The sequence below is a fragment of the Bradyrhizobium sp. ISRA436 genome (genome assembly GCF_029910015.1).
Taxonomy (GTDB): Bacteria; Pseudomonadota; Alphaproteobacteria; order Rhizobiales; family Xanthobacteraceae; genus Bradyrhizobium.
This window is the reverse complement of the sequence record NZ_CP094520.1, coordinates 57,672-288,357: the sequence shown is the minus strand read 5'-3', so window position 1 is coordinate 288,357 and position 230,686 is coordinate 57,672. Positions and strand designations below refer to the sequence as shown.

Sequence of the window (230,686 nt, the reverse complement as noted above, 5' to 3'; positions counted from 1 at the left end):
ACGGATCCGGCGAGATCGGTACTTGTTGCCGGGCTCGTCACGAAGGAGGCGCAGGCGCAGGCGCCTTCGGACCTAACAACGACTTTCTTCGGACCAACCAGCCTCAGTTCACATTGGCCTGCAACATTCAGAAGGACTCTGCCGCCTTTTCCGACGCTAATTTGATCGTTAAGCCTTACATCAGTGGCTGCTCTGATCGGCGAATATCCGACATCTGTCGCGAGAAGCACATTCCCAACGATTTCGCTCAGGTGACCAACTGGACCCGGGCTCGGAAGAGCAACCGAGCAAGCGCACCCATTTCGCAAGCCTGCCAAACATGCAGCCGGCCCCGCCTGCGCGACCGCAGAAGACAACATTACTATTGCTATAGTAGTGCCAGCGATGACTTTGCCCATGGGCATCCACTTCCCCTACAGATATCTGCCTTCATAACTCGGATTTGCAAGAAATTCAACAAACGACCCTTGTGCTGGGCTTGTTCGCCACTCCCAAAAGCCGGCACATGTATGTGCGGCAGCTTATTTCAGGTGCTCAGCGGCGATCTACACCAATCCATCTCCAATTGCGCGAAGGGCCGCTGTGTGACTTTGGTGAATGCATCGGAAGACAAGCTCTAGCTCATTGAATGCCAGTCGCGCGACTAAGAGCGGCTGCGGCAACCGATACGTAGGTGCGGCGGCCGCATGCCACGTCGCGGGCGTATGTGTACGAATAGTACCGATGTGATGCAATTTGAGCGCACTTGCTGAGCAAGTGCATGCACCAGTCCGTTGCGTACAATTGTTGTGGCGCGCGCAAAACGGAGCGGCTCTGTCAACCCAATCGACCGACGGGCGGGATGATCTGCACCGCAAAATCCACTGGTTCGATTTACCAGTGGCCGTTCGAGGACGGCCCCTTGGTCGAGATTGATTGGGGGCTTCAAGATGCTAGCATCAAGGCGTGCAGCGACGGCATCATTGACCATGGGTGAGCGCGTCGAGGTCCGCCTCGCTCATGCTTGTCCTCGCCAACCTTCGAAAGCCGCCGGAAAGCGTGCCGATTAACCTGTGGAACAACGTCGAGGGCGGGCCGGTCGGTGACACCGCGGGACGCCCTGATCCAATCGCGCTGCCTGATCTCATTACGGTCCTTACTCCACTATCGAACAGAAATGAGAAGCACCAGAGACTTCGAGTCAAGCCGCGTGTCGATCGCGTGACGCCGGCTGCGACACACCATGATGGAATGGATACGGCGGCTGCCGGGCATGTATTCGTGCTGGCAGTAGGTGTTTGACCCGATGGAAAGTCATGCGCTATGGCAAGCCGGATCGCCGCAACGGCTATCGGAGCCAGAACCGTTGAATCAAAACGGCACTGAGCGAACAGAGATCCTGCATCGAAGAAGACATATGCTGCCGAAACATCTGCGCCGTCTCGAAGCTGAATCGATCGAAATCATGCGCGACGTGGTCGCCGAGTTCAAAAGACCGGTCATGCTCTATTCGATCGGAAAAGACTCCAGCGTCATGCTGCACATTGCAATCAAGGCCTGTCATCCCGCGAAGTTGCCGTTTCCCCTTCTTCACGTCGACACGACCTGGAAGTTCCGCGAAATGATTACTTTCCGGGATCAGACGGCCGAGCGGCTTGGTATCGATCTGATCGTCCATGTGAACAAGGAAGGCATCGAACGAGGGATCAATCCGATCGTATCGGGCTCAGCTCTTCATACTCAGGTGATGAAGACCGATGCCCTCAAGCAGGCACTTGACCTCTACCAGTTCGACGTTGCCTTCGCTGGCGCGCGACGCGACGAGGAAAAGAGCCGCGCGAAAGAGCGGATATTCTCCCACCGTTCAGCCGGACACGTGTGGGACCCCCGTAACCAGCGGCCGGAGCTCTGGAATCTCTTCAATACACGACTCCGCCAGGGCGAAACCATGCGTGTGTTCGCTATGTCAAACTGGACCGAGCTCGACATCTGGGAATACATCTTGTTCGAGAAGATCCCGGTCGTGCCGCTCTACTTCGCAAAACAAAGACCCGTCGTGCGGCGAGGTGGCGTAACGATCATGGTGGACGACAGACGGTTGCCGCTTGAGCGCAACGAAACTCCTGAGATGCGGATGGTTCGGTTTCGTACACTGGGATGCTATCCCTTGAGCGGCGCCATCGAATCCGAGGCGACCACGATCGAGGAGATCGTCGCGGAAATGCGGACTGCGACAGTGTCAGAGCGTCAGGGACGCCTGATCGATACCGATGAAGCCGCTTCGATGGAAAAAAAGAAGCGGGAAGGCTACTTTTGATGATGGTTTCCAAAGTGACATCCGAACCTGTCGGGACTGGAGCAAAAGACCAGCTGCGCTTCATCACCTGCGGTTCGGTAGACGACGGAAAATCGACGCTGATAGGTCGACTGCTGCACGACAGCAAAATGATTTACAACGATCAGCTCGCGGCGCTGGAACGCGACAGCGCCAGGCACGGCACTGCCGGGAACGACATCGATTTCGCGCTGCTCGTGGACGGGCTCGAAGCCGAACGGGAGCAGGGCATCACGATCGACGTCGCCTACCGCTTCTTTACGACGTCGCGGCGCTCCTTCATGGTGGCCGACGCTCCCGGTCACGAGCAGTATACCCGCAATATGGCAACCGGTGCCTCGAATGCCCAACTCGCCATCATCCTGATCGATGCCCGCAAGGGCGTGTTGGTTCAGACCCGACGCCACTCCTTCATCTGTTCGCTGCTCGGCATTCGCCATATCGTGCTCGCGGTGAACAAAATCGATCTCGTCGCATACAAGAAGGAGTGTTTCGATCGGATCGTTGGCGACTATCTGACCTTTGCCGCCGGTCTTGGCTTCACCTCGATCGTTCCGATTCCCATCTCAGCCCGCCATGGCGATAACGTCGTCGACCGTTCCGCTCATGCCAGGTGGTATCATGGTCCATGTCTGCTCGAGCATTTGGAGAGCATCGATATCCAGTCCGAAATCGCAAGCCAGGCTTTCCGCTTTCCGGTCCAATGGGTGAACCGGCCTAACCCTGATTTTCGCGGCTATGCCGGCTCAGTGGCGTCCGGGAGGATCTCGGCAGGAGACGAGATCGTCGTCGCAGCGTCTGGACGGACCACGCGCATCAAGCGGATCGTGACCCAGGATGGCGACCTTCCCGCCGCCGAAGCCGGCGATGCGGTCACCATTACGCTGGAAGATGAGATCGATATCAGCCGTGGCGATCTTCTGGCAAGGCCAAGGGAGCGGCCGAAGGTCGCCGACCAGTTCGCCGCTTATTTGATCTGGATGGACAAGGAGCCGCTCGCTCCCGGACGCAATTACATCCTGCGGATCGGATCACAGACCGTCGCCGGCAGCATTACCGCAATCAAGCATCGGATCGACGTCAACACATGTGAGCACCTCGCGGCCCGGACGCTTTCCCTCAACGAGATCGCATTCTGCAATGTTGCGACCGCACTGCCCGCCGCGTTCGATCCTTACGATGTCAATCGGAAGACCGGATCATTTATCGTCATCGATCGTTGCACCAATCGTACGGTTGGAGCCGGCATGATTGCGTCTCCGCTGCGGCGGGCCACCAATGTTGCTTGGCAAGCGTTTTTTGTGGGCCGGATGGAGCGCGCCGCACTCAAGAATCAGAAGCCTTGCATCGTCTGGTTCACCGGCCTGTCTGGCGCGGGCAAGTCGACAATTGCCAACATCGTCGATCAAAGGCTGTTCGCAATGTCGCGCCACACGATGCTGCTGGATGGCGACAACGTCCGGCACGGCTTAAATCAGGATCTCGGCTTCAGCGAGGCCGATCGTGTGGAAAACATTCGGCGTGTCGGCGAAGTCGCCAAGTTGATGGCGGACAGCGGCTTGATCGTGATTTGTTCGTTCATCTCGCCCTACAGGGCCGAACGAGATATGGTGCGCCGCCTCGTGACTGAGGACGAGTTCATCGAAGTCTTTGTCGACACGCCGATCGAGGAATGCGCGCGACGCGATCCCAAGGGTCTCTATGCAAAGGCGAGGTCCGGTAAGATCAACAACTTCACAGGCATCGATGCGCCCTACGAAACACCGATAACACCCGAAATTCACCTCAGGACCATCGACCAGACGCCCGAGCAATTAGCGCAAGCGGTGATCGATGTCTTGATAGAGCGCGCAATCGTTGACGGTCGCTAGCATCTACCGAATCTGCCGTCCCTGCCGGGCCTGCGAACTCCTGCCCTCTTCACGAGGGTGTCAGCCGAAGGAGTAGGCGCTCGACAAGCCATTTGCGCTAGGTGGCCGGGAGATCGATTCTGATCTCGCTCGTGTCCGGTGTTTAGCACTTCGTCGAGGCGTGCTCGATCATGGTGCGGTGCCGCCCGAGCGCCCGGCTGATCTTCCCGCTGTCGATTACGAAGGACCTTGCTCGCGTATGTGGCTAGGTCCTCGACGCAAATCTTGACGTTGACTTGTTGACTGCCGTCATGGGTTCGTCCAGAAGACGACGGCTCGACTATGCTCCGTTTGACATTCTAGATTTCGGTTTATTTTCCCCGGATTTCGGGCTTCTGCCCGGGATACGTCACGTTCAAACTGGAAAGCCGGTCGGCGCTATCAGCGCACCGGTCACGGCCGCTATCTGCATGCGCCAACGGGCAAGTCACGTTAGTACGTTACGTACGAAGATCGCGTGCCAGACACAATCGATTGATGTGTCGCGCGGAGAACATACCCTTAAAGCAGATTTCTGGATTAGCTATAAATTAAGGAAGCGGCTGACAATTGCACTCGGAAGCTGGTTTTCGACTTGGTTACGAATGCGACTCAACCCATGATCAGCGAAACGGTGGGCGCCACGCGCTCCCGTCGCAACCATATCCATCGCTATCGTAGTCTTCTTGAAAACCAGTCTGAGTGAGCTTGTACGTCAATATGTCGAAAGACGCTTATCTGAAGAGCTTGTGCTTTCGAGGCGCTAATGCCCACTATCTTTCCTCTAGAGCCCAGGCGCACGCGGCTCGACGCCGTGCCTCGCTTGGGAAGGTCGCGTTCAGCGGAAGCTGTCCGATGAGTCATTCTCACGGCAAGCACTACATCGTTAGAGGCAGAGCAAAATCGAACCGCCGTCAAACACCTCGGGATCGTGCTCTGTGGCGTGGTGTAGCTGAGTGCGGGTCGCTCGCCGGTAGGTCCGGAAGCCGAGCTTTCATTGACGGCAATGCTGCCCTGCATCATTCCTAAGGGAAACTCCTTCAATCAGGAGCGCGTCCTCCGTGAGGTTCCGGTTCGCCGAAACTGCGAGAAGAGGCGGTTGCGTCCTGAAGGTGGCCGCACCATTCTCCCGTAATTGGTTGGTGGCCGGACTCTAGCTGGACGCTGGACGCTACGCTCTACGCGAAACAGACGCCATCGTAATGAAGAGCCTTCGTTCCCAACTGACCATTGCGATCGCTTGCATCGCGGCACTAGCTATCGCTGGGTCGATGGCATTCTCCCACTTCGCTGAAAGACGTATCCTTGACGAGTTGGGACCCCGCACACTGAGAGGCCAGACCCGCATTTTGCTTTCCTCTCTGCGCGTCAGCGAAACCGGAAAGGTAACCCTAGAAATCCCGGGGGAGTGGAAAGAGTTCTATCGCTCCCCAGGAGTGTTCGCATATGCCGTCTATGACGCCGACTGGCGTCCCGTCGCTCTCTCGTCGAATATTGATAAATCGCCTCTCGTGCCGATGGATTTCAACACGCTTCTTACCGAGCGACGACATGACGGTTTCGTCGAGTGCACGATGGCAGTCGTTGGTGGTCACGTGCTGGTAGTCTGGCGGCTCTCTTACAGTGCACAGGAAGCGCTCTCCATATTCTTCCAAGAGCAGAAGGTCCAAGTGCTTCTTTGGCTCGCTTCGGCATTGCTTTTGGTGTCAATTATCTGGATGATAATTGGTTGGCATCTTCGGTCTGTGCAACTCGTCTCGCAGGCTGCGGACTCAATCACTGACTTCGACAGTCCCGTTCGAATAAGTACAGATCGAATCGGAACGGAAGTTGTTCCCATTGTCGAGGCATTCAACATTGTACTCGATCGCCTCGCAAAGTGCCATCAAAGGGAACGAGACTTCGCCTCCGTGGCCGCGCACGAGCTGCGAACGCCGCTGGCGGTACTGGATCTCCGTTTACAACGTGCCGAAGCGAGTGGGGTGATCGACTGGCTGGTCGTCCGGCGCGAAATGGGACAGTTTCGTCATCTACTTGATCAGGTACTTCGGTTAGCAAGAAATGGCCCCGCGAACTCTCAGCAAGAGACCGTTTGCCTTTCGCAGCCTCTGAGGGAGGCCGCAGAGCTGGTCATGCCGGAAATCGAGAGAGCTGGTCGAGCGCTGTCGATTCAGGAGATAGATCAGCCGGTCATACTCGGTAACAGGGATGCGCTCCGAAGCATGGTGCGCAACCTGCTTGAGAATGCGCTTGTTCATGGCGTTGGGCAGATAAGAGCCGTCGTGAAAATGCAAACCAGCCCGAAGCGCGCCCAGGCCATCTTAGAGATCTCCGACGACGGGCCAGGCGTTCCGGAGGCGGATAGGGAAGTTGTTTTCGAAAGGTTCCGTAGAGGCACGCAGAACTCTATGGGCGCCGGACTTGGCCTTGCGATCGTACGCGATATTGTCGCTGCCCACGCTGGCAAGGTGTTATTTGCCTCTTCAGAGAGGTGTTGTGTGCGCGTAATCATTCCATGCGCCGCCAACGAGCGCTTCATGTAATCAACGCTTGGCCGTGGCCAGCCGGACAGGCGGGCGACCTAGGCCCTTACGATATGCTCTCCAACGAGATTTGCGTGCGCCGAGACGTCTCAAGTATCGCCCAAAATGCCTTAGCTCCGCGATCAGCGAATAATGGACCACTTCTTGATCCGTCCCGACCAAGACTTGCCCAACCGCTTTCGTCAACAGGCCATGAGCACTAAACGACGGGCCAGGTGATTGGCATCAGCTCTGTCATTGGCGACGATCTTTGTTCGAAACGTACCACCTGGTGCACCTTGCTGCTGGCGCGAACCTTCATCCTGCGCGTGACGAGCCGCTGCAGGCGGCGACTCGACGGAAAGATTGTGACTTGTCGGCTTACGTCAGTGCGGCGTCAGTCTGTGGCGCTATTATGTCGAAGGTGAGGCGGGGACGGAAACGCCATTAAGAGGCGTAAAGGCAGATCGGGGCATTTGGTGCCGTGATCCGCGACTGCTGCCGCCATAGCGAGGGGTCGTTATTGTGGAAGAGGGAATGAAAGTATTAGTCGTCGAAGATCATCCAGCTGTACGTGGTCTGATCGGCAGTTACCTTTCGGAGCGTGGCTTTGCGGTTGATGATGTAAGCACGGCCGGCGACGCAATGGCCTCAACAGCCGTGAACGCGTACGACGCGATTGTACTCGATCTAGGCCTTCCTGATGTAGATGGCTTGGAATTGCTTGGACGGATCGGCCGGGGACGCGCCGAAAGGGCAGCAATCATCGTCGTCAGTGCGCGGGATAGTCTGGAGGAGCGGGTTCGGGCTTTAGACGCCGGGGCCGACGATTATCTCGTGAAGCCGTTCGATCTTATCGAGTTGGAGGCACGATTGCGAGCAATGCTGCGGAGACCTCGCGTAGGATACGGACCCGTCCATAAGCGCGGTCGGCTGGTCTTCGATCCGATGCGGCGAGAAGCCTCCGTTGACGGTTCTGCGATCGAGCTAACTCGACGTGAGGCCTCGCTTCTGGAGGAGCTGATGCGGGCCGGCAATCGCTTTACTGCGAAGGAAATTCTGGAAGAGCGGCTCTATTCGTCCACCGACGAACGATCGTACAATGCGCTGGAGGCCACCGTGTCGCGGTTGCGAAAGAAGTTGATGAATGTGGGCGCGGGGGTTGCCGTGTATGGAAGACGCGGGGTTGGATATCGGCTTCAAGAAGAAACCAGGCGCACATTGATCCAACCACACGACAATGATCGTGGTGGTCATCTAAAAGCGGGTGGACCGATGGTTCAACGTACAGGAGTATAAGCGCCCTCAGTTCGCCAGAATGAGCCGCTGACCGTCGCGCTCTAACACAAGGCAGGTCGAGCGACGCGGCGCGAATACATCTATATCCACGCTAGTTCGATTGGGACGTATCGCGGGCGCCTCGACGGTGGTCCCCGCGAACGACGATCTTGCCAGACTTCATTGTGCTACTAAGGAGTTCACCCGACCCCAAAGCGGGTCCGTCGCTCGCTGCTCTTAAGCGGGATACCTCGTCGCACGCCAGCATGGCACAGAAATTCACCTCTAATCCGAGACCGGTCGCTTTAACCAGGAAGACAAGATGTGCAAGACTGCGGCTCGAAGAGCGTTAGATGAGCTCGTCGATCTGCCTTCCCATCCGATTCGGGTCCTCGGTCAACTTAATGCCCTAATGTCGCCGTCAGCCGCGTTGGCGGCGGTGTATTCGTCGAGGTCTCGCTCGATGAGCCTTAGTAAGCTGATCGAGCAAATCGGGAGGACGTGGATATCCCGATCACGTAAAGGCCGAGAGCATCGGAAAATGCCGAAGAGCGGACGTTGTTATCGTGGCTGAGATATCGGATTGCGAATTGCGCTGCACCACTTGGCGGCGATTTCCATGGGCTAGCTTGCTGGCAGAAGAAGTTCGTGTGCAAGCCGGACCGGTACGGTTCCGCCCATAATTTTGAGAAGCACGCGAACGCGGCCGGCATCATCGAGCCGATCCAAAACCCCCAGTTGTTCTGCAAAGGGTCCAGCTGCGATACGGACCTCGGAGCCAACTCGTAGGGCGTTCTCCATGCTCATGAGTCCTCGAGCGTCAACTGACTCGGCCATTGCCTCTACGACGCCGCGAGGCGCCGGCTGCGGCACCTCACCCTGCATCAACAGCCCCGCAACACCAAAGGTACCATTGATGCTTCGCCAGGGATGTCGCGTTAAATCGAGCTCAACAAAGAGATATCGAGGAAAAAACGGAGCAACCACGTTGGTTAGCTTCCTCGCGTGGCGAACCGTCTTTAGGCGCCTCGGCAAGAAGACGTTAAACCTCTGGTTCTTCAATTGCCGTTCAGCGCGGAACTCGCGGCGTGGCAGACTGTTTATGACGTACCAGCGGCTGCCCACTTGCGAGCGATCGAGAAGTTCAGTTCGGCTCTGGTCATTAATGGTGAGCGACATCGTCGAAGTGTCTCCTATCCGACCTGCGAGTGGCGGGACTCAACCGCCTGCCGAGCCAATCCAAGCGATCCGGTGCCCGTGTTGACGCTGTGGGTATGATCGGTCTTCTTTGCGACATTGGCTCTGCGTTGCCCTCTGATCAGGAAGAGCACCGTCATCGCCAAGATACGTAAATCGAGCCATAGAGAGGCGTTTCGAACGTACCACTCGTCGAGCTCGTCCTTCTCGCTCGGCGTCAAGAGCGTCCCGCCGTTGACTTGCGCCCAGCCGGTGATCCCGGGCCGGACCATGAGGCGCGCGGTCGGATTAGGCGGCTGATCTCGCGTCAGGAGCGGACGGGGCCCCACCAATGACATGTCGCCGACGAGGACATTGAAAAGTTGAGGAAGTTCGTCGAGACGCATCCTGCGAAGAGAGGTCCCGATCCGCGATAATCGCTGGTCTTCCGGAATTGCTCGCCCCAACCGATCGAACGGAGGCTGCAGTGTTCTAATCTTGTAAACCACGATGGGGCGACCGCGGAGTCCCGATCGTTGTTGCCAAAACACGAGCGGGAAGCCAACATCCAGCAGCGCAAGGCCGGCGGTAACAATCAACAGCGGCGCAGCGGCGAGCAGCGCAATGGCGGCGACGACGAGATCGATTGCGTATTTCCATCGAAAGTAAGGGGGCAATCGAATCGCGGGACACAGCTCGACCTGCGGCTCCGGATCCGCATCATCTCGTGCGTTAAGTCCGCTCAATCCTACCATGCTGCGCACAAACGTCAGCGGGATACTCCGCAGCCCACAGAACCGACGGACTTCGTCAAGAGCATCTTCAGTCAGCAGCGTCTCATCGCCGCCAATCACGACGCGATCGATATTGACGCCGTGTACCGCGAATTCATCGACGATCGGCTGAAGATCATTGGGGGCCCCAACAATCCGAATGCCCGCGATGGTACGACCAATCATATGTGATCTGCCGTCGAGCACCGCTACCACACGCATCCTTGCTGGACAGAATGCTGCGAGCAGTTTCACGAATAGGACGGTGAGGTCCGTCGAACCGATCATAACGATGTGCTCGGTCCCGGAGCAGCGACGATCATTGGATGCGTTGTTGTCGGTCTCTCGCAAGCGAGCTGCGGCGCGAACTGCAATCAGCCCGGCGCAAAGGATCAGTGCATGAATGAGAGGAAGTGATCGTGGAATATTGTCGAGGCGCGTGAACGTAAAGAGCAGAATACAGGTCATCAGCTCGCCGCACGCGACGGCCTTGACGACATTCCACGCGTCGTTGACGGTAAAAAACCTCGCTATGCCATCATGGACCCGAAAACCGGAAAACGCGATCAGGGAGAATGTGAAGGAGATCAAACAGTAGAGAAATCCCTCGGTCGAGGCAATGTAAGCGGCTCTCATCGCAAGAGCGAAAATGGGCGAGAGGAGTGCCCACATTGCATCGAAAATGGAATAGCGAAGCCGTAAATATCCCCTAGATGCCGGGTATCGAACCATGTCCCCTATCGACCTACACCTCATATGATGGGAATCAGTTTCGCATATCGCACTGACCAGAGACTGACGTCCTATCTATTTCCCTGATGAAGGCTTGACCTCTCCATACCGACTAAGCGCGGCTTTGAATGTGCGAAGAACTGAGGAAGGCTGTCTCGTCGAAACAGAACGTTCAGAACGAGCCGCCGTAGCTCAGGTCAACGACGCGGAATACGGTCTTGCCGTGTCCCAGCAGGCGCATAACCGCTGCGAGATCGAGCGCGGCGCAACTCTCGAGCCGCCGGCCGCGACGCGCGGCTAGACGGTTGTTGGTGTGGCAGGTCGAAGCGGACTATCACGTGGGCCTCTATGTGGAACGCCGTTATGATACGACTGCCAAACGCGCAGGTCGGCTTCATTCAATATCAACAATGGACGTGCGCAGGAGCGGGGAGGCAATTGAAGCAGAACCGATGATAAGGACGTGCTATTCAACGCACGAAACGTACATTCGTAGCCGGCGACACTATGAGGCATGCCGCTACCCGACGATTAGAAAAGGCCTGTAGAGCGCGCAGATTGGTTCGCTCCGTACAGAGGGGCAACGTCGAGCACGATCTTTCAACATAGCGGAGTCGTCGGCAGGGCCACGTCCACGGCGAACCCACTCCGAAGAGGGCGCATACCTACCTTGGGAGAAAGCCCACCGCAATGGCCGCAGCCTGCCACCAGCTTGACGTGTGCCAAATGGCTTGCAGTAAGTTTTGGCGTCGCATTGCGGAACGCGACCACTTCAAGTGCTGACAGGCTGGCGGCGATTTTGCGTTTTGACATGCCGGCGGTGGACAGCCGCAGCACGTCGCGGATTTTGCGCGTGGGTAATCTCGGTCTCGGTCCTGGCATTTGCCCCCACTCCTCGGGGGAAAGGAGGAGCGAAGGCCATGCCGATTCGCAGATCACCCAACGGGGCCCGTCATACCCGTAAACAGGCTGGTCGCAATCACCCGGAATGGGTGGTCGTGATTAGTCGGAAGCCCGGTTGCGATCGCTCGGTCCGCGCACCAAAAGGCGTTCGACCACGTGAGTTGAGCAGAAAGGGGGCTCCTCAGGCGTCCTAAGAATGTGTCAGGGACCGGCCATCCCAAAAGGGCATAAGGGAGCGCTTTACTTTCCATGGCGACAACCCCAGGCAAGTCGCTCCAGTACAAGTGCTGAGAAGCTTGGAAGCGTTTTGGTTTATGCGCCCCCAAAGGGAATTATGGTACTGAAATCGAAATAGGTCCGAGCCCAAATTAGGGACGGCAACAGCAAACCCACCAGCGACTGCATGCTGCTATCTCTTTTGCTGGAGCACCGCAGCTTCAGCTCGCCGTGACGGTGACGCGCGCGGGGAGCGTTTGTACGAAACGATCAAATCTGAAGCCGAAATGGCACACTCTGGTGAGGGGCCAGATTGTCCGTACTTCACGTACAGTTTTTGTCGGAGCAATCTTGAGCAAACAGGTTCTAAATTACCTGTAACGGGATTGTGATAGCAAGTTCTCTATGAAGCATCGGCAATGACAGACGAGCACAGCGAACTGGAACGTTGTAAGCAAGAGAATGCGCGCCTCAAAGAACTGGTTGTGCAGCTATCCGAACTAGTCTTGCGCGACGTCGTAAAACGCTCGGAAGACCTGAACTCCCGTGAGTCTTTGGCACAGCGTGGCTTACCGCTTTCTGGGCAGGGGGGCAGGCTCCGCCCTCGTCTCCATAGGAGACGGGGGCGGGCCTCTAACTTTTAGTCGGAATCCTTTGAGGTTGAGCCTGGCAGCGCATGCTCGTGAAACAACTTGAGGCGCAAATCGGATCGCGTCCCCTTACGCCAGCCCTGAGGCGACGAATGCGATGCCGACGCTCCAGGCGAGTGCTGGCAGATGCATGCTCCATTCAGTTGAAATACGTCTACGTAGAACGCTCGAACGCAGGATTTGCGCGCCGAACCGGGATTCGTTGCATCAATTGAGATGACGACATCGTTACAGTCGCAATCAATTCTTCGTTACGGTGAGCGGGCGGGGGCGCCAAAACCGCATGCCAGGAGAGGGACAATGACTGACCACGTGACTGCAGTCCTCGAGGTGCCCGACTACTCCAGAGATGTAGCTCTCAAGCGCGTGTCCGGCACACAGCAAATGTTTCAGCAGCCTTTTGCGGTGCTTCCTAAGAAGCGGCCCATTGTCAGAAATGCAATCCTTGCGAAACTTTCTCTGGAAGACCTCGCGGCAATAGGAAGATGCCTTGAGCCGATCATCCTCAAAGAACATATGGTTCTGCAAGAACCGAAGAGGCAAGTCGAGCACGTCTATTTCATCGAATCGGGTCTCGCCTCGCTAAGGATTGTCGCGGCCGGAAGCATGCTCGAAACGGCCGTGATAGGATATCGAGGCGTGGTCGGCGCCTCGTTTTTGTGGGGAGGGAATATTTCAACACATCAATCTGTGGGGCTCTTTCCCGGAAGCGCACACAGGATCCGGGTCGAGGATTTGCGTCGGTTGATGAAGGAGCGGCCTGATATCCGAGAGCCTCTCTATGAGTATGTCCAAGCGTTGACTTTTCAATGCGTTCAGGCGGGCTTGTGTGGTGTTCGGCACGATCGTGAACAGCGGCTCGCGAGCTGGCTATGCTTTGCAAGTGATGCTGCTGATTCCCGTGTGCTGCCGGTTACCCATGACTATCTTTCGTCCGTCTTGGGATTGCGTCGCGCCGGCGTAACCGAGACGCTCATCCGATTCGAAGAACAAGGAATCATTAGCAAGATGCGCGGCGTCTTGCAGATCGATGAACGCAGGCTCCTCGAGCAAAAGGCTTGCGGTTGTTACAAGCTTGTCTCAAGCGCTTATGCCTCTCCGAGCCCATGCTCTCGGGAAAAGGTCGGCCGAGTTTAGCGAATGCGCCCCGGCCATCAGCCGACCGCCGAGAAGCTCCAAAAGATCCGGAAATGGTCGGGCGAGGCGGTCGGTCTCCGTTCAAGCGTTCAGTTCGACTGAAACAGTTTTGGAGGGTGCTCGTGAAAATGGAGAGCGCTACTGGGCCTCATGTGAGGAGCGATCTTGCGTTCACTCGGCGAGGCGCCGCGATGTTCTTGGACAATTTCGCTCCTGATGTCATCTGCGGCGCGATAGGCCGGCAGAACTGGGTCGCAAGATGGACAGAGATTGGTGATGCTCAGTGCCGTCGTGCCGACTTGAATATCAGAAGGAAGGCCTTCGATGAGGCGGGCGAGGCCTGGCTTTGCGCGCTAACTGCCTTTGAGGTTGCCAGGCGCATAGTTGATGAAGACGATCCGAAAAGTGCAGAGATTTCGGCGAAAGTCGTAGCGAACATACAGAGGTTCGGATTGTCTCTGCGACAGAAGGTTGAGCGGGTACAGATTTCGTACGACGATCAAGCTGACTTTCTAGCCTATTATTTGCCAGCCGGTAATTCTGAATTGCGTGCGCCAGCAGTCATTTGCATCAGCAGCGAACAGGAAGCAGGAGCGACGCTGCTCGGGAGACTGTTGCCTGCGGTGATCGGCCGATGCATGTCGGTTCTGATTGTCTCTCACGACGAGATCTCATATGGCTCTGGTGTCCAATCGGAAGTGTTATTGTCTTGCTGTTTGGATTACCTGTCATCTAGGCCTGACGTTGACGCTCGTCGAATCGGCGTCTACGGGGACGGATTTTCGGCTGCGCTGGCGACTGATTTCGCTGTATCTGATAGTCGCGTCGCCGCGGCGGTTTGCGACGGTGGCTTTTGGAGTTTCGCGCGAATGTTGGCGTCCGTCAGCTGGATAACGAGGACGACAGCCGACGACGACGTAGTGTCGGAGCTGCGCTCGCGATTAGTGGGACGGTTGAGATGCCCAGCTCTGGTGGTCGCCGGAGGAAGCAGCATCGTCAGCGTGTCGGAGGCGATCAAGCTTCAAGCTGAATGCACGGCAGCGCGCATCGACATGGAGGTAGCCATTCCACAAATGGTCCGCACTCCCGCTGGCGAGATCGAAAATTTCGTGTCGTTCGACGATCGGATTTTCGGATGGCTAGAGCATAAGCTGCGCATGGCGAATGAGTGGCGAGTGCACACAGAGTCTGCTTGACGCGCGCCGATCACAGCAGTCGGCCTGAACCATTCGGAGACCACAGATGAAGAGCGTGAACTGAGCATGGCCCCCTTCGACAAGATCGCGCTCTTTATCGATGGCCCCAACCACCACGCAGCAGCCCGGACGCTCGGCTTCGAGATCGACTACAAGCGCCTGCTCGGAGAGTTTCAACGCCGCGGCAAAATGTTGCGAGCGTTCTATTACACGCCGATTATCGAGGATCAGGAATATTCGACGGTCCGACCGCTCCTCGATTGGCTCGACTATAACGGCTACACCGTTGTCACCAAGCCGGCCAAGGAATACGTGGACGCCTGCGGCCGCCGAAAGGTAAAGGGAAATATTGACGTCGAACTCGCGGTCGATGCCATGGAACTCGCTGAGCGCGTCGACCAGATCATCCTGTTCTCCGGCGACGGCGACTTCCGTCGCCTGGTCGAAGCGGTGCAACGTCGCGGCGTCCGCGTCACCGTGATATCGACCCTCGCTGGCCATTCGCCGATCATCGCCGATGAACTTCGGCGGCAGGCGGACGAATTCGTTGACTTGGTTGAGTTGATGCTGGAGTTTGGCCGCGATCCGTCCGAACGATTAGGCGCCGCATTAAGTGCTGGCAAGCGTCGCGAGCCAGCCAGCGCAGAATAATGAACGGAGGTGATTTTGTGCAGGCGGGTGGCCTAGGCGTCTAGCATTGCGGGCGGACCTACGTCGAGTGGTGCTTTGTTCTGCAGACGTGGACGTTCCCAACATCAATCACGGCCTGCTGCCGCCAGGTGTCCCGGGCAGATTGTTGCACAATAGCCGCGTCTGGATCGTGCTCGAGAGCCTCCATCGCATGAATGGCGATTTCGTGCCGAAGCCTGGTCGCGATCGGCGATCGGGACGATGCGCAGGTCAACCCGATCCGGGCTCTGTCAGAGGTCAGAGGAGCAAGTCGCTGGACAACATTGAAAATTCCATCGCCACTTGCCCAGCCACCTACGAGCCAGCTCGAGGGCGCGCACGCCGGGCTTGAGCTTTCAAGAGCTCGCCGACTTCCGTCGTGGAGCGGCCGAGATCCCCGCTCCGACCCGTCGACATAGCTTCGAGATCAGCGGCAATCTGTGAACCATCTGGGCTGTAACTGGCTTAGGAGGGGCGGTATGGGAGGCTTATGTGCAGATCGTACAGATATGTAACTGGGGCGACACGATAGTGGGGAGAAACAAGATCGTTCGTTCGTGGCGTACGGTATCTGCGAGCGCAAAGTCCCGAATCTGCCATTTAGTGCTTGGGCGAAGGCGCGCCGAATTCGTCGTTCGCGCTCAGCCAGATCGGACGAACGTTCTAGTAATTTCCCCTGATGCACAGCACAAGCTGGAGGCTTACAAGCATGAGATTGCGCATCTCAAGCAGTTGGCTGTGGCTCTCTGAGATTGACTTGCGGAACTTCGAGGAAAACGCCGAGAGCCGAAAACCGGAATACACGTGAATCTCCCAGCGACCAGCCAAATTGCATGTCGGCGACGAACAACGGTTGGACAATTGCCCGCTGCGGTCCGTAGTCCGGCGCCGCACGAGGTAATAATTTACCCCCCCACACACACACAACCATAGGTTGTAGTGAGCCGAGGGCGATCGCTCTCGCCGAATTGGCTAGGTCCTGCAAGTCGTGCCGCTTTAGGCCGTGCCCGCGGGTCTCGCCACGGCGCGCTACGATTCACTTTGCGCGACCGCGCCGGACATCCAAGATCCGTGTGAGAAGGGTACGGAGGGCAAGGGGGAAGGTGCCCCGTGCCTGGCTTCGATCAGGGCTGCCATTTTCTGGTCGATCCTCGCGAGTGTTCGAGGGCTGGCAATCGATAATCGGGGATGTAGCCTTCCACGGCTCGCTGCAATGTTCTCAGCTCAAGCGGCTCCGTCGTTTGCCGTTTCGCTTTCCGAGCTGGGCTGGGTCACTGCCGTCCTGATGATCCCCATATCCGTGACTGTAAGAAGCTAATGAAAACCATCTCCTCTTCAGCGTCTTGGGCTCGACAAAAGTGGAGCGATCTTGATTGAGTGCGGCCTGACGGTGACCGTTATTTGCCGCCACTCTTGTCCTTGCACTGAATCGTACTGCAGCGGTCCTCAGCGATGCACACGGTTCTTTATCTTTGCTCAGCGCTTCGACCACACAGAGTGACAAGCTAAATCGAGCCCATGATGGGCAACATTTCTGCGATAAGACCCCCATAAGAATGGTGGACCAATGAATTCATCGGGGCCTCAACATCATCGATCCCTCAGCGAGGGCGATCTGTCCATAACACTAGCGGCAAGTCAGCGTGGACCCAGGCGGATCCAATGCAAATTGTCGAGCATGAATGTCCCGAGGGCGTTTACGGCGTGAACGTCCTGTGATGTGAGCGCCCATGGTGGCCTTGGCTTGTCGTATGGGTCCTCTGACTGAGCGGCGCTTTTGAATGACGTTTAAGCAAGAGCTCAGCGAGATCATTTTCGCGAAAGTTGTCTCACGTCGACCTGCAACTCTAACACGTCGACTACATTTACGAAACGATAATACAATCTGCGCGATCATTCGCCACGTTGCGCTCTATTTGAGCACGCGTCTGCTCGTGCAGACAAGCAGGGCAGCCGATGCTGGCGGTCATCATAACTGGGATCGCCGGTGTGCGCACAGAGGACCGACTATGCGACGGTGGATCCAGCGCGGACAAGCTGGACCTGCCGGTGAAATCGCAGGCGCAGGTCCTCCTGCAGAGGGGGACGACATGCATGGGCTTGTTTCCTGGCGACATCGGAGGACACGATCCATCACTGAAGGCGGACGCGGACAGCTCGGCAGTTTGCTGGCTGCGCTGAGAAGGTGTCCAGGCAAGCTGATCGCTGCTGCTGCGTTCGCCGGCATCGCGACGGCGTCGACCTGGATGGCAGCGAATAGTTCGAGCGATTCGGCTCGAATTGCCAACGAACGATTCAAGTTTAGCATCAGCGAGGCGCAGTTCGCGATACGTCAGCGGCTCCTTGCCTACCAGCAGGTCTTGCGCGGAGGTGTGGGGCTCTTTGCAGCTACCGGCAATCGGGTAACGCGGGAAGAGTGGCGGACCTACGTCAACACGCTTGCCATCGATAGGGATTATCCGGGGATTCAAGGCGTCGGATTTGCGAAGCACATTGCCGCGCAGCAGCGCCATGCACACGTTCTGGCGGTTCGCTCCGAAGGATTCCCCGACTACCAGATCAAACCGGGTGGCGATCGCGACGAATATACCTCGATCGTTTATCTCGAACCGTTTGATTGGCGTAATCGGCGCGCCTTTGGCTTCGACATGTTCACCGAGCCGGTCCGGCGGCAGGCCATGATCAGGGCGCGCGACACAGGTGCACCGTCGATCTCCGGCAAGGTCACCCTGGTGCAGGAGACGGACCAGGGTGTTCAGAATGGCGTTCTGATGTATCTGCCGGTCTATCAGACGGCCGTGCCGCCGGCGACCGTCGAGGAGCGGAAAGCTGGGCTCGTCGGATATGTCTATGCGCCGTTTCGCATGCGTGACCTGATGCAAGGCATTCTGGGGACCGGCCAGCTCTCCAGCCTCAGGCTGGAGATCTACGACGGAGTGTCGCTTCAAGCGGAGGACGAACTCTACGATAGTGCCGATCCCTCCCAGCCACAGATCTCGTCTGCTTTCACCGTGATCGATCGGTTGGAGATCGACGGACGCACCTGGACGATACGTTTCAGTTCATTGCCGACATACGACGCTGCTGCAATCGACGTGCAGAAGCCTCGGCTCATTTTGTCAGGCGGTCTACTCGTCAGCCTGCTGTTTTCTGTCGTGGTCTGGTCACTGTTGGTCAACCGCGCCAGGGCGCGCGAACTCGCCGATGCCAACGAGCAGCTAAGCCAGGCAAAGGACGCGGCCGAAGCGGCAAATCGTGCCAAGTCGCTGTTTCTTGCAAATATGAGCCATGAGCTGCGCACACCATTGAATGCCGTGCTGGGTTACGCCCAGCTGTTGAAGCGGGATGGAAGCATCAGCAAATGGCAAGCGAGCGCAATCGATACCGTCCAACGAAGCGGCGAGCATCTGCTGACGCTGATTAGCGATATCCTCGACGTGTCGAAGATCGAGGCCGGAAAGCTGGACATTGTACCCGAGCCGGTCGAACTGTCGGTCTTCCTGGACGGTGTAGCTGACATTATCCGCGTGCGCGCGGATGAAAAGGAGATCAGGTTCGCTTTCGAGCCGCCATCGGACATGCCGCACTGGGTGCAGGCCGATGGGAAGAGACTGAGGCAAGTGCTTCTCAACCTGCTCGGCAACGCGATCAAGTTCACCGACCAAGGTCAGGTGGCGTTTCGCGCAACGTGTGTCGCGACCTCTCGCAATGACGTGCGAGTGCGCTTTGAAGTGTGGGACACCGGAATCGGAATTTCCGGTGAGAAGCAGGGCGCGATATTCAAGCCATTCGAACAGGTCTGCGATCTGCCGTATCGGTCCGGCGGAACGGGTCTGGGTTTGAGCATCAGCCGGGAACTGCTGCGCCTGATGGGCAGCGAGATCGAGTTTGAAAGCACGCCGGGCGTGGGAAGTCGGTTCTGGTTCGAAGTGTCGCTGCCCACGCTGGAGGTTGATCTGTCTCAAGCCCATGCCCTGGAGGTGGTGGTAGCCTACCGCGGACCGCGGCGGAGTGTTCTCATTGTGGATGACGTCGCGGAAAATCGCACGATCCTGGCGAACATGCTGGCTGGCGTAGGCTTCTCGGTGCGTGAGGCCGCGAACGGGCTGGATGCGCTGGAACAGGCGAACGCGACCCCGCCCGATCTCGTCCTCACGGACGTCATGATGCCTGTTATGGATGGCCTCGAGGTCATGCGGGCGATGCGCCAATTGGAGAAGCAGAGGGCAATCCCAATCATCGCGGTGTCGGCCAGCGTCGGTGCAGATGACCAGGCGAAGAGTTTCGCGGCAGGCGCGAACGCATTCCTGAGCAAGCCGGTCAACCAGGAGCACCTGTTTCGGGAAGTCGGCAGGGTGCTTGAGGTGAGCTGGATCTATCAGCGGGCCGCGAGCCCCGACGCTCAGACCAGCGAGGTGATCGTCGCGCCGAGCGCTGCCGAGCTCCTTCGCCTGTATGAGACGGCCAGGACCGGAAACATGCGCAAGATGAGGGAGCTTGCGGATGATCTTGCGGCCGGTAACGCGCAATGTGGCCCGTTCGCCGCTCGGTTACGAGAGTTCGCGGAGGCCTATGACTCCAAGGCCTTGGTTGCCTTCCTCAGAAGTTATGTTGATGAAAAGAAAGGAGCAGCCGCATGAGTGGTGCGTTGGCCTCAGACGTCCAAGGGCAGACGATTCTTATCGTCGACGATTCACCCGCCATGTTGCGCGTTGCCGCGGAGCATTTGGAGCGCAACGGCTTCAACGTCACGGTTGCTGGCGATGGAGAGGAGGCGTTGGCGCGAGCCGAGCTGGTACGGCCGGACCTTGTTCTGCTCGACGTGATGATGCCGCGGATCGACGGCTTCGAAACCTGCCACCGTCTCCAGGCAATCGACGGACTTGTGGATGTTCCGGTAATTTTCATGACCGGTCTGTCGGATAGCGACAACACGGTCAGGGCTTTCGCGGCGGGCGGCGTCGACTATGTGACCAAGCCATTCCAGTCCGAAGAATTGCTCGCACGCGTGAGAACCCATCTGACGCTTCGCGCAACCCAGCAACAGGCAAAGCAGGCGGAACGGGAGGCCAGGCAAGCCCATGCGCGCTTGCTGGACGCGTTGGAAGTGATCCCCGAGGGGCTCGCTGTGTTCGACGCCGACGATAGGTACGTTCTGTGGAACAAGCGCTACGCCCAACTCTACGCCGCAAGCTGCGACAAAATAGCGAAAGGTATGAAGTTTGAAGAGACCTTGCGGGCGGGGCTCGCCCGCGGCCAGTTTCCCGATGCGATCGGTCACGAAGCAGAATGGCTGGCGGATCGCCTTGCCCGGCATGCCAAGCCCCACTGTGAGCACGAGCAGCGCCTTCCGGGAGATCGCTGGCTGCGCATTGAGGAGCGGCGCACGGCAGATGGCGGTAGCGTGGGCGTCCGAATCGACATCACTGATTTGAAGCTCCGCGAGGAGTCGTTCAGGCTGCTGTTCGAGGGAAACCCGATCCCGATGTGGGTTTACGATCGCGAGAGCTTGAAAATCGTGGCCGTCAACAATGCGGCTGTCGATCATTATGGCTACAGCCGCGAGAAATTCGTTTCAATGTCGATCCTCGATATCAGGCCGCGAGAGGACCGGGACGATGTGGTTGCGGCTGTCGCAACGAACGAGTCCGGGAGCGTAAGAGATGACCGGTGCTGGCGGCATCTCAAGGCAGACGGAACGCTGATCGACGTGTCCATCTACTCCCGCAAGCTACGCTATGCGGGGCGCGAGGCCGCGCTGATTGCCGCCATCGACATCACCGAGCGCAAGCGCGCCGAACAAGAGCTCTCAGACACGCGCGAGTTTCTCGACATGGTCATTGAGAACGCGCCGACTCCCATCATTGTGAAGGATGCGCAGAATTTCAAATATGTCCTGCTCAACCGCGCCGCCGAGCGGCTGCTGGGTGTCCCGCGCACTCGCTACATTGGTAAAACGGCATTTGAGGTCTACCCCAGGGAGGAAGCCGAAACGATCTTTGGGTATGACCGGGCGATTGTGAAGTCGCGGCGCCAACTGTGCTTCGATGAGCATTGGCTCGACACTCCGGGGAATGGCAGGCGGCACGTCAAACCGTCGACCTTTCCAGTGCTCAATGCCGCCGGTGAACCACAATATCTGTTGACGGTTATCGAAGACGTGACCGAACGCAAGGAGGCGCAGGCGCGCATTCAGCACATGTCGCTCCACGACCAGTTGACAGATTTGCCTAATCAGACGGCCTTCAACGAGTATCTGGCGTCGGCATTCGAAGCGGCAAAATCATCGGGCAAGGAACTTGCCGTCCTCTGCCTGGATCTCGATCGCTTCAAGGAGGTCAACGACATCTTTGGCCGTAGCCTTGGCGATGCGCTCCTGTGTCGAGCAGCGGAACGATTCTCTGCGGTTGCCGCGGGTGCATTCCTGGCGCGCTTGGGCAGCGACGATTTCGTCGTCATTCTTGCGGACTGCCCGCAGCCGTCAGGTGTGATGACCCTCGTCGATCGCCTCCTTGCGGCGAGCAGCGAGGAATTCGAAATTGACGGACACCGCACGTACATAGGGCTCAACATCGGTGTTGCCATCTATCCAGCCGATGGCACAGATCCTGAAACGCTCGTCGCCAATGCAGATGCCGCGTTGTGCCGCGCCAAGGCCGACGGCCGCGGAATGGTTCGCTTCTTCGACGCCGACTTGGACGTTCGATTGCGCGAGAAACGCGCGTTGCATCAGGACCTGAATGCGGCTGTCTCCGAGGGGCAACTTGTCCTGCACTACCAACCGCAAGCGAAGATTGGAGGGGCGGTCATTGGGTTCGAAGCCCTGCTACGTTGGCAACATCCGATCCGAGGATTTGTCTCGCCGGGCGTTTTCGTGCCGCTTGCCGAAGAGAGTGGCGCGATTCTTGCCATTGGGGCATGGGTGCTGCGGGAGGCCTGCCGTGAAGCGGCATCCTGGACACAACCAATGCGCATCGCCGTCAATCTTTCGCCTGCACAATTCGTGCAGGAAGACCTTCCGGCCCTGGTGCACACCACGCTGTTGGAGACCGGCCTCGCCGCGGACCGGTTGGAGCTCGAAATTACCGAAGGCGTCCTGATCGGTGACTTCGATCGCGCGATTGCTATCCTGCGGCGCCTCAAAGCTCTTGGCGTCCATATCGCGATGGACGATTTCGGAACCGGTTATTCATCTCTATCGTATCTGCAATCATTTCCGTTCGACAAGATCAAGATCGACCAATCCTTCATTTCGAATGTCGAGCGTAATGGCCAATCGGCAGCGATCGTTCGTGCTGTGATCGGGCTGGGCAGGGGGCTCAATTTGCCTGTCGTCGCCGAAGGTGTTGAAACAAGCGAGCAGCTTGACTTTCTGTCACGCGAGGCGTGCGATCAGGTTCAAGGCTACCTTATTGGCCGGCCGCGCCCGATCACCGACTATTTGGAGACGATCGGCCGTCGCGCCCAGGTCGAGCGACCAGCGGCCGCTTCGAGGTGAATCCCAGCGTCAACCGTGAGTGTAGGCGGAAGGGTCCGTATCAACCGGCCACGGCGCGATGTCCTCGATGACCCGGCGATCACCGATCCAATTTTCGTCGGAAGGGCGCCAGGTCGGCATAACACCCCCATGTTCGGAGTGCACGCGCCTCCGTTCCAGTCAGGCGCTTGCTTGCAATCGTGATGGACTGCAAACTCTGTACGCAACGGACCAAGTCTGCTCGCTTTAAAGCAAGTGCCAACCGCGTCAAAACGGTACGCCGACTCACAAGGTGCGCTTCGTGCGTTGAGTCGCGCGCGCTGTCAGACGGGCTGGTTGGGTTAAGAGAATGGTAGAACAATACTGCTATATGACGAGAATCCGGCGTGCGCATTCATGCAACAGGGGAAGCGAGCCATGAAGGGCGTGATATTCAATGTCCTGGAAGAAGTCGTTACCCAGCAGTTCAGCCAGGATGTCTGGGAAAGTCTCGTCGATAAGGCGGCTGTCGATGGCGCCTACACGTCGCTCGGCAACTATGCAGACGAGGATCTCGTCTGCTTGGTCGCAACCGCCGCCGAAGTACTCGGCAAAACGCCCGGTGAAATCCTGCGCTGGTTCGGACAATCGGCAATGCCGCTGCTGGCCGCGCGTTACCCGTCATTGTTCGAGTCGCATCGGTCGTCACGCGATTTCATTCTCAGCGTCAACAAGATCATCCATCCCGAAGTCCGCAAGCTCTACGCTGGAGCGTCGTGCCCGTTCTTCCACTTCAAGCCAAGTAAAGCCGGTGCGATGATGATGGCGTACGAGTCGCCGCGCAAGTTGTGCATGTTGGCACAGGGCTTTATTGAAGGCGCTGCCAGCCACTATCACGACCACGTCGACGTCCATCATCGTGAATGTATGCACAAGGGTGACGAGAAATGCTTGCTGGAAATCAAGTGGGCGGCTTGAGTGCGTCAGATGCTGCCACAGATTGCAGACAGCCTTGATCTTCAGAAGCTCCGATTCGAGCGTCGATTGCAGCGCGAGCGCGCCGCGCGACTTGAGGCGGAGGCGATCGCCGAGAGGGGCCTTCGCGAACTTTACGAAAAGCAGCGGCAGTTAGAGCTGCTCGAGACCATCGCGACGGCCTCCAATCTGAGCACTTCCATCGAGGACGCATTTGACCTCGCCATCAAGGAGGTCTGCAGGTTTATGGACTGGCCGCTTGGTCAAGCCTATATCGTCGATCGCGGTGGTCAGGACCCTCGTCTAGAGCCATTGCACGTGCGTTATGCAACGGATGAGGATGCGCTGCGGCCGATGATCAAGGCAACAACGGCGGCATCATTTGCTCGCAGCGAAGGGCTTCCCGGCCGGGTGTTTGCCTCGGCGACACCGGTCTGGCTGAAGTGCCTGGCGAGTGACCGAAACTTTCCACGCGCTGACGCGGCCGCGGCCTGCGGCATCCATAGCGGTATGGCCTTTCCGATTCTCGTGGGACGCGAGGTGGCCGCGGTGGTGGAGTTTTTCTCCTACACGGAGCAGGAGGCTGACACAGAGCTGCTAACGTTATTAGGCCATATCGGGATCCAACTTGGCCGGGTGATAGAACGCAAGCAGGCGGAAGATCGATTGATCCATGATGCCTCGCATGATGGCCTGACAGGCCTGCCGAACCGGTTGCTGTTTGGTGATCGCGTCGACCGTGCAGTCGCTCGTGCAAAACGCACTTCCGACGAATATTGTGCCGTTCTTTTTATCGATCTCGACCGCTTCAAACTGGTTAACGACAGCCTGGGTCACGCTGCGGGCGACGACCTGCTGGTGGAAATCGCGCAACGCCTTAATGGTGTTCTGCAGCGGCATTCCACGGCGCACACGCTCGCGCGGCTCGGAGGCGATGAATTCACGGTGCTGCTCGAGGAACTCGACAGTCCAGACAAAGCGATGCAAATCGGGGAACTGCTGATCGATGCTCTCCGGACGCCGATTCTGATCGATGGCCAGGAAATCTATGCCGGCGCCAGCATCGGAGTGGCCAATATCACCGGCACGGAGCAATCGCCGGAAACGGTGCTGCGCAATGCCGATCTCGCCATGTACAGCGCAAAATCGCTCGGCCGAGGGCGTGTTGAGCTTTATGATACAGGCCTGCACCATATTGCGGTCGAGCGATTGAGGCTTGAAGGCGATCTCCGACGGGCGCTCACCAACAATGAATTCATCCTGCATTACCAGCCGATCGTTTCGCTCGAAACCCACGACATCGTCGGTTTCGAATCCCTGCTTCGCTGGCAGCGTGGCCCGCAAGATATTGTATTTCCGGGGGACTTCATTGGAGCCGCCGAAGACACCGGGCTAATCGTCCTGATCGGCGGCTGGGTGTTGGGAGAGGCGTGTCGGATGTTGGCTGGCTTGCAAGCCAGGTACCCTCGGCCCGAGCCGCTCACCATGAGCATCAACATCTCGCCCCGCCAGTTCATGCAGCCCGATTTCATCGAACAAGTCCGGCGCGCCGTGCTCAATTCAGGAGTGGAACCATGCAGCGTACGGCTCGAGATTACGGAAACGGTGGCAATCAGCGATCCCGAACGGACGATCCTCGTTCTCTCGGCGCTGCGCGAATTCGGTGTGCGGATCAGCCTCGATGATTTCGGGACAGGATATTCATCGCTCAACTATCTGCATCGGCTCCCGATTGACGCGCTTAAGATCGACCGCTCGTTCGTAACCCGCCTCGGCCTCACGGTCGAAGGAACGCAAATCATCCGTACGATTCTCGATCTCGCGGAAAATCTGAAAATCGATGTGGTCGCCGAAGGGACAGAACAGGAAGGACAGATCCGGAAACTCACGGAAATGGGATGCCACTACGCGCAGGGCTACTATTTTTCGAAGCCGGTCGCGCCGGCCGACATCGAAGCGCTCTTGGGCAGCTCTACGTCCCTCTCAACAGGGACCAACTGATCGGCTCATTTACCGATTGGCTCATCTTAAGCAGAGCGCAGGCGTCAATCTGACGCGGCGGCGTTGGAACGGACTGCGGGAGGGCGACCCAGGAAGTGATACGCCATTTTCAAAGAGCAAGGTGCGTGGCGGGCCGAGGACCTGTGACTGGTCAAGGTCAAGAACCGGCAACACCCAGCCTCCTGTCTATAGTCGCGTCACCGATCGGTTCCGGTTCCAGGGCCATTGCAGCCTCGGCGGGCAAGCTCCGCATGCCGGGTGGGGTCGCTGCCGGAGGGGTGGCCCGATCCGATCAGCCTAACCGGATTCGGCTCGGGTCATGATCAGAGGTAGAGGGAAGGAAGCGCGATCCACCCTTGGTACGGAACGCTCCAATCTGGAGCCGAGACAGCACATACTCGCGAGAACCAAGAATGTTCGTTCGTAGCGTACTGTCTTTGGTCAGATCAGAGCTCCCAATGTTGCCATTGTGTCGCCCCATCGTGCGGGGCTACTCGGGTCGAGGTCGCCGCGTACACGCGATGAGAGACGAAAATGCTGTTCTTTTCAAAATGCCCCCGCTGCAGGAATAAAGGCTCTGACGATGTTGTTCACAAATGTCAAACCTGCGGAACCGTTTTTTGCGAAGAATGCGGAAAGTCGCGGCTCGGAGATGTCTGCCCATATTGTGATGATGGCGCCTCTCCAGAAATCGGACAAATAAGATAAGTGCGATCCTGCATTGCAGATGAGTATGCGGCGCTGAACCCGCGCCCGAGGGGCGATCGCAAGACAACATCCGGGCTTTGTTGGACGTCCTGCTCCCCATCTGTTCACCGCATGGATCTATGGGTCTATAAACGTTCCAGCGGCTGGCGCTGTGGGAATGGGACCCGCCAGCGATCCAGTCACCACGCCAGAACCAAGACCGGCACGAGAGTTGGTCAGTCCTCAGGCGAACCTTCGAGTGGAACGGCAAAGCCTGCCTTTACGCGGTCAAGTATGACCATCGTCTTGAAGCCCTTAATGTCTGGGTTCTTATAGAAGAATTGCCGGGTGAATTGCTCATACTCCTCCATGGTGCGGGCAGTCGTGTATAGGACAAAGTCAGCATCGCCCGTGACGTAGAATCCGTTGACGACATCATCAGACGACTTGATGGCCTTCTTGAACCTATCGATGATGTCTGAACGCTCCCGCTCCAAGGTTACCAACACAAGCACTTGAATAGGTCTTCCCACGGCCTTCGGCGAAACGATTGAAACATCGGCCTCGATGATGCCTTCCGAGCGGAGCCTCTTGAGTCGCCGTTGACAGGCGGTAGCAGAAAGCCCCGCCATTTCGCCGATCACCTCGGAAGTCAGGCGGTTGTTCTTTTGTACGATCTTGAGGATGCGGGCATCTATTCGGTCGTAGTGCACAGTCGGCTCCAGGCTGAGAGTCTGTCTCGATGCAGTCAAACATCTGAACGGTGGGCGAATGGGACGAAGATATGTGACAAATAGCCGATTGGCGCAGATGTTCATCGTCTTCGTCGCGTCCGAGTGTCGAGTCTCACCTGCGTCCAATCATTACCGTGGTCGGTGTAGAGCGCTTGGCGTTCGGCGTCGATGTTCTTGGCCCTTACCGTTTGAACGCGCGTGGTCTCCGCCGGCTTCTTGCGCGGGCCGCGGGTCCGAAGGAGAGGAGCGTGGCTGCGCCGGTCTGGGTAAAATCGACACCGCGCCATATGCCGAAATCGAGGCCAGATAGGTCCTTTCCAAGGCGACGGCCGCACTCTCCGTGGGCGCACGTCGACGTGACGATCGTTCATAATACGCTGTCCAGCTTGCCGGGGAATTACCATGTCGTCGATCGGTACCAAGTTGCTCGACAGCTTGCGATCCGTTGAGCGTCCGGGCGACTTTTGCATTGGTGGAACTCGCGAGATCTTCATGCCGACGATCGACGTCGACGGCGTGGGCAGGCTCGCCTTTCCGGTTCTGCCCATCCAAGCCGAACGGCTCGTCGCCATCGCCGAGGCTGCTCCGTTCGGGCGGGGCGAGGAGACCCTGGTCGATCGCGAAGTCCGGAGAACCTGGCAGGTCGATTCCGCCAAGGTTCGGATCGGAGGGCGTCACTGGGACAAGACGCTGGCCAGCCTCGTCGCCGAGATGGCCCGCGCGCTCGGTGTGGGCGAGCCGGTTGCTGCCGACTTCTATAAGTTTCTTGTCTACGACACCGGCAGCTTTTTCGTCGACCACCGCGATACCGAGAAGGTCCCCGGCATGTTCGCGACGTTGGTGCTCGTCCTGCCCACGGCCCATAGCGGCGGCGAGTTGGTCGTCAAGCATCTCGGCCGGGAGATCGTGCTCGACACGCGTCCAGAGGAGCCGTCGGAGATCGGCTTTGCCGCCTTCTATGCCGACTGCATGCATGAGGTGCGTCCGGTCAAGACGGGATGTCGCCTGGCCCTCGTCTACAATTTGCGTTTCGTCGGCAAGGAGCGCGCACTGAAGGCACCCGATTATCGATCTGAGCACGGGCGCGTGGTGGGGCTGCTGCGGAACTGGGCGCGCGCTGAGGAGGAGCCTGATAAGCTGATCCTGCCCTTGGAGCACGTCTATACGCCGGCAGAGCTGTCCTTCAATGCGCTCAAGGGGGCCGATGCGGGCGTGGCATCCGTGCTGGTCAGGGCCGCCGCAGAGGCGGATTGTGATCTCCACCTCGCTCTCGTATCGATCGAGGAGAGCGGCAGCGCCGAACATACCCCCTATTACGGCCGTCGCCGCTGGAGTCGCGACGAAGACGAAGAGTTCGAGGTCGCCGAGATCTTCGACCGGGCGCTGATCCTGTCCGAGTGGCGGCGTCCGGATGGCGGCAAGGCCGCGTTCGAGGATTTTCCATTCGCCGAGGACGAGCTGTGCCCGCCCGACGCTTTCGAGGATCTGCTACCGGATGAGCAGCATTTTCACGAGGCGACGGGCAACGAAGGCGCGTCCTTCGAGCGCACCTATCGCCGCGCCGGTTTTGTGTTGTGGCCGACCGCGCGGAGGCTCGCGGTGCTGAATCAGGCTGGCCTCCGCACGACGCTGCCGTATCTCGAAGATCTGACGGCGCGCTGGGAGGCGAGCAACACATCGATCCAGTCGCCGTTATGGTGTCAGGCCGATGAGCTGTCGGGGCACATGCTGCGCTCATGGCCCCGCTCGTCCTGGCGGTCGGAGGACAGCGCCGAAGCCGGCCGGATGCTCGATTTGCAGGTCAGGCTGCGGAACGTGGAGCGCATCGACGCATTTCTCGCCGAGCTGCCCGCCGAAGGCCATTACGCCGAGCTTGATAACGGGGCGATCGTGCGGGCCGCCGCCCTTCTTCCTAGCTCGCGTGCAACGGAACTGCTGGTCCGGATTGTCAGGCGTAACGCTCAGGCTCATCTCAGCGCCTGCGGCGATCTGCTGTTGCGCTGCGTCGCAGCGCCGGCGGGTGCGACGGGCGACCTGGAGCAGATCGGCCGAGCCTTGATAGACGCGTTGCCGGGCAACCCGACCAAGCAGGAGCAGGTCAGCGCCTGGACACGGCCAGCGCCGGTAAAACCGGGCTTCGTTGTCGATCTCCTGGCGGCGACGAGCCGCATCGATGCGGGGCTTGCGGCGCGCGCGCTCGAGCACATGCTGGCCTGGCCGAAGACATACAAGCCGGACGACGTGCTGGTCCCTGCTGCTCTCGCGATTACCAAGCCGGAGGAGAGCAGGGCTTGGCCGGCGGTGATGCGGCTCCGGGAGGCGTCTCTCGACCACCTGCGCCGGCGCATTGCCCTTCCGCTGGAGGCGCCACGCGACTGGACCAGGACCAATCCGCTCAAATGCACGTGCGGCGACTGCCGTGGGCTGGGTGCGTTCCTGACTGCGGCGGATCGCCAGCAATGGCGCCTGAAGGCGGTCCAGGACCGGAGAACCCATGTTGAGCAAAGCGTTCGGAACGCAGCGTGTGATCTTGACCTCACGACGGAAAGGCGCGGCAGTCCCCACACGCTGGTCGCGACCAAGAACCAGGCCAGCTACGAACGCCGCGCGCAGCAGCGTCGGCAGGATCTGGAGCATTTATCGACGCTGGGCGGATGACGTTGGCCCCGCACCGAACAGGAGTTTGGGCACAGAATGAGCCGGAAGAATCGAGTTCCACTTGCTGATGGCGTCGCCCGAGCGGCTGAAGCGGCGCCTGCCGCCCGGCGCTTTGTGAGTGCCATCGACATGCTTGTCGGAATCGGGTGGCTTGAACTGCAAGCGGTGGAAAGGTGGCGCCGCCGCCAGATCGGTTGTCGGGAGGACGTTGTTTGCGCCAATCTGCCGCTGCATCTCGGAAGCCATGAAGCTTTTCCGCTCCTGGCCGATCGCGCGGGGATTGACCGCAAGCTCCCGTACACCGCGCCGCCAGAGACTGCGCTTCAGCCGAAGCGGAAATCCTGCGTGTCAATCGGCCCTTTAATTGCGGCTAGATGTCAAGTTCTCTCTTCCCTTTTGAAGCCATGCGGCAAAGTGGTAGCGCTCGGCCCGTCGGAGCGGGTCGGGTTGCGGAGACGGGGGAGCGAGGCTGGCGATCGATAGTCTAGCCCGCGCGGTAGTGGGTCGGTTAGCTATCCCGTAAATCTCGACGCGATCGCGTTGATGCCCGTGGCTGGGGTCATGGTCCTTTCCGAGGTCACAGAGCGCCTCATGATGATGTCCGGATCGGGCGCCTCAACGTGTGCAGCGGCGTGCGGACGAGCTGCCACCAGCCGATTGACCGAGGTCACCACGACCACCGTCCCAGCGGGACATCGCCGGCCCGGCGGACCGGACCAGGAGCTTGCAAGAGAAGTTCAGGCCGGCTTCGCCTGCCCCCATTCGAACGATGTGCCGTCGACCCAGATGCAGTGCAAAATCACGGCGATCTTTCGGGCAATGGCGACCTTTGCCTTCCTCATACCGATCCGCTTTGCGAGCTTCATGCCCCATGCCTTGAGGGAAGACCATTTCTTTGTCCGATAAAGTAAGACCGTTGCGGCCTCGAACAGGTAGGTTCGGAGAAGCCGATCGCCCCATCGAGATATCTCGCCGTTGGTCAGTTTCGCCGGATTGGTTACGCCGTGGCGCAAGGCCCACATAGGCGCCTCACCCATCGCATCGTATAGGCAGCTAAACGCGCCGCATCTAAAACAATGACTTGCCTATCGATCGCGTTCTCGCATCGCAGATTTAAGGCAAAATTAGCGTGCCAGATCGAGCTGCAGATAGTTCCAACCAGCTTGCCGAGGTCTTGATCTTGTGGACCGATAGATCGAGCAAGTTGGGGGGAGCTACGTCGATCGCTTCCAAGGAGGCGACCGTTGCGATCGGTGAGGGCAACAATCCGAATATCCGCCTAATCGTGTCAGGCATGGTTGAGCGGACGATTGGGAGAGCCCTAGCCATATTGGATTCTGCTTTGCTGTTGGCTCCTCTGCGACAAATTTCACGGGAAGCAGACGGCCGCGGACATCGGTATCACGAACGTCTTGAAACCGACGTTCATCGAATAGTTGACCGCCGCGCTTACGGAGTTGCCGCAGGCTGCGGTGGCATAGGTGAAACTGGGTGAGAGATTTGGACCGTAGTAGTGGTTTTGCGCATATGCAATGGTCGTTGCCGGGTCAGCGCAGCTGCGGTCTTGACCGATGCGCAGCGGGCGGCCTCTTCCACGGCGTAATGGAGACTTCCAATCAGAAGCAGACCGAGGCAGAGCGTCAGCGTGCCGATAAGCAAGGCAACAGGGACGGGCGCGACAATGGCAAACTCCACCACGGTCTTGCCCGTTTCGGTGGCGCGCAATGATTTGATGAATTGCCGCATGGTCAACTCAGTGACGCTTTCGCTGGAAGGCGGCGACGCGCAGTTGCTGTCGGCGGTGATTGAAGCGCGGGGGCGTTGCGATGTTCCGACTGGCGTCTGATCTTCGGATCTACCGTCACCACGAGCCGATTGACTTCCGGGCTGGCATCAACAGCCTGACCATAAATTAGCAGCTTGATCCGGTCGCGCCGGCGATTGCAGAACCCGAACACCGCGCGCTGGAACGGATCCAGCCCCATCGACTGCTCGACCACGCGCCCCAAAACGAAGCAGCAACTGCCCCACCTCAGCGGCCGGCTTGGCGCCGCTGAACAGGAATCCCTGTACCTCGTTGCAGCCCTCGGCGCGGAGCCGATCGAGCTGCTCGATGGTCTCCACGCCTTCCGCGATCGTTGTGATGTTGAGCCGGCGGCCGAGGTCCGTGATGGCGGCCACAATGGCGACGCAGTCGGAGCGTTCGCCGAGATCCTTCACAAAACAACGGTCTATCTTGATCTTGTCGAACGGGAAGCTGCGCAAATAGCTCAGGCTGGAATAGCCGGTTCCGAAATCGTCCATGGCAATGGCTACCCCGAGCTCGCGTAGCTGGTGCAGGATCGCGAGATTGGCTTCGGTCTCCGCCAGAAACACCGACTCAGTGATTTCGAGCTCGAGCCGCTTCGGCGACAGGCCCGCATTTGCCAGCGCCGAAATCACCACCTGCACCAGGTTACGGCTGCGGAATTGCACCGGCGACAGGTTGACGGCAACCTTGACGTCAGCCGGCCACTTCGTCGCTTCGGAGCATGCCTCGCGCAGCACCCACTCGCCAAGCGCAACAATCAGGCCGATCTCCTCCGTGACTGGAATGAACTCCGCCGGCGAGATCATGCCCTTCTCCGGATGGCGCCAACGCAGCAGCGCCTCGAAGCCAGAGATCTGGTCGGTCGCGATATCGATCAGCGGTTGGTAATGCAGCTCGAACTCGCCATTGGCGAAGGCGGCACGCAGATCTCGCTCCATGTCGCGGCGTTTCTGCGCCTGGAGCGCCATCTCGCGCTCGAAGAAGCGGTGCACGCCGCGGCCATCCTGCTTGGCGCGATAGAGCGCAATGTCTGCGTTACGCATCAATTCTTCGCCGGTCGCCCCGTCCCCTGGCGAGAGCGCGATCCCAATCGAGGCGCCGATCACCACCTCATTGCCGTCGATTTCATAGGGCGCGCTCAGCGTCCGGATCAGCCGGGCGGCAAAATCGCTCGCCTGGTTCGGCGAGGTGTCGGCGCCAAGGAGCACCGCAAATTCGTCGCCGCCGAGCCGTGCGGCAAGATTGTTTCCATGCACCTGGGTCTGCAGACGGTTGGCCACCTGCCACAGCAGGCGATCGCCCGCGGGATGACCGAAGGAGTCGTTGACGTTCTTGAACAGGTCGAGATCGATACACAACACCGCAACGCGTTTGCCCACTGCGTTGCTGCTGTCGAGCACCTCCTGTAGCCGCTCCCGGTAGAGCGCGCGGTTCGCCAGGTTGGTCAATCCATCGTGGCGTGCGATATACGCGATGCGGGCCTCGACCTTGCGTCGTTCAGTGATGTCGACCACCGCAACCAGATAGCAATCACGGCTGTCGAGCATGAGGCGCCGTCCGAAGGTGAGCACGCAAATCTCGCTGCCATCGGCTTTTACATGGCGCCAGTGCCGTTTCTGGTAGGCATCGCCAAGTTGCTGCAGCGCCTGAGTATGGCTGACCCACTCGTCCCTCGGCCAGATCTCGTAGACTTTCATCTTCACGAAGGTCTCGCGGGCATAGCCGTAGTGCTGCACTGCCGCGTCATTGACCTGCAGGAAGGCCATCGTCTCCGGATCAAACACCCACATCGGCATCGGATTGCTGTCGAACAGCAGCCGGAACGAGGCCTCTCGCCGCTTCAAGGGCGTGACGTCAGAAATGGTCAGCGACAGAATGTCGCCGAAGGCCGTCACCCCTAACCGGAGGTTGAGATCTTCGCTGTCGATCTCGAACTGGTCACGCTGGTTGTTCGCAATCGCAGCGCGCAGCCGCGCCACCACCGCTTCCGAACAGAGCAGATGGCCTCCATTGCTCAGATGCTGCCACTGCAGGCTTCGTTCTGCCACCTTGAGCAGTCTCGCGGCCGCCTGATTATGATGCACAATCTGAAAATCGGTTGGCCGTCCCGTCGCATCACAAATGGTCAACAGCGCGATCACCCCGTCATCGGTCGTGGAAAAGAGTGCATCGAGCAGATTGTATTGTACGCCGCGCTCGTTGACGTAGACGCCGACCAGCGTGCCGCCCCAGCGCGACAACGTCGGCAGCGCCAGCACGTCATACGTCCGGACTCTGCCGTCGCGCACGCATTGGGCGGTCGCGAGATAGGGACGGGTGTTTGTAAGCGCATTCGAGGCCGCTTCGGTCAGGACGGCCGCGCAATCCGGCGACAGCGTCGGCATCGGAATGTCCCAACGCTCGTGGTCCAGCCATTGCTGCGCATAGCGGCCTGTGCGCGAGACGGTGAACTCATCGCTCTCGCACTTCAACAGCACGATATGATCGGCGAGCCGCCCGAGGCTGTCCTGCATCACGTCTTCATAGTGGGGCAGGTTTTGGCCGGGCTTGAGCGCGGTCTGCCACTTGCGCTGCAGGACGGGCACGTCCTCGAACATATCCGCATTTGTTTTCGCGGCTTGCGTCTTGGCAGCACCCATGACAGGTCCCCCGAAACCGACGCTTTCTGCGGTACCTAAGCTTTCTGCCCGAGCGATATCAAAACTCAGGTCGGCTTAATTTGATGTAAAAAATCGGCCTGCAACGAATAGACGATGCGTCAGCTCGAAGTCAGCTATGGTGTCGCGCTTGTTCGTTACCGGCGAGTACGACACGTGCCTCTATGCACGATGAGAGAACACACTTGTGGAGCGCGTGAACATTGGTCCGCTCCGTACGGTGGTTGCACGCCTATAACCAACGCGATCTGTCAACATAACCGCGCGCCAACTCTGTCAGGTTGAGGGCAAGCCGATCGCATCCGTATGCCGACGCTTTGGTATGGTGCAACCGGCATAAACTCGGCAGGCAATAGAGGATCGAAATGAGGAAGATTGCGATCGCGTGCATTGCATCCGGCATCGTCTGCGCTGCTACCAATTCGGCACAAGCGGCGGACGGTGTCAGGTTGTGTCGGGACTGGTCGTACGACTGCATCAAGTGGGTGATTGATAACAAGAAGACGGTCGCCGACAAGCTGAAGGGGTATGAGAACTGTCAGCGGATGCTGGCAGCGGCGCGGTCTTCGGGGTCATTCTTTGTGGAGGCCCGCGGCACATCGGTGCCATGCAAGCCGTAGCGGTGGTGTTGCGGTGCGTCCTCATACGCGGTGCTTTGCCAAGAATGGGATTCTGGCGCGTCTCTCTCTGCAGGACCTCGCGGCAATAGGGGAATGCCTTGAGCCGATCATCCTGAAAGAACGTATGGTTCTGCACGAGCCGAAAAGGTGCGTCGAGCACGTCTATTTCGTCGAGTCGGGCCTCGTCTCCTTGAGGATTGTCGCGGCCGGAAGCATGCTTGAAACGGCGGTCATAGGATATCGGGGTGTGGTCGGCGCTTCGCTTTTGTGGGGAAGCCATCTTTCGACGCATCAATCGGTCGTGCTCTTTCCGGGAAGAGCGCACAGGATCCGTGTCGAGGAGTTGCGTCGGGTGATGAAGGAGCGTCCGGAGTGCCGAGAGCATCTGTTTCGGTACGTTCAAGCGCTGACGTTTCAGTGCGTTCAGACAGGATTGTGCGGCGTGCGGCACGATCGCGAGAAGCGGCTCGCATCCTGGCGTTGTTTGGCGAGTGATGCTCTTGACGCCCGCGTGCTGTCCGTTACCCATGACGACCTTTCCGCCGTCTTGGGAATGGGCCGCGCCGGGGTAACGGAGACGCTCATCCGATTTGAAGAACAAGGGTTGATTCGCAAGATGCGTGGCGTGTTGCAGATCGATCGACGCGAGTCCCTCGAGCAAAAGGCATGCTGCTGTTACAAGCTTGTCTCAAGCGCGTATGCGTCGCCCGAGTCCATGGCCGCAGCAAAAGAGCTGACGGACTAACCAGGCCGCCCGGGCATACTAATCCACCGTTTCAGTGCGAGGGACGGGGGCAGAAAAGAAGCGATACGTGTCGTCGGGAAGATGGGGCACCTGCTGTGCGATGAAACCTGAGAAGGAATTCGAGCTGCGCGTCTTCACGCAATTGAGGGCAACAGGTGTTCGTTGGCTCGTTTGTCTTTCGAGCCTTGCTATCGGCTAGAGACGGCCGCCTACTCGTCGTTCAAGAGCAAGCCTAGGTTAGTCGCCATATCTGTGATCGAAGCCAACGGTCGCCTGAGAGTTCGCGCGATCGTGCTTGCCGGCAGTCTTCGGTCAATCAATCCCCGCAGTTTGTGCCTTTCAACCGCGGTCCAGGGGCGGTCGTTCCTGTTGCGTGTACGCCGCGCTGCGATCTTCTTCTCGTTCCTGTCACTTTGAGGCGCATTGTTAATGTGCATGATCACCCCGCCAGTTCTGCTAATGGAGCCATACTGGTTGCCTGCGAGTCAAGAACGCGACGCAACAGAACGCAACGCAACTGGGACTGCGTCTTTGCGGGTCTTGTCGCTTTGTTGGCCGAGCTGAGCGGGCCGCCGTCGAATGTGCCAAAAGCAGCTTGCTCTCAGCAATGAAGGCGCCGTGAGCATCCAGGCAAACAGCCCCACCGCGCCGAGAACACGACAGGGCCGCCGCAGGCAAAGGCTGTCCCGAGAGCGGCACGGGGCAGCGAGGGTCTATAAACCTGCAGAGGGTAGAATATACCCGAAGTCGACTGTCCTAATTTGATGAAAGGAGACGGCGCCAGCAAATCAATCTGTCCGCGTCTCGGTCCGGATGAAAGTCAGAGCGTTACGGGCAGCGATTCAAGGTGCGTTCGGTACATTACGTACCTACCTATTGCTTTCATAGATCCCCGATTCAGCTAACGTTCATATCAGAACCTTGTGCGTTGACCAGATGGAAACAGCGCGGCGATATGGGATCGATCGTACTCTACGAAGGTGAGACGAACGCGCGCATGGTAAGTGGCGATCGCTTGCGCGGCATCTTGGCAAAGGGCAGGCTGCGCGGCCCAGCTCAGACTGAGTGCTCCACATCCCGCGAAGCGTTGACGAGGAGTCGTCCTGCACGAGTGCCTGCACGTCGTGTGGGAAAAAGGGCATGGCAATGAAGTCATCTCCTCTTCTGCGTTTGTGGCGGGACAAGAGGGGGGCGACCTTCATTGAGTGCGGCCTGGTCGCTGCCGCGAGTTCCGTTCCTCTTGTCTTGGCGCTGAATGGTCTTGGTGCCGGCCGGAACGTGGCTTGCAGTTCATTACCGTCATCCAACGTGTCGACCGATCAGCTCGATGAGTTGAATCTCGCGCGTGAACCGCACTGATGGGCGACATATTGTCGAGAAGACCCTCGCTGGTTCCTCGGAGCGATGAGGTGACCGAGCAAGAATGCTACGGTGCATGAGGAATTGAGGGATCACGCGACTGATCATCCTGGCTGCTCTGTCTTCTGCGACGCGATCGATGGTGGCTTCATGCGCATTCATGACGTTGTCTCCGGCAGCTTCTTGGCACGGACCGCGGCCGGCCTCGTGCTGCTTTGCTCGGGCCTGCTGGTTCTTGCCTTCACGTTGTGAAGACTGCCCATGAAGTCATCCGAGCGCATCGGCCTCAGCCGCCGCCGCCGTTAACGCCGACGTAGAATCCGCTCCAATCATAATAAGGAGCATCGGCCATCGGCCGCGGCTTGCTGTAATTGTAGTAGAGCTGTCCGGACTGGTCGGTGACGAACTAAGGGCTCATGACAAGAGTGGCGGCCAGGAGTCCTGGTGCACCGATCAGTGATATTCGCTTCGTCATATAGAATTCCACAATGAGTCCCTCAGAGCTCGCTCAGGAGTTGGTGACGTCCTGGCTGGTTTCGCTTCGTCAAACACGCAAGCGCGCCAGTCGCTGGTTGGACAAGTGGTCGGCCAGCTACCACCCAGCGCCATGAACAGGGTCGCAATATCCGAGAGCCAGGCGGCTTCCGCCAGCACTCGCGTGATCACCGCGCTGAAATAGGTCTGCTCCGCCGTCAGCAGCACCGCCTACTTGACCGGGCCCAGGATGAGCTGCTTCTGAAACAGATCGAGGCTCTGTTTGGCGGCCATCTCTGACTTGATCGCGGCGTGCACGGCCGGTGTGTCATGCTGCAGGAACGGATCGGGAGGAGCGTCAAGCTGCCGCCCGGATATCGCATCGTCTGAGCCGGCGAATTCGAGGACCTCGAGCTCGCCAAGAAGCGCCCGGCATTCGTGGTGCCGATCAGCCTACTGCTGATTCTCGTGCGGCTCTATGGCTTGTTAAAACTAGCGATCGCCCTCCAGCAACGTTGTGGCGTTGGTGCCGCCGGGCGCCGCCTGAAGTACGGTGTTCACGTCGCCGGTATTGAGCCCGTACCGCATCGTCTTTTCGCGATCGATCTTGATGTTCAGGTTGGGTTGACCGACCACGATCCCGACACTGCTCTGGGTGCCAGCCTTGCCCGAATTGAGAGATGAAGAGAAAAGCGAGATCGATGCCGAGCTATCTCGGCATCCTCCGGTAGGCAATCTCAAGACCATGCTATTGGACCCATTCCGAAATCGCTGCTGCACGACAAGCCCGTGCTGCTGGCGAACTGTCGCCACCGGATAATGCCAGCGCCGCAAGCGCGCAACGTCGCCATCGAGCAAGAACATTCGCGGCAGCATCCCGACCTCGCTACTAACCAACCGCAGGTCCCTCGTCATCCTTCGCCAGAAGACATCGGTCTTCTTGAACGTTTTCCAGGACTCGATCAATTCGGCATCGGCGAGCGACGTCTGGCGCGTATACCATCCGAGACTAATCGGAGCAGATTAATCGGAGCTGCACCAAAATGGCGTCAGAGCCAATATAGCAAACCGAATAACACCACGGTTCACCAAAACTCCCGTCGACCCAGCCAGACGTGGAGTGGAAGCATCACGGAAAAGACAAATCCCCCCGAGAGGTGGAGCCAGCTCATCCAGGGCCGCACCTCCTCCGATCCAAGATAGTACCGCCCAAAGGCGGTCACGATCAGGGCGGCATTGAACGCCGCCATGATCGATCCGGAAATGCGATTCTTCCGGCTCCGCCAGGCGCGCAGCAGGTGCACTGGAATCAGCGCGCCCAGCAGCAACAACGCCAGCATGGCGGCGCCGCCATGCACCATCAGCATCGTGGCCGCGGCCTGCTGCCAGATCTCGTCGCCGGCGATGTTCTTTTGCCAATCCGCTACGAGCCAGCCAGCGCCCGTCAGGGCCAGCACCGCGAACGCTGCGTAGATTGAATAGCGAAATGGACGCTTAAGCGGCAAGGTGCACCGCCTGAGGCCAGTCGGACGTGATTTGCACTTCCCCATCGACCGAGATCAACAAGGCACTCGCTCCGTAATGCGCCAGCAAGTCGCCGGCGCCCGTCCCGGAGATCATGACGACCTTCGTGAGCGCATCGGCGATCATGCATGACGGCGCGCGGACCGTAGCGCCGGCAACGGCACCCGTCGGCTTGCCAGCAGAGGGATCGATGATCGCCGATACACCCGGAGCTGCGCCATCAACCAGATCAAATCGACGTGCCGTCGATGCCAGCGCCTCATCGGTCAGCTCGATACGATCCAGCAAGCGGAGCGGGTCGCGGGGATCGCGCAGGTGGACCGTGCGCGGCCCCTGTCCGAATGCCCGAAGATCGCCGCCGGCATTGACCATGCCGCCCGGAATATCGAAGCGACGCAACACCTCGATTGCGCGATCGACTGCAAAGCCCTTGGCGATCCCACCGAGATCGATCGTGATCGCCGGTGATCGGAAGCGCACTGTTTGTTCAAGTGAAAGCTCGATCGTATCGGTGACGCGCCGTTCTGACATGGTGACCGGATCGCCATCCAATCCAGGCAGCAGACCCATGGCCTGCAATACCGGCGCGACGGTGACGTCGAAAACGCTCCCGGAGCGCCGATGCATCTCGACCGCCGCCTCCAGGACCTGGAACGTCCAGGCGTGAACCCGCGTCGAGCGCGCGCCAGCGTCTCGATTGAGCCGGCTGACGTCACTGTTGTGTTCCTGGAAGCTCATCAACCGATGAACCTCTGCAACGGCATCGAATGCGGCGTCAATCGCGGCATCCGTTTTGGGCCCGGTGGCGGCTGCGACCTCGATCTCGACAAAGGTACCGAGCAGCGGCCGCGCGCGGCAGGTCCTATCGGAGGCGATTGGCATAGGCGGTCAGTATCCTCTTCACGCCCTCGGTGACATGTCTCGAGGACAGCGTCGCGCCGGATATATTCCGGATGTCGCCGTTGATCTTCAATGCGCTGCCGCTGCTCTTGCCGACGAATTGCGTTAGCCAGCTCGGACTTCTGATCTCACCGCCATAGGATTCCAGGTATTCCAGGATTTCGACTTTATGCACTGCGCCGCCTGGAGTCAGCGCCACCGCATAGTCGATGAACAGGTGCTTGCCGATGACCCGGTCGATGATGAAGAAGCCCGCGACCTTGCCGCCGGCTTCAGCCTTCCAGACGCGTCCCGCCTGAACTTCGGTGAACTGCGTCGCTGACGGAAACGCCTGCTTCTGCGCCTCCGCGATCGACAGATACCGAACGGCATAGGCAGGCGAAGCCACCGACACGATCGCCGCGGCCGGCAGCGTATATCGAACCCACGTCATCTCTCACCAAACTCCCGTTGCTTTCGATCGCCTGTTTTCACCGGCGCTGATCTCAGAAGAAGAATCCGACGCCGCCGAGGAACGAGTCCGACATCGCGCCGGCGATGCTCTTGTCAATGATGTGCTGATAGGTCGCCTTCAGCGCGACCTTCGGCGATGGGAAGAGCGCGAAGCCGGCGGTATGATACTGTCGCTGCCCGGCGCCGGTCGGCGCATTGGCGTCGGTGCCGGCAAAGCCGCCGGCCTGCAGGTTTTGGTAGGTGTAACGATAGAACGGCACCGCCTCCCACTCGCTGTTCAGGATGGTCCCGAGCGGCACGTGATAGGCGACCTCGCCTGAATAGCCGTACATTGTCTTGCCGACGTTGTTGGTGGGATCTGAATCGTTGTTGGCGCGCAGGTTCTCGGGATGACCGAATTGCGCGCGGACATATTCGCCGCGCAGCTCGAGGCCGGTGTCGGGGACGCGATAGCGGAATTCGGCGTCGAACATCGCCATGCTCGAGTGGCCGAGGAAATTGCCGAAATCGTCATGCGCACCGCGCGGCGTCACGTTCGGCGTATAATACGCGCTGACGCTCCCGGCGAAACCGGGCAGGAATGGCGGCGTGAAGTCGAGCCGTCCGGAGACCGCGACCGCGTTGTTGAGTTGCTGGAAATCGCCGAGCGGAGGCCTTGAGAAGGCAAGTCCGTTCAGGCCATCGATACCCGCAGCGTAAGGCGTGCCAGGAAGCGGCACGGTCTTGGCCGCGGTCCGGCTGTCGAAGGAATCGCCGAAGTCCTCGTTGCTGGTGCTGACCATCACCTGGTACTTCAGGTCTTCGGTAATGGTTCCGTAGACGCTGCTGGACGGCACCGTCCAGGTCGACGGAATGAGACCGTTGTACAGCTCGGGCCGGTTCACGCTGTAGAACTTCGTCGGCTCGTGATGCTGGTTGATGTATCCGATCGGCACGAGGTCGATACCCGGTGAACGCACGTTGAACTGATCGATGATCTTGAAATCGATCCAGACCTGTTCGATCTCGGCGGTGCCGTGCAGCTTGTCGTCATTGTCGAATCCGGAGCCAGCGTGCTCGAACTCGATCTCGGCGTTGAAGATAATGTTTGGCGTGATGGCATAGGTCGGCAGTAAGACGAAGCGTGCGGCGTCGAAGCCGTTCTGCCACTGGCCGTTGGCGGCCGGAGTCTGTACGGAACCGAATTTGATTTCACCGTAGGCGCCTATGCTGAGGCCAGGCACAGGCGAGTCGGCGAGCCCGAGAATGGGCTTGTCACCCGCCGACGGCAGCGGCGAGAGGTTCAGCATCGGCTTGGCCGACGGCTCCGACAACGGGGCTTCGGGCGTGCCCTTAGTTTCCTGCTTTGCGTCCGTCGTCCCCTTCGCAGCAGTGGACGTTGTCGCCGCGTTGGCGCTCCGAATGGACGCCGGCCGCGATGACGACTTGGTGCCGGCGTCGGCTTGCGCGCGGCTGTCCTTCTGCTTCAACTCGGCCTCGAGCGCCTGGATGCGCTGCTCCATCTTGTCAAGCTTTTTCAGCAGTGCCTCTTTCGCGCGGTCTTCGGCCGCAAAGACACTGCCGCTGCTGAAGATCGACAGCGCGGTCGCCGCGAGCAGCGCGGCGCGCCTCGAGCTAAGGCCCGGTCTGAATTTCGTTGCGTCCAAGTCCGTGTAATGCCGCGACAGCATGCCCGCCCCCTTTCGAGCCGCGGAACGAAGACCCGCGACAATCGGGCGCACCTAACACCACAGAGAAGTTTTTCGATACGTTTCTGGCAGTCTAACTAAGAGCTAGACAGCGGTTAGAAGTTCTCCATTTTGGAATTAGAATAAGAAAAACAAGCCGAGGCCCGACAGAGTCCATGGATTTCGCGCGGAGGCTCGGCAAAAGCGGCGAAGTCGCTTATCAGGACAAGAAAAACGGACTCTCTGAGAAGCGGTATCAAACCCGGATTTGAAATCGTCTGTCGTATGAGGAGTTCTTAGCAACCTGCTGCGGGGCTATCCTAGATGCAGCCGCGGCAGTTCGTGCGTTGGCGGGGGAGCTATCGGTTGGATGAAGGAAGCGGGCTTCGTCGATATCCGCATTCAGCCGCTTACGGGCGATCAGTCAATGATCGTCGCGATGACGAGCTGTGGCGGCATTTTAGTCTCCTTGAGTCCTTCGGGCGGAAATCGAGCAGGCGAGCTACAATTCATAGATATTCGAAGTCTCAGTTTTCCCGGCGGCGCGGGTAAGCTGCTCGGCGATCTCTTCGAGCCTGAGATGGATTGCGACCTCTGCCTCATCGGCGGCAATGAGATCGGGCCAGACGCCGATCCGGGTCTTCGAGCCGAAGCCGAGCAAGTCTCGGACGAAGAACAGGGCGAAGTCGTCGGCCTTGAGCCTCTTGATCTTCCCGGGATCGGTCGCGTCAGGCTGGATCGGCGCGCGGCAGACATGGCCCAGTTTCGTGCTGGTCCGCTGACGGGTCAGCTCAAGAGAGCAAGAGATCGCAGTCACTGTTTAGGCCAGCCAAACAAAGGGGCCGCCGTGCCGTTTGAAGCCGGCGGCCGAGTTCGGGTAGGAGCCCCGTAGGGCTGCGTAAAATGCCTCTGTCGCAATTTCAGGTACAAGAGTGTGTTCTCTGCGCGATACATCAAGCGGGCCATTTAACATCCATTGTGTCAGTAGCGCGCCACTTTAGTGCGAAACGTGCGAGTTGGCGTCGCTCGGTTGAGAGAAGAGATCAATTCTCATTGATGGAAAATAGCGGACCTCATCCGCTCGACATCGTCACCGCGCTGAATGGCACGCTCGACATGCCGTCGATCATACGCTTGAGATACACGTGATGGTCTCAAGCTGAAGAAGATCAGCAGCAGCGAAGCGCGGCTGAGATTCGCGGGCAAGATACGCAGCATCGTCGGCACCGACCCGAAAAGAAATGATGGTGCCGGCATTGCCGAGAACGGCATGCCAGATACTCGTGAGGACACCTGACAGCAGTTGCGTGTCGTATCTGTACGATACGGACAATAGTATGGTCTCGTTGCCACAACAATGAGGGCGACAAAGGGCTGCGTCCGCACAATAATACTCCGCGGACGCGTCACCGACAGCCGTCAGCCTGGGCCCGCCTCATGTTGAGAGAGATCAAAGGGGCACTCCGCGCGAGGGCTAAAAGAACAACTCCCAGCCTCAAAATGGAGAGTTGATCATGCCAAACGATACCAAACGACCCGTTGCGAAGAAGGCCAGCAAAGCCGCGTTCGCTGGCGAGGTATGGCGTCCGTTCGAAACGCGCAGACAGGAAGTCGATCGCTTGTTCGAAGGCTTCGGCGAGGAGTCGTGGCGGCGGCCGATTCAGCCGCTCGCAGCATTCGAGCGAGCATGGCCGAGGAAATTCGTCGCCAACCCGGCCGTCGACGTCGCCGAAAGCGACCAGGCCGACGAGTTCACGGCCGAAATGCCTGAAATGGACGAGAAGAATATCGAGGTGAGCCTCGCCAACGGCGGGATCACCATCAAGCGCGAGAAGAAGGAGGAGAAGGAAGAGAAGTCGAAGGACTACTACCGCTCCGAACGTCGCTACGGCTCGTTCGAGCGCTTTCTCGATCTGCCCGATGGCGTCGACACCGGCAAGATCGAAGCAACGTTCAAGAACGGCGTGCTGAAAGTGACGCTGCCGAAGACAGCGGAAGCGCAGAAGCCGGCCAAGAAGAGCGAGGTTAGGGCGGCAGCGTGAGAGTTCGAATCAGCTCACGCAGGCCTGGAGCCGCCTGCGCGAGTGGCGTGTCCGGTTGATACGCAATCTGCTGCTCACTGAGCAGCAGAGTGCCTTAAGGGAGGACAACCATGGCCGATGAAAAGACCCAAGAGTACGACGGAGACTATTGGCGGCAACGCGCCGCGCTAACGCGAGACAAGGCTGACGCATACCTTCACGATGTGGCGATGAGAAACCGCCTGGTCAGGGTGGCGGCCGAATACGATAAGCTTGCTCTGCGCACCGATGCGCTTAGACATCAATCGGAGCGCCTCCAGTGGACCCACTGCGTAGGAGCCGGCAACGGCGATCGCGAGCTCGAATCCACGACCGCGCTGATCGATAGCCTGATGCCCAAGCCAATCATGCCGCGCGATGGTATCTTGGAAACGGCTCGACATCCTCCATCAAATTCCGTACCAATGACCGAAGCTCCCCGGCGATCGCAACGTGATTGACGTATTCCGTCGAACAAGCTGCTTGCATCTTGCCGAGTCTCTCTAACATCTGCGTCGGGCGCGTCTTGCTGCGGCCGGCGTAGGTATTTGAAAAAGGTGTGGCTCTCAAGCGGTCCGGTGATAACTAAAGGCCACGCAGGCGCGGCGAGCCCTCGGAAACGGCCCTGCCGTGCTGAGAACACGACAGGGCCGCCGCAGTCTAAGGCGACCCCGAGGACAGCACGGGGTAGCGAGGTCCAATCGGCCTGCACGAGGTAAAATCTATATGAAATCGGCCTGTCCTAATTTGATGAAAGGAGTGTCCTAATTAGGACAGCGCCAGCCAATCAATCAGTCCGCGTCTCGGGCCATGATGGATACGGACGAAGGTGAAGACGTTACGAGTGCACTGATTAAGGTGCGTTCGGTACATTACGTACTCACCGATTGCTTTCATAGATACTCAATTCAGCTATCGTTCAGCACCTTGTGCATTGACCAGATGGAAACAGCGTGGCTCTCAGCGGAAGCCTGGCGTTTAGTGAAATTTGCCCTCGTCCCGGAGCGTATTGCGACGGGCGAGAACGTCGCTCTCGTGCCACCCGAGGCGGCGAGACTACTGCACCCAGCTTGGAGTATTTCCGCCGAGGCACAGATTCACGAATCTACGTAATGCCCGTCGGACCCCGTCTTGCCGGATCCTGGACAAGCCGCAATCCCTGAAGCCGGAGCCCCAACTCATTTGGCTCAAGCCAGCGCATCGGCCGCCGTTAGGGCCCTCGATCTGAAGACGAGCGATGCCGGTTACCTCGCGGGCATCGGCAATTGAGAATTTCCGCACTGGTTCGCGGTTTGCGAATGTTCGTTGCGTCGGCACTGGTTGGGCCGCTGTCGGAGAACAAGACGTAGTCGAGACCGTCCGGTGCCAGCTTCAGAAGTCCGCTCAGCAATCTCCTTCGCCGCATCGTGGGTATAGCCGGCAGAGATGATCTGGTTAAGCGTGCCAGCCTGTTCCTGGATCGCTCTCACGATATGTGGATGGCAATAGCCGTGGGTCACGACCCACCAAGATGAGATTGCATCTATGATGCGGCGACCATCCGCCGTGTGGAGATAGGCGCCATCACCACGCGCAATCTTCGTCATCTCATCTTGAAGCGCATGTTGCGTGAACGGATGCCAGACCGACGACTTCTTTGGCATCATGGCTTGAAATCATCTCGGCGGAATGACGCGTTGAACGCAGCCTGCAGCATGTCTGACGAGAGAGGAGCAATCCAGGGCAACCGCCCCAACCACCGCACCCGGCCGATCTCGCAAATTGCTCTTTCAGCTTCCGCACTCCGTTCGCCAATGAATGCAACCCCAAGAATGGCGAGCTGGCGCTTTGGCAGAGCCTCTATCGAGGGCAGCGATTGGTTGATGGTACCCAGCGCTATAGCGCGACAATCAGGGGTTCTTCCGCACATTTGGTGCATCGAGAGCAACGGAAGGTCGGTCGATTTCAGGCGGCCAGAAGCACGCGTCGACGCAGTAACGGGTAACTTGCGCGACCATACATCTGTCGTTTGATGGCTTTGATCCTGCTGATCTGGCCTTCGACAGGACTGGTTGTCCAGGACGTGGTTATTGCTGCGCGGACGGCGTCGACGTCGCGCGCGATGCCGTTGGCGAAGCTCTTGAGCTCGCTGTTGGCTGCTTGCGCGATCCACTCATCGAGCTCGGCGATGTCGCCGCCGCCGAGAAGGGACACAAATCGCTTCGCCAGCTCGGCTGCCGTGGCGAGTTCCGGCGCTTGCGCAAACAGGTGTCCGAGAAACAGCTTGGCTTCAGCATCGATCTGATCCAGATTCTGGCTCAAATACCAAGCACAGCGACGACGTGTAGGAGCTTTCCAGGTCGGGGGCGGTTGTGCTGCTCCTTCAGGGGCTTCACGTTCACGCCTGTTCGCGGCCCATCGCGCTATCGTCACCCGACTTCCGATATAACCCTGCTGCTGAAGCTCCCGCCAAAGCTGCTGACCCACCCGGCTGCCTGAGGCCCATCGCGCTTCAAGCCATGCCTCGAAGGGCGCGAGAAGATGCGAGGGTCTATGAGGACGCGAATGCTCTGGCTCGCCGCCGGCGGCGAGCCAGCGCTGGACAGTGCGCCTGTCGACACCGAGCAGTTTGCCGATGCCGGATGTCGGACAACCTTGCGCGCGGAGGCGACAAATTTCATCCCAACGTTCGCGTCGCGCAGCTCGTCTATCCGCTCGTAATTGTGCAAGGCCCGGCGCTGGCGCGGACACGCCGGTGATCGGAGTTTTTGCGGCGGCCATGATTTGCACCGCTGCGGCTAGATTGTGACGATGGCGACCGACCGCATGACGCAAGGCGTCCCCCAAGCTATTAAGTAAGTGCCATCGGTCCGCGACCTGAACTGCGTTGGGCGCACCACAGCGTGCGCCGTCAGCATAAAGACCCGCACGATCGCGGGCCACAATCTTGATCCCCGGCCAGCTCTTCAGCCAGCGAGCAACACTGTCGGCGTTGCGATCCGGAAGCAGATCAAGCACGCAATTGCGCTCCAGATCGCAGATAATCGTTCCATATCGTTGGCCACGACGCCAAGCCCAATCGTCGATGCCGACGACAGTCGGAGCAGCAAAATCCGGTAAGGGGGCCGAGTGAACCATCCGCAGCAAGGTATCGCCGCTAACCGGCATGGCGAGTTTGTGCGACAGGCGCGAGCCGGGCTCTCCGCCCACAGCAAAGCCGATCGCCAATTGGCTCTCGCCGAGACGGATTGTTCGTCTCGCTCTCGGCCGTACTGTCGTCGGTAGTCGCTCGGTAAATATTCGGCGCAGGCATCCGGGGTTCGCGCATCGAAACCGTCGCGCCTGAAGACGGATTTCGACCACCTGACCCTGCCATGGCAGATCGGCTAACCGTCGCGTGTAGTGGCTGTGGACCCGACGAGTTTGGTAGCTGCAACAGGGACAGAGCACGACCGCTGCCTTCGGTCGAGCCACGAGTACCACCCTGTCAGTTTGGGGAAGTATCTGGACAATCAAAAGCTCGGGGGAAATCAGCGAGCGGAAGGCTTGGAGCAAGGCGAAGCACGGCGTCGACTGCGATTCCAACCTTATGCCCTTATTCGCACTGTCCGTGAATCCCACACCCTGCACCAAATGTGCGGAAGAACCCTTGATTGTCGCTGGAGTCTCACCCTGATCGCCGCCGCGCACCAGCGCGGTGCTCGCGCAGAGTACGACGGGGAAGCCGCCATCGCTCGAAAATGTCAATGTAAAGTATGCCGCCGCGCAGCGGCACCATGAGCCCACCGGCTCCCTCAATCAGTAACGGTCGCTCCCCGGTGTCTCGCACATCGAGCGAATCCAAATCGATGCGAACTCCGTCGATTTCGGCGGCTTGATGGGGTGAAGCGGGCGTTCGAAGGCGGTAACGCTCCGGCACAATGCGATCGGGTGAGAGAGTGCCTTGAGATGAGCTCGGCATCAATCTCTGCGGATTCCGAGATGATGGTGCGCACCGTACCGACTTGATGGCGCGCAGGGTTCCGAGATGATCGCGCGCAGCATTCCGAGCATTGTCCGCGCAGCATTCCGATTTGATCGCGCGCAGTTTCGGATGGTGTGAGGCCCGATCGTTGGGCCATTTCTTCGGCTGGAAGCAGCTGGGAGGATTGGATGCCGACGAGGAGGGTTATCATGCGCCAGGTGCGCGAGATTGTGAGGTTGAGCCTTGAGGCTGGGCTCTCGACACGCGTGGTTGGCGAGCGCGTCGGCATCGGGGCGACGGCGGTACGTGACACGCTGAAGCGGTTTGCGCGCGCGGATCTGGCATGGCCAGTCCCTGAAGCGATAAGCGACGCCGAGCTGGAGCAACTGCTGTACGGGATGCCTGGCGTGAAGCCGGGTCGCCGCAAGGTGGCTGAGCCTGACTGGTCCGTTATTGCCCGCGAACTCAAGCGCAAGCATGTGACCTTGCAGGTGCTGTGGGACGAGTACATTGCAGAGCATCCGGACGGGTACCGGTACAGCCGTTTCTGTGACTTGTTCCGCAACTGGGAAGGCCGGCTGCCGCTGGTGATGCGCCATCACCACGGCGGGGGCGAGAAATTGTTTGTCGACTATGCCGGCGACAAGGTGCCGGTGGTTGACCGTAGGACTGGCGAGGTGCGTGACGCGCACATCTTCGTCGCGGTCATGGGCGCATCCAGCTTGTCGTTCGCGCTAGCGACGTGGACGGAGCAACTCGGCGACTGGATCGAGGGACATAACGCGGCCTTCAGCTTTTTTGGCGGCGCGACACAACTGCTGGTACCCGACAACGCCAAGATCGCGGTGATCAAGGCCTGCCTCTACGACCCTATGGTCAACCGCAGCTACAGCGATATGGCGCAGCATTACGGCACGGCGATTTTGCCGGCACGGCCGCGTCGCCCGAGAGACAAAGCGAAGGTTGAGGCCTGCGTCGGAATCATCGAGCGCTGGCTGCTAGGGCGGCTGCGTAACCGCACTTTTTACAGCCTGGCCGAACTCAACGGTGCGATTGCCGAGTGGCTGGCCAAGCTCAATGACGGACGGGTACTGCGCCAGTATGGCCGCACGCGGCGCCAGCTGTTCGAGGAAATTGACGCGCCGAATCTTAAACCGCTCCCCGGCGAGCCGTGGGTCCATGCCGAATGGCGCCGATGCCGGGTCGGGCTCGACTATCACGTCGAGATCGAACGACACTACTACTCGGTGCCCTATCGCTTCGCCCGTCGCGAGGTCGAAGCGCGGATCTGTGCGCGAACGGTTGAAATCTTCCTGGGGGGCGAGCGTATCGCCGCGCACATGCGCGGCAGTGGCAACGGGCGGCACACGACGATCAGCGCCCACATGCCTTCCAGCCACCGGCGCTATGGCGAGTGGACGCCGGCAAAGATCCGCAGCGAGGCAAGCCGGATCGGCCCGATGCTGCGCCTGCTGATCGACCGGATCATCGAGGATCGGCCGCATCCCGAACAGGGCTATCGTTCGTGCCTGGGGATCATCCGGCTTGAGAAGCGCTTCGGCGCCGAGCGCCTCGAGGCGGCCGCGCTGCGTGCGATTGAGATCCAGGCTCGCAACTACCCAAGCGTCAAATCGATCCTCGAGAAGGGGCTCGATCGTGTTGCAACGCCCGCGTCCCCCGAGCGCGAGCCGATCCTACACACCAACATCAGAGGCTCGGACTATTACCACTAAAAGGGAAGAAAATGCTGACACACCCCACACTCAACTTGCTTACCCGGCTCGGCCTTACCGGCATGGCCGAGGCCTTTACGAGCCTCGCCGACAACGAGGAGGTCCACGGTCTCGCTCACGCCGAATGGTTGGCGTTGCTGCTGGACCATGAGGCGACCTGGCGTAACAACCGGCGCCTAGCGCTTCGTCTTCGCAAGGCAAAGCTGCGTCATCATGCCGTGCCCGAGGATATCGACTACCGCGCACCCCGTGGGCTCGACCGCCGCTTGTTCGACATGCTGCTCAAGGGAGACTGGATCAAGAACCACGAGAATTGTGCCATTGTCGGGCCAACCGGCGTCGGGAAAAGCTGGCTTGGCTGTGCGCTTGGTCACAAGGCCTGCCGGGACAACCACTCGGTACTTTACACCCGGCTGCCGCGGTTGTTCGAAGAACTGGACCTTGCCCGGGGCGACGGCCGACTCACTTCGCGGATGAAGAGCATCGCCGCGGTCGAGCTCCTGATTTTGGACGATTGGGGCCTCCAGGCCATCGACGCCAATGCCCGGCATCATCTGCTCGAAATCCTTGAGGACCGCTACGGCCGTCGATCAACACTCGTCACCAGCCAGCTTCCAATTGCCAAATGGCATGAGCTCATAAACGACCCAACTTACGCTGATGCCATACTTGATCGCCTGCTTCACAACGCTCACAGGCTCGAACTGAACGGTGACTCCATGCGTCGCCCGCCGGTTCTTCCTCGGCCTTGACTACATCGTCGGCCCGATGACGACCGAGACTGCGGCCCGCGAAGCTGACCGGCCGCTACGGCACTGTTGGGGGTGCGCGGCCAGTCAGCTTCGCTCCATCGAGCGACACCAACGTGATCTCTTCGGCGGCCGCTTGACCACGGGCCAACGATAGTGCCAATTGCCTTTAACGATCGGGTGCTTCACATGCGCGCGATCAGATTGGAACGCTGCGCGGCATCCGATTGGAATAACTGCGCGCGATCATCGGAATCCGCAAATCTCTCCGAGACAGACCTGAATCGGCTTCCAATAATCCGCGCCGATGAGATCTGCGAGCCCGGCGGAAAACACCGTCTTGCTGATCCCGGTATCCTCTGCCCGTGATTACGATCCGCTGATTCATCAGAAAGTCATCCACGTCTCCTCGACTAACGCATCAGGCATGTCGGATACGTCATCCTCTCTGACATTGAGCGTCGGGAAAAGTCGCAGCCATACCGTTCCCGCCGGCACAGGTGGGGGCCGTTTTCCACGGATGTCAAAGCCACGAACCTGAAGGGCAGAAGCGAGCCCCATCACATGCGCATTGTCATCGACAATATAGGCGAACGATCTGTGAGTTCGATGGACACGAGCAGGCCGCACGGCGATCTCCCGAGCAATTGGCCAGACCCCGCTGCCGCTCAGGCTCCTCGTGTAGCGTTGCGTGCTGTACGTTACGGACAGATTCGCTGCTTTGAGGCGTCATCAATTCCGCTAATGTCTATAATGTAAAGTTGTGCATGGACCTGCTGAAACAGCGCGGTGCTCATGTTGAGCGCGCGAACGCGCTGCAAGCCAGGTTCATTTTCTTTCATGACGTCCTCTTTCCCGGAGCACCTTGGGTGGTCTTTCGACTGCACCGACGCTCGCGGGGTAAACGCGCAGAGTTCGGACGATAAGGTCTCTGTAGAGAGCTCTTGCCCGATACAATGTCCCATCTTTTGGCAGACGCGCGCTCTTTCTCATCCGAGGAGCTGCGGCCATGTCTTCTGGGGTGCAATTGAGAGTGTTTCATGCTTGATCTTTTCTCTGTCGGCTTCCTGGCACTGGCCGTAGTTGGCCTCGTGCTGCTTGCCCTGCCTTCGATCGACCCGAGCAATCGTGAATGAGGCGTTTGCCGGCGCTGGAGCGGCGCCGACTGACCGTCAGTGATCACTTGAGAGCCTGAAGGCTCTACGAAGTACGGCGCGTACCGCCATGGCACAAAACAGGCTTACGAATGCATGTTGAGTCCGTTCCGTACAAAAGTATGGACGGCGATAACGAACCGAACCTGTCAACACAGCGATGCGAGACGCGACGTAGTCGTCGTTGCCGAAGCGGAACGAAGTCCGGTTTAATCGAGCGTGAGAACGTGTCGTCTGAGGCCTTGCCTCCCGCCAGGGTTTTGTGATCAAGCAAGAAGGTCGCTTCGTTGGCGAAGGGGGAGCCTTGTGGCTTACGAAACTCTTGCGCCAGGTGCGCAAAGGCTAAAGCTGTGGGGAGCAATCGCCGTGCTGCTGTTCGGCCACGAAGCCATAATAGAACGTGGCAAGCCGTCATGCCGTAGACATGAGCTAAAGAGGTGACTCGTGCAACGCGGAAAAGTCGGGTCGTGCGGCCCATTCAGCTATCACCTGCCAACGCATTTATGCACCCTGCTGCCTTCGTGACGACCAGATCGCCAACTTTCAAAGTATTGATTGCCGCCGAACTCGCGCGCATCGAGGCCCAAATCGTGAATACGCCACACGGGCCAGAGCGTGACAAGCTTGACCGCAAGTTGCATCGGTTTAGGACTGCGTTCAACGTCGATAGCTGGGTGTGTCCGATCGACTTAAATCGTCTGAATAGCAAGTGCCAGTGAAAGCCGCCTAGCGGCGTCAGGCTCTTTGTTTGCGTCAGTATTGCTGGTTTACGCGGCCTGTGCGGACGTCTGCGAATGATTGCTTATTCGTTTTCTGTAGTCTTGCGCTCTCGCAGCGTCATGTTCAGCAAATAGACGCTGATCCCGACGAGGAGTGCGAAAGCCCAGACCGCCCAAACGGCGAATCTCAAATGCACGGCCACCGGAAGGGCGGCTGCCGCCATGCACAAACGACCCAGTAGCCTCGGACACATGATGCACGCCCAACAAGTGCGACGCAACGTCGCGACTGAAATCTGGGAGCCGATGATACGAGCGCACTCTTACACGAAGCTGACGAGACGGTCGCTCGGTTCGATCGTGGGCTCTTTCCGTTCGACGATGTTTAGTATTGAGCAAAGCAGCGTCGCAATATGGCTTCGAGAAAGTGAAACATTCGTAACAAAAGGAGCGGTCAGTTGCGTACAACCCTGGGCGGGCCACGACGTGATCATAAGCTCAGTTGTGACGCGGGAGTAACTCCTGGCTGCTCCACCAAGCGTCCGCTATTCTCGTCGTCCGGCCACGTTTCGCATCGAGGTGCCATGGCAGATGCAAGGATCGAGAGCGAGCAACAGACGGCGCTGCTGCAGCGCGGCTTGCGGCTCGAGTGCACAACGCGCGGTTGCAACGTTGCGGGCGCCGTGGTCGTGGATCGCAGGCGCGATCGCTCGCGATCGCCGGCTTTAGGTATGGACTCGCTCATCGAGATATTCGCCTCGACCATCGTAGTCTGAAAGCTTGGTCGCATGTCGGGCGCAAGGCACACGCTCAGCACTTGCATCGAGACCCCTCCGGGTTCCTTCGCACGGTTGGTGGTCGATGGCGTCGACCACAGTCCGGGCAAGCACCGCGAGGTTTGGCTGACTCACAACAGAACTCTGCTGCCGACCAATCGTTCCAGCCAAGTAAATCCCGTATGTCAGCGATTTCAACTCGATAGTTGTTCTCTCAGCGCTAACCAAAACATTGGGGGCAATGCTGCCGAAGAAGCAGATGAAATGCTTCACACGGTTCGAACGGACGTGACGCTCGGGGCGCGCGTAATGCGAGCCTGGTGTCACGTGGCAGAAAGATTGCAAGAACAAACAAATACCCCGGCATTGCTGCCGGGGTTTTCGCGGTTCGCGTGACGCGATTGGATCAGAAGTCCATTCCACCCATGCCGCCCATGCCGCCGCCAGGCGGCATTGCGGGCCCGGCGGCCGGCTTCTTCGGCAACTCGGCGACCATGGCCTCGGTGGTGATCAGGAGCGCCGCCACGGAGGACGCGTTCTGGACTGCGGCTCGCACGACCTTTGTAGGATCGATGATGCCCTTGGAGACCAGGTTGCTATACTCCCCGGTCTGTGCATCGAAGCCGTAAGAGTACTGATCCTTCTCCAGGACTTTGCCGACCACGACCGAGCCATCCTCGCCAGCGTTGATCGCGATCTGACGAGCCGGCCAGGACAAGGCCTTGCGCACGATCTCGACGCCGGTCTTCTGGTCGTCGTTCTTGGTGCGCAGGCCCTTGAGCGCTTCGGTGGCACGGAGCAGGGCGACGCCGCCGCCCGGGACGATGCCTTCCTCGACTGCCGCGCGGGTCGCGTGCATCGCGTCATCAACGCGATCCTTGCGCTCCTTCACCTCGACCTCAGTCGCGCCGCCGACGCGGATCACCGCGACGCCGCCGGCGAGCTTGGCGAGACGCTCCTGCAGCTTCTCACGGTCGTAGTCCGAGGTGGTCTCCTCGATCTGCGCCTTGATCTGGGCCACGCGGGCGTCGATATCGGCCTTCTTGCCGGCGCCGTTGACGATCGTGGTGTTTTCCTTGTCGATCATCACCTTCTTGGCGCGACCGAGCATCTGCAGCGTGACGTTCTCGAGCTTGATGCCGAGGTCTTCCGAGATGGCCTGGCCGCCGGTCAAGATCGCGATGTCCTGCAGCATGGCCTTGCGGCGATCGCCGAAGCCCGGAGCCTTGACGGCCGCGACCTTCAGGCCGCCACGCAGGCGGTTCACGACCAGGGTGGCGAGCGCCTCGCCCTCGACGTCCTCCGCGACGATGACCAGCGGCTTGCCGGTCTGCACCACGGCCTCGAGCAGCGGCAGCAGCTCGTTCAGCGAGGAGAGCTTCTTCTCGTTGATGAGGATGTAGGCGTCGTCCATCTCAACGCGCATCTTGTCGGCGTTGGTGACGAAGTAGGGCGAGATGTAGCCGCGGTCGAACTGCATGCCCTCGACGACGTCGAGTTCGGTCTCGAGCGACTTGGCTTCCTCGACCGTGATCACGCCCTCGTTGCCGACCTTCTTCATGGCGTCGGCGAGGAACTTGCCGATCTCGGCATCGCCGTTGGCCGAAATGGTGCCGACCTGGGCGATCTCCTCGTTCGAGGTGACCTTCTTCGAGTTCTTCTGGAGGTCCGCCACGACGGCTTCGACCGCGAGGTCGATACCGCGCTTCAGATCCATCGGGTTCATGCCGGCGGCGACCGACTTGGCGCCTTCCTTCACGATCGCCTGGGCGAGCACGGTCGCCGTGGTGGTGCCGTCGCCGGCCGCGTCAGCGGACTTGGAGGCGACTTCGCGCACCATCTGGGCGCCCATGTTCTCGAACTTGTCCTCGAGCTCGATCTCCTTGGCGACGGTGACGCCGTCCTTGGTGATGCGGGGAGCGCCGAACGACTTCTCGAGCACCACGTTGCGGCCCTTCGGACCGAGGGTGACCTTCACCGCGTTGGCGAGAACGTCGACGCCGCGCAGCATCTTGTCGCGCGCCTCGACGGAGAATTTGACTTCTTTAGCTGACATAGTTGATTTCCCTGAGTTTCATTTCTTCCCACCCTTGGCGGGGCGCCCGGCAGGCGCTCCTCAGGGGTGAGCGGTGCGAGCGGCGGATTAGGCGGCCTTCTTGTTGGAAGACACGTTGGTGAGAACGCCCATGATGTCGCTCTCCTTCATGATCAACAGCTCCTGGCCGTCGATCTTGACCTCGGTGCCCGACCATTTGCCGAACAGCACGCGGTCGCCGACCTTGACGTCGATGGGGATCAGCTTGCCGCTCTCGTCGCGGCCGCCCGGGCCAACCGCGATGACTTCGCCCTGGGAGGGCTTTTCCTTGGCAGTGTCGGGAATGATGATGCCGCCGGCGGTCTTCTCTTCGGCGTCGATGCGCTTGACCACGACGCGGTCGTGCAGCGGACGGAATTTCATGCAGTCCTCCTAAGCATTTGCATGAGTTGACGATTTATGGATTGCTAGCAATCCATGCCCGCGAGTGCCAGTGCAGGCGCAACTGAAATAGGACAGTGTTGTTCGGGAGCAAGGGTTTGTAGGGCGCCTGCTCCGACAAACACCGTACGAAACGGACAAAGTAGTGCAACGAAGTCATCAGGACGTAGATGCTGGAGGATGAAGACGCGTATCGAGTGCGAACGCTTCCTGAATGTGCCGCTGCTACGCGCCTTTCGCCTTGGTCGGGTCGTAGATCAGATTCAAGCGTTCACGTGCCGGATTGAGACGCCAGGCTGTCGGCCGCCCCCTATTGCGAGCGCGCTCGACGTTCGTGGTCTCGCTCTCGCTGCCTTTCGGGCAAGTGACGCAGATGATTCGCGCGGTCTCGCTGCGGCTCGTGTTCATCAGATCGACGATGTGATGGAGCTATTGCAAGCTGGCGGCAGCACCAAGGAGGGCATGTGGGAGCGGGCCGGCGATGCGCGAGCGCGCGGCGACGGTAATCAAGATGGTGAAGAACAACACGCCCTTCATGAATCTCTAGATCGCTCAGTGGATCACGGACACGCTGATCTTCCATCGTCTGCAGGAATGGATCAATCCGGGTTACCTGCAGCGCGCCGAGCAATGAGCAATGGCAAAAGGACCTCGACGGCACGCATTTCCTGCTCGCGCCGTCGAAGGTTGATTGGTGGGGACGGGGAGGGCGCCGAGCTCTTAGCGCTTGCGCTTGGTTACCTCGAAGGCCTGCTCGACCAGCCGGCGAATCGCTTCGAACCGGGATGGAAATAGCCTCATCACACCGACCCCTGACGCTTTACCAGACCGTCGAAAACGTTCGCCGAGCCCTGCAGGACAAGCATCGCAATCGACAAGATAGCGAACGGGAAGCAGAGCAGTGCGGCTTGTCTATCACGCCGTTCGCCGACCTCGTTCATGACATTCCCATGCACGACCACACTCGCAGCTAGGACGGAAAACGCCTTCGAGTTCGCCTTCACCCCGCAGCAAAAGAGGCAGCAGCATCGCTTTGAACATGCAGGATTGGGGCGCATCAATGATTGCTTAGTTTATCGCTGGGAGGAGTCTCAACCGGAACAGCAAAGCCAGATTTTACCCGATCTAATACGACCATCGTCTTGAAGCATTTGATGTCGGGATTCTTATAGAAGAAGCATCTGGTGAACTGCTCATAATCCTCCATGGTTTGTGCAGTAACGTACAGGACAAAGTCAGCATCGCCAGTAACATAGAAACCGTTGACGACATCAGCTGACGATTTGATGTCCTTCTTAAACCTATCAATGATATCCGAACGCTCCCGCTCCATTGTAACAAGTACAAGCATTTGGATTGGTCTTCCAACGGCCTTCGGCGAAACGATTGAGACATCGGCCTCAATGATGTGTTCCGAGCGGAGCCGCTTCAACCGTCGTTGGCACGCGGTGGCAGAAAGCCCCGCCATTTCGCCGATCACCTCGGAAGTCAGACGGTTGTTCTTTTGCACGATCTCGAGGATGCGAGCGTCTATCCGATCGTATTGCATTGCATAATCCCCTCCAGTCTTGACGTGAATTTCACCGCCAGATTTCCTGCGTCGCGCGAAGGAAGTCGTCCAAAGGCATGAAAATACGAAGAAATTTCCGCACGCACTTTATGGTGTCAAGCGCGGGAAACTACTGCCGGCACAATTCAGCCCGTTGGCACGCCTCCGAGCGGTCGCCGGCAGGCCCATTTCCGGCTCAAACCGCTTCCTTGGTAGAAGCACTGGCATGCCGTTGTCATGCTGCAACGCGAACATAGTTCGCGCACTGCAGCATTGACGTCAGGAACCGCTCGAACATGATTTTCGGTCCCTTGAGCCAGCAAGGGACCGGGGAGTTGAACGTCTTGAAGCCACACCTGCAAAGCACGCTATTTACGCTACTCGATCGCAACGCCAGCCAGCGCGAGATCCACAGGCTGACGGGGGTCGATCGCAAGACGATCCGGCGTTACCGGGCGCTGTGGGCTGGTGCGGAGGCAAATTCCCCCGGGGAAGTGACCACCGGCCCGGTGAGCGTGGACGGCCAAATTCCTCCACCCCGACCACCGGCTTTTGGGGCATCGGAAGCGACGGTCACCAACAGCCTGGCCTGTTCGGCTTGCGAAGCGCATCGGACGTGGATCGAAGAACGGGTCCGCCTGAAGCGGAATGCGCAGGCGATTTACCAGGACCTGGTCGATCAATTGATCAATTCGGCTTTCCGTCTAGCTACCAGAGCGTCAAGCGGTTTGTGCGCCGGTTGCGGCACACCGACCCCGAGCAGTGTGATCGCCTTGAGTTCCCCCCTGCGAGGATGCCCAGGTCGACTATGGTGGAGGGCGCGCCGACGTTGATCCGAAGAGCGGCCGCTACCCGCCTGTTCGTGATGACGCTGCGCTACTGGCGGCGCAGCTTCCGGCGGGTGGTTTGGCAATCCAGCCAGCAAGTCTGGGCGCAGCTTCACGAAGAGGCGTTCCGGTATTTTGGCGGGGTTCCCAGCTATGTCGTGCTCGATTTTATTACTGGTAACAAAATCGAGCACCAGCAGTTGCGTCGCGCCGCCAAAAAAAGCTGAAGGCCGCGTTATGTCCCGCGATCCAGTCGCCGAGCTGCTCGGTCCACGTCGCCAGCGCGAACGACAAGCTGGATGCGCCCATGACCGCGACGAAGATGTGCGGCACGCACCTCACCGGTCTTACGGTCAACCACCGGCACCGTGTCGCCGGCATAGTCGACAAACAATTTCTCGCCGCCGCCGGAGACCTTGCTCACAGCCTCGGCTCGGGCTGGAAATCGATCTCGCAACTGCGCAAAGCAACCTCTCCTGCCTTTCGAATTTTGACTTGAGTTTCGCCACGTCTTCGCGCTTGGCGAGGCGTCGCGCCCCTTCCTGGCGAAACGGGAGCCGCCCAAGGTCGGTCTTCCCGGGAAACGCTTGTTCGTCGACGTATAGGTCACTACCAGCATGGCACATGCAGCTATCTGATCGGAATCATCGAAGATCGAGTATTCCGGCTCGGGCAGCACAGCTACCAGAACCAACGCCGACCGCTTGCATTTTAAGCGGTCGGCGCTGTGCTATCGGGGCTCGCAACTTCGCAATCGAGACGACATCCGGCGGCCCTCCGGGGGCTAGCTAGGTGGCGGAACGCCGACGGCATCGGAGATGCGCTCCGCGTAACGTCAACTTAACAAGTCTCTAAATTTGTCGGCATGAGATCTCGCCGCAGCAACTTTAAGCACGCAATGTACAGAACATGCCTTTAATCTCATCGCGACAGAATAATCGCCGACGCCGGTATTTGCCACCGGCGGCCAAGTCTGCGAGTAAACGCCCATATGGCTGCGACAAGAGACCTTGCAGCAATGCCGCTCAGTACTTGGCGGGTTCTCATTCGACACCGGATTCCACGCTTGCTTCCGCGAACTATCGTCTCCGCGGTTGCAATAGCTAATACGGGGTGTTTTAAGGCGATATTTTCTGTGCGCCCGATCAAACAGGCTTTTAACATCGATGGAATCGGTCGCGCGCCGTGTACAAGCTAGAGCAGACGACGAAAACAAGTTCGTGCATGATGCTCAATGCACTCGCTTTCAAAGTCGTCCTGATACCCCGGTACTGTGTATCAAACCGCTTGCAGCCAACGAAGCCATTTGTGGTAGGCCTCCCGGCGTGCCTTGAAGCAGTCGACGCATTTCCTGGAGCAAAGGGCCGTTCGCCAATGGTAGTGGCGGATCAGCCCGAACTTTCCGCCGCATATAGCGCAGCACCGGACTGAACGGTGGTGGGAACTATGCGAGATGTTGTGCATTCCTCGCCTCCTGTCGGAATTACGTGGATAGCCCCCTTTTCATGGCCGCAGAACTAAGCGCGCACGTGAAGTGCGGCGTCGGCTCTGCTAATTCTCGCTGCCTGCACCGGGCGCACAAGCTTGACTCTGAGTGCGCCTTCCTTGCGAAGTCCACGCTCCATCGGAGCTGCTTCGTCGAGATTGATTACTGTAGCGATATTTCAATCTTGTTTGATGCAATGAGTCGCGTGTCGACGAATAAATCCCGCGATTAGTTCGCGTTCTTCGACGGATTCCCCGGATCGCCAGGTTCGTGTAAGCAGCACTTGCATGGAGTCGTCATTGCCACCTCCATTTCAGGCGGAAACGCGTTCTATATCTCACCGGTTCGCGGAACTGGCGGTGGCCTTCCTAAAATCTAGTTCGGGTGAAGGTCACAGCGTTGGGCCAGAGCGGCCACCGGCGTCTGCTCCCGCACGGCTTCCAGGCGATCTATGCCTTCTGTGCCGCATCGATCTTACGTCTCGTCTTCGTTGTCACCGTGCGCTCCGTCTATCAAACGGGCCCCCGATGGGCTTGGTTGATCCTGACGACCCTCTTTGCGAAAGCGTGGCTCGCACGACTATCGAGGTCGCCGCGACCGGCCTTAGGCAGCGTCGCGCACTTTGGCATCCGGCCCGTTCCCCCCTGCGATGCAGCGCACCGCGATATCGCGATCGCTGATCACTCCGATGAGCCGGTCACATTCGGTGACGGGCAATACGCCGCAATCGCAATCCTTCATCAACTTCGCTGCGTGCTGGAGTGCGTCATTGGCGTTTATGAGCTTTGCTTCGCGAGTCATCTCCGCGCTAATCGTCATCTCCTATCCGCGTCGTCACTAGGTGCGGCGGTTGCCGGTCATAGACCCGCGGCGGCGCGCCGCCGCGGAAGAAGAACAACAACAATCACTGGTGGGCCTGGCAGGACTCGAACCTGCAACCAGACCGTTATGAGCGGCCGGCTCTAACCATTGAGCTACAGGCCCCGCCGCCTGCGGGCCGCATGATGCAGGCCGGCAGCGGTGCGGGGCTCCGTTTACAGGGTGATCGGCGCTCCGGCAATGGCGCTTCACGATCCGCCGGGACGGCAGGCACGTTGCAAGTGCAAGTGCACATCTGCCCGCCTCACTTCGTACGGATCGAACGGACGCGCTCGCTTTCGGCGATGCGGGATCTAATCGAGTCCTACGAGTACACTTGGTTGAGTACGATTCGTACTGAACAAACTGTTCTTTGCGCATCGCCGCGAACCGCACCAGCGTTGCGGCTGGTTCAATCTCAAGATAGTGATGCGACAGAGTGTTTAACCTTCGGTTATCCATGATTCGTCACATCGTCTTGTTCTCCGCCAAGGACGAAACTCAGATCGACCAAATCGTCGAACGCCTAGCGGCTCTCGCCACAATCCCACATGCGCGTCGGCTCGAGATTGCTCGCAATCGCAAGACCGATCCGGTTGGCAGCAACGCCATCGACGTCGTGGTTTATGCAGAGTTCAACAACGAGACGGAACTCGCAGCCTACAAATCGCATGGTTTGTACCAAGGAACGATTAGGCTGGTACGACCACTCCAGGAACTGCGGTTCGCGGCCGACTACGCTGCATCCGCATCGCTTTTCTCCTCGACGGGAGGAATGCTCCAACTTAGTCGGCGACCGAGGCGCGCTTGAACAACATCAGCTTGGTGAAATCCGCGAGAAGAAGGCGCTCGATCGTTGGATCTAATCGTCAGAGCGCGATCAATTGATTAAAAGTTTAAGCTAGTTGGAACATAATGATGTGAAACGGCATACGAGCAAGACTTGGCCAGCCAGTTCTACCGAATCCTCTACCGAGTCCAGATGCTCGGGTATGTCGAGACGCTATTTCGCTGTAGCAGGCGCGAGAAGGAGGAAAAGATCTGGCTACAGCACAGCCTAATGCGGCTAGGGAATGAACTGCAGCAATCTGCGCACTGGTCACGTGCCGCGGGCCAGTCTGGTCGGCACGGGAACGAATTTAGCTTCCTCTGAGGATGGAGAGCCGAGTCGCACAGCTGAAAGAGCCAGCGCGGTATGCGGGCCTCCACCGGGTGCAGCGCATTGCAGGCGGCGACGCGCTGCAGCTAGAGGACGAGCGCACGGGCATCAAGCTGGACCTACGTGCCTGATAGCTGCGCGTCAACTATAGGCGGATTGGAACGTTGCGGCGGAGATCTACGACGCCGTGCCGGCCACGCGAACAATCGCGGTGACAGACGAACGCAAGGGGCCGAGTACGGACAAACAACAGGCCCACCGCGCTGTGCCGCCCCATCAACCGCCTGGCGGTCGGGCATGTCGATCATGAAGGCGACGGCGCCGCTATGCAGAAAATAGACCCGATCGAGTTCATCGTCCGATCCGACCAGCACGGCATTGGCTTCGAACGAGAGGTTCTGGAAATGAGGCGCGAGCAACCGAAATCAGCAAGCGGCAATGCCGCTAAGAGCCGATTCCCAGCATTGGTCGAGGGCCTGGTCACGGCGCTCGTTCCTGCCACGAAGTACGCAGAAGTGCCACGCTGCTCGCTCATCCGAAGTGAAGAGAATCCCCCGTCAGAAATCGACCAATGCCGTACAATACAGACAATGCCATCATCACAGCGTAGAGATAGACCGCAAGTTGAAACCAGAGAGCACCGTCACGGTCGAGCATGCGCGCTGAACCCAAATATCACGAGAAGGGAACGAGTTGGAGAATGAGCAGCACCAAACGGCGCGTTGCCTGCACGAAATAACTTCCATTTGATCATTCTGCGATGGATTCTGTGCTGGCTGACTTGCGCCGCTTGCCGGCACTCAGTTTGGGACCTAACCGTTCGGACGAAGCGCGCCCGAGCTTCAACTCCGCCAGGTCAATAAATTCGTCCGCCTGCCGCCGAAGTTCGTCGGCTACCATCGGCATCGGTGTAGCGATGGTCGAAATTACGGTGACACGAACGCCGCGGCGCTGTACCGCCTCGACCACGGAACGGAAGTCGCCGTCGCCGGAGAACAGAATGATCTGGTCGACGTGCTCAGCGAGTTCCATGGCATCGACCGCGAGCTCGATGTCCATATTGCCTTTCACCTTGCGGCGCCCGCTGGTGTCCACGAATTCCTTGGCCGGCTTGGTGACAACCGCGTAACCGTTATAGTCGAGCCAATCGAGGAGCGGCCCGACCACCAAATATTCCTGATCCTCGCTAATCGGCGTGTAATAGAACGTTCGCAGCACTGTTCCGCGGCGCTGAAACTCCCCGAGCAGGCGCTTGTAGTCGATCTCGAAGCCGAGCGTCGTGGCAGTTGCGTGGAGATTGGGCCCATCGATGAAGAGCGCGATCTTGGCATAGGGTGACATGCTTCAATTCGCGCTCTTCATCTAACGTCTCCGATGGTTCAGGGAGACTGCTACGGCAGTCTGCTATGATCGGCGCGTCTATACCTCAGCCCCGCTGGGCTGCGTTCCGACGAACACAGTACGTAACGAACGAACAATCTCCGTTCTCGCCTGAGTGTGTCATCTCGGCTTCACCCGATTGATCAACCCAGATGTCGGGGTTAGTCAAAATGACTGGATCGCTAGAGGATTCTGTTTGACTGCGCTCGCACTCATTCGCCATGTGCAGCTTACGCGCTAGTTATCCGAGAGTCCGATCGTTGGCCGTTTTGCTCGATTTTGGGGGAGACTGAGCCGCCTGTACCCAGCAATCACGGGACCGGCGGCAACGCGTGTTCGAGCAAAGCGAGTCCGAGCAAAAGAAACGCTCCCGCACAGGTTTGCATAAATTCGGCATGCGACTTATGTGCTTCAACCCTTAAGGCGAGTGCTGCGCCCACTACGATGCATACAGAGGCGATCGCTACGACTGAAAACGGGCTGCTGGCGAAAATATCGTATCTCGGATCGAAATCGAATACCTGTTTGCTCAAATCCAGCTGCTCCGTTTTGAGGCCGACACACACAGAGGGGGAAGTGACCAGGCCGCTCATCTCCCATATGGGTCTATAGGATTGAATGAAGAGCGGATGATCGACCGACATCGTAACGAGCATCTCACCGTCGATCGGCATGGCCACGATGTACTATTTGGCGCGCAAAACTGTGAACGCCGACTGGCTTCAAGCGGTGTTTTTGGCGGGTTGGATGCGCCCGAATATCGCAAATCGCTTCTGACCGCGCTCCGGCGCCCCCAGACGTTGAGAACGACGATCTCCCAGTGTTGCCCCATGGCTAGCCCGCCCACAGCCTGCTTTTAGTCGACCCTAGCGGCTTTGGCGTCGAAATATCGTCGAAAAAGAACGATTCGACCGGCGAGAGATTGTGCCATCGGCGACCGCTTGTTATCTCAGCGCACGCTTTGATGCGGTAATCCAGCTAATCTTGCGCCTTCGACGAGCTTGGCAAGCACCCCGCCATTGTGAGCAAGAGGCGCCCGCCAGAAAATCGACAACTGGAAAACGCTCGCGGTCGGGATCGCCTCACGCAAGCGGCGTACCCATTGAGCGCCTTCCGCGAGTTGGCCGAGAAGCCCGCAGACCGAAACCTTGAGACGAATTGCCGGCACGTAGGCCGGGTTGGCCATAAGCGTCTTATCTATCGCCGCTGCCGCTTTCTCGTAACGGCCCGCCGCGAAATGCGCGAACCCCGCGGCTAGCCATTGGAAATGATGTATCGAATCGAGAGGATTCAGGCGTTGTGCATTTTCGAAATGCGCCAGTGCCGTAACGGTATCCCCGATCTCGCCGTGCATGAACGAACTCGCAATCCAGGCGCTTGCCGAATTCGGAGTGAGGGCCAGCGATCTCTCGATGAGAGCGCGGCCATGGTCGACCTCCCCCGCGAGTTGAGCGAGTGCGATGCCCGCCATCCACAGCGCTTCGGAATCTCTCTTCCGACCTCGGCCGCCAGCCTGGCAAGCCGCACCCCTTCCAGCAAGGCGGGGTCGTTAGCCCGCACCCAGCCGAACAGCCGTTGGAACTGGTAGCAGCGCGCTGCAAAACCATAGGCGCATCCATACAACGGATCGAGCTCGGCCGCACGTATCAGCATGCGCACGGCCTCTCGATTGTCCTCGAAGCTGGTGGCGCGGCAGTGCGCGCAGATAGAGATCATAAGCACTGAGATTTCTGTCCCGCTTTCGCCGGGAAAGATTGATCTCGACCGACTGCAGCGCAGGCGCGAGCTTGGCGCAGGCTTGGCCGACGATTCGATCCTGAATGGCGAACAGATCGTTCGACCTGCCCTCAAATCGCTCCGCCCAGAGTTGACCACCGTTCGCCGTATGAAGCAGCTGGGCTACAATCCGAACCCGGTCGTTTTCCCTTCGCACGCTTCCACGTAGCGCGTAGCGTACGCCGAGTTCGGCACTCACGCGTTCAAGATCGGTCGCGCCACCGCGATAGGGAGCGGCCGAGCTGCTGCTGATCACGAAGAGCCACGGCACGCGCCCGAGCGCAATCGACAGCTCTTCGGAAATGCCTTCCGCGAAATAATGCTGATCTTGCCCCGCAAGGTTGCAAACCGGAAGCACCGCGATCGCCGTCCTGTTTGACATTCCCAATGGCTGGCGCGCCTTGGCCGGTGCTGCTCCTTCCGCGGGCTTGGGCGCGGGACTCGCGCTATAGGCCCTCTCCTTGCCAATAGTTGCAGCCAAGTCCGAAGTCGCCTGTTCCGGCGCGACGCCGAGCTCTCGTTTGAGGATTTCTCGGCAACTGGCGTACTGCCTCAACGCCGCGCTGCGATTGCCGGCGGCGCTGAAGAGCTTCATGAGTAGCCGGTGCGCATCCTCCCGCAAGGGATCGATTCGCACGACGCGTTCGGCGGCTTCACTTGCGGCTTCGAGTCTGTCGGCCTGCCGGAGCGCCATTGCGAGCCGACAGCCGAGATCCGATGCCAGCGATGACATTCGCTGCCGCTCGAAAGAGAGCCACTCGCTGAAGGACTCCGAAGCGATGTCCAGCCCGAATAGAAATTCGTCCCGATACAGTGCGAAGGCAGCTTCGAGGTCATCGCGACCGTTCGAGCGGGCGAGTCGTTCGAAACGCTGCACGTCAATGTCAACATCCGCACTCATAGCGATCGCCTGACTGGTCGTAACCAGGACGTTGGCGGCTTGGCCGAAAGCGGTCCTAATATCCATCACACATTCACGCAGACTACGCCGCGCGCGTTCGCCGCCGCTATCCTGCCAGAACAGCAAAGCCAGCGTTTCCCGTGGGATTGCCTGGTCTCTGTGCATGGTCAGATAAGCGAGCAATCCGCGTGCTTTCTTCGGCAAGGGACCGAGTGTCTGGGTCCCGGAGCGCGCGACGAAGTCGCCGAGCAAATCGAGCTGCAAATCCTGCTTCAGCCTGGGTCCGGAGCCAGTGGTTTGCGGGGTGTCGTCGGAGCTACCGCCGCGGGGCCTGTTCATATGAGCTCGTGTGAGTGGCATGGGTAGGCAACCGTTGATCTGCACCGCCAAGGATATCGGATTTCCCCCTCGGGTCAGCTCTTTTCGACGATTTCGACGCCCAAAAGCGTAATGCTTGGCCATCACACAATCGATCGCAGGAGGGTGAAACGATGAGGAACTTGATAGCTGCCTTTGCCCTCGCATCCTCGCCGGACCGGCGCAGGCGCAGACTTATCCCTCGAGACCGATCACATTGGTGGTGCCATTCGCGGCAGGCGGCCCGACCGACGTGATCGCTCGGATTGTTGCCCATGGCATGAGCGTCTCGCTTGGTCAGAGTGTGGTCATCGAAAACGTCACTGGCGCGGCAGGAACCATCGCAGTGCGCAAGGTCGTGCACGCGGTACCCGATGGATACACGCTAGGTATTGGCCACCACGGCACCCATGCCGTCAACGCCTTGATCTACTCCCTCGGCTACGATGTCGTCGACGATTTGCAGCCCATCTCGCTGCTTGTCAGGCTTGATCGCCTGGCTCAAGGCGAATTCGGCGGAGGCGCTTGCCTCGAGTAACGGACCGGGCAGCGCTGGACAGCTCCTCGGCCTCAAGTTTGCAAATGCCACCGGCGTTACGTTCAGCTTCGTTCCCTATCGCGGCGGGGAATCTGCTTCGATGCAGGATCTGCTGGCCGGGCGCCTGCCAGTGAAATTTGCCCAGCCGGCGGATTCCCTGTCGCTCGTGCGCAGCGGTGCGATCCGAGCCTATGCGGTCACAGCAAAGACGCGCCTTGCCGCCGCGCCGGAGCTTCCGACGACGGATGAGGCTGGTCTACCAGACTTCCATGTTTCGGTCTGGCACGGCCTTTGGCTTCCCAAGGGGACGCCGGCGCCCATCGTGACCAAGCTCAATGCCGCTGTGACGACCACGCTCGCCGACCAGACGGTGCGCGAGCGCTTGGCCGAGCTCGCTCCTCGTTGACCCGCCGGAGCCGGCGCGTGTGCGGGAGAGTAAACTACAGGCCCGCTGCTGAACCAGTTTTGCGTTTTTCGAGCCACTGTGCCCTTTGGAGGCAACGCGTCGGCTTTACGACACCTGGTTCATCGCTCTTTTCCAGCGAGCAAGCTTATGTCGAACTTGATAATCGAACCAGTAAGTGTCGAAGGGAACGTGCTTGAGCATGGCTATGGGAACAGCCCACGCGTCTCCTTTGCACCGCGTACCCGCTCCACGCCAATGGCCATAGCGGCGGTGCGGTTGAAGACCTTGTCCCGCTTGCTTCGCGATAATACGCGCTCAAACGCTCGATCCAGAACCTGACATTCCCGCCGCATGACCTCTTCCTCCTCCCAGAACAGTCGTTGAAGGTCCTGCACCCATTCGAAGTAGCTAACTACGACACCTCCTGAGTTGCACAAAATGTCCGGGATCACGAAGATCTCGTTCTGACGCTTTTCGAGGACTCGATCGGCCTCTGGCGTGGTTGGACCATTGGCGCCCTCGGCAAGTATCCGGCAGCGCAGATCACCAGCGATTTTGCTATTTATGACTCGTTCCACCGCGGCCGGAACGAGTACGTCGCAAGGCAACGTCAGCATCTCCATTGAATCCAAAGCAAGCTCGCTGGAATAGCCGTTCAAGCTGCCTCGCGAGGCTGCATGCCTGACCAACTCGGGGATATCGAGGCCCGCAGGCCGATAGAGCGCACCGGTGTGATCGCTGACCGCGATCACTTTGACTCCCATATTGTGCAGCTCGAGTGCGGCAATCGAACCGACATTTCCGAATCCTTGTACAACCGCGGTTGCGCCATCGAGACGGATCTCACGCTCATCTGCAGCACTATGGACCAAATGAGCAACACCTCGCCCCGTGGCTTCACGACGTCCTAATGTCCCGCCGGCGCTGACGGGCTTTCCTGTCACGATTTCCGTGACCGTTTGTCCCTGATACATGGAGTAGGTATCCATGAACCAAGCCATGACCTGCTCGTTGGTCCCCATGTCGGGCGCCATCACATCTGTATGCGGTCCAACGAATGGGACCATCTCCTGCATGTATCGACGCGAAAGCACCTCGAGTTCGCGCTTGGACAAGCTTGACGGATCGACGTTGATTCCTCCCTTTGCGCCGCCATACGGCAGTCCGACCAGTGCGCACTTCCAGCTCATCCAGATGGCCAGTGCCGCGACTTCGCCGAGATCAACGCTCGCGGCGAACCGCGTACCACCTTTCGTAGGGCCAAGCGTCAGATGATGCTGCACACGATAGCCCTCGAAGACCGCCGTCGTGCCGTCATCGCGGTGGATCGGACAAGAGACCGTGACCGCGCGCTTCGGCATCAGGAGCCGGGCTCTCGCGTCCTGCGGTATGCCTAGATAATCTGCGATTACTTCGAATTGCTTCACGGCCATGTCAAAGACTGGCCCACGGTATGCCGTCACGTTCACGTCCCTGGGGTGATGATTACATGCGGGGTCAAGCGGCGGCGTCGGTATTGCAGTTGTCGAATACGTTCATGCCACCCTGCGATAGACCCGCTCTCTGATGGAGTTCATTCTCTGCCCATCCGTCGCCCGAGATTGCGATGAACCCCAGTGTGCCACACTGACACGAGATCACTCGGCTCGCGACAATAATCTCCGCGAATCGCTGCACACTTGTGCGAGATGTCGATAAGTCCCGACGGGAGTGTCGAGTCTTTCGCAGCGAGAGCGCAATTCACCGTGCATTTCGCGGTACAGAGCATTCCGGCGCGCTCGTAGAGCGCGCACAATTGTCCGTTCCGTACAAAGCATGCATCTGACAACGCGCACAGTCTATCAACAGAACCAAGCAAGCGGCACGCATGAGCGAACAGGTGTGAGGCAGGTTTAAGGTTTAAGTCATTCGATTATTAGCGCGCCTATGGCGAGGAGCAGTAGACCATCGCTTGATCAAACGATCGAAGCATCGCGAAGTTCACGACCACGCTAGGCGTTTAACGCGATATCACGTCGGGAACATCCTTGTGATCCGCACCAGAATCAAATCATGGTAGATCATCACGAGCCGATATGACCGATTCAGCCAAAGTCCACATGCGTAGTGCCGACGGCATCACGGCGCCGCTGCGGCACGCGACGTTTCGCCGTATCTGGCTTGCGAGCCTCCTCTCCAATCTCGGTATCTTGATTCAAGGTGTCGGTGCAGCCTGGGCGATGACACAGGTGACGTCCTCGGCTGACAAGGTCGCGCTGGTGCAGACCGCGCTGTTGTTGCCTGTGATGCTGATTTCGATGCCGGCTGGCGCGATCGCTGATATGTATGACCGCCGCATCGTGGCGCTGGTCTCGCTTGGCATCGCGTTTGCGGGCGCAGCCGGTCTGACGGTGGTCGCCTGGCGCGGCCTGGCGACACCGAATCTCTTGCTCATGCTCTGTTTCGTTGTCGGCAGCGGCATGGCGCTGATGGGACCGGCTTGGCAATCGTCGGTTAGCGAACAGGTGCCATCGGAAGCGCAGGTGCCTGCGGCCGTCGCGCTGAACGGCATCAGCTACAATATCGCGCGGAGCGTAGGTCCGGCGATCGGCGGGATCGTGGTGGCGACTGCCGGCGCGGTGGCCGCATTCGCACTGAACACATTGCTCTATCTACCGCTGATGGTTGCACTGTTCTCTTGGAAACGCATCAGCGCGCCCTCACGCCTGCCGCCCGAAAGATTAAGCCGCGCGATAGTCTCAGGCGTGCGCTACATCAGCAATTCGCCATCGATCAAGATCGTGTTGGTCCGCACTCTGGTGACCGGCGTCGGCGGCGGCGCGATCACCGCCCTGATGCCGCTGGTGGCACGCGATCTCCTGCATGGCGAAGCCCAGACCTACGGCATTATGCTCGGCGCCTTTGGCCTTGGAGCGGTGGTCGGTGCACTGAACATCACCGAACTCCGCAAGCGGATGAGCGGCGAGGCCGCGATTCGCGCCTGCACCCTGTCCATGGGCGCGGCGGTCGCCGCGGTCGCGCTCAGCCGCCAACCTGTATTGACCGCGGCAGCACTCGTCTTGGCGGGGGCGGTGTGGATGATGGCGTGGGCCGTGTTCAATATTGGAGTGCAGCTGTCGGCACCGCGCTGGGTGGCCGGACGCTCACTTGCAGTCTATCAGGCGGCGAGTTCAGGCGGTATCGCCGTCGGCAGCTGGGGCTGGGGTCATCTCACCGACGCGGCCGGGGTCGAAACCGCGCTCTTGGTGTCGGCCGCCCTGATGGTCGCCTCACCACTCGTCGGCCGTTGGCTGCCCATGCCTCGCGTCGGCGCGCGGGGTGAAGAGGCTGAGCTGCTCGCCGATCCCGAGGTACGGCTCGCCTTGACCGGACGCAGCGGGCCGCTCGTTGTCGAGATCGAATACCGGGTTGCACAGAAGAATGCCCGTGCGTTTCACAATGTCATGCAGGACGTGCAATTGTCTCGCCAGCGCAACGGCGCCTATGGCTGGTCGATCGCGCGCGACATCGCCGACCCCGAGTTGTGGACCGAGCGTTATCACTGCCCGACGTGGTTCGACTATTTGCGCTGGCGCAACCGCTCGACCCAGTCGGAACGTGCACTAGACCAGCGGGCACTTCACTTCCACATCGGTCCTGCGCCGGTACGCGTTCGCCGCATGCTGGAGAGGCCGTTCGGATCGGTACGCTGGAAGGACGACACGCCCGACCACCCGACTGTCGAAATGCTGCCCGAGGTCGCAAGCGGAGCAAAGACGCTACGCAGCCGGCCGACCAGGTGACCCAACTTGCTGAAAGGACGGGTCATCCGAAAAGCCGCAACCATCCAAATAACAGAAGTCCGATTTCCAGCAGGTTGCGCGCCGATTGGCGAATCGTGCGACAGATCCAACGCCGATCGTGACCGCTACTGCATTCACGCCAAACGACCGGGCAACTAATAGATGACCTAGCTCATGAACGACGAGGGCCGTCGCTGCGCATCAGTGCTCAACCTGCGCCCCCAATCGAGTTAAGAAAGTCCGCCTAGCACGGCGAATCTGTAATTTACCCTATCATTACGACAATCAATGGGGGCGTGGGCTGCGGAATATCGCCCGTTCGCGTAAATCAGCCCCAGTCGTAAGGCCGAAAACAATGAGGTCACCCTCAAGGATCGTGGGTCGCGAATTTCGAGGTTGCACGGCGAGTTCCAGGGTGGTCAGCCGCCGGCTACAAGCGCAAGGCTCATTATTTCTGTTGAAATTCTCAAGACTCAATTCGTTCTTCGTCGCGCCGTATATCTACGAGGTGCGCCCCAATAACGCGGAGAAAATGCAATATACCATGGAAGGAGCGGGAATAGTGCAATCAGAATCGGCTAATGGTGCTGATTGCAAAGCGCAAGGCAGCGAACTGCCGCTCTCTTCCTGGATGTCATCGAGGGTGTTTCATGCGCAATCATGACCTTGTCTCCGGCAGCCTCCTCGCGCTAACCGCGACCAGCCTCGCACTACTCTGTTCGAGCCTGCTCGTCTTTGCCTTCATTTAAAACGAACGCACTGGTTGCGTTTCGCGCGTTATGGAGGTGGCTATGCCGTCGAGCATCACTGAGACGCTCTACGAGCTCTAAACGCGACAAGGATTTAACGCTATCGTTATCCGCCTGAAGCCGAGAACGTTGTGCTGCACGTGTCTCCCGGGGCCGGAATTGCAAACACAGCTCCCATAGCTGTGCATGTCGTTCGATTCGTCGACGTGGATGAGGGCATGCGGATCGTCGTCGAAAGGGTCGCGGGTAGGCTGCTGAGCGATCGCTTCACCTTCCGGGTCGGCTGACAGCGTGACCTCTGGGATGGCAGCGCAAGCCTGAAGCGTCCCAGTGGTGGTCATGAAGGCCGCTCCGTAAGGCCACTTGAGCTCTTCACTGAACACGACGTCATATTCTCGCTGCCACGCGGCAATCAGGATGGAAGCATCCCAGCCAGATTGTCCCACGAGATCTCGCAATCTTGAGCAGGACAAGGCCTGGGCGTTGTTCGTCCTTAGAGACGCCTTCACACTCTGGTACACCTAGGGCCGCATGCAAACCGAATTTCGAGGGCCTCCCTGGATATCTATGCCATAACCAGCCATGAACGACCTGTGACGTCTATGTCGACGGCTATCATCAGGAGAGCGTCAGATGCGCAGCCAAGTCTTTGAAGACCATCTTTATGGCTGGCGCGTTGGTCGAAAGGAATATGCCATTTATCACAATGGTCCCAGGGGCGCCGGCAAAGCGCAGGCGATGTAAAACACCGAGCAAGCAGTTCGACGCCGTCCCGATGCTCCGCACCAGGCAGCCTGACGCCGGAAATTACAGCGCTTCTGATTGGACTGACCGTGACGTATTTCTGCGATCGTTCGCGCCAGCATACCATGCTTTGCCGTCCTGACGCGAGCTAGCCAGCCATCCCGAGCGGGCTTAGACGTGGCAGCGAAGCAGCGTTATCCGGGCGCCGTAGGAGCGCGAGCACGTGTCGCTTCAGACGCACGAACTCGCTCTCTGTGACAAGTTCGCTCTGCCGCGGCCGCCCAAATGGCAGGCGAATGTCATCGATCACCCGTCCCGGTCTCGCGCTCATAACGATGAGCCGATCGGCCAGGAACAGCGCTTCCTCGATATCGTGAGTGACAAACATGGTCGTCGTCGGAATCCTGGTCCAGATGTCAAGCAGCACCTCCTGCATCAGGCTGCGTGTTTGGGCATCGAGCGCGCCGAACGGCTCGTCCATCAACAGAACCCGTGGCTGATTGATGAGAACCCGCGCGATCTCGACCCGCTGCTGCATGCCGCCGGAGAGCTGCGAAGGATAGAAGTCCTCGAAACCCTCCAGACCGACCAGTCTGAGAATGTCATCCGCGGCACGGCGTCGCTCAGCCTTGCCGACACCGCGCATCTTCGGACCGAAGGCGACATTGTCCCGGATCCGTTTCCAGGGAAACAGCGTGTGCTGCTGAAAAACGATCCCCCGATCCGGGCTCGGACCGAGGATCGGTTGCCCGTCCACCGTCACCTTGCCTCGTGTCACCTGCAAATGCCCAGCCAGTGCGCCGAGCAAGGTCGATTTGCCGCAGCCGGACGGACCGAGAATGCAGACGAGCTCAGCCGGGGCGACCGTAAAGTCGAGATCGCATACCGCCTCAAAAGCATCCTTGCCCTCTCCAAGAGAGATTGAGAGCCGGCTGACGTCGATCCATCCCACCGTATGCGCTGCAGTATCCGACACCCGAAGGTTCATCGCGCAAGCTCCGCGCGCCGCCAGGGCATCAAATATCGTCCCACCGCCGTCAACAGCCAGCTGCTGCCCATGCCGAGCAGACCGATGACCAGCATGCCGACGATGATATCGGCATAGTTCTGCAGCGTATAAGCCTCCCATGTGTAGTAACCGATGCCGAATTGGCCAGAGATCATCTCCGCCGTGACGAGGCAGAACCAGGACGTCCCCATACCGATGGCAAGGCCTGTGACGATGCCTGGCGCTGCGCCCGGCAGAATGATTTCCCATAGGATCGCGGCCGGCCGCCCTCCAAGGCTGCGTGCGGAGGCAACTAGCCTGCGGTCGATATTGGCGACGCCGTGCACCGTGTTCAGGATGATCGGAAACAGCGCGCCGACAAAGGTGATGAAAATCATCGACAATTCGGACGATGGGAAGATCAGAATTGACAGTGGTATCCACGCGACCGCCGGAATCGGCCTTAGCAGTTCAAGCGGCGGCAGCAAGAGATCGCCGGCGGCGCGCGAGCGGCCGATCGCAACGCCAAGGACTATTCCGAATACCACCGCGGCCCCATACCCCGCGAACACCCGCCACAGGCTGCTCGTGATATGCGCGAGGAGTTTTGGCGACTTCGCGAGGGCGATCGCCGACTGCACGACCTCCGTCGGCGGCGGCACGTTGCGGAAGGTGGCGATGCCGAGATTGACGTGCAGCACGGAGGCGAGCTGCCAGAGCGCAACGCAGGCTACGATCGAACAAGCGCGTACCAACCAGCGCAGCGCGAACCGATTCGTGGCGAGATGAGATGCCATTACCTGCTCGCTATGACTGCTTCACGCGCGCCGGCGTAGTCAAGCACTTGTCCACCATGCTGTTTCGACCACTTCTCAGCACTATCCTTGAGCAGGAAGGCGCTGAGTTCTCCGTCTCGTGAGCGCACGAACCGGGCCTGGCTTGCGAAAAACTTGATGCCGCTCTCGCGATCCTGGGCATAGACCACGCGGATCGTCTTGCCCTCCTTCTCCAACGCCGCCACCGCCCTCAAGGCACTTTCCGGCGAGCTGTAGTGACGAACCTGAGGCTCATCCCTGACCCAGATCTGCGCCACCCGGCTGACATCTGTGATATCGGCCCCCGTTGTCGCATCTTTCGCCTTGAGCGCAAGCTGGCCATAGTCCTTGAGCTGTGTCTCATAGTCGCGGCCGGATTGCGCAAACGCGGCACGGATGAATTTGTCGGTCACGAACTGGTCGACGTCGAGATCACTATCGGTGCGCTTGAGGTGCTTCAACGTCTCGATCGACGTCGCAACCGCTTGCCGGTATTCCGGCTTCCAAGTGAGGTCACGAGTCTGCAACCCGAGCGGCCCATGGAAGAGGTAAACGACCTCGGCCTCGATGCCTGTCACTTTCTCGATCAACTCGCTGTATTTCTCGGGCTCTTCTGCGATCAAGCGGTCCGCCTCGAGCGCGGCCCGCAAATAGGCGGTGACGATCTCCGGATACTTTTGCGCATAGTCGTCATCCACCAAAGCGCCGTGAAACGTCGGCGCCCCCGCTTGCGAGCCGTCAAAGATCTTGCGAGCAAAGCCACGCCACGGAAACAGCTCCGCAAATGGTACAAAGTCCGCATGCGCCTCGATCTTGTTCGCCTGCAAGGCGGGCCCGGCGACCTCGGGGGCCTGGGTAATGATATTGACGTCGGTTTCCGGATTCCATCCTTGAGCTTCGATAGCGCGGAGCAGCATTCCATGGGACGTTGAGGCGAAAGGAACGGAGATCGTCTTGCCCTTCAGATCCGTGATCGACTCTGCCGGTGAATTTAACGGCACCACGATGCCATTTCCGCTGCCTTTGGTGCTGCCCGACAACACGCCGATGAAGAGGCTGCGCCGGCCGGCTTTCCGGAAGGCCACCCCGTTCAGCGAGCCCGGGAAGTCCGCCATCGCTCCAAAATCAAGCTTTCCGGCCACCATTTCGTTGGTCAGCGGCGCACCGCTCGTAAAGTTCTTCCACTGGATGTCGTAGGTGACGTCCTTGTATTTCCCGTCATGTGGCAGGAATTGCTCCAAGAGCTTCAACTGGCGGATCAGAAGGCCGCCGGTTGCGCAATTGATCGTCGTATCCTGCGTCCCGACAGCAACGCGAATGGTTTCGGCATGCGAAATGCCCGTGCCGCCAATCGCCACCAGGGCGACCGCGGCGGTCAGTGTGACAAGTTTTAACGAGATCATTGGCCCCCTCTTCCGATTGCTGATGGCGGGCAGATGACCGCCAGCAAATCCGGCACCAACTATCGAGCCGACGTCGTGCACGCCGAAGCAATTACTTGCGTTGCGGCTTACTCCGTTCGCGCCATCTCAATTCTGTCGCAATGCGCGATTGGGATCGCGCCCAATATTTCCTCGCCGCGCTGCTATGAGAAAATAAATCGTTCGCTCACCAACACATATTAGGCATCACTTTGCTAAGTGTATTCCACGTCAATCAAAGAGATGGACTTTGTGTTTGCCTCGCTCTTAGCTTGGTGCGAACCGCAAGGCGAACCGCTGGCAATGACCATACTCAAGGACGCATCCGAAGTTGACACCCAGGAGCTGATCGCGCGCGCTGGCGCCGCAGTCCAGCTTGGCTGGCCCAGACATCGAGCTGTCGCGACGTCTGATCGTCGCGCCGCCGCCACCGACACCGCACTCTTCCTGAGTGAGAGCATTGAGGGGCTTAACGTCGGCGCGCATTTCCTTGATCGCTTGTCCGCCGTCGAAAAGACGCAGGTGCTCGCTACCGGCCGAACCGTATCCGTCTCACAAGGAGAGATGGTGTTCAGCCAGGGCGAACATCATGACGGAATTTTCATCATCAGGCGCGGCCAGGTTCGGGTCTACTACACTGCCCCCTCCGGCCGGGAGATCACTTTGGCCTATTGGACCCCCGGACATTTCATCGGAGGGCCGGAGATCTCGGGCTTCGCTGTGCACATGTGGTCCGGCGTGGCCATTGAGGACTGCGAGATCTCCGCATTGTCCCGCCTTACCTTGCAAAAGCTCCTTGTGCAGATGCCAACTTTCGCACTGGCCATGATCGATGGGTTGATCGCCAAGGGCAAGTGCTACTCCTCGATGGCGCAGATGTTGGGCACGCGCTCCGTGATCGAGCGGTTGGCGCAATATCTTTTGAATCTTGCGGAACTCTACGGAATTGCGGATGGCAACACAGTGCTGATAAACCGCAAGGTCACCCACGACCAGATCGCCGCAATGGTCGGCTCTACGCGCCAATGGGTAACGATGATGTTGAAGCGCTTTCAGACCAAGCACATCATCAGCATCGAGGGCAACGTCATCCGTATCAAGCGGCTTGATCAGCTCAAGAGGATCCTGTTTAAGGATTAGCGCGCGCCTCGATCTGTTGGAGCGCCCAGCTTACGGTCTTCCTGACGTCTGGATCATTGTCGCGCGCGCATGCGACCAGCGCGTCGCGCGCTGAGGGATCGGCGATCTCGCCAAGCGCGGCGGCAGCGTCCTTGCGGAGCGACGGGAGTTCGTCATCGAGGAAATGAACGATGGCGCCCACCGCTCCCCGAACCCGGAGTTTGCCCAGGCTTTGCAGAGCTTTCTGACGAACCTGCCAATAGCTGTCGTTCAACGCAACAGTCAGTCCCGCCGCTACGGAGGCCTGACCGATCCGTCCGATCGTCTCGGCGGCGACTACCCTCACCTGCCATTCAGGGTCCGAAAGCGCGTCGGCAGCGGCCTGGGCAGCAGCCTCGTTCCGAGCAAATGACAGGGCATCAACCGCAGCAAGCCTGACATCGGGATGCCTGTCATTGGTCGCATGGACGAGAGAAGGCAGCGCATCTGTGAGCTTGAGATAGCCGATCACGCCGACCGCCTGCGCGCGCACGGCAGGATCGTCGTCATCGAGTGCGGCCACGGCCGGCCCGAGCGATGCGCTGACTTGAAGTGCTTTCAAAGCGCGAAGAATCGCGGCCCGCGCGAAGCTGGACGAATGCGTCACCAACGGCAGCAGGATCGCACTGGCCGCCGGGTCGCGAAGCTCAGCTAGGCTGTCCGCGGCCGCCTGCGCGACACCCGTGTCGGCATCGACGAGGATGTCCGACAGCGCCTTGGCCACGTGGACGCCATCGAAGTCCCCCAGCGCACGCGCGGCCTGCAGCCTGACCCGCGCATCGGCGTCACCCGCCGCTCGGGCCAGCAACGGAACGGCCTCATCCGTCGACGTCTCCTTAAGCTCGATGACTGCGAGACGGCGGACCGACGGGTCCGGGCTTTGCAGCCGTTCTGAGATTTCGTCGATATCGCCGAAGGATTCGAATGGCTCGAATGCGGTCATGTCAACGCAACAGGTAGGGGATGTTGACGGTCACGGCGCCGGTCGGACAATCGGCCTCGCAGGGCATGCAGTACCAGCATTCGTCATACTTCATGTAGGCTTTGCCGGTGAGATCGCTGATCCTGAGTACGTCGAGCGGGCAGACGTCGACGCAAACCGTGCAGCCCTTCTCGGCTATGCATTTGGCCTCATCGATGACAACCGGAACGGTCGTGGGCGTGTGAGCAATCGGCATATGGAGTCCGTAATTTAGGCGTGCTGGCGAATGCGCTGGCGTTCGTAAGCCGAGCGCTCGGTTTCGTCTATCGGGACGATATAGGGTGCGATCGCCCGCTTCTCTGCGGTCATGCACCCGTTCTGCTTGCGCAGAATGGCATGACAGAACCATTCGTCGTCGTTCTTCTCGGGATAGTCGACGCGGTGATGGTAGAGGCCCCAGCGGCTCTCGGTGCGGAACAGCGAGGCGAACGCCGCCATCTCGGCGCACTCGAGAATCGAGGCGACCTCAAGCGAGCGCATCAGCTCGTGCGCATCGCGTACCACCATCGCGTTTTCCATGTCGTCGCGGATTTCGGCGAAGCGCGCCTGCCCGAGCTTCATCTTCGCCGTGATCTTGGGCGGCTGAAGATAATCGTTCACGAAGCGCCGCGTCTTGTATTCGAGCTGGTTCGGCGGAATCCCGTCCTCCCGCTTCGTCGGCGCCAGCACACGATCGCGTTCCTGTGCGACGTCGCCAGGGTCATAGTCGGGAAGATCGATATCGGCCGCGAACTCGGCGGCGTGCTCACCGGCAACCGCGCCGTTGGTAAAGGCGCCGAGCATGTAGTTATGCGGTACACTCGCCATATCGCCGGCCGCATAGAGTCCTGGCACCGTGGTTCGCGCGAACTCGTCGACATAGACGCCGGATGCGCTATGGCCTGAGCAGAAGCCGATCTCGGAAATATGCATCTCGATCATCCGCTCGCGGTAATCAGTGCCGCGATTTTCGTGGAAACGCCCGCGCGACGGCCGCTCCACGTGATGCAATATCCCCTCGATCTTGCCGATGGTGTCGCTGTGCAGATGATTGAGTTTCAGGAACACTGGCCCCTTGCCCGATTGCAGCTCGTTATAGAACTCCTGCATCATCTGGCCGGACCAGTAGTCGCATTCGATGAAGCGACTGCCTTCGCTGTTGGTGGTGTAGGCCCCGAACGGACCGGCCACGTAGGCGCAAGCGGGACCGTTGTAGTCCTTGATCAGTGGATTGATCTGGTAGCACTCGAGGTTGGCTAGGCCCGCCCCGGCGTGATAGGCCATCGCATAGCCGTCGCCGGAGTTGGTAGCGTTCTCGTAGGTACCCCAGAGATAGCCGGACTGCGGCAAGCCAAGCCGTCCCGCCGCGCCCGCGCAGAGAATCACCGTCTTTGCGCGCAACACGAGGAATTCGGCGCTACGCGTGTTGACCGCGATCGCGCCTGCAATCTCGCCGTCGCGCCCCGTCAGCAGACGCGTTGCCATGTAGCGGTTGGAAATCAGCACCTTCTCGCGACGCAACTGCCGGTAAAGCGCCTTCTTGACCGTGTCGCCATTTGGCATCGGCAGCACGTAGGAGCCGAGATGATGCACCTTCTTGACGTCGAAATCGCCATTCTCGTTCTTCTGAAATTTGATGCCGAAACGATCGAGCTCCTGGATGATGTCGAAGCAGCGTGAAGCATACTTGTAGACCGGCGCCTGGTCGCAGATACCGTCGTTGGCGATCGTGATTTCCTTGGTGTATTGCTCGGGCGTCGCGTAGCCGGGAACCACCGCGTTGTTGAGGCCGTCCATGCCCATCGCAATCGCGCCCGAGCGTTTGACGTTGGCCTTTTCGAGCAGGACGACGCGCGCCGCGGGATTCGTCCGCTTGGCCTTGCACGCCGCCATCGGTCCAGCCGTCCCGCCGCCGATCACCAGAACGTCACAGGCAACTTCCGTCAGGCCGTCATTGATCTCGTCCATCTCGCGACCTCAGGCTGGCTGGCGTTCTGCGAGCTCACGCAGATAGGACCAGGGATAGATGCCTCGGTCGTGCCCGTCGGAGAATGACAGCCGCAACGCGTAGTTCCCGATCGGCTCGATGGCGGCGATATGAAATTTCGGCGCAGTCATGAGCGCGATGCCATCGAGCTGGCGGCGGATTTCGCTGCCCGCACGGCTGGCGCGGCGCAGCGTTTCCGCACTGAGCAGTCGCGTGCCGCAATCCGGCCAGGTCAGCGCCAGCGCCGTGGAATCATTAAGTAACTCGACTTCGACTGGTTGCACATTAACCTCGCAAGATTTTCGCGACGGCTTTTACGCCGATCCAGGCGGCCCGCGCCCGCAATAAATTGCTTTCGTGTCGCGTAAGCGCGGAAGCGACCGGCCCTGCTCGACTGATCCGTCCAACCCGATCGATCTTCTCAGCAGCGACCGGCCGGGTTGGACGGATCAGTCGAGCATGGTCTTGCCGCACCCGAAGGGAAGATATTGCCGAGCGCAACCGTGCGGGCCAGGGCCAAAGCCATAGAAGTGACCCAGCTTGATCAGGCAATCATAGACTGTTTGTGCAAGCTTAGCGCATTGAGCATTCGGCCGGTAGCAAGCAACGTACAGCTAGGCGGCTGACACCTTCCAGCCCATCAGACCTCGAGCTGCCGCCGCAGTTACTCGATCGCGCGGTGATCGGCCGCAATCGAGCCACGCAGGTTGTCGTTTGTCACTTTCAAACTAGCCACCTCGCGCAAACCGTCATTCCCGGCCTTCAATTTCTGCACAAACTTGACGATAGCGGTGTCCCGGCGTCGGTAATCGATGCTCCAAGGCTTGGTTTTGACGCCGCCAGCACTAACGCCCATACGCCGCATCTCTGGTCGGCGTCGTTGAGATCCTGCATCATGCATCAGAGCCGTTTCGCGGCGAGGCGGGCCGACGAGAGCTCTAGCTTTTCCCTCGCCGGCAGGACCATCGTCGACCGCCGCGCGCCGGAGGTCCCGAGCGGTCAGATGCGGGCGAGCAGGCCAGTTCCCGCTTCCGCGCATACGAAACTTATCGCAATAGAGCGGTTATAGCCTGTGGTTTGATGACTTGCCTGTCAAACGCCATCCGGAACTGCCCCCTTTGCGTCATGAAGAACTGCCCCCACCCTCGGGTTCATGATGTCGGTTGAAGGTTGGCTCCGCCGCTGACGGGACGGAGGGAGGCGGAGCCGACCAGAGGGCCGTCAGCGGCGGGCGGCTTGATGAGGCCGCTCTTTCGCTTGGCGCGGAGCCGGTAGCTGTCGCCGCGGATGGTCAGCACGTGGCTGTGGTGCAAGAGCCGGTCGAGGATCGCAGTGGCGACCACCGGATCGGCGAACACGGTGCCCCATTCGGCAACGCTGCGGTTCGACGTGATCAGCATGGCGCCGGTTTCGTAGCGGCGGCTGACCAACTGGAAGAACAGATGCGCCGCGTCGGGCTCCAGCGGCAGGTAGCCGAGTTCATCGACGATCAGCAGCTTTGGCTTCGCCAGCGCGAGCAGTTTCTCGTCCAGGCGCCGCTCGCCATGCGCCTTGGCGAGGCCAGCGACCAGTGTCGTCGCCGTGGTGAACTGCACCGTGTAACCGGCCAGGATCGCCTCTCGCCCGAGCGCGATCGACAAGTGCGTCTTGCCGACGCCCGGCGGACCGAGCAGCAGCACGTTCTCGCCGTTGGCGATCCAACGTGACGCAGCTAGGTCGCGGATCTGCTTCGGATCGATCGACGGCTGCGCCTCGAAGTCGAAGCCCGCAAGCTCCTTCACGGCCGGGAAGTGTGCGAGTTTCAGCGCCATCTCGATGCGGCGATGATCCTTGCGCGCGATCTCGCGCTCGCACAGCAGGATCAGCGTCTCACGCGCCGACAGGTTCGCGCGCGCCGCCTCGTCGAGCAGGTTGTCGAGCTGGTCGCGGATGCCGGAGAGCTGCAACCGCGCCAGCATGGCCTCGAGCCGATCGATTGGTGCTTCGGCAGCCTTCTTTGTGCGCGCCATCAGAAGCTTCCTCCGATCGCTGCTTCGTATTCGGCAAGAGGACGCAACAACGAGGGCGGTGGAGAAGGCGCTGGCACTGTCGGTGTCGTGATTGCCGGTCGGCAGACCGCGCCATTGCGACCGGCAACCCCGTCGAGGTGGGCGGAATCGACGATCCGCAGCCGGCGACCTTCCGATTGCTTGTGGACCGCAACCTCGCGCATGCCATGGCGGATGCGCACCTCGCCGGCCGCAACCGTCACCGCCACGCGCTCGCCGATCAGCCGCCACGGCACCGAGTAGCTGTTGGTGTCGACCTCGACGGCACAATCGTTGCCGACGACGCGGGCCAGTTCGCGCAACGATCCGAACGACGGCTGCCCGCCGAGCGGCTTCAACCGGTGTGCCTCGTCACGCGCAAAGCGAACGATCGGCGCCTCGCCGGTGGTGCCGTGGATACGCACGTTCGCCACCTCACGCTCCCACTCGGCGAGATGCGCCTCGAATGCCTCCCAGCTCGCGAAGCAATGCCCCGCGATCGCGTTCTTCTTCACGTAGCCGACGCCATTCTCCGTCTTGCCCTTCGTGCGCGCCCGATATGGCGCGCAGGCGCGAGGACGGAAGCCCCAATGCTTCGCAAACGCGATGAGCTTGTCGTTAAACTGAACCGACCGGCTCACCGCGTCGTGGCGCACCACGAGCGCGCGTGGATTGTCCATCAGCACTTCCTCCGGCACGCCGCCGAAGGTCGTAAATGCACTCTCGAGCCCGGCGAACCAGTGCTCTTGCTTCTCGGCCCGGAACGCACGGACATGCAGCCGCCGCGAATGCCCGAGCGTCGCCACAAACACGAATGCTTTGATCTTCACCCCGCCGATCGCGACCAGACGCTCGCCAAAATCGATCTGCAGCTGCCGACCCGGCGGCGTCTCGAACCGCGTCGTCGCCAGCGCTTCGGCCTTCAGCGCCTGGCGATAGGGCTGCACGGCGCGTTGCAACGTTCGCCGGCTGACTGCCACGCCTTTTTCGGCCAACAAGTCCTGGCGCACCACATCCGCATTGCCACGATGCCGAATGAACCTCTCGCGCAGCCAGCCTTCAAGGCCATCGAGCCGCTTCGTGCGATCAGGCGACTTGAACGGCTTCACCCCGCCGGCCGTCACGTAGTCCTTCACCGTGTGATGACTGCAGCCCAGCTGGCGCGCAATCCGCTTCAGACCCCACCCGCACGCCCTCAGGCGCAACATCTCCGCCACGTCATCCGGCGTCTTCATCACCTGCCCCCGTGGATCAATCCACGACGAGCCTTCCGTGATTCGTTCCTCGTTCATTCGCTCTCTCCTCGGCTATCCAAGGAGGGGGCAATTCCTCGTGACGCCGAGGGGGCAGTTTTCCATGGCGCGCGACAACTTGCCCACGGGCATGCCTGAGTGCATGAAAGCTCGTGCGCTTGTGGCCTGGAATTTACGCCGGATTCGCGTGGATCGTGGCATTTCCCAAGAGAAATTGGCCGCCTATGCCGGGATTGACCGCTCATATATGGGTGGCCTCGAGAGGAAATCTGCGAACCCGACAATCGATCTTGTCGACCGGCTCGCCGAAACGCTGGGTGTTCATTTGTCTGAGTTCTTTGTTCAGGCACCCAGGGGAGCGCCGAAACCGAAGATCCTGCCTAAAGGTCGCAAGCCAGCGAATCGACGACCGAAGAAAAAATAGCACTGCTCGCGCAAATCGACTTTATGCCCACGGGGATCGAGAGGCACGGCGCGCAGATCATGGAATTCGACTGCGTCGATCCAGCGGCAGCGTGCGGGCTTTCGGCTCTGAAAATGGTGCACTGCCCGAAAGCGCGCGCCGGGGACACGATAGCAGCGAAAGTCGTCATGAGTTGGGGCCGCTCTCAAAAAGAGTGCTTCGGATGGCTGCGATGAAATCCGGCACGGATTCGATCTGGGGGTAATGACCGAGGTCCTGCAAGCTGATGTAGTCGGCGCACAGCAGATCGCTTTCGGGCTGTCTATCAGTCCACGCGCTCTACCCGATCATACGAAGTGCGGCGCCGCGTTATGGTGCGACGATCAGGATCGGACACCCGATCCGGGGCCCTCTCCTCGCCAGTCCACTGTCGCCGCTCTCCAGTGATCACCTAACCTAAACGCGACAATAGGGGTCGCCTTCCTGCCTGGCATCAAGCATGGCATTTGACCTCCACCGATCAGCTCATGGCAGGCTGTATCGCGCGCTGGTTAGCTAGCCGAGGGATGACCAAGTGGGGCTTCACGCCGGTTACAGTTCAACGCCCTGAGGGCAGGTAGCGGCGCCCCGTTGCCGCAGCGCCGAACGCCGTCGAGGCAAGCGCTTGCATAACCGACTTAGGTCGCGCTCAACCTCTTTTCGTGGGCCGCGGAGTCCGGCCGCCGTCTTCAGCTCGATCCACGGATGCGGGCATCCGCGGCCATGGCCTTGCCTGAGGCCTGCGAAGCGTTTGGGCTACAGTCGGCACCTTCGTTGCGCAGCTCGGCCTCCCTGCCCAGACGACCCCGATCGGTAGCATCCATAAGCCGGCTTTATGATGCAGGCATCTTCGGCGGCCATCCGCCAATCAGCCCCATCCCAAGAAAGCTCCTCATAGGTTTCTCCTATGACCAACTAAAAATTCCTTATTTGTCCGTCCGGGCACCGCCCGTTACTCGTTCCTTAATGGCTTTACGAAGACCAGGGTCGATGTCCGACGAAGAACTTCAGCACGAGACGGTGGCGTGCTGGCGACCCTTCCCGTCGTGCCGCTTGGCAAGTTCTTTTCACCTATCGCCTTCGAGAAGAACCTTGAGGGCTTCCTCGATAACCCGGTGCCGGTGTTCTGGAACGACGAGAAATGATTGCGACGAACACCGATCGATCGTTCGCACGGTAAGACCATGGCACGAAGCGGTCCCGCTTACGATTATCTGATCATTGGCGGCGGCTCCGCCGGCGCGGTCATCGCATCGCGGCTGAGCGAGGTCCACGGCCTTCGTATTCTTGTCATCGAGGCTGGATCCAGCTTCGATGAGCAGACACTTCCTCCACACGTTAGGTCACCGTACCCAGCCCGCGCGTACTTCGACAGACGTCTCACCTGGGAAGGGTTGACAGTCAGGCTTACTGGAGAGCCTGGGCGCTCGCACCAACCAGAAACTCCCTATGAACAGGCTCGAGGCTTGGGTGGCGGCTCGCTGATCAACGGCATCGGATCGAACCGTGGATCACCTGACGACTACAATCAATGGCGGGACGCCGGCGCCAACGGATGGGGCTGGGACGACGTCCTACCCTACTTTCGTAAACTAGAAACGGAGGCAATTTACTCGAGCGATGGTGCCCTGCATGGCACCGACGGACCTTGGCCCATCACTCATATCGATCCGGCAAGGTTCACTGGCTTTACCCGCGCGATCCACGATGCTCTGTCATCGTTTGGATACCAGAGGAGACAAGATCAGAACGGCATCTGGCGGGACGGCATCTACCCAACCGCCGTTAACCTTGATAGCTCCGGCTACCGCGCAACGACGGCAACGACGTATCTGCGCGACGAAGTGAGACGAAGGCCGCAGCTCGAGATCCGTTGCAATACGGTTGCTACGCGACTCATCGCTTCGCATGGCGCGGTGACGGGAGCGGAATTTATGGATGAAGGCGGAAACCTTCAGATCATACGCGCTCACGAAACCATCGTCTGTGCCGGTGCGCTCCAAACGCCGACACTCCTCTTGCGTTCGGGGATTGGTCCAGGGGCAGATCTGGTCAATCTTGGCCTTGCAGTCACAGCCGATCTACCCGGTGTTGGCCGAAACCTGATGGAACATCCCTCCATCGGTGTTACGGCACTCATCACTCCGGAAGCGCGTCTGCCGGCCGGCGAAAATTACCACATTCAAAGCCTGCTTCGATGGACGTCCGCTCTTGAAGGCACGCCCGCCGGCGACATGCACACCGGCATCGTCGCCCGCGCAGGCTGGCATGCTGTCGGCGGTCAGCTTGCCAACCTGTTCTCATGGGTCAACAAATCGTATTCTACGGGCCACGTGCGGCTGCGGTGCGCCGATCGCCGAACGCCGGCTCAGATTGAGTTTAAGATGCTTTCGGACGTCCGAGATCTACGCCGTCTGGCCGACGCGTTTCGGCTGTCCGCCAGAGCTGTGACGCACCCAGGGCTTGCGAATGTCGTTTGGGCTGCTGTGCCATCAACTTTCTCGGCGCGGATAAAGAAGCTGCTCGCCCCTACCCGTCGAAACCGTATGATCAGTGATTTCGCAGCGCCTTTGATCGACCGAAGCGATCTAGTCCGCCGGCACCTAGTACGCACCATCCAAGGTGATGCGCCATCACTGGCCCAGCTCCTGACCGATGATCGCGAGATGGCGGACTTCTTGAAACAAAACGTTGGTGGGGTCTGGCATCCTTGCGGAACGGCTCGAATGGGGTCCCCCGACGACCGGATGGCAGTGACCGCTTCCGATGGTCGCGTATATGGCGTCATTGGACTAACTGTTTGCGACGCGTCGCTGATGCCGACGATCCCCCGCGCCAATATCAATGTTCCGGTCCTGATGATGGCAGAAAAGATAGCCGACAGTCTCAAGGCCTCATACAAGAGAAGACTCATATGATCAGTCAAATTGTGCGTCGATTGGTCTCCGCTATTCCGGTCCTCGTTCTCGTGGGAGTCATCGTCTTACTCGACAGTGCTTCTATGGCATTTGGCGCGAGGACGTCCGGGCAAGTTCCGTGAATTTCGAGGCCAGCAAGGACAATGTCGGAGTAAGGTGTCTTCCCTTCTTGACGAGCAGCTGTAGGGGGATGCGAGGCGCGTCACGCAGCTCAAGGGAAACGATCTCCGGAAAAAACACTTGAAGATCGCAGAATGGATCGACGATCGCAACTCCCTCGCCCGATCTCACCAGATGCCAGGCCTGCGCAATTTGTTCGACTTCGATCGCTGGGTTGAATGGAACGCCATGTTCGCCAAAAAAGGCATCGATTCGCTTGCGGAGCTGAAGATACGGAAAGTAGCCAACAAAGCGCTCGTTGCGCAAATCTCTCACAGATACGGACTTTCTTTGCGCGAGTGGATGTGACTTCGGGCAAATGAAGCGCGCTGCTGCAGTTGTCAGGGTGATGACCTCCACGTTTGAATAGCTTTCTGCAAGAAAGCTAATGGCAGCATCGATCAATCCAGAGCTCACTTTATTCGCGCTCTCCACCCTGCGCTCCACCACAATGTGCAACTTCAGCTTCGGCTCGAGCGAATGGAGAAACGAGATTATTTTTGGCGCGAGTGATAGCGATAATGAGTAGGTGCATCCCAAAATAAGGGTCACATCGCGGTCTGATCGAAGCGATTCGATGACCCGATTGACTTTCGTGACCTGATGAAACACCGCATCGATGTCGTCTATGAGACGCGATGCATTTGGCGTCGGTCTCAATCGGCCCTTCTCGCGCACGAAAAATTGCAGACCACAGCGAGCCTCGGCATTGCGAATGACCTCGCTGATTGACGGTTGCGAGATATTCAGCGCCTTCGCCGCTCCCGTAATCGAGCCTTCTCTCATGACAGCACGGAAAATCTCCATCTGCCGGAGATTCATGACCATCGAGTTGCAACCCTGGAACTGACTGTTGCCCACTTCCGCTATGTTGTCTCAAGCGAAGGTTGAAAACAAGATTTCCAGGCGAGTTCAAGGCAAGCCCGTGCCAGATCCGAGCCGCCCGGCGGGCCCGCGGCCAAGCCAGAATGTGCAGTCACGCTCCATTTTTTGCATACACAAGGCCCATACCAAGAGCGGATGTCGTATCTCTCGCACTGAGAGGCCAGGTTCGTGAAGCCGACGGGGAGTCCCTGAAATCGAAGTCCGTGGTAAAAGTAGTGTGGCTATTGCAACAGCATTCCAAGTGCAATTATGCCCGTCGTGAGCTTGCGCAAACGCAACCAGGCTAAACAGTCCGATTGCTTGTTCCCGAACGATCAGAACGTCTTGTTCAATAACATCCAAGAAGAGAAGCAATTGAAGTATGACTGGGAGGGGCAGAGTCGAGCACCCGACCTACATCTGCAGGCGTCTAGTGGTAGGTGCTGTACCAGATTTCCAAGAACTGCCGCACGAACGTCGAGATGATCGAGAAATGCTATGGCTCACACATCAAGAACCAATTGAGTGCAGCAGCCATCAACGTCGCACGCTTCGCCCGGAACGAAGAATATCGTCGCGCCAGACGCGTGTTCGATCAAGCCAGCGAGTACAAAAAGCCAGACGCGCCCGCCTCGTATGAATTACGGGCAAATAGAAACGCACTGACCCACCTGAGACCTTGGCGTCAAGCGCGGCTCAGGGTATGAAGGCCTTGGCATGCGGGCGTGGCGAAATTGGTAGACGCAACGGACTTAAGTCAACTTGAGTGTTCGCGGGGAAACCCGCGATGCAGAACTGCTCAAATTCGGGGAAGCCTTCACTGGTAATCCCGAGCCAAGCCTGGTGACAGGAGGGTGTAGAGACTAGACGGGCAGCACCTACAGCGGCAACGCCACGGTGAAGGGATAGTCCAGACCACAAACGCCTGGCGGCGGCGGCGAAAGCCGTAGCTGGTAAGAAAATCCGTTGGGGAATCCCCGTACCGGTTCAAATCCGGTCGCCCGCACCATTTTTCAGAATTAGAGGGCTACTCTAGTGGCCGAACGGGCCCCCAATACGACTGCCAGCAATAAACGGATCGCACATGAAAGGAACAACTCCGCAATTTGCAGCCCGATTTTACGGAAACAAGAACTGCGAATGAGGCCCAACATGTTCAAGTGATTTCTTGAACGATTCGACGCGCACTAAACTACTCGCAGGAGTGGGGCCGGATCGCTGAACATGGCGATCCCGACCAGGCGGCGGAATGGATCTGGTTGAAAAACCTATTCGGCCGCATGCTGCCGCAAAACCTGGTTATCCGCCGATCCTGATCGCCACACGGCGGATGTCAAAACGTATCGCTCTTGCAAGATGCCTCCATCGCGACTTTCTCGGGTAAGATCGCCAAGAGGGATTACTCTGATCATCGCTCCTCGAAAATGTCCGCGACTGATCTTGAGTCGCTAGCTCGCTGTTGCGAAGGTGCAGTAAGGGAAATCTTCAGGGCTGAACAGGATAACGGCTCGGAGATTGCGCACAATGTGAATTTGCTACCTGCGTGGTTGATGCACGGCATCCACAACGGATTCCCGGGATTCTCGAGCTGTGGTACGATTTGCCAGTGCACATGTTGCAGGAACAGACAGCGCGCAATTTCTTCATCTTTCTGAGGGGGCATGATTTCGGCGTTTGGGACTCAAATCGTCCGCAGGACAGCTGCCAGCCGTGTAGTCTCCGGTACGAGGAAAGCTTGTCGTTCATCCTCATAGCCTTATCCGCGGTAAGCGCTCGGAAACACCATGTCCTGGTCGACGAGGACATTGAACACATAGCCTGGTCGAATCTCGAGTGTGGGCTGGACGTTCATGTTCTTGCTGATCGTCTGCTCGGCGACGCGGCCGAACGATTCAGCAAAACTGTTGCGCGCGGCGTCCGTAGGCGTTTGCTGATACCCGTAAGGTGAACTTGCGGGCATCGACATATCGATGCCGGCGCCGATCGCGGCAATCATGATCGCCGAGCCGAACACCTGGAAATAATGATTGTCGACTTGATCATTGAAGCCGCCATAACCTTCCGCGTCCGTGCCCGCCATGCCTCCGATCTGCAACGTCGAGCCGTTCGGGAAGATGATGTCGGTCCAGACGACGAGGACGCGGCTTTGCCCGAACGAAATCTTGGCATCGTACCGTCCCAGGAGTTTGGCGCCCTGCGGGATCAACAGGTGATGGCCCGTGGCGCTGTCGTAGACGTTCTGGCTGACCTGGGCGGTGATGCGTCCGGGAAGGTCGGAATTGATCCCGGTGATCAGCGTCGCTGGAATGACGGAGCCGCGTTTCAATTCGTAGGCGGATGTCGGCGCAACCACCTTGTTGGGAAGATAGCCGAGCTTCTTGAGATCCGCGTTGAAGAAATCCTCTTTCGCCGCTTGCCCGTTCGGATCGATGTTCTGCATGCCAAAGCCGGCACGCAGCGCCGCCGCGTAAAGGTCGGACGCACCGCCTGTTAGACCGCGTGGCGTCGTCGTTGTTGATTGGGGTGCATTGCTCACGGCTGCGCTCGATGTTTGCAGCTTGCTGACATTGACGGCGAGCGGTGAGTCGTAGGCGGCGCCGTTCGCCTGCATGCGGGCCATGCGCTGGCGCTGCTGCTCCCGCAAATATTGTTCATGCGCTTCCCGGTCGAGGCGTGCCCGCCACAGCGCTTCCGGCTCAAGTTGCGAGCCGGTCGGCGCCTCGGTCTGTTTTCGGCCGGAAAAAGGATTGTTTGCCGGCTTTTGGGTTTCGGGCTGTGCCGGCGCCGGCTGGAAGGTCTGTGCCTCCTGTTGGTCGCCAATGATGCCGTTGGAGACGCCTTTTTTGAGTTGATCGGCGTAGGTCGAAGCTGGGTTGGAAGAGGCAGTATCTATGCCGGCCTCGTGACGGAAGTACAGTCCGCGCGACGTCAGGCCGTAAAAGATGACGGCGAAGAACACGATCACGAGCACGACGGCGACGATGATCGGCAGCCGGTTCAGGCGACGGATTCCTCTGCCCTCCGCTTCCTCCGGAGCGCCGCCAAGCTTCAGGGATTGCGCCATGATGCCCCCCTTTACCCGCGCTGCATGACGGAGAGCGGGCTGGCCGGAGATGCGCCAGCGGCGGTTGCGGTATACGCGCGGCCGAGCTCGACGCTGCCGGTCGACAGGCGCGCCAGGACCTGACCGTTATAGGACTCGATCACATAGGCGAGCGGAATGGTCTTCTCGCCCTTGGTCTTCTGATCGGTCGCAACCGCATATCCCCAACTCCTAAGCGACGTCTCCAGCGCCTGGCCGAAGGGCGTGCCGTCGGGCTTCAGGATGATCGTTCCAGTGCCAGGTCCAACCTGCTCGGCGAATTTCGTCACCATGTCGCCGGCGATCGCAGAAGCCGCGGGACCGGACAGATCGGCTGGCGCCGAGCTCGCCACCAAGGTGCCACTTCCGAATGCCGCGCATCCGGCGAGCGGCAGGCCGAGCACGGAGAGAAGGACGAGCCGAGGCATCGAGGAGACCCGCCGCATGATCAGCCTCCCCTCCGAATCGTCACCTTGTCCTGGTTCCAGAAGCCAACGCCGGAGACCAGAATGGCGGTGTCGATCTGATAGTCGACCACCATCATGTCGCCCTTCAGCCGATAGTTGACGATGCGGTTCTGACCGCCCGACACCACGAAGAGAACAGGCGCATCCTGGCCGGAGAGCGACGACGGAAACTGGATGTAGGTCTTCACGCCATCGCTGTAGACGCGCGTGGGCCGCCAGGACGCGCTGCCGCTTACGCTGTAGGCGAAGCTCAGCTGCTCGGCGGGAACACCTGCGCCTGGAATTGTGTCGACGCCAATACGCGCGTTGACGTCCGCGAGCCGGCTGCTGACATCCTCCGGATATTCGAAGCCGACGCGCGCCATGTATTGGGTCGCATTCGACTTGAGCTGGATGTGATAGGTCCGCCGCGAGGTCGTCACCACCATCGAGGTGACGAGCCCTGGCTCCGACGGTTTGACGATCAGGTGGATGGCTTGTCCGCCGACCGCTCCAGACGTCGCCGGTTCGACCTTCCAGCGTACGGTGTCGCCTACCAGCACATCGCGCACGACCTCACCGGCCTCGAGCTCGATGTCGCAGACCTCGAGCGGCGAGCAGACGACGGAGGGCTGGACCTCGCCGTATAGGAAGACGACCTTGCCGTCCGTTCCGCGCGTCACAAGGCCGGTCGATCCGCGCCACTGGCTCGAGATACTCGTGCCCTTTCGCTCCTTGGCGTTCATTGCCTGCGCGTACGCACTGACATTGGCAAGAAGCAAGCCGAAAGCGGATGCCCCTAGAACAATGCATGGATGAAGTCTGATCATCTTTGGGTGCATCGGTGTCCCCGCCCCTTTCATAGTTGCGCCGTCCAGTCGAAATCACGCAGGTAGAGGCCGATCGGATTGAGCCGGATGGTCTGCTCGTCCTGGGGTGGAGTCAGCGTGACGGTGGCGATGCCGCGAAAGCGGTGCTCGCCGGTTTCCTTTCCCTTCCTGTCGCGCTCGAATTCGGTCCAGTCGACCTGATAGGACTGGTTGGACAGAGCGACGATGTTGTTGACCTCGACGGCAACCGTCGTCGTCTTCGCCTTCTCGAACGGCGAGTTGCTCCGAAACCAGTCATTGATCTTTTGCGTGGCGGGATCGGAGGTCCGCAGCAGCGCATAGGTCCGATCGATATATTGCTTCTGCACGACCGCATCGGGTGTCACCGATCGGAAGTTCGAGACGAAGCTTCCGAGCGTCGCGCGCACCACGCGCGGATCGGCATATTCGATCTGCTGCGGATAGCCGGCGCTCGCGGCGGTCCCAAGCTTGTCGACCTCGACAATGTAGGGAACGAGCTTGACCCGCGTGCTCTGGAACAGCGCGTAGGCAAAGCCGATCACGGCCATCACCATGGCGAGGATGCCGATGGTGCGCCACGTCGCGGCCGCCTTCACATAGGAGCCGTAGCGCTCGTTCCATTCCTGACGCGCGGCAAGATAGGGATTGTCGGGCAAATTACGCGCGGCCATTCGAGAAAGGCTTTCCATTTTTCATCTGTCGGGTTGAATCGGCTCAAGTCTTTCCAGTCGATCGTTGCTGCGAGCGCCGCTGATCGAGCTTGGCGTTGGCAAGGCCCAGCGTCGACGTGCCGAAGGAGCCGGGCGCGCCGATGGCCTGGTCGCGCGCGGCGGAGGCGAGCGCGCCGCCCGCTGTGCCGATGCCTTGCGTCATCGCCTTGAGGGCGGCCGCGCCAAACGAGGCGCCATCGGCGCGCGCGGAACTGAATCCGGCCGCCCCTGCGCGCGCGCCGCCCATGGCAAGGCTGGCGCTGCCGGCCGCGAAGCTCGCCATTTGGCCCGCATGCTTCACCACTTCCATGCCGCTGCCGACGGAGACGCCCTGCACGACGCCTTGCACGATGTTCGGCACGTAGATCGAGATGATGAAGACGACGACCGAGATACCACCGATCGCCAGCGTCCCGACGAAGGCGTCGTTTCCGGTGCCCGTCTGGTTGGCGAGATTCAGCAGGGCGTCGGAGCCGATCTTGGCGATCATCACCAGCGCCATCAGCTTCATGCCGACGGAAAAGGCGTAGACGAGGTAGCGGATGGCAAAGTCCTTGGTGAAGGACGAGCCGCCGAGACCGAGCATGATCATGCCGGCGAGCAGACCGACATACATTTCGACCATGACAGCCACGAAGATCGCCGCAACCAGCGAGAAGGCGATCACCACAATCACCATGGCAAAGACGGACGCAATCGCGAGCGCATTGTCCTGGAACAGGCCGAACTGCGCGTTCTGTGACATCGCGGAGGCGACCTTGAGACCGGCGTTGAACACATCCGCCGGCGACGCCGAGCCGCCGCCCGCGCCGATCTGATAGAGGCTGTCGACGACAGCCTTCGCGAACGTAAATCCCTGATCGAGCACGAAGGCGAAGAAGCCGATGAACATGATCCGTCGGACCATCTCGGCGAACCACGCATCAAGTGTCGCGGTCTGAATGGCGAGCCAGACCGCGGCGATCCCGACCTCGATGCCAGCGAGGATCCAGAACAGCGACTTTGCCGCCTGCATGACGGTCGTCTGCCAGCCTTTGGCGGCCGTCGTCACCGAATTTTCCAGCGTCGTGAGAACGCTGCCATCCTGCTGCGCTAAAGCAGGATGCGCAGCTACGACCATGCCGATCGCAACGATCAGAACGAGCCCCGGTTTAATCCCCCGCACCCCCTGCCCCCTTTATCCTACCAACGTGGTTTCATCTGCTGGCCGCCGGACGTCTTGTAGTCCTGCGGTGGTTTGAAGAAGTCGCTACCGCGCGACGCGGTCCCTTGTCCCGGCATCGGCGCGCGCGGCGCGAACAACAGCCAGACGCCTGCGGCGCAGGTGCCGATCGCGACGACGACGATGATGATGATCGTAGACAGTCTCACCAACGCGGCTCCATGGTCTGGCCGCCGGAGGTCGCCGGCGCGCTCGCGTTGAAGAATTGCTCCCGGCGCGCTTGCGACAGATCCTTGCCCGCCTCCGACGATTGAAACCAGGTCGCCATCATTGTGGTCTGCTGCGCGACAAGACCCCTAAGCTTCTGCATCTGGGCGACCTCCTGCGCGGCGATTTCATGGCCGACCTGCAGGGCCTTCATTTGTCCGTCGGCACTCTCGGAAGCGGTCTGGAGTTGCGCCATCGTCGAGTTTTCGGTGGCAAATTGCTGCGAGGTGAGGCCCGCGGCCTGCAGCGTGCTCGAGATCGTGTCGCGGTTTGTCGTCGACCAGGTCTGATAGGTCGAGGCGAAGCTCGCGCCGTTAGGCAGATTGGTCTTGAACTGCGCGTAGCTCTGGAAGCGCTGCTTGAGCACGTCATCGATGTTGCCCATCGAGAAGGCCATGCCCTGGCCTTGATTGACGATGTTCTGCAGCTGTTTGATATCGTTCTCGGCCTGTCCCCAGACATGCGACGGCAACTGCGCCGTGTTCTGCAGCATGTTTTGGTAAATCCTCAACTGATTCTGGATCTGCTGGGCGAGCTGCGCGATCTGCTGAATCTGGTTGTTGATCTGTTGAGCGGATTGACCAGCGAGCTGGATCAACTGTCCGTTGTTAAGAAGCTGTGTGAACTCGGTCGCACCGCCAACTCCTCCTACGGAGGAGCCAGCGAACGACGGACTGGTTGCAATTGATCCGATCGTCGTGGCGATGATGGCTGCCTTAGAAATCGGCGAGCAGCGTCTCGGCATGGCCGATCCCCCTTTCCTTGAGCCAGTGAACGGGCCAATTGGCCTTGCCCTTCTTCAGCGCCAGGATGCGCTTCAGGTCTTCCTTGCCGGACGCGCCGACGAAGGAGAGCGCGACAGGGCCGAGCGCCATGTTGAAGAGTCGCCGCCCCTCGGGTGAAGCGACGTAGTATTCGCGCTTGGGAACTGCGGTTGCGACGATCTCGATCTGCCGCTCGTTGAAGCCGATACGCTCATAGAACTCGCGCGTGCCCGGCTCGCGCGCGGCGCCATTCGGCAGGCAGATCTTCGTAGGGCAACTCTCTTTCAGGACGTCGATGATGCCGGAGCGCTCGGCATCCGAGATTGACTGCGTGGCGAGCAGAACCGCGCAATTGGCCTTGCGTAAGACCTTCAGCCATTCGCGGATCTTGTCGCGGAAGACGGGATGGCCAAGCATCAGCCAGGCTTCATCGAGAATGATCAGGCTCGGCGCGCCGGACAGCCGCTTCTCAATCCGCCGGAACAGATAGGTCAGGACCGGGACGAGGTTGCGCTCGCCCATGTTCATCAGCTGCTCGATCTCGAAGGTCTGGAAGGAACCGAGCTGCAAACCGTCCCTCTCGGCATCGAGCAACTGGCCCATTGGACCGTCGACCGTGTAGTGATGCAGCGCGTCCTTGATCTCGCGCATCTGGACGCCCGACACGAAATCCGACAAGGATCGTCCGCGCGCCTCGGCCATTAGGCCGACCTGCCGCGAGATGGCGTTGCGATGATCGGGCGTGATGACGACGCCTTGCACGGCGACGAGTGTCTCGATCCATTCCGCCGCCCAGGCGCGATCGGTGTCCGTCAACAAGTCCGACAACGGACAGAAGGCGAGCGCTGCCGCGCCGCCTGCGTCGTCTCCGCCGATCTCGTAGTGGTCGCCGCCGGCGGCCAGCGTCAGTGGCAACATCGAGCGGCCCTTGTCGAAGGCGAAGATCTGCGCGCCGGCGTAACGGCGAAACTGCGCTGCGATCAGCGCGAGCAGTGTCGATTTGCCGGAGCCAGTCGGCCCGAACACCAACGTATGACCGACGTCATCGACATGCAGGTTCAGCCGGAAGGGTGTGGAGCCGGATGCGACCTGCATCAATGGCGGCGAGCTAGGTGGATAGAACGGGCATGGCGCGATCGGATTGCCCGACCATACCGAGTTGAGCGGGATCAGGTCGGCGAGGTTGCGCGTGCTGATGAGCGGTTCGCGGATATTGGCGTACCAATTGCCGGGCAGGCTGCCGAGGAACGCCTCGGTCGCGTTCAGCGTCTCGATGCGCGCGCCAAAGCCTTCGGCCTGGATCAGGCGACGGACCGCCTCGGCCTTCTCCTGCAGGCGCGCGCTGCTCTCGTCGAACAGAACGAGGACCGGCGTGTAATAGCCATAGGCCGCAAGTTGCGAAGAGGCTTCCGCGATCGCATCCTCGGCCTCGGCCACCATGGCGGCCGCATCGTGGTCGATCGAGCGGCTCTGCGTCTGGAAGAGCTGGTCGATGAAGGGGCGGACCTTCTGCTGCCACTTCTTGCGGGTGCGCTCGAGTTTCTGCCGCGCGTCCTGGTCGTCGAGGAATATGAAGCGCGACGACCAGCGATAGGTCAGTGGCATCAGATCGAGGGAATTGAGGATTCCCGGCCAGCTCTCCGCTGGGAATCCGTCGATCGCGACCACGCCGAGAAAGCGGTTCTCGACCGTGGGCGAGAGACCATGCTGGAGCTCGGCCGTCGCGAGCCAGTCGAGATACATTGGAATATCCGGCAAGCGGATCGGATGATTCTCGCCGGTGATGCAGAAGCGGATGAACTGGAACAGTTCATCGTAGCGCGCCATGCGCGTGCCATCGCGCTCCTCGATCTCGCGCGTTTCCATGCGCCGGATGGTCAGGACGCTGGCGAGATATTGCTCGACCTCGCGGATCGAGGTGCGAAAGCTCTCGATCGCCGTATCGGCATAGGAGGCCGATCGGCTCTCGACATCGGAATAGATGTAGCGCGCAAGACCCGCGCGCCGCCGCTCGGGCGGCCGCCAGGTAAGGATGATCGCGTGGCGGCTCTCGAAATGTCCCCTCTCCTGCTCGAACCGGCCGCGGCGTTCGTCATCGATCGCCCGCGTTACCGGATCGGGAAAGTGGCAGTCTCGCCGCGCTGGATAATCCGTGGTCGGCACGCGCACCGCCTCGACCTGGATCATCCAGCCGGAGCCGAGGCGCGCCAGGATCGTGTTGATCTGGCGCGAGACCTCGTTGCGTTCGGCGTCCGTCGAGCTCTCCGAGTCCGGCCCGGCAAAATACCAGCCCGCCATTAGCGAGCCGTCCTTTAACAGCACGATCCCGTTCGCGACGAGCCCGGCATACGGCACGAGATCGGCGAAGGACGGGCCGGAGTGACGGAAGGAGCGCAGCGCGACCATGAGCGGACCTCAATAGCGCCGCCAGGGCGTCGAGGTCGCCCGGTAGTGAGGCCGATAGGAGATATGACGGGCATAGACGCGTCGCATCATCGGGTCGGCCTTCGCCATCATCCGCAGCGCCGCCACGACAACGATCCAGATCGCCGCGCCGAGGATTGCTGCGTACCAGGTGAGCACGACGAAGATCAGGATGACCGCGGCAAGGCCGGTCAGCAGCACGAGCTCGCGATCGGCGCCGAACAGCAGGTTCGGCCGCGACAGTGCGCGATGGATGCGGTTGCGTCTGAGATTGGCGCCGACCTCAGCCATGACCGGGCTCCCCTGCCCTGTCGGCCATCGGCGCCGTGGGCGTACCGTCGCCGATCGAGGCGCCGCTCGCACCGAACAAGGCGACGATCTGCGTGGCGCCGAGGAGGATGCCGGCGACCAGCACCACGTACATGAGGCGTCGTGCGAAATCGTTGAGTTCGCCGCCGAAGATCAGCATGCCTCCGGCAACCGCCACAGCCGCAAGCGCGATGAAGCCGGCCACGGGACCCGTGATCGATTGCTGGATCTGCTGAAGCGGGCTCTCCCAGGGAAGATTGCCGCCGCCGCTGGTCGATGCAAGCGCGGGCTCGAGCATCAGAAGTGCGAGCAACAGGCCGCTGGCACCTGCAATCATCATGCGGTTACGCGACATGGCACTCTTCCTTCCGGGCATAGGATTGGGTTTGGTATTGGCCCGCCGAGAAGCTCTCGACATGGAGCACGTCGCGGACCTGGCGGCCGCGATCCGTTCGCTCGATCGAGACGATCAGGTCGACCGCCTCGCCGATGACCTCGCGCATGGGCTGCTGACTGATTTCGGCCGTGAGCTGCTCGAGACGCCGCAGTGCCGAAATGGCGCTATTGGCGTGAATGGTGGTGATGCCGCCGGGATGACCGGTATTCCAGGCCTTGAGCAACGTGAGTGCCGCGCCGTCGCGCACCTCTCCGACGATGATGCGATCGGGCCGCAGCCGCATCGTGCTCTTGAGCAGGCGCGCCATGTCGATCGTGTCGCTGGTGTGAAGCGAGACGGCATTTTCGGCCGCGCACTGGATCTCGGCCGTGTCTTCGAGAATGACAAGGCGGTGTTCAGGCGCATGCGCGACGATTGCCGCGATCACGGCATTGGCGAGCGTGGTCTTACCCGAACCGGTGCCGCCCGACACGACGATGTTCAGGCGGGAGGTGATGGCGTTGCGGATGACCGCGAGCTGGTCAGCCGTCATCACGCCCTGCGTCACGTAATCCTCGAGATCGAAGAGTCGCGAAGCCCGCTTTCGGATTGTAAAGGTGGGGGCGCCGACGACGGGCGGCAGCAATCCTTCAAAGCGATGCCCGCCGATCGGCAGTTCCCCCGAAATGATCGGACGCTCGTCGTCAGCTTCCGATTGCAGCGCATGCGCGACACTGCCGATAATGATCTCGGCGGTCGCCCCCAGCATGGTCCCGGCAGCTGTCATCCCTTGGCCTAGTCGTTCAATGAACAACCGGCCATCCGGATTGAGCATCACCTCGACGACCGCCGGATCATCGAGCGCGGCACAGATGTGGTCGCCAAGGGCATCCTGGAGTTTGCGGACAAGCCGCGGATGCGAGCGAAGTTCGGCCATGGCAATTGCTGCCTCGCTCACGCAGCGACGCGCTGAAGGCGGCGCAGGTCGGATCGATAGCCGGGCGGTCGGACCCGGTCGAAGCTCGCCTGGTCGGCTGGCAGGATGCCGGCGACGCTCATGGTGTCGCCGATGCGCACCACGCCGCCGAGCCGCCTCATCGGCCAGCCCGCCCGTTGCAGGATGCGTTCGACCCGCACATCCGTCGCCGTGGCGACCAGGTTGAATCCGTTCAACATCGACCACTCGATCATCCCCGCGAAGAGCGTCAGCGTGGCTTCGTGCAGGAACCGGCCGCCCCTCCCCTCGCCCCGCGTGTCGACGCAAAAGCGCGAACTCTCGGCCATGGTGGATTTGCCCCGAAGCCGGCCGCCCGGGAGCAATTGCGGGAAGGTCTGCGACAACATGGTTGGGCCGGTGGTTGGAAGCAGACGGACACAGCCGGCGACCTCGCCGCGGTCCGTCAGGGCCAGGATGTAGGTCGGGTCAAGCGCGTCATATTCATCGCGCTCGCGGCCGTACTCGATCTTGACCCGCCAACCGAGCCGCCCGGCGAACACCCGGGCGCGCAACTGATGCATCTCATCGAGCAGAGACCCCAATCCGCCGTGTTCTTTGGCATCAATCGCAATTGCTTGCATTTGCCGAATCCTCCGTCGCGTTCAGGTGAACGGAGGCAAGTCAGCATGGCGCGCGGGCTCGTACCCTCTGTTGAATTAACGGGGGCTGTTGTTGGCTGTCGCCGAAACTAGCGGCGCCTCCCGCGCCTTTCGCGCGGTACCTTGCCGTAATTGCCGCGGACAGAATCCGTCCGGTGCAAAGACGCCTGCTTTCTCGCGTGTCCACGCCTCTGGCGGCTGGGACACTGACAGAATAACCGCCCCCGAGTTCTCGAATCCGCCTGTCGCGAGGGCAGGCTTCCGCGGTCTTCCATTCGCGTTTCGATTTCTCGATCGCCGTCTCGATGAAGTCTTTGGTGTCAGAACCCTGTGCTCGCGCGACATCCGCCACAACGCGCGGCTTCCGATTCGGGGTGATCTCCTGAGGCCGCCGCCGAGCCTCGAGCGATTGTCGCGCGACACATGAAAGCGCGTCACGGGATTTCACAGGTCGCTTCCCAGCCCCTTCGCCTTCGTAGTCCGAACTCCGCGACCAAGCTCAAGGTGCCGACGCTCGCGCCGTTCCGGCTGAGAGCAGCTAGGCTTCGGGGTAGTTGGCGCGTAGGTAGTCATTTGCCGCCTGCGCGGTGGGGAACGCTGCCAGTTGCTGCGGCGCTTCGTCCGGCCGCTGTGCCTGTCGGATCACCATGACCTGATCTGCATCGAAAAGGACGCAGGGGCGCTCGCGGAACCTCAGCCATTCTGCTTGCTTCGCTTCGGCCAATGCGCAGGCCGCGTCGTAATCGTCCGCGACGCCGAGATGAGTTGAACGGTCCCACGCCCCGCCATTCAGGCACCGGACCTCGATGCGGCCATCCGACAAGGTGAGGCCGTAGGGACGATCCCACCATGCATCGAGCTGCGCCTTGCTTCGTGCTTCGTTAGGGGTCGCGTTGAAGGCCTTCGGCAATTTGGGGTCCAGCGGAATCCGGTTTGGCATTCTGAATTTTAGTCCCGCAAGTTGGTCCATGTAACTGATCCTCTCTCAGGAGAGGTATGATTGGCAATCGCAACGCCGTTGGTTCGGCGGCAAAAGGCGCTCGCGCCGATCGACGCGACACAACCCCGATACACTCTATAGAATCCCCCACGCCCGGTGTCGTCCTCTCCCAGTTGCGCGGCGCAACCTTGAACTCTGCCGCGATCATCCCGGCCGAGACGATCGGCCCCGGGGCAGCGCGTAATCGAGCAGAGACCCAATCCGCCCCATGTTGGTCCGCATCAATCGCAATTGTCCAACGGGGGGCCGGCGAGCTCCGATTCGCGTGAGTCGCGTCTTGGGCATCGATTCCGCGTCTGTCAGTGATCGAAATCTGGCGGCCAAGGATACGCCTGGACTGTAAGATTAGCGGGAGAACGAAACGTCATGGCGCGTTTTGGAAACGCAAGATAAGCCCTCGGTAACATTGAGCGAATCCCTCCGAATCAGCGGTTTGAGCGGCGCTATCCGAAGGTGCCGTTAAGTGCCTGTTAACCTTAAAGGACTGGACGCAAGCCAAGAATCATGACCTAGTTTTAGCGGGCAAAGGGCGATAAACCGCCCGCTGGCCGACAACGAAGGAATGAATCGGCAATGGAAGCGCAGGTTCAGATCAACAACCAAATTGAAGATCCCGCCGACAAGATTATCCGGCACGCGGGAATGCTTTCTGAACATCTGCAGGCCAGGCGTCAGCAGATGTACCCTCCGGACGCTCAGAAAAGCCTACGGCATTTCATGACCCATGAGGTCTCGAAGTTGACCTCGATCCCGGAGTCGACTCTCAAGTTGATGTCAAACGAAGGGAAAGGGCCCCTCCCCGCCCGGCTTGAGAACAATCATCGTGCATACACGCTCGCGCAGATCAATGAGCTTCGCGAGCTGTTTGCTGCTCAGCGTCCTGCAGATGCCTTGAGATTCTTGCCTCATCGTCGGTCGGGCGAGCATCTGCAGGTTCTGGCGGTCGCGAATTTCAAGGGTGGCAGTGCCAAGACGACAACCAGCGCCCACCTTGCCCACTATATGGCCCTCCAGGGCTATCGCGTCCTTGCGATCGACCTCGATCCTCAAGCGTCGTTGTCGGCTATGTTTGGTGCGCAGCCGGAGATCGATGTCCAGCAGAACGAGACCATCTATGCGGCCCTGCGCTACGACGACGAGCGTCGACCCATCGCTGACATCATCCGGCCGACCTATTTCGCCGGCATCGACCTCATTCCGGGAAACATCGAGGTCATGGAGTACGAGCACGAGACGCCGCGCTACTTGGCAAAGCGGCAGGCGGCCCCAGAGAGCATCTTTTTCGAGCGGTTGCGTCTCGCATTGACAGACGTGGAAGACGCCTACGATGTCGTCATCCTGGACACGCCGCCTTCGCTCGGTTTCTTGACGCTGGGCGCCATCTACGCGGCGACCGGCCTTCTCGTGACAGTCCATCCTGCAATGCTCGACGTCATGTCGATGAGCCAGTTCTTGCTGATGATGGGCGATCTCATATCGGTCATCCGCGACGCCGGCGCGACGATGAAGCAGGACTTCCTTCGCTATGTCGTGACCCGGCACGATCCATTCGACCAATCGCAGGTCCGGGTCGTGACGATGCTACGGCATCTGTTCACTGAGGATGTGCTGACAGCGACGGCGATAGCAAGCTCAGCCATCGAAACTGCTGGTCTGGCGAAGCGCACGCTCTACGAGCTGGAGCCGGGCAATATTTCGGCATCAACCACCAAGCGCGCACGGGAATCCATCGATGCGGTTAACGATCAGATCCTCGCACTAGTCACTCAGGCCTGGGGGCGCGCATGACCAACAAACGTCCTTCAGGTCGATCTATTCTCGGCAACTTCAGTTCGTTCTCGGAGCCGGAGACTGCGAGCACTGGCCCCTCCCCTTCCAGGCCCGTGCGCGCGGACGGACTCATGCAATCGCCGGCTCGTGTCGGCGCTGGGGTCATCGGAGCAACACAGCGATCGCTTGCGGAACTGCGCGAAGAGCGTGACCGGCTTCAGGCGCTCGTTGACGCCGGAGGCAGTTCAGAACTCGATCCAGCCTCTATCGATCCATCACCTTTCCCGGATCGGCTTCCCGACGACAGCGAGGCCGATTTTGAGGCGCTCAAGAAACTCATCGCCGAGGAAGGTCAGAAGGTACCAATCCAGGTTAGGCGCCACCCAAACGTCAGCGATCGGTATCAGGTCGTTTATGGCCATCGCCGCTGGCGAGCGGCTTTGGATCTGGGCGTCAAAGTCAAAGTCACGGTTGTCTCGCTGTCGGACAGCGAGCTCGTCGTGGCACAGGGTATCGAAAACGCGGCACGTCAGGATCTTAGCTGGATCGAGCGCGCGCTCTTTGCATCGCGCATGGACGAGGCCGGCATCAAGGCGCGCGACATCCGAGCCTCCCTCTCGATCGACGATCCGGAACTCGCTCGCCTCAGGGCGGTGTGCCGAGCCGTCCCGGTCGAGGTGATCAAGTCGATTGGCCGGGCTCCGAAGGCGGGGCGGCCCCGCTGGATCGCCTTGGCGACTGCCATAGGAGAAGATCCGACGGCGCTGGATCGGGTGCGGAAAACCTTGTCAGGTGACAAGGTTTCGGCGTTGACCTCTGACGATCGATTCAAGCTCGTCTTCGCCGCTGTAAGGCAGCCGACGGCTCGATCTCATAATGAGCTCGAGCTGCGGAGCCCGGCAGGGAGGGTCCTAGGCAAGGCGACCTTCTCAAAGGGCGATATCAAACTCACCGTCTCCGACAAGCACGCGACGGAGTTCGGCGCCTTCCTCGAGGAAGAGCTGCCGGGTCTGGTGGAAAGATTTTTTGCCCGGGAGGGCACTGAGTGATTTTCGACGCGCGGCCCGACCTTGTCAGCTGACAAGGTTTGGTTGGGTGGCGGGAAGGGCGGAGGCCTCGGCCAAAGCCGGATGATGGCGCAACAAACACAGAGGTAGCATGCGGTAAAAAGAAAGGCCCCCGAAACAGTGTCCCGGAAGCCCTCTCTCGTATGTTTGGCGACAACGAGAATCTCACTTCCGCGAATCACAGTCAAGAGCCTCTTCGAGGCCTCGGACACCGTTTTGGTGAGCGCTTTCGCTTTGCCTAAAGGCTGAAAGACACAACCATGACGCAATCCATATCAACGACGCCCTTTGGGCGGCGGCCGATGACGCTTGGCATGATTTCAAGCCAGCTGGCCGCGAAGGCAAAGCCGGACGCGGCCATTGTTCACAAATGGCACGTTTTTCAGCACATCAAGGAGGCGCGCCAGGTTCTCGGCGCGACCGACCGTGCGCTGACGATCCTGCACGCGCTGTTGTCATTCCATCCTGAGATCGCGCTCGAGGCCGACAGCGAGTTGATCGTCTGGCCCTCCAACGAGCAGCTGATGGCACGGGCCAATGGGATGCCGCCGACGACGCTACGCCGGCATCTGGCGGTCCTAGTCGACTGCGGTCTGATCATTCGCAGGGACAGCCCGAACGGCAAACGCTATGCGCGCAAAGGACAGGGCGGAGAGATCGAGCAGGCCTATGGCTTTGACCTGGCTCCGATGGTCGCCCGCGCCGAGGAGTACAAGACGCTCGCGGCTGCCGTGCAGGCCGAGAAGAAGGCCTTCCGCGTTGCCAAGGAGCGTCTCACCATCCTGCGCCGGGACATCGTGAAGATGATCGAGGCCGGGCTCGAGGAGGGTGTACCGGGAAACTGGAAGCGGTTTCAGCAGGCCTACCAGGAGATCGCCGGGCAGATTCCCCGAACTGCGCCACGGCAGCTCCTGGAAAGCATCGGCGGTGAGATGGAATCGCTCTGGCGCGAGATCCGGGAGCTGTTGGAAACGTTTGCGAAAACACAGAATACGGACGCCAATGAGTCCCATTCTGGGCGCCACATACAGAATTCAAACCCAGACCTACCATCTGAATCTGAAAGTGGCTTAGCGAAGGAAGATGAAGCGGGCGGCAGCGCCGCGGCTAACCACAACCTACCGAGCCTGCCGAAGCGTGAGCTGCCCTTGGGAATCGTGCTGGATGCCTGCCCGAACATGCGCTGGCTAATCAAAGGCGGTGAAATCCGGCACTGGAAGGATTTGCTGGCCGCTGCCGAGCTTGCCCGGCCGATGCTGGGGATCAGCCCGAGCGCGTGGCGCGAGGCGAGGGAGGTGCTCGGCGACCAACAGGCCGCGATTACGCTGGCCGCAATCCACCAGAAAGCGGACCAGATCAGCAGCGCCGGCGGCTATCTGCGCAGCCTGACCGACCGCGCCAAGGACGGGAAATTCTCCGTCTGGCCGATGATGATGGCCTTGCTGCGGGCCAAGCTCGACGGATCGAAGCCAACCCTGCCGCCCGCGGGCGGTCCCGCCAGAATCGAACCGGGAAAGCCCAGCCAAACCGGTGCCTACCAGGCCAGCGCCGAATTACGCGCCTCACTGTCCAGGCGGCCGAAATGACCCGAAACCGCGCCAGGAATGACTCCGCCAGCGAAGACGACTCGGCTACGGTTTCCGGGCAGAAATCGGGGAGGGCGATTTGACCAGACACACGACATCCGTCGGCGGCGCGATCGCGGCGGCGCTTGAACGGGCCGAGGAGCTGCGCACCCTCGGCGACCGCCCAGCTCGGGTGCGGATCATGACGATCTTTGGCGATGATCGCTCAGGTCTCACGATCAACGCCCACATTGCGGCCCGGACCCCGGCGGAGCATCGCGCGCAGGAAGGCCTCGGGACGCGGTGTATCCCATGGGACGAGCTCGATGCCCGCGCCGGCGAGATCGTTGGTCTGGTGGACGAGGTGGTGGGCGAAGTGACGCTTGCCGTCCGAAACGCCCCGCCTGTGCCGCGGCCGAGCCGCTTGGAAGACGATCTTGAGCTCGCTGCGTTCGACGATCTGATCGACGAGCTCGGGCAAACGATCACCCAGTCGGCACTTTCCGTGCTGGAGAAGCATCCGACGAAGCAGGTCTCGCGGGAGCTGGGCAGCGAAGCCGCCATGTTAGCCGCACTGAAATTCGCGGCACTGGCGGCCTATACCGGCCATGTCGGACTGAATGACGCCCAGGACGAGCTCCGAATGGCGATGGGCGAGGTGATGAGCAATATGCGCGCTTCGCCTAAAATCTCACGGCGCCAAGGGCTGAATTCGTAAACCTGACCCAGCTTGTGGGATTGCCGTATAAACGGCCAAAATGACGCGACCGGGCGAAAGGTGGAGATCCGATATGCCCCAGCCCCTGCTCTCAATCCGAAGCGCGAAGGCGCGAGATCTTGCCCGTCGTATGGCGCAACGTTCGATCGCTGACATTGTCGAGCGGGCCCTCGAAGCCTACGAGGAGCGTACGTCCGCCCGCGAACCGCCAGCGGTCTTCTACGCCCGCCTGAAGGCGAGTTGCGATCCCGACATTGATCTTGAAGCTATCGTCCGGGGAGAGCGGCGTCCGCCCGCAGGATTCAAGCTTTGATCGGTCCAAGACACCAACGCGGCGGGCCAGATGCCTGTTGCCCTGGGCTTGCGGGATTACCGGGATTTCCGTATATTACGGAAGTTAGGAGAATTGAACGATGAGTTCGACCGTCACAGCCGCCGAAATATCGAAGAACTTTGGTGCCTATCAGGACGCTGCCGTGCGCGAGCCAGTGATCATCACCAAAAATGGCCGCCCGCGCACCGTGCTGATGGCCTACGATGACTTCGTGCGGCTGTCGAAGCGTGAGCGCCGTGTGCAGCGCACCGTCGATCTGAACGAGGCGGACATCGCCGCGGTCGAGGCTTCGGAGATGGCACCGGGTTCCGAGCACCTCAACGCCGAGCTCGACGCAAAACATGCTGCCGACTGAGATTCGGGTCGGCTGGATTTTTCGCTACGCCTATCTGTGGGACTGGCAACATCGCGAAGGGCGGGAGGAGGGCGACAAGGATCGGCCTTGCCTCGTGCTGGCGATCGTCGCGACTGACGAAGAGGGCACGTCCATCGTCCGGGTGCTGCCGATTACCCACACCCCTCCGGCGAATCCAGCCGATGCGATCGAGCTTCCGACCGCGGTGAAGGCCCGGCTCCGGCTCGATGACGAGCGCTCCTGGATTGTATTGATCGAGAGCAACCGCTTCATTTGGCCGGGCCCGGACCTGCGGCCGATCGACACCGAGAGCGGCTATTATGGCGCCTTGCCACCAAAGCTATTCACCGAGGTCAAGCGGCGCTTCGTGGCGATTGCTCGCCGTGAGGTCGAGACAAGCACGCCGCACCAAAGCGTGCCGCGCACGACGTGAGTGTCATCAGCCCCCCGACCTCGCCTCCTTCCGCAAAACTGCCTGTCGCTACCGAAGATCGGTCTGCGCGAAGCCGTTACCCTTGTAGAGGAGCGGGATTCGGTAGGCCTTGGCGCAGGCATAGGCGAAGCAGTCCCCGAAATTGAGCTGCGCGGGATGGTCGACCAGGCGGCTATAGGTCTGCGCCGCTTCGAGCGCCTTGCGCCCGATATCCGGCGAGACGGACATTTCCTGGGCGCCGAGCGAGGTGACGAATTCCCGCACCGCGGTTTCCGCCTTGGCGAGGAGGGCGGCGTCGCGCGGTAAGCCGGTTTCGCGGGCGAGCTTCGCGGCAAGCGATGCGGAAGCCTCGAACATGACGAGGGGCGAGACGAAGAAGCTCGTTTTTGCGCCGTTCAAGCGGCCGGCGAGCTCGGGTCCGTCCGGCTCGCCGCCGAGAATAGCAACAATGGCCGAGGCATCGAGGAACATCAAACGCCCCACATCTCGTCGGTGAAGGCCTTCATGTCGAAATCATCCGTGCCGACGAGGCCGCGTTCCGCAGCGTCGGCCCGAATGCTGGCGACGATCGCGAGAGCATTGCCGATTCGTTGGCTCGGAAGCATGTTCTCGGTCTGACGCTTGATCTCGTGCTCGAGCGCGAGACGCACGGCGTCTGTTTTGGTCCGCGCGCCCGTGATGGACTGGAGCCGGCTGGCGAGGTCGTCGACCTGATCGTCACGAATGAAGAGGGGCATGAGATATCTCCTTTTGGATATCTAGCATATCCATCTTTGAATATCCACGATGGCTACCGCCCCGACCGGACCGGTATTTCAGCGGTCAAAGGCCCGCAGCCTTGGTGAGATTCACCCGGAAACGGTCGCGCCGCCGCTGATAGCCGCGGGTCTGCTCCGCGCTGGCGTGACCGAGCTGTTTCTGGACAAAGCGCTCATCGACTTCCGCCGAGGAGGCGAGGCCGGCGCGCAGTGAATGTCCGGCGAACTTTTCCTCGCGTTCGCCTTCAGATAGGTCAGCGCGCACGCCGGCGGCCAACGCTGCCCGTTTGACAAGCCGGGCAACCTGCTGGTCGGCGAGACGATCCGGACCGACGTCCTTTCCCTGGCCGGTCACGCGGCGAAACAGCGGCCCATGGCCGATCCGGGCCAGCTTCAGCCAGGTCTGCAGGGCGACGATCGGACAGGTGGCGTCGGATGAGCCGCGGCCGATCTCGATCTCGCGCCAGCCGGTCTTGCCGCGCAGGGTGACGATCATGCCCTTGTCGAGGATCTCGATCCAGCCACGGCCGTCCTCGGTCTGATCGCGGCCGCAGTCCAAGCCGACAATCTCGGAGCGACGCAAGCCGCCGGCAAAGCCGACCAGCAGCATGGCCCGATCCCTTAGGCCCCTTAGCGTGCCGCGATTGAGGGTCTCAAGCATCGCGATGACATCTTCCGGCAGCACTGCCTCCTTCTGCCGGGGAGGGGCGCCATGGGTGTTGCGGATGCCGGCGAGCACGGTTGCGATATGCCGGTCCGCGCGATCGAGCGGCGTCCCGCGCTGGGCATAGTTCCAGGTCAGCGCCGAAAGCCTTCGCTCGATGGTCGCGACCGAGTTCGCCTGGCGATCGGTCGTCGCGGCGCCCGAGGCGCAGGCGGTGATGTAAAGCCCGACCGTCTGGGGGGCGGGCGGAAGCACCTCGAGCCCCTGGCGCCGGCACCACGCGGAAAAGTGCTTCCAGTCGGAGGCATAGGCCCGGCGGGTGTTGGCCGAGCTTGCCGCCTCGACATAGTCGCGGGCCCGATCGGCGAGCCGCTCGAGGTGCGCGGGCAGGCCGGATTCCGCAGCCGGAAGAGGGGAGGGGAGGGGTGCGCCGGCGGGATCTGGCATATCCGTCCCGGCCGCGTCAGATGGGGCGACCGCGAGCGGTTCCAAGCCGGTCGCTGGAGGGTGGCTCATGCCGATTCCTCCCAGGGATTGATCACCGTGGCGCCCGTATCCTCGAAATCCCCGACATTGCGGGTGACCAGAATGAGGTCGTGGACGATCGCGGTGGCGGCGATCTGCCCGTCGATGTCGCCGCGCGGCCGGATCGCGGCGATACGACCCCACTCGACGGAGATCTGGTCAGTCACCGCCAGGATGCGGTCGGCGTGGTCGTGGCGCAGCTTGCGCAACCATTCGGCCAGATGGGCGGCCGCCTTCGGGTCCGATTTCTGCTTGAGGGCGATGCCGCGCATGATTTCGCCCAGGGTGAGGGTGCTGAGGTGGACGCTGGCCGGGTCGACCGACCGCAGCCATCCGGTGGCCTGCGCCGAGCCGCGCCTAGCCTCGGAGACCACATTGGTATCGACGAGATACATCAGAACGCCGCGTCACGGCTGGGGGTGTTGGCGCGCCGCGTCACCGCCTCGGCCATCTCGTCATCCCAGCCTGGGCCGGCCAGTAAGTCGTCGACCAGGGTCGGCCGGCCGGAGCGGAGCGCATCGTAATCGGCGGCCGACAGCACCACGGCGGCCCGCTCGCCTCGCAGGGTGACGACCTGAGGGCCTTCGAGGCGGGCCTTCTGCACCACCTTGGAAAACTGGTTTTTGGCGTCCTGCAGGGACCATTCCATGTTGCATGCTCCTAGCTAGACAGTCTAGCTATGTTCTAGAAGGCGGCGTCGGAGAGGTCAAGGACAGGGCGCCGACGTCTCGAGCGTGGAAAGATCGAGCCGGAAGGCCGTTCTCTGGTGGGCGCGGAGCTCTCTACGGCGCGATTTTCGAAGGTCTGAGCGGCGATATCGGGCATTCTCTATATTAAGAGAAAAACGAACGATAAGGCAACATTATCAGTCGTTGTTATCCACCGACAGGGACGGCGGTTTGAGCGAAACAGATGGCCATAAGCGCCGTGCCCGCTTACTCTCACCTATGCTCTCGCGCGCGCGAATCATCCCCGAGCCCCCGCCCACCGTCCCGCCTGTGCCTAGCTGGGCGCGGCAGGGCGCGTCCGCCCAAACGATTGACGATGCGATGTTTTTTGCGGGCGGCGCGCTTGCCGCGGTCCACCCGATCGCGCGCAGCGAGCATCCCCTCGGTCAGCTCTGGCGCCAACGCCTGGCGCTCGAAAGCGCCGCCATCCTCGCCCGGCAGGGCGGCCGCACCGAGGACGAAGCGGCGCTGCGTGACGCCTGGTATCTGCGCCGCGAGACCGATGACCCGGGGCCGGGCGGACGCATCCTCAAGGCCTGGCGGCAGCTCGGCGAGCCGGCCGCCATGGTGCCGCAGGACTGGATGCTTGGGCTGTCCACGCTGTTCGAGCTGCGTTTCAACGACGCGCTCGAGGACGTCGTCAGCGCCGCGGCGAAGCTGGCGGCAGCACCGGGAAGCGCCGTCGCGGCCGCCGCCGAGATCGCGGCGATAAGCCTGCGCTTCGTCCCCGATAGCGAACCGCTCGCGCTGTGGCTCGCAGACATTGTGCTCGCCCATCGCCTGAAATGGCCGATGGCGGTGCCGCTGCTCGCCGGCCAGGTGCGCCGTGGCGAGCTGCGCGCGGCTGGCAAGGCCGGCGGCCCCGACGCGACCTGGGCGAGGACTTGCGCGCTGGCCTATGCGCGTGCCGCTGCTGCGGCCGTCGACCTCTATGCCGACCTCGTGCGGCGCGCCAACCGGCTGCTCGCCGCCGCGCCGAAGTTGCGGGCCAAGGATGCCGACATGATGGTGGCGATCCTGCTGATGGAGGACGCCCAGCCGGCCGCCGCCGGCAAGACGGCGAGCGATCGCAGCACGCGCCGCCTGTTCGAGCGGCTGGTCGCGGTCGGCGCGGTGCGCGAGCTGACCGGCCGCCCCACCTTCCGCCTGTACGGGCTCTGAGATGGGGCGGCGCGCGCGACCGAAAGCGGAGCTCGACACCGAGCTCGCTGACCTGCCGCCGGAGCTGCGCTGGCGGGAATGGATGGGCCGGGTCGAGGCGGTGATCTTCGCCTCACCGGAGCCGGTGACGCGCGAGGTCCTGGCGCGTGTCGTCGGCCGCGATTGCAACCTCGATCTGATCATCGACGATATCCGCGCCGAGCTGCGCGGCCGGCCCTACGAGCTCGTGGCCGTCGCCGGCGGCTGGCAACACCGCACCCGCAAGGCGTTCGCCGCGGCGATCCGCTCGGCCATCAGCCTCGGCGGCGAGGGGCGCCCGCTCTCGCAGCAGGAGAGCCTGGTCCTGCTCTGCATCGCCTACTACCAGCCGATCACCCGTGGCGAGCTCTCCTCCTTCTTCGGCAAAGAGGTCAGCCGCGACCTGATCGGCTACCTGCGCGGACTCGGCTTCATCGCGTCAGGGCCACGGGCACCGCAGCCCGGCGCGCCCTATACCTATGTCACCACCAAGGGCTTCCTGTCGTACTTCGGCTTCGACACGCTGCGCGACCTGCCGGACATGGAGATGCTCGAGGAGGCGGGCCTGCTCAGCAAGGAAAAACTGTTGGCCGGCGAATTACCGGACATCTTGCCAGGATCAAACAACGAGGGGGACGACGATGAAGAAACTGCCGATTGGACAGAGGCAAGCTAGGCGCATCTGCCAAATGTCCGCGGCAGATCGGCTTGCTTTCATCGCCGAGGGACTTCCTATCATTCATGCCAGCGCGTTGGGCTTCTGGTCGGCTGCCGCTGAGCTGCAGCAGAAGCCGCGTGAGGCTGAGGTGCTTGCCGGATTCGCCAAGGAGGAAGCGGCGAAGGTGCTCATTCTGCTCGACGTCATCCGTTGTCCATCAAAACGGATCGCCAGCATCCTCGACACGCAGGTGAAGCGTTTCTACGGGCACCTCGAGCGATTGATCTATGCTCAGTTCGCGGAATGCTGGTTCACCGACATCGCCGCTCTCCGCAAAGCCGTCGAACCGCTGCGCAAGGCGCATGATCTCGAAGGCAACATGGGTGAGTACATCGTACCCAACAACACGCTTTATCGGCGGGAGAGCAAGCTTTACGCCGATGTCGAGGCTTACGAGGATGGCACCCCCCTCTGGAATGCTCCCGTCGTTCATCCAAGAGGTTTTCCGTCGCGCATGCCGGCCGCGGTCCAAGTCGTGGATGCGATGGCAGCTTGCGGGATTCTGACCCTTGCCGGGCTCAAAGCGACATCAGAGGTCTGGGGACAGCTCGAATTCCAGGAGAAGGAAACTCTCCAGGATGGGGAGCGTCTAACACAAGAGCTTGTTGCGCGGCTGATCGCCGAAGAATTGCCGAGCGAATCAGCGAATCAGGCTCACGTCGACACGCTGTACCGGCACTGGCCATTACCGATGTACAATGTCGAACTCAGCAAAATTCCTGTGTCTCTTGAAGAGCTAAAGGACGAGCAGGATCGTCTCTATTGGGCGGAGGCCGGTGCCGGTTATTAGTCGTGGACTCGACCTTCGGTGTGCAGCCGCTGTTTGGCCTGCGGGACGTCGCGGCACTGCGGGTTGAATCTGCGTTTTCGTGACCGACGTACTATCGAGCGAACCGAAGGAAGGCGAGTAATAATGCCTGAAGCGACACCGTGCATCAGAGCGCTTTTCTGATCATTCGGATACACGGACAAACATCGATGAAGCTGCTATTTTGAAATCAATAGCAACGTGGGGTTCAGGGGGGCAAGGTGCGGATCGCGCGCGTTCATATCGAGAACTTTTGCGGCATTAGACATGCCGATATTCATTCTTCCGGCACGTCCGTCCTTCTCGGCGACAAAGAGCGCTGGAAATCGACACGCAGCTGCAAGGTATAACGAGACTTTCGAAATGTCCGATCGCGACGTCATCTTTATCAGCCATGCGACACCGAACGACAACGAGTTTGTCCGCTGGCTTGGCACTCGGCTGACGGGCTTTGGGTACAAGGTCTGGGCCGACATCTTTGATCTGGCCGGCGGGACGCCGTTCTGGAACAGCATCGAGGACGCGCTGCGGAAGCGAACACTCAAGGTCGTCTTCGTGGTCTCGAAGGCCAGTTGCGATCCGAACCGCAGCGGAGTTCAGAACGAAATTTCTGTGGCGGACGCGGTCAAGAAATCCCTCAAGGATCCGGACTTCATCATCCCGGTCCGGATCGACGACATCGCCTTCGGCGACCTGCCGATCCAAATTCATCGACTCAACACGATCGACTTCACGACGGGCTGGGGCGCAAAGCTTGCTGATCTCGTCGACACGCTGACGAAGGCCGGCGTGCCCCGCACGGTGACTGACCTGTCCGCCGAGTTCGACAGGTGGCGACAGGCGTCCGTGCGGTCCGACGTGGTCGTTGAGCGTGGCGACGAGCCGTTGCTGACGAGCATCATGCCGATCGTCCGACTTCCGGAGGAGGTTTCGTTCTACGAGTACGAGGGTGAGAACAAGAAATTCGAGCAGGCGATCGAGACCGTCCCGTATCCGCACGCCATGCACAATCGCCTGCTGGTCAGCTTCGCCGCCGCGCACGAGATCCAGGCGCATCTGCCGCCCGAATTGACCGTTTCGTTGCGGGGGACCGCGAGTTTCCCGGACTTCCTCGAAGGCAAACTTACGGACCCGGTGGGGCCGCAGCGCCGCGATGCGAACGCCTGGGCGGTCCGCATGCTTCGGGAGTCGTTCGAGGCGCATCTCGCCTCGCGGGGACTGCTGACCTACGTCGCGTCCGCCGGCACGGTCATGTTTTTCCCAAAAGATGTGCTTGCGGACGATCGCGTCTACTACACGAACGCGAAAGGCAAGCGAACCTACAAGCAGGTCATCGGCGAAAGCAAGGTGCTCAAGGCGCACTGGCATCTCGGCATGCGAGCGGTCGTTCGCCTCGGCGAAGTGCCCACGGTACGGCTGCGCCCCTACGTCGTCTTCACCCGGGACGGCAAGACGCCGCTGCAGGACGCCGGCGAAATGACCAAGCTGCGGCGGCGCTTCTGCAAGAGCTGGTTCAACCACGTTTGGCGACCGCTCTGGCAAGCCTTCTTCGAGTTCTTCGGCGCGGGTTCCGAGAGCGTGCTGATCGCGTTGGGCGAGCATCGCAGTTGGGCCGTCGCCGGCGACGGATTGAAGCTCACGACGGGAATGCGCATGCCGTTCGATCTGGACGTCGCCGACGAAGAGGGCGAACCAGAGGAGCCCGACGACACGGACGACGATGGCGATGAGCTCGACGGGGAGATGGACGACGAGGACGAGGAATGACGGCGGCTTGGCGAGCGATCCACATCGACGAGCCGCGGTTGTCCTTCGGGCACGACCAGGGCGCCGAGCATCCAAAGGACGGTCTCTTCCTGTTCGGACCAGTCGCGTCCGGCCAGAACCCCGCGCGCATGGACGTCGGCGTCATCGCGACGCCGGCCGGTCTCGAGAAGTATTCGAAGTGGATAGCGTCGATCGAGAAGTTCATCGACGTGCCGGCGCCGGCGCCGAACCGGAAGCGAAACGACGCCAATACCTTCGTCTGGCCCGGCTTCGAGGCGGTCTACGGCGCCGCTTGGCCAGGCAAGCCGTTCGCGACGTGCCTGATCGACGCCGCCGAACTCAGCCGCCGCATTCTTGGGGCCGACAGGCATCAGGCGATCTATTCCGCTGTCGCGCTGTATGAAGAGGCGCTGAGAAAGTATCTCCGCGAGGAGGAGGCGCGCCCGCAGCTTTGGTTCGCGGTCGTTCCCGAAGACGTCTACAAGTACGGCCGGCCCAAATCGACGGTCCCGGTGAAGCTCCGCACGCCCGGTACGCGCAAGCTCGGGATGAAGGCGGCACGCGCGATCCTGACCGGCGGTTCGATGTTTCCAGAGGAGATGGAGGCGGCAGCCGTCTACGAATACGAACTGAACTTCCACAATCAGCTCAAAGCGCGTGTGATGGATACCGGCCAGGTCATTCAGGTCGTCAAGGAAGTCACGCTCGATCCGCCGGATGAGAAGGCGAAGGCGCGGATGCAGGATCCTGCGACAATCGCGTGGAATCTGTCTACCACCAGCTTCTACAAGATCGGCGGCCGTCCATGGCGTCTCGCCGACCTACGCGACGGCGTCTGCTACGTCGGCCTGGTGTTCAAGCGGATAGATCGGCCCAGTGGACACGACAACGCGTGCTGTGGTGCACAGATGTTTCTTGGGTCCGGAGACGGGCTCGTCTTCAGGGGAGCCGTGGGGCCTTGGTACTCGGAAACGAACGACGCCTTCCACCTCGATCAGGATCAGGCGGCGAAGCTGATGGAGATGATCGTCCGCGCGTACAAGGACAATCACGGCGAAGCGCCGAAAGAACTCTTCATCCACGGCAAGACAAACTTCGAAGCCAAGGAATGGGCCGGATTCGCGAGCGCGGTCCCGCAGTCGACGAAACTGGTTGGGGTCCAGATTCGAGACAACGCCGACGTCAAGGTCTTCCGGTACGGCGCCAACGCCGTGCTGCGGGGCACGGCCGTCGTGACATCCGAAACGTCGGGTTACCTGTGGACGCGAGGATACATTCCGCGGCTGCGGACCTATCCGGGCCGCGAGGTGCCGAATCCGCTGACCGTCGAGATCAGGCGCGGTTCGGCCGACATCGAGCAGGTGATGCGGGACGTGATGTCGCTGACGAAGCTCAACTTCAACGGCGCCGAATTCTGCGACGGTCTGCCGGTCACCTTGCGCTTCGCCGATCTGGTCGGAGAAATCCTGACGGCGGGCCCGATCACGCCCCACGCGCCGCTGCCCTTCAAGTTCTACATTTGAGGCAACCGCATCATGGCCTCCGTACCGAAGACGCCATCGCTCTATGCGCGCATGCAGATCCACGGGACCCTGACCGAAACGCCGCGCGACGTCCCCGACGCGCGCTTTGCGCTACCGTCGACGATCCATTGGATGCGTGCGCTGGCGATCCTCGCTGCGGATCAGAAACTCGATTTCGCCGTGGCTCGGACCTTCTATGCCAAAGTGCAGGCGCGCGGACTGCCCGAGCGCGAGCTCAACACCGTTTGCGAACAGCTTCTGTTCGTCCTCAACCAGATCGCCGCATTGCAGACTCTGGCGACGGCCACAAACAAGGCGGACGTCGCCCGCACGGCGATCGTCGCCTGGTATTACGGTGTTTACAGCGCCGCTTCGGCGATGACGGCAGCGATGGACGGATCGTTTCAGGACAACCACACGGAGACCGCGAGGAAATGGCAGGAGCGGTTTCCGGCCAAGAACCTGGCGATGCATCCGTTCGCCGATTGCCTTTCGAGCATTTTGCCGAGCACCGCCGATGCCGAACTTGCCGCGGTTAAGGCGCGAGGACAGCATCATCTGGTCAACGCGCCCGCTACCGCGCAGGAAGCCTGGGGCTGTTGCGCGGAGTACCTATCGGGGACCGCTAACTGGGAGCGTTGGAACGTCGAAGAGAGAGTGAGAGAGACGCCGGCGTTCAAGGCGTTGGCGGTCACCGACTTTCGGAAACAGGCCGCGCGCAACTTGCGCGACGCGGCCTACGTTCGACGCGGTATCGCGTTTCTCCATCAGGCGTCGCGATACCGCGGAAAGGCCAACTATCGAGACGCGATCTTTCTCGCCTACGGATCTTCGGTGTCGACCCAACTGTCGGGCTTCGTCGACGATCTGCTAACCGTATTGAAGGCCTTCGCGTCGATGGCGGGCGCCTACTGCTCGCTGAGGGTTGGCAGGGCGGCATGGGCGGATTTCGTCGACGACTTGGATCGCAAGAAGGCCATTTCGGTCTCGCCCAAGGACATCTGGTGACTGGCTATCATCACTGTCCTCGACGAAGCTATCATCGCAGATTGCCAACCATCGATCAGTATTCGCCGCGAGCTGACTAGGGCGCGTGCTCATAACGGCACATACGTCAGCGCCCGACGTTCAAGCGGAAATCTTATGATCAGCCAGAGCATGGCCGCTTGTGATCTGAAGCAGCCATCGACGACGTTGTATTGGTTAGGCGCCCGCGCGAACCGCGCTAGTAGCCCTCGTCGGGCAGCGCAGGCAACGTCATCAAATAGCGCGCGAGCATGTCGAGCCGATATCTTTCTTCCATGTCGCGCTGATACTCCAGAAACAGCGCTTCCTCCAGAGTCGACAGGGGCGGAAGGCTTTTGAGAACTCGCTGTTGCTCCTGAGGAGTACCCCAAAGCCACTTTCTCAAGGATTCCAGTCTTGCATCGCCGAAGATCACCGGAGCGCCAAGTGCGATGCCGACCATGATGCGCTTGAACGCAAGCGCAGCCTTGGGCGAAGCGTTCAACAGACGGATCAGCAAACCGATCATGGTCCCTCCCGTCAGCACCGAGCGGACTAATCCTACCCGATTCGTTCGCGTTCGATCCTGTGGATTGCGGGGACACCGACCACACGTCGATCGATATGCTCGGCCTTTCCACCAAACCACGGGAGGCGGACGCAGCGTCTGGAAAAATGTCGTAACCCGAAGAGCAAGAATAGCAAAAAGACGGTAAAAGGCGGTTCGCGAAGTCGCGATCAGAGTTTCTACGATGCCTCAAGCCACCAACCAGCCGCCGACCTACGCTTGGCCCCGTTTCTGGATCCGACTCGGCGGACCGCTCGATCTTTCGGACGCTGGCTTCCTGAGCGATCCGACCGACTCGCGCGGTTCCGATCGGCCCGTGACGCTCGCGGCGTTGCAGGGCCGGCGATCGCTGGTGCTGCTGGGCGAACCTGGCATCGGCAAGTCGACGGCGCTGAAGGAAGAAGCCGATCGCGTTAGGGTGCTGGCGACGGACGGCGTACTGCAGTCCATTTATGTCGATCTGCGATCCTTTTCGAGCGAGGCGTTCCTCTTCCAGCGAGTCTTCGAGAACGAGAAGATGACGCGCTGGAAGAGCGACAGATCGCATCTCTTCCTCCATCTCGACAGCCTGGACGAGGCGCTCCTGCGCATCGACTCCATAGCGAACCTTATCGCCTCGGAACTGCCCAACCTCCCGACGGACCGTCTTTCGATCCGCATCGCCTGCCGCACTGCCGTCTGGCCGGCCGACACCCTCGGGAGCGCGCTCACGAACATCTTCGGCGAGCAGGCCGTAGCCTTCGAGCTTGCGCCCTTGCGCCGTACCGATATCTTCACCGCGCTCGACGCGCACGGAATTCCTGCCGAAGGCTTCATGAAAGCGTTGTTCGCCGCTCACGCGCGACCTTTCGCGATAAAGCCGCTCACGCTGAGGATGCTGCTGGCGGTGTACGAGCAGGACGGTGCCCTGCCCGAGAGCAGCATCGAGCTCTACCAGCGGGGCTGCCTCGCGCTGTGCGAGGAAAGCAACAAGAGCCGCCGCGATACAGGCCGGCGCGGCCGACTGAACGCGGGCCAGCGCATGCGCCTTGCAGGTCGGATGGCGGCGGCGACGATTCTGGGCAACCGGTTCGCGATCTGGACGGGTCTCGAGAGCGAATGTCCGGAAGCCGATATCACCGTTCCGGCGCTGGCGGGCAGCGAAGAAGCGGGAGATTTCGCTTCTTTCGTTGCTTCGGACGACGACGTTCGGGAAACGCTCGACACCGGTCTTTTCGGGGCGCACGGCGAACAACAGATGGGGTGGGCCCATCGCGGCTACGGCGAATTTCTCGCCGCCCGATATCTGCATATTCGGCACGTGCCTGCCGCGACGATCCTGAAGGCGGTGCGTCATCCGGCCGGCGGACTGATTCCGCAGCTTTCCGGCGTCGCCGCTTGGTCCGCGTCGCTGGACGATGCAGTGCGGGCCGCGTTGATCGCCGAGGATCCGGTCGCGCTTCTCGGTGGCGATCTTTCGGGACTTGGCGACGTGGACAAGACGGCGATCCTGAAATCGCTGCTCGACGCGGTCGAAAAGAAGCGCGTCACGGACTCCATCTATAAGCATTCCGAGATCTACGCGAAGCTCAAGCACCCCGGCCTGGCGGACGAACTGCGGCCGTTCGCCGTCGACGCCGAGTTGAGCCCAACCACCCGCCAGCTCGCCTTGCTCGTCGCCGAAAAATGTAGGCTCACCGAACTCCAGCCGGAACTCCTTCAGATGGTGCTCGACGAGACCAATCATCCTCAGGTCCGCAGCGGCGCCATTTCGGCCCTGAAGACCTGTGGCGACGCCTCCGTGCCGGCTCAGATAGTTCCGTTCGCCGAAGGCAAAGCGAAGGCGCAGGATCCGAACGACGAGATCAAGGGCGCCGCCCTCGAATTGCTCTGGCCCGATCACATCGCCGCCGACCGACTATTCCCGCTTCTGACGCCCACCGCGGACATGTTCTTCGGAACGTATGCCCGTTTCCTGACAACGGTACCCGAATCGCTGAAGGACGAAGACCTGCTCGCGGCTCTCCGATGGGCGACGAATGCGGTGGTCGGTAAGGGCAGATCCGGCAATGCGCACGCGCGAGGCGTGGCGGACGCGATCATGTTCAAGGTCTGGCCCATATTCGAACGTGCGGACTTGACGGAGTCGTTCGTGGACAACATCGCCGCCCGCTTGCGCAATCACGGCCCGCTCTTCCTCGGACTCGACCACAAGGAGCAGGCGGCCTTCCGCTATAGGTTGCTGAGCGACGACGCGCGACGCAGGATGTTTCTGGCGGTGCTCTGCAAGCGGGCAGTTCCGCAGATCGAAGTATACAATTTCCACCGCGCCGAATTTGTCCTCGCGGCTGACCTGGAGTGGCTTCTGTCCCTTGCGCCGAAGGAGGAGAACGACACGCAGGATATCGAATCCGAGACGCTTTTCAGCCTCATCGAGCGCGCGTTCGACATGCAGAAGGTGGATCACATCGAAGCGCTCTCCGCCGCGATGGAGCGTTCGCTACTGGTGCGTGCCCGATATGGACTGTGGTTCGAGCCTGTACGATTGGATTCGCAGGCGGCCAAGGACGGACGGCGGCTGCAGGCGCAATGGCGCGCGCTCGACGACAATCTCCCTCCGCCCGTGGAACCCGATCCGGCGCAGAGGGTCCGTGCCCTTCTCGCCGACGAGGAGGCCGGTCGCTGGCAGGCATGGTGGCACCTAACCCTCGTCCTGGCGCTGACGCCGAAAAGCCGGGGTTACGGAGACGAGCTCGATTATTTCATCGTCACTACCCCCGGCTGGAACGAAGCCGGAGAGGATGTCCGCGCGCGCATCGTCGCCGGCGCCGAACGATATCTGTCGGCGGCCGAAACCTCCCTCGACGATTGGCTCGGACATCGTCCGATGACGATCTATCACAACGCCGTCGCCGGACTGCGTGCGATGCTGCTGCTCAGGCAGGTTTCACCCGAAGTTTACGGCCGGATCACCGCAGAGACGTGGCGGAAATGGGCCCCCGTTATCGTAGGACTGCCGCGGCACGGGACGGATGCCGAACGATGGGCCGACGTCCGCAGTATCCTCGTAGACGCGATCGGGCGCGCGCCCGAGGAGTTCGTCTCCGCAGTCGGCACCATCATCCGCCTCGAGCGCGAAGACGTGCGCAAACCCGGCGCGAACCAGATAGGATCGCCCTACCACATCCTCCACGATCTGGACGGATGCTGGCAGAACGACATGCTGCGCGACGCGATCTTCCGGGAGCTTCTCGATCCGGAGAATACTCCGGCGGAGTACGCCTCCTTTCTCGACGCCTTGCTGCTCGCAGGCGTCCAGCCTGCTCTCGACCACGCCCTCGGACTTCTCGCGACCCACGACGCTTCCAAGCGCGACCGCGACTACGCGATTGCCGAGAGTCTTCTGCGCCGAGAGCCCGTCCGCTCCTGGACGGCCATCCGGACCGCGATGGAGTCTGACGACGAACTCGCAAAAAGGATCGTCACGCGCGTCGCAATGCATTTCGATTTCGGTTCGCCGTTCTATCGCGATCTCGGCGAGCACGACATCGCCGCGCTGTTCAGGCTGGTGACGCGCCTGTTTCCGCCGCGACAAGACGGCGAACGCGCGACGGGCTTCGTAGGAACGCTCGATTCGATCGGCTATCTACGCGACGGATTGCCCCGGCATCTCGCGGAAATGGGCTCCGCCACCTCCGTCACGGTCCTCAACGAACTGATCGTCGACCATCCCCAACTGACCCATCTGGCCTACGAACTGGCCCTCGCCCAGCGCGCGATGCGACTGGCGACCTGGTCGCCGATGAGCCCGAAAGAGGTTCTCGCTCTCGCCGACAAGCCGACCTTGAAGTTGGTGAACACGGCCGGGGATCTCTGCGATGTCCTGACCGAGGCGCTGGCGAAATTCGCCGTCTCGCTTCACGGCGCACAGACGCCGGTGCGCGATCTTTGGGACCGGCAGGGTTCGACGAGCGTCTTCAGGCCCATCGACGAGAACGGCTTCTCGGACGTCGTCGTGCGCTTCCTTCAGTCGGAGCTCGCACACGCCGGCATCTTCGCCAACCGCGAGGTCGAAGTCGGCCGGGTGCCGGGAGCCCCTGTCGGCAAGCGTACCGACATCTTGATCAATGCGGTTCGCCGCCGTCCGGGCGGGGAAGCGTTCGATCCCATCACTGCCGTCATCGAAGCGAAGGGATGCTGGAACGACGAACTCTTCACCGCGCTCGAGGCGCAGCTGGTCCGCGAGTATATGGTGCGCCTACGCGCGCAAGCAGGCGTATTCTTGGTCGGGTGGTTCGAGACCGACAGGTGGGATCCCAAAGACAGGCGGCGCAGAACCGTACCGAAGATGTCGATCGACGACGTCAGGGCCAAACTCGAAGGCCAGGCCGCGAGTCTTCCCGAGGGCATCGTCGTGCTTCCGGTCGTCGTCGAGTGCCGCGCTCCGTCGTGATAGCTTTCGAGCCGACTTTCCGGTTCCGCTTGCTACACGCGTCACAGGAGGATGAACGGTGAGTACGGCGCAGGCGTTGCCGCTTTGGCAGACCGGTCCAACTCGGCTGCGAAGGTGCGGTAGAACGCGATCAGTCGGGACGCGGCCGCGAACGCGGCTTTCACCTTGGGAAGCCCGTCGGCGATGCCGTCCGCTATCCGAAAGGTGGGTGAGGTCAGCCTGATCGCCGCTGCCGCGCCCGTCTGATGGACCGTCATGCCGGACTGCAGAAGATTCTCGACGAGAGGTTGGAAGACGTAGGAGGTGGTGTTGGCGAAGGTGAGATCGACGTGTCCGTTTTTGCCCTTCAGCTCGACGCTGACGCGTTTCGGCATCGTCGGCAGACCGTTAGGCCTGAGCGCCATCCAGACCGAGTCCTTCGTCAACGCGGGACGTTTCATCTCAAGGATCGGAAATTCACTACAGGCCAAGTCGTAGGCCGCATTCCAAAATGCATTCGTGGCGGGATCATCCTGGCGTACCCAGGCATTAATTTTCTTCGTGTCGGCCGCCGTTCTCAGGAAGGCCGCTCGGTATTTCGATCTCCGATCGCCGGCATCGAGAAAGTCGGCGAGCTGTTCGAACGAGATGCGGCAATCGAAGACGTCCAAGTCGTCGTGATTTTCGAAGTAGAAGGCAGGTGAGCAGAGGACGACCTCGAAGTCCGCGTACATGCCCTTTGAGCGCTCACGCTCGGCGCGCATTCGGTACCGTGCCGCCTGATCGGGTTGCAGATTCGCGTCGACCTTGTCCTCGATCAGAAGCGCGAAACGGCTTCCGTCGCTTCGCTGATAGACGACGACAAGATCGGATTCTCCTAGGGTATCGTTTTTTCGAGACCCAAAACTCATGGACGGTTGCCGGCTCGCCGGCGAACTTGGTGAAGGACTTGATATGGTCCGCGAAGGCCGGATTGACCCCGAACTCTTCGGCAAGCAGGAGATCGACGTCCCGCTCATAAATGCGTTCTACAGGCACCGGCCCTTCCCAAAGACAGCCTCGAACAAGGTAGGCTGCCACATTCCTCGGACAGGAGAGTGCGCCATATATTAGTCACTTTGACAACCTTGAGTACCACACTTTCAGCGCGCCTTGATTTCATCACCCATGGAGTACAAAAAATGCGCAACGTCGAGACTATCACCGACTCCTTGCACAATGGCCGTTCAATCGGGCTACGTGACCGAGTAGACCGGTTTTCGCCGGAGGATGCGGCCACGATCTTCGCCGACTACTGTGCGCGATATGACGCCACTCGCCGCCATGACAACCTCTACTATCATCTCAAGGATCGCCGTAAGCTGTAGTAAAGTGAGGCGCATCAAAAGAGGCGCGTGTCCGACCGCGCGAGCCACGACCGCGGAGGCTTTGCCAACGCTCTCGAGGCCGAGACGCCATCTCCAGGGCAGCGCGCAGCGCTTCCTCGAGAGTATCGGCCTCGCCAGCGGCGAGTTGTTCGTGAAAACGGGCCATCCTTCCGAAGCGTAGCCACTCCGGCTTTTCTTTGCCCCGCGGATCCACGATAATGCTCGCTCCGATTGTGAGGCCGTCGCCATGTCTACCCCCGTAACGCGCGATCAGTTCGTCGTCGCTCCAGAAGGAATCACGCACGTACCGACGGGCGCGGCGTTCACGCCCCATCCCGGCAGCCCGCTTTCAGGAAACCTGCGGCTCGGGCAACTAGGCAGCAGGCTGCCGAACGGCGACGATCACCGCCCCGACGAGGTGAGGGCGATGATGCAGCGTCTCTGGGCGGAATACGTCGAGGCGAACCCGACCGCCTTCGATCCTTCGCGACCGGGAGAGGCATGACGTGGCGCTACCATCGTCGATCGAAACCGAACGCAACCGATACCTAATGGATCTCGTCAGGAACGCCTCCGAGCCGATCATCGATTGGCCTGCGCCGGGCAAAGACGACGTCGTCCTGATCGGCAAGATCGTCATGCTGTACAGCTACATCGACTTCAACCTGCGCCGCATGATCGAGGTCCTCGACCACGCGAGCTTCGACCGCAAATTCGCGGAACGCTACTGGCCGATTTTCCAACGCAAGGCCTGGGGCTGTTCGGCAACCGAGGTCGAGTGGCGGAAGCACGGCTTTGATGGCTCGCGCCTGGGCTACCTGCTAAACGGTGCCGGCTTCTTCCACCAGGCTCACAGGGCAGTCGACGATTGCCAGGCCTTACTTGAAATTCTTGCGTTCGAACTGCCGACGACGGGCACGTCGGCGCTTGCCGTGCTGCTCGAACACGCTCGAAAAAAGACGGTGCGGGTGTGGGCGGAGCAATCGCCATTTGACCTCAAGGACTCGCTGCGACGGCGAGGGTACCGTTGGAGCGACGGAAGCGATGGTCGGCCGCGATCATGGTATGTCGACATCGACGAGAGCAAGCTAGATGACGAACTCTCGTTTCTCAGGACGGAGGTCTATCTACGAGACGTGGAGCCGCGCTTGCAAACCTTGACGGCATTCGACCGGTTTTCCGTCAGGGTTTAGTAATTCGAGAAGGCGATGCTGCTACGGGCGGAAATCTCGATGCCGGAGATGATACGAAAAGGCTGCAGCGCGACAATGAGACCAACTCAAGCCTCTGGCCGTCGTTGACGTCCTGTCAGAACCCGTAAGATCGGTCTGCCCAGCGCAGAAGCACGCGAGCATCCCGATCAGGCAAGATGATGCGCTGATCGCGCAAGCCTTTGGCGATCGCTTGGCCAACCTCCGGCTCGACGCGATTGCCATGCGTCATTAGAAAAAACCAACCGAATGGAAGGCCGACTTCACGGTCAATCGCTTCGAGGCGGTCCATCAGGATATGGACCGAGGCCTCGCCGGCGCCAAGCTTCTCTTCCGGCAGATGCAGAGGACACGGCACGAATCCCACCTCGCGCGTGCCTTTATTGTCGTAGTCGTAAATGTCGAGCGCCCAATGCGTATAGACGCGCTGGGCTGAGGCGCTTGATTCTTCCCAATCCTGGAAGAAACGATTCTCCCGCGGCACGAATTCGAACCAGTCCGGCACCAATTCCAGAAACGGCGTCTCCGTTGTGCCCTCCCGCGTCACTTTCCGCACCACACGGCGTTCCATCTCTGGCCGCTGTGCCTCGCGCTTTTCGCGCTCGAGGCGGGCGCATCGCGTCAGGAAGCTCCGAACATGGACGACGCTGCTGCCCGCGCGCCCAAGCATCCGAAAGAGCGGACCGGCGATGACCTTGTCGTCGGACATATCGTCATGTGCAATCCATGACGGATCGAGCAATGCTTCCCTGCCCCAAGGACGGTATGCCGGATTGACGATCGGTCCGGCGCACCATTCGACTTCTCGGCCCAGACAGATTTGCACATAGTCGGCCGCGCCAGAGCCGGTCGGCGCGAAGGCGTATACACTGTTGCCGCGCCATTCGGAAATCTGAAGGTCGCTCTCGAGCAATCGCGTCCAGAGTGCACCAATATCGCCGTTGTGCTTGGCAAGCTCTGCTTCCATCCACGGCCGGTACTCTGCGATCCGTTTTCTGTCGGCGGCGAGTACCGAGCGCGTGTCGCGCCAATACTGGTCGTCGATGTTCGCCGCCGAAAACGGAAATCCCGGAAACGCTTTTGTGAGCGCGGCCGCCAGTGCCGATTCATCAGCGCCGGCGGGAAGGCGCGCAAGAACCGCCTCGATCGTGGCGGGATCGGGCAATCGTGCTGCAATATTCTCTGGAGCTTCAGCCATGCCTTGATCCTATTGTCGCTCCCTGTTCAGGATGCTTTCGATCTCTTCCATCGACGAGCAAGGGCCTGAGGAAATCCTGCATCCAGATCGGCATAGCTGAAAGACCTGCGCGAAGATCGTCGCGCATCTCCTTCCCATGCTGCGGAATCTTGAACAGCCTGTTGAGGCCGTTCTTTATTGCCTGCCGACCGTTGTCCCCGTCCATCAGGTCTTGCATCCAATATAGCGCCTGGACGACACGCATACCTGGGCGTCCCGCCCAATAGAGACGGCTCGCCGCCGCCGACTTGAAATGGATGACCTGCCCTCCCAGTTTGATCGGCTTCAGGCGAGCGTCGACGAGAACCACGATGCGCGCCGGCACTGCCGTGGTGAGGCCAAGATCGTTCGCGGCCGTCATTCCGTCGACCACGACGCGCACCTGATCGCGGCGCGCTACAGCCGTGATGACGGCGCGAGGGTCGGGGACCGTCAGCTTGCCTGTGAGGTTGCTCTTTCGCGGCCGATCGTAGAGCCCGCGAGCGATACGGCGCAACTCGCCGGCCGCGACGAGGCGCTGTAGCGTTTTGTCGACGGCGGCGCGGCTGCCGAGGTCGACGAAATCGCTGGGTGTCCACACTTCGGTCGGCGTCCCGTTGATACGGGCAATGAGCCGGGGCCGGAGATCCGTGGTCGGTTGATCAGGCATGTCCGAAGTATGATGTAAATTTCAGTCACAGGCAAGGACATCCGAAGCTCGCTACATTCTTCGGACGGAGCAACGACGGCTGATATGGCCTTCATCTCGTCACGCGAATGGATGCGAGGCTATGAGAGTATGCCCTCGATTTCTCGCCGCTGTTCCGCATGTTTCGCCGGGTTCTGTTCCTTCAGTTTCGTGATGTTGAGCAACTTCCAGCGAACGGCCGGGAGCTTCGCGGCCTGAGGTAGGCCGATCGCCTCGAAGTCCGGCTCGCCATCATGCAACGACAGCAAGAAGCGCATCGCCTTCTCGTCAAGCCGCGCGAGGAGGTCGGTCGTCAGCTTTAGTCTCGCTGCCTTCAATTCGTCCAGGCTGACGGCTTCGATCGTCATCCCTTCGAACTCCTTCACGAAGGCCTCGTCGAGCATTGCCAAGGAAGGCTTGACCAGTTCGTGCGGCGGCCTGCCGGAGCTTGCGACGTAAATGAGGAACGTGCGAAACAGCGCGTCAGTCAGACCTTCGTTCTCGTAGAGCAGCTTCACGTTAAACAGATCGCGGATGCTGGCGGTCAACCGCCGCATGCAGCTTTCCGCCGAACAGATCCTCGAACGAGACGACTTGCATCTCCGCGAAACCGAAGGCCTCTTCGACCGACTGACTGACACGCCGTATCTCCGGCGTGTGGACCGTTCCTCGTGCGACGGGCGACGTCTCGATCTTGATCTCGGCGCTGCCTTGCCGGACGAGAACGCGCGTATCGTTGTTGCCGCCGCCCGCAATCCTTTGGACCGTGACACCGCGGAGACTGCGGCTGCAGATCCTCGCGAATGCGTTCGAGCGTCGCGTCGATGCCTTTCAACGTCGTCTCGCGATCCTCGATCGGGAGATAGACGAGATCGATATCGACCGACAGCCGCGGCATGTCCCGGTAGAAGAGGTTGATCGCCGTCCCACCCTTGAGCGCGAAGGCGTTGTGACGGGCGATGAAGGGAAGGGTCCGCACTAGCAGTTCGACCTGCCGCATATATTGCTCACGCGCCATGCGGGGGCTCCTTCGGCATGAGATCGTTTGGAATTGTGACGCGGTATACGGGATGGAGTCGGCCGCCTGGGCTCAACGCCCTGTCGCCCTTGCCGAGATCGACTGCCGAGCTGTCGATGTGCCTGCGCCAGGCATGATTGTGTTTGTCGGCATAGACGAAGAAGAGGCGCTTGGTTTTCACGCTTCGGCACCGGGCCAGCAGCGTCGTCAGCAGTTTCGGGCGCAGATTGGCGAGGCCTTCGAACGCCATATCGATCGTATGGAAGCTCTCGCCTTTCGGGAGCTCGTCGAGCATCTCGAGGATTGCACGTTCGGGGGAGGACATCGGTATCGGCCAGCGCCACGGGTTCTGCGCAAGCCCCGGGTCATCGTCATTCGAGAGGCTGAAATCGGAATTCTCGATGCCGACGGCATCATCACCAAACAGGGCGTTGCTCCTGACCACCACGCGTGCGTCGGTGTGCAGTTTCGACAGCCATGCGGGAACGTCGGCGCCATAAAGATAGAGTGCGAATTCGCCGCCGAACGAAAGATAGTGCGTATGGCCCCGCAGAGAGAGAGCACTGGCCCCGCCGACATGAAATCTGTGCCGCATGAGCCAGAGGGCCGAGAGCAGAGGGATCTTCCATCCGATGGTGGCTTCCGGGGTCGAATCCGGCATGAATGGACGGCGGTACAGGCCCGTCATCACGGGCTCGAGCCAGCCCTGTTTGACGTAGCCGGAGACGGACTGCCGCGAGATGGCGTGACGGCTCATCCAGCCCGTATCCACGAGGAACCCTGGAGGAACCGCCTGCAGGAGCAACTTTAGTTTTTTCTCTTTTTGTCCATTTATATTAGACATTGTACCATAAGTTCAAAGCCAAGGCGAGTTGATACTTTATTAATTATCATATTTAATCAATTCATAATTGGCGTATTTGATTTTTTCCAAAGTTGGACGGGACGAAAGGTGTCTCCTTCGGGCCGGGCCGTTGGCTGCGCCGAAGCCCTGACGGGTCTTCTCCCATCTGGGCCGCCCCTCCCTGACGCAGGGGGCCTCGTTGCGGGAACCCGATGCCGCGGTTCTGCGGTAACCCAAATCATCAAGCTAAGGTGGTCGGGCTCATCCCGGGAGTGTTATCGAAGGACGACAGCGTCACCGTTCGACCGCGCAGGCTTTTGGCTTCGACACCCTACGCGACCTGCCGGACATGGAGATGCTCGAGGAGGCTGGCCTCCTCAGCAAGGACAAGTTGCTCGCCGGGGAGTTTCCCGATCCCATCGGGGCGTCGGATGAGTATGACACTGAGGACATCGCGGCAGGTGTGGCCGCAGGCGAGGAGTGAGCGGAAAGGTTCGGTTGCGACGGCCACAGCTGTCGTCTGATGGGAGATCGTCTGCGACGATTCCGCCTTGCGACTTGAAGGCATGTGCCGGAGTTGTTTTGTTAGACAAAAGCGAAATTTGTTGCACAAGAGCACCCGATGCCAAAAGTCAGCATCAAGAAGTCCACATCCCGCGGCAAGCGATCCATGGTTGGCCAGGATACCAAGATCGGTAAGACCCGGGTTGGTGCGGCCTCGCGCGTGACCGCCATCATGACTGCGGCAGAACATTCGGGGCTGCTCGGAGAGAAAAGGGCGCGGATCGCAGAGCGCACCAGCCCGGAGCTGATCCAGCGGGCGAAGCAGCAGACCGGTATCGCGACTGACACGAATCTCATCGAATTTGCGCTCGCCAGCCTCGCGCTCGACGACAATTTCAGCGAGACGGCCCGGAAGACGATGAGGTCGGTCGACCCCGACCTCAAGCTCGGCTTCTGAGGTGGCAGAATTTGACCTCGCGGCTGCGCTTCGCTGGGCGCGGTTCGATCCCGGCACGACCTTGGCGTGGCGCTCTGACCGCGAACTCCCGTTCCTTGGCGATCGACCCGAGGCAGGGCAGGAGCTTCTGCTCGATACCTGCGTCTACATCGATGGTTTGCAGGCGCGCGCCGCGCGTCGTCGCTGACCTATTGGAGCTTCGCCACCCCAACCATTCGACTGTCGCCATCCAGGAATTGATGCACACGGTCGGCGTGTTGGATCCCAAGCATCCCGGGACGCACGTGGCCATCAAGCAGATCGGCGCCTTGATCGCCAGCATGCCGCTTTACCGCATCTTTGCACCAGATGCGGACATCGCTGGTCGCGCCGCGCTTCTCTCGGGCATGCTATGCCGGCTGCAAGGCTATCGGAACGACGACAAGCTCCGCGCGCTTCAAGACAGAGTTCTATTCCTGCAAGTCCAAAAGGCTGGGTTCACGGTTCTCACCGCCAATGTTGCGGATTTCGACTACCTTCTTCAGCTGGTCCCCACCGGTCGCGTGCTGTTTTATCGACGCTGAGATTGCGAAAATTCCGGTCGTCGCGTGGACAAGAAGCCCGCCATGGCGAGCTCTCCCAGTTCTTCGGCAAGGAGGTCAGCCGCGACCTGATCGGCCACCTGCCGGGTCTCGGATTCATTGCATCGGGGCCGCGCGCGCCCCAGGCCGGTGCTCCCTACACCTACGTCACCACCAAAGGTTCTTCGGGTTCGACACACTGCGCGACTTGCCCGATATGGAAATGCTCGAGGACGCAGGCCTGCTCAGCAAGGACAAGCTGCTGGCCGGGGAGTTTCCAATGGCAGCCGATCTCGCGGGCGGTGACGGTGAGACTTTTGCCCCCGAATCTGCCGGATCAGAAAGTCCTGATGACGACGATCCAGGAAGTGGGATATCGGCGGGTTCGTGAATTGCGCCTTTGACCATGCCCGGAGCGGTTAAGGCGAATAACCGGTTGAAGACCGCGACCGGCAACGGGCGCGCGGCCGAGAACGGCAAGACAATTAAGGACTTTTCGTGTACGATTCGTTTCACGCATTCTTCCGCAAAAGATGATGAAGACTTATGGCTCGCAGTGATCTCCTCATTTCCCTCGTACGCGCCGGCGCGACCGGCGATCGGGAAATGCTGAAGTCGACTGCTGAGGCGCTCGTCGCCGAGGAACGTGCCCAAAATCACCACATCCTGGCTGATCGTCTCGAGAAGGCTTTGTCGGCAGTTCCGGTCACGCCGCCCGCTTTGACCACAGCGGCCAGTCTCACGGGCGCAGGCAAGGATACGATCCTGGAGATCGAGCCGCGCACGCAGATGTCGCAGCTCCTGTTGCCACTGCCTGTTCAAGAGGGCGGTCGGCAATTGGTCGAAGAGCATGTGCGCGCGGACGTGCTTCGAGCCAGTGGCTATGAGCCCCGACATCGTGTTCTGCTTTCGGGACCGCCTGGCAACGGCAAGACCTCTTTCGCCGAGTCAATCGCTGAGGCGCTGGCGTTGCCGTTCTTTGTGGTGCGCTACGATGCGCTCATCGGAAGCTATCTCGGTGAAACAAACGCGCGGCTGAGAAAGCTATTCGACTACGTTCGCACACGGCCGAGCGTGCTCTTCTTCGATGAGTTCGATGCAATCGGAAAGGAACGCGGCGACACACACGAGACTGGTGAGATCAAACGCGTCGTCTCCTTCCTTCTCATGCAGCTCGACCAGCTTCCGAGCTACGTCATCGTCATTGCCGCAACCAACCATGCCGAGTTGCTCGACCGTGCCGTTTGGCGCCGCTTTCAGCTTCGCCTGGGTCTGCCTGCTCCCGACAAGACGCAAATCGAGGCATTCCTCGGCCGCGTGATGGCGCAGTGGCCAGATCAGCCGCGGCTTTCACCGCGGTCACTTGGAGCCAAGCTCGGGTGCGTAAGCTACGCGGAGGCAATCGATTTCTGTCAGGCGGCCAGGCGGCGGCAGATACTAGGCTTGGGGGAAATAGCGATCGATGACGCACTGCATGCGGAATTAAACCTCTGGGCATCCCGAGTGCGACCAGAGGTAATAAATGGCGAGCGATCCGACCAAACCGTTTCTCAGACTAAACCCCGGGCAACCACAGGCAAGGCTTCCCGGCAGACGGGCCGTCGTTCCCCGCCCTAAACCTTACGCTCAAGCCGACCAAGAGCGGCGCTTCGGACAAACGTTCCGGCGTCTGGCCGAGGTGCTCGCGCGTGACCCGGCGGCTCTTGAGTTACGCGCAGATCCAACGGCGTTGGCCCCGGAGCGACTGCTCGTCTTTGAGGTCAGGGGAAGCATCGCCGCTTTCGCCAAGGCCGTCAGCAGAGTCCCGGGCCTCGAATTGATCGATGAGGAAGAACTGCCGACCGATCAGGACACCGCGCCGGTAGCGTACTTGCTTGTTCCGGACGCGCGCGCACTGCGGCAGATTGAGAGTCTTTGGCAAACCTGGGTCGCCGGAAGGGATTTGCCCGACGGCCATACTGCGTGGCGCGACGTTTTCGCCTGTCTTCGCAATCTCCGACCATGGGGACCTGAGGATCGTGTGCAGCCGCTGGATGCCACCATTTTGGGAGAGGAGATTTTCGGCAAGGCGGATGACGAGCAAATTCCATTGGAGGTGGAGATCGTGTTTCGGCCAAACGCTGAAGCAGCGGCATTGAGCGAGGCCAATGTGGCACGCGCGATCGCGGCTTCTGGCGGAACGATCGTTAGCCGGGCGAAGCTCGACGAAATTGCCTATCACGCCATCCTCGCGCGCCTCCCCGTCGCAGCGATCCGCACGATTATCGAGCGATCTGCGGCGAGTTTGGCTGGCGTCGAGCAGGTCATGTATTTGCGCCCCCAAAGCGTGCTCACCGAGATCGACGTTTCCGACACGGTCCCGCTCGCGCCCATTGCTCCGCCACCAGCAGTCGTCAACGATCCTATCCTCGCCCTGCTCGACGGCGTGCCGATGGCGGGCCATCCGCTTCTGCGCCCGCATGTGAGCGTCGAAGATCTCTTCGGCCTGGAGCCCAACACGTTGGTGGCGCAACGCGTTCATGGCTCGGCGATGGTCTCTCTGATCGCGCATGGCGATCGCAACAAGCCGGAGCCGCCGCTGCCGCGACAGATTCATTGCATCCCCGTTCTCGGCCCGGCCGATCGGTTTCCCTCGGACCGGCTGATCGTCGACCTGATCTATCAGGCCATCATGCGCATGCGCGGTCCGGGCGAGCCCTCTGCGCCCCACGTTATCATCGTGAACGTCTCGCTTGGGAACGCTCGCCGGCCTTTTCACGGTCAATTGTCGCCCTGGGCGCGGCTTCTTGATCGGCTCGCTTATCAGTTCGGTATTCTCTTCCTCGTGAGTGCCGGCAATGTCACGGACGGGTTTCCCATTCGAGCGTTTGCCACCAGCCGGGACTTCGAGGATGCGCAGGACAACGACCGCACGCGTGCCGTCATCCGTGCCCTTGCCGACGTCCAGGCCGATCGACGATTGCTCTCACCGGCGGAGACAGTCAACGGCCTTACCATCGGCGCTCGTAACCTCGATTGGGTGTCTGAGGCCGACCGGCCTTTCGCGCGCGCCAATGTGAATCCCTATCCCGCTCTCGACACGGCGAACCCTTCGAGCGCACTCGGGCCGGGCTTCGCCGATGCTGTGAAACCCGACATCCTCATGCCGGGGGCCCGCGAGCACCTGCGCGTCGTACGAAGCGGAGAGGAGATTGTTGTCGTACCGGCCCGCGCAAGCAGGGGCGCCGGTCTGAGGGTGGCAGCGCCTCCGGCCTTGGCTGGAGTGGAAGGCGCCGAAGCCTATACGAACGGGACAAGCGCGGGAGCCGCGATCGCGTCGAGGACCGCGCACAGAATTCACGATGCTCTCGAGGCGGAATACGGCCAGGAATTTCTCCAATTGAGCAACGCGCATCGTGCGGTGTTACTCAAGGCTTTGCTGGTGCATCCTGCAAGGTGGCCAGATGCCACGGCGACGCTTGTCAGAGAACTCCTCGGTCCATTTGGCAGGGGCCAAGCCTCTCGACAGAAGGACAACATTCGACGTTTTATCGGTTATGGCTCCCTTGATCCGGACGACGCCGTAGCATGCGCCGCCGATCGCGCTACGTTCTGGGCCGTCGGATCATTGGGAAATGAGCGCAGCGTCGACATATCTATACCTGTTCCGAGCGCGATCGGCGGGAGAGCGCAGCCACATGCCATCTCCGCGACGCTGGCGTGGCTTACGCCGGTCGTTCCCGGGCGCAAAGCTTATAAGGCTGTGCGCATGAAAATCCTGGACCCGGTCGACATCGGTAGCTTGGGTGTCGCCGCGCACGGAAATCAGCCCGACGGAAACCAAATCAATCGCGGAACGGTATGCACGCGTTGTTGGAGCGGCGATCGCGCCGCGGTGGTGACCCCCGACATGACGCTTTCATTGAGAGTTCAACGCGAGCCTGACGCGAGCGAAACAATCGACGATGCCGTTCCCTTCGGTCTTGCTGTCACTATTGCGATGCCAGGAGAAATCGCTCTTTATGATGAGCTGCGCGCTCGCGTGCGTCCACAAGCGCCGCGAGAACGCGCTCGCTGATCAGCGCTCACGCTTGGTGGCCAATAGCCGAATTGACTCTCCACTTCCGCCCTGATTGCCCCGGACGGAGCCTTCTCTGCGAGCCACTTCGATCGCCTCGTGACGACGGACGGATCGATATGCGAGCTGCAAGAAGTTCATGAGCAGCACGTGCCCTCGCTCGGTAAGTATTGATTCGGGGTGGAACTGCACCCCATAGGTTGGTTGATGGCAATGCGCGAGGGCCATGATCTCGCCTTCGTCCGAACGTGCCGTCACCGCGAGATGCGGCGAGCAGGAGTCATCGAGCTCGACAACAAGAGAATGGTAGCGGCCAACGCGAAGTGGGGACGGGAGGCTCTCGAACAGCCCTCGACCGTCATGCGTTACGTACGAGAAGCGACCGTGCATAGGGCGATGTGCACGTGCCACCCGTCCGCCGAACACGCTGCCAATACACTGGTGTCCGAGGCAGATCCCGAGAATTGGCACCCGACCTGAAAGTTCGCGGACGACGGCCATGGATATCCCGGCCTCCATTGGCGTGCAGGGACCCGGGGAGATGACAACCGCGCGCGGCTTGAGGCCAACGACATCGCTGACGCTGACTGCATCGTTCCGAACCACCTCCGTTGCCTCACCGAGCTTCCGAAAATACCGCGCAATATTGAAGACGAAGGAGTCATAGTTGTCGATGATGACAATCAAGGTACACCGGATGTCTGAAAAGCCGCAAAAATTCGCTGCGCCTTGGCGAGCGTCTCCTCATATTCGGCCTCTGGATCCGACATCGCCGTGATCCCGCTACCGGCATGAAACACGGCCAGGTCGTCGTCGATCGTGACCGTGCGGATCGCAATGTTTGTGTCCATATGCCCGTTGAAACCGATAAAGCCGATCGCCCCGCAATAGACCTCTCGCGCCACCCGCTCGATTTCCGCAATAATCTCCATCGATCGGACCTTTGGCGCCCCGGTAATGGAGCCGCCGGGAAAGCACGCGCGAAGCAGCGTGACAGCGTCCTCGTGCTTTGCAAGTTCACCCGTAACAGTCGACACCAGGTGATGCACTGAGGCGTAGGATTCGAGGTCGCACAGCGCTGGAACCTCGATCGAATGCGCAGTGCAGACGCGTGACAGATCGTTGCGCAGGAGGTCGACGATCATCGTGTTCTCGGCACGGTCCTTCTCGGACGCCAGGAGAATCTTCGCGCGGCGCTGGTCTTCCCTGGAATCAGCGGAGCGCGGGATTGTACCCTTGATGGGGCGCGTTTCGACCTGTCGTCCGTCCAGCTTCAAAAATCGTTCCGGCGAGCTCGATGCAATGGTCAGCTTGCCGTAGCGCAAGAGGGCCGCAAAGGGTGCCGGGTTCAATGACCGCAGCTGGCCGTAGAAGGTGAGCGGATCGAACAGAGGCGACAACCTGGTGCTGAAGCGCTGCGCAATGTTGGCTTGGAACACGTCCCCGGCCAGGATCAAGTCGATGACGCGCTGTGCCGCCGCAACGTAGCCCTCACGGCTGAAGTTCGAATGCCATGCGCCCGCTGTGGCAGGGAACACAATTCGGGACGACTTTGGATTGGCAAGCAGCGCAGCAAACTCGTCGGCTCGACGGCATGCACGCTCGAGTCGTCGAGCGGGATCCTGCTCCGGCCATCCCGTCGAGACGATCCAGCATCTGTTGTCACAGTGGTCGAAGCTGACGACCACGTCATAGAAGTGCAGGATGGATTGGGGCAAACGCTGGCCGGGATTTTCCGGTGCCGGCAATCGCTCCAATGTCCTGTTCAGATCGTAAGCGAGGAAGCCCGCCGCGCCTCCTTGGAACGGCGGAAGATCGGGGCGATGCACTTGGCGGTAGTTGGCGAGAAGGGTGCGAAGAACTCCCCATGGATCGCCCTCGAGGGCCGCTCCGTTCCAACTCGTCTGTCCGTCCGCGATCATCCAAGTGCTGAACGGCTCGCAGCTCAGATATGAATAGCGCCCGAGCAACTCATGCCTGGCTGCGCTGTCGAGAAACGTAAGATGCGGTCGATGCGCGAGACATCGCATCGCGGTGACTGGCTCAATCCACTGCAGTTCGCGGACGTGCATTTTCTCTGTCAATTACAGATGACTGGCGTGCCGTGTGACGCACTGCGGCAGTGATCCCCACCCCAGAGAAGCGCGATGCTCGTCTGGGGTTCGCGAGCTCTTAAGACCGATTTTCAGATGGACCCCTGCTGATCGGTCAGGTGCGCCGAACAACATGGGTTGCCCCTGCCGTTGAAACGAAATGTGCATCTGTTGAGAGATTGTAGTCGGCCGCGAACCGCAGCTCCCGGAGCGGTCGAACCCGCCGGATCGATTCCTGGTACAGATCATGCGCCTTGTAAGCCGCAAGTTCTGTCTCGCTATCGAACTCACCATAGACCACAACGTCAATATCGTTGGCAAGCTGGTCCGTCTTGCTGTTGCGAGCGATCTCGAGCCTGCGTGCATGTGGAATCGTCGTGACAACCGACAGGCCTTCGAGGATCTGGTCGATATGGGCCTTATCCTTGGCGGTAAACAAGACGATGTGACGTATCATGGATGGCCGTAAGCGTGATGTCGAAAGTTGGCGCATAACTATCTTGGGATCGAGCAGGCTGCAATGGCGGCAGCCGGCTGCGCACGTCGCGGGACAAGACGCTCAGTCGTTTGCCAATCTTGCGATGGCCTGCAATCTGCAACGGTACTGGTCAGATCTCGTTTCTTGGTCACGACGCGGGAATGGCTAGGCGCTCAATCGTTTGAATGTGACGTGCGAGGAGGTTGCAGGCTTGATCGACGTTGCGGGCTCGCAATGCTTGCAGAATCAGGCGGTGATCCTGGTTGGACCGCGGTCGCCAGCCGCTACTTCGCGCCATCGCAAACACCAGCCGGGAATTTGCAAGCTGGAGTCCGTCGAGGCTCGCAAGCAGGCGCGGCATCGCGCAGGGCGCCACCAACGCCTGATGAAAAGCGCGGTTGGCCATCTCAAATTCCTGAATCGTCTGGGCGTTGTCTCCTTCAATCAGGGCGAGTTCGATCCGCGCCAAATGGTGAGATGTGACCTTTGGAGCCGCATTGCGCAACGCCACCACTTCGAGCGCGGCGCGCATCTCTGCGATCTCCTTGACTGACTTGGTATCGAGCGGGGCCACCCGCACGCCGCGGCGGGGCTGAGCTACGACGAGATGTTGCGCCTCCAGTTGGCGAAAGGCCTCGCGCACCGGGACATGGCTGGAATTGAATTCCCGCGCGACATGATCCTGCCGGAGTGGAGCGTCGGGCTGCAGCGCGCCGCTGATAATGCGATCACCGATTGACTCGGCGATGCGCCGCGCAACTGTCGCGTTCTCTTTTTCGGTTGTCATAGATTATCTATCATAAAAAGGGATGCGTCCGCCTGTGACATCAACTATCATCAATCCGAAACCGATGATTATAGATAATGGCTTAGATCATCTATGATCGCGCGCGGGAGGGAATGCAAGTCCTATGGTTGCTGCAGCGGAAGTCGAACCGAACGAGAGCAGCAACTGTGTGCCGGTCCGCACGGACTGGAGACGCGCCGAGGCCGAAGCGCTCTATGGTTTGCCGTTTGCCGACCTGATATTTCAGGCGCAGAGCGTTCATCGCAACAACTTCGATCCAAACCAGGTCGAAACAGCAAGCCTGCTCAGCATCAAGACTGGCGGCTGTCCGGAAGACTGCGGCTACTGCTCGCAGAGCGCGCATTACGACACCGGCGTCAAAGCCACCCGCCTGATGGATTGCGCCGATGTCCTCGCGGCCGCGCAGCGCGCCAAGGACGCTGGTGCCGCCCGCTTCTGCATGGCCGCGGCCTGGCGCAGTCCAAAAGACCGCGATCTCGATTCCGTCTGCGACATGGTCAGCGCGGTTAAAGGTCTTGGCATGGAGACCTGCGTCACGCTCGGCATGCTGACGCGTAGGCAGGCCGCGCAGCTCGCCGACGCCGGGCTCGACTTCTACAATCACAACGTCGACACCTCGCCCGAGTTCTACGGCAAGATCATCACCACCCGCACCTTGCAGGACCGCGTCAACACACTTGCGCATGTGCGCGAGGCCGGCATCAAGGTCTGTTGCGGCGGCATCATCGGCATGGGCGAGGGGGGCGAGGATCGCCTCGGCATGCTTGTCCTCCTCGCCAATCTTCCCACCCATCCCGAAAGCGTACCGATCAACCTCTGGAACAAGGTGCCGGGCGTGCCGGTCAATGACACCGCCGAGCGTCCCGATCCGATCGCGCTGGTGCGCCTGATCGCGACGGCCCGGATCATGATGCCGAGGAGTGTGGTGCGTTTGTCCGCCGGACGGCAGTACATGAGCGATGAACTGCAGGCGCTGTGCTTTTTGGCTGGCGCGAATTCGATCTTCATTGGCGACGTGCTGTTGACCACCAAAAACCCGCAAGCCGAACGCGACGCAAATTTGCTGAACCGGCTCGGCATCACGTCCAGCCTTGCCTGAGCAAAGCAGGCTGTTAGCGAGCACCTGCGGGGAAGTTTCAATATAGGTGAGAGATGCAAATTACCTTGATGAAAGGAAAAATCCATCGCGCCTCGGTGACCGAAGCCGATCTGCACTATGAAGGCTCGATATCGATTGATCGTACGCTGCTGGAGGCCGCAGGCTTCCTGATCAACGAACGTGTCGAGATCTACAACATCGACACCGGAGCGCGGTTTGCCACCTATGTGATCGAGGCGCCCCGAGGGTCGGGCATCATAGGCCTGAATGGTGCGGCTGCGCGGCTCGCGATGCCCGGAGACAAGATCATTATCGTTGCATATGCCTCCTTCGATGAGGCGGAAGCAAAGACCTTCAGACCGCGCGTGGTTCTGGTTGACCGCGAAAATCGCATTTTGACGGGTTGAAAGCCAAGAAGCCGAGGTTGGAGCTTCTCTTAGCGGTCAGTCGAATTTCTTGCGCGATTTATGGCGAGCCAGGGAGTGAAGAATGCGGCCAATCCATGCGGCCAAAGTTGCCCATTATGTCGCGGCCCTGCATAGCCTGGAAAAGGACAACCGGTTGCGGGGCCTTAAGGCTCGCGCTGGCGTCGATTTTACATCCAACGATTATCTGGCGCTCGCGAGCGCGCCGCGCATGAAGAAGGCAATGTCCGTTGCGCTCGAGTCCGGCACACCGATCGGAGCCGGCGGGTCGCGGCTCCTGCGCGGCAATTGCAGGGAACACGAAGCTCTCGAAGCCGAAGCCGCTCAGTTCTTTGGGGCGGAGACGGCGCTGTTCTTTGGGGGCGGTTATGTCGCAAACTTTGCTGTCCTGACGACGCTGCCGCAGCGCGGCGACCTGCTTGTTCTCGATTCTCTTGTGCACGCGAGCATTCATGAGGGCGCGCGGGCTGGCCGGGCCGAGTTCCAGATCAGCGCGCATAATGATCCGCAATCGGTCGAACACATGATTCGTGACTGGCGGGCTCAGGGCGGAACGGGCCGCGTCTGGATCGTGGCTGAAAGTCTCTACAGCATGGATGGCGATTTCGCCCCGCTTAAAGACCTGGTTGCGATCGCGGACCGGCACGACGCGTTCCTGATCGTGGATGAGGCGCATGCCACGGGCGTCTACGGCGAGCGGGGACGCGGGCTCACCGCGCCCTACGAGAGACGTGAAAATCTCCTGGTGGTTCATACCTGCGGCAAGGCGCTGGGCGCTGCTGGCGCGCTTGTCACTGCCTCCGGCGTACTGCGCGACTTCATGGTCAATCGCTGCCGTCCGTTCATCTTCGCCACGGCCCCCTCACCATTGATGGCTATCGCCGTGCGGGAAGCCCTCTTGATCCTGCAGGAGGAGCCCGAGCGTCAGCAGCGCCTGGCCAAGCTGATCGCATTTGCGCATCGGCAGATCAGTGCGCGCGGTCTCCAGAGTCCTTCGGACTCCCAGATCGTGCCCTACATCGTCGGCGACAATGGCCGTGCGATGCGGCTTGCCTCTGCATTGCAGGCTCGCGGCTTCGATATCCGGGGAATCCGGCCCCCGACCGTACCGGCCGGCACGGCCCGCTTGCGAATTTCACTCACACTCAACGTCGCGGAGGATGACGTGCTTGCAATGCTCGATGCGCTCGCTGAGGAGACGAGGGGTTGGTCTCGATGAGTCAGCGGATCGTGGTGACCGGCACAGATACCGGGATCGGAAAGACGGTGTTTTCCGCAGGTCTCGCCCATCTCCTCGGTGCAAACTACTGGAAACCGATTCAGGCCGGCCTCGAAGGGGAGACCGATACGGAGCTCGTGGCCCGGCTGGGCAGTCTCTCAGCCGATCGCATCGTGCCGGAGCTTTACCGTCTTCGAATGCCCGCTTCACCGCATCACTCCGCCGAAATCGATGGAGTTCGTATCGACGCGGATTCGCTTCGTGTGCCGGACACCGGGGAGCGGCCGCTCGTGATCGAGGGCGCGGGCGGGCTGATGGTGCCGCTTACTGGCGGCACACTCTACATTGACATCTTCGAACGGTGGCGGCTTCCCATCGTGCTCTGCGCCAGCACGCGACTCGGCACCATCAATCACTCACTGCTGTCGATCGAGGCTCTGCGTAAGCGTCAGATCCACATTCTTGGGGTTGCACTCATTGGCGAGAGAAATGCCGAGACTGAGAGCGCAATTTGCGACATTGGGCGGGTGCGTTGGCTAGGGCGATTGCCCTGGCTTTCTCCGCTTACGCCAGACAGGCTGCAGACCATCTTCCAAGGCTCGTTTATTCCCAGTGATTTCAAGCCATGATGCCAAAGAGGAAGTCGCCGATCTGGCACCCGTTCACGCAACACGCGCTTCAAAGCGAGATGACAAAGATTGTGCGCGGCGATGGTGCTTACCTTCACACTGCGGACGGGCGCCGAATCATCGATGCAATCTCGTCTTGGTGGGTGGTGACCCACGGTCATTGCGATCCACAAATCGTGAGCGCGATTCGGGAGCAGGCAGGTAGGCTCAACCAGATCGTCTTCGCCGGCTACACCCATGATCCAGCCGAGGAAGTTGCGGCGCAACTTTTGAAATTCGCACCCCCTGGTCTCGACCATGTCTTCTTCTCCGACAGTGGCGCAGCCAGTGTGGAAGTCGCCTTAAAGATGGCGCTTGGCTATTGGCACAATATCGGCAAGCAGCGAATACGCATTGTCGTAATGCAACATTCCTACCACGGCGATACGGTTGGGGCGATGTCGGTAGGTAGCCGAGGCGTGTTCAACGCGACGTACGCGCCCCTCCTGTTCGACGTTACCTCAATCCCATTCCCCGCGACAGGTCATGAGCAGGCGACGCTCGATGCGCTCGAATCTGCATGTCGACATGAAATTCCGGCCGCCTTTATCGTGGAGCCGTTGATATTGGGGGCGGGCGGAATGCTGATGTACCCCGCCTGGGTGCTCAGAGAGATGAAGCGGATCTGCGAGGCCACGAACGTCCTGTTCATCGCCGACGAGGTCATGACGGGCTGGGGCCGCACCGGAACATTGTTTGCCTGCGAGCAGGCCGATGTCACGCCGGATATCGCATGCTATTCCAAGGGCCTCACGGGAGGGGCGCTTCCGCTCGCCGTGACACTCTGCCGCGCGGATATTTTCGATGCTCACTATTCGAAGGATCGTACGCGGACGTTTTTTCATTCGAGTTCATATACCGCAAATCCGGTGGCCTGCGCCGCCGCAAAGGCCAACCTGGATCTCTGGCAGAATCAGGAATCTCTCCGGCGCGTAGCCGCTGTCGCCACCATGCAAGAACAGGCAATCGTGCCATTCCGCGCCGACTCGCGTTTTGAAAATGTCCGTCGGACTGGAACCATCACAGCGCTCGATCTGAAAACCAGCGATGCGGGCTATCTCGCGGACGTCGGTCCGAAGCTTCAGCAATTTTTCAAGGACCGAAATCTGCTGCTGCGCCCGCTCGGCAATACGATCTACGTGATGCCGCCTTACTGCGTCACGGCGGCCGATCTTGATGAGATCTACGCCGGCATCCGTGACGCTGCTGATGCACTGACCTGAAGGCGCGCTTCGCTCAGCCGGAACTCAACGTTCGACGATTCCGGTGGCGGCGCCGTTTAGTGCTCTACCCGAATTCGAGCCTTGGGCGGGCCTTTGGCGACGGATCCGGGACATGCGCGGCGTAGATGGTGCAAATTCGGCGGGTGTGCTCAAGGTGGCTTCGACGGCAAGCCTCGGCGAGGCCGACGCCGGTGTAGGTTGCGCAATGGATGCAGTAGGCGCAGAGTATGGCTGGAGGTCATGGGTTGAGGGGCCGATGCCATGTCGGATCGATTTCCAATCTACGGGGTCTTCTTGAAACGGCGCGGGCGAAGGTGGTCGTGGTCGGTCTGCACGACCGAAGGCGCACTGGTCATGACGGGGTCAAGAAGCAGCCGATCCGCCAGGTATGACGCCAACAGGGCGCTTCTTCTATTGCTGCTGAGCGCGCCATATCGTTCGCGACTTCCGTTGGGCTCGAGCGAACAAAACTGACTATCCCGGAAGTTCTTAGCTAATGATGGCGCGATCATTAGGAGTTTTTGTTCGTCAGTCTCTAATCTGGAGAAGTAAGTTTCTTTTTCCTCCCTCTCCATTGACAGGTTTCTCCTGCCTTCCCTAGGAAGCGCGGACCCTAGCGATGCGGTCGGTCGGGGGGACCCGGAGCCAAGATGAGCCACATTACAGAGCCGTCCGTCGAACGCGTCACGATTCCAGTTATGCAGCGATGGAAGCAGGAGGGGCGCCGTATCGTCATGACGACCGCTTACGACGCGGTCACATCGCGCATCGCCGACCCCATCGTCGACATTATCCTGGTCGGCGACAGCGTTGGCAATGTTTGTCTTGGATTCGACAATACGCTGCCGGTCAGCGTCGCGATGATGAACCACCACTTGGAGGCGGTCGCACGCACAAGACCCCGCGCCTTGCTGGTGGCCGATATGCCCTTTCTCAGCTTTCACCTGAGCATTGAGGAAACCATACGGAATGCCGGGCGGTTTCTGCAGCGTGGCGCTTTAGCCGTTAAGCTCGAAGGTGGAGCTAAGCGCGTCGAATTGGTGCGTGCCGTCGTCGATTGCGAAATTCCCGTGATGGGCCATCTCGGTCTCACCCCGCAGAGCGTCAATGTCATGGGTGGGTTCAAGGTGCAGGGAAGGACAACCGATGACGCGTTGCGCCTTCTCGATGACGCCCACCGTCTCCAGGAGGCCGGATGTTTCGCGCTCGTCCTGGAGGGCATTCCGGCTGAGCTCGCCGCGCGAGCGACCGAATCCTTGAGGATACCGACCATCGGAATCGGCGCGGGTCCCGATTGCTCGGGGCAGGTGCTGGTATTCCACGACGTGCTGGGCCTGACTAAGGGTCATCGCCCCAAATTCGTACGTGCCTATGCAGAGGGATTTCAGCTGTTGCAGGAGGCGCTGTCGGGCTGGGCTGCCGATGTTCGCAATGGCGCCTTCCCCGCACCACAAGAATCCTATCGGCTTCCGAACGAGCTTCGCGACACGATCGCGAACTGGGCGCCTTCCAACCCGGCCTGATGTGAAGCTCAACATGCAAACAATCACGACCGTCGCCAGGCTTCGCCACGCTCTCGCAGCGGCTCGCAAGTCTGACAAACGCGTCGGCTTCGTGCCGACAATGGGGTACCTGCACGACGGCCACCTGGCACTCGTCGAGGCGAGCCGGGCCCAGTGCGACGTCACCGTCGTTAGCATCTTCGTCAACCCCACTCAATTCGGGCCCAACGAGGATCTCAGCACCTATCCGCGCGACTTCCCACGCGATGAGAAACTCTGCCGCGATGCCGGCGTTGCCTTCGTCTTTGCGCCGGGTGCACAGGAGATCTATCCGGCTCAATTTGAGACCTTCGTCGATCCGGGTGAGCTCGCAAAACCGCTCTGCGGGGCTTTCAGGCCTGGGCATTTTCGTGGGGTGGCGACAGTCGTCTGCAAGCTGTTCAACATGGTGCAGCCGGATGTCGCATTTTTCGGGCAGAAGGATTTTCAGCAATGCGCAGTCGTGCGTCGTATGGCAGTTGATCTCAATCTTCCGATCGAGATCGTCACCGTACCGACTGTTCGGGAGCCTGACGGGCTCGCCATGAGCAGTCGCAACCGCTATCTCAGCGAGGAAGAACGTCGGCGGGCTCTTGCCATCAGCCGTGGTCTGTTCGCCGCAGCAGAAGAATTTTGCTCTGGTGAGCGCGACGTCGAAAGGCTGATTGCAATAGCCAAGCGGCATCTGGCAGCAATTGATCGACTGCAGTACCTTGAGCTTGTCGACGCTGATACTCTCAAGCCCGTCAGGAGTCCGCTCGGACGCTCCGCGGCTCTGTGCACCGCTGCCTATGTCGGCTCGACACGGTTGATCGACAATGTGATACTGTCGTTACCGGTTCCCTAGCGCGTCTCGAGATCAAACGTGGCGCAGCCGTCGTAATCGCGATCAGTCCGAGGCGGCTATCTTCGACTCAGGGCGATGCGACCAATGCCGTCCTCGCCGCCGTCGGCTACAACTTCCGGAGTCTCCTCCGCTGGCTCAGCCTCTTGTTGCGGCAAATCCTGGCCCCTTCGACCCGCCCTTGATCAATCTTGCCTGAAAATCAGGCTTCTTCATGGACGACCAACATAAGCGTGGAGATCGATGGGCAGGCTCTCTTTCCACTATCTCGTCCTGCCGAACTGAACCGCTGCGCCGGTCGGGACGATGTGACTTCATGCGGAGCGGGATGCGTCTGCCGAGTATTGCGCGTTCGATCTGGAAGGCAATATCAGTTGATTCACTCAGGCGGCCAAAGTCGTAGTCGATTGCGGGCAGGCGAGGAGATGGACAGAAGTTGGCCGATACGATCGGGTGGTGCGCCAGAATAATTTATCTGCCAGAGCGATGAATGAGAGAACGAACTGTTAACTCGAGGGTCGCCGACAGCCGCTCCTACAGTTTGCAGTTTTCGTGTCTGGCGCAGGCCCTGATGCTGCCATGTACTGATGCAACTAGTGCTTGAGCCCCTGGAGAGATTGTTATGGCAAAACCCCCTCGAATCATCCTCACGCCGTTTTTCCGCCCTCGCGATGAAGACGCTGAGGAGCAACAGATGTACGTTGCGGGATTCGTCGATGAGGAGGACGAGGCGTGGGGTACGCTGATCCCACTGGAGGCGGAGATGGTCGAGCAAGCCGTTATGGGGCATCAGACATTCGGGGTTTGGTGCAACTCCGACGGCCGCATCCAACCGCAGCCCACTAGCGACGGGCTATTTGAACACCTTCTCGAGAAAGGTCAGTTGAAGGAAACGCCTCTCGACGAACTGGTTGCCGAGGCTATCGAAGAGGGCAGGAATGAACCAAATGATGATATCCTCGACATGTTCGAGACCCTGCATGAACGGCTGGTACGCGCCGCGAGCGCAGTCGCTGACGAGATTGCGCGGCGCACGCGATGAAATCCCGGCGCGTGAGCGCCCAGCGAAAGAGGGATCTTGGTCACCTTTGATAGCCGGCCGAGCGAATGAGGCCAGACCGCGCACAGGCCGGCACGGTATTTTGGGAGGGCTTGCGCCGGATGGAGCCTGTCCTTGTGAAGAAGTAGGAGCGACAACGAGACCAACTTGGGTTCTGGCCGTCACCGATATCCGATCAGAACCCGTAAGATCGTTCGGCCCAGCGCAGCAGCACGCGCGCATCCCGATCGGGTAAGACCACGCGCTGGTCACGCAGGCCCTTGGCGATCGCTAGACCAACCTCTGGCTCAACCCGATTACCATGGGTCATCAAGAAGAACCAACCAAATGGGACGCCGACCTCACGGTCGATGGCTTCAACGCGATCCATCAGGATATGAACCGAGGCGTCGCCAGCGAGAAGCCTCTCTTCCGGCAGGTGCAGCGGGCGCGGGACGAATCCAATCTCGCGCGTGCCTTTGTGGTCGTAGTCGTAAATATCGAGCGCCCAGTGCGCGTAGACGCGCTCGGCCGACGCGCTTGATTCTTCCCAATCCTGGAAGAAGCGATTCTCCCGCGGCACGTACTCGAACCAGTCCGGCACCAATTCAAGAAACGGCGTCTCGGTCCTGCCCTCGCGCGTCACTTCCCGCACCACACGGCGTTCCATCTCCGGCCGCTGCTCCTCGCGCCTCTCGCGCTCAAGGCGGGCACGCCGCGTCAGGAAACTCCGGACATGGACGACGCTGCTGCCCGCACGCCCAAGCATCCGAAAGAGCGGGCCAACGATGACCTTGTCATCGGACATATCTTCGTGTGTGATCCATGACGGATCGAACAATTCGTCCTTGCCCCAAGGACGGTATGTCGGATTGACGACCGGCCCGGCGCGCCATTCGACTTCCCGGCCCAGGCGGATTTGCACATAATCCGCCGCGCCCGGTCCAGTTGGCGCGAAGGCGTACACGCTGTTGCCGTGCCATTCCGAAATCTGAAGGTCGCTCTCGCGCAATCGAGTCCAAAGGGCGCCAATGTCGCCTTTGTCCTTGGCAAGCTCGGCTTCCATCCAGGGCCGGTATTCTGCGATCCGTGTTCCGTCCGCGGCGATCACCCAGCGCGTATCGCGCCAATACTGATCGTCGATGTTCGCCGTCGAAAACGGAAATCCCGGAAACGCCTCTGTCAGCGCGTCGGCCAGCGCCGTTTCGTCAGCTCCCGTTGGAAGACGTGTGAGGACCGCCTCGATCGTGGCGGGATCGGGCAGTCGCACTGGGATGTTCTCTGGAGCTTCACCCATGCCTTGATCCTATCATTGTGGCTCACTGAGTCTTGGTCGTTTTCTCGGGGCAGAGCCCTCTATGCGTTGGGCGGTCCAGCAATCAGGTGTTGCTCGAGCGCTTCGATGCTCGCCATGACGTCCGCGAAGGCGGGCGGCGTACCGAAGATCATCGCTGACATCCGTTCATAGTCAGCAGCGAGTCTGGCCCGCATGTCAGCGGTCGGGACAAGGCGATAGCAGCCAGGCACGGCGCGATCGTACCGGTGATCCGGCGCGCGAAACATCAACTCCTTGTGCTGCCGGCAGGCTTCAGCAAGATCGCGCATCGACGCCGTGGCGACGCCATAGTCCGGATGGGTCCAGATTTGATGGACGTCGTAATAGTGGCGCGAGTAGCGATTGAGGTCGGGCACCGGACGGTCGGGCTTGCCCTTAGCCGCTCGCTTCTCGGTCATTTCCGTCATGGCGTGCAGGATCAGCGCCTTCTCCCAGAAAGTCCGCTCGGGCTTGACCGTCGTCACGTTGCGCACCGTGAGGTCCATTCCCTCTGGCATTTCCGAAGCGATGTAGGGAATGATCTGGCGGGGCTCGGCCGGCTCAGGATCAGGACGCGCACAACCTTCGATGCGGACCGCTGCTTGCACATAGGCGTCGCCGGCATCGAAGACGCCCTTGTAGCCGACGACTAGAATGTCGAGGGCTTCCTTGTTGCGATACGAAGCCGAAGCCGAGTGAGAAATGCCCCGGTTGTTCGGCGGCGCCTTCGACGGCTGCGATCTCCTTCGTTAGCTCTTTCTTGAGTGGACCCGAGATGTATTGCCGCGCGGCCTCGTCGACTTTCTCGGCGAGCGCGCGCTGCTGCTGATTGACGGAGGGGAGGGCGGCGATCTCGGCTTCCAGCGGGACGTGCAAATCGGCCTTGTAGATGCCGATGTCGATGTCTTCGGAAAACCGACGAAGGAGGCCATACGCCTTGCTGAGGCTTGTGCCGCCCTTGAAATAAAGGCCGATGGCATCGTCACCCCGCCGGTTGAACAGGAAGTCGAGTACCCAGCAGACATAGAGGTCCTTCTCGATGTTATGGGCCTCTGTCTCCAGATAGGCGGCAACCGTCGAGAAGATTGTGCGGCGATCGTCGACGCTCGAGCGCAGGATTTCAATGAACGTTTTCTGCATCGTCGCCTTTTACGCCTTCAGGATTCGTCTTGTCGTCGCTATGATCCTCTGCGAGGAGGTTGCGCGTAATCGTCTCCACTAGTGGATACATCCACGCGGGGACCGCACGGATGTTGTCGCGTAGATCCTGCGCGATCTTTGCCCGGTTCGGATCGCGCAACAGATGCCGGACAATTCCATTCACGGCCGCATTGAGGCTCGATCGATCATCCCGAAACCATGTCAGCGCCTGGACCACGCGCATGGCTGGTCGGCCGGCCCAGAACGCCGTCTTGGCCGAAATGCGCTTGAAGTCGAGCTTGTAGATGACGGGCTTGGTCACCTGCGGATCGCCGGCGCTGGCCTGGATCTCGATCGTCCGCGGATAGGTATCGGCATAGATCGTCGATCGCGCCGGGACGGCTGTGGTCAGGCCGAGGTCGTTCGCAGCCGTCATGCCATCGACCAGCACGCGCAGCTTGTCGCGTCGGGCGATGGCGTCGATGAACGAGGCGCGCGGCGGAAACACCATCTTGCCGGTCAGCTTGCTGATACCCGGCTTGTCATAGAGACCGCGGTAGGGCCGGCGGATGTCGCCCCGTTGGGCCAGGCGCTGCAGCGCCTTCTCGATGGCGTTCGGTGTTGCGATGTCGAGAAAGTCGGCCCGCGACCAGACGCCGGCCGGCGCTGTCTGGGCGATCCGGTCATGAATACGATCGAGGGTGTTGGACGTCGGATCGGGCATCTGTTACCAAGATTGTCCGAATATTATATATAAAAATTGGTCAGTGGCAATGCGAGCCGGTCTACTGACCAGAATTTTTATTCAAAATTTGGTCAGTAACCCGAAAAGCGAGTCTTTGTTCCTTCGATCGGCTTCCAGACCCCACCGTTTCACTTCGCTCCTCGGAACGCGGACCGCCCCATTGAAATCCCTCACTCCTCATATATATTCCGACCAATCGGAAAGATTAATGGAGGCCGCCATGGGCGCTGCCGAGGACATGCTGAAGCCGACCGAAGCCGCCGTGGTCGCGCGCGTCGCACTTCGAGACGTCAATCGGGTCATCGACGAGCGCATCCTGCCGGAGGGCTTCTTTTCACTTGATGACGGACGGCGCGTTGCGGCGACCGCCTGCACGCTCATCTCGTTCTACTTCGATAGCGCCAAACGTCTGACCGCCGAGGAGAGGCTGTTCGCCATCCGCGAGGTTGGGAGCCGTCTTCACCGGTTCCGCGCCCGGGCCCTGGCGTCGCTGGTCGAGGAGGATTGGACCGTGCGCGACGAATTCCTCACCATTGACCTGGCCCCCTTCGTCCGGCGGACGAAGGAGCGCTTGGAGCGTTTGTCGGCCGCCCAAGAAATGGTGGTTTCCGATCCTGAGGTTCTCGGGGGCCTTCCGATTGTGCGCGGAACACGCGTTCCCGTCCATGATGTCGCTGCTTCGGTCGTGGCCGGCATTCCGACAAACCGCATCATTGCGGCTTATCCTTCGCTCGATGCGGACAAGATTGAGCTGGCCGCGATCTATGCCGAGGCCAACCCTGCGCGGGGTCGTCCAAGGACGAACGACGAACTTCCTAAGGGCGCCGTCATCGTCGCCGATCGACGAGCTCCTCGCCGCAGGAAGGCTGGATGAAATTCCTGATCGATGAGTGCCTCAGCCCGGAGCTGACCAAACTCGCTCACGGCAGAGGGCACGGCGAGTCCTCGCACGTCGTATGGCTGAGATTGGCCGGCCGAAAGGACTGGGAGCTGAAGCCTCTCATCCTTGCGGGCGACTGGACCTTCGTCACCAAGAACTCCGTGGACTTCCGCGGCCCAGCAGAACGGCCCGGCACTAAAGGCCAATATGCCGACGTCACCATCCACGCCGGGCTTGTTTGCCTCAACGGCCCGCCGAATATGGACCTCGATATGCAGGTCGAGCTTTTCGAGCAGGCGCTGGACGAACTGGATGCCGATGCCGATCTGGTGAACCAGGTGCTGGAAATCACCTCGGAGGACGAGGCCCTCCACGTTCGACGTTATCGGCTTCCCGATATCGATTAGGGCTTGCGGCGCGCGCGACGGTCATTTTGGATCCGGAGGAAACCGGTCGAGCCAGTCGAGCACACTCCGCACGACTAGCTCGGCCGTCTGCTTGGCGTCGCGTGCTTCTTCCGGTCGAAGATCGGGCACGCCGGCAGGATGATCGGACAACATCCGCCCGGCGTGTATGCGTTGGTGCGTTTGAATTAGGTTGTCCGCGGAGGCGACGATCTTGAAGTCGAAGAGCAATCGTTCATGCTGCCGAACGAGGAGGTCCTGAAGGTGAAGGTTTCCGAACGAAGCAGTAGCCTAGTATCGGTCCCGATCTGGCGGCTCAGCTAAACGGGCGAGACCGACGCTACTTCTGTTTCCCACGTGCACGTTCGGGCGCATGACTCAAGATAGTTCGTGCTATGGAAGGCGAACGACGCATGTGAATCGCGTTCGATAAAATGCCGAGCGCCTTGTTCATGCTCTCCAACTCTTCGATTTTTACTTCGCGCGCATCAATGTAGTGAAAGTCATCGACCGAACTTGCCGATAAAAAGACGCGCCCTGTTTCATGGGTGTACCAAAGTCCATGTACAAGGCCGTTCCGCTGCGAGTTAAGCTTTGAGAATTGCAAGATGATCTCTTCATACAGGTCGGTCTTGCGAATGTTGATCTTAGATCTCTGCAAACACGCAAGCATCAACGATTGTCGCGCCTTGTTGCTAACGACCGAATGGAAGATTTGCCGAGCCGGCGCACTTCTGCTTCCCAACAGGTCTTGCAGAACCTGAATCATCTGGTCTTCTACATGCACCCATGTCGCGATCGTGTGCCCAAATAGTAGGGCGAATTCGTCATTCTTGATTCCGGCTTCGTATCTTCCAGGGACGGCGTCTTCACCGGTCGGCTTAACAAACCGCTTTGGAACCTTCTTCTGGGTTTGCGACCCCTTCGTCGCATCCGCCTTTGCCACGCGTCCGCGTTCGATCCGTCTTGTAGACATTCCATCTCCTGGTGCTTCAGTTAGGCGCCGTTCGTAAGTCGCTGCCTTGTCTAACACGATGCCTTACCTCGGAGGAGGGTGCCGCATTTCTGCTGCTGCGAGTAAATCCACGGGCGCGGAAACTCCTGAGCAGTCAACATTTCGGTCGCTGCTGAGCGACTGTTGAAGAAAACAGACCCGCTCAATTTTTTCGCGCTCCAAAATCGGCTAAAAAAACCGGGGCGAAACTCGTCAATTATGTCAGTGGGATCTGAAATCGAGTCGTTCTCAAAGTGTTCGCATAAGAAGCGGTGGTGACCAGCAGTTGTTGTTGGTGGTGTGGTGGGGCTGGTGGGGTGGTGGGTGGTGGGTGGTGATGTGGTGGGCCCGCCTGGATTCGAACCAGGAACCAGACCGTTATGAACGGCCGGCTCTAACCGTTGAGCTACAGGCCCCGCCACGGGCGACCGCTGAAAGGCGGCCGGCAACAGTGCGGAGATCGTTTACAAGGTGGCCGGCATTCCGGCAATGCCACATCGTTTCGAGCGAACTAGGGACCGGGCTTGCTTCAGGAACACGAAGACAAAAACGCTAATCCACCGTCCTCCGCAAACTCCACGACCTTGCGCCCGCGACCATCTTGCCGAACTCGGCGGGCGCCTTGGGCTTCGGGAGGCGGCGGGTCTCGGCGAGCCGGGCCACCAGTTGATCCGCGTATCAAAGAAGTGCTCAAGCGCCCACGACTTCTCGTGAAGGAGAACGGCCGATTGAGTTACGTCTTGACGCATTTCCTCTGAACAGAACAAGCCCACGAACCAGGTCAGTTTCTCGCGTCGCTCCAGCGGGAGCGCCAGCGCAGTCGCCGCCAAGCGATGACAACGCCGCTCGTCGAGACGACCGTCCCGATCAGCGACAACAGCACAGTCACGATATCCCAGGCCGGGCGATAGCGCAGCAAAAGTGGAAAATCGAAGCTATGCAGGGCATTGAACAGCCAGCGGTACGTACGCCGGCTTTTGTCGATGCGGGCAAGAATGTCGCCATTACGTGGGTCAATGTAGAACCAGCTCTCGGCCGCGTCGTCAAAGCCCACACGTAACACTGGCAGCACACGCTCGCTGTGGTGCGGATACCAATAGGCATCGAACTGTTCGAGGCGCAGACGCGCGGTCATCTGAGCGTTTGGCAACAAACGGCTGGTGGCGGCGAAAATCTCCTCATCGGAAAGCGTCATCGCAGCGCCGCTCGCCGGATCGGCCGTGGTCTCGCGGCCATCGCGATCGGTGAGGACCATGAGCGGGCGACCGCCGAGCCAGACGAAGCGTGCTTCAACCGCCCCCGGCAGCATCGATGAAAATGTCGCGGCGATCTGCGGGAGGTCGTGCGCGGCATAGCGGACGGCCATGTCTTGGGTCGGGCCTCGGGCCGAAACATACTCGCCCGGATTGAGCGATAACCAACCGCTGAACATCCAGGTCAGGACGAACAGGCCACCGATCAGCCCGGCGATGTGATGCCAGGCCATCCAGCCGCGATAGGGGGTGACGGTGCCCCGGGCATAGCGAGGGCGCAACCGCACCCGCAGGACACCGATCCAGAAACCGGTCACCGCGACGATCAGGCAAGTGCCGGAGATCCATAGCACCACCTGCCGCCAGGTTGCACCGTCCCGTCGGAGAACCGTGGGATAGATCCAGTGCGGAATCGCGCCGAGCCAGTTCCAAAACCGCTCTCGTCGTGTTGTATCGAGCGCCAATTCTCCGGTTCGCGCCGAGAGATAGAGCTCGGTTCCGGCGGCGTCCCCGAGCGACACCAGAAGAAGCGGTCGCAGGGGATCGTAGCGCGCGGTGACGCTCCACTGATCGCGAAGGATTGTGCCGATCATCTGCGGATGCGTCGCATTCGGATGATGGCTGGCGATCGCCAAGGCCTCTGCCGGCGCGATAGTCTCGATCTGGCGACCGTCTGCGGCCGAAATGGTTTTACGCGTCCCGTTCCAATCGAGGAGGCAATACACCGGCCTATCATCCAGCATGACGAGACGGAGATCACGCGGATAATGCGCGATACCGGCGATCGCCATGGCCCGATCGGGCGCCACGCGCACGTGGTCCCAGGCGATCTCGGGCAGTGCCCCCCAGCGCTCGCGATCGGTGAACTGCGGGAACGCCACGTACATCATGACGATTCCCGAGACGAACCACATCGCGAACAACAGGCAGGTCGCAATGCCGATCCAGCGATGGGTAACGTAGAGCCATCGCCGTCCCCGGCGGATCAACGCCCGGTGCATGATCAGAACTTCACATTGAGGGACAATTCCGCCGTGCGCGGCATCCCCAACAACCATTGCCCGGCATAAGGCGCCGAGGTCGCATAGACAGTGTCGAACAGGTTATAGAGTCGGAAGGCGACGGTGGTCCGCGCATCCGGCTTCCAGCGTACCCCGCCATTGACGACTGCATAGCCGGGACGCCGGAGGGTATTGGCGTCGTCCGAAAAGGTCGGGCCGACGATCTGAACGCCGCCATAGATGGACCAGTCGGGGGCGAAGTCCCAGGTGACCCAGACGTTCGATACCTGCTCCGGCACGTTCTTGGGAATATTGCCGGCGTAGCTGACGATCTTGCCGCTCACCATCTGGCTGAAATTGTCGTATCTTGCCTGCAGCAGCGCGAGATTGGCGTCGACCCGCCAGCCGTCATTCAGGGCAAGACCGATCGAGGCCTCGACCCCGCGCGACGAATGCTGGCCGACCTGCAATGCGAGACCGGCAGGATTGCTGGAGTTGGGGACCAGAAGATTGTTCTTGACGATCTGATAGCCGGCCAGCGCCCACTCGCCGCGACCGCCCCAGAACGATTGCTTGACCCCGGCTTCGATTTGTTTGCCGGTGGCGAGCTGGAAAGTCTTCTGACTGGCGGCCAACGAAATCAGGTTTGTGACGGGATCGACGGCCGTCGCATATTGCCCGTAAAACGCCAGGTTTGGGATCGGCGTGTACACCGCGCCCGTGCGCCAGCTTGTGCCAGACAGCGAGGTGTCGAAACTGTTCGCAGGTGTTTTGTAGTCGGTGCGGTCGACCTCTGGCCGGTCAAACCGCACACCGCTCACGAGGGACAGTTTGTCGGTTAGCGACAGTCGGTCTTCGGCGAACAGCGCGTATTGATTGGCAATAGCATTGTAACCAGGAGTGGTCGGCGTCGTCGTGGCAGAAAAATAGCCGAGGTCGACGGCATCGACGCTGACCGAGGATGTTCCGCCGTAGGGCGAATTGTTGGTGTGAGTGAAGGCGATCCTGTTTATATCGAAACCAGCGACGAACTCGTTGGCAAGGCCGAGCACACGGCCGCGAAACGTCGCGTCCATCCGGTTGCCGGCCTGCTCCTGGTCATGGAAGATGTTGATATAGTTGGTACGCGTGATGAGTTGGGTCGAGGGATTCCACGCATAGCTCTCGACGTTACGCCAGTGCCGATGGCTGGTCAGGTAGTAAAGCGTGTCATGGACCGTAACGCCGTCCGCGACGTTCCATTCGGTCTTGAACTGGGTCCAGTTGTCCTCATAGTGAATCGCGCTGTCGAGGACGTTGTAATTCTTGAACCGCAGCGCATCGTTGATGCTGCCATTGATCAGCGGCGTTCCGAAATAGCGCGACGGACTTCGATTGCCGTAGTCCTCGGACAGAGTGAATGCGAGATTGTCGGCGGCCTGCACCCGGACCGCTGCGGAGATCGCCAGATTGGATGTCTTGTCACGATCGACCCAGCCGTCTGACATGTTGCCAGTCGCCGCGAGGCGATAGGATACGTTGGGATTGATCGCGCCGCCGCTGTCCACTGCAACGCGTCGCGTCATGTTGCTGTCGAGCGAGGCTTCGGCATCGTTGTAGGTCGTTGCGATCGGCTTCTTCGGGATCACATTGATGATGCCGCCGATGGCACCTTCGCCATAGAGCACCGAGGCTGGCCCGCGCATCACCTCGATGCGCTCCGCCGACCAGGTATCAAACGGAAACGTCACGGTTCCGGCGCCGACATATAGGCGCGTGCCATCGTACAGCGTCATCACCGAATTGCTGCCGGCGAAACCGCGGGTACTGAAGGATAGACCGCCGTTGCCGGGGGCGGGGCTCGCGGTAAAGCCCGCTGCGTTCTGGGCCACCGCATCGGTGACGTTATGCTGGCCGCGATCCTCGATGGTCTGGGACGTAATCGTCTCAACGCTGGCAGGTGTCTGCAGCGGCGTGAGGTTCAGGCGGCTCCCGCTGGTGTTCTGGTGATCTAGCTTCAGCGTCGAAGGCGAGCCGTCCGAGGCTGCGGCCGTCGGTGCTGCGCGAGGCGTTGCCGCGGGCCTTGACTGCGATCGTGAGGCCGTGGCTGAACGCTTGCCATCGGGATGGGCGGGCCTCACCGCAGGTTTTTGGGGCGGACTGACCGTAACCGGCGGCAGGGTTTGAACCGACTGGGCTTGTTGTGCCTTGGCAGGGCAAATCCCGAGCGGCAGAGCTGGAAGAAGGAAGCTGTGAGCGAGCAGGCCGGCGCGCAGCCGCCTTGGCATAATGGGAAACACGAGTAGACCTCGGCATGACGTAGTGGCACGTCACAGCGAACAAGGTCTTACCTGGACGTAGTCGGACCTACGCAAGGTGAAAGCAATGTCTGTACTCCCCGACCGACATTTTCGCGTGTGACCACGGCTGACGGCAGGTCTCCTGGCTCGCGGGTCCTAACCTTGCGTCGCCTTCCCAGGACCGAGTGTCCCAGTGGCCTATGACGAAAGATTCGCCGCTTACAGTTGCGGGGGCAGCTGCGGCATGAGGGGAAAATCCCCGCACCGCATTCCCTTTTGATCCCCGTGAGGGGAACCGTCGGTCGTCACTTAGAGGTTCGCGAGGTGCGGAGTCAATCCCCTCTCTGACAGGCCTGTAGTTGATTGCACAGACCCACCGAGCGGAATAGTTGGTACGAATCGGACAAACATCAGCCAGGCGCGGGTAACGGATGAAAACTCCGCGGGTAAATACGCGACAAGAACGTTCCTTCGAAGTTTTTCACCATCAAACTGCAAATCTATTTGCGTCGAATTCTCGCCCCGCGCCGAGGATTTCCTGCATCCTGTTTCATCCGGACGATCACGGGTCGTGATCTTGCAGCATGCTGTTGATGAGGACGTACAGGAGCACAGCCGCGTCGAGTGCCGTGTCCATCGACGCCCCATAGCAAGAGAAGCTTCGTAAGACGAGTGAGGACAGTACCCGTCCTTATCAATATCGCACGAGATTCTCGCGTGCGCACAACTCTTTCGCGCATCGGTCATACTCGCGCTAACCATTAGCTGATTTAAGATTGTCGCAATCGACTGCTCTGTGCAGCCCACGTCCATCCTTTACAGCGAATTAAGCTGAACTGGATTTGATACCGCCCGGGCTGGAAGCCTGGGTCTCGGGGGATGTGTGATGGGTGCTGCCAAGAAGCAAGCCGTGGAATCAAATACGAGGATGTTCGAGGACGTGCCGGTCCTGCGGCGCAAATGGCAGGCTGCGCTCAAGCCCGGCGAAAATCTTCCCCGCTATGAAGACGTGCTGCTGGGCGGCCTCGGGCGCCTCGCCGATCACATGGTGCTGCTGAAGAGCGACAACGACGCTTTCGCCGTCTCACGTACCGGCCGCTATGCACAGAAATGGATCGGCGACGACCGTTGGGACATTTGACATCAGCCTTCGGAGGGCAGGCTTGTATGCCGCCAATTGCGGAATACGTTTTTCGACGAGTCGAAGGCCCCGTGTCGTGCCTCCCCGCAACCAAGTTTGCACATCACCGGTCCTGTTAAAATGGCCCGCATCGCGCCAAGCGCCGCAATCCTCGTTGTGATCTTAGCATTTGCAGCAAGATGTAGCGTATGCTACATGCCGGAGCATAAGCGTAATCGCAATAGGGGAAGGCCGATTCGATGCAGTTGTGTACAAGCCCGCGCCGTGGCGCTCGTTCCACTGTGCCGATGAGGGTGCCTCGGACCGGTGCCGTTGGCCTGTCGGTCTTCTTGCATTGTTTGGCCGGGTTCGCGGGACCTGCCTTCGCACAAGGTTCGTCCGAAGGCGCGGCAATCGCAAGCGCCATCCTGCCTCGTGACCTCAGTCCCTGGGGTATGTTCGTGCAGGCCGACCTTATCGTGAAGGCCGTCATGGTCGGACTTGCGTTTGCCACTCTTGTGACCTGCACGGTCTGGCTGTCCAAGACGATTGAGCTGTTCAATGCACGCCGAAACGTGAGACGCGCGCTGCGTGAGCTCGCGGCGGCCAGGAGCGTCGAAGAGGCGGTGCGGACAGTGCCCGCGGGGCCGGTGGCGCGCCTGCTCGATGGCGCCGTCGCAGAGTTGAAGCTCAGCACCGATCGTATGGATAGGGATGGGATCAAGGCCCGCATCCTGTCGCGACTGCAGCAGATCGAGGCCGCCGCCGGCCGGCGCATCGCGTTCGGCACGGGCGTGCTGGCGACCATCGGTGCGACCGGGCCCTTCGTCGGCCTGTTTGGCACGGTCTGGGGCATCATGAACAGCTTCATAGGCATCTCGAAATCGCAGACCACCAATCTCGCGGTGGTGGCGCCCGGAATCGCCGAGGCGTTGCTAGCGACCGCGCTCGGGCTCGTCGCGGCGATTCCGGCGGTGGTGATCTACAATCTTTTCGCCCGCCAGACCGCTGCCTACCGGGCGCTGCTCGGTGACGGGGTTGCGGAGATCGCGCGGCTCGCAGGCCGCGATCTCGATAGTGGCACGATTATCGTGCCACGACCGCACCTCGCGGCCGCGGAGTGATCCGGTGGCGGTCAATCTCAGCCAGTCCGGCACCGAGCTCGCCGAGGTCAATGACATCAACGTGACGCCGTTCATCGACGTCATTCTCGTGTTGCTCATCATCTTCATGGTGGCGGCGCCGCTTACCACCGTCGATGTCGCCGTGGACCTGCCGGCCTCGAACGCGCAGCCGCATCCGCGTCCGGACAAGCCGGTGTATCTCACGGTGAGGCCCGATCTCTCGCTGTCGGTCGGCGAGGCGACGGTGAGCCGCGCCGTGCTCACCGCGGCACTCGATGCCGCAACCCAGGGCCAGAAGGACAGCCGGATCTTCCTGCGCGCCGACAAGACGGTTCCCTACGGCGAGGTCATGCAAGTCATGAATGGACTGCGGACGGCCGGCTACCTGAAAGTGGCGCTGGTCGGCGTGGAGCAGTCGGCCGCGCCGTGACGGATCTTGCGGAAGACGTCTCGGATCTGAGGCGCTGGACATTCTCCGGCCTTGTCGTGATCACGCTGTACGGCGGTCTCGCGGCATCCCTAGTGGCATGGCGCGAGCCCGAGTATCTTGAGCCGGCCGAACCCTCCGGCGCGGTCGTGGTGGATCTTGCACCAGTGTCGGCCGCGCCCTTGACGACGCCCACGGACGTTGCGCCCGGTCCCGAGCAGACGCTTGCCGAGGCCCGGCCAGAGGCGAAGCCCGACACGCCGGTGCCGGACGACACGCCGGAGCTACCGCCGGCCCAGAATCCCGACGCCGCCGTCGATGCGCCAACCAAGGCCCAGCCCGAAGCCGTGCCCGAGCAGCAGGCTGCAGCCGCTACCACGGCCCCGGCTGCGGTTGCAGACCGCGTCGCGCCGGTGGCCGCCGCGCCTACGCAGGGACGGCCCGACCGCAAGGCCGAGCAGGCGATCGTCACTTGGCGTTCGCAGATCCTCGCGGCTATTGAGCGCAACAAGCGCTATCCGGAAGCCGCACGTTCCCGGCACGAACAGGGGATCACGCAGGTCCGGTTCATGCTGGACCGCAAGGGGCTGGTCAGCGATGCGCAGGTCACACAAAGCTCCGGCTCGAGTGCCCTCGACGGCGAAGCCATCGCCTTGCTGCAGCGTGCGCAGCCGTTTCCTGCGCCGCCCGATACGTTCGCAGGCCAATCGGTGGCGGTGAAACTGCCGATCCGCTTCACGGTCAAATAGCAGCGGTCGAGCGCGACAGAGCTGTCAATTCGTCGCGAAGACACGATCGCCGGCACCGAAGCGGTAGTTGACGCCGACGCGCACGGCATCGGTCCTGACCCGCGCGTCGGTATCCACCAACGTCACCGCGCTGTCGGGCAAGGTCGGCGTCGCGCGGAACGCTCCGAGATCGGAGTGCTGGTAGTCGATCGTTGCGGTCCAGTTGCCGGTCAACCTGGTTTCGATGCCGGCGCCGACGGCCCAGCCAAAGCGGAATCGGTCCACGCTGTAAGGTGTCGTGAAGCCGACGCCGGCAGCGGTCGTGCCCGACACTGATCCGGAAGCCGTGACCGTGCCGAAGGGAACGCCGGCTGAGACATAGGCGAGGGTCTCCGGGGTGACCGCCACGCCGATGCGGCCACGCACGGTTGCGAGCCAGTCGAACCGATAGGAAAGATCGGCCGACATCGGCGCGTCGAGCGGGGCCAGCGCCGGATTGCAGACCGCGCCCGGGCACGTGGTCGCCGAGCTGCCGCGTTGGTTTCCGTAAGTGAAATTGCCCTCGATGCCTGCGACCATACGGCCCGCAGTCCAGTCGTAGCCGGCCTGGATGCCGATGCCCGCATGATCGAGGCTTGCGACCGATGTGTTGCCGAACAGCGGCGTCTCTGTCGCGGTTTCGATGAAGCCGGCATGGGTCTTTGCCGTACCCCAGGCGTAGCCGACATGGCCGCCGCCATAGAAGCCGCCCCAGCTCCACGCCGGCGCGGGCGCCGCCTTGGTGAAGAAGGCCATCGCGTCCTGCCCGCGCACCGCGCCGATCGGGGCATCGGCCGGCGCGTTGGCCCCGTACTTCACGTTGAGGAACAGCTTGAAGGTTCTGCCGGGCAGCAGGATCTCGTCCTTGTGGAATTGCACGGAGTTGCGGATGTTAGCGTTCAGCAGATTGTCGCCGATCAGGCCCGTTGCAACTTCGACCGGCCCCCAAGCCGACGTCCGCCATCGCTGCCGGTGCTCAATCTGAAGCTTGAGCAGGTCGTAGCCGTCGGTCGGCGTATCGAACTCTGCAAAGTTGTTTTGCCTGAACGCATGCAGGTAGTGCAGCCTCGTGGACCAATTGTCGTTGTGCCAGTAGATGCCGCCACCGGCGCGCATCGGCGGAATGCGCGGCACGTTGGTGCCGTCGGTGAAGGTTGCCTGCACGACGTCGAACTGTCCCTCCACGCCGAAGATGCCGCCCGCGAGCGGCGACACATCCCACTGCCAGGTCAATTCGCCGCCGCGGAAGATCGCATCGTCCTGTGAATAGGCGACCTGGATGTAATCGCCGCTGCTGGCGGGCGCGCAGGTCGAAAAATCCGCGTCGCAGAAATTGCCGGTCGCCCGGCCGTAGATGAAGTTGCTGTAGCGCGTGTAGTAGAGATTGGCGTCGAACCGAATATCGCCGCGCGTGCGCCTCAGGCCGACTTCCACGGTGTTGGCGGTCTCGAGCGTCAGATCGGGATTGCCGATCTTGAAGGTCTTCTCGGAATCGTCGGGCCCGCTGGCAAACAGCTCGAGCGCGCGCGGAGCCCGCTGGATCCGCTGCAGCGTGAGGCTGGCCTGAAGGTAGGACGGCAGATCCTTGATCGTTGCGAAGCTGATGCTTGTCGGCAGGAAGCTTGATCGGGATGGTGCGCTGGCAGGTTCGTTCGGCGGCGGCAGGTAGCTTGACGGAAATTCGAATGACGTGCCGGACACATCGACGTATTCGAGGCGGCCGGCGAGCTGCGTCCGCAGCGCATCGGTCAGTTTCAGCTCGTCGAAGAAGTACGCGGCGGCCGTCGCGGTCTGCGCGGGCCGCAGGATCGCCTGGCCGACCGTATCCAGGCGCTGGTAGGCGCCCTGGGCGCCGACGATGCTGGTCAGAGCTCCGAACGGCGTTGCAAGCGGCTGCGTCTCGAACTCGAGCTTCCCCTCCGTCTGGCGGTTCTTGAATGTTGCGCCGATGGTCTGGAAATCGCCGAGGACCGTGCTGTTGTTGACGACCTCATCGTGCCGGTAGTCCGAATAGCCGAGCCAGTAGCGCACGGCGGCGAACGCTGCCGCGTCGGGCCGGTATTCGCCCTTGCTCGCGATCTTGGTCTGCTCGAGCTGGTTGTGCTGCTGGGCCTCGGACGTGGCGATGCCGGGAACGTGGTAGTCGCTCGTGAAGCGCGAGATCGACAGGCCGGCATAGCCGCCATCGAACAGGTAGGAACCGCCGATCGACGCGCCCGCACTCTCCATGGCGGAGTTCGGCTGGCGTCCGTTGAACGTCGGCGCGGGATCGGGAGGAACCAGATAGGGATAGCTCGGGATGCGATAGTCCTTCGCACCGCGGCCGTAGACATCGGCATGCACGGCGGCATTGCCGCTTCCGGCGTCGAGCAGAAGGCCGCTCTCCCAGCCGCTGTCGACCGAGGTGACGGCCGATCGCAGCTCGGCGGCCAGGCCTCCGATCGGCGCGGCGGTCGGGATGCGATTGTTTGTGACGTCGACGACACCGCCGACCGCCTGCGATCCGAACCGCAACGCGGCCGGCCCGCGAAATACTTGCGCGCGCTGCAGCGCGAGCGGATCGATCGGCACGGCGTGATCCTGGGCGATGTCGGAGACGTCGACGGCGCCAACGCCGTTTTCCTGGATGCGGACCTTGGCATCTGAGAGTCCGCGCAAGACCGGCCGCGAGGATTGGGTCGAGATTCCTGCCGATGTGGCGCCGGGCGCGGTGAAGAACAGATTTCCGAAGCCCTGGGTCGGGCTCGACTGGAATTGATCGCTCGTCATGGCCGAAGGCGCGAAGGGCGGGTTGCCGGAACCCGGCGTCGCGGATTGGACTGACGCCGGCGGAGATTGGGTCACGGGCCGGCCGGCGGCTTCTTCCGGGTTGGCACGTCGGACCGGCTTACGCTGCCGGCCCTCGACCGTCACCTGCGGAATGTCCACTTCGGCCGGCGAGCCAGAGGACGTAGGCGGGGCCGCCGTGCTCGATGATCGGGAGGCGGGTGGTGACGCCGCCTCGGATGGGGCGGATGTCGCGGGAGCGGCAGGCGCCGCAGGAGGCTGCTGGCCTGGTGTTGCTTGTTCTGCCGGCGGAGCGGCCGTCACCCCGGGTGAGCTTTGCTGGGCACGGGCGAATCCGCTCAGGCACATCATGACAATCGACGTCGTGCTCAGAAGAGCCGAGCGAGTTACGCGAACGTGCATTTTCAATCCCCCGCGGCAGCACCGCGGGCGAAGCGGTACTTAGTAGGTACACTAAAATGTAGATGATGCTACAAATGCGAGGCATTAGCTACAATGTCAAGCCTGTTGCAATTGCGAAGCTGTTGCAAGAAGGCGAGAGGCAATTGCGTGAGCTTGCAATGTCGCTACGGAGGCCCCATGGTCGAATGTCTGGAGATTCTGGATTTTTCACATGCGTCCAAAGCCTTCCATGGATGTCGCGGTATCGCTTCACGCGCTCCCCACCGAGCAGGCGCAGGCGCGGCGTTTTGGCAAGGCCCGTTCGGCGCGCTCGACTGCGATCCTCGAGGACTACGTCGAGCTGATTGCCGACCTGATTGATTCGACCGGCGAGGCCCGCGCCACCGACATCGCGCGGCGGCTCGGGGTGTCTCATCCGACCGCGATCAACACGATCACGCGGCTGAAGCGGGAAGGCCTGGCGGTGGCTCGTCCTTATCGCGGTATTTTCCTGACCGAGGAGGGTGAAGCGCTCGCCAAGCGGGTGCGCGCGCGCCACCGTCTGGTCCTGGAAATGCTGCTCGCGCTTGGCGTGCCCCGGGAGACCGCGGAGGCGGACGCCGAAGGCATCGAGCATCATGTTTCAGACGCTACCCTCAAAGCCTTTTCGGATTTTATTAAGAGATCGGGAGTGAAGAGGGCCAGTTGACGGTCTTTACGGGCGTCTATACGGGCCGTTGAGGTCCGATCGGCTTGCGGTTCAGCCGCTTTCGAGACGTAGGGCCGATCGCTGGGGTCATCTGCACATGTGTTCTAGAGAGGCTCAGCTTGACCGATGCCAATCGCTGGCAAGTTGAGCGCGAACCGCGTCGCCCTGAATCCCTGGGACGAAGCCGCTCTTCATCAATCCAGGCCGCTCGAAGTCGCGCAGTCCGTTGCGGACACCGAAGTTCATCATCAGACATGGAAATCAGTAGCGTGGTAGGCGATGCTACACAATAAAGCCTCGACTTCAAGATCAATATTCCGCTCGGCGGGGAGCGTATACTAAGGCCCGCTGCTACTTGTTCTGGCGCTTGCGGATATTTAGAACGTGCATTCGCTCGCGGCTCGGCTGAGACTAGCCCGCTGCGTTCTGGGCCACCGCATCGGTGACGTTATGCTGGCCGCTATCCTCGATGGTCTGGGACGTAATCGTCTCAACGCTGGCAGGTGTCTGCAGCGGCGTGAGGTTCAGGCGGCTCCCGCTGGTGTTCTGCTGATCTAGCTTCAGCGTCGAAGGCGAGCCGTCCGAGGCTGCGGCCGTCGGTGCTGCGCGAGGCGTTGCCGCCGGCTTTGACTGCGATCGTGAGGCCGTGGCTGAACGCTTGGCCATCGTATAGCGCGACAATCTGGTTGGGAAGCACTGTCACCCTGATTGCCGCGCGGCAGCCATCGGGACGGCCGGGCCTCACCGCAGGTTTTTGGGGCGGACTGACCGTAACCGGCGGCAGGGTTTGAACCGATTGAGCTTGCTGTGCCTTGGCAGGGCAAATCCCGAGCGGCAGAGCTGGAAGAAGGAAGCTGTGAGCGAGCAGGCCGGCGCGCAGCCGCCTGGGTATGACGGAAAACACGAGCAGACCTCGGCATGACGTAGTGGCACGTCACAGCGAACGAGGTCTCACCTCGACATAGTTGGACCTACGCAAGGTGAAAGCAATGTCTGTACTCCCCGACCGACATTTTCGCGTGTTACCACGGCTGACGGCAGGTCTCCTGGCTCGCGGGTCTCAACCTTGCGTCGCCTTCCCAGGACCAAGTTTCCCAGTGGCCTATGACGAAAAATTCGCCGCTTACAGTTGCGGGGGCAGCTGCGGCATGAGGGGAAAATCCCCGCACCGCATTCCCTTTTGATCCCAGTGAAGGGGAACCGTCGGTCGTCATCGTAGAAGTGGGCGAGGCGCGGAGTCAATCCCCTCTCTGACAAGTCTGTAGTTGTCTGCACACGCGAGCGGAATAGTAACCGGGGCGAGTGAAGGAGCGGGTACGAATGGTCGCGGTAGGGACGAGGATTTCTCCTCGGCCACCGGGTCGCGGGAGGCGGTCGGGAGGCGGGCGACCGGGGTCACCGGAGGCGGTCGCCCGCCCGCGGTTGGGTAGGATCGAGGCGCGGACCGGGCTTCGCATGATGCCGACGTTTCCTCGATCCCCCCTATCATTCCGTACGGCGGGTTTACCCCGATACGGCTGGAAGGCTGGCTTTCAGATGGGGCCTTCCCGGCTTCCACACGAGCTTAAGTCTGCTCCCGACATCCACGGCGTGTTAGCCAGTTTGTATCCATCCTTCGTACACGACGTGGTCCAACGGTTATCCCGCACTGCACGGTGTCGGGTCGTTAACTCGATCGTGCACCACCATGAAGTGGGACACTACCCCAGGGGTCCTCGCTCTTGCCCGAGTTATGTTGTCTCGACCCGTCATCACTTAATCGACCCCATCCGCCCCACTCGTGGGCACATCGCGATTTGCCTCAAAGCTCCTCAAAACACCTCGCGATCACGGATTGAAATCGGCTCTAAAGTCCAAGCGATGAAAGCGGATTGTACTCGCGATGGCCGAGCTAGTTGGCGCGAGCCTTTAGGGTGAAGACGAAGCGGTCCGTCCTGCGCACCTCCAATGTGGGTAGCAATCTTGATCGACTCGCCAATCGGGCTCATGAACGCTCCTTTGCGCGGCGGCGATCAGGGTGAGACGCGCTCTCATCCTGATTGATGCGGTGGAACGGCCCGCTCCGACAGCATCATCGTGCTAAGACGTGGTCGTTGTTCGAACGCCACAAGGAGGGACCGTTCCATGAAACAGGTTAGCACCATCGGATTGGATTTGGCGAAGCACATTTTTCAAGTTCACGGCGCGGGTGGCGATGGCTCACCGGTGTTCAACCGGAGACTACGGCGCAGCGAGGTGCTGCATTTCTTCTCGAAGCAGCCAGCCTGCCTTGTGGGAATAGAAGCCTGTGGCAGCGCTCATTATTGGGCACGAGAGATTGCAACTCTCGGCCATGAAGTGCGACTCATCCCACCAGCTTACGTCAAACCGTTTGTGAAGCGTGGAAAACGGATGCGGCGGATGCCGAGGCCATCAGCGAGGCTGTGACTCGCAAGACCATGCGCTTCGTTCCGATCAAAACGGCTGAGCAACAAGCCGCAATGATGGTCCTGAAGAGTCGCGCACTTCTGGTGAAACAGCAAACGCAGACGATCAACGCCCTGCGCTCACATTTGGCCGAGTTGGGCATCATTGCCGCCGCTGGCCGAACAAAGGTCGAGGCGTTGGTTGCAATCGTACGGGATGTAGCAGATATCCGCTTGCCTGCGGCAGCGCGCGTCGCCCTGACGGCAGTTGCCGATCAAATCGAGGCTCAGGCGGACCAGATTGACAAGCTCGAGCGAGCCATTGTTGCTGCGGCAAAGACCGACAAGGACATGCGCCGACTGACTACGATCCCCGGCATTGGAGCCATTACAGCAGCGACCATCAAGGCGCTGGTGCCAGATCCCGGCGGCTTCAAATCCGCTCGTCACTTTGCTGCCTGGCTGGGACTGACGCCGCGACAGCATTCGAGTGGGGGCAAGGAGCGGATGGGACGCATCTCGAAGATGGGAAACCCCGAACTTCGGAGCCTCCTCGTTCTTGGGGCGACATCCGTCCTGCGAATTGCCCGGAAGGCCGATCGGACGCGGCCATGGTTGAAGGCGCTGCTCGCCAGACGTCCGTACAAGGTGGCAGCGGTCGCGCTGGCCAACAAGACAGCGCGAATTGCTTGGGCGCTCTTGAACAAGGGCGGGATTTACCGGTGTCCGGAGACGCTGGCGACGACTACGGCTGCCGCTTGATGAATACAGCGGCTGTCAAAGAGATCTGACCGGCGCGGGCCGGCAGAGGGCAAGGAGCAATAACAGGCGATGAACCCACGGGACGAAATCCCGGCATGAGTGAGGCTGGCGCGACAATGCGCATCAAGCGCGTCTGATTGATTTAGCCCCTTGTGTCGCGGACTTCATCGAGGCCAGCAGTCATGCGCCGCGCTTTACAGGCCGTATACATGACCGCACCGCTCCCATGTGTGAAGTCGACTGAGAAAGTTCTTGCGCCCGCGGGCCGTTCCATACATGTCGCGCTATACTCCTTGTTTGTTGTATTTTAGAACAGACGCATTCCCTGAAGAACGCCTTGCTAAGAAGCGAAACGCGCTCGCGTGAGGAGCTGAATTGGTTGCATCCCGGCGCTCTGCACGATGCCCAGGAAAAGAGAGCCCGGCAGATGGAGACCGGTTCACACACCAGCGATTGGCTGTTGTCGGCCGGTCAATGATTGAGAAGTGGCAACTCGCGCTGGCGCCGCCTGAACCGCTGGTGAGATGATGGTTTGGGGGCTTGGCCTTCTTTCAGCGCTCGGACAAAATCCCAAGGTCGGCGCACAAAATCGTAGCTTTGGTAGCCGGGGGTCCGCTATTTCCTGGCATCGATCGAGAATGTTTTTGACAACGATTACTCCGCTGGTGTCGCGGGCTTTGGCACCGTGGTGCAGGGTGCGCCGCTGAACGGTGAAGTTGTCCTTCATGACGGACTTCTGAGGCCGGCCTGTCCCTGACGCGTGGGGCGTCAGATCGCGTCGTCGACGATCAAATGTGGCTTGCCCTGCGAACAGGATTCGACACGCGCCCTAATGCGAAAGGTTGCGGCAAGGTTTTCCGGCGTCAGGACATCAGCCGCCGCGCCGAAATCGTGCAACGTTCCATCGGAGAGGATAGCGACCTTGTCGGCGAATTTGAGTGCCAGGTCGAGATGGTGAAGCGCGATCAGCACAAGCATACCGTCATCATGCGCAAGGCTGCGCACCTGCCGCATCGCTTCGAGCTGGCGGTGCATATCCAACGCGCTGGTCGGCTCGTCCAAGAGCAGCACCTGCGGTTCGCGCACGAGACATTGGGCAAGGCCGACGAGCTGGCGCTGTCCACCGCTCAGCTCGGAAAGGATTTCCTTGGCAAGATCGCCCATATCGAGTGCTGCCAGAGCCTGGTCCACCGCCACCAGATCAGACTTCTCCAGGCGCCAGCCGCTGACCTGCTTGCGCGCAAGAAGGACGGATTCGAACACCGTCAGCACGGCGTTTGCCGTTTGGTCCTGCGGCATATAGGCAATGGCGCGATCCGGATCGGGCACGCCTTCCAGCCGGCACTCGCCGGATCCTGGAAGAATGGCTGCCAAGCGACGGAACAGCGTCGACTTGCCCGCGGCATTCGGTCCAATAACCGCCACCACCTCGCCGCCATGACAGGACGGAAGCGTCACATCACGCAGCACCTCGCGTGATCCGAAGCGGGCGCCGAGGCGATGCGTGCTCAGCACTACCATATGTCCCTTCCGCTTCTCAGGATCAAATACAGGAAGACCGGCAATCCAATCGCCGAGGTGACGATGCCGATCGGCAGGACGGCGCCGGGCACCACGATTTTGGCCAGGATCGAGCTCAACGACATGATCAGCGCGCCAGTCAGCGCGCTGGCGGGCAGCAGGAAGCGCTGGTCTTCGCCGACCATCATGCGGGCGATGTGCGGACCTACGAGACCGATAAAGCCGATCGTGCCGACAAACGCGACCGGGATCGCCGATAAAAGGGAGACAAGGATCAGGGTTTCGAGCCGCAGGCGCCGCACGGGAACGCCGAAACTCGCCGCGCGCGCTTCGCCAAGACGCAAGGCCGTCAACTGCCACCGGCGGCGCAGAAAGACCGGCAACGTCAGACCCACGGCGACCGCTGTGATGGCGAGCTTGGGATATGTTGCCTTGGTGAGGCTGCCCATAGTCCAGAAGACGATGGCCGCCACCGCCTGCTCGGCGGCGAAATATTGGGTGATAGCGAGCGCCGTATTGAAGCTGAAAACCAGCGCTATGCCCAAAAGCACGATCACCTGGATCGAGGCGCCACGCCGAAGGCTGGCCAAATGGATCAGGAAAGCAGTTGCCATGGCCACGACGAAAGCATTGGCCGCGACGATGTAGTCGCCTGCCATGGGAAGGAGCGCGACACCGAAGGCGAGTGCCAGGGCGGCACCGAAGCTTGCGCCGGCGGAAATGCCCAGCGTGAACGGGCTCGCCAGCGGGTTGTTCAAGATGGTCTGCATCTGAGCGCCGCCAATGGCAAGCGCCACGCCGACCACGACGCCCATAAGAGCCGACGGCATGCGGATCGACCAGACAATGACGCGCATCTGCGCATCCGCCTCTGCCGGCAGAACGAGCGTGCGCACAACCTCTCCAAGCCCGTAGCTGGCCGGCCCAGTCGAAAGGTCCCCGACCAATGCGATGCAAACCCCGACCACCAGCACAAGGAGAACGATCCACCGCCGGACGCTGAGCGCTTGGTAGGCGTCGCGTCCGGCAAAGGTCATTGCTTCGGTATGGAGATCTGTCATCGCTCGCTATCGGAAAGGCTGATGCTGTAGCCGGGCCGGTACTCTATGGGCAGGAAGCGACGGTGATACTCGGCAAAGGTTGCGTTGGGATCCAGATCGGCAAACAGGTCGGGGTGGAACCACTTGGCCAATTGCTGGACGGCAACAAATTCGTATGGACTATTGTAGAATTGGTGCCAAATGCCGTGAAAATTCCGCGTCTTCTTTGCCGCGATACCGGTATAGGCGTCGCGAGTAGTGAACCATTCGAGCTTCTTGCGCGTCAGGCGAGGATCCGCCCCTGGTCCGAGCGGAATCCAGTGGCCGCCGGGCACATAGGCTTTCCAGTCGGCGCTGGTAACCACCACATGCGCGGGATCGGCGACGATAACCTGTTCGGGGCTGATCTGCCCGAACGTCGAAGGAATGATATCGTTGCCGATATTATGGCCGCCAGCGAGTTCGACATATTTGCCGAAATTCTCTGCGCCGAAAGACAGGCAGCAATCCTGCGAATAACCACCGATTCGTTCGACGAACACTTTGGGGCGTTTCGGTTGCTTGGCGGCGAGGACGTTAGCAACCGCAGCCATGGCCTGGCGGCGAAACGCGATGATCTCCTCCGCTCGCGCCTCGCGCCCCATGATCCTGCCCAGGAGCCGAATGGTCGGCTCGGTGTTTTCCAGGGGACGGTGGCGAAAATCGACATAAACAACCGGTATGTTCAGTGCCGCGAGCTTCTCGATGTAATTGGCGTCCTTGTTGGCCTGCATGGCTTCAAGATTGAGCAGCACGACATCAGGCTTCTGAATGATCGCTGATTCGATGTCGATCAGGCTGTCCTCCTGGCCCTTGAAGGAAGGGAGCTTCGCCAACGCGGGAAACACTTCGAGATATTGCGCGTAAGTGGCCGGATCGGCCGCGATCAGATCGGTGCGCCAGGCAACCACATGGGCCAGAGGATCTTTGGGCTCCAGCGATGCGATGAGATAGAGCTGTCGGCCTTCGCCCAGAAGCATGCGCTTGACGGGCGCGTTGAGCGTCACCTGGCGGCCCGCAATGTCAGTCAGTGTAAGCGGCGCTTGCGCCTGCGTCTGGCTGGGCTCGCCGGCAAACGCTGCTAACGGAAGCAAAGCGATCAGGACAAGAGCCGTCACCGCAGCATGCAGCAGCGATCGACGTTCCGTCATGGCAGGCTTCCTTTTTGAGTGAGGTGCGCAGTTTTGAGCCATATGCCGAGAGCCGACAAAAATGACAAGGCGTAAAGCGTGGCGACCAGGGGGAAAGCGGCTTCGAGACCAAAAAGCTGGGTGACCGCGACGCCGGCAATGATGCCGCTCGCGGAGGCGCCCTGCTGGCAAGCTTGCGCAAGGCCCAGCACCGAACCTTGCCGATCATTAGCCACGGCTACCGAAATGAGCGCGAGCAGGACCGGAGTCGTTCCCCCAAGAAGCATGCCCCAGATAAAATACAGGAACGCGAATATGGCAACGGAGCCCGTACTGCCCGCCAGATGCGTCACCAACACGCAGGCGGCCGAAATTAGCACGCTCCCGCCCAACACATAGGATGGCGTTCGATTTTCGAAGAGCCGCGCCCATATCGGCGCGGCGACGACAAAGCCGCATGCCAGCAGCCCGTAAGTGAGACCGGCGACCCAGTGCCGGGCGCCAAATACCTGGGTCATGTACAGCGAGAAAGGAACCTGCAGGACCATGCGGCTGGCAAGCAGCATCCCAATCAAGGCAAGAAGAGCTGCGATCGGAGCACCTGTCGATGCCCCGGGCTTTCCGGTACCCGCTTTTCCTGGATTGACGGCAACAGCTCCCGGCGTCGGTACCGGCAGGCTCATCCAGGCAACGACAGCGCACAGCGCACAAATTGCCCCGGCGGTCAGATTTATTGCGGCAAAGGGAAAGCTATCTAGAATGAGCCCGCCCAGGAAGGCGCCGCCCAGCGAGCCCACGTTGGTGGCAACCTGAAGCCAGGCGAAGAGGCTTGCGCGATCCTTCCCGCCGGTAATCTGCACGCCATAGGCCTGCGCTGGGGCGATATAACCGGCGCAGGCGCCCTGCAGGAAACGCAGCGCCATGATCGTCCAGACATCCTGTGCAACAGCAACAAGTAGTTGCGTGACTGCCAGTCCGCCGAGCGCCCGAACCATCATCAGCCGATTGCCGTAGCGATCGCCCATTCGCCCCCAAAAGGCGCTGGTCAGCGACATGCCAAGCATCGGGCCAATGTAGACACCAACACCTGCTAGTCCAAAGACGCTGTCGGAAGGGCTCAACAGTTTGATTTGGATCGGCCAGAACGGACCACTCATTTCCATGGCACCCATGGAAATGAATTGCAGCCCGAACAGCAAAACAAAAACGGGTCCGAAGCCGCGAAGCGCGGCCGAAACATTTGTCATTCCGCTGCCGCCATTGGATTTGGCAGTTCGTGCTCAACCCGATAGTCGCGATAACGCTCCAGATGCATCCGCAGCACCGAGCGGGTCGGCCAGGGCTTCTCGACAAAGGCTTCGCGTTCTTCCAGCCAGAACGCGTCCGACAACATGCGCGGCCTGAGCGCGTCGAAAACTGCCTCGACCTCTTCCCGTAGGATGCGCCAAGGGCTTGTACCCGACAGTGAATAATGTTCGTCGAGGCACAGTGCGACCTCATGAAGGTGGCAGACGAAGCAGGCATCGATGACGAATGAGCGCACGAGACTGATATCGTCATCAAATGTGGTGGGTAAGATCCCCGCGCGACTGAAAGGTTTTAGGTGGTGCCCGCGCTCCTTAAAGAGAGGCGCAAAACTGCGACCGTCGCCGAAATCACGGATCAACAATTTTCGCGGGCGTCCGGTTTCGTCGAACAGAATCGTGCTGTTTTGCTGATGCGCCTCAAAGGCAATTCCGTAAAGCAGATACATGGCAAGCGTTGGCCCGATGACCGTCGCTGCATAGGCACGGAAGAACGCCGACACGGCTGCTTCGCTTTCATCGCCGTTTCTCGCAATCAATTCGCAGATAAGCGGGCGGCCATCGATCGGGCTTGCCGTCAAGAGCGCCGCGACGGTGACCGGCAAAAGTCCATCATTTCGCGCCAGCGCGTCGGAATTGCGGTAGACAACCGAAAGAAAGCGCCCCGGGTGCTCGTCGCCCGTTACGGGGTGGTGCAGGATTGCGCCCAGCTCTTCGGTGAAGATCTCCAACCTGTCACAAAGATCCCTCTCCTTTGACAGGATATCGGAAATCAGGGTGCTGAGACGCGGCCCCATGTGAATCGATTTGGCCTGCAGAGTGCGCTGTTCGCTGGTCATCCAGATCGCCACCGGCAGTTTGATAAAGGGCCTCGGTTCTTGTGTCTCCGGCAGCATTGTGCGGAACGACATTGACGGCAGCGTCACGACCTCCGGGCCATCCGGGTCCAAAACTCCGGAAGTTATTTCGGACGCGAATTCACGACGGACGAAGTGGTCAAGGTGCCAGATATGGACGGGTAGAGGCAGCCAGTCCTCAGGAGACTTTCCACGTCTATTCAATCCTTCGGCCCAGTCGCGCCAAAGCTCGGGGAAGTTCCGTGAGAACCATTCCGAATAGCTGCCGACATGCGGCATCTTCTCCACATAGGACCATTCTTTGCGCAGCGCGGCTAACCGGAGGCGCACGCGAGCACCGAACTCAGGCGACAAAGCAGTGACGTCCTCGGGCGACAGGTCGGGTTTGGCCTTCCATGTCGGATAGAAGGGGTGACCTTCCAGCGCGCCCCACTGATCGAGAGTCATGGCCGCCAGATGCGGTGGCAAGCTCTTTTCCAGATATGCGAGGAATCCCCGCGCGCCTGCTTCGGTTACCTTCCCTCGCAGCTCGGCGCTCCAGTGCTCCCGGTGATGGCGCGCCAGGACGTCGTTGCGCACGCTGTCCTCGACGTCTCGTATGAGATGCTCGATGCCGTCCAATACAGGCGAGATCGCCAAGGCGGGCGCGACCTGCCGGATGAGATCGGAGGGATCATCGATCCGGTACCGAGCGCCGGTCTCGTTCAGTACTTCGACAGAACCACGATTTTGCAATGTTCCGGCAGGCGCACGATGCAGGTCGGTGAAATGCAGGACCCGGCGTGACTGCCAAAGGGGGAGCCATGCTTGGTTGCCGTGACGCGCCCACAATAGTGCATCCGGTTCAAGAAGACGCTCGGCGAACAGGCAGCGAACCAACCGGTTGAGCGCATTGCGAGATGCGCCCAACCGAAGCTGCGCGGCACGCGCCTGAGTTGCGGCATCTGCGGAGGAAGCCATCCTCTCGTCCATTATGCTTCCTCCGGCCAGTCGGCGGGCAAACAGGCCGGCGCGCCTTCGGTGAACCCGCCGTGGTAGTTGAGCGCCCAATTGTAGGTTTTCGTGATGGCGGGAGTTGCCACTTCAAGCCGCTCGGCCAATTCCACGAGCAGTGCCTGCCCGAAAGCTATGTCTTCGTGGAAGGCGCGGCTTGCCCGATCGATGACAAGGCCGGGGCCGTCCGGATTAGGAACAAGTGGGGCGCGAATGCCCGCGTAAGCACGGTTTGTTCGCAACAGCGTATACATAGTGCGGTTGTCCTCGATCTGGCTGCCATAAGCCTCGATCAATTCCTGTCGGAGCGGCTTCACCGAACTCAGATCAACACCCAGGCGTTGCTCGACCGCATAACGGATTGCCTGGTTTTCCGCATCACAGGCCTCCAGCAATTCGGCGCCGGCGCGCGGGCAATCGCTCCACCAGCAGAGGGGACGGTCAAAGGGCTTGTTTTCCCAGGACGCGCCGGGGCCGATCAAGGCATAGAGCACCGCGGGATGCATCAGCGCGTTGCCCGGCGTCAGCGTGATTTCCAGATAATCGTGCAGCAGGGTGACCGGGGCTTCATAAAGGCGACTCAGCATCGCCTGAAGCTCGGCGCGGCTCGCTGCGGTCTCGCGGCGATGAAGCGCCGCGAAGAGCTGAGCCTTGGCTCCCCCCATGCGCACCCGCTCGCCCGGGACCAGGTCAAAGGCCGTATGGGGCACGTCCTTCATGCCCCAGATCACTACGTTGTCTGCGCCGGAAAGGGTTTTGGCTGCGAGCCAGTCGAAGCCGCAAAAGCCAGGAATCGCGCCGACATAGACGCGCCTGCCCCCGGGGAGATGCCGTGCGAAGTCGTGTAGTAGCGCAGGCCGCGCGTGGGCCGGCTGCGTCACGATCACCATGTCCGTGTCTATGAGTGCCTCGCCCGGATCGGTCCCGACATAGTCGGGTCGCCCGCTCAAGACGTGGCCGTCTGGCGTCTGGGCGCGCCAAACACCGTCTCCGCCCGTCCACCGATCGGCGACGGCAGCCGCTCCCGTCAGCACGGAAACAGTGATACCTGGACGCTGCTTGAAGAGCACGGCATTCAGATGGCCAGTGCGCCCTGCACCGCAGATCGTCACCTTCATGCTGCGCGCGCCCTTCCGGTTAGCCAGGCGTCGAGCTGTGCGGCGATTGTCGGATCAAGCAAATCGCGCTTGGCCATCCATTCATCGTCGAAGACCGAACCGAGATACTTCTCGCCGCCGTCGGCAACGGGGGTGACCACTGTGCCGGACAGCTTGCCGGCCGCAATGAATTCCAGCGCCTTGTAGATGGTGCCCCCGGTCGAGCCCCCGACCAGAAGCCCGTAGCGCCGCGCGATAAAACGTGCTGTCTCGAAGGCTTGGGTGTCGGTGACCTGTACCCCTTCATCGATGCATCCATAGTCAAGCACCTTGCCGACTTCATCGCCGGCGGGCGTTCCCGTGCCTGACTGGTAGTAGGGATGGCCGGGTTTGCCGAAGACGATCGAACCGGCCGGTTCCACGGCGATCGTCCGGACAGCAGGATTAGCCCGCTTCAGACGCTGAGCGATACCGGTCATTGATCCGCCAGTGCCGACACAGCCGACAAAGGCGTCGACGCCGTCTGGAAGCTGAGCCAGGAGTTCGTCGACCAAACCGGCATAGCCTTCCGGGTTTGCGGGATTGTCGGACTGGTTCATGAACAACGCATCAGGAAGCTGGGCACCGAGTTGGGCGGCCAGCCGTTGGCGCTCCACCACCGCAACCTCATCCTCCCGATAATCACCTTCGACATAGCGAATTTCCGCGCCCAGCGCGCGCATCATGCGAATCTTGTCCGGCGCGGCATGATGATCGACAACGGCAATGAAGCGTAGGCCCAATTCCAATGCGACCAGCGCCAGCCCGATCCCGGTGTTTCCCGACGACGATTCGACGATCGTGCCGCCCGGCGGGAGCCGCCCGTCCTCAAGCGCCGCAAGCACCATGCTGCGCGCCATGCGGTCCTTCATGGAGCCACCCGGATTATTTTTTTCGAGCTTCAGCACTAGCGTGGCATCGCTGTTGGGTACGGCAATCGGCATCACCGGCGTCTGGCCGATCAACTGGCTTACGGTCGTGCAGAGCATTGTGCCTCTCCTATTGTGTCGGGAACGAGCGTTAGCTGCCCTTTTGCATCCTGAACCACGCAAAGGCGGCTCGGCATCGGGTGACGATGAAATTCGCTTTCAAGGAGGTCCATCTGGTAACCGCCGGTGTTGGCGTAAACCAGAAGGTCTCCCGCCCGCGGCGCGATCGGAAAGGTGAGCCATCGATTGCAGAGGACGTCCTCGTCCAAGCAGCTATGGCCCGCCAGATAAGCTCGGATAGGCTTTGTGGCGACCGGCGACGATATGGCCGGAACCAGGATGGGATCGACCAGGAATTCGGAGCCAAACCAGGTTTCGCAAGCGCTGAAGCTGCTGCCTTCGACGAAGATGACATGGGCATCGGGGCCAAGCTCTTTCACGCGCAACACCCGGAAGACGGAAATCGCGACCTGATCGGCCAGTGCTCGCCCAGGCTCTATCCCCAGTACCAATCTCTCATGGACAAGATAGCTCGCGAAGCTGCGACCATCGGCCATCGGCGCGCGCAGTAGGCAGCGCAGCCACTCGGCTGCCGAAAGCCCTCCCCCGTAGGGATAGAAGGAAGCCGGCACTTTCCCGGTGCGGTAGTCCTCGGGCATCTGTGCCCCAAGATGTGCCTGATAGGCGCGTTGATCGACATACTGGACCGGCAACCCGCCTCCAATGTCGATCATGCGTGGCGCAAAACCTTGTGCGCGGGATTCACTGATCAAACCGGCGACTTCTCCAATCGCTTGCGCACGAGATTGCCAACTATAGCCACTCAGGTGGAAGTGCAGCCCGTCAAAGCGCAACCGGCCTTCGCCAGCAATGCGCGACAGACAATGGCGGATGGCCGCCGCCGGCATGCCGAACCGACTCCCCGCCTGGTTGGTGGGACGCAAACGCAGCAGCACCGCCTGAACCGGGCCGCCGGCTGGAAGCCGGCCGATTAGATCCTCAAGCTCTTCTGGTGAATCCACCGATATCAAAGCGTTGCAGTTGATAAGCTCGTTGTGGAATGCGGCCGTCTTCGCCGGGCCCGTCGCCACAAGCTGTGTGCCGTCGGCACCGAGCCGTCTGGCATCTCGCAACTCATAAAGGCTTGAGACGTCAATGCCGGCGCCAGCGCGCAGAGCTGCGGCCAACAAGGCGGGCGATTTGTTGACTTTCGCTCCGTAATAGATCGCGTTTGCGACACCGTTCTCTCGCAAGACGCCTCTGAGTGCAGCGAGATTCGCCTGCAGCTCATCGGGCCAGATCAGATTGACCGGAGACCCGTGTCGGGCGACCAAATCGATCAGCAGCGGGCCATTGCCAGCCAAGAGCTCCGCCGTGCTTGGGCGCAGAATTGGCGAGAGGCCCGCACCGGGCTTGTGGCAATGCAAGGTCATGACCTCGCCCTTTCGGCATGGGCCACAGCGCGTTCTGTCGGAGCGAGGTGGCGCAAGCTCTCCAATGGCAGGTTGCAATTGGGAAGACCCTGATCAAAAATATGCCGCGTCGTCTTGCAGGGAAATTTTCGGCCACTGCGCGCCATCGCGAGAATGCACGCAGGCGTGATCGTCTGGCCTGGGCGCCAGCTCTCCACCCGCACTGCGTTATAGTCCAAGAGAATCACCGGCACCGACGGCAGCTGCAGACGGTGAGCGACTGCCAGCCGGTGATGACCGTCCATCACGAACAAGGCGTCCTTCTCCGCCGTGATCGGAACAGTCCAGCAACCCGCGTGCAGGATTTGCGCCTGAAGCTCCGCGACCCTGTCGGGGTCGACCTCTTCGGTCGGGATCAAGCATGTTGGCGAAAGGAGGCACACTTGCATATCGACCAGCCTGATTTTTTGTCAGCAGGAAGCGTTCATCGAGCGTTTTTCAGGGTAGAACTGCTTCGTTGGTTCTGATGCACCAAGCGGAACAGAATCTTTGCAGACGCGCCGGCTGTTCGCGAACGAGTTGCTCGATCACCGTGTCCCGCAGCGCCGCTAACCCGCAAACAAATGCGCCAACGCTCCTCCCAATGACCGAGCCATCACAAGCGTCCACGACGAATCTCACCGGACCTTAAGAGCAGCAATTACATGTCCACGGTCATTGACAGGAGATACGTGCGCGGGGCTCCCAGGAAGAACGTTCCGAATGAAGCCACGCTGGACCAGTAATTCTCACCGGTCACATTCTGAACGTTCGCGCGGAAAACTGTCTTCCTGCCGTTGATCGCCGTCGTGTAGCGGGCGCCGAGATCGAGTCGCGTCCAATCCGGGATTGGCTGCTTGTTCGCCGCATCGACGAACTGCCTCCCCGTGTAGATGACTGCCCCATTCAACGTGAGCCCGCTTACCCAGGGAAGATCCCACTCGGCTCCTATATTGGCCTGTACGTTCGGAACGCCAATTGGCGTATTGCCCACGTTTGCCGCGACCGCGGTCTTCGTCAGGGTGCCATCCAGCAGCGAAAAGCCTCCGAGCACACGAACATCGGGCATGAGTTCGCCGTACACGTTGAACTCGAGCCCACGGACTTGCTGTTCGGCGGTGGCGGCGAAGCGCCCGGCGGACAGCTCGCCGCTTGCCTTCGATATCTCGAAGGCGCTGAAGGTGGTTGCGATCCGGCCGAAGTCCACCTTGATGCCGGCCTCGTACTGCTTGGCGATGTAGGGCGGGAGCACTTCGCCGAAATTGGAAGCGGCCTGCGGCGCGACGTCGCCTCGGCTTAGACCTTCGATGTAGTTCGCGTACAGAGAGACGTTGTCCCGGGGCCGGACGACGAGGCCGATCACGGGGGTGGTCGCGCTCTTGTCGTAGGACGACGTCAGCGTTCCGACGTTGGAAAGATAGTTGTTCGCTTCGATGCCCTGGCGCCGGACACCCAAAGTCAACAGGACTCGCTCATCGAGCACGGACAAGGTGTCAGCAATCGAGAGGCCCGTGAGTTCACTGTCCGAGAGCCGAGGGCGCCCGGGGATCTCGTTTGCGAACTGAGTTGGCGCCACGGTCGGATTATAGATGTTCGACGCGACGAAACTGCCATTGGTGAGCCGCCGGTACAGTGCGTCATGATAGACCGAGGCCTGGAAGGTGACGGCATGGTGAACGAATCCGGTATCGAAACGGGCCCGGACGCCGCCATCATAGGTGTGCCGATCAATGCTGAGTCCGAAGAATTGCGGCGTCGAGGTGGTGTCGCCGCTCGTGTTGGTGATCGTCGGAAGACCGAAGAAGCGCTCGACATTGGTCTGCGATCCGCCGACATCGGCGAACAGCGTAACCTGATCGGTTACATCGTATTCGTTGCGCCACAGGACAGACCGGTCGTTGATGCGCGACCATTCCCAGGGTTGCGTCACGTTCAGCCGGCCGTCCGGCGCCTTTGGCACTGGCAGGCCCGCACGCATGAGGAACGGACGTGACGGAGCGTCGAACCGGTCGGTCTGGGCGATAAGGTAGAGCCAGGACCTGAACCGTTCGCCCTGATAGTCGAGGGCCAGCGCCCCGACGCCTGTCGTTTCAGACTGGCGGTCAATGGGCGTGTCGCCGCCGCGCAGGCTGCCGCTGGCCCGCACGCCCCATTCCCTGCTGTCGCCGTAGCGTCTTGCGACGTCCCAGTGACCGCCGAATCGCGCGGCCGAGCCGTAACTCGCGGTGAGACGGGTCAAGTCCTCTCCCGCGCGCTTGGGCACAACGTTGACGACGCCGCCGACCCCGCCATTGGGTGCGATGCCCGAGAGCGCGGCTGACGGCCCCTTGAGCACTTCGATGCGCTCGACGTAATCCGTGAAGATGCGGTAGCTCGGCGCGATCCCGTAAAGGCCCTCGAAGGCGAACTCACCATTGTTGCCTTCGTTGATTGGGAAGCCGCGAATATTGAAGGAATCGACCACACCACCCGTTGGGTGGGAACTACGCACGGAAGGATCCAGGATCAAGGCATCCGCACCTGTTGCCGCCTGCTGATCACGGATGAACTTGTCCGTGTAGCTCGTCAGATTGAACGGCGCCTTCATTGTGTCGGTGTTTCCGAGCATTCCCAGCCGCCCGCCCTGAGCGACCTGACCGCCTGCAAAGGCAGGTACGACACCCGGCTGCGACGGCTGCGATCGCACCGCGACGCTTTCGGCCTGCGGGGTGCCAGGCGCCGTGGCGCGCCGTGAAGTTGATCGGACCCGGGCGGCAGTTCGTTTGCTCGGCGCGCGGCGGACCGACTGCTCTGCCGGAGCATCGACGGTAACGGGTGGAAGGGAGTTGGTGCCTTGCGGTGTTTGGGATTGAGCGGGCGATTTGAACCACGCCATCAACGCCACTCCACCTAGCAGTGTCGCACCAAAGCGAGCTACCGTCCCAACCCCACCTGCACGTCGCATTTCCAGAAAGTCCCTCACCAACAGCACGTCACCTAGCGTGAAATGGCTCCACGTTCGGCCTGCAACAACCATGGATCGAAGATCCGCCCCCGCGTCCGAGCTCGGCCGACACTTACGGCCATTGACTCAGCTGCTCCGCAGACTCGCACTCTGGGTTGGCTACCTGCGTCTTCAGGCAACGTCCCACTGTTAACGATCTGCACCGCCTCTTTAGAGAGACGCTATCGTGACCGCAACGCAAATGCGTGCGCTGCGACTTAGAATGCCTCGATCATCGACGACTCGAGTTTGGAAAACTTCCAAAGGTGCTTGGAAGATTCCAAATCAGTGCTGTTCAAATTTGGGAGGAGAGATCGACGAGAGCGCTCTCGCCAGCGGCCACGCGTTTTCCTGGACGCGACAACGCAATAGACGTCGCCTTTTCAGGAACGCTCCAGATCTCGTCACGGACTGACTGTTGCGCGTTACCATTTCGTTCCTGTCGCTCTCATTGCGACGACATCTGCCGCAGGGCAAGATGTGCAAATCAAATAGAACGTGATGAGCTATCGCGGTGGTTCGACGGACGGACTTGGTGGTGAAGGCCATCATGGTCGGCCTCTGCTTCGCTTCGGTGCTGACTTGGACGATCTTATCGCCCAGTTTCTGGAGATGATCGTTGTCAAACGAGGGCCGAACGAGGCGTTGCGCACAACGGCGCAAGCACGCTCGCTGGCAGGAGGCGTTCGAATGGCTCCAGGTGACCGGAGCGTGATGCGCGCCTTTGTCACACCATGTACCCGTCACGCTGGAAAGATGCGTTTCTTTCTACGAACAGCAGGAATTATGCTCCGAACTCAGGGAGCCATCACGCTCGGGCTTCTTTCGAAGGCGTCGGACCGGCATGCGAGTGCTGTTCGCAAGGAAGTGCTCAGGTGCATCGGGACGCGAAGCAACAACGATTAGGACACGGTGGGTCACCGGCGTCACGCGCAGTCGTGCCGTCGCTCTTTGATTCAAATCAAGGAAAAGCGACGAGAATGCATCGAAAAGACATCCGCTTGTTGCGTCCTTGTCAGCTTCTTCTTCCATGGTAACCTCATAACAATACGACTTTGGGTAGTTTTTCGCGTGACGCTCTTAACGCGAAATCTACGCGACGTTATCTGCTAGAGAATGAGGGAGATCGCCAAATGTTGGATGCCCCCACCACTGCGCTCCTACGGGTGGTCCTCGACGACGTCTGCAAGAACCTTTCCCGGTACGATACCGGTGCTCGCACCCATGTCGCCTCGAAAATTCTGGAAGCCGCGACCACAGGTGTGATAAGACCTGACCGCCTCGAACAGATCGGTCGCGATGCTCTTCTCCGACAATGTGGCGATAGGCTCGCAAGATGCTGTCATTGAGGTGACACGGTCCGATCCTGCACCGGACGATCGACGTGACCACGTCCGTCACGCGCTGGGCGAAAGCGCCATTCCGATGAGGTAGCCGATCGCTACTGGTTTCCCCCGCGGCAGGCTTCCATCCCTTTCTGTAATCCGATCTGTGAAGTTAACTCCCAACGACTCGCCTGATGTCCGGTAATGCGATTGGAGCGATCATGCTTGGCCGGTGTCGCGAATCTCTCCTATTCGGGCATAAGCGGACAATTGCTAGGCGGCCCCTCCCTGCGGGTCGGTCACGCTCTACCCGCAAGCATGCGCTTGCGGCCGGAGCCGCGAAGCGTCTCCGCCTCCGGTGACGATCGTTGCCGCTTACTCCTTCTGGCGGTCTGCGCTTCTGTCCGAAATTCGGACCGCGCGCACGCTCCGACGTGATCCAGGCAGCAACCGTCGACGACGAGATTCGACGCCGAACGGCATCCGTGGTGACGACTGATGACGGCAGCGCCAATATCAGTTGCGGCTGCTAACACATCTCCTCGCTTTGACCTGATCCGTGACGCGGGGCCAATAGCCGAGGGCGACGCCATTGAATCTGCAGCCGGGAAAAGAGCGCGCTGGCGGGCGCTGACCACTCGGAGCAAGCCTCGATCCCGCTCTCCATGGATGGCTTTCCTGGTCCTCCGCCCGGCCTTCTACGATCAACCCGCACGGGGTCGGCTATGCGAGCATGCCGCCGCTGCGCCTTCGGCTGCGCGGTGATCGCGGCCGGTTGAGGACACTGACGGACGCCATCGAGCGGGGATCGGCCTCGCTCACGATGGAGCCCTCAAATGTCGCACGATCTGTCCCTAGCTCAGTCCAGCGCCTTTGAGCTCGCCCGGACCCTGATGGTCCCGGTCACGCTCTTCCAGGTCGACGGCGAATACGGCGTGATGCCGAGCGACGAACTCGACGATGCCGACGTGATCGTGATGCACGAATACGATCCGCACGAGTGCAGCCCGGCTCATTGAGCCGGGTTTTCCCCTTGTGTGCCGCTTGCGAGCGGGAGGCGGCAAGGGAGGCTGCGCCGCGGCCGGCCGGCCCGGTGCGTCGAATGCTCCCGCATAATTCATCAATTGCCAGCCGCGCCCTTGCCCCCTTCGCTCTTCGCGGCAGGGGCGAGTGGGTCCCGCAAGGTGCGGGAGAAGAGAATTCGAATGGGAAAGGTCCGGCGCGGCATCGCCGGGATTCGGAGATGGAAAAAAAGGATATCGAAGAGCTGAAGAATCGCGTGGCCTGCGCCGCCGTGCTCGAGAAGGCGGGATTTGCGATCGATCTGAAGGAGAGCACGCGTAAGGCGGTCAAATATCGCCGCGGCAGCGACATCATCATCGTGATCCATGAGGGAAGGGGCTGGTTCGACGCACTGTCCGACGCCAGAGGCGACGTGTTCTCGCTGGTGGAGCATCTCGACCGCATCTCGTTTCCGGAAGTGCTACAGCGAGTCTCCGACCTGGTTGGCTTTGTGCCGGCGGAGCCCGTCTGGACACGAACATCCCGCGCGCACGATGCTGCTGCTGCTGCTGCTGATCGCTGGCGCACGCGGCGCAAGCCTTGGCCGGGTTCGCTGACTTGGCGATATCTCCGCGACGAGCGCGGGCTCCCGGAAGCCGTCATCCGCGCTGCGATCCGGCATGACCGGTTGCGCGAAGGCCCTCACGGCAGCATGTGGGCGGCGCATCTCGATAATGATGGCGTGGTCACAGGCTGGGAGGAGCGCGGTCCGCAGTGGCGCAGCTTCGCCAGCGGCGGCGGCAAGGTTCTGTTCCGTTTCGGGCCGGCGAACGCAAGCCGGCTCTGCATCACCGAGGCCGCGATCGACGCCATGAGCCTCGCCGCGATCGAAGACCAGCGGCCGGATACTCTTTATCTCAGCACCGGCGGCGGCTGGGCGCCAGCCACGGTCGCTGCCACTCGAGCGCTGAGCGCGCGGCCGGGCGCGCGGCTCGTCGCCGCGACCGATAACAACCGGCAGGGAGAGGTCTATGCCGACCGCCTCGCGGCCGTCGCGCAGGAGGTGGGCTGCGACTATGAGCGGCTGCGGCCCGCGCCGGAGGATTGGAATGAACAGCTGCATCCGAGCAGCAAGATAGAGAGAGGAGGTGAGGAGAAGGAACACCCGGCTGCCGCATGCCCGCCGACCGCGTCAAGGGTGAAGCTTCGCCCGCGTGCCGCGGCCCTTGACCCGGCCGGTCGGAGAGGCGGCGGCGGAGGAGGGGTCAGGAAGGGCTGAAGACGATGGCGAGATCGAGAGGATGAGCCGCGCTTCAGCCCGACGAGGCCAAAAGGAGCCCGCCCATGACCCTCTCTCAGATCCGCAAGGTCTATCAGGGCATCGCCGACCGCCGGCAGATGTTCCGCATGTTCGATCGCCACGCACAGCGGCCGAACTGCTCCGAGAACGACGACAGCGCTCTTTATCGCGGTGAATGGTTCGAGATCGGCCAGGCCGACCACGACCAAATGTTCGAGATCCTGCCGCCGCTCTGGATGCGTGCCGACATGTTCGCGATGCGCGAGTTTCTCACCGGCAGCATCAGTAGCGTTTTCTTCGCGCTGACGATCGACGGCCAAGCGCGCACCTTCCACGGCTATTGCGATCTCCACGACAAGAGCTCGCCGGATCGGCTGCGCGCCGCGATCATCGAACGCGAATCGCGGCCCCTGAAGGCAATGACGCGCGAAGAGCGGCTCGAGCACATCTGGTCGAGCGCGCATGATGACTATCGCGGCTATGCCGGAGAACGTTGGGCCGAGCATCTGCGCGGCAAGCGCACGGTGCTGGTCTACGGCGGCCAGCGCGGCACCGTGCTAAAGCTGCTCGAACAGCTGACCGACGCGGAGATCGCTGCGAAACTGCCGGTGCATCTGCGCTACCTGCCTGACGCGATCGCGGCGTGAGGGAGGTGGTGATGTTCACATTCCCCATCTCCGCCGTCCGCACGGTGATCGAACGCGGAAAATCCGACGCCGCAGCCAATGGCGGTTTTCGCAATCCCTACTATGGCGTCAAACCTGGTGAGGGCGAGAAGCCCGGCCTCTGGCTTGTCGGGGACAATGGCGTCTACATCATGTCGAACGGCAAGCTCAGCGAGGGCGATCGTCCGCTCGTGGTCTATTCCGAGGAATGCCACCCGGTCGGCAATCCCGACTGGTTCGACTACAAGCGCCGCCATTTCGGCGGCGACGACGGCATCGAGTTCATCGAGGCCGAGGGGCTCATCCCTCTCGTCAATCGTGATTTTCGATACACGCATCTGCGCATGCAGCTGAGCGAGACCGACATCTCGCTATCGCTCATCGCGCGCTAGCCCCTCCCATCCCCCATCACGTGACCATGCGCACCCGCCGAGGCAGCTCGGCGGGGCGACGGCACGCGCCCTCATCACAAGGAGTAATTCCCATGGCGCAAGACGATCCCTTCACCCTCGACCTCTTCGGCAACACAGTGCTGTCGTCCGGCCTTGGCCTTGGCGTCACCGCTTTCGCCGGCGGCCTCGCCGCCCGGCCAGGCGATGATGACGATCCCGATCCATCGACGCCGGCCCCCGCGACGAGAGTCGCGGCGGCCGTGGTTTCCGCGTCATCCGCTCGCCGCACGCGCGGCGCGAACTTCCATCTCGTCGGCGATCGCGCCCTGACGAAGGGCTGGAAGAATCGCGCGCGCGACAATATCGCGGCCATCCGGCTTGCTGCCGCCATCGAAGCCGATCAGCGGCCGGCGAGCGTTGAAGAGCAGGAGCAGCTGATCCGCTTCACCGGATTCGGCGCGTCCGAGCTCGCCAACTTCGTGTTCCGACGGCCGGGCGAGGCCGAGTTTCGCGAGGGGTGGGAGGCAATCGGATCGGACCTTGAGGATGCGGTCGGCGATCTCGACCATGCCTCGCTCGCGCGCTGTACTCAGTACGCGCACTTCACGCCCGAGTTCATTGTCCGCGCGATCTGGGCGGGCCTGCAACATCTCGGCTGGCACGGCGGCCGCGTGCTCGAGCCCGGCATCGGCACGGGGCTGTTTCCGGCGCTTATGCCGGAGAAATTTCGCGAGGCCTCGCACGTCACGGGTATCGAGCTCGATCCAGTCACGGCCCGCATCGTGCGCCTGTTGCAACCGAGGGCCCGGATCATCGTCGGCGATTTCGCGCGCACGGAGCTGCCCGCGAGCTTTGACCTCGCCATCGGCAATCCGCCCTTCTCCGATCGCACCGTGCGATCGGATCGTGCGTACCGGTCGATGAGCCTGCGCCTGCATGACTACTTCATCGCGCGGGCGATCGACCTGCTGAAGCCCGGCGCGCTCGCAGCCTTCGTGACCAGTTCGGGAACGATGGACAAGGCGGACAGCTCGGCGCGCGAGCACATCGCCAGGACCGCCGATCTGGTCGCCGCCATCCGGCTGCCCGAGGGCAGCTTCCGCGCCAGCGCCGGCACCGATGTCGTCATCGACATCCTGTTCTTCCGCAAGCGCAAGATCGGCGATCCCGAAGGCGATCGGTCCTGGCTCGATGTCGCCGAGGTCCGGCCCGCGACGGATGATGAAGGCGCTATCCGCGTGAACCACTGGTTCGCTGATCATCCGGAATGTGTGCTCGGTACGCACGCGCTCACCTCCGGCCCCTTCGGCGAGACCTACACATGCCTTGCTCGCGATGGCGAGAACCTCGACGCGGCACTTATCGCCGCGATCGATCTCCTCCCAGAAGCGATCTATGACGGCGAACCCGAGGTGATCGATCCCGATCTGGATGACGCCGGCGATCACGCCGCAGCCGATCTGCCGTCGGAGCGTCATGTGCGCGAGGGCAGCTATTTCTTCGACAAGGCTCAGGGCCTGATGCAGGTCCTCGGCGGCCAGTCCGTCGCGGTGAAGGTGCGCAAAGGCCGTAGCGCCGACGGAATCCCGGAAAAGCACGTCCGGATTATCAGGAAGCTGATTCCGATCCGCGATGCCGTGCGCGAGGTGCTGAAGGCACAAGAGTTCGACCGGCCATGGAAGGAGGCCCAGGTCAGGCTGCGCATCGCCTGGTCGAACTTCGTTCGTGACTTCGGCCCCGTCAACTTCACCACGGTCTCGATGGCGGACGACGAGGAAACGGGCGAGGTGCGCGAAACGCATCGCCGCCCCAACATTCAGCCATTCCTCGACGATCCTGATTGCTGGCTGGTCGCGTCCATCGAGGACTATGACGTCGAGACCAATACAGCGAAGCCCGGCCCGATCTTCACCGAACGGGTGATCTCGCCGCCAGCGGCGCCGGTGATCACCAGCGCGGCCGACGCGCTCGCCGTCGTGCTCAACGAACGCGGACGTGTCGACGTCGAACACATTGCCGAGCTCCTGCACCGCGGCGCGCTGGATGTCGTCGCCGAACTCGGCACCGCCATCTTCCGCGATCCGGTGGACGGATCGTGGCAGACGACTGATGCTTATCTGTCCGGGCATGTTCGTGACAAGCTGAAGGCGGCGGAGGCGGCGTCGGCGCTCGACCCCTCCTATGAGTGCAACGTCACGGCGCTGCGAGGCGTGCAGCCTGCAGATCTGCGCCCCTCCGACATCACCGCGCGGCTCGGCGCGCCCTGGACTCCGGCCGCCGATATCGTCGCCTTCGTCAAGGAGACGATGGATGCCGAGATCAAAATCCATCACATGCCGGAACTGGCCTCCTGGACGGTGGAGGCACGCCAGCTCGCCTGGATGGCGGTCGGCACGTCGGAATGGGGGACGGATCGCCGGCATGCCGGGGAGCTTCTCGCGGATGCGCTGAACAGCCGCGTTCCGCAGATTTTCGACATCATCAAGGACGGCGACAGTGAGCGGCGCGTGCTCAATGTCATCGACACTGAGGCAGCGAAAACGAAGCTGCAAAAGATCAAGGATGCCTTCCAGCGCTGGATCTGGTCCGATCCGGATCGGACCGACCGGCTGGCGCGCCTCTACAACGACCGCTTCAACAATATCGCGCCTAGAGCCTTCGACGGCTCCCATCTGAAGCTCCCGGGCGCCTCTGGCGCCTTTACTCTATATGGGCATCAGAAGCGCGGCATCTGGCGCATCGTCTCGGCCGGCTCGACCTATCTCGCGCACGCCGTCGGCGCCGGCAAGACCATGACCATGGCGGCCGCCATCATGGAGCAGCGCCGGCTCGGCCTGATTGCCAAGGCGATGCTGGTCGTGCCCGGCCATTGCCTCGCACAGGCTGCGCGCGAGTTCCTGGCGCTTTATCCGAACGCGCGCATTCTCGTCGCCGACGAGACCAATTTTACCAAAGACAAGCGGCAGCGCTTCCTGTCGCGTGCGGCGACGGCGACATGGGACGCCATCATCATCACGCACTCGGCATTCCGTTTCATCGCCGTCCCCTCGGTGTTCGAGCAGCAGATGATCCAGGACGAGCTGGAGCTTTATGAAACCTTGCTGACCAAGGTCGAAAGCGATGATCGGGTCTCGCGCAAGCGGCTCGAAAGATTGAAGGAGGGCCTGAAGGAGCGGCTGGAGTCGCTTGCGACCCGCAAGGACGATCTTCTGACCATCTCCGAGATCGGCATCGACCAGATCATCGTCGACGAGGCACAGGAGTTCAGGAAGCTCTCCTTCGCGACCAATATGAGCACCCTGAAGGGTGTCGATCCGAACGGCTCGCAGCGCGCCTGGGACCTTTATGTGAAGTCGCGCTTCATTGAGACCAAGAACCCCGGTCGGGCGCTGGTGCTCGCCTCCGGCACGCCGATCACCAACACGCTCGGCGAGATGTTCTCCGTCCAGCGCTATCTCGGCTACGCCGCGCTTCTGGAGCGCGGCCTGCACGAGTTCGACGCCTGGGCCTCGACCTTCGGCGATGTCTCGACCGAGCTGGAGCTTCAGCCCTCCGGCAAATACAAGCCGGTCACGCGTTTCGCCACCTTCGTCAATGTGCCCGAGCTGATCGCCATGTTCCGCTCCTTCGCGGACGTGGTGACGCCGGACGACCTGCGGCAATACGTCAAGGTACCGGCGATCTCGACCGGACGGCGCCAGATCCTGACGTCCAGGCCGACGCCGGCCTTCAGACGCTACCAGGTCCTGCTCGACGAGCGGATCAAGGCGATCGAGATGCGTGATCGGCCGCCGGAGCCCGGCGATGACATCCTGCTCTCCGTCATCACCGACGGCCGCCACGCGGCGATCGACCTTCGGCTGGTCGATTCGGACAATGACAACGAGCCGGAAAACAAGCTCAATAATCTCGTCGAGAACGCCTTCCGCATCTGGAAGGAGACCGCGGAAAACACCTATCTGCGCCCAGACGGCAAGCCGTTCGAGCGGCCCGGCGCCGCGCAGATGATCTTTTCCGATCTCGGCACGATCAGCGTCGAAAAGAGCCGCGGCTTCTCGGCCTATCGCTGGATCAGGGATGAACTCATCCGCATGGGCGTGCCCGCATCGGAAATCGCTTTCATGCAGGATTACAAGAAGTCAGAGGCGAAGCAGCGCCTGTTTGGCGACGTGCGCGCCGGCAAGGTCCACTTCCTGATCGGCTCCTCCGACACGATGGGAACCGGGGTCAATGCGCAGCTGCGCCTGAAGGCGCTGCATCACCTCGACGTGCCCTGGCTGCCGTCGCAGATCGAGCAGCGCGAGGGCCGCATCGTGCGTCAGGGCAACCAGCACGAGGAGGTCGATATCTTCGCCTATGCGACCGAGGGTTCGCTCGATGCCACGATGTGGCAGAACAACGAGCGCAAGGCTCGTTTCATCGCGGCCGCGCTGTCGGGCGACACGTCGATCCGGCGGCTCGAGGACCTGGGCGAAGGCCAGGCCAACCAGTTCGCCATGGCCAAGGCGATCGCCTCGGGCGATCCGCGCCTGATGCAGAAGGCGGGGTTGGAGGCCGATATCGCCCGGCTGGAGCGTTTGCGCGCCGCTCATGTCGATGATCAGCATGCCGTTCGCCGCCAGATCCGCGACGCCGAGCGCGAGATCGAATACGCGACCCGGCGCATCGCGGACATCGGACAGGACATCGAACACCTTGTGCCGACGGCGGGGGAGGCCTTCGCGATGTGCGTAAAGGACAAGCGCTATGCCGAGCGCAAGGAGGCCGGCCGCGCGCTGATGAAGGAAATCCTGACCCTCGTCCAGCTTCAGCAGGAAGGCGAGACCGTCATCGCCTCGATCGGTGGCTTCGACCTCGAATATGCCGGCGAGCGTTTTGGTCGGGACGGCTATCGCTACACCACCATGCTGTTGCGGACCGCTGCCGAATACGAGATCGAGCTGCCGGTCACGGTGACGGCCCTTGGCGCGGTCTCGCGCCTCGAGCACGCGCTGGGTGATTTCGAGGGGGAACGGGAGCGCTTTCGGCAGCGTCTTGCCGATGCATGGCGGCGCCTTGCGGCCTATCAGTCGCGCGAGGGCGGCGACTTCGCTTTCGCCGGCGAACTCGCCGATAAGCGGCGGCAACTCGCCGAGATCGAGAAGGCGCTTGGGGCGGATGTCGAGAGCGCAGGCGAGGCGAGGGCGATCGCGGCTTAGGCGCCCCAGCGCGCCCTATCGTCCTGTGCGCGCTGCCGAGCCGGGTAGGGGGTTGAGAGGAGAAAAAGAGGAAAAAGCCCGCTCGCAGAACGGGCGGGCCGCTGACGCTAAAGCTCAACCGCCGCCTCCGCGAGCCCGGCCCGTCGTCCTGCGCAGGGCTTTGGCCCCGCTCGGCCTGCCGGGCAGGGATGCTCGGCCGCAGTTGCACCGGCCCGTCCGCTCCGCGGGTCGGGGGGATGTCTTCGGGAAGAAGACGAGAAAGGCCGGCCGAGCCGGTCCGCAACCCCAAAAGGAGCATTCCCATGCAGCTCATGAAGATCGATCCGCGCGCGCTGAAGGAGAACCCCGACCGTCTGCGCCAGACCAAATCCACCCCGCAGGCCGACGCGCTGCTGCTGGCCACGATCAAGGCCGTCGGTATCGTACAGCCGCCCCTCATCACGCCGGACAGCGGCGGCGGCAACGGCTTCGTCATCAATGCCGGGCATCGCCGCGTCAAGCAGGCGATCGCGGCGAGCCTCGCGGAAATCGATGTGCTCGTTGACGAGCCGGCAAACGACAACGGCGCCATGCGTTCGATGGTCGAGAGCATCGCTGTCGAGCCGCTCAACCCGGTTGACCAATGGCGCTCGATCGAACGCCTTGTCGCGCTTGGCTGGACCGAGGAGGCGATCGGGGTGGCGCTGGCGCTTTCGGTTCGTCAGATCAGGAAGTTGCGCCTGCTCGCCAATGTCCTGCCGGCCATGCTCGACCACATGACCAAGGGCGATATGCCGAACGAGCAGCAGCTTCGCACCATCGCCGCCGCCTCACTCGACGAGCAGAAGGAGGTCTGGAAGAAGCACAAGCCATCGAAGGCGGACCCGCAGGTGGCTTGGTGGAGTGTCGCCCAGGGCCTGCAGAAGACGCGCATGTATGCCCGCCACGCTAGCTTCGGCGACGAGCTCGCGCAAGCTTACGGAATCCAGTGGGTCGAGGACCTGTTTGCTCCGGCCGACGAGGACAGCCGCTACACGACTGACGTCGAGGCCTTTCTCGGCGCGCAGCACGAGTGGATGGCGAACAACCTGCCGAAGAAGGGCGTCATCGCCGAGACCACGAACTGGGGCGAGGTGAAGCTTCCGCCGAAGGCCGAGCGGGTCCACGGTAAGCCGACGAAGTCCGATTGCGCTGCCATGTATCTCGACCGCGCGGGTCGTGTGCAGACGGTGCATTACCGCATGCCCGAAGCGAAGAAGCCGAAGGGCAAGGCCGCATCCGGTTCGGACAGCGCACCGGACGACACCGGTGCGATGCCGAAATCCCGTCCCGATGTGACGCGCAAGGGTATCGAGATGATCGGCGATTACCGGACCGACGCGCTGCGCGAAGCGCTCGACCGTGCACCGATCGAGGACGACACGTTGATGGCGCTGCTACTCCTTGCCTTCGCCGGCCAGAACGTCTCCGTCACGATGGGAGGCGGCGGTTTCCAGAACGGCCATAGCCGCCTGGCGAAGCATACGGCGGCACTCCTCGACGGCGACGGCAAGCCCGTCTTCGACAAGGACACGCTGCGGATCGCAGCGCGCGCCATGCTCATCGACGTGTTCTCGTGCCGGGAAAACGCTACGAACAGCGGCATCGTCGCCCGTATTGCCGGTGCGATGATCGGCGCGGACGAGTTCCTGCCCAACATGGGTACCGGAGACTTTCTCTCGTGCCTGTCGCGCCCCGCGCTCGAGGCCTCGTGCAAGGACACGCCGGTCCTTCCGCGCCAGCGCGCGAAGGACACCCGCGCAGCGCTCGCCGAGCACTTCAAAGACGGACGCTTCGTCCACTCCGCCGCGCTCTTTGCACCGGACTCGACGAAGCTTTCCCAATGGTTGGCGGCGAGCACGAAGGCAGCCGATGCCGCTGAGGATCCGGATGAGGTCGATGACGAAGTCGATGGCATCGCCGATGACCCGACCGAGGAAGAGGTCGGGCCGTTTAGGGAAGCGGCTGAATAACAGCTGACCTCCTTTCTTCTTCCGGACGATCTGCCGCCGTCGGCCACTGCCGGCGGCGGTTCTGTTTCCACATTCGCGCAAACATGGAGGACAAAATGTCCGCGCACAGGATTTTCGACAACGCACCCATCGGCTCGATCGTCACCTGGTCGGACGGCACGCCGCGGCCGCCGACGCGCTTCACGAAGAAGCTCGCGGCCTGGCAGGCCAGCAACAGCCGGGGCCGGCTGATCCGGAATCAGGGTCAGCGAGGTGTCGGCAACATCTCGCTCTCGGCGTCATTCACACTGTACGAGGCAGATTTTGGCGCCGGCGGTGTCACCGCGATCCGCGTGCATCGGACGTTCTCGTTGGACTCGAAGCTCGACTTCACCATCATCGAACGTCCGGCCATCGGGTCGGTCCGCGTGTTCGACCGTGCCGGTGACGGCGCCGAGCTCGTCTATCTCGGGACCAACGAGGCCGACACGAAGGAGTGGTTAACGCGCCACGGCTATCCGAACGCGGTGCGCGAAGAGGTGACAGCGGAAGAGGTCGGGGCTGACATCATCGAGGGGAGGACTGCGGCATGAATCCGTCTTCTCCCGCTTGCATAGACAACGATGCCCCCGGATTGCCGGGGGTTTCCTTTGGACGCAGCGCCGACGGTCTTCTCGTCGCGCTCGTTGGCGACTCGGCCTTCGCGATGGCGCCCGCCCGCGATGGCCGGCATTATCTCGCCACGGCATGGCGCATCTCCCGCCCCATGGACGAATGGAGGCGTGGCGACTTCTACGGCCATTCCGGCGTGCTTGCCGATGAAGCGGCATTCCGTGCTCGCGTTCTCGAAAGCGCCGAGCATCAACGCGAGTGCAAGATGTTTGGCCGCGTCGAAGCGCATTCGCACGTTCACACGCCATGGGGCGCTTCGCAGGGTGCGACCGTCTATGCCAAAGGTGTCACGTCGCATTCCACCGCTGGTCACGGTGGCTTCAAACTCTCGGCCGAGCGAAACGGTAAGGTCCATCCCATACTGCGGGCCAAGGATGGCTGGTACGAGGAGGATGCCGAATGGGCGATCGTCGCGATCACCTTTCCGTATCTCTTCACTGCGTTCGAGCGCCGTTGCGCCGAGCACACGATCAAGAATTCATGGCCGGACGCGTGGGAGACGATTTTCGGCGCCGTGCTCGCACCCGGAGAATCCTACGAGAAGGATCGTCGCAGCTTCGAGCTGACACATGCCAACGACTGGATCGTCATCTCGGCGATCACATCCAGTCACGGCAATGGCTTCGTGGAGTGCGTTGCAACGCCCGGCGGCAGGCGCGGTGCTGGAACGGAGGAGCGTCGTTTCCTCGTTCCGTCCGCCGAGTATGAGGTCGGACGCTTTGGCTTCGTGATCGACCCGAACCGGCATCACGTTTATGCCGGCCCCTCGGACTTCGTCGGCTGGCAGACCGGGAGAGTAACATGAGCCCATCCCCGGATCCCCTCGCGCTCCTTCATCGCATGCAGGAGGCACGGCGACAGATTCAGCGTCAGCTCGACTTGATCGACCGCCAGATCACGCGGCGGATGACAGCGCTGATCCCGCAGCTGAAGCCGAAACGCGTCGGTTATCGGCGGGGCTGGGCGCCGGAGTCCAAGTGCTTTCCTCGAGCAGTACCGCGCGGGTCTTGCGGCAATCACGGCGGAATGCCAGCCGGAGATCGACGCATTGTCCCGCAAGCTCGCCCGCCAGGATGCGGCCATTGCGGCGTACTGCCTTCGCAACGGGCTTCCTTCCAATCGGCACGATGCTCGCGGCTCGTGCAATCGGCCCGGCCTTGCTGTGCGGTCGCGCAGCCATGGGGAGCGGCACCATGGATGACGACGATCGCGGCGTTCGAGCTACCTCGCGCGCGTGACATGGAAACGCTCGTGCGCCGCCTCGCCGAATCTCAGTCGCGGAATATTGCGCACCACGGCGAGATCGAGGGCAGCATCTGGCTCTGGGGGCTAGAGGTCTGGACGCGCACAGAAGCACCTGACTCTGAGGAAGTTGTCCCCGTCGTTCTTGACCTGGAGCGACGCACGAGTTCGCGGGAGGTCATACCGATCCTTGCCGTCCGGCTTTCTCTTCATCGTTCCGGTCCGCCCGATCTCCCCTCGGGTTTGTCGCGCTCGTAAACCGGCGGCCGGGCGCTTCAAGGCCGCTATCGCGCCGCGTTGCGGCCGGGACCGCCGATCTCGGCAAAGCGGGTCCGCGTCCCGCGCGAGGGCTGAAAGCCCTGCTTGTCCGCAAACCCGCTCTGCTCGATCCGGCAGCCCCGGACCCTGAAGCGCCCGTATTTCCGCCGGTTTTTTCCGATCGCACCCGAAGGGAGGACCGGCAGGAGCCGGCCCAAGCCTTCAGGGAAAAACCGAACGAAAGGATGTTCTCATGACCAAGACCGCTCGCGTTTCCCGCCGGCCAGCCAAGGTCGTCCAGCTCCGCAAGGGCACCACCCTCGAAATGATCAGGCTCGCCTGCCCCGACGCCGCCCAGGCCACCCGCATCTCCGAGAGCTTCGGCCTTCCTGTTCTCGATAGCGACGGCATCCGCGATCTCCACGAGCGCCTGATCGTCGAGACGGCCAACGCCCTCAACCAAGGCCTCGGGGAGCGCGCGATGCAGATCCATCTGCAGCGGATCGTCGGCGCCTATGTCGGCTCCGCCCACGGTGCCGGTCAGTTCTACTCCCGCGCGGTGACGGAAGCCCGCGACGCCACGGCCAAGGCGGGCAATGACGCCCGCGACGAGGACCTCGACGGTCCGGTCGGCTTCAACAGTGCCGCGCAGCGTAAGCGCGAGTTCGCCGCCGACATGGCCCTCCAGTCGCACGCGCTGCGCATGGCGGCCGAGGGCGCCGTCGCGGCCTACGAGCAGGTCGTCGGGGAGGCCTGGAAACCCTTCGAGCGTCCGGTCGACAATCCCGGCCAAGCCGTTGACCGCAAGGCAGCCGAGCTCCAGATGGCGGCGTTCGGCTGAGCCCGCAGGCGGGGCTTCGGGCCCCGCCAATCATCTCTCTTCGTCGACATGACCAAGGCCGTTCCGAACGAGAGGCCATTGTCACGTCGCTCGCTCAGACCCGATCATCCGCCAGATCTGCGAAGCGCGTGAACTCGCCCTGGAACGACAACATCACCGTGCCCGTGGGCCCGTGACGCTGTTTGCCGACAATGATCTCCGCCTTGCCGCACGCGGTCGCAAGATCAGCCTCCCACTTCAGATGCTCTTCAGTGCCCGGCCTCGGCTCCTTGTTCTTCAGGTAATACTCTTCACGAAACACGAACAGCACGACGTCCGCATCCTGTTCGATCGAACCCGATTCCCTCAGGTCCGACAGTTGCGGACGCTTCTCTTCCCGGTTCTCGACCAGGCGGGAGAGTTGGGAGAGTGCGATGATGGGCACGTTGAGTTCCTTGGCCAACGCCTTGAGGCCAGTTGTGATCTCGGTGAGCTCCTGAACACGGTTCTGCGCAACGCGCTGCGTCCGGCCTTGCATCAATTGAATATAGTCAATCACGATGAGATCGAGCCCGCGCGGCCGCTTCAAACGCCTTGCGCGCGCCGCCAATTGGCCAACGGTCAAGCCGCCGGTCTGGTCGACATAGAGCGGGATGCGGCGCATCGCGTTGCGGCGGTCGACAAGTCGCTCGAACTCCCGTTCATCGATGGCGCCGCGGCGAATGCTCGATGACGATACCTCGGCTTGCTCCGATATGACGCGCGTGGCGAGTTGCTCCGACGACATCTCGAGCGAGAAGAACGCCACGATCCCGCCGGCAGCAGCTTTCCGCGAGCTGTCGTCTGCCGCCGCAGGCCGATATGAACGTGCGACGTTGTAGGCGACATTGGTCGCCAGCGCCGTCTTACCCATGCCCGGCCTACCGGCGATGATGATGAGATCGGACGGCTGCAAGCCACCCATCTTCGCATCGAGGTCATTGAGGCCGGTCGGCAGACCTGAGAGTTTGCTGTCGCTCTGATAAGCTTGTGCCGCCCGGTCGATGGCATGGGAGAGCGCCGAATCGAAGGTCTCGAATCCTCCGCCGAAACGTCCGGTTTCGGCGACCTCATAGAGGCGTTGCTCGGCCCGTTCGATCTGCTCCGCTGGCGCGGAATCGATGGTCGCCTCGAAGGCTGCATTGCGGATGTCGTCCGCGATATTGATGAGCTCGCGCCGGAGCGCGAGATCATAGATCGTGCGCCCGTAGTCTGCTGCGTTGATGATCGTGGTCGCTTCCGCAGCGAGCCGGGCGAGATATTGCGATGGCGACAACCCGGCGATATCGAGATCGGTGGGAAGAAAGGTCTTGATGGTGATCGGGGTGACCGTCTTGTTCGCACTGATCAACCCGCTCGCGATCTCGTAAATCGTGCCGTGAAGCGGCTCGAAAAAATGGTCCGGTCTCAGGAAATCGGACACATGATAAAACGCGGCATTGTTGATCAGGATCGCTCCGAGCAGCGCCTGTTCAGCCTCGATGTTGTGCGGCATCGTGCGATGTTGCTCGATCTCCGCCAGTTCCAGCCTGTGTGCCGCTTGCGCCATTGCCCCCTGCGCCGGTCGAAATCAGCGACACATCCGAATCGCGATGCCGCCTCGCAAGGCTATCTTTTGTCCGTCTAGTTCGCATTAAGAGGAGACGCGCCGAATATTTGGCGCCACTGGTAAGAATCGCTTGCGTGATGGACCGAATCGGAGAAGCGGGCGGCCGCCCCGAATGCGCTCAGCGGAAACGTCTCCCCATCATCCTTCCGAGCGGCGTCAATCTTCCGGCCCCTGATGCTGGAAGAGAGCAAGGCCGGATCAGGCTGAAAAGAAGGGGTGGCGCGCCCCGCGCGGCCGTCCCGGCCGTCGGTCCTGCCAGGGCCGGACGCCGGCGCAGCGGCTTCGCCGCCCTCCACTTCGTTGCGGCCCATGACCACCCCATCGCGCTTCGCGCAATGGGGACCCCGGTCGGTGCGCCGTCCCCCTGAATGCCCCGGCAACGGACCGCCGTGACGGCCGCGATGGGCGCGGCTCCAAGACGGAGGTTCAGGAAAATGAGTGGGAAGAAGGAAGGCGGCCGCGCCGACATCTATGCGCGGATCACCGAACGCATCGTCGCCGATCTGGAGAAGGGCGTGCGCCCCTGGGTGCAGCCCTGGAGCGCCGGCAATGCGACAGGCCGGATCACCCGTCCGCTGCGCCACAATGGCGAGCCGTACACGGGCATGAATGTGCTGCTGTTGTGGTCTGAAGGACTGATGCGCGGTTTCACGTCGCCGATCTGGATGACCTTCAAGCAGTCGATCGAGCTCGGCGGCCATGTTCGCAAGGGCGAATCGGGATCAACCGTCATCTATGCTAGCCGGTTTACGAAAACCGAGACCGACGAACAGGGCGGCGAGGTTGAACGGGATATCCCGTTTCTCAAGACCTACAGCGTGTTCAACGTCGAGCAAATCCAAAACCTGCCGGAGCACTTTTATCGCCGGCCGGTGCCCATCCTTGATCCGGTCGAGCGGATCGAGCACGCCGATCGCTTCTTCGCCAACACCGGCTCCGTGATCCGGCATGGCGGCTCGAGGGCGTTCTACTCACCATCGAGCGATAACATTCAGATGCCGATATTCGAGAGCTTCCGTGATGCCGCGTCATACGTGGCAGTGATGAGCCATGAACACATTCATTGGACCGCGGATGCTCGCCGTGTCGGCCGCGATCTGAGCCGCTACGCGAAAGATCGCAGCGAGAGAGCGCGGGAAGAGCTCGTCGCGGAAATTGGGTCGGCGCTCGTTTGCGCCGATCTCGGCATCGTCCCCGAGCTCGAGCCGAGGCCGGATCATGCAGCCTATCTGGCCAGCTGGCTCTCGATTCTTTCTAACGACCGGCGGGCAATCTTCTCCGCGGCCGCTCATGCGCAGCGGGCGGTTGCTTATCTCCACAGCTTGCAGCCGCAGAGCAATAGCGAGCGTGACGCCGCCTGATGCTGCTTGCTCCGTTCCTTGAAGGGGAGGGCGGTCGGTCCTCCTCGATCCACAAAGTGCTCAGTCGTCCGATGCGGAGTACACGCCGCTCCGCCCGTCCGATCACCAACGCTGCAGGCCCCGCCTGTCTCGCGACGCAGCCGCCGAGGCAACACTCCCGGTTTCGACCCGCCAGATCGCTGGCCTTGCTGCGCCCCGGACGATCGGTGAGTAGATCGGGCCGGCGGGGGTAGATCGACATCACCACGGGATGCGGCCCTGTCGACCTTCCTGCAGCGACGCTGCCGGGCTTCCCGAGGTTGCTGATACGAGCCGTCCCTTCTCGGAAGGATGCACGGCCATTATGCGGCTTCGTTGAGGAGGAGCGTTCCATGCGGCCGCGCCTGCATTGCTCCGTGATGTGGCGGGTGACGGACGCCTGTCTTCATTCCTTACGTTTTCGCGACGGGCGCTCCATCTGCGTCCTCGATAGAGGCTGGTCTGACCGAAGGCCGATCCCGCTACGCGCGCTCTCGATCTTGTCCCCGCAACGCCCGTCCTCGACTTTCTTCCCCTGACGGCTGCGCCGTCATTCCTCGCGGTTCAAGAAAGTCGCTGCCGGTCGCCCTCCATTGCATTGCGGCCCTCCGGGTGCGGGTCGATCGCCTCCGGTCTCACGACCGCCATCGAGGTCGCGATAGGCGCGGCCCGAGAAAACCAAGGGAATAAGACAATGGCTACCATCGGCACCTTCACCTCCACGGGCAACGGCTTCTCCGGCGCCATCAAGACCCTCAACCTCAACGTCAAGGCCAAACTGGTCCGCGTCGAGAACCCCTCCGACAAGGGACCGCAGTTCCGCGTCTACTCGGGTAGCGTGGATCTGGGCGCTGCCTGGCAGAAGGTCTCCAACGAGGGCCGCGACTACCTCTCGGTCAAGCTCGACGACCCGAGCTTCCCCGCCCCGATCTACGCCACCCTGATCGAGGTGGAGGGCGAGGAAGGCCTGCAGCTGATCTGGTCCCGTCCGAGCCGGGACTGAGGCTCCCGCCAGAGGGCTCCGCCGCAAGGCGGGGCCTTCTTCCTTTCAATCGGAGACGCCCTCATGACTGTCGACACCATCGAGGAATTGCGCGCCGAGCTGCGAGAATGCCTGTTCACGCCCGCGGAGCGCAAGGCGCTCGAAGCCGAACTGGCCGACCTCATCCGCCAGCGCAACGAAGCACTCGCGGCCGAGGAGGAGGGGGCGTAAGCCCCCTCGTCTAGCGACTTACGGCACGGCCGTGCGACGGCTCCGCTCATCCGTTGAGGACGTCCTTGATGGCTTTGGCTGGCGTAAAGGTAAGCTTCTTGGAAGCCGCGATCGCGATCGTTGCGCCGGTCGACGGATTACGGCCCTCGCGGGCAGGCGTGTCCTGTCGGGTAGGAACGACCCGTTGCCGGGTCGCTCCTCCCTAAGAACTGTACGTGCGAGTTTCCCCGCATACAGCTCAAGCCTCCGCTAAGCCCTGTTTGACCAGAGCCGCCAGTTCCTGTGTATCGGTAGAGTATGCGGATTCACCGGGCCGATCCGTAATTTCCGATGGCAGACCGCGCCTTGCAGCGAAGTAGCTGTCCCACATCGGATCAAACGGATTCGCTTCGGCTCGGATTTTGCAGTGGCGACGAATAGGAACGTCGGATGCGTGGAGCAAACGCCAGAACGTGATGTTTCCGGCATCGTCCTTCACGCCTGCGCGAAACACCCAGTCCCGCGTGCCTTCGCGGGCGAAGTAGCGATACTTCACCCAACGACGTGGCTTATCAGGGTGCCTGCGACACGCCCACTGCCAGAGACACTTCCAGATGAGATGCTCGACCTTGCGGAAGGTCTCCTTCGCCACCTGGTTGTGATGATAATTCGTCCATCCCCGAATGACCGGGTTCAACCGCATTATCAGATCCTCCTGCTTCACATCGGCGGCAGCCTTGATGATCGCTCGGATCTTGCGCATAAACGCCACCACGTTCTTCTTGGCGGGTTTGATGTGGGTGTGCCCATCATATCTGCGCACGTTCCAGCCGAGGAAGTCGAAGCCTTCCTCGACCCGCACGATGCGAGTCTTTTCTTCAGACAGAGACAGGCCCCGTTCTGATAAAAATTCCTCGACTAGAGATTTCGCCTCCTCAAGCACCTCTTCCGAAGCACCTGTGATGACGAAGTCATCGGCGTAACGTATCAAGTGGACCTTGGTCCGAATGTTTCGATGTCTCGGGCCATAATGATCCCGTAACATCTTTTCCATTCCGTCCAAGGCCATGTTGGCGAGCGTGGGCGAGATTATTCCCCCTTGCGGAGTTCCCGCTCGTGTCGCGTGCCAATCACCCTCCTGTATGTAACCGGAGTCCAGCCATTTCCGGAGCACCACCTTGTCCATGGGGATGTTGGCGATGAGCCAGTCCTTGCTGATTTCGTCGAAGCAGCCAGCAATGTCTGCGTCTAAGACCCATCCCGCCGTTCCACGTCCGCGCAGGGCTATATAGCACTGCCGGGCCGCGTCACGTGTGGCTCGAAACGGTCGGAAACCGTACGAGTTCGGGTCTGCCGTAGTTTCCGCGACAGGCAACAGGGCAAGCAGGTGAAGTGCCTGCATAGCCCTATCCTTCATCGTCGGAATACCTAACGGACGCAGCTTCTTGCTATTTGCTTTCGGGATATATACCCGCCTCAACGGCAGAGGGCGATACCCATGCCGTCTGAGCGACAGTAATCCTCTGACGCATTTATCCGGTGTGTCCCAGATGATCCGGTCCACTCCGGGTGTTCTCTTTCCCTGATTTTCAGTGACCCGTTTCACAGCAAGTGCCTTGCCGCTGAACGAGTGGGTCAGCAGCCGCTGCAAGGCTTGCACCTTGCCCCAACGACCTTCCCGAACTGCCTTCGCGATACGCATCTGCAGCCGTCGCACGTGTTGGTAAGCTTTGCGCCAGTCAATCTGGCCCCAACTCACCTCTTCGCGGGAGGCCGCACCAGTCACTGTTGCGACCGTCATTTGCCTGTCCTCCTTCGAGGGTTCTGCACATTCTCTCGCGACGAGAGACCCGTCGGAAGTCTGCTCCCTTTCGGGTAGGGTAATGTTGGCGAGCCGCAACCCCTATCCGAGCGATTACAGCCCGGCATTCGCTTTCTCCGACATCCTCTGCCCGTACCCCCAACAGCTTTCCTTGCGGTCGGCCTGCCCGCTGCCGGGCGGAGATACGGGTTTACCGTGTTTCACCTGAATAACGTGGGTAGGTTAGATCCTGCCTATTCGCCGACGGCCAATCTGTCCGTGTGCCTCCAAAGTCAAGGGAAGCATCCGGCCGCACACCTTTTGGTTCAAGCCTGTCAGCATCTTTGGCTTGTCAAATTTCACGACGTTTATCAGCAGTTCATTTCAATTGATCGATACCACCCAGCCTAGCGCCCCAACCGCATTGATGCTTGCAGAAGATACCTCCGCCTCACGGCATCGGCATGGCCCGAAGGCCCGGCTACATTGTCCCGGCAGCTTCACACCAGACCGTTTGCCAGTCCAGCATGTGCCAGTAGGCTACTGATGACGGAACATCAGGTTTGTCCCAGGAGCTAACTCCTGTGCAAACAATTACTCAGACGACTTTCACGTCGCACTGACCTTGAACTTGCCGAAGCCGGCGATACTTGTCTCGGCCCCGCTCGCGGCTGCATCGGTGATCGCCTTGAACACGCCGTCGACGATGGCCTTCGCCTGTGTCTTTGTCAGGCTGTTCTCGGCGGCGATCTTCTCGGCAATCTCATTGGCGGTGGTCATGGAATATGGCTCCGTGTTGCTTCGATTTCCCTCCGTCTGACATGAAGAGCGCCGGACGGGTAGGGCCGATATCACGGGCAGAGCCACAATCCCCGGAAAACCAACGAACTATCAGGCCTTCTCCTCCACAGAGGCGTATCCGCGCCTGCGTTTGGCGCGTTCCAGCCGTCTGAACGCCTCGCCAGCTTCCGCACTGTCCTCGAAGGTTCGCATCATCACCTGCCCGCTCGTGCCAATCCGGCCCCAGTTGCGGATCAGCGAAACCCCGCCGAACAAGGTCGGCTCGATGGAAAGCATGTAAAACCGCCGCATGTTGCGGGTGGCATCGATGCGGCGAAGATGAAGTGGCCCTGGCTTGAGGTTTGGCATGGCCAGGAGTCTCGCTTCCTGGGCAAGCGAGGTCCAATGACTTTTATGAATCGATCGGGGCTAGACGATTCATTTTCTCGATACCTCAGTTGCACCATGGATGCCGTGATCCGTCCCATCGCCGCGCGAGACCTTCCTGCACGAGAGTCTCACCGATGGACCGGCCTTGACGTGTCACGGTCCGTAGTTTGCGACCATATCGGTCCACATCCCGCGCTCCGCTGACAAGCGAAAAGGGTCCGGCACTGAGCAATTCCCGCAACCGGTACTTGGCAGCCTCGCCCTTTTGTCGCTCAGCCTCACACCGCGGTGGACTAAGTTCCGGCGCATCGATGTCAGCGATTCTGATCTTCGCACCTTCCAGCCAGAAGGTATCTCCGTCGACGACACAGGTGATGCGACCGCCCTCACCGCAGAAAGGAAATGTCGCCGCTACCGTGTCCTCCTGTGCCCTGGTTGTTGGTGACCGCAACTGATCGATAATTCTGTAGCGATCGACCGCGAAATATGCGGCCAGCACCACGATCGCAATGACCAATGCAAGCTGGGCTCCTGTCGGCCGCCGGCGATAGTCCCTCAACGTTCCATTTGACCCCTTCTTCAAGATCCTATCCTGCGTCTCACCATGTCGGGATTTGCCTCGTGATGCTCTTGTCAAACACGGTCATGGGCGTCCTTACGGTACCCTAACCTAACGCGTACAATATCTCCGCCTTCCGTCAATGAGGGGTTTGGGCGAGCCCCTTCGGGGACAGCTCTACTCGCGCCGGAGCGGCGCTCCCGGAGCCCGCAAGCGGTCTCCGCGCATTCGCGTGACGATCCTCTCGCGGGGCGTCGCCGCATTTCATGATCGTCGGCTACGCCCACCAGCTTCTCTCCGGTGGAACCTGTTCTCGCCGACGCATGTCCGCATGTCGGCGCGCCGAAACCAGATGGCGCGTCCGCATCGCAGCGGCGGATTGCCGGCGGTGAAGATGATCTGCTCGTCGGTCCGCATGCGCAGCACCTCGTGCGGTAGCATCAGCGGTCGGCGGGCGAGTTGCTTGGACCGCGTCCTGGACGAACCCGACATTTGCGAGGACCGGCTCAGCTGATCCACCTCGACCGTCGTATCCCCGCAGCGCTTCGAGATGTAGTCCGCCGTCTCGGGATCGTTGATCGCCGAGAAGGAGATCCAGGACGCGCTTTCGAACCACTTGCTGGTCGCATCGCGCCCGCCATAGGCCTCGCGCATCTGGCCGATCGACTGGTAGAGCATCAGCAGGGTGATACCGTACTTGCGTCCCGCGTCGCGCGCGGTTTCGAGAATGCGTAAGTACCCGAGGCGGGCGACCTCATCGAGCAGGAACAGGGTGCGGCCGTTCGCTTCGCCATTGCGATTGTAGATGGCGTTCAGCAGCGAGCCGATGATAACGCGGGCGAGACCGGCATGGTTCTCCAGCGTCTTCAGGTCGAGATTGATGAAGACATCCGTCCGGCCCTCCGCGAGCTCGGCCGTCGTGAAGCTCGACCCGGACACCAGTGCGGCATAGTTGGCGTAGGAGAGCCAGTGGGTTTCCTTCACCGCATTGGCGTAGACGCCGCTGAAGGTCTCTGGCGTCATGGCGATGAAGGGCGCGACATTCTCTTTTACGAACCCGGATTCCGAGTTGTCGTAGATCGTCTGAAGCCGCTGGCGGAGCTTTGGCTCCGGCTCGGAGAGGTTGGCACGGACCTGGCGCAGGTGCTGGTCCTTCTTTTCCGTATGACCGGACAGGCAGACATCGGCGATCAGCGCCGTCAGCAGCTGCAGCGCTGAGGCACGAAAGAAGTCGTCCCGCGCCGAGCCCTGGCGCGGATTGTCGGTCATGATCCATGACGCGACGGCGGCAATGTCTTCTTCCTTTGTCGCCCCATGCTCGCCGATCCAGTCGAGTATGTTGAAGCCAATCTCTGACGAACGTGGGTCGAGGACGAAGACCTGTCGGCCGGCCCCGTGCCGATGCGTCGTGACCATTGGTGCGACCTCATTGGACGGGTCGAGAACGACGAGCCCGCCGCCCCATTTCAGCGCCGTCGGCACCGTGACCGATGTCGTCTTGAAGCCGCCGGAACCGGCGAACACGATGCCGTGCGACGAGCCGAACGACGCGTCGAAACAAAGCAAAGGAGACTTGCCGCCAGCGCCCCATGTCTCGGGGTCGTCGGCGCGAAAGGACTGATCAGCGACCGCATCCCGATCGACGCGATAGCGCTCCCCGACCACGATGCCACCGGGCTCCGGGAACAGCCGCGCAGCCTCGGTTATCGCCATCCAGTTGGACTCGCCATGGATGGCGCGTTGCCCCCGGATGCGGCGCGGTTCGGCGGCTGCGAAGGCGGCATTGCCCCTCATTGCCACGCGGAACCCGAACACGGCTGTGAGCGCAGCGATCGTCGCTCCGATGACGGTCGAAGGATCGGTATAGGCAAGAAGCTCCTTCCCCGCCGGCACAGCGTTGGCGAAGGAATGGAGGCGGGCGATCTCGCGCGAGGCGGCGATCGCGACCATAAGCAAACCGCCGAACACGACGCTCCAGCCGGCGTAGCGGATCGCGGTCGCGCCCGCCGCCGCGAACAGGAAGATCACGCCGGTCGCCGCGGCCATCACGTAGGGCAGGGCGATGCCGATTCGGCCGAGCACCAGGTGCGCCTTTGGGGTTGTCCCGAACTTCGAAAGCCACGCCTCGATGCCGGTGAGGGCAAGGCACAAGCCCGCCATCAGCACCCCGGGCGCGATCGCCAGCGCGACCTTATTTGCTTTCATGACCGAACGCTTTCGCGCCGATCGCCGTTAGGCGCTCACGTTCCGCCTCATTGCCTCGCAGACGGTCGGCGGCATCGAGCAGCAAACCGAGCAGCAGCGCGCGCTTCTCGTAGCGAAGCCCGGCCTTCGCGATCAGGCCACCGAGCTCGATCTTCTCCCGCGTGTCTTTCTTGCGGGCGTGAGTTGCATCGGAGCGGCGCATGCGTTCAGCCCTGTTCAGCCAGGCCCGCAGGCGCGACAGGCGGGATGGCCGTGGCCGCCTTGGCGGGTCTGCTCCCGCCTTTGCGAAACCGGCCGGCGATATCCTCGAAGGCCGCCAGCAGCGCCTCCTCGTCGATCTCGATTTCTCCCATCCCGGCCTTGAGCGCGATGCGGCCGATGCGCTCGGCTTCCCGTGTTTCAGCCTGCTTCAGCTGGTCCTGGAGGCGTGCGATTTCATCCCTGATCTGCCGCGAGGGCTTTTTCATTCCGGAAGACCTTTCCTGTCAGTTTTGACGAAGCGCTCGACACGTAAGCCGGGGTGAGCGCGAAGCGCGACCCGGGTAATTAACGGGGTCGGCGAAGCCGACGCTTTGGAAGATCATCCCGCCGTTCCGAAGGAGCGGCTTCCAAGGGCGCAGTAATACGTCGCTGACGCGACGTCCTGCTTCCCAGCCCGAATGGGCGGACCGATCCCGACGAACAGCATGTTCGTTCGTCTTAGGGATCGCTTCCTGCCGTGGCCATCACCCATTTCACGCCCCAGCTCATCGGACGCGGCGATGGCCGCAGCGCCGTGCTGGCTGCCGCCTACCGGCATTGCGCGAAAATGGAGTTTGAGGCCGAGGGCCGCACCGTCGACTATTCGGGCAAGCGCGGGATGATCCACGAGGAATTCCAGGTGCCGGCCGACGCGCCCGCCTGGCTCCGGAGCATGATCGCCGATCGCTCCGTTGCGGGCGCCTCGGAGGCCTTCTGGAACAGGGTCGAGGCCTTCGAAAAGCGGGCGGATGCCCAGTTCGCCAAAGAGTTCATCATCGCGCTGCCCGTCGAGCAGACGACCGAACAGAACATTGCGCTGATGCGCCAGTTCGTGGTCGAGCAGGTGCTATCGCGCGGCCAGGTCGCGGACTGGGTCTATCACGACGAGCCGGGCAATCCGCATGTCCACCTGATGACGACGCTGCGGCCTCTCACCGAGAATGGATTCGGGCCAAAGCGGGTCGCGGTCATCGGCGAAGACGGACAGCCGACGCGCATGAAATCCGGCAAGATCGCCTACCGGCTTTGGGCCGGCGACAAGCAGGAGTTCCTCGAGCAGCGCAACGGTTGGCTCGACCTGCAGAATCAGCATCTCGCCATGAATGGTCACGAGATTCGCGTCGACGGGCGGTCCTACGTCGAGCGCGGCATCGACGTTGTGCCGACCACCCATATCGGGGTTGCAGCCAAGGCCATCCAGCGCCGGGCGGAGCGCGAGGGACGCGATCCCGACCTCGAACGGCTGCGCGTCTTCGACGAGAACCGGGCCGAGACGCTAAGACGAATCCAGCGTCGTCCGGAGATCGTGCTCGACATGATTTCTCGGGAAAAGAGCATCTTTGACGAGCGGGATGTCGGCAAGCTGCTGCATCGCTATGTCGACGATGCCGGAACCTTCCACCACCTGATGGCGCGGGTGCTGCAAAGTCCCGATGCGCTGCGGCTGGAAGGGGAGTCGGTCGATTTCGCCACAGCGGCACGAGCGCCGGCGAAGTACACAACACGCGAGCTGATCCGGCTCGAAGCAGACATGGCGCGCCGCGCTATCCACCTTTCGGGCAGCACCGCTTTCGCGATCAAGACGCCGGTCATCGCCGCCGTGTCCGCGCGGCACGCCAACCTCTCGGCCGAGCAGCGCTCCGCCATCGAGCACTTCGCGTCCGGGACGCGGATCACGGCGGTTGTCGGCCGTGCCGGGGCCGGCAAGACCACGATGATGCGGGCTGCACGCGAGGTGTGGGAAGCCGCTGGCTACCGCGTGGTTGGCGGCGCCTTGGCGGGCAAGGCGGCGGAGGGATTGGAGAAGGAGGCGGGCATCCAATCCCGCACGCTCGCCTCCTGGGAATTGCGATGGAAGAGCGGTCGTGATGGCCTCAACGACAGAACGGTTTTTGTCCTGGACGAGGCCGGCATGGTCGCCTCGCGGCAGATGGCGCTATTTGTCGAAACGGCGTCGAAGGCGGGAGCGAAACTCGTCCTGGTCGGCGATCCCGAGCAGCTCCAGCCGATCGAAGCAGGCGCAGCGTTTCGCGCGATCGTCGAACGTATCGGCTATGCCGAACTCGAAACGATCTATCGCCAGCGCCAGCAATGGATGCGCGACGCCTCGCTCGATCTTGCCCGTGGCCGGACCGCCCGGGCCCTGTCCGCCTATCGCCATCATGGACGACTGTTCGGCTCGGAGTTGAAGGCTCAGGCGATCGACAATCTCATCGCCGACTGGAACCGCGACTACGATCCGTCCAAGTCGACTTTGATCCTGGCCCATCTGCGCCGCGACGTCCGCGCGCTGAATGAGATGGCGCGGGGCAAGCTCGTCGAGCGCGGTCTCGTCGGAGAGGGATATGTCTTCCGGACCGAGGATGGCGAGCGCCGTTTCGCGGCGGGCGACCAGATCGTTTTCCTGAAAAACGAGGGTTCGCTCGGCGTCAAGAACGGCATGATCGGCAAGGTCGTGGAAGCCGCGCCGGCGTTCCTAGTCGCCGAGATCGGTGAGGGCGATGGGCGCCGCCGCGTTGAGGTCGATCAGCGCTTCTATCGCAATATCGATCATGGCTATGCGACCACCGTACATAAGGCGCAGGGAGCAACCGTCGACCGGGTCAAGGTGCTGGCAACGCTCTCCCTCGACAAGCACCTGACCTATGTCGCGCTGACCCGCCATCGCGAGGATGTGGCGCTCTATTACGGCCGGCGTTCGTTCCAGAAGGCCGGTGGCGTGATCCCGATCCTGTCGCAGCGCCGGGCGAAGGAGACCACGCTCGATTACGAACGCGGCAGCCTCTATCGCGATGCGCTGCGCTTTGCTGCGAACCGTGGACTGCACATTGTCAACGTGGCGCGCACGCTCATGCGCGACCGCCTGCGCTGGACGGTTCGCCAGAAGCTGCGCCTTCCCGAATTCGGTCGTCGGCTGCGCGCGCTTGGCGAAAAACTAGGTCTAATCGACAGCCGCAAGCCAATCATGAACACGGCACACAAGGAGGAGAAGCCCATGGTCGCTGGCGTGACGACGTTCCCGAAATCCCTCATCGACACCGTCGAGGACAGTATCCTCGCCGACCCAGCCATCAAAAAGCAGTGGGAGCAAGTCTCCACCCGCTTCCGCCTCGTTTTTGCCGCTCCAGAGCGCGCGTTCCGCGCGACGAACTTCGACGCCGTGCTGAAGGATTCCACCGCAGCGACTTCGACACTCGCCCGTCTCGCCTCGAACCCGGAATCCTTCGGGGCGCTGCGCGGCAAGACCGGCCTGCTGGCGGGCAAGGCCGACAAACAGGAGCGCCAGCGCGCCGAGGCCAATGTGCCGGCGCTCAAGCGCGACATCGAGCGTTACTTACGTCTTCGGGCCGAGGCCGAGCACAAGCATGAAGCCGAGGAACGCGCGATCCGGCAGCGTGTCGCCATCGACATCCCCGCTTTGTCGCGCGACGCGCGTCGGGTGCTCGAGCGCGTGCGCGATGCCATCGACCGCAACGATCTGCCGAGCGCGCTCGAATTCGCGCTCGCGGACAGGATGGTGAAAGCGGAGATTGACGGATTCAACAAGGCGATCGCCGAGCGCTTTGGCGATCGTACATTCCTGCCCAACGCTGCGAGAGAGGCGAACGGGCCAGCCTTCGAGAAGGCGGCCGCCGGCATGGATCCGGCGCGGCGCGACCAGCTGAAAGAAGCCTGGCCCGCGATGCGCGCGGCACAGCAACTCGCCGCACAGGAGCGCTCCGCACAGGCGCTCAAGCAGGCCGAAGCGCAGCGTCTGACCCAGAGCCAGGGACAGACCCTGAAATGAGCATTCGGCGCTCCCCCTTCTTGATCCTGGCGGCGGGCGCTGGCCTCCTCGCCGCCGTGGCCGTCGCGGGCTGGTGTGCCGGACTGCGCATCAACATGACGGCGAGCTATCCGCGCGGTCTCTGGCGGATCGAGACGCTGGATCGGGCCGCCGCCGCCGGCGATCTCGTCTTCATTTGTCCGCCCGATACGGCCGAATTCAAACGCGCACTGGCGCGCGGCTACATCCGACGCGGACTGTGCGCCGGGGGCTTGAGCCCGCTCATCAAGACCGTCGCCGCCGTCGGTGGCCAACGCGTCGATGTGGCTGATCAGGTCTCGATCGACGGCCGTCCACTCCCCGCTTCCGATGTCCGGCAGACCGATGCCGCTGGCCGTCCTCTCGCGCCGTTTGCCGGTGGCGTCATTCCCGCCGGCGAGCTCTATCTCCACTCCGATTTTGCAGGCTCCTATGATTCCCGCTACTTCGGCCCGATCCCGTCATCGGGCGTTCTCGGCCTCGCCCGGCCCATCCTTACCTTCGGCCCATAGCTCATGGCGAGGTGCGGCGGTGGTCGTTGCCGCCGTCATGGTCGGCGCGCTTGCCTGGAGCGGCCACGTGCTCGCCCTGCCGTTCGCCTGCGCCTTCCCGACGCTGTGGGCATTCGCGCCGTCGCGATGGATCTCAGGGGCGGTGAGCGCGGCCTATTTCCTTGCGGCATCGCGCGGGCTGCCGCAGGGCGTCGTCAATTTCTACGGCACTGATCTCGGCGTCGGTATCGCCTTGTGGATCGGAGCGGCAGCCATCTTCGTCCTTGTCCACGCCGTGCTGTGGCAAAGGCGACCGGGATGCGAGAGAGCGCTTTGGTTTGGGCTCGCGGCGATCCTGATGAGCGTGCCGCCCTTCGGCATCGTCGGATGGGCGCAGCCGATCACGGCGGCTGGGGTTCTGTTTCCCGGATGGGGATGGTGGGGACTGGCCGCAACCGCGGCCATTCTGCTCACCATGACGACCCGCAAGTGGCCCATCGCGGGGATCGCCGCGGCCGGCTTCTGGGCTTGGTCGGCCGCGGACTGGATCGCGCCAGCGCAACCGGGCGGATGGGTTGGCCTCGATACCAAGCTTGGGAGCGCGCTCGGCCGGGCTCCGGATCTCGATCAATCGCGCGTGCTCCTCGAGAGGGTCCGTGAGGCCGGTGCCACCGACGCGCGCATTGTCGTGCTTCCCGAAAGCGCAGCCGGGCTGTGGACGCCGACCACGAGCGGCTTCTGGATGGACGGCCTCCAGGGCACCGACATCACGGTGATCGCCGGCGCGGCGATCGTCAATCGCGAAGGCTATGACAACGCCATGGTGGAGATCAGCGCCGGTCGCGCGCGCCGGCTCTATGGCGAGCGCATGCCGGTGCCGATCTCGATGTGGCAACCTTGGCTCGCATGGACGGAGCGGGGCGGAGGGGCGAAGGCCTCGTTCTTCGGCAATCCCCTCGTCGAGACCGCCGGCCGGCGGATCGCGCCGCTGATTTGTTACGAGCAACTGCTTGTCTGGCCCGTCCTGCAGTCGATGCTCCATTCGCCCGACGTGATCGTCGCGATCGGCAACGACTGGTGGACCGCCGGCACCACCATCCTCGCGATTCAGCGAGCCAGCACCGAAGCCTGGGCGCGCCTGTTCGGGCTGCCGCTCGTGCTCTCGTTCAACACCTAAAGGGGATCAGCATGATCGATGCCGCCACCATTCATCAATGCGCCGATCCGGGCCTGAAGCCTGCGATCGTCGAGAAATTCATCCGCGCGGTCGGCTCGCCCGATCCGCTCGCCGTCACTGTCCGGACCGGAAACCGCGTCATCCTGGTGACGCCCCCCAAGACGCCGGATGACGCGATGGAGCTGGTCCGCCGTTACGTTGGCCAGGCCATGGTCCGCGTTGGGGTGACGCAATATCCGGCCGGGCTCGGCGTCACCGATGTTGCCGAGCTCAAGCGCGATCTCGTCGACACCTGCGCCAATATCAGGATGGGAACCGCGCTGTTCGGCAAGGTCTACCGCATCGTTACGAAATGGTACGGCGCACCGCTCGACGAGGCGTTCGGCGATTCGATCGATGCCTGGAAGACAGGGTATTTCGACGGGAAATATGTGTTCGACGAACCCGATCCCGGCAGCCTACCGACCAGCAAGCGTGAACCGGACTCTGGTGACAAGCCCGAGAATGGCCATGTCGCGGCGAGGCCTGCAAGCGGTCCCGAAAATGTGACCCCGCAGGAGCCGGACAATCCGAACAAGGCGGGCATCCGGATCGATTTGACCGGCATCGGTGTAGGCAAACTCAAATAGGCCGGCCTCCGGGCCGCGACGATCGGGGGGACTGGACAGCCACGGCCAAGTGTAGGGCGGCAATGCAGCGTTGTCGCCCGTCAGCCCCGTAATGCTGAGATGCAGGCGCTCGGCGATGCAGCCAATTCTGCGGGGCGTTGGGGCGCCGCTCTCACGGGGTGTCGCATGTTCCGCTATGCGCGCGAGGGCCTGACGACGCAAGGTCGCTCTCCAGCCGCTCATTCTCTTCCCCCGATATGCATCAGCAGTGTCGTACGTCGTCTCCAGCTCGCCCTTCATCTCGGCGGGCTCTTGGCCGGCTTCAGACTGCACCGGTTTGGATGAATTCGCCACATTCTCGACGGCTGGCGCCAGGCCCCTGATCAATCTATAACGAATCGCAGGGTAGTACGCGCTGCCCGGAGGTGTGGAAACCTCTGTCTAGCGGTTGGTGCCGGCCGTGACGGCACCAGGATCCTCTGACCTAATGGCCGGGGGCCTGTGACGTATGTCCAGGTGCCTCGGTGCTAAAGGTCACAGGGCTGTCTAGACACAGTTTCCAACCCCCGGCTTGGGATCAAAGGATTATCGTCGGCGGGGGCGCACCGCGGACCAAGTCTGCGTGAGAATTGTGGCATCGAACGATGATGATGAATCGCCCGGCGCCGGGCTCAACTCCGATCTTGAGCACATCTTCGGAGGAATTGCTCAATCTGAGCTTGAGCGTCTGACCATCGACGCTATTCGCGAATACCGTGCGAGCGTCGCGCTCGCCGAGGCGGCCCGATTGCAGCGGGTCGCCGCGGAGGCTGACACAGATTCTTGTCCCGAACGCCGGGCGGAGCTCCAGCGAATCCATGAAAATGCGGAGACCGAGCATCGGGCGCGTCAGCTTGTTCTTAACAACCTGATCGATCGCCTCGGCTACGTTCCCAAAGTCCCCGCTGGATAATCGTCACTGGCAAGTGAGCCCCGCGCTGGGCGTCGTTGTTTAACCGAAGGTCACGAGGAGGCAGGGATCGTCCGGCAGACGTGTCACAGTCGATTAGATCAACTTCTTCTCCATGGCGATACGGACGGCTTGCTGGAGATTGCTGGCGCCGAGTTTATCGCGCGCGTTATCCAGATAGAACTGGACTGTTCGTGGCTTAATCCCGAGCAAGTCCGCGATCACGTTCATCGACTTGCCGTGTGACGACCAACTGAGCGAGGTCGCTTCCTGCGTCGACAACGTCACATCCCCGGTTTTGAAGGACGACCCAGACGCCAAGCTGAGGCGAACATGAATGTGGGCGAGCGCCAATGCCGCCTGCATCGGATCCCATGGCGGGACCTCGACCCGCCGCCGATCTGATGCGAGTGTGATCATCGCGGTGCGGCCATAGCTTGTTCTGATCGGAACGGAAACGCCGGAGCGGATGCCGAAGTCAGCTGCCTCTGAATAGAATTGCTTGATCTCGCGCGAGCTCCTGCGCACGTCCCGCTCCTCCGCCGACCAGGCGAACATCCGCATGCTGCGCTTGGCGGTCGTCACGACAGGGTCGATGATCGTGTAGTGCCTTGCAAAATAGAGGTTGAGCCACTCGGCAGGATAATCGCTGAAAGCAACCGCATTATCAGCGTGAATATGAATGTAGGCATAGCGATCGAAGCCGGATGATACAGTAAACTTCTTGATCGCGTTGCGAATGGAGCGCTCGTCGCGTGCCAGATCGATAGCGTCCATCAATCCCTGCAATTGGCCATCCAACTTAAGTTCCTCCTCGTCTTCATCTTCCGAGCGTCAGCGCGATGGCGACCTTGCTCGTCGGATGAGCATCACGATTCTGTCATTCTTTTGATTCGATGACCGCTTCGAAGTGACTCGACGGAATTCAATCTCCCTGCGTTGCTTACCTATTGAACTCCATCCGATCGTATGTCCTGCGCCCGGCCACTACGCGTTCTGATCCGGCCGAGGGTCCAAACCGCGCTCTTCAGGCCGGGGTTCGATGTCGGTCGCAGTGGATCGGACGCCCGGTTCTGCATTGCTACTCATCGCGCAGGCTATAGCGCTTTTCGTCGTGCATCCGGTCTCCATAGTACTGTTAAGCAACGAGTAACGAGCGGTGCACGGACTGACAAATAGGGACTTTTGAGTCGGTCATAGGAGAAGCCTATGGGTGAACCTCTCGGCGTTGGGGCCTGGTGTGCGAAGCAAACGCCCTGAGCATTGGCAGCGGTCGCACGGGAACGACTGCGAAGAAGCCGCTGATCAATTCGATTCGGAGCGGGCCGAGTGGGCACGGGCAGCGTGTCGCGACGAAGGCAGAGAGAGTATGGCACGACAATCAAGATGTCTCACCTTGGATCGCCACCGCCCCAAGAGAGCGTCCTCAAGATCATCGAGCTGTCCAGTCAGCACTAAAACGGCATCTCAAGTGTTGCATGGCCATACCGACGAGATTTGGTCGTAATGGATCATGCCTCCTCATCGATATCCGGTGCGAGCCAGCCATAGACGGTCCGGAAGGCGTCTCTTCCCATCCAATGAACGGCTGATCGGGTCAGCGGATGCCCAGCCGGGCGAATTCCAATAGGTCGTCTTCCTGGCGACGAGCCTGAGGATCTTCCACTTAGGATCCCTCAAATCGATACTGGCCTCATCGGGTAACGCCCGAAAAGTCAAGCGGCGGCGCTGGGCGAGGGCGTCTTGATGATCGTGTTTGAACGCTGCATTGGTGAGGGATGCCCGCCAAATGCCCGTATAGTCCGATGAAGATCGGAATGCCCAGATGCTGACGAAGGGTGCGCAGGATATTTTGTACGAAGCGAACCAATTTGATGTCGAGATGGCACACTGAGTCAAGAAATGAGTGTTCGTACGCTTCGTGCTGTGTTCGTTGGAGCGCGGCCAACGAGACTTAAGGTATTGGCGCACCAAATCACTGCAGACTGCCACAGCAGTCTCCCTGAAGCATCGGAGACGATAGATGAAGAGCGCGAATTGACGCATGTCACCCTTCGACAAGATCGCGCTCTTTATCGATGGCCCCAATCTCCACGCAACTGCCAGGGCGCTCGGCTTCGAGATCGATTACAAGCGCTTGCTCGGGGAATTTCAGTGCCGCGGCTCACTGCTGCGTGCGTTCTATTACACGCCGATTATCGAGGATCAGGAATATTCGGCGGTCCGGCCGCTCCTCGATTGGCTCGACTATAACGGCTACGCGGTGGTCACCAAGCCGACCAAGGAATTCGTGGACGCCTGCGGCCGGCGCAAGGTGAAGGGCAATATGGACATCGAGCTCGCGGTCGATGCCATGGAGCTTGCTGGGCGGGTCGACCAAATCATCCTGTTCTCCGGCGACGGCGACTTCCGCCACCTGGTCGAAGCGGTGCAACGCCGCGGCGTCCGCGTCACCGTGGTTTCCACCATCGCGATCCAGCCGGCGATGATCGCCGACGAACTTCGGCGCCAGGCGGACGACTTTATTGACTTGGCGGAGTTGAAGCTGAAGCTCGGGCGCGATCCGTCCGAACGGTTAGGACCGACACTAAGTGCTGGCAGGCGTCGCGAGTCAGCAAGCGTAGAATAATGAATGGAAGTGATTTCGTGCATGTTGATGGCGACGTCCACAACGAGCCGCTTGGTGCTTATTCCGTATCTCTTTCCTGTTCTGGTAATATTTGGGTTCAGCGCGACTGCGCAGGAGAGCAGGACTGATAACGGTCCCATTGTTCCAAATGTCAGAATCGAGTGCTCGCTGAAGCAGAAGGCCGCCGAACCGGTCGAGGCTGAAACATTCGTTGCGCAGGAACATTTTAAGGAAGACATCACGCCAACGGCCCAAGTCAGGATCTCGTGGCTTGGCGCGACGTTTGCTCGCCGGTTCGCAGTCAAGGTCGAAACCGCGACTGATAGATGTCTGCAAACCTGTATCTTGGAGAATCCCTCAAATGACAATCGGATCATCGGAGAACTGGGTATTCCCGATGAGACCAACTTGGCTGATATCTGGCGCCTCTTAAGGCGGCAGGCCAATGGTGAAAGCGGTGCGTTGCTGACCAACGCTGCTCCCAACATATTTTTTGTTCGTGATCGTATGAGCGCCCTTGGGGTAGTTGATGTCCTATGGGGAGGTGCCGGCTGGGAAATTGGAGCAAGTCCGATCGGAAAACAACGGACATGGCCTCCTGGCACGCGTGTCTTCTTTCACGGCCCGGATAACGACTGTCGTGCATTGACTGGACTTGGCGCCAGCGCGGCACGCTGACGATATGCCGAACATGGTCTATTCCGTAGACCTATCGTCAGGGTAGATGCAATCCGCAGCGCGGCTCGGCCGACCACGTTCAATGCGGAGAGTGAGAAGAACCCCGGTTGCGCAGCTTAGCGACGAAGAATCGAGTCGAGACGATCCAGCATCCTATTGTCTCGGCGGTCGAAGCTGACGACCACGTCATACCGGAAATGGCCGGCACCAGCAATCGCTCCAATGTCCGGTTCAGATCGTAGGTAGGTAAGCCGGCTGCGCCTCCCTTTCACGGCGGCAGATTGGTCGATGCTCTTGCGCATACTTGGTAAGAAGGCTGCGAAACACTCTCCATGGGTCGCCATTTAGGCCTCTCCATAGTAACTTGCCTATCCGTTCGCGACTGCGTAGGCGCGGAACGGCTTGCAGCCAGATATAAGTAGTGCCCGAGCAACTTATATTATGCCTTGCGGCCCTACCGAGAAACGTAAGATTGCGGTCGATTGCGCGAAGCAGCGCATCGCAGCGACACGCTCAATCCATTATTGCAAGTCTCGGACGTCCATTGGGCGGTTAGTCACCGAATGAGTGGTGCGGCCCCAGATGCGCTCCGATAATGATCCCATCCAACAAGAGCGCCGCTCGTCGGGATCCTGCAAACCTCTGACATCGATTGTCAGGTTAACGCCCGACCGGAGGCACGGTGCGCCGACTAAGTTAGCGCATCCCTCCCGTCGAGGCGAAACGTACATCTGTGGATGCATCGTAGTCGGCCGCGAACCGCAGCTCCCGGAGTGGCCGTACCAGCCTGATCGCTTCCTGGTACAGACCGTGCGCTTTGTACGCTGCGAGTTCCGTCTCGTTGTCGAACTCAGCATAGACCACGACGTCGATATCGTTGTCGAACTGATCGGCCTTGCGATTGCGAGCAATCTCGAGCCGGCGTGCATGTGGGATTGTAGCGAGGACCGCCAGGCCTTCGACGATCTGGTCGATCTGAGCTTCATTCTTGGCGGCGAACAGGACAATGTGACGAATCATGGAGGCCCTAAAGGAGCGAAATCGCAAGAGATCGCATACCTATCTTGGAAGAGAGCACGCCGCAATGGCCGCAGCCACCGGCTTGATGTGCGCCAAATGGCCGGGAGTGATTTCTGGCGCCACATTGCGGAACGCGACCACGTCGAGCGCAGCGCGCATCTCGAACGCTCTCTTTAACTGGCTTGATGTCGATCGGAGCAACCCGCATACCGCGACGAGCCTGAGGTGCGACAAGGTGCTGGGTTCGCAGCTGCTCAAACGCCTCGCGTACCGGGACGTACCTCGACTGAATTTCCGCGCGACATGATGCCGCCGGCGGGCCGTCTGGTCAGCTTGCCACAGATGATGTGTTCACCGACTGACCTTGCAACGCGTCTCACAGTCGTGGTGCTGTAGCCATGATAGATTATCTACCACAATAACGAATGCATCCGCGTGTCGGATGAGTTAGGAGTCCAAAGGGGTAGATAATATCATGGACAACGGTCATCATTATCTACGATCACGTTCGAGAATGAAGCAAACCAAATGATTGCGCCTGTGGGAACGAACCGGAACGATGGTAACGGTGCGCCGGTCCGCAGGGATTGGGAACATGCGGAGGCCGAAGCGCTCTATGGTCTGCCATTTGCGGACCTGATGTTTCAAGCGCATAGCAGTCATCGCGAGAACTTCGATCCAAACCACGTCGAAACGGCGAGCCTGCTCAGTGTCAAGACCGGTGGCTGTCCGGAAGATTGCGGCGACTGCTCGCAAAGCGCACATTACGAGACCGGTCTCAAAGCCACCCCCCTGATGAATTGCGCCGATGTGGTTGCTGCCGCGGAGCGCGCCAAGGCCGCCGGCGCAACCCGCTTCTGCATGGCCGCAGCTTGGCTCAGTCCAAAAGATCGTGATCTCGCTTCTGTTTGCGACATGGTGAGCGCGGTCAAGAATCTTGGCATGGAAACCTGCGTCACGCTCGGCATGCTGACACCGAAGCAGGCAACAAGGCTCGCTGACGCCGGGCTCGACTTCTACAATCACAATGTCGACTCCTCGCCGGAGTGTTACGGCAAGATCATTACAACCCGCACCTTGCAGGATCGTATCGACACACTTGCGCATGTGCGCGGTGCCAGGATCAAGGTGTGCTGCGGCGGGATTATCGGCATGGGGGAGGGCGTCGAGGATCGCCTTGGCATGCTAATACTGCTCGCGAATCGTCCACGTCATCCGGAAAGCAGGCGCTGTGCGTTTTGGCGGGCGGGAATTCAATCTTCATCGGCGACGTACTGTTGACGACCAAGAACCCGAAAACCGATCGCGATGCAAATTTATTGAACCGGCTTGGCATCTAATCCAGTCGGGCCTAGGTGAAATTGCTCAACGCGCAGGATTGCCAACTCCAGCGGTAGGTACAGAATGCAAATTACCTTGATGAAAGGCAAAATCCATCGCGCCTCGGTGACGGAGGCCGATCTGCACTATGAAGGCTCAATATCGATTGACCGTACGCTGCTGGATGCGGCGGGATTTTTGATCAACGAACGCGTCGAAATCTACAACATCGACACCGGGGCGCGGTTTGCGACCTATGTGATTGAGGCACCGGAAGGGTCGGGCACGATAGGTCTGAATGGTGCGGCTGCGCGACTGGCTATGATCGGAGACAAAGTGATCATCGTTGCATATGCCGCGTTTGACGAGACGGAAGCAAGAACGTTCAGGCCACACGTTGTGCTGGTTGATCGAGAAAATCGCATCTTGCCAGGCTGAGACCGAAAACGCTGATGTTGGACCCTGTTTGTTTTTATTTGGCGGCCAATGGAATTGCGCCCGGTAGATGGCGACCAAGGAGTGAACGATGAACTCGACCCACGCGGCCAAAATGACCGATTATGTTGCCGCCCTGCGCGCCTTAGAAGATGACGACCGGCTGCGCAGCCTCAAACCGCGCGCTGGCATCGATTTTTCATCAAACGATTATCTGGGACTGGCGAGCGCCCCGCGCATGAAAAGGGCTGTCGTGGCCGCGCTCGAGGCGGGCACACCGATCGGAGCCGGCGGGTCGCGGCTTCTGCGCGGCAATTGTGAGGAGCACGAAAGTCTCGAAGCAGAGGCTGCAAGGTTCTTCGGGGCGGAGACGGCGCTCTTCTTCGGCGGCGGTTATGTTGCAAATTTTGCCGTCTTGACGACGCTGCCGCAGCGGGGCGATCTGCTTGTTCTCGATTCGCTCGTGCACGCGAGCATTCACGAAGGCGCGCGAGCGGGCCGGGCCGATTTTCGCATAAGCGCCCACAACGACCCCGAGTCGGTCGAAAGCACAATTCGCGATTGGCGCGCGAAAGGCGGAACGGGGCGCATCTGGATCGTGGTCGAAAGTCTCTACAGCATGGATGGCGATTTCGCACCACTCGGAGAGTTGGTCGCTATGGCGGACCGGTACGAAGCGTTCCTGGTCGTGGATGAGGCCCATGCCACAGGCGTTTACGGCAAACAGGGACGGGGACTCACCGCGCCCTACGATGGGCACGAGAACCTCTTGGTTGTTCACACCTGCGGTAAAGCGCTGGGCGCGGCCGGCGCACTCGTCACTGCTTCCGGTGTGCTGCGCGATTTCATGGTCAATCGCTGTCGGCCCTTCATCTTCGCGACCGCGCCGTCACCCTTGACAGCCGTCGCCGTGCGGGAGGCTCTCATAATCCTGCAGGAGGAGCCTGAGCGACAGCGCCATCTGGAAAATTTGGTAGCCTTCACGCATCGGGAACTTGTTGCATGCGGCCGTCCGAGCCCTTCGAACTCACAGATCATTCCTTACATTGTCGGCGACAATGCGCGTGCGATGCGGCTCGCTTCCGCACTGCAAGCGCGTGGCTTTGACATCCGCGGAATCCGGCCACCCACCGTGCCCAGGGGAACGGCGCGGTTGCGAATTTCCCTGACGCTTAACGTCACGGAAGCGGATGTATCCCACATGCTTGATGCGTTGGTCGAAGAGACGGGGGCGACGCGCGGTGAGGGCCGCGGGTCTGGTCACTGACCCGGATACCGGGATCGGCTAAACGGTCCGCAAGGCTCGCCGATCGGCGCACTCATCGACACGGATTGACATCTCCGCCCGGCCGCGGGGTCGGAACCGCTCTACCTCTCTATCAGAGTGAGCATCCGGGCCAGGATCATCAGCTCGGGGATCGAAAGCCCTGGCGATGGCCTACTGTAGACACGCCGAAGGCGTCGGCCGCCCGCCCGGCGGCGCGCTCGACGAAGGCGCACGGCCGCCGCCTAACGAAAGAGTCAATTTAAATCGGTAATCGGTATTTGCTCGGAAATATCAGGAACCCGAAAGACGACGGCTAGGTGGTCGCTTGGTTGATCTGCCGTCCCGCACCCTCATCGAAGGAAGATGCTTGGCGAAAATCCTAACCGGTCCCAAATCGCCCCTGTATTGGTCTGACGCGACTCCCTCGATCAGTTTGCGATGGCTCCGAAATACTGCCTCGTGAGTGAGCCTAGGATCTGCCCACATCTCTCCCAAAGCGGACAACGCGGCATTGCTGATATCGCAATCAACACACCTGTTGCCATCGAACATGGTGAATCTGTACACCATCGATCTCGGGTCATAACCGATTGGCTTTCCGCTCGTCAGTGGCATCTTTCTGCCCTCTTGCGATCAGTGTCGAGGCCTCAGCAGTAGTGCTCGCAGTCGTGCTTCCAACTCGATGAGATCGAACGGCTTCACGAGATAATCATCGGCCCCGGCGTCTAACGTCCGAACCCGATCTTCCACACCGTCGCGCGCACTGACGACGATGACGGGTGTCCTTCGACGCTGCCCTGCCGAGCCGGGCGAAGCAATTTCAGGCCATCTGCATCAGGAAGCCCTAGATCGAGTACAATCGCATCGTAGGAGTTCACGGCTGTTGTAGCCACTGCGTCGTCGGCCCTGCTTACTTCATCAACGGCAAAGCCACGCTCGGAAAAGTGACCGCCGATCAGACTACGCAGTGTTGGTTGATCTTCGACGATTAATACGTTCAATCCAGCCTCCAGTATGACCACCGCCCTCTATGGCGGCAGCGATCGCAGATTACGGTGCCTCCAGGGGAGGGGGCGGCGTCGTCGCGGTTCTCACCGCTCCGCCAACGCATTTTCGACCACAAAGTGCGCTGGCGCGCCGTGATTGCCTTCGACAAAGCCCTTCGCCGCCAGCAGTTCCCGGGCATCGCGCACCAGGGCAGGGCTGCCGCTAATCATGACGCGGTCATGCTGCGGCTCGACTTCCGGCAACTCGATGTCCGTAAACAGCTTACCTGATGCAATCAGGTCGGTGATCCGGCCGCGGTTGACGAAGGGATCGCGCGTCACGGTCGGATGATAGATCAGCTGGTAGCGCACGAAATCGCCGAGCAGCTCGTCGCGCGGCAGTTGTTCCGTGATCATCTCGCTATAGGCGAGCTCGGCGACGCGGCGGCAGCCGTGTAGCAGCACGACATTCTCGAATCGCAGATAAGTTTCTGGATCCTTGATCACGCTCAGGAACGGCGCAAGCCCTGCGCCGGTGCCGATCAGATAGAGGTTGCGCCCATCTTCGAGATTGTCGGTGACCAGCGTCCCGGTCGCCTTGCGGCTGACGATGACCTTATCGGCCTCCTTCAGGCAGTGCAGGCGCGAGCTTAAGGGACCGTCAGGTACCTTGATCGAGAGAAATTCAAGTCGATCCTCGTAATGGGCGCTGGCGAGGTTGTAGGCACGCAGCAGCGGCTTCCCGTCGACCTCGAGCCCGATCATGGTAAATTCGCCGCTGCGGAAGCGGAACGTCGGATCCCGCGTGGTGGTGAAGCTGAAGAGATTGTCAGTCCAGTGATGGACGCTCAGGACGCGTTCCTGGTTGAAAGTGCTCGTCCTACCGCTCACGCGAAGGTTGACACGTAACTGATGCAAATCGGCCAGCGACAAGTTCTATGCCTACTCCCTGCACTTGGTCTCAGTTTGAGAGTGACGACAGCCATCGCTCGGAGTTGCGCACACTTCGGATTGAGAGCGCCGTTCGGTGACGGACGGCGATGCAGGCAGATCCGCCACTCGCATCGTTATATGACAGATTGCGCTTGTTATCGACGTGCAAATTTTGTGCGGGACGGACGAATAAGCGCGGCCTGCAGGCATGTTCCTAATCACGACGTAACGGTTCGCCGGCTGAGAATGTACGTTTCGTACGTTGAGTCCTGCGCTAACCATCAGCTTACTTAAATTTGCCGGAATTCCCGATTCGCTGCAGCGCACGTCTATTCTTTACATCGAATTAAGCCGATCTGCGTCATAGCGCCGGGCCGAAAGCTTGGGTCTCACAGAAAGCGTGGGTTTCGGGGGCATGTCATGGGTGCTGCCAAGCAGCAAGCCGAGAATATAAATCCAGAAATGTTCGAGGACGTGCCCGTCCTGCGACGCAGGTGGCAAGCCGCGCTCAAGCCCGGCGGAAACCTTCCCCTCTATGAAGACGTGTTGCTGGGCAGCCTCGGGCGGCTCGCCGATCACATCGTGCTGCTCAAGTGCGAGAACGATGGGGTCACCATCGCGCGCACCGGCCGCTATGCGCAGAAGTGGCTGGGCGATGAGCGTTGGGACATTCCGATGCAGGCGCTGCCGCCGGATTGCGCCACCGTCCTGAACGAAGCAGCGTCCAACGCGACTGCCAGCAAACGTCCCGCGCTCGCGACCGTCCATTGCGTGCGCGAGGGCATGGTGCGAACCTATGACGTGCTGGCGCTGCCGACATTGTCGCGCTGGGGCGGCACGCTGATTGGCGCTTTTGTCAACGAGCGCGGCGCGCAATACAATCTCCTCGATGCAATCTTTTCCGCGACCGATGACGGAGTGATCTCACTGTCGCCCATTCGCGACGCGAGGGGACGGCCGTCCGATTTTCAGATCGTGCATCATAACCAGGCCGCGGCGAGATTGCTGAAGGTGGCAGAACAAAGCCTGCAGTGGCAGCGGCTCAGCAATGGAGACCATCTGCTCTGTTCGGAATCAGTAGTGACGCGACTGTGCGCCGCGATCGCGAACAACCAGCCGGACCAGTTCGAGATCGACAGCGATGATCGCACCCTGCGGTTTGGCATGACTTCCTTCGGCAACATCCTTTCGCTGGTAATTTCCGACGTCACACCCTTGAAGCGACGAGAGGCCTCATTCCGGCTGTTGTTTGATAGCAATCCGATGCCGATGTGGGTGTTCGATCCGGCGACGATGGCGTTTCTGCATGTCAACGATGCGGCGGTGCAGCACTACGGCTACACTCGCGAGACCTTCCTGCAAATGAAAGTCTACGACATCTGGCCACAGGACGAGTGGGGCAGTCATAGTCAGGCGCTGCAGGATATCGGCGATACCTACCAGTCCGAGCGGCACTGGCGCCATGTGAAAGCCGATGGAAGCGAGATAGAGGTTCTCACGTTCGGCCGACGCCTCTCATTTCAAGTTGGTGACGCCTATCTCGTTGCGGTGGTCGACATCACTGAACGGCGCAAGGCCGAGGCCCGCATCGCCTATATGGCGCACCATGATGGATTGACCGATCTGGCCAACCGCGCGTTCTACCAGGAGCGTCTAAAAGAGGCACTGGACGCCGGCGACGTTGCGGGCAAGCGTGTCGCCGTGCTCTGCATCGATCTCGACCTGTTCAAGAACGTGAACGACTCCTTTGGCCATCCCGCGGGCGATCGCGTGCTGCGGCAGGTAGCCGAACGCCTACGCTCGAGGGTGGCCGGCAATAACCTTGCCGCGCGGCTCGGCGGCGACGAATTTGCGGTGATCCTTGGCGCCGACACCTCGCCCAACGAGGCGAGCGAGTTTGCTGTCGGGCTGATTCATACTTTGAGCACGCCCTACGAAATCGACGGCAACGAGGTGGTGATCGGCGCCTCGATCGGCATCGCGCTCTCGCCAGCAGACGGGGCGACCAGCGAAGAATTGATGCGTAACGCAGACATGGCTCTCTACCGGGCGAAGCAGGAAGGCCGCGGCGAGCATCGGTTCTTCGAGCGCGAGATGGATCTCCAGGCGCAGAAACGCCGGGAGATGGAGCTGGACCTACGCCGCGCCTTTGTCCATGGTGAGTTCGAATTGCACTACCAGCCCCTGGTCGATATCTTGACCGATCAGATCTCCGGCTTCGAGGCGCTCGTGCGCTGGCGGCATCCGGAGAAAGGTATCATCTCGCCGGCGGAGTTCATTCCCGTTACCGAAGACATCGGGTTGATCACACCACTCGGTGAGTGGGTGTTGCGCGAAGCCTGCAATGAGGCGGTGAAATGGCCGGATGCGATCAAGGTCGCGGTCAACCTCTCGCCCGTGCAGTTCCGCAGCCGTAACCTGGTGCAGGTGGTAATCTCGGCCCTTGGTAATTCGGGCCTGTCGCCTAAGCGGCTCGAGCTCGAAATCACCGAATCGGTGTTTCTGGCGGAGACCGAGGCCAATCTCGCGATCCTGCACCAACTGCGCGAGCTCGGGGTTGCCATCTCCCTAGACGATTTCGGCACTGGCTACTCGAGCTTGAGCTATTTGCGCAGCTTCCCGTTCGACAAGATCAAGATCGACCGGTCTTTTGTGAAGGATCTCGCTGAACGTTCCGACTGCGTGGCTATCGTGGGCGCCATCGCGGGCCTCGCCCGCAGACTCAACATCACGACGATCGCGGAAGGAGTGGAGACCGCTGATCAGCTCGCCCGGCTCCGCGCCGAGGGCTGCAACGAGGTGCAGGGATTCCTGTTCGGCGCCGCCAAGCCGGCCGCCGAAGTGGAGCAGCTGTTGCTTCGTTTTGGGGTTAGGCCGTCGAACGCTGCGTGACTCTTTGCGTGGCTATGCGCGTCGCCCAGTGCGCGAAGATTGTCTGACGGCAAATCAGCTGACGCGGGAAAAGCTGCTCCGAGGCGGTTGCGGGGAAAACCGCGTGTTATTTCTCGGGTATGAAATCTTCCGATCAGCCAAGGGAACTCATTCGGGCGAGAAGTACGATTGTTCCATGCCTGTGGTTGATTGATCAATTCAGGCTCGGCAATTCTCCATCGGGACGTCCGTAACCATCTTCGGCCATCCATTTGGTGCGGGCGAGATGGTTTCATAGGCCGACGCGATCGCTAAACCTCGGGATCAATGTGTAGAAGCCATTGGTGGTGATCCGATTGCCCCACAACCAGCACCCGATCGACGGCGTTGAGCGCAACGCCGTCGATCGTCTGCAGCCCGGAGAGCGTGATGCTGCCGGTCGCAACGACCCGCACGGGCGCTTTGACGAAGGTGGAAGTCGGGTCGATCGAGACGCTGCGGCGATCGGTGATTGCCATGTGGAGAAACCATCCGCGCGTGGAATCGTCCGAGCAGTCGGGAGACGAATGGACAGCGCCTGGTGCGCCTTTGAGAAGGCCTGCCAGGGCACCGCGGATGCTGTACAGGCCCACTGGCAGCGCTTTCGGCCGAACGCTCAGCTCGCCGACAAAGAGCTCGTCGAGCGACGATTTATCACCGGCGGCGAGCGGTACGTCTTCCGCTTCAGCTGCGTAAAATGATCAGAGCGGACTAGGAGCTATGCGGGAAAGTGGGTGATGACGGACTGAGATAGGCGGCGTATCGAGGCGGGTGTCGAGCCTGCCAGAACCTCTCAAGGAGAGCGATACGCCATGAATGAGACTAGCAACATTGTCCCGCTTCGTCAGCCCGACGAGATCGATGATCCACTGACCAATGTCCTGCGCGCTGGTGCGCGGCAGCTTCTGGCGCAGGCTGTCGAGGTCGAAGTCGAGACATTTCTTGCCACGGTGAAGGACTTGAAGCTTGCCGACGGGCGCGCCCGTGTCGTGCGGCATGGTTACGGCCCGGCGCGAACGATCCAGACCGGCATCGGCCCTGTCGATGTCGCGCGGGCGAAGATTCGCGACCGCGGGACGGCCGGCGATGGCGAGCGGATCCGGTTCAGCTCGGCGATCCTGCCGCTGTGGGCACGGCGGACCAGAAGTCTGGATGCGCTGTTGCCGGTTCTGTACCTGCGCGGCATCTCGACCGGCGATTTCCAGGAGGCGCTGACGGCCTTGCTGGGCAAGGACGCGCCGAACCTGTCGCCCGCGGTGATTTCCCGGCTGACGGCCGAGTGGCAAGGCGAGTACGAACGCTGGCAGAGGCGCGATCTGTCGGCGCGGCGATACGTGTACGTGTGGGCCGATGGCGTCTTCCTGCAGGCCCGCATGGAAGACCACGGCGAATGCATGCTGGTGCTGATCGGCGCGACGCCGGAAGGCAAGAAGGAACTGGTCGGCTTTCAGGTCGGCGTGCGGGAGAGCGCGCAGAGCTGGCGCGAGCTCCTGATCGACGTCAAGCAGCGCGGGTTGCAGATCGCCCCGGAAATTGCCGTCGGCGACGGCGCGCTCGGCTTCTGGAAGGCGCTCGACGAGATCTTTCCCGGCACGCGGCACCAGCGATGCTGGGTGCACAAGACCGTGAACGTCCTGGACAAGGTCCCGCTCTCGGTACAGGCCACCATGAAGAAGGATCTGCGCGAGGTCTACTGGGCGCCGAACCGGGCGTCCGCCGAAGCGGCGATCGACGTCTTCGCCGAGAAATACCGCGCCAAGTACGGCCGGGCGGTCGAATGCCTGGTCAAGGATCGCGACGCGCTGCTGGCCTTCTACGACCTTCCTGCCGAGCATTGGGATCACTTGCGCACCACGGATGAGATCGACAAGCAGTTTTTAGCGGGCTCCGGAAGATGCATTCTTTTGTTCGACCGCGCCGCGGGCATTCTTCCGTCCCGACCGCCCATCTCGCAGCTGCCGCGCGCAGGGGCGGTCAAGGCTGGCCGCAGTTTGCGGCCACCGCAAGGCTTGGCCTTGACCGGCCCGAGCACGGCGGCATCCTCGATCGGATCGGGCCTGGAAAGAACACAATGACTCACCGGCCCAGTATCCCAGGGGCATGGGAACTAGCCCGAACAGGCGATCGTTATTGTCGTGCGCGGGTGACCTCGTGGCGAAGAGCGGCGCGTCGGCTGTAAGCGTCGCAGGGCAGCCCTATCTGTGCCCTGCCGGGTTGAGGCGCCCGCGCGCCTTTTCTTTTGGCGGGCGCGGGCGCCAAGCTTCGACAAAGTGCTCATACCTTCTCTGCGCTTGCTCGGCGACGTGCATCTCCTGATCGCGGAGTTGTTTGATATTGTACGCGTAGGTAGAGCCGCGCGTGTTGCCTTTTTTCTGCGCTCGCCCAGCCTGTAACTCCATGCCGCGCATCTTGTGAGCGACAAGACTGGGCCGGGCCCAGAGGTAATCCTCTTCGTTCGTCAGCAGATGCCAGCACAGGACGGTCAGCTTGCGCGCTACGGCGACGGCGGCCACTTGATGGCCCCGTCTGGCGCGGATGCGCACGAAGAAAGCGTGGAGCGGTCCGGGTGCCTTGGCGGCAGCCCAGGCGGCTTCTACCAGCATGGCCCGGGCGTGGCTGCGTCCGACCTTGCTGATCCGGCCATGATGAGCGGCACCGAGGCCCGACTGGTGCACACGCGGATTGAGCCCGAAGTAGCTGACCAGTTTCTGCGGGCTCTTGAAGCGCGTGATATCGCCAATTGCCGCCATCAACCCGGCCGCCACCGCCAGATTGACGCCGGTGATCGTCAGCAGCCGCCTGACCGAGCCGTCGTCCAGCGTGTTTGTAGCGATCTCCCGATCGAGGATCGTGAGATCTTCGGCGAGCCGATCGAGCTCGCGCACATGCCGCTCAATAGCATCCCGTTCGTCGTCGGGTACTGGCTGGTGCGCCAGCCAATCGCGGCCGCGGCCGTTGAATAAATCGGCGTGCGGACATTTTGGGATCAGGTGCGCATGAAGGATTGCGTGCACTTCGTTCTTGATCCGGGTCCGATGCCGCACGACCTGGTAACGCCGAGCGATCAGCCTGCGCAGCCGTTCTGTGGCCGCGTCCGGCGTCCAGATTTCCGGCAGATAGCCGGCCGCGTACAAGCTGGCCAGCGTGCCCGCGTCGACCTTGTCAGTCTTCACATGGGCATGCGCGATTGCCTTCACCTGCAATGGGTTGGCGATGACCACCCGCTTCACGAACGGCGACAGCACCCGTGACACCGCCATGCAGTTGCCGGTCGCTTCGATCACCACCTCGTCTATCGGTTGAAGGCTTTTGCCAAAGCCCTCCAGTGCCGTGCGGGTCATATCGACGCGACCGGCCGGTCGAAGTCTGCCGTCTTCCCAGAAAACCACCTCGCCGAAAGTTCGGTGGATATCCATTCCGATTACGCGTCGCATTTGCACCTCCTGTCATATGACGGGAACGGTGGGCGACACGACAACTACGGATCCGCGCTCACGGCGCAACCGGGCTAGTCGTAGAGGCGGCCAGCTACTAACTCGAGCTCGCAGCTCATCGTACGCAACGGCCTGCCCACACCTTCGTGCTCCCGGTGCCTCTGTCCCGGATGGTCGCACCATACGCCACGATCTTGAAAGCCGCAGCCGAACATCAGCACCGAGAATCTTATACCGGTTACCAATCCCATCGAAAGCGTGTTCGCCACCGTGCGGCACCGGACGGTGCGCACCAAGGGCTCGTTGTCGCCGACCACCGCCAGGCTGATGGTGTTCAAGCTGGTGATCGCCGCATCAAAGACCTGGCGATGGCTCAAAGGCACAAATCAGTTGCCGAAGGTCATCGCAGGTGTCAGATTCAACGACGGCATCGAGGTCATCCAAATGCCGGCAAACCACGCCGCCTGATCACCTCGTCACCCAAAATCCCCCATAGCTCGCGGACTAGCCCTGCGCCCGGTTACCCACCGATCGACCTTGCCGGGCACTAGCATGAAGTGTGTGCCCTCCAGATCTTTCTGCCGTTGCTCACTGCGCTCCAGGTAGCCGGGATTGATCCAGTCCTGCAGGTGGTGCCAGACTAGCGTGTCGGTGAGCCAATGACTGAACCAAAGGTTCATGTAGGACGCGTTGGTGCGGACCATCTTCAAGAGTGTCGGCGCGCGCTCGCACATCGCAGACCCGCTGAACATGCCTTCCTTGGTGCGGCCGCCGGCGTGAATGAGCGCGGCCAGATCGTCGATCTGTCCCGAAAGCCCAAGAGATTCGCCACTGCTGAGAGGCCGTGCCGATCGAGCTGCCGAACAAGAAGTCGCCGACGATCGAGCGCATGCCGGAGCGCTGCGCGCCGGCAGCAACCGCGAATGGATGTCAAGGCCGCTCTTTGGGGAGGCAGCCTTGGGTGTACGCGATTGGCTCGTTATGAGGGATAAGCAATGGGACCGCATCGCGGGTCTGATCATCGGCGGTTCGGACAAGCGCGGTTCGACCGGCCAATCGCATGGTTGTGGAGGGGGTGCTCTGGATTGTCCGCACTGGAGCTCCTCGCGACCTGCCGGAAGCGTTCGGAGAGTGCAACAGTTTCTTTCGGGTGTTTAGCCGTGGAGCCAAAAAAGACGTTTGACAGCGCATCTTCGATCGACGAGCTCCAGCGGAGGTTGCGGCTAAAAATTCCCGATCTGACGAGAAGAAGCGCCGCCATCTGCGATGACAGCGGCTTAGATACGCCGCTCAATCTTCGTTGGCGGCAATCGTTTCCATCAAGGACACAAGCTGACGTTGAACGGCCTGGTCCTTGATACTGCTGTAGGCGCGCAGCAACCGCAGGCTGAAGGCGCTGTCGAGGAACAGCAGGCTGTCGACCTCGCGCGCCTTGTTGTCGCCATCGTAGAAAAATGTGACGGGGACATCGAGCGCGGTGGCGATCTGCTGAAGACGGGCAGCGCCGACGCGGTTGACGCCCTTCTCGTACTTCTGGACCTGCTGGAAGCTGACCCCGAGCTTGTCGCCGAGGTCGGCCTGGGAAAGCTTCTGTTCCACACGCCGGAGACGAATGCGCTTGCCCAACTCGATGTCGGATTTGCCGGCACTGCGCTGTTTCATCTTCTTTGCTGCTGATCTGCTCATTCTGGTGACCTGTCCTTCAAATCGGGAATCCCCGAGACCGGCTAGGTCAGGGGGTGTCCATGATGTACCGCGTTACAGTTCGTCTGGATCGTCAGTTCGTCGTAAGAACCATGGTAATCCAAAAGATCGCGGGGAATGGTATCCAGACGCATTTGCGCGCTGGAGGCACCCATGATAAGGATGCTGTTGACTACCTAAAATCGATCGGGCCAAAGCGCCTCTCAACACCTCGCGCTCCGCATTTGACAAAATATTGACACCACCACAACTACCACGGTTGGAATCTCCACGGATTTTGCGCGCATGCTTACTGGCGGCAGAGCCTCATTCTCGTATTCCTACGGGACTGAGGCTGTATGACATGATAGTGTCGAACGAGGATCGGAGCCGGAAGCGCCGTCGGCTAGGCCGTTTTCGCCCTGTCTGAAGCTCGATAAAAACGAATGTGATGGCCTGTCCCTTGCCTCTCTCAGGCTCGGGTACGATCCGGACATCCTTTGACGTACTTTCTATCCCCTCGTTGCGAAGGAGGATCGGCGCTCGACTGAACTTTTCGCCAACAGATTTCCGAAGCCGGACGAAGTGGGATCCACATTTCGCATTATCACCGTGCTCGTGACGGCCCGAAGCTTCTCGCTGACCGCAACCTGCGTGCTCGCCTCGTCCGCCGGGTCCCCTGTTGGCTACGGCATCGGTCATATCGTGAAGAATGTCCAAACGGCACGTTCGGAGACTTTATATCCGGCATTCACACTTTGGGGAGTGTCAAGCGGGAAAACAAGCTTGCGCCGTCAGCGTGAGCGGGTTGAGGTTCAAGATGCTCGGAAAAGTGAAGGTATAGGTGGCGCTGACCTGATTTCCACAGGCAGGCGTGCTGTAAGTGAATGTTGAGGCCGGCAGGCTCACGCCCAGAGCCTGTTGCATGGCATAGTTGGTGATGGCGCTCGGATTGCTATTAGGACAGACCGTGGTGTTGATGCTGGCGCATCGCGCTGCCATCTCGACACCATGCTGCAAACCAATCTGCGTCCAGAACAACAGTCCACACGCGATAATCCCAAAGACGAACAGGAAGAACACAGGGGCAATCAGCGCGAATTCGACCGCCGACGTCCCGCGCTGATCGCGCCATATGTCGGAGAGCCTCACTGCAGCCTCACCGTGGATTGTGCAACAAAGGTATATGTGCTGGGTACGGCCCCGTAGTTCAGGGTCGTGCTGTACGTTAGCTGTGCCGAGACCATCGCGTACGTGCCGGCCTTCGTCCCTCCGGAACATGGCGTGCCGCACGATACGGTACTGACGCTCGAGCCCGTCGCACAGCCACAAAATTGCACGGGAGACGGTGACACAACAATTGACGCGCTCGTCGCGCTGGTCACCGCGTTCGAGATCCCATTGGTATCAAAGCCGTTCCTGATAGCCCACTCCGCGCCGGCCTGGGCGGCGTCTTCGACCTGCATCTTGCGGTAGACGCCGAAACCGATGTCGGCGATCGCAATCACCATGAGTGCCAGGATTGGTACAAGCACGCCGAATTCGATTGCAGCGGCACCACGCGTATCGCGCGCTGCGTGACGGAGGGAGCGGCAGACCAGGCCGGATATCAGCCGCCGAGAATAGTGATGAGGGGGAGGGGGGCTTGCTGTCATTTCAACACCCGCCATCTATTCGGCCAGCTGTGCGGTTTGGACGCCGATCGCGCTGGAGCCCAGGGCCGCGCAATTGACTTGAATATTCGAGCTGCCGGTGACGGTAATCGTGTCCGCGATGATCTGCGTGCACGAGGTCGTCGTGCCGTTGCCGCCGGCGAACTTCAGGGCCGCCTTCGGCAAATCGATTGCGCCGCCGAAATTCTGGGTGCCGCCGCCCTCCAGCGAAAACGCCGTGCCCACCGGCATCTTGCGATCGCCGTACATCACGATGCCCTGGGTCGCGCCTGAGGTCGGAGCCGTCAAGGTAACGTTCGCGTTGCTGCCGATCGTGGCAGAGCCCCAGTTGTTGCCAGAGCCGGTGAAGACGAGCGTCACGCCGCTGCCGGTGATGGTTGCGTTGCCCGCGACCGATAGGTTCGCCCCGTTGAAGTAGTAGACGCCGGGATTCAGTGTCAGGGTGGCTCCGGCGTTAACGCTGATATCGCCGCAATAGACACCGGGGTTGAGTGTGGTGGTCCCCTTCACCTGGATCTTGTTGTTGTAGTCGCAGTAAGTCGGCATGGTGAGCGAGACATTCGCATAGGGATCGGAGACCGGCCACATGCCGGTCCGGATGCCATTGGTCGCCGTGATGTTGCTCGTGCCGGAGACCGTGCCGACCACTCCGACCTGATTGGCGGAGATCGTCGCGACGCCATTGACGTTCAGCGAGGGAGCGGCGTTGGAGTCGCTATAAAGATTGCAGCCGATTAGGTTCAGGTTGCTGCTGCCGCCTACCGAGACGGCTGAGCTGGCCGTGGGGTCGAGCGCAAGCACGCAGCCGGTGCCGGAATTCGGTATCGCGACCGCCCGCGCCGTAATGAGAACTGGACCACTCTGAAACAGCGCGGAAAGCAGCCGCGGTTGCGATTGGCTGACGATGACCTCCACCGCCTGTGGGGTCGAGGTGAATTTGCCGCTGGAAGGCGGCTGGTTCACCGTGACCGTGACGCCACTGGTCCCATTGGCGTAGCCATAGGACGCCGTTACCGAGTTGGCCTGCGCAATGAGGTTGGATCCCGCGGTTGCTGCGCTCACGGCCCCGGAATCCGCCGCGCTCTGCATGTTCTTGTGCTTGTAGAGCCACCACCCGACCTCCGTGCCGAGGCCGGCCATTCCGACGAGCACAGGCATCACCAACGCAACCGCGATCACGTAGTTGCCCGACGGATCGCGCGCAAAGCGTTGAAGCAGGCACTTGTGCCGTAGCGCCTTTGG

The 230,686-nt window shown here is 60.9% G+C and carries 187 protein-coding genes, 2 tRNA genes, 23 pseudogenes and 2 riboswitches (1 of these 214 running past the window's edge); of the genes and pseudogenes, 101 read left to right on the top strand and 111 right to left on the bottom strand.

The window, feature by feature from the left end; genetic code table 11:
* Positions 1-1,396: 1,396 nt before the first annotated feature.
* The 4 genes from cysD (at position 1,397) to MTX23_RS36210 (ending at position 8,024) form a co-directional block, all read left to right on the top strand.
* Complete coding sequence (gene cysD / locus MTX23_RS36225; RefSeq protein ID WP_280978432.1) at positions 1,397-2,296, top strand: sulfate adenylyltransferase subunit CysD; 900 nt, start codon at positions 1,397-1,399, stop codon at positions 2,294-2,296.
* Positions 2,296-4,185, top strand: a complete 1,890-nt coding sequence (gene cysN, locus MTX23_RS36220; protein WP_280978433.1) for a sulfate adenylyltransferase subunit CysN — start codon at positions 2,296-2,298, stop codon at positions 4,183-4,185. Before cysD ends, cysN begins: the two co-directional genes overlap by 1 nt.
* Positions 4,186-5,405: 1,220 nt before the next feature.
* Positions 5,406-6,746, top strand: coding sequence for a HAMP domain-containing sensor histidine kinase (locus MTX23_RS36215; protein WP_280978434.1), 1,341 nt, complete (start codon positions 5,406-5,408; stop codon positions 6,744-6,746).
* A gap of 516 nt (positions 6,747-7,262) precedes the next feature.
* Positions 7,263-8,024, top strand: coding sequence for a response regulator transcription factor (locus tag MTX23_RS36210; RefSeq protein WP_280978435.1), 762 nt, complete (start codon positions 7,263-7,265; stop codon positions 8,022-8,024).
* Between the two features lie 603 nt (positions 8,025-8,627).
* Here the strand turns inward: MTX23_RS36210 and MTX23_RS36205 are convergent.
* Together MTX23_RS36205 and MTX23_RS36200 are read right to left on the bottom strand one after the other, a co-directional pair.
* The gene (locus MTX23_RS36205; RefSeq protein ID WP_280978436.1) at positions 8,628-9,182 is read right to left on the bottom strand and encodes a transcription termination/antitermination NusG family protein; all 555 of its coding nucleotides are present in this window, start codon (positions 9,180-9,182) and stop codon (positions 8,628-8,630) included.
* A gap of 14 nt (positions 9,183-9,196) precedes the next feature.
* Positions 9,197-10,588 (bottom strand): sugar transferase, encoded by a 1,392-nt coding sequence (locus MTX23_RS36200; protein WP_280978437.1) that lies wholly within the window; start codon positions 10,586-10,588, stop codon positions 9,197-9,199.
* Positions 10,589-12,753: 2,165 nt separating this feature from the next.
* Here MTX23_RS36200 and MTX23_RS36195 point away from each other — a divergent pair.
* From MTX23_RS36195 to MTX23_RS36165, 7 genes are all read left to right on the top strand, one after another.
* Entirely contained in the window at positions 12,754-13,590 is an 837-nt protein-coding gene (locus MTX23_RS36195; protein WP_280978438.1) for a Crp/Fnr family transcriptional regulator, read from the top strand.
* A gap of 191 nt (positions 13,591-13,781) precedes the next feature.
* Positions 13,782-14,786, top strand: a complete 1,005-nt coding sequence (locus tag MTX23_RS36190) for an alpha/beta hydrolase (RefSeq protein ID WP_280978439.1) — start codon at positions 13,782-13,784, stop codon at positions 14,784-14,786.
* A gap of 60 nt (positions 14,787-14,846) precedes the next feature.
* A complete protein-coding gene (locus MTX23_RS36185; protein ID WP_280978615.1) occupies positions 14,847-15,437 on the top strand; it encodes an NYN domain-containing protein in 591 nt (196 codons plus the stop codon).
* Positions 15,438-17,545: 2,108 nt separating this feature from the next.
* Complete coding sequence (locus MTX23_RS36180) at positions 17,546-20,095, top strand: CHASE domain-containing protein (protein WP_280978440.1); 2,550 nt, start codon at positions 17,546-17,548, stop codon at positions 20,093-20,095.
* Complete coding sequence (locus MTX23_RS36175) at positions 20,092-22,953, top strand: EAL domain-containing protein (RefSeq protein WP_280978441.1); 2,862 nt, start codon at positions 20,092-20,094, stop codon at positions 22,951-22,953. Before MTX23_RS36180 ends, MTX23_RS36175 begins: the two co-directional genes overlap by 4 nt.
* Positions 22,954-23,349: 396 nt before the next feature.
* On the top strand, positions 23,350-23,889 hold the full coding sequence (locus MTX23_RS36170) for a heme NO-binding domain-containing protein (protein ID WP_280978442.1): 540 nt from the start codon (positions 23,350-23,352) through the stop codon (positions 23,887-23,889).
* A gap of 9 nt (positions 23,890-23,898) precedes the next feature.
* A complete protein-coding gene (locus MTX23_RS36165) occupies positions 23,899-25,887 on the top strand; it encodes a GGDEF domain-containing protein (RefSeq protein ID WP_280978443.1) in 1,989 nt (662 codons plus the stop codon).
* Between the two features lie 923 nt (positions 25,888-26,810).
* On the opposite strand, the gene MTX23_RS36160 is transcribed toward MTX23_RS36165, so the two are convergent.
* On the bottom strand, positions 26,811-27,287 hold the full coding sequence (locus MTX23_RS36160) for an Lrp/AsnC family transcriptional regulator (RefSeq protein WP_280978444.1): 477 nt from the start codon (positions 27,285-27,287) through the stop codon (positions 26,811-26,813).
* A gap of 423 nt (positions 27,288-27,710) precedes the next feature.
* Between MTX23_RS36160 and MTX23_RS36155 the strand changes: the two genes are divergently transcribed.
* Complete coding sequence (locus MTX23_RS36155; protein WP_280978445.1) at positions 27,711-29,966, top strand: 2OG-Fe(II) oxygenase; 2,256 nt, start codon at positions 27,711-27,713, stop codon at positions 29,964-29,966.
* On the opposite strand, the gene MTX23_RS36150 is transcribed toward MTX23_RS36155, so the two are convergent.
* From MTX23_RS36150 to MTX23_RS36135, 4 genes and pseudogenes are all read right to left on the bottom strand, one after another.
* A complete protein-coding gene (locus MTX23_RS36150; protein ID WP_280978446.1) occupies positions 29,946-30,212 on the bottom strand; it encodes a hypothetical protein in 267 nt (88 codons plus the stop codon). The genes MTX23_RS36155 and MTX23_RS36150 overlap by 21 nt on opposite strands.
* Positions 30,213-30,703: 491 nt before the next feature.
* Positions 30,704-30,995: pseudogene (locus tag MTX23_RS36145) on the bottom strand (transposase); the annotation flags it as partial.
* 420 nt (positions 30,996-31,415) lie between these two features.
* Positions 31,416-31,712, bottom strand: coding sequence for a TadE/TadG family type IV pilus assembly protein (locus MTX23_RS36140; protein ID WP_280978447.1), 297 nt, complete (start codon positions 31,710-31,712; stop codon positions 31,416-31,418).
* Between the two features lie 147 nt (positions 31,713-31,859).
* Complete coding sequence (locus MTX23_RS36135) at positions 31,860-34,415, bottom strand: EAL domain-containing protein (protein WP_280978448.1); 2,556 nt, start codon at positions 34,413-34,415, stop codon at positions 31,860-31,862.
* A gap of 383 nt (positions 34,416-34,798) precedes the next feature.
* Here MTX23_RS36135 and MTX23_RS36130 point away from each other — a divergent pair, with 383 nt between their 5' ends.
* The 3 genes from MTX23_RS36130 (at position 34,799) to MTX23_RS36120 (ending at position 37,157) form a co-directional block, all read left to right on the top strand.
* Entirely contained in the window at positions 34,799-35,053 is a 255-nt protein-coding gene (locus MTX23_RS36130) for a hypothetical protein (protein WP_280978449.1), read from the top strand.
* A gap of 124 nt (positions 35,054-35,177) precedes the next feature.
* Complete coding sequence (locus tag MTX23_RS36125; protein WP_280978450.1) at positions 35,178-35,798, top strand: helix-turn-helix domain-containing protein; 621 nt, start codon at positions 35,178-35,180, stop codon at positions 35,796-35,798.
* Between the two features lie 1,140 nt (positions 35,799-36,938).
* Positions 36,939-37,157, top strand: a complete 219-nt coding sequence (locus MTX23_RS36120; protein WP_280990762.1) for a Flp family type IVb pilin — start codon at positions 36,939-36,941, stop codon at positions 37,155-37,157.
* Positions 37,158-38,123: 966 nt separating this feature from the next.
* On the opposite strand, the gene MTX23_RS36115 is transcribed toward MTX23_RS36120, so the two are convergent.
* The 5 genes from MTX23_RS36115 to MTX23_RS36095 form a co-directional block, all read right to left on the bottom strand.
* Positions 38,124-38,597, bottom strand: a complete 474-nt coding sequence (locus MTX23_RS36115; protein WP_280978625.1) for a hypothetical protein — start codon at positions 38,595-38,597, stop codon at positions 38,124-38,126.
* A 119-nt stretch (positions 38,598-38,716) separates the two neighbouring features.
* On the bottom strand, positions 38,717-39,136 hold the full coding sequence (locus MTX23_RS36110) for a hypothetical protein (protein ID WP_280978451.1): 420 nt from the start codon (positions 39,134-39,136) through the stop codon (positions 38,717-38,719).
* Positions 39,126-40,037 carry an FAD:protein FMN transferase gene (locus tag MTX23_RS36105; protein ID WP_280978452.1) on the bottom strand — a complete coding sequence of 304 codons (912 nt, stop codon included), beginning with the start codon at positions 40,035-40,037 and terminating at the stop codon, positions 39,126-39,128. The genes MTX23_RS36110 and MTX23_RS36105 overlap by 11 nt, the downstream gene beginning before the upstream one ends.
* A complete protein-coding gene (locus tag MTX23_RS36100) occupies positions 40,018-40,488 on the bottom strand; it encodes an FMN-binding protein (RefSeq protein WP_280978453.1) in 471 nt (156 codons plus the stop codon). The genes MTX23_RS36105 and MTX23_RS36100 overlap by 20 nt, the downstream gene beginning before the upstream one ends.
* A gap of 52 nt (positions 40,489-40,540) precedes the next feature.
* Positions 40,541-42,178, bottom strand: coding sequence for a hypothetical protein (locus MTX23_RS36095; RefSeq protein ID WP_280978454.1), 1,638 nt, complete (start codon positions 42,176-42,178; stop codon positions 40,541-40,543).
* 367 nt (positions 42,179-42,545) lie between these two features.
* Here MTX23_RS36095 and MTX23_RS36090 point away from each other — a divergent pair, with 367 nt between their 5' ends.
* The gene (locus MTX23_RS36090; protein WP_280978455.1) at positions 42,546-43,067 is read left to right on the top strand and encodes a hypothetical protein; all 522 of its coding nucleotides are present in this window, start codon (positions 42,546-42,548) and stop codon (positions 43,065-43,067) included.
* A gap of 158 nt (positions 43,068-43,225) precedes the next feature.
* Here the strand turns inward: MTX23_RS36090 and MTX23_RS36085 are convergent, their stop codons facing one another.
* Entirely contained in the window at positions 43,226-43,447 is a 222-nt protein-coding gene (locus MTX23_RS36085; protein ID WP_280978456.1) for a hypothetical protein, read from the bottom strand.
* 242 nt (positions 43,448-43,689) lie between these two features.
* Between MTX23_RS36085 and MTX23_RS36080 the strand changes: the two genes are divergently transcribed.
* A complete protein-coding gene (locus tag MTX23_RS36080; RefSeq protein ID WP_280978457.1) occupies positions 43,690-44,217 on the top strand; it encodes an Hsp20/alpha crystallin family protein in 528 nt (175 codons plus the stop codon).
* Positions 44,218-44,327: 110 nt separating this feature from the next.
* The gene (locus MTX23_RS36075; protein ID WP_280978458.1) at positions 44,328-44,696 is read left to right on the top strand and encodes a hypothetical protein; all 369 of its coding nucleotides are present in this window, start codon (positions 44,328-44,330) and stop codon (positions 44,694-44,696) included.
* Positions 44,697-45,544: 848 nt separating this feature from the next.
* Here the strand turns inward: MTX23_RS36075 and MTX23_RS36070 are convergent.
* The 4 genes and pseudogenes from MTX23_RS36070 to MTX23_RS36055 form a co-directional block, all read right to left on the bottom strand.
* A pseudogene (locus MTX23_RS36070) lies at positions 45,545-45,881 on the bottom strand (aminotransferase class III-fold pyridoxal phosphate-dependent enzyme); the annotation flags it as partial.
* Positions 45,878-46,108, bottom strand: a pseudogene (locus tag MTX23_RS36065) (AAA family ATPase); the annotation flags it as partial. The pseudogenes MTX23_RS36070 and MTX23_RS36065, both read right to left, overlap by 4 nt.
* A gap of 71 nt (positions 46,109-46,179) precedes the next feature.
* A complete protein-coding gene (locus tag MTX23_RS36060; RefSeq protein ID WP_280978616.1) occupies positions 46,180-47,664 on the bottom strand; it encodes an ISL3 family transposase in 1,485 nt (494 codons plus the stop codon).
* Between the two features lie 240 nt (positions 47,665-47,904).
* Positions 47,905-48,157 (bottom strand): annotated as a pseudogene (locus tag MTX23_RS36055) (AAA family ATPase); the annotation flags it as partial.
* 230 nt (positions 48,158-48,387) lie between these two features.
* On the opposite strand from MTX23_RS36055, the gene istA (MTX23_RS36050) reads away from it, so the two are divergent.
* Together istA (MTX23_RS36050) and istB (MTX23_RS36045) are read left to right on the top strand one after the other, a co-directional pair.
* Positions 48,388-49,911, top strand: a complete 1,524-nt coding sequence (istA, locus tag MTX23_RS36050; protein WP_280973261.1) for an IS21 family transposase — start codon at positions 48,388-48,390, stop codon at positions 49,909-49,911.
* Between the two features lie 11 nt (positions 49,912-49,922).
* Positions 49,923-50,663 (top strand): IS21-like element helper ATPase IstB, encoded by a 741-nt coding sequence (istB, locus tag MTX23_RS36045; RefSeq protein WP_280973262.1) that lies wholly within the window; start codon positions 49,923-49,925, stop codon positions 50,661-50,663.
* A gap of 276 nt (positions 50,664-50,939) precedes the next feature.
* On the opposite strand, the pseudogene MTX23_RS36040 reads toward istB (MTX23_RS36045), so the two are convergent.
* The 4 genes and pseudogenes from MTX23_RS36040 to groES form a co-directional block, all read right to left on the bottom strand.
* A pseudogene (locus MTX23_RS36040) lies at positions 50,940-51,048 on the bottom strand (AAA family ATPase); the annotation flags it as partial.
* Positions 51,048-51,273: pseudogene (locus MTX23_RS36035) on the bottom strand (8-amino-7-oxononanoate synthase); the annotation flags it as partial. The pseudogenes MTX23_RS36035 and MTX23_RS36040, both read right to left, overlap by 1 nt.
* Before the next feature lie 2,442 nt (positions 51,274-53,715).
* Positions 53,716-55,365 (bottom strand): chaperonin GroEL, encoded by a 1,650-nt coding sequence (gene groL, locus MTX23_RS36030; RefSeq protein WP_280978459.1) that lies wholly within the window; start codon positions 55,363-55,365, stop codon positions 53,716-53,718.
* Between the two features lie 87 nt (positions 55,366-55,452).
* Positions 55,453-55,767 (bottom strand): co-chaperone GroES, encoded by a 315-nt coding sequence (gene groES, locus MTX23_RS36025; RefSeq protein ID WP_280978460.1) that lies wholly within the window; start codon positions 55,765-55,767, stop codon positions 55,453-55,455.
* 198 nt (positions 55,768-55,965) lie between these two features.
* On the opposite strand from groES, the gene MTX23_RS36020 reads away from it, so the two are divergent.
* Positions 55,966-56,580, top strand: a complete 615-nt coding sequence (locus MTX23_RS36020; RefSeq protein WP_280978461.1) for a hypothetical protein — start codon at positions 55,966-55,968, stop codon at positions 56,578-56,580.
* Between the two features lie 5 nt (positions 56,581-56,585).
* On the opposite strand, the gene MTX23_RS36015 is transcribed toward MTX23_RS36020, so the two are convergent.
* Positions 56,586-56,726 (bottom strand): hypothetical protein, encoded by a 141-nt coding sequence (locus MTX23_RS36015; protein WP_280978462.1) that lies wholly within the window; start codon positions 56,724-56,726, stop codon positions 56,586-56,588.
* Positions 56,727-56,842: 116 nt separating this feature from the next.
* Positions 56,843-57,334: an Lrp/AsnC family transcriptional regulator gene (locus tag MTX23_RS36010; protein ID WP_280978463.1), complete on the bottom strand. Its 492-nt coding sequence runs from the start codon at positions 57,332-57,334 to the stop codon at positions 56,843-56,845.
* Positions 57,335-57,633: 299 nt separating this feature from the next.
* On the opposite strand from MTX23_RS36010, the pseudogene MTX23_RS36005 reads away from it, so the two are divergent.
* Positions 57,634-58,328 (top strand): annotated as a pseudogene (locus MTX23_RS36005) (IS21 family transposase); the annotation flags it as partial.
* A gap of 18 nt (positions 58,329-58,346) precedes the next feature.
* Here the strand turns inward: MTX23_RS36005 and MTX23_RS36000 are convergent.
* From MTX23_RS36000 to MTX23_RS35990, 3 genes and pseudogenes are all read right to left on the bottom strand, one after another.
* Positions 58,347-58,564, bottom strand: a pseudogene (locus MTX23_RS36000) (IS21 family transposase); the annotation flags it as partial.
* 1,686 nt (positions 58,565-60,250) lie between these two features.
* A complete protein-coding gene (locus MTX23_RS35995) occupies positions 60,251-60,466 on the bottom strand; it encodes a CBS domain-containing protein (protein WP_280978464.1) in 216 nt (71 codons plus the stop codon).
* An 89-nt stretch (positions 60,467-60,555) separates the two neighbouring features.
* Positions 60,556-60,631: transfer RNA gene (locus MTX23_RS35990), tRNA-Ile, on the bottom strand.
* 334 nt (positions 60,632-60,965) lie between these two features.
* On the opposite strand from MTX23_RS35990, the gene MTX23_RS35985 reads away from it, so the two are divergent.
* Positions 60,966-61,316: a Dabb family protein gene (locus tag MTX23_RS35985; protein ID WP_280978465.1), complete on the top strand. Its 351-nt coding sequence runs from the start codon at positions 60,966-60,968 to the stop codon at positions 61,314-61,316.
* A gap of 1,098 nt (positions 61,317-62,414) precedes the next feature.
* Here the strand turns inward: MTX23_RS35985 and MTX23_RS35980 are convergent.
* The 4 genes from MTX23_RS35980 to MTX23_RS35965 form a co-directional block, all read right to left on the bottom strand.
* Positions 62,415-63,005: an NYN domain-containing protein gene (locus tag MTX23_RS35980; RefSeq protein ID WP_280978466.1), complete on the bottom strand. Its 591-nt coding sequence runs from the start codon at positions 63,003-63,005 to the stop codon at positions 62,415-62,417.
* A gap of 350 nt (positions 63,006-63,355) precedes the next feature.
* Complete coding sequence (locus MTX23_RS35975; RefSeq protein WP_280978467.1) at positions 63,356-63,724, bottom strand: hypothetical protein; 369 nt, start codon at positions 63,722-63,724, stop codon at positions 63,356-63,358.
* A 269-nt stretch (positions 63,725-63,993) separates the two neighbouring features.
* A complete protein-coding gene (locus MTX23_RS35970) occupies positions 63,994-64,515 on the bottom strand; it encodes a hypothetical protein (RefSeq protein ID WP_280978468.1) in 522 nt (173 codons plus the stop codon).
* A gap of 78 nt (positions 64,516-64,593) precedes the next feature.
* Positions 64,594-66,060, bottom strand: a complete 1,467-nt coding sequence (locus tag MTX23_RS35965) for a BTAD domain-containing putative transcriptional regulator (RefSeq protein WP_280978469.1) — start codon at positions 66,058-66,060, stop codon at positions 64,594-64,596.
* 298 nt (positions 66,061-66,358) lie between these two features.
* Here MTX23_RS35965 and MTX23_RS35955 point away from each other — a divergent pair.
* Positions 66,359-67,022, top strand: a pseudogene (locus MTX23_RS35955) (tripartite tricarboxylate transporter substrate-binding protein).
* A 203-nt stretch (positions 67,023-67,225) separates the two neighbouring features.
* Here MTX23_RS35955 and MTX23_RS35950 read toward each other — a convergent pair.
* Positions 67,226-68,485 (bottom strand): Glu/Leu/Phe/Val dehydrogenase, encoded by a 1,260-nt coding sequence (locus MTX23_RS35950; protein ID WP_280978470.1) that lies wholly within the window; start codon positions 68,483-68,485, stop codon positions 67,226-67,228.
* 612 nt (positions 68,486-69,097) lie between these two features.
* On the opposite strand from MTX23_RS35950, the gene MTX23_RS35945 reads away from it, so the two are divergent.
* Together MTX23_RS35945 and MTX23_RS35940 are read left to right on the top strand one after the other, a co-directional pair.
* On the top strand, positions 69,098-70,804 hold the full coding sequence (locus tag MTX23_RS35945; RefSeq protein WP_280978471.1) for an MFS transporter: 1,707 nt from the start codon (positions 69,098-69,100) through the stop codon (positions 70,802-70,804).
* 415 nt (positions 70,805-71,219) lie between these two features.
* Positions 71,220-71,468, top strand: coding sequence for a hypothetical protein (locus MTX23_RS35940; protein WP_280978472.1), 249 nt, complete (start codon positions 71,220-71,222; stop codon positions 71,466-71,468).
* Between the two features lie 977 nt (positions 71,469-72,445).
* Here the strand turns inward: MTX23_RS35940 and MTX23_RS35935 are convergent.
* From MTX23_RS35935 to MTX23_RS35925, 3 genes are read right to left on the bottom strand one after another with little or no spacing between them, the layout of a single operon-like run.
* A complete protein-coding gene (locus MTX23_RS35935; RefSeq protein WP_280978617.1) occupies positions 72,446-73,285 on the bottom strand; it encodes an ABC transporter ATP-binding protein in 840 nt (279 codons plus the stop codon).
* Positions 73,282-74,082 carry an ABC transporter permease gene (locus MTX23_RS35930; RefSeq protein WP_280978473.1) on the bottom strand — a complete coding sequence of 267 codons (801 nt, stop codon included), beginning with the start codon at positions 74,080-74,082 and terminating at the stop codon, positions 73,282-73,284. The genes MTX23_RS35935 and MTX23_RS35930 overlap by 4 nt, the downstream gene beginning before the upstream one ends.
* A complete protein-coding gene (locus tag MTX23_RS35925) occupies positions 74,082-75,503 on the bottom strand; it encodes an ABC transporter substrate-binding protein (RefSeq protein ID WP_280978474.1) in 1,422 nt (473 codons plus the stop codon). Before MTX23_RS35925 ends, MTX23_RS35930 begins: the two co-directional genes overlap by 1 nt.
* 33 nt (positions 75,504-75,536) lie before the next feature.
* On the opposite strand from MTX23_RS35925, the gene MTX23_RS35920 reads away from it, so the two are divergent.
* A complete protein-coding gene (locus tag MTX23_RS35920) occupies positions 75,537-75,725 on the top strand; it encodes a hypothetical protein (RefSeq protein WP_280978475.1) in 189 nt (62 codons plus the stop codon).
* A 99-nt stretch (positions 75,726-75,824) separates the two neighbouring features.
* Positions 75,825-76,661, top strand: coding sequence for a Crp/Fnr family transcriptional regulator (locus MTX23_RS35915; protein WP_280978476.1), 837 nt, complete (start codon positions 75,825-75,827; stop codon positions 76,659-76,661).
* On the opposite strand, the gene MTX23_RS35910 is transcribed toward MTX23_RS35915, so the two are convergent.
* The 7 genes from MTX23_RS35910 to istA (MTX23_RS35880) all read right to left on the bottom strand — a co-directional run bounded on the left by MTX23_RS35910 (position 76,651) and on the right by istA (MTX23_RS35880) (position 82,946).
* The gene (locus MTX23_RS35910) at positions 76,651-77,622 is read right to left on the bottom strand and encodes a HEAT repeat domain-containing protein (protein WP_280978477.1); all 972 of its coding nucleotides are present in this window, start codon (positions 77,620-77,622) and stop codon (positions 76,651-76,653) included. The two genes, MTX23_RS35915 and MTX23_RS35910, sit on opposite strands and share 11 nt — an antisense overlap.
* A gap of 1 nt (position 77,623) precedes the next feature.
* On the bottom strand, positions 77,624-77,857 hold the full coding sequence (locus MTX23_RS35905) for a ferredoxin family protein (RefSeq protein WP_280978478.1): 234 nt from the start codon (positions 77,855-77,857) through the stop codon (positions 77,624-77,626).
* 14 nt (positions 77,858-77,871) lie between these two features.
* Positions 77,872-79,608, bottom strand: a complete 1,737-nt coding sequence (locus tag MTX23_RS35900) for a fumarate reductase/succinate dehydrogenase flavoprotein subunit (RefSeq protein WP_280978479.1) — start codon at positions 79,606-79,608, stop codon at positions 77,872-77,874.
* Between the two features lie 9 nt (positions 79,609-79,617).
* The gene (locus MTX23_RS35895) at positions 79,618-79,911 is read right to left on the bottom strand and encodes a gamma-butyrobetaine hydroxylase-like domain-containing protein (RefSeq protein ID WP_280978480.1); all 294 of its coding nucleotides are present in this window, start codon (positions 79,909-79,911) and stop codon (positions 79,618-79,620) included.
* Between the two features lie 380 nt (positions 79,912-80,291).
* Complete coding sequence (locus MTX23_RS35890) at positions 80,292-80,483, bottom strand: hypothetical protein (RefSeq protein WP_280978481.1); 192 nt, start codon at positions 80,481-80,483, stop codon at positions 80,292-80,294.
* Positions 80,484-80,778: 295 nt separating this feature from the next.
* On the bottom strand, positions 80,779-81,636 hold the full coding sequence (gene istB, locus MTX23_RS35885) for an IS21-like element helper ATPase IstB (RefSeq protein ID WP_280978482.1): 858 nt from the start codon (positions 81,634-81,636) through the stop codon (positions 80,779-80,781).
* A complete protein-coding gene (gene istA / locus MTX23_RS35880; RefSeq protein ID WP_280978483.1) occupies positions 81,636-82,946 on the bottom strand; it encodes an IS21 family transposase in 1,311 nt (436 codons plus the stop codon). The genes istB (MTX23_RS35885) and istA (MTX23_RS35880) overlap by 1 nt, the downstream gene beginning before the upstream one ends.
* 103 nt (positions 82,947-83,049) lie before the next feature.
* Between istA (MTX23_RS35880) and MTX23_RS35875 the strand changes: the two genes are divergently transcribed.
* A complete protein-coding gene (locus MTX23_RS35875; protein ID WP_280978618.1) occupies positions 83,050-83,331 on the top strand; it encodes a helix-turn-helix transcriptional regulator in 282 nt (93 codons plus the stop codon).
* 1,163 nt (positions 83,332-84,494) lie between these two features.
* Positions 84,495-86,267, top strand: coding sequence for a GMC family oxidoreductase N-terminal domain-containing protein (locus tag MTX23_RS35870; protein WP_280978484.1), 1,773 nt, complete (start codon positions 84,495-84,497; stop codon positions 86,265-86,267).
* A gap of 81 nt (positions 86,268-86,348) precedes the next feature.
* Here the strand turns inward: MTX23_RS35870 and MTX23_RS35865 are convergent, their stop codons facing one another.
* The gene (locus MTX23_RS35865) at positions 86,349-87,254 is read right to left on the bottom strand and encodes a LysR family transcriptional regulator (RefSeq protein ID WP_280978485.1); all 906 of its coding nucleotides are present in this window, start codon (positions 87,252-87,254) and stop codon (positions 86,349-86,351) included.
* A gap of 476 nt (positions 87,255-87,730) precedes the next feature.
* On the opposite strand from MTX23_RS35865, the gene MTX23_RS35860 reads away from it, so the two are divergent.
* Positions 87,731-87,997 (top strand): hypothetical protein, encoded by a 267-nt coding sequence (locus MTX23_RS35860; RefSeq protein WP_280978486.1) that lies wholly within the window; start codon positions 87,731-87,733, stop codon positions 87,995-87,997.
* A 1,049-nt stretch (positions 87,998-89,046) separates the two neighbouring features.
* Here MTX23_RS35860 and trbI read toward each other — a convergent pair.
* From trbI to MTX23_RS35795, 13 genes are all read right to left on the bottom strand, one after another.
* Positions 89,047-90,354 carry an IncP-type conjugal transfer protein TrbI gene (gene trbI / locus MTX23_RS35855; RefSeq protein WP_280978487.1) on the bottom strand — a complete coding sequence of 436 codons (1,308 nt, stop codon included), beginning with the start codon at positions 90,352-90,354 and terminating at the stop codon, positions 89,047-89,049.
* A gap of 11 nt (positions 90,355-90,365) precedes the next feature.
* Positions 90,366-90,818: a conjugal transfer protein TrbH gene (gene trbH / locus MTX23_RS35850; RefSeq protein ID WP_280978488.1), complete on the bottom strand. Its 453-nt coding sequence runs from the start codon at positions 90,816-90,818 to the stop codon at positions 90,366-90,368.
* Between the two features lie 2 nt (positions 90,819-90,820).
* Complete coding sequence (gene trbG, locus MTX23_RS35845) at positions 90,821-91,660, bottom strand: P-type conjugative transfer protein TrbG (RefSeq protein WP_280978489.1); 840 nt, start codon at positions 91,658-91,660, stop codon at positions 90,821-90,823.
* A 17-nt stretch (positions 91,661-91,677) separates the two neighbouring features.
* A complete protein-coding gene (locus MTX23_RS35840; protein WP_280978490.1) occupies positions 91,678-92,340 on the bottom strand; it encodes a conjugal transfer protein TrbF in 663 nt (220 codons plus the stop codon).
* A 43-nt stretch (positions 92,341-92,383) separates the two neighbouring features.
* Positions 92,384-93,544, bottom strand: coding sequence for a P-type conjugative transfer protein TrbL (gene trbL, locus MTX23_RS35835; protein ID WP_280990759.1), 1,161 nt, complete (start codon positions 93,542-93,544; stop codon positions 92,384-92,386).
* 17 nt (positions 93,545-93,561) lie between these two features.
* Entirely contained in the window at positions 93,562-93,750 is a 189-nt protein-coding gene (trbK, locus tag MTX23_RS35830; protein ID WP_280978491.1) for an entry exclusion protein TrbK, read from the bottom strand.
* Positions 93,747-94,553: a P-type conjugative transfer protein TrbJ gene (trbJ, locus tag MTX23_RS35825; RefSeq protein ID WP_280978492.1), complete on the bottom strand. Its 807-nt coding sequence runs from the start codon at positions 94,551-94,553 to the stop codon at positions 93,747-93,749. The genes trbK and trbJ overlap by 4 nt, the downstream gene beginning before the upstream one ends.
* A complete protein-coding gene (locus MTX23_RS35820) occupies positions 94,525-96,978 on the bottom strand; it encodes a conjugal transfer protein TrbE (protein WP_280978493.1) in 2,454 nt (817 codons plus the stop codon). Before MTX23_RS35820 ends, trbJ begins: the two co-directional genes overlap by 29 nt.
* Positions 96,979-96,987: 9 nt before the next feature.
* A complete protein-coding gene (locus MTX23_RS35815; protein ID WP_027584282.1) occupies positions 96,988-97,287 on the bottom strand; it encodes a conjugal transfer protein TrbD in 300 nt (99 codons plus the stop codon).
* On the bottom strand, positions 97,280-97,660 hold the full coding sequence (locus MTX23_RS35810; protein ID WP_280978494.1) for a TrbC/VirB2 family protein: 381 nt from the start codon (positions 97,658-97,660) through the stop codon (positions 97,280-97,282). The genes MTX23_RS35815 and MTX23_RS35810 overlap by 8 nt, the downstream gene beginning before the upstream one ends.
* Positions 97,650-98,618 carry a P-type conjugative transfer ATPase TrbB gene (gene trbB / locus MTX23_RS35805; RefSeq protein ID WP_280978495.1) on the bottom strand — a complete coding sequence of 323 codons (969 nt, stop codon included), beginning with the start codon at positions 98,616-98,618 and terminating at the stop codon, positions 97,650-97,652. Before trbB ends, MTX23_RS35810 begins: the two co-directional genes overlap by 11 nt.
* A gap of 17 nt (positions 98,619-98,635) precedes the next feature.
* Positions 98,636-99,259, bottom strand: a complete 624-nt coding sequence (gene traI, locus MTX23_RS35800; protein ID WP_280978496.1) for an acyl-homoserine-lactone synthase TraI — start codon at positions 99,257-99,259, stop codon at positions 98,636-98,638.
* A gap of 556 nt (positions 99,260-99,815) precedes the next feature.
* Positions 99,816-100,247: a hypothetical protein gene (locus MTX23_RS35795; RefSeq protein WP_280978497.1), complete on the bottom strand. Its 432-nt coding sequence runs from the start codon at positions 100,245-100,247 to the stop codon at positions 99,816-99,818.
* A gap of 603 nt (positions 100,248-100,850) precedes the next feature.
* Here MTX23_RS35795 and repA point away from each other — a divergent pair.
* From repA to MTX23_RS35760, 7 genes are all read left to right on the top strand, one after another.
* Positions 100,851-102,065 carry a plasmid partitioning protein RepA gene (gene repA, locus MTX23_RS35790; protein WP_280978498.1) on the top strand — a complete coding sequence of 405 codons (1,215 nt, stop codon included), beginning with the start codon at positions 100,851-100,853 and terminating at the stop codon, positions 102,063-102,065.
* Positions 102,062-103,096 carry a plasmid partitioning protein RepB gene (gene repB / locus MTX23_RS35785; protein WP_280978499.1) on the top strand — a complete coding sequence of 345 codons (1,035 nt, stop codon included), beginning with the start codon at positions 102,062-102,064 and terminating at the stop codon, positions 103,094-103,096. Before repA ends, repB begins: the two co-directional genes overlap by 4 nt.
* Positions 103,097-103,374: 278 nt before the next feature.
* Positions 103,375-104,700 (top strand): plasmid replication protein RepC, encoded by a 1,326-nt coding sequence (repC, locus tag MTX23_RS35780; RefSeq protein WP_280978500.1) that lies wholly within the window; start codon positions 103,375-103,377, stop codon positions 104,698-104,700.
* A gap of 79 nt (positions 104,701-104,779) precedes the next feature.
* Positions 104,780-105,397, top strand: coding sequence for a hypothetical protein (locus MTX23_RS35775; protein WP_280978501.1), 618 nt, complete (start codon positions 104,780-104,782; stop codon positions 105,395-105,397).
* A gap of 73 nt (positions 105,398-105,470) precedes the next feature.
* Entirely contained in the window at positions 105,471-105,710 is a 240-nt protein-coding gene (locus MTX23_RS35770; RefSeq protein WP_280978502.1) for a plasmid stabilization protein, read from the top strand.
* Positions 105,711-105,810: 100 nt separating this feature from the next.
* Entirely contained in the window at positions 105,811-106,086 is a 276-nt protein-coding gene (locus MTX23_RS35765) for a type II toxin-antitoxin system Phd/YefM family antitoxin (RefSeq protein WP_280978503.1), read from the top strand.
* A complete protein-coding gene (locus tag MTX23_RS35760) occupies positions 106,073-106,519 on the top strand; it encodes a plasmid maintenance toxin (PemK-like) (RefSeq protein ID WP_280978504.1) in 447 nt (148 codons plus the stop codon). The genes MTX23_RS35765 and MTX23_RS35760 overlap by 14 nt, the downstream gene beginning before the upstream one ends.
* A gap of 48 nt (positions 106,520-106,567) precedes the next feature.
* Here the strand turns inward: MTX23_RS35760 and MTX23_RS35755 are convergent, their stop codons facing one another.
* From MTX23_RS35755 to MTX23_RS35735, 5 genes are all read right to left on the bottom strand, one after another.
* Positions 106,568-106,990: a type II toxin-antitoxin system VapC family toxin gene (locus MTX23_RS35755; protein WP_280978505.1), complete on the bottom strand. Its 423-nt coding sequence runs from the start codon at positions 106,988-106,990 to the stop codon at positions 106,568-106,570.
* Entirely contained in the window at positions 106,990-107,256 is a 267-nt protein-coding gene (locus MTX23_RS35750; RefSeq protein ID WP_280978506.1) for a type II toxin-antitoxin system VapB family antitoxin, read from the bottom strand. The genes MTX23_RS35755 and MTX23_RS35750 overlap by 1 nt, the downstream gene beginning before the upstream one ends.
* Before the next feature lie 85 nt (positions 107,257-107,341).
* On the bottom strand, positions 107,342-108,388 hold the full coding sequence (locus MTX23_RS35745) for a site-specific integrase (protein ID WP_280978620.1): 1,047 nt from the start codon (positions 108,386-108,388) through the stop codon (positions 107,342-107,344).
* 65 nt (positions 108,389-108,453) lie between these two features.
* The gene (locus MTX23_RS35740) at positions 108,454-108,861 is read right to left on the bottom strand and encodes a type II toxin-antitoxin system VapC family toxin (RefSeq protein WP_280978507.1); all 408 of its coding nucleotides are present in this window, start codon (positions 108,859-108,861) and stop codon (positions 108,454-108,456) included.
* Positions 108,861-109,115: a type II toxin-antitoxin system Phd/YefM family antitoxin gene (locus tag MTX23_RS35735; RefSeq protein ID WP_280978508.1), complete on the bottom strand. Its 255-nt coding sequence runs from the start codon at positions 109,113-109,115 to the stop codon at positions 108,861-108,863. Before MTX23_RS35735 ends, MTX23_RS35740 begins: the two co-directional genes overlap by 1 nt.
* Before the next feature lie 298 nt (positions 109,116-109,413).
* Here MTX23_RS35735 and MTX23_RS35730 point away from each other — a divergent pair, with 298 nt between their 5' ends.
* From MTX23_RS35730 to MTX23_RS35705, 6 genes are all read left to right on the top strand, one after another.
* On the top strand, positions 109,414-110,355 hold the full coding sequence (locus MTX23_RS35730; protein WP_280978621.1) for a DUF1403 family protein: 942 nt from the start codon (positions 109,414-109,416) through the stop codon (positions 110,353-110,355).
* Between the two features lies 1 nt (position 110,356).
* On the top strand, positions 110,357-111,049 hold the full coding sequence (locus MTX23_RS35725; RefSeq protein WP_280978509.1) for an SMC-Scp complex subunit ScpB: 693 nt from the start codon (positions 110,357-110,359) through the stop codon (positions 111,047-111,049).
* On the top strand, positions 111,015-111,881 hold the full coding sequence (locus MTX23_RS35720; RefSeq protein WP_280978510.1) for a hypothetical protein: 867 nt from the start codon (positions 111,015-111,017) through the stop codon (positions 111,879-111,881). Before MTX23_RS35725 ends, MTX23_RS35720 begins: the two co-directional genes overlap by 35 nt.
* A gap of 381 nt (positions 111,882-112,262) precedes the next feature.
* Positions 112,263-113,666: a toll/interleukin-1 receptor domain-containing protein gene (locus MTX23_RS35715; protein WP_280978511.1), complete on the top strand. Its 1,404-nt coding sequence runs from the start codon at positions 112,263-112,265 to the stop codon at positions 113,664-113,666.
* Entirely contained in the window at positions 113,663-115,189 is a 1,527-nt protein-coding gene (locus MTX23_RS35710) for a hypothetical protein (RefSeq protein WP_280978512.1), read from the top strand. Before MTX23_RS35715 ends, MTX23_RS35710 begins: the two co-directional genes overlap by 4 nt.
* 132 nt (positions 115,190-115,321) lie before the next feature.
* The gene (locus tag MTX23_RS35705) at positions 115,322-116,197 is read left to right on the top strand and encodes a hypothetical protein (protein ID WP_280978513.1); all 876 of its coding nucleotides are present in this window, start codon (positions 115,322-115,324) and stop codon (positions 116,195-116,197) included.
* Positions 116,198-116,414: 217 nt separating this feature from the next.
* Here MTX23_RS35705 and MTX23_RS35700 read toward each other — a convergent pair whose 3' ends face one another.
* Positions 116,415-116,723: a hypothetical protein gene (locus tag MTX23_RS35700; protein WP_280978514.1), complete on the bottom strand. Its 309-nt coding sequence runs from the start codon at positions 116,721-116,723 to the stop codon at positions 116,415-116,417.
* Between the two features lie 223 nt (positions 116,724-116,946).
* On the opposite strand from MTX23_RS35700, the gene MTX23_RS35695 reads away from it, so the two are divergent.
* Positions 116,947-121,194: a hypothetical protein gene (locus tag MTX23_RS35695; protein WP_280978515.1), complete on the top strand. Its 4,248-nt coding sequence runs from the start codon at positions 116,947-116,949 to the stop codon at positions 121,192-121,194.
* A gap of 41 nt (positions 121,195-121,235) precedes the next feature.
* On the opposite strand, the gene MTX23_RS35690 is transcribed toward MTX23_RS35695, so the two are convergent.
* Positions 121,236-122,084: a hypothetical protein gene (locus tag MTX23_RS35690; protein WP_280978516.1), complete on the bottom strand. Its 849-nt coding sequence runs from the start codon at positions 122,082-122,084 to the stop codon at positions 121,236-121,238.
* Between the two features lie 270 nt (positions 122,085-122,354).
* On the opposite strand from MTX23_RS35690, the gene MTX23_RS35685 reads away from it, so the two are divergent.
* The 3 genes and pseudogenes from MTX23_RS35685 to MTX23_RS35675 form a co-directional block, all read left to right on the top strand.
* Positions 122,355-122,540, top strand: a complete 186-nt coding sequence (locus MTX23_RS35685; RefSeq protein ID WP_280978517.1) for a hypothetical protein — start codon at positions 122,355-122,357, stop codon at positions 122,538-122,540.
* Positions 122,541-122,787: 247 nt separating this feature from the next.
* Positions 122,788-123,045, top strand: a complete 258-nt coding sequence (locus tag MTX23_RS35680; protein WP_280978518.1) for a hypothetical protein — start codon at positions 122,788-122,790, stop codon at positions 123,043-123,045.
* A gap of 169 nt (positions 123,046-123,214) precedes the next feature.
* Positions 123,215-123,733, top strand: a pseudogene (locus MTX23_RS35675) (3'-5' exonuclease); the annotation flags it as partial.
* Positions 123,734-123,848: 115 nt separating this feature from the next.
* On the opposite strand, the gene MTX23_RS35670 reads toward MTX23_RS35675, so the two are convergent.
* The 4 genes and pseudogenes from MTX23_RS35670 to MTX23_RS35655 all read right to left on the bottom strand — a co-directional run bounded on the left by MTX23_RS35670 (position 123,849) and on the right by MTX23_RS35655 (position 127,508).
* Positions 123,849-124,949 (bottom strand): hypothetical protein, encoded by a 1,101-nt coding sequence (locus MTX23_RS35670; protein WP_280978519.1) that lies wholly within the window; start codon positions 124,947-124,949, stop codon positions 123,849-123,851.
* The gene (locus MTX23_RS35665) at positions 124,942-125,637 is read right to left on the bottom strand and encodes a DUF6088 family protein (RefSeq protein WP_280978520.1); all 696 of its coding nucleotides are present in this window, start codon (positions 125,635-125,637) and stop codon (positions 124,942-124,944) included. Before MTX23_RS35665 ends, MTX23_RS35670 begins: the two co-directional genes overlap by 8 nt.
* A gap of 119 nt (positions 125,638-125,756) precedes the next feature.
* Positions 125,757-126,673, bottom strand: a pseudogene (locus tag MTX23_RS35660) (nucleotidyl transferase AbiEii/AbiGii toxin family protein).
* Positions 126,663-127,508, bottom strand: a complete 846-nt coding sequence (locus MTX23_RS35655) for a type IV toxin-antitoxin system AbiEi family antitoxin domain-containing protein (protein ID WP_280978622.1) — start codon at positions 127,506-127,508, stop codon at positions 126,663-126,665. Before MTX23_RS35655 ends, MTX23_RS35660 begins: the two are co-directional and overlap by 11 nt.
* A gap of 325 nt (positions 127,509-127,833) precedes the next feature.
* Here MTX23_RS35655 and MTX23_RS35650 point away from each other — a divergent pair.
* The 6 genes and pseudogenes from MTX23_RS35650 to MTX23_RS35625 form a co-directional block, all read left to right on the top strand.
* Positions 127,834-128,001: pseudogene (locus MTX23_RS35650) on the top strand (segregation and condensation protein B); the annotation flags it as partial.
* 138 nt (positions 128,002-128,139) lie between these two features.
* Complete coding sequence (locus MTX23_RS35645) at positions 128,140-128,478, top strand: hypothetical protein (protein WP_280978521.1); 339 nt, start codon at positions 128,140-128,142, stop codon at positions 128,476-128,478.
* 152 nt (positions 128,479-128,630) lie between these two features.
* Positions 128,631-129,041 carry a DNA-binding protein gene (locus MTX23_RS35640; RefSeq protein WP_280978522.1) on the top strand — a complete coding sequence of 137 codons (411 nt, stop codon included), beginning with the start codon at positions 128,631-128,633 and terminating at the stop codon, positions 129,039-129,041.
* A gap of 44 nt (positions 129,042-129,085) precedes the next feature.
* A pseudogene (locus MTX23_RS35635) lies at positions 129,086-129,429 on the top strand (segregation and condensation protein B); the annotation flags it as partial.
* A gap of 215 nt (positions 129,430-129,644) precedes the next feature.
* Entirely contained in the window at positions 129,645-130,655 is a 1,011-nt protein-coding gene (locus MTX23_RS35630) for an ATP-binding protein (protein WP_280978523.1), read from the top strand.
* Positions 130,561-133,095: a S8 family peptidase gene (locus MTX23_RS35625; RefSeq protein WP_280978524.1), complete on the top strand. Its 2,535-nt coding sequence runs from the start codon at positions 130,561-130,563 to the stop codon at positions 133,093-133,095. Before MTX23_RS35630 ends, MTX23_RS35625 begins: the two co-directional genes overlap by 95 nt.
* On the opposite strand, the gene MTX23_RS35620 is transcribed toward MTX23_RS35625, so the two are convergent.
* The 4 genes from MTX23_RS35620 to MTX23_RS35605 all read right to left on the bottom strand — a co-directional run bounded on the left by MTX23_RS35620 (position 133,096) and on the right by MTX23_RS35605 (position 136,453).
* On the bottom strand, positions 133,096-133,782 hold the full coding sequence (locus MTX23_RS35620) for an aminodeoxychorismate/anthranilate synthase component II (protein ID WP_280978525.1): 687 nt from the start codon (positions 133,780-133,782) through the stop codon (positions 133,096-133,098). It lies immediately after the preceding gene.
* Entirely contained in the window at positions 133,779-135,167 is a 1,389-nt protein-coding gene (gene pabB / locus MTX23_RS35615) for an aminodeoxychorismate synthase component I (protein ID WP_280978526.1), read from the bottom strand. Before pabB ends, MTX23_RS35620 begins: the two co-directional genes overlap by 4 nt.
* Positions 135,168-135,303: 136 nt before the next feature.
* A complete protein-coding gene (locus tag MTX23_RS35610) occupies positions 135,304-135,645 on the bottom strand; it encodes a Dabb family protein (RefSeq protein ID WP_280978527.1) in 342 nt (113 codons plus the stop codon).
* Positions 135,646-135,814: 169 nt separating this feature from the next.
* Positions 135,815-136,453: a GntR family transcriptional regulator gene (locus tag MTX23_RS35605; protein WP_280978528.1), complete on the bottom strand. Its 639-nt coding sequence runs from the start codon at positions 136,451-136,453 to the stop codon at positions 135,815-135,817.
* Between the two features lie 124 nt (positions 136,454-136,577).
* Between MTX23_RS35605 and bioB (MTX23_RS35600) the strand changes: the two genes are divergently transcribed.
* The 5 genes from bioB (MTX23_RS35600) to MTX23_RS35580 all read left to right on the top strand — a co-directional run bounded on the left by bioB (MTX23_RS35600) (position 136,578) and on the right by MTX23_RS35580 (position 141,108).
* Positions 136,578-137,573 carry a biotin synthase BioB gene (gene bioB, locus MTX23_RS35600; protein WP_280978529.1) on the top strand — a complete coding sequence of 332 codons (996 nt, stop codon included), beginning with the start codon at positions 136,578-136,580 and terminating at the stop codon, positions 137,571-137,573.
* 53 nt (positions 137,574-137,626) lie between these two features.
* A complete protein-coding gene (gene panD, locus MTX23_RS35595; protein WP_280978530.1) occupies positions 137,627-137,980 on the top strand; it encodes an aspartate 1-decarboxylase in 354 nt (117 codons plus the stop codon).
* An 82-nt stretch (positions 137,981-138,062) separates the two neighbouring features.
* Entirely contained in the window at positions 138,063-139,217 is a 1,155-nt protein-coding gene (locus tag MTX23_RS35590) for an 8-amino-7-oxononanoate synthase (protein ID WP_280978531.1), read from the top strand.
* Positions 139,214-139,846, top strand: coding sequence for a dethiobiotin synthase (bioD, locus tag MTX23_RS35585; protein ID WP_280978623.1), 633 nt, complete (start codon positions 139,214-139,216; stop codon positions 139,844-139,846). The genes MTX23_RS35590 and bioD overlap by 4 nt, the downstream gene beginning before the upstream one ends.
* Positions 139,843-141,108, top strand: a complete 1,266-nt coding sequence (locus tag MTX23_RS35580; protein ID WP_280978532.1) for an adenosylmethionine--8-amino-7-oxononanoate transaminase — start codon at positions 139,843-139,845, stop codon at positions 141,106-141,108. Before bioD ends, MTX23_RS35580 begins: the two co-directional genes overlap by 4 nt.
* 281 nt (positions 141,109-141,389) lie before the next feature.
* Here the strand turns inward: MTX23_RS35580 and MTX23_RS35575 are convergent, their stop codons facing one another.
* Entirely contained in the window at positions 141,390-141,683 is a 294-nt protein-coding gene (locus MTX23_RS35575) for a hypothetical protein (RefSeq protein WP_280978533.1), read from the bottom strand.
* A gap of 75 nt (positions 141,684-141,758) precedes the next feature.
* On the opposite strand from MTX23_RS35575, the gene panB reads away from it, so the two are divergent.
* The 3 genes from panB to MTX23_RS35560 all read left to right on the top strand — a co-directional run bounded on the left by panB (position 141,759) and on the right by MTX23_RS35560 (position 144,535).
* Positions 141,759-142,631, top strand: coding sequence for a 3-methyl-2-oxobutanoate hydroxymethyltransferase (gene panB / locus MTX23_RS35570; protein ID WP_280978534.1), 873 nt, complete (start codon positions 141,759-141,761; stop codon positions 142,629-142,631).
* A 13-nt stretch (positions 142,632-142,644) separates the two neighbouring features.
* A complete protein-coding gene (gene panC, locus MTX23_RS35565; protein ID WP_280978535.1) occupies positions 142,645-143,496 on the top strand; it encodes a pantoate--beta-alanine ligase in 852 nt (283 codons plus the stop codon).
* 619 nt (positions 143,497-144,115) lie between these two features.
* Positions 144,116-144,535, top strand: coding sequence for a hypothetical protein (locus MTX23_RS35560; RefSeq protein WP_280978536.1), 420 nt, complete (start codon positions 144,116-144,118; stop codon positions 144,533-144,535).
* 193 nt (positions 144,536-144,728) lie between these two features.
* On the opposite strand, the gene MTX23_RS35555 is transcribed toward MTX23_RS35560, so the two are convergent.
* The 3 genes and pseudogenes from MTX23_RS35555 to MTX23_RS35545 form a co-directional block, all read right to left on the bottom strand.
* A complete protein-coding gene (locus MTX23_RS35555; RefSeq protein WP_280978537.1) occupies positions 144,729-145,829 on the bottom strand; it encodes a hypothetical protein in 1,101 nt (366 codons plus the stop codon).
* A 59-nt stretch (positions 145,830-145,888) separates the two neighbouring features.
* Positions 145,889-146,987 (bottom strand): annotated as a pseudogene (locus tag MTX23_RS35550) (nucleotidyl transferase AbiEii/AbiGii toxin family protein).
* Positions 146,968-147,711: a DUF6088 family protein gene (locus MTX23_RS35545; RefSeq protein ID WP_280978538.1), complete on the bottom strand. Its 744-nt coding sequence runs from the start codon at positions 147,709-147,711 to the stop codon at positions 146,968-146,970. Before MTX23_RS35545 ends, MTX23_RS35550 begins: the two are co-directional and overlap by 20 nt.
* A gap of 229 nt (positions 147,712-147,940) precedes the next feature.
* Between MTX23_RS35545 and MTX23_RS35540 the strand changes: the two genes are divergently transcribed.
* On the top strand, positions 147,941-148,606 hold the full coding sequence (locus tag MTX23_RS35540) for a DUF433 domain-containing protein (protein ID WP_280978539.1): 666 nt from the start codon (positions 147,941-147,943) through the stop codon (positions 148,604-148,606).
* On the top strand, positions 148,603-149,019 hold the full coding sequence (locus tag MTX23_RS35535; protein WP_280978540.1) for a DUF5615 family PIN-like protein: 417 nt from the start codon (positions 148,603-148,605) through the stop codon (positions 149,017-149,019). Before MTX23_RS35540 ends, MTX23_RS35535 begins: the two co-directional genes overlap by 4 nt.
* Positions 149,020-149,040: 21 nt before the next feature.
* Here the strand turns inward: MTX23_RS35535 and MTX23_RS35530 are convergent, their stop codons facing one another.
* The 5 genes from MTX23_RS35530 to MTX23_RS35510 form a co-directional block, all read right to left on the bottom strand.
* Positions 149,041-149,247 carry a hypothetical protein gene (locus MTX23_RS35530; RefSeq protein WP_280978541.1) on the bottom strand — a complete coding sequence of 69 codons (207 nt, stop codon included), beginning with the start codon at positions 149,245-149,247 and terminating at the stop codon, positions 149,041-149,043.
* 109 nt (positions 149,248-149,356) lie between these two features.
* Positions 149,357-149,992, bottom strand: a complete 636-nt coding sequence (locus MTX23_RS35525) for a hypothetical protein (protein ID WP_280978542.1) — start codon at positions 149,990-149,992, stop codon at positions 149,357-149,359.
* 358 nt (positions 149,993-150,350) lie between these two features.
* Positions 150,351-150,426, bottom strand: a tRNA-Ile gene (locus MTX23_RS35520).
* Positions 150,427-150,791: 365 nt separating this feature from the next.
* On the bottom strand, positions 150,792-152,264 hold the full coding sequence (locus MTX23_RS35515) for a PepSY domain-containing protein (RefSeq protein ID WP_280978543.1): 1,473 nt from the start codon (positions 152,262-152,264) through the stop codon (positions 150,792-150,794).
* Between the two features lie 2 nt (positions 152,265-152,266).
* The gene (locus MTX23_RS35510; protein ID WP_348637586.1) at positions 152,267-154,384 is read right to left on the bottom strand and encodes a TonB-dependent receptor; all 2,118 of its coding nucleotides are present in this window, start codon (positions 154,382-154,384) and stop codon (positions 152,267-152,269) included.
* 273 nt (positions 154,385-154,657) lie between these two features.
* Positions 154,658-154,858, bottom strand: a riboswitch (cobalamin riboswitch).
* A 571-nt stretch (positions 154,859-155,429) separates the two neighbouring features.
* Between MTX23_RS35510 and MTX23_RS35505 the strand changes: the two genes are divergently transcribed.
* The 4 genes from MTX23_RS35505 (at position 155,430) to MTX23_RS35490 (ending at position 157,963) form a co-directional block, all read left to right on the top strand.
* Complete coding sequence (locus MTX23_RS35505) at positions 155,430-155,684, top strand: hypothetical protein (protein WP_348637594.1); 255 nt, start codon at positions 155,430-155,432, stop codon at positions 155,682-155,684.
* 287 nt (positions 155,685-155,971) lie between these two features.
* Positions 155,972-156,787 carry a tonB-system energizer ExbB gene (gene exbB / locus MTX23_RS35500; protein WP_280978544.1) on the top strand — a complete coding sequence of 272 codons (816 nt, stop codon included), beginning with the start codon at positions 155,972-155,974 and terminating at the stop codon, positions 156,785-156,787.
* A 4-nt stretch (positions 156,788-156,791) separates the two neighbouring features.
* Positions 156,792-157,217: a TonB system transport protein ExbD gene (gene exbD, locus MTX23_RS35495; RefSeq protein ID WP_280978545.1), complete on the top strand. Its 426-nt coding sequence runs from the start codon at positions 156,792-156,794 to the stop codon at positions 157,215-157,217.
* Positions 157,214-157,963 carry an energy transducer TonB gene (locus MTX23_RS35490; protein WP_280978546.1) on the top strand — a complete coding sequence of 250 codons (750 nt, stop codon included), beginning with the start codon at positions 157,214-157,216 and terminating at the stop codon, positions 157,961-157,963. Before exbD ends, MTX23_RS35490 begins: the two co-directional genes overlap by 4 nt.
* Before the next feature lie 24 nt (positions 157,964-157,987).
* On the opposite strand, the gene MTX23_RS35485 is transcribed toward MTX23_RS35490, so the two are convergent.
* Positions 157,988-160,750: a TonB-dependent receptor gene (locus tag MTX23_RS35485; RefSeq protein ID WP_280978547.1), complete on the bottom strand. Its 2,763-nt coding sequence runs from the start codon at positions 160,748-160,750 to the stop codon at positions 157,988-157,990.
* 649 nt (positions 160,751-161,399) lie between these two features.
* Between MTX23_RS35485 and mntR the strand changes: the two genes are divergently transcribed.
* Positions 161,400-161,858 carry a manganese-binding transcriptional regulator MntR gene (gene mntR, locus MTX23_RS35480; RefSeq protein WP_280978548.1) on the top strand — a complete coding sequence of 153 codons (459 nt, stop codon included), beginning with the start codon at positions 161,400-161,402 and terminating at the stop codon, positions 161,856-161,858.
* Positions 161,859-162,348: 490 nt separating this feature from the next.
* Here mntR and MTX23_RS35475 read toward each other — a convergent pair whose 3' ends face one another.
* A complete protein-coding gene (locus tag MTX23_RS35475; RefSeq protein WP_280978549.1) occupies positions 162,349-162,762 on the bottom strand; it encodes a hypothetical protein in 414 nt (137 codons plus the stop codon).
* Between the two features lie 114 nt (positions 162,763-162,876).
* Positions 162,877-163,078: riboswitch (cobalamin riboswitch) on the bottom strand.
* A 904-nt stretch (positions 163,079-163,982) separates the two neighbouring features.
* Between MTX23_RS35475 and MTX23_RS35470 the strand changes: the two are divergent.
* Positions 163,983-165,025 (top strand): annotated as a pseudogene (locus MTX23_RS35470) (IS110 family transposase).
* Between the two features lie 768 nt (positions 165,026-165,793).
* Here the strand turns inward: MTX23_RS35470 and MTX23_RS35465 are convergent.
* The 10 genes from MTX23_RS35465 to MTX23_RS35420 form a co-directional block, all read right to left on the bottom strand.
* The gene (locus MTX23_RS35465; protein ID WP_280978550.1) at positions 165,794-166,546 is read right to left on the bottom strand and encodes an ABC transporter ATP-binding protein; all 753 of its coding nucleotides are present in this window, start codon (positions 166,544-166,546) and stop codon (positions 165,794-165,796) included.
* Positions 166,540-167,583, bottom strand: coding sequence for an iron ABC transporter permease (locus tag MTX23_RS35460; protein WP_280978551.1), 1,044 nt, complete (start codon positions 167,581-167,583; stop codon positions 166,540-166,542). The genes MTX23_RS35465 and MTX23_RS35460 overlap by 7 nt, the downstream gene beginning before the upstream one ends.
* A 20-nt stretch (positions 167,584-167,603) precedes the next feature.
* Positions 167,604-168,776, bottom strand: a complete 1,173-nt coding sequence (locus tag MTX23_RS35455) for an ABC transporter substrate-binding protein (RefSeq protein WP_280978552.1) — start codon at positions 168,774-168,776, stop codon at positions 167,604-167,606.
* Positions 168,773-170,002, bottom strand: a complete 1,230-nt coding sequence (locus MTX23_RS35450) for an MFS transporter (RefSeq protein WP_280978553.1) — start codon at positions 170,000-170,002, stop codon at positions 168,773-168,775. Before MTX23_RS35450 ends, MTX23_RS35455 begins: the two co-directional genes overlap by 4 nt.
* Complete coding sequence (locus MTX23_RS35445) at positions 169,999-171,888, bottom strand: IucA/IucC family protein (RefSeq protein WP_280978554.1); 1,890 nt, start codon at positions 171,886-171,888, stop codon at positions 169,999-170,001. The genes MTX23_RS35450 and MTX23_RS35445 overlap by 4 nt, the downstream gene beginning before the upstream one ends.
* The gene (locus MTX23_RS35440; protein WP_280978555.1) at positions 171,888-173,027 is read right to left on the bottom strand and encodes an NAD/NADP octopine/nopaline dehydrogenase family protein; all 1,140 of its coding nucleotides are present in this window, start codon (positions 173,025-173,027) and stop codon (positions 171,888-171,890) included. The genes MTX23_RS35445 and MTX23_RS35440 overlap by 1 nt, the downstream gene beginning before the upstream one ends.
* On the bottom strand, positions 173,024-174,034 hold the full coding sequence (locus MTX23_RS35435) for a cysteine synthase family protein (RefSeq protein WP_280978556.1): 1,011 nt from the start codon (positions 174,032-174,034) through the stop codon (positions 173,024-173,026). Before MTX23_RS35435 ends, MTX23_RS35440 begins: the two co-directional genes overlap by 4 nt.
* Entirely contained in the window at positions 174,016-175,407 is a 1,392-nt protein-coding gene (locus MTX23_RS35430; protein ID WP_280978557.1) for a Y4yA family PLP-dependent enzyme, read from the bottom strand. The genes MTX23_RS35435 and MTX23_RS35430 overlap by 19 nt, the downstream gene beginning before the upstream one ends.
* On the bottom strand, positions 175,404-175,835 hold the full coding sequence (locus MTX23_RS35425) for a ParB N-terminal domain-containing protein (protein WP_280978558.1): 432 nt from the start codon (positions 175,833-175,835) through the stop codon (positions 175,404-175,406). Before MTX23_RS35425 ends, MTX23_RS35430 begins: the two co-directional genes overlap by 4 nt.
* Before the next feature lie 251 nt (positions 175,836-176,086).
* A complete protein-coding gene (locus MTX23_RS35420; protein ID WP_280978559.1) occupies positions 176,087-178,441 on the bottom strand; it encodes a TonB-dependent siderophore receptor in 2,355 nt (784 codons plus the stop codon).
* Between the two features lie 1,100 nt (positions 178,442-179,541).
* Here MTX23_RS35420 and MTX23_RS35415 point away from each other — a divergent pair.
* The 12 genes and pseudogenes from MTX23_RS35415 to MTX23_RS35360 all read left to right on the top strand — a co-directional run bounded on the left by MTX23_RS35415 (position 179,542) and on the right by MTX23_RS35360 (position 193,273).
* A pseudogene (locus tag MTX23_RS35415) lies at positions 179,542-179,735 on the top strand (hypothetical protein).
* Between the two features lie 834 nt (positions 179,736-180,569).
* Positions 180,570-180,752, top strand: coding sequence for a hypothetical protein (locus MTX23_RS35410; protein ID WP_280978560.1), 183 nt, complete (start codon positions 180,570-180,572; stop codon positions 180,750-180,752).
* A gap of 224 nt (positions 180,753-180,976) precedes the next feature.
* On the top strand, positions 180,977-182,014 hold the full coding sequence (locus MTX23_RS35405) for a DUF3991 and toprim domain-containing protein (protein ID WP_280978561.1): 1,038 nt from the start codon (positions 180,977-180,979) through the stop codon (positions 182,012-182,014).
* Between the two features lie 65 nt (positions 182,015-182,079).
* A complete protein-coding gene (locus MTX23_RS35400; protein WP_280978562.1) occupies positions 182,080-182,682 on the top strand; it encodes a DUF1419 domain-containing protein in 603 nt (200 codons plus the stop codon).
* Between the two features lie 11 nt (positions 182,683-182,693).
* Positions 182,694-183,092 carry a DUF3085 domain-containing protein gene (locus MTX23_RS35395; RefSeq protein ID WP_280978563.1) on the top strand — a complete coding sequence of 133 codons (399 nt, stop codon included), beginning with the start codon at positions 182,694-182,696 and terminating at the stop codon, positions 183,090-183,092.
* A gap of 92 nt (positions 183,093-183,184) precedes the next feature.
* The gene (locus MTX23_RS35390) at positions 183,185-188,290 is read left to right on the top strand and encodes a DEAD/DEAH box helicase family protein (RefSeq protein ID WP_280978564.1); all 5,106 of its coding nucleotides are present in this window, start codon (positions 183,185-183,187) and stop codon (positions 188,288-188,290) included.
* Positions 188,291-188,592: 302 nt separating this feature from the next.
* Complete coding sequence (locus tag MTX23_RS35385) at positions 188,593-190,281, top strand: ParB N-terminal domain-containing protein (RefSeq protein ID WP_280978565.1); 1,689 nt, start codon at positions 188,593-188,595, stop codon at positions 190,279-190,281.
* 95 nt (positions 190,282-190,376) lie between these two features.
* Positions 190,377-190,853, top strand: a complete 477-nt coding sequence (locus MTX23_RS35380; RefSeq protein ID WP_280978566.1) for a hypothetical protein — start codon at positions 190,377-190,379, stop codon at positions 190,851-190,853.
* Positions 190,850-191,737, top strand: a complete 888-nt coding sequence (locus MTX23_RS35375) for a hypothetical protein (protein WP_280978567.1) — start codon at positions 190,850-190,852, stop codon at positions 191,735-191,737. The genes MTX23_RS35380 and MTX23_RS35375 overlap by 4 nt, the downstream gene beginning before the upstream one ends.
* Positions 191,734-192,133, top strand: a pseudogene (locus tag MTX23_RS35370) (hypothetical protein). Before MTX23_RS35375 ends, MTX23_RS35370 begins: the two are co-directional and overlap by 4 nt.
* Positions 192,130-192,432: a hypothetical protein gene (locus tag MTX23_RS35365; RefSeq protein WP_280978568.1), complete on the top strand. Its 303-nt coding sequence runs from the start codon at positions 192,130-192,132 to the stop codon at positions 192,430-192,432. Before MTX23_RS35370 ends, MTX23_RS35365 begins: the two are co-directional and overlap by 4 nt.
* 253 nt (positions 192,433-192,685) lie before the next feature.
* Positions 192,686-193,273: a hypothetical protein gene (locus tag MTX23_RS35360; protein WP_280978569.1), complete on the top strand. Its 588-nt coding sequence runs from the start codon at positions 192,686-192,688 to the stop codon at positions 193,271-193,273.
* A 94-nt stretch (positions 193,274-193,367) separates the two neighbouring features.
* On the opposite strand, the gene MTX23_RS35355 is transcribed toward MTX23_RS35360, so the two are convergent.
* Complete coding sequence (locus MTX23_RS35355; protein ID WP_280978570.1) at positions 193,368-194,840, bottom strand: replicative DNA helicase; 1,473 nt, start codon at positions 194,838-194,840, stop codon at positions 193,368-193,370.
* A 494-nt stretch (positions 194,841-195,334) separates the two neighbouring features.
* Here MTX23_RS35355 and MTX23_RS35350 point away from each other — a divergent pair, with 494 nt between their 5' ends.
* The 3 genes from MTX23_RS35350 (at position 195,335) to MTX23_RS35340 (ending at position 197,492) form a co-directional block, all read left to right on the top strand.
* Positions 195,335-196,261 (top strand): zincin-like metallopeptidase domain-containing protein, encoded by a 927-nt coding sequence (locus tag MTX23_RS35350; RefSeq protein WP_280978571.1) that lies wholly within the window; start codon positions 195,335-195,337, stop codon positions 196,259-196,261.
* Positions 196,262-196,973: 712 nt separating this feature from the next.
* Positions 196,974-197,282 (top strand): DUF736 domain-containing protein, encoded by a 309-nt coding sequence (locus MTX23_RS35345; RefSeq protein ID WP_280978572.1) that lies wholly within the window; start codon positions 196,974-196,976, stop codon positions 197,280-197,282.
* A gap of 63 nt (positions 197,283-197,345) precedes the next feature.
* Entirely contained in the window at positions 197,346-197,492 is a 147-nt protein-coding gene (locus MTX23_RS35340; protein ID WP_280978573.1) for a hypothetical protein, read from the top strand.
* Between the two features lie 46 nt (positions 197,493-197,538).
* Here MTX23_RS35340 and MTX23_RS35335 read toward each other — a convergent pair.
* From MTX23_RS35335 to traC, 8 genes and pseudogenes are all read right to left on the bottom strand, one after another.
* Positions 197,539-197,658: pseudogene (locus MTX23_RS35335) on the bottom strand (HU family DNA-binding protein); the annotation flags it as partial.
* 72 nt (positions 197,659-197,730) lie between these two features.
* Positions 197,731-199,272 carry a group II intron reverse transcriptase/maturase gene (gene ltrA / locus MTX23_RS35330; protein ID WP_280978574.1) on the bottom strand — a complete coding sequence of 514 codons (1,542 nt, stop codon included), beginning with the start codon at positions 199,270-199,272 and terminating at the stop codon, positions 197,731-197,733.
* Positions 199,273-199,893: 621 nt separating this feature from the next.
* Positions 199,894-200,052, bottom strand: a pseudogene (locus MTX23_RS35325) (HU family DNA-binding protein); the annotation flags it as partial.
* Between the two features lie 111 nt (positions 200,053-200,163).
* Positions 200,164-200,421: a WGR domain-containing protein gene (locus tag MTX23_RS35320; RefSeq protein ID WP_280978575.1), complete on the bottom strand. Its 258-nt coding sequence runs from the start codon at positions 200,419-200,421 to the stop codon at positions 200,164-200,166.
* A gap of 85 nt (positions 200,422-200,506) precedes the next feature.
* On the bottom strand, positions 200,507-201,025 hold the full coding sequence (locus MTX23_RS35315) for a thermonuclease family protein (RefSeq protein ID WP_280978576.1): 519 nt from the start codon (positions 201,023-201,025) through the stop codon (positions 200,507-200,509).
* Between the two features lie 240 nt (positions 201,026-201,265).
* Positions 201,266-203,206 (bottom strand): Ti-type conjugative transfer system protein TraG, encoded by a 1,941-nt coding sequence (traG, locus tag MTX23_RS35310; protein ID WP_280978577.1) that lies wholly within the window; start codon positions 203,204-203,206, stop codon positions 201,266-201,268.
* Positions 203,193-203,408, bottom strand: coding sequence for a type IV conjugative transfer system coupling protein TraD (traD, locus tag MTX23_RS35305; protein ID WP_280978578.1), 216 nt, complete (start codon positions 203,406-203,408; stop codon positions 203,193-203,195). The genes traG and traD overlap by 14 nt, the downstream gene beginning before the upstream one ends.
* Positions 203,409-203,412: 4 nt before the next feature.
* The gene (traC, locus tag MTX23_RS35300) at positions 203,413-203,673 is read right to left on the bottom strand and encodes a conjugal transfer protein TraC (protein WP_280978579.1); all 261 of its coding nucleotides are present in this window, start codon (positions 203,671-203,673) and stop codon (positions 203,413-203,415) included.
* Between the two features lie 251 nt (positions 203,674-203,924).
* Here traC and traA point away from each other — a divergent pair, with 251 nt between their 5' ends.
* From traA to MTX23_RS35275, 5 genes are all read left to right on the top strand, one after another.
* Positions 203,925-207,233 carry a Ti-type conjugative transfer relaxase TraA gene (traA, locus tag MTX23_RS35295; protein WP_280978580.1) on the top strand — a complete coding sequence of 1,103 codons (3,309 nt, stop codon included), beginning with the start codon at positions 203,925-203,927 and terminating at the stop codon, positions 207,231-207,233.
* Entirely contained in the window at positions 207,230-207,763 is a 534-nt protein-coding gene (traF, locus tag MTX23_RS35290; RefSeq protein WP_280978581.1) for a conjugative transfer signal peptidase TraF, read from the top strand. Before traA ends, traF begins: the two co-directional genes overlap by 4 nt.
* The gene (locus tag MTX23_RS35285; RefSeq protein WP_280990765.1) at positions 207,684-208,919 is read left to right on the top strand and encodes a conjugal transfer protein TraB; all 1,236 of its coding nucleotides are present in this window, start codon (positions 207,684-207,686) and stop codon (positions 208,917-208,919) included. Before traF ends, MTX23_RS35285 begins: the two co-directional genes overlap by 80 nt.
* Before the next feature lie 11 nt (positions 208,920-208,930).
* Complete coding sequence (locus MTX23_RS35280; RefSeq protein WP_280978583.1) at positions 208,931-209,548, top strand: TraH family protein; 618 nt, start codon at positions 208,931-208,933, stop codon at positions 209,546-209,548.
* Positions 209,549-210,149: 601 nt separating this feature from the next.
* Positions 210,150-210,479 carry a transcriptional repressor TraM gene (locus MTX23_RS35275; RefSeq protein ID WP_280978584.1) on the top strand — a complete coding sequence of 110 codons (330 nt, stop codon included), beginning with the start codon at positions 210,150-210,152 and terminating at the stop codon, positions 210,477-210,479.
* 93 nt (positions 210,480-210,572) lie between these two features.
* Here the strand turns inward: MTX23_RS35275 and MTX23_RS35270 are convergent, their stop codons facing one another.
* A complete protein-coding gene (locus tag MTX23_RS35270; protein ID WP_280978585.1) occupies positions 210,573-211,277 on the bottom strand; it encodes an autoinducer binding domain-containing protein in 705 nt (234 codons plus the stop codon).
* Positions 211,278-212,520: 1,243 nt separating this feature from the next.
* Between MTX23_RS35270 and MTX23_RS35265 the strand changes: the two genes are divergently transcribed.
* Positions 212,521-213,105 (top strand): NYN domain-containing protein, encoded by a 585-nt coding sequence (locus tag MTX23_RS35265; protein ID WP_280978586.1) that lies wholly within the window; start codon positions 212,521-212,523, stop codon positions 213,103-213,105.
* A gap of 3 nt (positions 213,106-213,108) precedes the next feature.
* Positions 213,109-213,783 (top strand): hypothetical protein, encoded by a 675-nt coding sequence (locus MTX23_RS35260; RefSeq protein ID WP_280978587.1) that lies wholly within the window; start codon positions 213,109-213,111, stop codon positions 213,781-213,783.
* A 696-nt stretch (positions 213,784-214,479) separates the two neighbouring features.
* Here MTX23_RS35260 and MTX23_RS35255 read toward each other — a convergent pair.
* Positions 214,480-214,803 carry a Dabb family protein gene (locus tag MTX23_RS35255; RefSeq protein ID WP_280978610.1) on the bottom strand — a complete coding sequence of 108 codons (324 nt, stop codon included), beginning with the start codon at positions 214,801-214,803 and terminating at the stop codon, positions 214,480-214,482.
* A 64-nt stretch (positions 214,804-214,867) separates the two neighbouring features.
* On the opposite strand from MTX23_RS35255, the gene MTX23_RS35250 reads away from it, so the two are divergent.
* The 4 genes and pseudogenes from MTX23_RS35250 to MTX23_RS35235 all read left to right on the top strand — a co-directional run bounded on the left by MTX23_RS35250 (position 214,868) and on the right by MTX23_RS35235 (position 217,825).
* On the top strand, positions 214,868-215,110 hold the full coding sequence (locus MTX23_RS35250) for a hypothetical protein (RefSeq protein WP_280978588.1): 243 nt from the start codon (positions 214,868-214,870) through the stop codon (positions 215,108-215,110).
* A gap of 221 nt (positions 215,111-215,331) precedes the next feature.
* Positions 215,332-216,143 (top strand): annotated as a pseudogene (gene bioB, locus MTX23_RS35245) (biotin synthase BioB).
* Between the two features lie 64 nt (positions 216,144-216,207).
* Positions 216,208-216,561, top strand: coding sequence for an aspartate 1-decarboxylase (gene panD / locus MTX23_RS35240; RefSeq protein ID WP_280978589.1), 354 nt, complete (start codon positions 216,208-216,210; stop codon positions 216,559-216,561).
* A gap of 88 nt (positions 216,562-216,649) precedes the next feature.
* The gene (locus MTX23_RS35235) at positions 216,650-217,825 is read left to right on the top strand and encodes an 8-amino-7-oxononanoate synthase (protein WP_280978590.1); all 1,176 of its coding nucleotides are present in this window, start codon (positions 216,650-216,652) and stop codon (positions 217,823-217,825) included.
* Between the two features lie 633 nt (positions 217,826-218,458).
* On the opposite strand, the gene MTX23_RS36515 is transcribed toward MTX23_RS35235, so the two are convergent.
* The 3 genes from MTX23_RS36515 to MTX23_RS35225 form a co-directional block, all read right to left on the bottom strand.
* Positions 218,459-218,575 carry a hypothetical protein gene (locus MTX23_RS36515; protein ID WP_348637587.1) on the bottom strand — a complete coding sequence of 39 codons (117 nt, stop codon included), beginning with the start codon at positions 218,573-218,575 and terminating at the stop codon, positions 218,459-218,461.
* Complete coding sequence (locus MTX23_RS35230) at positions 218,551-218,826, bottom strand: response regulator (RefSeq protein ID WP_348637588.1); 276 nt, start codon at positions 218,824-218,826, stop codon at positions 218,551-218,553. The genes MTX23_RS36515 and MTX23_RS35230 overlap by 25 nt, the downstream gene beginning before the upstream one ends.
* A gap of 90 nt (positions 218,827-218,916) precedes the next feature.
* Positions 218,917-219,702, bottom strand: coding sequence for a ferredoxin--NADP reductase (locus tag MTX23_RS35225; RefSeq protein WP_280978591.1), 786 nt, complete (start codon positions 219,700-219,702; stop codon positions 218,917-218,919).
* A 462-nt stretch (positions 219,703-220,164) separates the two neighbouring features.
* On the opposite strand from MTX23_RS35225, the gene MTX23_RS35220 reads away from it, so the two are divergent.
* Positions 220,165-222,636, top strand: a complete 2,472-nt coding sequence (locus MTX23_RS35220; RefSeq protein WP_280978592.1) for an EAL domain-containing protein — start codon at positions 220,165-220,167, stop codon at positions 222,634-222,636.
* Positions 222,637-222,926: 290 nt separating this feature from the next.
* Here the strand turns inward: MTX23_RS35220 and MTX23_RS35215 are convergent, their stop codons facing one another.
* Positions 222,927-223,133 carry a hypothetical protein gene (locus MTX23_RS35215; RefSeq protein WP_280978593.1) on the bottom strand — a complete coding sequence of 69 codons (207 nt, stop codon included), beginning with the start codon at positions 223,131-223,133 and terminating at the stop codon, positions 222,927-222,929.
* A gap of 48 nt (positions 223,134-223,181) precedes the next feature.
* Here MTX23_RS35215 and MTX23_RS35210 point away from each other — a divergent pair, with 48 nt between their 5' ends.
* Positions 223,182-223,355, top strand: coding sequence for a hypothetical protein (locus tag MTX23_RS35210; protein ID WP_280978594.1), 174 nt, complete (start codon positions 223,182-223,184; stop codon positions 223,353-223,355).
* A gap of 111 nt (positions 223,356-223,466) precedes the next feature.
* Positions 223,467-224,522, top strand: a pseudogene (locus tag MTX23_RS35205) (IS256 family transposase); the annotation flags it as partial.
* 327 nt (positions 224,523-224,849) lie between these two features.
* Here MTX23_RS35205 and MTX23_RS35200 read toward each other — a convergent pair.
* Positions 224,850-226,070 (bottom strand): IS110 family transposase, encoded by a 1,221-nt coding sequence (locus MTX23_RS35200; protein WP_280978611.1) that lies wholly within the window; start codon positions 226,068-226,070, stop codon positions 224,850-224,852.
* Positions 226,071-226,328: 258 nt separating this feature from the next.
* Here MTX23_RS35200 and MTX23_RS35195 point away from each other — a divergent pair.
* Positions 226,329-226,556, top strand: a pseudogene (locus MTX23_RS35195) (IS256 family transposase); the annotation flags it as partial.
* Between the two features lie 489 nt (positions 226,557-227,045).
* Positions 227,046-227,268, top strand: a pseudogene (locus MTX23_RS35190) (transposase); the annotation flags it as partial.
* Between the two features lie 110 nt (positions 227,269-227,378).
* On the opposite strand, the gene MTX23_RS35185 reads toward MTX23_RS35190, so the two are convergent.
* From MTX23_RS35185 to MTX23_RS35170, 4 genes are all read right to left on the bottom strand, one after another.
* On the bottom strand, positions 227,379-227,774 hold the full coding sequence (locus MTX23_RS35185) for a helix-turn-helix transcriptional regulator (RefSeq protein ID WP_280978595.1): 396 nt from the start codon (positions 227,772-227,774) through the stop codon (positions 227,379-227,381).
* 765 nt (positions 227,775-228,539) lie between these two features.
* Positions 228,540-228,923: a TadE/TadG family type IV pilus assembly protein gene (locus MTX23_RS35180; protein WP_280978596.1), complete on the bottom strand. Its 384-nt coding sequence runs from the start codon at positions 228,921-228,923 to the stop codon at positions 228,540-228,542.
* Complete coding sequence (locus MTX23_RS35175) at positions 228,920-229,441, bottom strand: TadE/TadG family type IV pilus assembly protein (protein ID WP_280978597.1); 522 nt, start codon at positions 229,439-229,441, stop codon at positions 228,920-228,922. Before MTX23_RS35175 ends, MTX23_RS35180 begins: the two co-directional genes overlap by 4 nt.
* Positions 229,442-230,686 carry the 3' portion of a TadE/TadG family type IV pilus assembly protein gene (locus tag MTX23_RS35170; RefSeq protein WP_280978598.1) on the bottom strand. 42 nt of this gene lie beyond the right edge of the window, so only the last 1,245 of its 1,287 coding nucleotides appear in the window; the start codon falls outside the window, past its right edge; the stop codon is at positions 229,442-229,444.

What these genes read in the sequence shown, in the direction of transcription:
- cysD (WP_280978432.1), top strand. Translation starts at nt 1,397, where the DNA reads ATGCTGCCGAAACATCTGCGCCGTCTCGAAGCTGAATCGATCGAAATC.
- cysN (WP_280978433.1), top strand. Translation starts at nt 2,296, where the DNA reads ATGATGGTTTCCAAAGTGACATCCGAACCTGTCGGGACTGGAGCAAAA.
- MTX23_RS36215 (WP_280978434.1), top strand. Translation starts at nt 5,406, where the DNA reads ATGAAGAGCCTTCGTTCCCAACTGACCATTGCGATCGCTTGCATCGCG.
- MTX23_RS36210 (WP_280978435.1), top strand. Translation starts at nt 7,263, where the DNA reads ATGAAAGTATTAGTCGTCGAAGATCATCCAGCTGTACGTGGTCTGATC.
- MTX23_RS36205 (WP_280978436.1), bottom strand. Translation starts at nt 9,182, where the DNA reads ATGTCGCTCACCATTAATGACCAGAGCCGAACTGAACTTCTCGATCGC.
- MTX23_RS36200 (WP_280978437.1), bottom strand. Translation starts at nt 10,588, where the DNA reads ATGAGAGCCGCTTACATTGCCTCGACCGAGGGATTTCTCTACTGTTTG.
- MTX23_RS36195 (WP_280978438.1), top strand. Translation starts at nt 12,754, where the DNA reads ATGACTGACCACGTGACTGCAGTCCTCGAGGTGCCCGACTACTCCAGA.
- MTX23_RS36190 (WP_280978439.1), top strand. Translation starts at nt 13,782, where the DNA reads ATGTTCTTGGACAATTTCGCTCCTGATGTCATCTGCGGCGCGATAGGC.
- MTX23_RS36180 (WP_280978440.1), top strand. Translation starts at nt 17,546, where the DNA reads ATGCATGGGCTTGTTTCCTGGCGACATCGGAGGACACGATCCATCACT.
- MTX23_RS36175 (WP_280978441.1), top strand. Translation starts at nt 20,092, where the DNA reads ATGAGTGGTGCGTTGGCCTCAGACGTCCAAGGGCAGACGATTCTTATC.
- MTX23_RS36170 (WP_280978442.1), top strand. Translation starts at nt 23,350, where the DNA reads ATGAAGGGCGTGATATTCAATGTCCTGGAAGAAGTCGTTACCCAGCAG.
- MTX23_RS36165 (WP_280978443.1), top strand. Translation starts at nt 23,899, where the DNA reads ATGCTGCCACAGATTGCAGACAGCCTTGATCTTCAGAAGCTCCGATTC.
- MTX23_RS36155 (WP_280978445.1), top strand. Translation starts at nt 27,711, where the DNA reads ATGTCGTCGATCGGTACCAAGTTGCTCGACAGCTTGCGATCCGTTGAG.
- MTX23_RS36150 (WP_280978446.1), bottom strand. Translation starts at nt 30,212, where the DNA reads ATGGCTTCCGAGATGCAGCGGCAGATTGGCGCAAACAACGTCCTCCCG.
- MTX23_RS36140 (WP_280978447.1), bottom strand. Translation starts at nt 31,712, where the DNA reads ATGCGGCAATTCATCAAATCATTGCGCGCCACCGAAACGGGCAAGACC.
- MTX23_RS36135 (WP_280978448.1), bottom strand. Translation starts at nt 34,415, where the DNA reads ATGGGTGCTGCCAAGACGCAAGCCGCGAAAACAAATGCGGATATGTTC.
- MTX23_RS36130 (WP_280978449.1), top strand. Translation starts at nt 34,799, where the DNA reads ATGAGGAAGATTGCGATCGCGTGCATTGCATCCGGCATCGTCTGCGCT.
- MTX23_RS36125 (WP_280978450.1), top strand. Translation starts at nt 35,178, where the DNA reads ATGGTTCTGCACGAGCCGAAAAGGTGCGTCGAGCACGTCTATTTCGTC.
- MTX23_RS36120 (WP_280990762.1), top strand. Translation starts at nt 36,939, where the DNA reads ATGGCAATGAAGTCATCTCCTCTTCTGCGTTTGTGGCGGGACAAGAGG.
- MTX23_RS36105 (WP_280978452.1), bottom strand. Translation starts at nt 40,037, where the DNA reads ATGCCAATCGCCTCCGATAGGACCTGCCGCGCGCGGCCGCTGCTCGGT.
- MTX23_RS36100 (WP_280978453.1), bottom strand. Translation starts at nt 40,488, where the DNA reads ATGACGTGGGTTCGATATACGCTGCCGGCCGCGGCGATCGTGTCGGTG.
- MTX23_RS36095 (WP_280978454.1), bottom strand. Translation starts at nt 42,178, where the DNA reads ATGCTGTCGCGGCATTACACGGACTTGGACGCAACGAAATTCAGACCG.
- MTX23_RS36090 (WP_280978455.1), top strand. Translation starts at nt 42,546, where the DNA reads ATGAAGGAAGCGGGCTTCGTCGATATCCGCATTCAGCCGCTTACGGGC.
- MTX23_RS36085 (WP_280978456.1), bottom strand. Translation starts at nt 43,447, where the DNA reads ATGCCGTTCTCGGCAATGCCGGCACCATCATTTCTTTTCGGGTCGGTG.
- MTX23_RS36080 (WP_280978457.1), top strand. Translation starts at nt 43,690, where the DNA reads ATGCCAAACGATACCAAACGACCCGTTGCGAAGAAGGCCAGCAAAGCC.
- MTX23_RS36075 (WP_280978458.1), top strand. Translation starts at nt 44,328, where the DNA reads ATGGCCGATGAAAAGACCCAAGAGTACGACGGAGACTATTGGCGGCAA.
- istA (WP_280973261.1), top strand. Translation starts at nt 48,388, where the DNA reads ATGCGCCAGGTGCGCGAGATTGTGAGGTTGAGCCTTGAGGCTGGGCTC.
- istB (WP_280973262.1), top strand. Translation starts at nt 49,923, where the DNA reads ATGCTGACACACCCCACACTCAACTTGCTTACCCGGCTCGGCCTTACC.
- groL (WP_280978459.1), bottom strand. Translation starts at nt 55,365, where the DNA reads ATGTCAGCTAAAGAAGTCAAATTCTCCGTCGAGGCGCGCGACAAGATG.
- groES (WP_280978460.1), bottom strand. Translation starts at nt 55,767, where the DNA reads ATGAAATTCCGTCCGCTGCACGACCGCGTCGTGGTCAAGCGCATCGAC.
- MTX23_RS36020 (WP_280978461.1), top strand. Translation starts at nt 55,966, where the DNA reads ATGAAGACGCGTATCGAGTGCGAACGCTTCCTGAATGTGCCGCTGCTA.
- MTX23_RS36015 (WP_280978462.1), bottom strand. Translation starts at nt 56,726, where the DNA reads ATGAACGAGGTCGGCGAACGGCGTGATAGACAAGCCGCACTGCTCTGC.
- MTX23_RS36010 (WP_280978463.1), bottom strand. Translation starts at nt 57,334, where the DNA reads ATGCAATACGATCGGATAGACGCTCGCATCCTCGAGATCGTGCAAAAG.
- MTX23_RS35995 (WP_280978464.1), bottom strand. Translation starts at nt 60,466, where the DNA reads ATGACGATTAGCGCGGAGATGACTCGCGAAGCAAAGCTCATAAACGCC.
- MTX23_RS35985 (WP_280978465.1), top strand. Translation starts at nt 60,966, where the DNA reads ATGATTCGTCACATCGTCTTGTTCTCCGCCAAGGACGAAACTCAGATC.
- MTX23_RS35980 (WP_280978466.1), bottom strand. Translation starts at nt 63,005, where the DNA reads ATGTCACCCTATGCCAAGATCGCGCTCTTCATCGATGGGCCCAATCTC.
- MTX23_RS35970 (WP_280978468.1), bottom strand. Translation starts at nt 64,515, where the DNA reads ATGGCGGGCATCGCACTCGCTCAACTCGCGGGGGAGGTCGACCATGGC.
- MTX23_RS35965 (WP_280978469.1), bottom strand. Translation starts at nt 66,060, where the DNA reads ATGAACAGGCCCCGCGGCGGTAGCTCCGACGACACCCCGCAAACCACT.
- MTX23_RS35945 (WP_280978471.1), top strand. Translation starts at nt 69,098, where the DNA reads ATGACCGATTCAGCCAAAGTCCACATGCGTAGTGCCGACGGCATCACG.
- MTX23_RS35935 (WP_280978617.1), bottom strand. Translation starts at nt 73,285, where the DNA reads ATGAACCTTCGGGTGTCGGATACTGCAGCGCATACGGTGGGATGGATC.
- MTX23_RS35930 (WP_280978473.1), bottom strand. Translation starts at nt 74,082, where the DNA reads ATGGCATCTCATCTCGCCACGAATCGGTTCGCGCTGCGCTGGTTGGTA.
- MTX23_RS35925 (WP_280978474.1), bottom strand. Translation starts at nt 75,503, where the DNA reads ATGATCTCGTTAAAACTTGTCACACTGACCGCCGCGGTCGCCCTGGTG.
- MTX23_RS35920 (WP_280978475.1), top strand. Translation starts at nt 75,537, where the DNA reads ATGACCGCCAGCAAATCCGGCACCAACTATCGAGCCGACGTCGTGCAC.
- MTX23_RS35915 (WP_280978476.1), top strand. Translation starts at nt 75,825, where the DNA reads ATGACCATACTCAAGGACGCATCCGAAGTTGACACCCAGGAGCTGATC.
- MTX23_RS35910 (WP_280978477.1), bottom strand. Translation starts at nt 77,622, where the DNA reads ATGACCGCATTCGAGCCATTCGAATCCTTCGGCGATATCGACGAAATC.
- MTX23_RS35905 (WP_280978478.1), bottom strand. Translation starts at nt 77,857, where the DNA reads ATGCCGATTGCTCACACGCCCACGACCGTTCCGGTTGTCATCGATGAG.
- MTX23_RS35900 (WP_280978479.1), bottom strand. Translation starts at nt 79,608, where the DNA reads ATGGACGAGATCAATGACGGCCTGACGGAAGTTGCCTGTGACGTTCTG.
- MTX23_RS35890 (WP_280978481.1), bottom strand. Translation starts at nt 80,483, where the DNA reads ATGGGCGTTAGTGCTGGCGGCGTCAAAACCAAGCCTTGGAGCATCGAT.
- istB (WP_280978482.1), bottom strand. Translation starts at nt 81,636, where the DNA reads ATGGCGCGCACAAAGAAGGCTGCCGAAGCACCAATCGATCGGCTCGAG.
- istA (WP_280978483.1), bottom strand. Translation starts at nt 82,946, where the DNA reads ATGAACGAGGAACGAATCACGGAAGGCTCGTCGTGGATTGATCCACGG.
- MTX23_RS35875 (WP_280978618.1), top strand. Translation starts at nt 83,050, where the DNA reads ATGAAAGCTCGTGCGCTTGTGGCCTGGAATTTACGCCGGATTCGCGTG.
- MTX23_RS35865 (WP_280978485.1), bottom strand. Translation starts at nt 87,254, where the DNA reads ATGGTCATGAATCTCCGGCAGATGGAGATTTTCCGTGCTGTCATGAGA.
- trbI (WP_280978487.1), bottom strand. Translation starts at nt 90,354, where the DNA reads ATGGCGCAATCCCTGAAGCTTGGCGGCGCTCCGGAGGAAGCGGAGGGC.
- trbH (WP_280978488.1), bottom strand. Translation starts at nt 90,818, where the DNA reads ATGCGGCGGGTCTCCTCGATGCCTCGGCTCGTCCTTCTCTCCGTGCTC.
- trbG (WP_280978489.1), bottom strand. Translation starts at nt 91,660, where the DNA reads ATGCACCCAAAGATGATCAGACTTCATCCATGCATTGTTCTAGGGGCA.
- MTX23_RS35840 (WP_280978490.1), bottom strand. Translation starts at nt 92,340, where the DNA reads ATGGCCGCGCGTAATTTGCCCGACAATCCCTATCTTGCCGCGCGTCAG.
- trbJ (WP_280978492.1), bottom strand. Translation starts at nt 94,553, where the DNA reads ATGCCGAGACGCTGCTCGCCGATTTCTAAGGCAGCCATCATCGCCACG.
- MTX23_RS35820 (WP_280978493.1), bottom strand. Translation starts at nt 96,978, where the DNA reads ATGGTCGCGCTGCGCTCCTTCCGTCACTCCGGCCCGTCCTTCGCCGAT.
- MTX23_RS35815 (WP_027584282.1), bottom strand. Translation starts at nt 97,287, where the DNA reads ATGGCTGAGGTCGGCGCCAATCTCAGACGCAACCGCATCCATCGCGCA.
- MTX23_RS35810 (WP_280978494.1), bottom strand. Translation starts at nt 97,660, where the DNA reads ATGTCGCGTAACCGCATGATGATTGCAGGTGCCAGCGGCCTGTTGCTC.
- trbB (WP_280978495.1), bottom strand. Translation starts at nt 98,618, where the DNA reads ATGGCCGAACTTCGCTCGCATCCGCGGCTTGTCCGCAAACTCCAGGAT.
- traI (WP_280978496.1), bottom strand. Translation starts at nt 99,259, where the DNA reads ATGCAAGCAATTGCGATTGATGCCAAAGAACACGGCGGATTGGGGTCT.
- MTX23_RS35795 (WP_280978497.1), bottom strand. Translation starts at nt 100,247, where the DNA reads ATGGACCAACTTGCGGGACTAAAATTCAGAATGCCAAACCGGATTCCG.
- repA (WP_280978498.1), top strand. Translation starts at nt 100,851, where the DNA reads ATGGAAGCGCAGGTTCAGATCAACAACCAAATTGAAGATCCCGCCGAC.
- repB (WP_280978499.1), top strand. Translation starts at nt 102,062, where the DNA reads ATGACCAACAAACGTCCTTCAGGTCGATCTATTCTCGGCAACTTCAGT.
- repC (WP_280978500.1), top strand. Translation starts at nt 103,375, where the DNA reads ATGACGCAATCCATATCAACGACGCCCTTTGGGCGGCGGCCGATGACG.
- MTX23_RS35770 (WP_280978502.1), top strand. Translation starts at nt 105,471, where the DNA reads ATGCCCCAGCCCCTGCTCTCAATCCGAAGCGCGAAGGCGCGAGATCTT.
- MTX23_RS35765 (WP_280978503.1), top strand. Translation starts at nt 105,811, where the DNA reads ATGAGTTCGACCGTCACAGCCGCCGAAATATCGAAGAACTTTGGTGCC.
- MTX23_RS35760 (WP_280978504.1), top strand. Translation starts at nt 106,073, where the DNA reads ATGCTGCCGACTGAGATTCGGGTCGGCTGGATTTTTCGCTACGCCTAT.
- MTX23_RS35755 (WP_280978505.1), bottom strand. Translation starts at nt 106,990, where the DNA reads ATGTTCCTCGATGCCTCGGCCATTGTTGCTATTCTCGGCGGCGAGCCG.
- MTX23_RS35750 (WP_280978506.1), bottom strand. Translation starts at nt 107,256, where the DNA reads ATGCCCCTCTTCATTCGTGACGATCAGGTCGACGACCTCGCCAGCCGG.
- MTX23_RS35745 (WP_280978620.1), bottom strand. Translation starts at nt 108,388, where the DNA reads ATGCCAGATCCCGCCGGCGCACCCCTCCCCTCCCCTCTTCCGGCTGCG.
- MTX23_RS35740 (WP_280978507.1), bottom strand. Translation starts at nt 108,861, where the DNA reads ATGTATCTCGTCGATACCAATGTGGTCTCCGAGGCTAGGCGCGGCTCG.
- MTX23_RS35735 (WP_280978508.1), bottom strand. Translation starts at nt 109,115, where the DNA reads ATGGAATGGTCCCTGCAGGACGCCAAAAACCAGTTTTCCAAGGTGGTG.
- MTX23_RS35730 (WP_280978621.1), top strand. Translation starts at nt 109,414, where the DNA reads ATGCTCTCGCGCGCGCGAATCATCCCCGAGCCCCCGCCCACCGTCCCG.
- MTX23_RS35725 (WP_280978509.1), top strand. Translation starts at nt 110,357, where the DNA reads ATGGGGCGGCGCGCGCGACCGAAAGCGGAGCTCGACACCGAGCTCGCT.
- MTX23_RS35720 (WP_280978510.1), top strand. Translation starts at nt 111,015, where the DNA reads ATGAAGAAACTGCCGATTGGACAGAGGCAAGCTAGGCGCATCTGCCAA.
- MTX23_RS35715 (WP_280978511.1), top strand. Translation starts at nt 112,263, where the DNA reads ATGTCCGATCGCGACGTCATCTTTATCAGCCATGCGACACCGAACGAC.
- MTX23_RS35710 (WP_280978512.1), top strand. Translation starts at nt 113,663, where the DNA reads ATGACGGCGGCTTGGCGAGCGATCCACATCGACGAGCCGCGGTTGTCC.
- MTX23_RS35705 (WP_280978513.1), top strand. Translation starts at nt 115,322, where the DNA reads ATGCGTGCGCTGGCGATCCTCGCTGCGGATCAGAAACTCGATTTCGCC.
- MTX23_RS35700 (WP_280978514.1), bottom strand. Translation starts at nt 116,723, where the DNA reads ATGATCGGTTTGCTGATCCGTCTGTTGAACGCTTCGCCCAAGGCTGCG.
- MTX23_RS35695 (WP_280978515.1), top strand. Translation starts at nt 116,947, where the DNA reads ATGCCTCAAGCCACCAACCAGCCGCCGACCTACGCTTGGCCCCGTTTC.
- MTX23_RS35690 (WP_280978516.1), bottom strand. Translation starts at nt 122,084, where the DNA reads ATGAGTTTTGGGTCTCGAAAAAACGATACCCTAGGAGAATCCGATCTT.
- MTX23_RS35685 (WP_280978517.1), top strand. Translation starts at nt 122,355, where the DNA reads ATGCGCAACGTCGAGACTATCACCGACTCCTTGCACAATGGCCGTTCA.
- MTX23_RS35680 (WP_280978518.1), top strand. Translation starts at nt 122,788, where the DNA reads ATGTCTACCCCCGTAACGCGCGATCAGTTCGTCGTCGCTCCAGAAGGA.
- MTX23_RS35670 (WP_280978519.1), bottom strand. Translation starts at nt 124,949, where the DNA reads ATGGCTGAAGCTCCAGAGAATATTGCAGCACGATTGCCCGATCCCGCC.
- MTX23_RS35665 (WP_280978520.1), bottom strand. Translation starts at nt 125,637, where the DNA reads ATGCCTGATCAACCGACCACGGATCTCCGGCCCCGGCTCATTGCCCGT.
- MTX23_RS35645 (WP_280978521.1), top strand. Translation starts at nt 128,140, where the DNA reads ATGCCAAAAGTCAGCATCAAGAAGTCCACATCCCGCGGCAAGCGATCC.
- MTX23_RS35640 (WP_280978522.1), top strand. Translation starts at nt 128,631, where the DNA reads ATGGTTTGCAGGCGCGCGCCGCGCGTCGTCGCTGACCTATTGGAGCTT.
- MTX23_RS35630 (WP_280978523.1), top strand. Translation starts at nt 129,645, where the DNA reads ATGCTGAAGTCGACTGCTGAGGCGCTCGTCGCCGAGGAACGTGCCCAA.
- MTX23_RS35625 (WP_280978524.1), top strand. Translation starts at nt 130,561, where the DNA reads ATGGCGAGCGATCCGACCAAACCGTTTCTCAGACTAAACCCCGGGCAA.
- pabB (WP_280978526.1), bottom strand. Translation starts at nt 135,167, where the DNA reads ATGCACGTCCGCGAACTGCAGTGGATTGAGCCAGTCACCGCGATGCGA.
- MTX23_RS35610 (WP_280978527.1), bottom strand. Translation starts at nt 135,645, where the DNA reads ATGATACGTCACATCGTCTTGTTTACCGCCAAGGATAAGGCCCATATC.
- MTX23_RS35605 (WP_280978528.1), bottom strand. Translation starts at nt 136,453, where the DNA reads ATGACAACCGAAAAAGAGAACGCGACAGTTGCGCGGCGCATCGCCGAG.
- bioB (WP_280978529.1), top strand. Translation starts at nt 136,578, where the DNA reads ATGGTTGCTGCAGCGGAAGTCGAACCGAACGAGAGCAGCAACTGTGTG.
- panD (WP_280978530.1), top strand. Translation starts at nt 137,627, where the DNA reads ATGCAAATTACCTTGATGAAAGGAAAAATCCATCGCGCCTCGGTGACC.
- MTX23_RS35590 (WP_280978531.1), top strand. Translation starts at nt 138,063, where the DNA reads ATGCGGCCAATCCATGCGGCCAAAGTTGCCCATTATGTCGCGGCCCTG.
- bioD (WP_280978623.1), top strand. Translation starts at nt 139,214, where the DNA reads ATGAGTCAGCGGATCGTGGTGACCGGCACAGATACCGGGATCGGAAAG.
- MTX23_RS35580 (WP_280978532.1), top strand. Translation starts at nt 139,843, where the DNA reads ATGATGCCAAAGAGGAAGTCGCCGATCTGGCACCCGTTCACGCAACAC.
- MTX23_RS35575 (WP_280978533.1), bottom strand. Translation starts at nt 141,683, where the DNA reads ATGGAGAGGGAGGAAAAAGAAACTTACTTCTCCAGATTAGAGACTGAC.
- panB (WP_280978534.1), top strand. Translation starts at nt 141,759, where the DNA reads ATGAGCCACATTACAGAGCCGTCCGTCGAACGCGTCACGATTCCAGTT.
- panC (WP_280978535.1), top strand. Translation starts at nt 142,645, where the DNA reads ATGCAAACAATCACGACCGTCGCCAGGCTTCGCCACGCTCTCGCAGCG.
- MTX23_RS35560 (WP_280978536.1), top strand. Translation starts at nt 144,116, where the DNA reads ATGGCAAAACCCCCTCGAATCATCCTCACGCCGTTTTTCCGCCCTCGC.
- MTX23_RS35555 (WP_280978537.1), bottom strand. Translation starts at nt 145,829, where the DNA reads ATGGGTGAAGCTCCAGAGAACATCCCAGTGCGACTGCCCGATCCCGCC.
- MTX23_RS35545 (WP_280978538.1), bottom strand. Translation starts at nt 147,711, where the DNA reads ATGCCCGATCCGACGTCCAACACCCTCGATCGTATTCATGACCGGATC.
- MTX23_RS35540 (WP_280978539.1), top strand. Translation starts at nt 147,941, where the DNA reads ATGGAGGCCGCCATGGGCGCTGCCGAGGACATGCTGAAGCCGACCGAA.
- MTX23_RS35535 (WP_280978540.1), top strand. Translation starts at nt 148,603, where the DNA reads ATGAAATTCCTGATCGATGAGTGCCTCAGCCCGGAGCTGACCAAACTC.
- MTX23_RS35525 (WP_280978542.1), bottom strand. Translation starts at nt 149,992, where the DNA reads ATGTCTACAAGACGGATCGAACGCGGACGCGTGGCAAAGGCGGATGCG.
- MTX23_RS35515 (WP_280978543.1), bottom strand. Translation starts at nt 152,264, where the DNA reads ATGCACCGGGCGTTGATCCGCCGGGGACGGCGATGGCTCTACGTTACC.
- MTX23_RS35505 (WP_348637594.1), top strand. Translation starts at nt 155,430, where the DNA reads ATGGGTGCTGCCAAGAAGCAAGCCGTGGAATCAAATACGAGGATGTTC.
- exbB (WP_280978544.1), top strand. Translation starts at nt 155,972, where the DNA reads ATGAGGGTGCCTCGGACCGGTGCCGTTGGCCTGTCGGTCTTCTTGCAT.
- MTX23_RS35485 (WP_280978547.1), bottom strand. Translation starts at nt 160,750, where the DNA reads ATGACGAGCGATCAATTCCAGTCGAGCCCGACCCAGGGCTTCGGAAAT.
- mntR (WP_280978548.1), top strand. Translation starts at nt 161,400, where the DNA reads ATGGATGTCGCGGTATCGCTTCACGCGCTCCCCACCGAGCAGGCGCAG.
- MTX23_RS35465 (WP_280978550.1), bottom strand. Translation starts at nt 166,546, where the DNA reads ATGGTAGTGCTGAGCACGCATCGCCTCGGCGCCCGCTTCGGATCACGC.
- MTX23_RS35460 (WP_280978551.1), bottom strand. Translation starts at nt 167,583, where the DNA reads ATGACCTTTGCCGGACGCGACGCCTACCAAGCGCTCAGCGTCCGGCGG.
- MTX23_RS35455 (WP_280978552.1), bottom strand. Translation starts at nt 168,776, where the DNA reads ATGACGGAACGTCGATCGCTGCTGCATGCTGCGGTGACGGCTCTTGTC.
- MTX23_RS35450 (WP_280978553.1), bottom strand. Translation starts at nt 170,002, where the DNA reads ATGACAAATGTTTCGGCCGCGCTTCGCGGCTTCGGACCCGTTTTTGTT.
- MTX23_RS35445 (WP_280978554.1), bottom strand. Translation starts at nt 171,888, where the DNA reads ATGGACGAGAGGATGGCTTCCTCCGCAGATGCCGCAACTCAGGCGCGT.
- MTX23_RS35440 (WP_280978555.1), bottom strand. Translation starts at nt 173,027, where the DNA reads ATGAAGGTGACGATCTGCGGTGCAGGGCGCACTGGCCATCTGAATGCC.
- MTX23_RS35435 (WP_280978556.1), bottom strand. Translation starts at nt 174,034, where the DNA reads ATGCTCTGCACGACCGTAAGCCAGTTGATCGGCCAGACGCCGGTGATG.
- MTX23_RS35430 (WP_280978557.1), bottom strand. Translation starts at nt 175,407, where the DNA reads ATGACCTTGCATTGCCACAAGCCCGGTGCGGGCCTCTCGCCAATTCTG.
- MTX23_RS35425 (WP_280978558.1), bottom strand. Translation starts at nt 175,835, where the DNA reads ATGCAAGTGTGCCTCCTTTCGCCAACATGCTTGATCCCGACCGAAGAG.
- MTX23_RS35420 (WP_280978559.1), bottom strand. Translation starts at nt 178,441, where the DNA reads ATGGTTGTTGCAGGCCGAACGTGGAGCCATTTCACGCTAGGTGACGTG.
- MTX23_RS35410 (WP_280978560.1), top strand. Translation starts at nt 180,570, where the DNA reads ATGTCGCACGATCTGTCCCTAGCTCAGTCCAGCGCCTTTGAGCTCGCC.
- MTX23_RS35405 (WP_280978561.1), top strand. Translation starts at nt 180,977, where the DNA reads ATGGAAAAAAAGGATATCGAAGAGCTGAAGAATCGCGTGGCCTGCGCC.
- MTX23_RS35400 (WP_280978562.1), top strand. Translation starts at nt 182,080, where the DNA reads ATGACCCTCTCTCAGATCCGCAAGGTCTATCAGGGCATCGCCGACCGC.
- MTX23_RS35395 (WP_280978563.1), top strand. Translation starts at nt 182,694, where the DNA reads ATGTTCACATTCCCCATCTCCGCCGTCCGCACGGTGATCGAACGCGGA.
- MTX23_RS35390 (WP_280978564.1), top strand. Translation starts at nt 183,185, where the DNA reads ATGGCGCAAGACGATCCCTTCACCCTCGACCTCTTCGGCAACACAGTG.
- MTX23_RS35385 (WP_280978565.1), top strand. Translation starts at nt 188,593, where the DNA reads ATGCAGCTCATGAAGATCGATCCGCGCGCGCTGAAGGAGAACCCCGAC.
- MTX23_RS35380 (WP_280978566.1), top strand. Translation starts at nt 190,377, where the DNA reads ATGTCCGCGCACAGGATTTTCGACAACGCACCCATCGGCTCGATCGTC.
- MTX23_RS35375 (WP_280978567.1), top strand. Translation starts at nt 190,850, where the DNA reads ATGAATCCGTCTTCTCCCGCTTGCATAGACAACGATGCCCCCGGATTG.
- MTX23_RS35365 (WP_280978568.1), top strand. Translation starts at nt 192,130, where the DNA reads ATGACGACGATCGCGGCGTTCGAGCTACCTCGCGCGCGTGACATGGAA.
- MTX23_RS35360 (WP_280978569.1), top strand. Translation starts at nt 192,686, where the DNA reads ATGACCAAGACCGCTCGCGTTTCCCGCCGGCCAGCCAAGGTCGTCCAG.
- MTX23_RS35355 (WP_280978570.1), bottom strand. Translation starts at nt 194,840, where the DNA reads ATGGCGCAAGCGGCACACAGGCTGGAACTGGCGGAGATCGAGCAACAT.
- MTX23_RS35350 (WP_280978571.1), top strand. Translation starts at nt 195,335, where the DNA reads ATGAGTGGGAAGAAGGAAGGCGGCCGCGCCGACATCTATGCGCGGATC.
- MTX23_RS35345 (WP_280978572.1), top strand. Translation starts at nt 196,974, where the DNA reads ATGGCTACCATCGGCACCTTCACCTCCACGGGCAACGGCTTCTCCGGC.
- MTX23_RS35340 (WP_280978573.1), top strand. Translation starts at nt 197,346, where the DNA reads ATGACTGTCGACACCATCGAGGAATTGCGCGCCGAGCTGCGAGAATGC.
- ltrA (WP_280978574.1), bottom strand. Translation starts at nt 199,272, where the DNA reads ATGACGGTCGCAACAGTGACTGGTGCGGCCTCCCGCGAAGAGGTGAGT.
- MTX23_RS35320 (WP_280978575.1), bottom strand. Translation starts at nt 200,421, where the DNA reads ATGCCAAACCTCAAGCCAGGGCCACTTCATCTTCGCCGCATCGATGCC.
- traG (WP_280978577.1), bottom strand. Translation starts at nt 203,206, where the DNA reads ATGAAAGCAAATAAGGTCGCGCTGGCGATCGCGCCCGGGGTGCTGATG.
- traD (WP_280978578.1), bottom strand. Translation starts at nt 203,408, where the DNA reads ATGCGCCGCTCCGATGCAACTCACGCCCGCAAGAAAGACACGCGGGAG.
- traC (WP_280978579.1), bottom strand. Translation starts at nt 203,673, where the DNA reads ATGAAAAAGCCCTCGCGGCAGATCAGGGATGAAATCGCACGCCTCCAG.
- traF (WP_280978581.1), top strand. Translation starts at nt 207,230, where the DNA reads ATGAGCATTCGGCGCTCCCCCTTCTTGATCCTGGCGGCGGGCGCTGGC.
- MTX23_RS35285 (WP_280990765.1), top strand. Translation starts at nt 207,684, where the DNA reads ATGATTCCCGCTACTTCGGCCCGATCCCGTCATCGGGCGTTCTCGGCC.
- MTX23_RS35280 (WP_280978583.1), top strand. Translation starts at nt 208,931, where the DNA reads ATGATCGATGCCGCCACCATTCATCAATGCGCCGATCCGGGCCTGAAG.
- MTX23_RS35265 (WP_280978586.1), top strand. Translation starts at nt 212,521, where the DNA reads ATGTCACCCTTCGACAAGATCGCGCTCTTTATCGATGGCCCCAATCTC.
- MTX23_RS35260 (WP_280978587.1), top strand. Translation starts at nt 213,109, where the DNA reads ATGGAAGTGATTTCGTGCATGTTGATGGCGACGTCCACAACGAGCCGC.
- MTX23_RS35255 (WP_280978610.1), bottom strand. Translation starts at nt 214,803, where the DNA reads ATGATTCGTCACATTGTCCTGTTCGCCGCCAAGAATGAAGCTCAGATC.
- MTX23_RS35250 (WP_280978588.1), top strand. Translation starts at nt 214,868, where the DNA reads ATGGCCGCAGCCACCGGCTTGATGTGCGCCAAATGGCCGGGAGTGATT.
- panD (WP_280978589.1), top strand. Translation starts at nt 216,208, where the DNA reads ATGCAAATTACCTTGATGAAAGGCAAAATCCATCGCGCCTCGGTGACG.
- MTX23_RS35235 (WP_280978590.1), top strand. Translation starts at nt 216,650, where the DNA reads ATGAACTCGACCCACGCGGCCAAAATGACCGATTATGTTGCCGCCCTG.
- MTX23_RS35220 (WP_280978592.1), top strand. Translation starts at nt 220,165, where the DNA reads ATGGGTGCTGCCAAGCAGCAAGCCGAGAATATAAATCCAGAAATGTTC.
- MTX23_RS35215 (WP_280978593.1), bottom strand. Translation starts at nt 223,133, where the DNA reads ATGGCAATCACCGATCGCCGCAGCGTCTCGATCGACCCGACTTCCACC.
- MTX23_RS35210 (WP_280978594.1), top strand. Translation starts at nt 223,182, where the DNA reads ATGGACAGCGCCTGGTGCGCCTTTGAGAAGGCCTGCCAGGGCACCGCG.
- MTX23_RS35200 (WP_280978611.1), bottom strand. Translation starts at nt 226,070, where the DNA reads ATGGATATCCACCGAACTTTCGGCGAGGTGGTTTTCTGGGAAGACGGC.
- MTX23_RS35185 (WP_280978595.1), bottom strand. Translation starts at nt 227,774, where the DNA reads ATGAGCAGATCAGCAGCAAAGAAGATGAAACAGCGCAGTGCCGGCAAA.
- MTX23_RS35175 (WP_280978597.1), bottom strand. Translation starts at nt 229,441, where the DNA reads ATGGCGGGTGTTGAAATGACAGCAAGCCCCCCTCCCCCTCATCACTAT.